The 170,010-nt window shown below is 38.2% G+C and carries 172 protein-coding genes and 1 riboswitch; of the genes, 48 read left to right on the top strand and 124 right to left on the bottom strand.

What is annotated here, in order from left to right; genetic code table 11:
* Positions 1 to 343: 343 nt before the first annotated feature.
* From RCJ95_RS14880 to RCJ95_RS14900, 5 genes are all read right to left on the bottom strand, one after another.
* Positions 344 to 1,180: a D-alanyl-D-alanine carboxypeptidase family protein gene (locus RCJ95_RS14880; protein WP_274769305.1), complete on the bottom strand. Its 837-nt coding sequence runs from the start codon at positions 1,178 to 1,180 to the stop codon at positions 344 to 346.
* Positions 1,181 to 1,258: 78 nt separating this feature from the next.
* Positions 1,259 to 1,876, bottom strand: coding sequence for a histidine phosphatase family protein (locus tag RCJ95_RS14885; protein ID WP_274769307.1), 618 nt, complete (start codon positions 1,874 to 1,876; stop codon positions 1,259 to 1,261).
* A gap of 45 nt (positions 1,877 to 1,921) precedes the next feature.
* Positions 1,922 to 2,341: a DUF3995 domain-containing protein gene (locus RCJ95_RS14890; protein WP_221680374.1), complete on the bottom strand. Its 420-nt coding sequence runs from the start codon at positions 2,339 to 2,341 to the stop codon at positions 1,922 to 1,924.
* Positions 2,342 to 2,433: 92 nt separating this feature from the next.
* Positions 2,434 to 2,943: a TetR/AcrR family transcriptional regulator gene (locus RCJ95_RS14895; RefSeq protein WP_054550387.1), complete on the bottom strand. Its 510-nt coding sequence runs from the start codon at positions 2,941 to 2,943 to the stop codon at positions 2,434 to 2,436.
* 310 nt (positions 2,944 to 3,253) lie between these two features.
* Positions 3,254 to 4,831: an AAA family ATPase gene (locus RCJ95_RS14900; RefSeq protein ID WP_446722438.1), complete on the bottom strand. Its 1,578-nt coding sequence runs from the start codon at positions 4,829 to 4,831 to the stop codon at positions 3,254 to 3,256.
* Between the two features lie 93 nt (positions 4,832 to 4,924).
* Between RCJ95_RS14900 and RCJ95_RS14905 the strand changes: the two genes are divergently transcribed.
* The gene (locus RCJ95_RS14905; RefSeq protein ID WP_221680372.1) at positions 4,925 to 5,356 is read left to right on the top strand and encodes a hypothetical protein; all 432 of its coding nucleotides are present in this window, start codon (positions 4,925 to 4,927) and stop codon (positions 5,354 to 5,356) included.
* A 31-nt stretch (positions 5,357 to 5,387) separates the two neighbouring features.
* Here the strand turns inward: RCJ95_RS14905 and RCJ95_RS14910 are convergent, their stop codons facing one another.
* The 4 genes from RCJ95_RS14910 to RCJ95_RS14925 all read right to left on the bottom strand — a co-directional run bounded on the left by RCJ95_RS14910 (position 5,388) and on the right by RCJ95_RS14925 (position 7,969).
* Positions 5,388 to 6,350, bottom strand: coding sequence for a helix-turn-helix transcriptional regulator (locus tag RCJ95_RS14910; protein WP_221680371.1), 963 nt, complete (start codon positions 6,348 to 6,350; stop codon positions 5,388 to 5,390).
* 366 nt (positions 6,351 to 6,716) lie between these two features.
* Positions 6,717 to 7,031, bottom strand: a complete 315-nt coding sequence (locus RCJ95_RS14915; protein ID WP_221680370.1) for a YbjQ family protein — start codon at positions 7,029 to 7,031, stop codon at positions 6,717 to 6,719.
* Positions 7,031 to 7,522 (bottom strand): nucleoside 2-deoxyribosyltransferase, encoded by a 492-nt coding sequence (locus RCJ95_RS14920; protein WP_221680369.1) that lies wholly within the window; start codon positions 7,520 to 7,522, stop codon positions 7,031 to 7,033. The genes RCJ95_RS14915 and RCJ95_RS14920 overlap by 1 nt, the downstream gene beginning before the upstream one ends.
* Before the next feature lie 12 nt (positions 7,523 to 7,534).
* Positions 7,535 to 7,969, bottom strand: a complete 435-nt coding sequence (locus RCJ95_RS14925; RefSeq protein ID WP_221680368.1) for a GNAT family N-acetyltransferase — start codon at positions 7,967 to 7,969, stop codon at positions 7,535 to 7,537.
* Between the two features lie 183 nt (positions 7,970 to 8,152).
* Between RCJ95_RS14925 and RCJ95_RS14930 the strand changes: the two genes are divergently transcribed.
* Both RCJ95_RS14930 and RCJ95_RS14935 read left to right on the top strand, forming a co-directional pair.
* Entirely contained in the window at positions 8,153 to 9,331 is a 1,179-nt protein-coding gene (locus RCJ95_RS14930) for an immunity 26/phosphotriesterase HocA family protein (protein ID WP_446722439.1), read from the top strand.
* Between the two features lie 102 nt (positions 9,332 to 9,433).
* Positions 9,434 to 10,468: a YdcF family protein gene (locus RCJ95_RS14935; protein ID WP_221680366.1), complete on the top strand. Its 1,035-nt coding sequence runs from the start codon at positions 9,434 to 9,436 to the stop codon at positions 10,466 to 10,468.
* 61 nt (positions 10,469 to 10,529) lie between these two features.
* Here the strand turns inward: RCJ95_RS14935 and RCJ95_RS14940 are convergent, their stop codons facing one another.
* From RCJ95_RS14940 to RCJ95_RS14975, 8 genes are all read right to left on the bottom strand, one after another.
* The gene (locus RCJ95_RS14940; RefSeq protein ID WP_446722440.1) at positions 10,530 to 10,997 is read right to left on the bottom strand and encodes a hypothetical protein; all 468 of its coding nucleotides are present in this window, start codon (positions 10,995 to 10,997) and stop codon (positions 10,530 to 10,532) included.
* A gap of 21 nt (positions 10,998 to 11,018) precedes the next feature.
* The gene (locus RCJ95_RS14945) at positions 11,019 to 11,486 is read right to left on the bottom strand and encodes a DUF4259 domain-containing protein (protein WP_221680364.1); all 468 of its coding nucleotides are present in this window, start codon (positions 11,484 to 11,486) and stop codon (positions 11,019 to 11,021) included.
* 160 nt (positions 11,487 to 11,646) lie between these two features.
* Complete coding sequence (locus RCJ95_RS14950; protein WP_257522388.1) at positions 11,647 to 12,447, bottom strand: hypothetical protein; 801 nt, start codon at positions 12,445 to 12,447, stop codon at positions 11,647 to 11,649.
* A gap of 17 nt (positions 12,448 to 12,464) precedes the next feature.
* Positions 12,465 to 13,160, bottom strand: a complete 696-nt coding sequence (locus RCJ95_RS14955; RefSeq protein WP_257522389.1) for a DUF4274 domain-containing protein — start codon at positions 13,158 to 13,160, stop codon at positions 12,465 to 12,467.
* A 14-nt stretch (positions 13,161 to 13,174) separates the two neighbouring features.
* Positions 13,175 to 14,836 (bottom strand): DUF6138 family protein, encoded by a 1,662-nt coding sequence (locus RCJ95_RS14960; RefSeq protein WP_446722441.1) that lies wholly within the window; start codon positions 14,834 to 14,836, stop codon positions 13,175 to 13,177.
* Between the two features lie 65 nt (positions 14,837 to 14,901).
* Positions 14,902 to 15,963 carry a suppressor of fused domain protein gene (locus tag RCJ95_RS14965; protein WP_221680360.1) on the bottom strand — a complete coding sequence of 354 codons (1,062 nt, stop codon included), beginning with the start codon at positions 15,961 to 15,963 and terminating at the stop codon, positions 14,902 to 14,904.
* A gap of 380 nt (positions 15,964 to 16,343) precedes the next feature.
* Positions 16,344 to 16,892: a hypothetical protein gene (locus RCJ95_RS14970; RefSeq protein ID WP_221680359.1), complete on the bottom strand. Its 549-nt coding sequence runs from the start codon at positions 16,890 to 16,892 to the stop codon at positions 16,344 to 16,346.
* A 335-nt stretch (positions 16,893 to 17,227) separates the two neighbouring features.
* Positions 17,228 to 17,950 carry an SDR family NAD(P)-dependent oxidoreductase gene (locus tag RCJ95_RS14975; protein WP_221680358.1) on the bottom strand — a complete coding sequence of 241 codons (723 nt, stop codon included), beginning with the start codon at positions 17,948 to 17,950 and terminating at the stop codon, positions 17,228 to 17,230.
* Between the two features lie 373 nt (positions 17,951 to 18,323).
* Here RCJ95_RS14975 and RCJ95_RS14980 point away from each other — a divergent pair, with 373 nt between their 5' ends.
* Positions 18,324 to 19,880, top strand: a complete 1,557-nt coding sequence (locus RCJ95_RS14980; RefSeq protein WP_221680357.1) for an S-layer homology domain-containing protein — start codon at positions 18,324 to 18,326, stop codon at positions 19,878 to 19,880.
* A gap of 675 nt (positions 19,881 to 20,555) precedes the next feature.
* On the opposite strand, the gene RCJ95_RS14985 is transcribed toward RCJ95_RS14980, so the two are convergent.
* The gene (locus tag RCJ95_RS14985) at positions 20,556 to 21,536 is read right to left on the bottom strand and encodes a DUF2268 domain-containing putative Zn-dependent protease (protein WP_274769325.1); all 981 of its coding nucleotides are present in this window, start codon (positions 21,534 to 21,536) and stop codon (positions 20,556 to 20,558) included.
* 199 nt (positions 21,537 to 21,735) lie between these two features.
* Between RCJ95_RS14985 and RCJ95_RS14990 the strand changes: the two genes are divergently transcribed.
* The 5 genes from RCJ95_RS14990 to RCJ95_RS15010 all read left to right on the top strand — a co-directional run bounded on the left by RCJ95_RS14990 (position 21,736) and on the right by RCJ95_RS15010 (position 24,484).
* Positions 21,736 to 21,960, top strand: a complete 225-nt coding sequence (locus RCJ95_RS14990; RefSeq protein WP_004224247.1) for a hypothetical protein — start codon at positions 21,736 to 21,738, stop codon at positions 21,958 to 21,960.
* Positions 21,961 to 22,206: 246 nt separating this feature from the next.
* On the top strand, positions 22,207 to 22,332 hold the full coding sequence (locus RCJ95_RS14995; RefSeq protein WP_081011033.1) for a YjcZ family sporulation protein: 126 nt from the start codon (positions 22,207 to 22,209) through the stop codon (positions 22,330 to 22,332).
* A 364-nt stretch (positions 22,333 to 22,696) separates the two neighbouring features.
* On the top strand, positions 22,697 to 22,981 hold the full coding sequence (locus RCJ95_RS15000; RefSeq protein WP_221680354.1) for a hypothetical protein: 285 nt from the start codon (positions 22,697 to 22,699) through the stop codon (positions 22,979 to 22,981).
* A gap of 87 nt (positions 22,982 to 23,068) precedes the next feature.
* Positions 23,069 to 23,545, top strand: a complete 477-nt coding sequence (locus tag RCJ95_RS15005) for a GNAT family N-acetyltransferase (RefSeq protein ID WP_274769327.1) — start codon at positions 23,069 to 23,071, stop codon at positions 23,543 to 23,545.
* 204 nt (positions 23,546 to 23,749) lie between these two features.
* Positions 23,750 to 24,484: a hypothetical protein gene (locus RCJ95_RS15010; protein WP_221680352.1), complete on the top strand. Its 735-nt coding sequence runs from the start codon at positions 23,750 to 23,752 to the stop codon at positions 24,482 to 24,484.
* A gap of 61 nt (positions 24,485 to 24,545) precedes the next feature.
* On the opposite strand, the gene RCJ95_RS15015 is transcribed toward RCJ95_RS15010, so the two are convergent.
* The 4 genes from RCJ95_RS15015 to RCJ95_RS15030 are packed head-to-tail and all read right to left on the bottom strand — an operon-like array spanning position 24,546 to position 26,707.
* On the bottom strand, positions 24,546 to 24,899 hold the full coding sequence (locus RCJ95_RS15015; RefSeq protein WP_221680351.1) for an aconitate hydratase: 354 nt from the start codon (positions 24,897 to 24,899) through the stop codon (positions 24,546 to 24,548).
* Entirely contained in the window at positions 24,883 to 25,218 is a 336-nt protein-coding gene (locus RCJ95_RS15020; RefSeq protein WP_009370357.1) for a YolD-like family protein, read from the bottom strand. The genes RCJ95_RS15015 and RCJ95_RS15020 overlap by 17 nt, the downstream gene beginning before the upstream one ends.
* An 11-nt stretch (positions 25,219 to 25,229) precedes the next feature.
* Positions 25,230 to 26,489 carry a Y-family DNA polymerase gene (locus tag RCJ95_RS15025; protein WP_257522396.1) on the bottom strand — a complete coding sequence of 420 codons (1,260 nt, stop codon included), beginning with the start codon at positions 26,487 to 26,489 and terminating at the stop codon, positions 25,230 to 25,232.
* Entirely contained in the window at positions 26,486 to 26,707 is a 222-nt protein-coding gene (locus tag RCJ95_RS15030) for a transcriptional regulator (RefSeq protein ID WP_274769349.1), read from the bottom strand. Before RCJ95_RS15030 ends, RCJ95_RS15025 begins: the two co-directional genes overlap by 4 nt.
* A 239-nt stretch (positions 26,708 to 26,946) precedes the next feature.
* Here RCJ95_RS15030 and RCJ95_RS15035 point away from each other — a divergent pair, with 239 nt between their 5' ends.
* On the top strand, positions 26,947 to 27,603 hold the full coding sequence (locus tag RCJ95_RS15035; RefSeq protein WP_376781418.1) for a cupin domain-containing protein: 657 nt from the start codon (positions 26,947 to 26,949) through the stop codon (positions 27,601 to 27,603).
* 97 nt (positions 27,604 to 27,700) lie between these two features.
* Positions 27,701 to 28,183 (top strand): DUF3231 family protein, encoded by a 483-nt coding sequence (locus RCJ95_RS15040; RefSeq protein WP_255600825.1) that lies wholly within the window; start codon positions 27,701 to 27,703, stop codon positions 28,181 to 28,183.
* A gap of 46 nt (positions 28,184 to 28,229) precedes the next feature.
* Here the strand turns inward: RCJ95_RS15040 and RCJ95_RS15045 are convergent, their stop codons facing one another.
* From RCJ95_RS15045 to RCJ95_RS15065, 5 genes are all read right to left on the bottom strand, one after another.
* A complete protein-coding gene (locus RCJ95_RS15045; protein ID WP_221680347.1) occupies positions 28,230 to 30,836 on the bottom strand; it encodes a cation-translocating P-type ATPase in 2,607 nt (868 codons plus the stop codon).
* Between the two features lie 253 nt (positions 30,837 to 31,089).
* A complete protein-coding gene (locus RCJ95_RS15050; protein ID WP_004230558.1) occupies positions 31,090 to 32,280 on the bottom strand; it encodes an MFS transporter in 1,191 nt (396 codons plus the stop codon).
* 74 nt (positions 32,281 to 32,354) lie between these two features.
* A riboswitch (purine riboswitch) is annotated at positions 32,355 to 32,454 on the bottom strand.
* A gap of 399 nt (positions 32,455 to 32,853) precedes the next feature.
* The gene (gene lepB, locus RCJ95_RS15055) at positions 32,854 to 33,414 is read right to left on the bottom strand and encodes a signal peptidase I (protein WP_221680346.1); all 561 of its coding nucleotides are present in this window, start codon (positions 33,412 to 33,414) and stop codon (positions 32,854 to 32,856) included.
* Positions 33,415 to 33,564: 150 nt separating this feature from the next.
* Complete coding sequence (locus tag RCJ95_RS15060; RefSeq protein WP_221680345.1) at positions 33,565 to 33,675, bottom strand: transcriptional regulator; 111 nt, start codon at positions 33,673 to 33,675, stop codon at positions 33,565 to 33,567.
* Positions 33,676 to 34,026: 351 nt separating this feature from the next.
* On the bottom strand, positions 34,027 to 34,962 hold the full coding sequence (locus RCJ95_RS15065; RefSeq protein WP_004230561.1) for an LCP family glycopolymer transferase: 936 nt from the start codon (positions 34,960 to 34,962) through the stop codon (positions 34,027 to 34,029).
* Between the two features lie 281 nt (positions 34,963 to 35,243).
* Here RCJ95_RS15065 and RCJ95_RS15070 point away from each other — a divergent pair, with 281 nt between their 5' ends.
* A complete protein-coding gene (locus RCJ95_RS15070) occupies positions 35,244 to 36,332 on the top strand; it encodes a M24 family metallopeptidase (RefSeq protein WP_446722442.1) in 1,089 nt (362 codons plus the stop codon).
* A 14-nt stretch (positions 36,333 to 36,346) separates the two neighbouring features.
* Positions 36,347 to 37,546, top strand: coding sequence for an aminotransferase class V-fold PLP-dependent enzyme (locus tag RCJ95_RS15075; protein WP_313149816.1), 1,200 nt, complete (start codon positions 36,347 to 36,349; stop codon positions 37,544 to 37,546).
* Between the two features lie 27 nt (positions 37,547 to 37,573).
* Here the strand turns inward: RCJ95_RS15075 and RCJ95_RS15080 are convergent, their stop codons facing one another.
* The 5 genes from RCJ95_RS15080 to RCJ95_RS15100 all read right to left on the bottom strand — a co-directional run bounded on the left by RCJ95_RS15080 (position 37,574) and on the right by RCJ95_RS15100 (position 41,660).
* Positions 37,574 to 38,347 (bottom strand): IclR family transcriptional regulator, encoded by a 774-nt coding sequence (locus RCJ95_RS15080; RefSeq protein WP_221680342.1) that lies wholly within the window; start codon positions 38,345 to 38,347, stop codon positions 37,574 to 37,576.
* Positions 38,348 to 38,793: 446 nt separating this feature from the next.
* Positions 38,794 to 39,222 (bottom strand): MarR family winged helix-turn-helix transcriptional regulator, encoded by a 429-nt coding sequence (locus RCJ95_RS15085; RefSeq protein WP_255600819.1) that lies wholly within the window; start codon positions 39,220 to 39,222, stop codon positions 38,794 to 38,796.
* 25 nt (positions 39,223 to 39,247) lie between these two features.
* Positions 39,248 to 40,003 carry an SDR family NAD(P)-dependent oxidoreductase gene (locus RCJ95_RS15090; RefSeq protein ID WP_004230568.1) on the bottom strand — a complete coding sequence of 252 codons (756 nt, stop codon included), beginning with the start codon at positions 40,001 to 40,003 and terminating at the stop codon, positions 39,248 to 39,250.
* 159 nt (positions 40,004 to 40,162) lie between these two features.
* Positions 40,163 to 41,167: an anti sigma factor C-terminal domain-containing protein gene (locus tag RCJ95_RS15095; RefSeq protein WP_255600816.1), complete on the bottom strand. Its 1,005-nt coding sequence runs from the start codon at positions 41,165 to 41,167 to the stop codon at positions 40,163 to 40,165.
* Positions 41,157 to 41,660 carry an RNA polymerase sigma factor gene (locus RCJ95_RS15100; protein ID WP_221680341.1) on the bottom strand — a complete coding sequence of 168 codons (504 nt, stop codon included), beginning with the start codon at positions 41,658 to 41,660 and terminating at the stop codon, positions 41,157 to 41,159. The genes RCJ95_RS15095 and RCJ95_RS15100 overlap by 11 nt, the downstream gene beginning before the upstream one ends.
* 196 nt (positions 41,661 to 41,856) lie before the next feature.
* On the opposite strand from RCJ95_RS15100, the gene RCJ95_RS15105 reads away from it, so the two are divergent.
* A complete protein-coding gene (locus RCJ95_RS15105) occupies positions 41,857 to 42,225 on the top strand; it encodes a hypothetical protein (protein WP_004230571.1) in 369 nt (122 codons plus the stop codon).
* Between the two features lie 49 nt (positions 42,226 to 42,274).
* Here the strand turns inward: RCJ95_RS15105 and RCJ95_RS15110 are convergent, their stop codons facing one another.
* Both RCJ95_RS15110 and RCJ95_RS15115 read right to left on the bottom strand, forming a co-directional pair.
* Positions 42,275 to 44,008 (bottom strand): ABC transporter ATP-binding protein, encoded by a 1,734-nt coding sequence (locus tag RCJ95_RS15110; RefSeq protein ID WP_221680340.1) that lies wholly within the window; start codon positions 44,006 to 44,008, stop codon positions 42,275 to 42,277.
* Positions 44,005 to 45,747, bottom strand: coding sequence for an ABC transporter ATP-binding protein (locus RCJ95_RS15115; protein ID WP_004230573.1), 1,743 nt, complete (start codon positions 45,745 to 45,747; stop codon positions 44,005 to 44,007). The genes RCJ95_RS15110 and RCJ95_RS15115 overlap by 4 nt, the downstream gene beginning before the upstream one ends.
* Before the next feature lie 919 nt (positions 45,748 to 46,666).
* Between RCJ95_RS15115 and crcB (RCJ95_RS15120) the strand changes: the two genes are divergently transcribed.
* From crcB (RCJ95_RS15120) to RCJ95_RS15130, 3 genes are read left to right on the top strand one after another with little or no spacing between them, the layout of a single operon-like run.
* Positions 46,667 to 47,032 carry a fluoride efflux transporter CrcB gene (gene crcB, locus RCJ95_RS15120; RefSeq protein WP_221680339.1) on the top strand — a complete coding sequence of 122 codons (366 nt, stop codon included), beginning with the start codon at positions 46,667 to 46,669 and terminating at the stop codon, positions 47,030 to 47,032.
* The gene (crcB, locus tag RCJ95_RS15125; RefSeq protein WP_257522403.1) at positions 47,029 to 47,358 is read left to right on the top strand and encodes a fluoride efflux transporter CrcB; all 330 of its coding nucleotides are present in this window, start codon (positions 47,029 to 47,031) and stop codon (positions 47,356 to 47,358) included. Before crcB (RCJ95_RS15120) ends, crcB (RCJ95_RS15125) begins: the two co-directional genes overlap by 4 nt.
* A gap of 14 nt (positions 47,359 to 47,372) precedes the next feature.
* Positions 47,373 to 47,720, top strand: a complete 348-nt coding sequence (locus RCJ95_RS15130) for a hypothetical protein (RefSeq protein WP_221680337.1) — start codon at positions 47,373 to 47,375, stop codon at positions 47,718 to 47,720.
* Positions 47,721 to 47,750: 30 nt separating this feature from the next.
* Here the strand turns inward: RCJ95_RS15130 and RCJ95_RS15135 are convergent, their stop codons facing one another.
* The 3 genes from RCJ95_RS15135 to RCJ95_RS15145 form a co-directional block, all read right to left on the bottom strand.
* Positions 47,751 to 48,452, bottom strand: a complete 702-nt coding sequence (locus tag RCJ95_RS15135; protein ID WP_221680336.1) for an SIR2 family NAD-dependent protein deacylase — start codon at positions 48,450 to 48,452, stop codon at positions 47,751 to 47,753.
* Positions 48,453 to 48,508: 56 nt separating this feature from the next.
* Positions 48,509 to 49,135: a trimeric intracellular cation channel family protein gene (locus RCJ95_RS15140; RefSeq protein WP_255600900.1), complete on the bottom strand. Its 627-nt coding sequence runs from the start codon at positions 49,133 to 49,135 to the stop codon at positions 48,509 to 48,511.
* A 228-nt stretch (positions 49,136 to 49,363) separates the two neighbouring features.
* A complete protein-coding gene (locus RCJ95_RS15145; RefSeq protein WP_257522405.1) occupies positions 49,364 to 50,290 on the bottom strand; it encodes a helix-turn-helix transcriptional regulator in 927 nt (308 codons plus the stop codon).
* A gap of 162 nt (positions 50,291 to 50,452) precedes the next feature.
* Between RCJ95_RS15145 and modA the strand changes: the two genes are divergently transcribed.
* Together modA and modB are read left to right on the top strand one after the other, a co-directional pair.
* Positions 50,453 to 51,238 (top strand): molybdate ABC transporter substrate-binding protein, encoded by a 786-nt coding sequence (gene modA, locus RCJ95_RS15150; RefSeq protein WP_446722443.1) that lies wholly within the window; start codon positions 50,453 to 50,455, stop codon positions 51,236 to 51,238.
* Positions 51,239 to 51,241: 3 nt separating this feature from the next.
* Entirely contained in the window at positions 51,242 to 51,898 is a 657-nt protein-coding gene (gene modB / locus RCJ95_RS15155) for a molybdate ABC transporter permease subunit (RefSeq protein WP_221680332.1), read from the top strand.
* Between the two features lie 37 nt (positions 51,899 to 51,935).
* On the opposite strand, the gene moaD is transcribed toward modB, so the two are convergent.
* From moaD to RCJ95_RS15180, 5 genes are read right to left on the bottom strand one after another with little or no spacing between them, the layout of a single operon-like run.
* The gene (moaD, locus tag RCJ95_RS15160; RefSeq protein WP_221680331.1) at positions 51,936 to 52,169 is read right to left on the bottom strand and encodes a molybdopterin converting factor subunit 1; all 234 of its coding nucleotides are present in this window, start codon (positions 52,167 to 52,169) and stop codon (positions 51,936 to 51,938) included.
* Positions 52,166 to 52,642, bottom strand: coding sequence for a molybdenum cofactor biosynthesis protein MoaE (locus tag RCJ95_RS15165; RefSeq protein ID WP_221680330.1), 477 nt, complete (start codon positions 52,640 to 52,642; stop codon positions 52,166 to 52,168). Before RCJ95_RS15165 ends, moaD begins: the two co-directional genes overlap by 4 nt.
* Positions 52,639 to 53,157 carry a molybdopterin-guanine dinucleotide biosynthesis protein B gene (mobB, locus tag RCJ95_RS15170; RefSeq protein ID WP_274769367.1) on the bottom strand — a complete coding sequence of 173 codons (519 nt, stop codon included), beginning with the start codon at positions 53,155 to 53,157 and terminating at the stop codon, positions 52,639 to 52,641. Before mobB ends, RCJ95_RS15165 begins: the two co-directional genes overlap by 4 nt.
* Positions 53,127 to 54,416: a molybdopterin molybdotransferase MoeA gene (locus tag RCJ95_RS15175; RefSeq protein WP_274769369.1), complete on the bottom strand. Its 1,290-nt coding sequence runs from the start codon at positions 54,414 to 54,416 to the stop codon at positions 53,127 to 53,129. The genes mobB and RCJ95_RS15175 overlap by 31 nt, the downstream gene beginning before the upstream one ends.
* Before the next feature lie 13 nt (positions 54,417 to 54,429).
* Entirely contained in the window at positions 54,430 to 55,446 is a 1,017-nt protein-coding gene (locus RCJ95_RS15180; protein WP_221680327.1) for a thiazole biosynthesis adenylyltransferase ThiF, read from the bottom strand.
* A gap of 107 nt (positions 55,447 to 55,553) precedes the next feature.
* Between RCJ95_RS15180 and RCJ95_RS15185 the strand changes: the two genes are divergently transcribed.
* Genes RCJ95_RS15185 through moaC form a run of 3 tightly spaced genes read left to right on the top strand, consistent with a single transcriptional unit; the run spans position 55,554 to position 57,110 of the window.
* Positions 55,554 to 56,048 carry a MogA/MoaB family molybdenum cofactor biosynthesis protein gene (locus RCJ95_RS15185; RefSeq protein WP_221680326.1) on the top strand — a complete coding sequence of 165 codons (495 nt, stop codon included), beginning with the start codon at positions 55,554 to 55,556 and terminating at the stop codon, positions 56,046 to 56,048.
* Positions 56,045 to 56,635, top strand: coding sequence for a molybdenum cofactor guanylyltransferase (gene mobA, locus RCJ95_RS15190; RefSeq protein ID WP_446722444.1), 591 nt, complete (start codon positions 56,045 to 56,047; stop codon positions 56,633 to 56,635). Before RCJ95_RS15185 ends, mobA begins: the two co-directional genes overlap by 4 nt.
* Complete coding sequence (gene moaC / locus RCJ95_RS15195; RefSeq protein WP_048392450.1) at positions 56,628 to 57,110, top strand: cyclic pyranopterin monophosphate synthase MoaC; 483 nt, start codon at positions 56,628 to 56,630, stop codon at positions 57,108 to 57,110. The genes mobA and moaC overlap by 8 nt, the downstream gene beginning before the upstream one ends.
* A gap of 51 nt (positions 57,111 to 57,161) precedes the next feature.
* Here moaC and moaA read toward each other — a convergent pair whose 3' ends face one another.
* Genes moaA through RCJ95_RS15210 form a run of 3 tightly spaced genes read right to left on the bottom strand, consistent with a single transcriptional unit; the run spans position 57,162 to position 59,354 of the window.
* Entirely contained in the window at positions 57,162 to 58,178 is a 1,017-nt protein-coding gene (moaA, locus tag RCJ95_RS15200; RefSeq protein WP_446722445.1) for a GTP 3',8-cyclase MoaA, read from the bottom strand.
* Positions 58,179 to 58,994, bottom strand: a complete 816-nt coding sequence (gene fdhD, locus RCJ95_RS15205) for a formate dehydrogenase accessory sulfurtransferase FdhD (protein WP_221680323.1) — start codon at positions 58,992 to 58,994, stop codon at positions 58,179 to 58,181.
* 12 nt (positions 58,995 to 59,006) lie between these two features.
* Positions 59,007 to 59,354 (bottom strand): DUF2294 domain-containing protein, encoded by a 348-nt coding sequence (locus RCJ95_RS15210; RefSeq protein ID WP_004230595.1) that lies wholly within the window; start codon positions 59,352 to 59,354, stop codon positions 59,007 to 59,009.
* 575 nt (positions 59,355 to 59,929) lie between these two features.
* Here RCJ95_RS15210 and fdhF point away from each other — a divergent pair.
* The 3 genes from fdhF to RCJ95_RS15225 are packed head-to-tail and all read left to right on the top strand — an operon-like array spanning position 59,930 to position 64,409.
* A complete protein-coding gene (gene fdhF / locus RCJ95_RS15215) occupies positions 59,930 to 62,866 on the top strand; it encodes a formate dehydrogenase subunit alpha (protein ID WP_274769378.1) in 2,937 nt (978 codons plus the stop codon).
* Between the two features lie 4 nt (positions 62,867 to 62,870).
* Entirely contained in the window at positions 62,871 to 63,350 is a 480-nt protein-coding gene (locus RCJ95_RS15220; protein ID WP_257522415.1) for a DUF1641 domain-containing protein, read from the top strand.
* A gap of 12 nt (positions 63,351 to 63,362) precedes the next feature.
* Complete coding sequence (locus tag RCJ95_RS15225; RefSeq protein WP_446722446.1) at positions 63,363 to 64,409, top strand: Mrp/NBP35 family ATP-binding protein; 1,047 nt, start codon at positions 63,363 to 63,365, stop codon at positions 64,407 to 64,409.
* A gap of 423 nt (positions 64,410 to 64,832) precedes the next feature.
* Here RCJ95_RS15225 and RCJ95_RS15230 read toward each other — a convergent pair whose 3' ends face one another.
* The 9 genes from RCJ95_RS15230 to RCJ95_RS15270 form a co-directional block, all read right to left on the bottom strand.
* Positions 64,833 to 66,485: a M20/M25/M40 family metallo-hydrolase gene (locus RCJ95_RS15230; protein ID WP_221680319.1), complete on the bottom strand. Its 1,653-nt coding sequence runs from the start codon at positions 66,483 to 66,485 to the stop codon at positions 64,833 to 64,835.
* A 30-nt stretch (positions 66,486 to 66,515) separates the two neighbouring features.
* A complete protein-coding gene (locus RCJ95_RS15235; protein WP_004230601.1) occupies positions 66,516 to 67,238 on the bottom strand; it encodes an amino acid ABC transporter ATP-binding protein in 723 nt (240 codons plus the stop codon).
* Positions 67,213 to 67,908 (bottom strand): amino acid ABC transporter permease, encoded by a 696-nt coding sequence (locus RCJ95_RS15240; RefSeq protein WP_004230603.1) that lies wholly within the window; start codon positions 67,906 to 67,908, stop codon positions 67,213 to 67,215. The genes RCJ95_RS15235 and RCJ95_RS15240 overlap by 26 nt, the downstream gene beginning before the upstream one ends.
* A gap of 200 nt (positions 67,909 to 68,108) precedes the next feature.
* A complete protein-coding gene (locus tag RCJ95_RS15245) occupies positions 68,109 to 68,936 on the bottom strand; it encodes an ABC transporter substrate-binding protein (protein WP_446722447.1) in 828 nt (275 codons plus the stop codon).
* A 21-nt stretch (positions 68,937 to 68,957) separates the two neighbouring features.
* Positions 68,958 to 69,704, bottom strand: coding sequence for an SDR family NAD(P)-dependent oxidoreductase (locus RCJ95_RS15250; protein WP_446722448.1), 747 nt, complete (start codon positions 69,702 to 69,704; stop codon positions 68,958 to 68,960).
* 13 nt (positions 69,705 to 69,717) lie between these two features.
* Positions 69,718 to 71,304, bottom strand: a complete 1,587-nt coding sequence (gene gcvPB, locus RCJ95_RS15255; RefSeq protein WP_221680316.1) for an aminomethyl-transferring glycine dehydrogenase subunit GcvPB — start codon at positions 71,302 to 71,304, stop codon at positions 69,718 to 69,720.
* A 22-nt stretch (positions 71,305 to 71,326) separates the two neighbouring features.
* Positions 71,327 to 72,715 (bottom strand): aminomethyl-transferring glycine dehydrogenase subunit GcvPA, encoded by a 1,389-nt coding sequence (gene gcvPA / locus RCJ95_RS15260; protein WP_369578996.1) that lies wholly within the window; start codon positions 72,713 to 72,715, stop codon positions 71,327 to 71,329.
* A 27-nt stretch (positions 72,716 to 72,742) separates the two neighbouring features.
* Positions 72,743 to 73,513: an SDR family NAD(P)-dependent oxidoreductase gene (locus RCJ95_RS15265; protein ID WP_048392439.1), complete on the bottom strand. Its 771-nt coding sequence runs from the start codon at positions 73,511 to 73,513 to the stop codon at positions 72,743 to 72,745.
* Between the two features lie 320 nt (positions 73,514 to 73,833).
* Positions 73,834 to 75,225: a sigma-54 interaction domain-containing protein gene (locus tag RCJ95_RS15270; protein ID WP_257522419.1), complete on the bottom strand. Its 1,392-nt coding sequence runs from the start codon at positions 75,223 to 75,225 to the stop codon at positions 73,834 to 73,836.
* Between the two features lie 509 nt (positions 75,226 to 75,734).
* Here RCJ95_RS15270 and rpoN point away from each other — a divergent pair.
* Entirely contained in the window at positions 75,735 to 77,054 is a 1,320-nt protein-coding gene (rpoN, locus tag RCJ95_RS15275; protein WP_274773486.1) for an RNA polymerase factor sigma-54, read from the top strand.
* 114 nt (positions 77,055 to 77,168) lie between these two features.
* On the opposite strand, the gene RCJ95_RS15280 is transcribed toward rpoN, so the two are convergent.
* The 4 genes from RCJ95_RS15280 to RCJ95_RS15295 all read right to left on the bottom strand — a co-directional run bounded on the left by RCJ95_RS15280 (position 77,169) and on the right by RCJ95_RS15295 (position 79,850).
* Positions 77,169 to 77,459, bottom strand: a complete 291-nt coding sequence (locus tag RCJ95_RS15280; protein ID WP_221680311.1) for a hypothetical protein — start codon at positions 77,457 to 77,459, stop codon at positions 77,169 to 77,171.
* A 93-nt stretch (positions 77,460 to 77,552) separates the two neighbouring features.
* Positions 77,553 to 78,662 carry a PA2928 family protein gene (locus tag RCJ95_RS15285; protein ID WP_337977036.1) on the bottom strand — a complete coding sequence of 370 codons (1,110 nt, stop codon included), beginning with the start codon at positions 78,660 to 78,662 and terminating at the stop codon, positions 77,553 to 77,555.
* 23 nt (positions 78,663 to 78,685) lie between these two features.
* On the bottom strand, positions 78,686 to 79,516 hold the full coding sequence (locus RCJ95_RS15290) for a CbrC family protein (protein ID WP_221680309.1): 831 nt from the start codon (positions 79,514 to 79,516) through the stop codon (positions 78,686 to 78,688).
* Between the two features lie 25 nt (positions 79,517 to 79,541).
* Positions 79,542 to 79,850: an antibiotic biosynthesis monooxygenase family protein gene (locus tag RCJ95_RS15295; protein WP_274769387.1), complete on the bottom strand. Its 309-nt coding sequence runs from the start codon at positions 79,848 to 79,850 to the stop codon at positions 79,542 to 79,544.
* 88 nt (positions 79,851 to 79,938) lie between these two features.
* On the opposite strand from RCJ95_RS15295, the gene RCJ95_RS15300 reads away from it, so the two are divergent.
* Positions 79,939 to 80,625: an ArsR/SmtB family transcription factor gene (locus RCJ95_RS15300; protein WP_202341089.1), complete on the top strand. Its 687-nt coding sequence runs from the start codon at positions 79,939 to 79,941 to the stop codon at positions 80,623 to 80,625.
* 26 nt (positions 80,626 to 80,651) lie between these two features.
* Here RCJ95_RS15300 and RCJ95_RS15305 read toward each other — a convergent pair whose 3' ends face one another.
* The 15 genes from RCJ95_RS15305 to RCJ95_RS15375 form a co-directional block, all read right to left on the bottom strand.
* Positions 80,652 to 81,518, bottom strand: a complete 867-nt coding sequence (locus RCJ95_RS15305) for a DMT family transporter (protein WP_446722449.1) — start codon at positions 81,516 to 81,518, stop codon at positions 80,652 to 80,654.
* Between the two features lie 190 nt (positions 81,519 to 81,708).
* The gene (locus RCJ95_RS15310; protein ID WP_446722450.1) at positions 81,709 to 82,671 is read right to left on the bottom strand and encodes an alpha/beta fold hydrolase; all 963 of its coding nucleotides are present in this window, start codon (positions 82,669 to 82,671) and stop codon (positions 81,709 to 81,711) included.
* A gap of 149 nt (positions 82,672 to 82,820) precedes the next feature.
* The gene (locus RCJ95_RS15315) at positions 82,821 to 84,182 is read right to left on the bottom strand and encodes a sensor histidine kinase (RefSeq protein WP_274769390.1); all 1,362 of its coding nucleotides are present in this window, start codon (positions 84,180 to 84,182) and stop codon (positions 82,821 to 82,823) included.
* Positions 84,179 to 84,853, bottom strand: a complete 675-nt coding sequence (locus RCJ95_RS15320) for a response regulator transcription factor (protein WP_221680306.1) — start codon at positions 84,851 to 84,853, stop codon at positions 84,179 to 84,181. The genes RCJ95_RS15315 and RCJ95_RS15320 overlap by 4 nt, the downstream gene beginning before the upstream one ends.
* A gap of 149 nt (positions 84,854 to 85,002) precedes the next feature.
* On the bottom strand, positions 85,003 to 85,791 hold the full coding sequence (locus tag RCJ95_RS15325) for a lipid II flippase Amj family protein (RefSeq protein WP_255600892.1): 789 nt from the start codon (positions 85,789 to 85,791) through the stop codon (positions 85,003 to 85,005).
* Positions 85,792 to 86,310: 519 nt separating this feature from the next.
* Entirely contained in the window at positions 86,311 to 86,565 is a 255-nt protein-coding gene (locus tag RCJ95_RS15330) for a hypothetical protein (RefSeq protein ID WP_274769392.1), read from the bottom strand.
* Between the two features lie 210 nt (positions 86,566 to 86,775).
* Positions 86,776 to 88,041, bottom strand: a complete 1,266-nt coding sequence (locus tag RCJ95_RS15335) for an MFS transporter (protein WP_221680303.1) — start codon at positions 88,039 to 88,041, stop codon at positions 86,776 to 86,778.
* Positions 88,042 to 88,086: 45 nt separating this feature from the next.
* Complete coding sequence (locus RCJ95_RS15340; RefSeq protein ID WP_221680302.1) at positions 88,087 to 88,740, bottom strand: ArsR/SmtB family transcription factor; 654 nt, start codon at positions 88,738 to 88,740, stop codon at positions 88,087 to 88,089.
* Positions 88,741 to 88,886: 146 nt separating this feature from the next.
* Positions 88,887 to 90,083 carry an MFS transporter gene (locus RCJ95_RS15345; RefSeq protein ID WP_274769393.1) on the bottom strand — a complete coding sequence of 399 codons (1,197 nt, stop codon included), beginning with the start codon at positions 90,081 to 90,083 and terminating at the stop codon, positions 88,887 to 88,889.
* Between the two features lie 222 nt (positions 90,084 to 90,305).
* Positions 90,306 to 91,175, bottom strand: a complete 870-nt coding sequence (locus RCJ95_RS15350; RefSeq protein ID WP_221680300.1) for a metal ABC transporter permease — start codon at positions 91,173 to 91,175, stop codon at positions 90,306 to 90,308.
* Positions 91,172 to 92,044 carry a metal ABC transporter permease gene (locus tag RCJ95_RS15355; protein WP_004230651.1) on the bottom strand — a complete coding sequence of 291 codons (873 nt, stop codon included), beginning with the start codon at positions 92,042 to 92,044 and terminating at the stop codon, positions 91,172 to 91,174. Before RCJ95_RS15355 ends, RCJ95_RS15350 begins: the two co-directional genes overlap by 4 nt.
* A gap of 11 nt (positions 92,045 to 92,055) precedes the next feature.
* Entirely contained in the window at positions 92,056 to 92,784 is a 729-nt protein-coding gene (locus RCJ95_RS15360) for a metal ABC transporter ATP-binding protein (protein ID WP_004230653.1), read from the bottom strand.
* Positions 92,785 to 92,793: 9 nt separating this feature from the next.
* Positions 92,794 to 93,708 carry a metal ABC transporter solute-binding protein, Zn/Mn family gene (locus tag RCJ95_RS15365; protein ID WP_221680299.1) on the bottom strand — a complete coding sequence of 305 codons (915 nt, stop codon included), beginning with the start codon at positions 93,706 to 93,708 and terminating at the stop codon, positions 92,794 to 92,796.
* Positions 93,709 to 93,861: 153 nt separating this feature from the next.
* Positions 93,862 to 94,023 (bottom strand): hypothetical protein, encoded by a 162-nt coding sequence (locus RCJ95_RS15370; protein ID WP_004230657.1) that lies wholly within the window; start codon positions 94,021 to 94,023, stop codon positions 93,862 to 93,864.
* 206 nt (positions 94,024 to 94,229) lie between these two features.
* Positions 94,230 to 94,838 (bottom strand): TetR/AcrR family transcriptional regulator, encoded by a 609-nt coding sequence (locus RCJ95_RS15375; protein ID WP_221680298.1) that lies wholly within the window; start codon positions 94,836 to 94,838, stop codon positions 94,230 to 94,232.
* 160 nt (positions 94,839 to 94,998) lie between these two features.
* Here RCJ95_RS15375 and RCJ95_RS15380 point away from each other — a divergent pair, with 160 nt between their 5' ends.
* Complete coding sequence (locus RCJ95_RS15380) at positions 94,999 to 95,736, top strand: SDR family NAD(P)-dependent oxidoreductase (RefSeq protein ID WP_221680297.1); 738 nt, start codon at positions 94,999 to 95,001, stop codon at positions 95,734 to 95,736.
* A gap of 125 nt (positions 95,737 to 95,861) precedes the next feature.
* The gene (locus RCJ95_RS15385) at positions 95,862 to 96,890 is read left to right on the top strand and encodes an S-layer homology domain-containing protein (protein WP_221680296.1); all 1,029 of its coding nucleotides are present in this window, start codon (positions 95,862 to 95,864) and stop codon (positions 96,888 to 96,890) included.
* A 22-nt stretch (positions 96,891 to 96,912) separates the two neighbouring features.
* On the opposite strand, the gene RCJ95_RS15390 is transcribed toward RCJ95_RS15385, so the two are convergent.
* The 4 genes from RCJ95_RS15390 to RCJ95_RS15405 all read right to left on the bottom strand — a co-directional run bounded on the left by RCJ95_RS15390 (position 96,913) and on the right by RCJ95_RS15405 (position 100,331).
* Entirely contained in the window at positions 96,913 to 97,812 is a 900-nt protein-coding gene (locus RCJ95_RS15390) for a LysR family transcriptional regulator (RefSeq protein WP_221680295.1), read from the bottom strand.
* 218 nt (positions 97,813 to 98,030) lie between these two features.
* A complete protein-coding gene (locus RCJ95_RS15395; RefSeq protein ID WP_221680294.1) occupies positions 98,031 to 98,579 on the bottom strand; it encodes a flavodoxin family protein in 549 nt (182 codons plus the stop codon).
* Positions 98,580 to 98,764: 185 nt separating this feature from the next.
* Positions 98,765 to 99,367 carry a hypothetical protein gene (locus tag RCJ95_RS15400; protein WP_446722451.1) on the bottom strand — a complete coding sequence of 201 codons (603 nt, stop codon included), beginning with the start codon at positions 99,365 to 99,367 and terminating at the stop codon, positions 98,765 to 98,767.
* A 253-nt stretch (positions 99,368 to 99,620) separates the two neighbouring features.
* Positions 99,621 to 100,331 carry a TspO/MBR family protein gene (locus RCJ95_RS15405; protein WP_221680293.1) on the bottom strand — a complete coding sequence of 237 codons (711 nt, stop codon included), beginning with the start codon at positions 100,329 to 100,331 and terminating at the stop codon, positions 99,621 to 99,623.
* Between the two features lie 351 nt (positions 100,332 to 100,682).
* Here RCJ95_RS15405 and RCJ95_RS15410 point away from each other — a divergent pair, with 351 nt between their 5' ends.
* The 3 genes from RCJ95_RS15410 to RCJ95_RS15420 all read left to right on the top strand — a co-directional run bounded on the left by RCJ95_RS15410 (position 100,683) and on the right by RCJ95_RS15420 (position 104,408).
* Positions 100,683 to 101,582: a MerR family transcriptional regulator gene (locus RCJ95_RS15410; RefSeq protein ID WP_274769399.1), complete on the top strand. Its 900-nt coding sequence runs from the start codon at positions 100,683 to 100,685 to the stop codon at positions 101,580 to 101,582.
* A gap of 393 nt (positions 101,583 to 101,975) precedes the next feature.
* A complete protein-coding gene (locus RCJ95_RS15415) occupies positions 101,976 to 103,547 on the top strand; it encodes a phytoene desaturase family protein (protein ID WP_221680291.1) in 1,572 nt (523 codons plus the stop codon).
* A 57-nt stretch (positions 103,548 to 103,604) separates the two neighbouring features.
* Positions 103,605 to 104,408 (top strand): methyl-accepting chemotaxis protein, encoded by an 804-nt coding sequence (locus tag RCJ95_RS15420; RefSeq protein WP_004230681.1) that lies wholly within the window; start codon positions 103,605 to 103,607, stop codon positions 104,406 to 104,408.
* 115 nt (positions 104,409 to 104,523) lie between these two features.
* Here RCJ95_RS15420 and RCJ95_RS15425 read toward each other — a convergent pair whose 3' ends face one another.
* The 3 genes from RCJ95_RS15425 to RCJ95_RS15435 form a co-directional block, all read right to left on the bottom strand.
* Positions 104,524 to 105,060: a DUF6143 family protein gene (locus RCJ95_RS15425; protein WP_221680290.1), complete on the bottom strand. Its 537-nt coding sequence runs from the start codon at positions 105,058 to 105,060 to the stop codon at positions 104,524 to 104,526.
* Between the two features lie 250 nt (positions 105,061 to 105,310).
* Positions 105,311 to 107,056, bottom strand: a complete 1,746-nt coding sequence (gene ade, locus RCJ95_RS15430; protein WP_446722452.1) for an adenine deaminase — start codon at positions 107,054 to 107,056, stop codon at positions 105,311 to 105,313.
* A gap of 94 nt (positions 107,057 to 107,150) precedes the next feature.
* Positions 107,151 to 107,573, bottom strand: a complete 423-nt coding sequence (locus RCJ95_RS15435; RefSeq protein ID WP_048392416.1) for a pyridoxamine 5'-phosphate oxidase family protein — start codon at positions 107,571 to 107,573, stop codon at positions 107,151 to 107,153.
* A 163-nt stretch (positions 107,574 to 107,736) separates the two neighbouring features.
* On the opposite strand from RCJ95_RS15435, the gene RCJ95_RS15440 reads away from it, so the two are divergent.
* From RCJ95_RS15440 to RCJ95_RS15450, 3 genes are all read left to right on the top strand, one after another.
* Positions 107,737 to 108,363, top strand: coding sequence for a YczE/YyaS/YitT family protein (locus RCJ95_RS15440; protein WP_205444071.1), 627 nt, complete (start codon positions 107,737 to 107,739; stop codon positions 108,361 to 108,363).
* A gap of 145 nt (positions 108,364 to 108,508) precedes the next feature.
* On the top strand, positions 108,509 to 108,796 hold the full coding sequence (locus RCJ95_RS15445; protein WP_036218718.1) for a PadR family transcriptional regulator: 288 nt from the start codon (positions 108,509 to 108,511) through the stop codon (positions 108,794 to 108,796).
* The gene (locus tag RCJ95_RS15450) at positions 108,783 to 109,388 is read left to right on the top strand and encodes a DUF2812 domain-containing protein (protein ID WP_446722453.1); all 606 of its coding nucleotides are present in this window, start codon (positions 108,783 to 108,785) and stop codon (positions 109,386 to 109,388) included. The genes RCJ95_RS15445 and RCJ95_RS15450 overlap by 14 nt, the downstream gene beginning before the upstream one ends.
* A 48-nt stretch (positions 109,389 to 109,436) precedes the next feature.
* On the opposite strand, the gene RCJ95_RS15455 is transcribed toward RCJ95_RS15450, so the two are convergent.
* From RCJ95_RS15455 to RCJ95_RS15490, 8 genes are all read right to left on the bottom strand, one after another.
* Positions 109,437 to 110,072 carry a 50S ribosomal protein L25/general stress protein Ctc gene (locus RCJ95_RS15455; protein WP_221680287.1) on the bottom strand — a complete coding sequence of 212 codons (636 nt, stop codon included), beginning with the start codon at positions 110,070 to 110,072 and terminating at the stop codon, positions 109,437 to 109,439.
* 82 nt (positions 110,073 to 110,154) lie between these two features.
* On the bottom strand, positions 110,155 to 111,351 hold the full coding sequence (gene cntE, locus RCJ95_RS15460; protein WP_337977024.1) for a staphylopine family metallophore export MFS transporter CntE: 1,197 nt from the start codon (positions 111,349 to 111,351) through the stop codon (positions 110,155 to 110,157).
* On the bottom strand, positions 111,348 to 112,160 hold the full coding sequence (locus tag RCJ95_RS15465) for an ABC transporter ATP-binding protein (protein ID WP_221680285.1): 813 nt from the start codon (positions 112,158 to 112,160) through the stop codon (positions 111,348 to 111,350). Before RCJ95_RS15465 ends, cntE begins: the two co-directional genes overlap by 4 nt.
* Positions 112,154 to 113,026 (bottom strand): ABC transporter ATP-binding protein, encoded by an 873-nt coding sequence (locus RCJ95_RS15470; protein WP_312128719.1) that lies wholly within the window; start codon positions 113,024 to 113,026, stop codon positions 112,154 to 112,156. Before RCJ95_RS15470 ends, RCJ95_RS15465 begins: the two co-directional genes overlap by 7 nt.
* Before the next feature lie 17 nt (positions 113,027 to 113,043).
* A complete protein-coding gene (locus RCJ95_RS15475; RefSeq protein ID WP_257522435.1) occupies positions 113,044 to 113,847 on the bottom strand; it encodes an ABC transporter permease in 804 nt (267 codons plus the stop codon).
* Entirely contained in the window at positions 113,847 to 114,788 is a 942-nt protein-coding gene (locus RCJ95_RS15480) for an ABC transporter permease (RefSeq protein WP_004230709.1), read from the bottom strand. The genes RCJ95_RS15475 and RCJ95_RS15480 overlap by 1 nt, the downstream gene beginning before the upstream one ends.
* 5 nt (positions 114,789 to 114,793) lie before the next feature.
* Positions 114,794 to 116,401: a nickel ABC transporter substrate-binding protein gene (nikA, locus tag RCJ95_RS15485; RefSeq protein WP_446722454.1), complete on the bottom strand. Its 1,608-nt coding sequence runs from the start codon at positions 116,399 to 116,401 to the stop codon at positions 114,794 to 114,796.
* Between the two features lie 171 nt (positions 116,402 to 116,572).
* Positions 116,573 to 117,277, bottom strand: coding sequence for a YjjG family noncanonical pyrimidine nucleotidase (locus tag RCJ95_RS15490; RefSeq protein ID WP_221680281.1), 705 nt, complete (start codon positions 117,275 to 117,277; stop codon positions 116,573 to 116,575).
* A gap of 273 nt (positions 117,278 to 117,550) precedes the next feature.
* Here RCJ95_RS15490 and yfkAB point away from each other — a divergent pair, with 273 nt between their 5' ends.
* Positions 117,551 to 118,663: a radical SAM/CxCxxxxC motif protein YfkAB gene (gene yfkAB, locus RCJ95_RS15495; RefSeq protein WP_221680280.1), complete on the top strand. Its 1,113-nt coding sequence runs from the start codon at positions 117,551 to 117,553 to the stop codon at positions 118,661 to 118,663.
* A 103-nt stretch (positions 118,664 to 118,766) separates the two neighbouring features.
* Here yfkAB and RCJ95_RS15500 read toward each other — a convergent pair whose 3' ends face one another.
* The 6 genes from RCJ95_RS15500 to RCJ95_RS15525 all read right to left on the bottom strand — a co-directional run bounded on the left by RCJ95_RS15500 (position 118,767) and on the right by RCJ95_RS15525 (position 124,103).
* Positions 118,767 to 119,981 (bottom strand): hypothetical protein, encoded by a 1,215-nt coding sequence (locus RCJ95_RS15500; RefSeq protein WP_221680279.1) that lies wholly within the window; start codon positions 119,979 to 119,981, stop codon positions 118,767 to 118,769.
* 13 nt (positions 119,982 to 119,994) lie between these two features.
* The gene (locus tag RCJ95_RS15505) at positions 119,995 to 120,822 is read right to left on the bottom strand and encodes a hypothetical protein (protein WP_221680278.1); all 828 of its coding nucleotides are present in this window, start codon (positions 120,820 to 120,822) and stop codon (positions 119,995 to 119,997) included.
* Complete coding sequence (locus tag RCJ95_RS15510) at positions 120,819 to 121,508, bottom strand: ABC transporter ATP-binding protein (RefSeq protein ID WP_221680277.1); 690 nt, start codon at positions 121,506 to 121,508, stop codon at positions 120,819 to 120,821. Before RCJ95_RS15510 ends, RCJ95_RS15505 begins: the two co-directional genes overlap by 4 nt.
* Positions 121,505 to 121,894 (bottom strand): GntR family transcriptional regulator, encoded by a 390-nt coding sequence (locus RCJ95_RS15515; RefSeq protein ID WP_004230719.1) that lies wholly within the window; start codon positions 121,892 to 121,894, stop codon positions 121,505 to 121,507. The genes RCJ95_RS15510 and RCJ95_RS15515 overlap by 4 nt, the downstream gene beginning before the upstream one ends.
* 713 nt (positions 121,895 to 122,607) lie before the next feature.
* Positions 122,608 to 123,603: an LLM class flavin-dependent oxidoreductase gene (locus tag RCJ95_RS15520; RefSeq protein WP_221680276.1), complete on the bottom strand. Its 996-nt coding sequence runs from the start codon at positions 123,601 to 123,603 to the stop codon at positions 122,608 to 122,610.
* A gap of 74 nt (positions 123,604 to 123,677) precedes the next feature.
* A complete protein-coding gene (locus tag RCJ95_RS15525; RefSeq protein WP_036077327.1) occupies positions 123,678 to 124,103 on the bottom strand; it encodes a hypothetical protein in 426 nt (141 codons plus the stop codon).
* 215 nt (positions 124,104 to 124,318) lie between these two features.
* On the opposite strand from RCJ95_RS15525, the gene RCJ95_RS15530 reads away from it, so the two are divergent.
* The 5 genes from RCJ95_RS15530 (at position 124,319) to RCJ95_RS15550 (ending at position 129,397) form a co-directional block, all read left to right on the top strand.
* Positions 124,319 to 125,086: a sulfite exporter TauE/SafE family protein gene (locus RCJ95_RS15530; protein ID WP_221680275.1), complete on the top strand. Its 768-nt coding sequence runs from the start codon at positions 124,319 to 124,321 to the stop codon at positions 125,084 to 125,086.
* Positions 125,087 to 125,240: 154 nt separating this feature from the next.
* Complete coding sequence (locus RCJ95_RS15535; protein ID WP_004230723.1) at positions 125,241 to 125,759, top strand: sigma-70 family RNA polymerase sigma factor; 519 nt, start codon at positions 125,241 to 125,243, stop codon at positions 125,757 to 125,759.
* A complete protein-coding gene (locus tag RCJ95_RS15540) occupies positions 125,752 to 126,642 on the top strand; it encodes an RsiV family protein (protein ID WP_313149838.1) in 891 nt (296 codons plus the stop codon). Before RCJ95_RS15535 ends, RCJ95_RS15540 begins: the two co-directional genes overlap by 8 nt.
* A gap of 149 nt (positions 126,643 to 126,791) precedes the next feature.
* Positions 126,792 to 127,916 (top strand): GerAB/ArcD/ProY family transporter, encoded by a 1,125-nt coding sequence (locus RCJ95_RS15545; RefSeq protein ID WP_221680273.1) that lies wholly within the window; start codon positions 126,792 to 126,794, stop codon positions 127,914 to 127,916.
* Positions 127,916 to 129,397 (top strand): spore germination protein, encoded by a 1,482-nt coding sequence (locus tag RCJ95_RS15550; RefSeq protein ID WP_257522439.1) that lies wholly within the window; start codon positions 127,916 to 127,918, stop codon positions 129,395 to 129,397. The genes RCJ95_RS15545 and RCJ95_RS15550 overlap by 1 nt, the downstream gene beginning before the upstream one ends.
* Before the next feature lie 39 nt (positions 129,398 to 129,436).
* Here the strand turns inward: RCJ95_RS15550 and RCJ95_RS15555 are convergent, their stop codons facing one another.
* Both RCJ95_RS15555 and RCJ95_RS15560 read right to left on the bottom strand, forming a co-directional pair.
* Positions 129,437 to 129,856: an SRPBCC family protein gene (locus RCJ95_RS15555; protein WP_446722455.1), complete on the bottom strand. Its 420-nt coding sequence runs from the start codon at positions 129,854 to 129,856 to the stop codon at positions 129,437 to 129,439.
* Between the two features lie 291 nt (positions 129,857 to 130,147).
* Positions 130,148 to 131,908, bottom strand: coding sequence for an ABC transporter ATP-binding protein (locus tag RCJ95_RS15560; protein WP_221680270.1), 1,761 nt, complete (start codon positions 131,906 to 131,908; stop codon positions 130,148 to 130,150).
* 415 nt (positions 131,909 to 132,323) lie between these two features.
* On the opposite strand from RCJ95_RS15560, the gene RCJ95_RS15565 reads away from it, so the two are divergent.
* Complete coding sequence (locus tag RCJ95_RS15565; RefSeq protein WP_004230735.1) at positions 132,324 to 133,085, top strand: TerC family protein; 762 nt, start codon at positions 132,324 to 132,326, stop codon at positions 133,083 to 133,085.
* A 201-nt stretch (positions 133,086 to 133,286) separates the two neighbouring features.
* Positions 133,287 to 133,796, top strand: a complete 510-nt coding sequence (locus tag RCJ95_RS15570) for a ferritin (RefSeq protein ID WP_446722456.1) — start codon at positions 133,287 to 133,289, stop codon at positions 133,794 to 133,796.
* 137 nt (positions 133,797 to 133,933) lie between these two features.
* Here the strand turns inward: RCJ95_RS15570 and RCJ95_RS15575 are convergent, their stop codons facing one another.
* From RCJ95_RS15575 to RCJ95_RS15655, 17 genes are all read right to left on the bottom strand, one after another.
* Entirely contained in the window at positions 133,934 to 135,106 is a 1,173-nt protein-coding gene (locus RCJ95_RS15575; RefSeq protein ID WP_257522441.1) for an iron-containing alcohol dehydrogenase, read from the bottom strand.
* 17 nt (positions 135,107 to 135,123) lie between these two features.
* On the bottom strand, positions 135,124 to 135,969 hold the full coding sequence (gene ahlS / locus RCJ95_RS15580; RefSeq protein WP_004231440.1) for an AhlS family quorum-quenching N-acyl homoserine lactonase: 846 nt from the start codon (positions 135,967 to 135,969) through the stop codon (positions 135,124 to 135,126).
* A gap of 20 nt (positions 135,970 to 135,989) precedes the next feature.
* A complete protein-coding gene (locus RCJ95_RS15585; protein WP_257522442.1) occupies positions 135,990 to 137,411 on the bottom strand; it encodes an aldehyde dehydrogenase family protein in 1,422 nt (473 codons plus the stop codon).
* Positions 137,412 to 137,511: 100 nt separating this feature from the next.
* Complete coding sequence (locus RCJ95_RS15590; protein ID WP_263081901.1) at positions 137,512 to 138,513, bottom strand: LacI family DNA-binding transcriptional regulator; 1,002 nt, start codon at positions 138,511 to 138,513, stop codon at positions 137,512 to 137,514.
* 72 nt (positions 138,514 to 138,585) lie between these two features.
* Positions 138,586 to 139,806, bottom strand: a complete 1,221-nt coding sequence (locus RCJ95_RS15595; RefSeq protein WP_337977017.1) for an RtcB family protein — start codon at positions 139,804 to 139,806, stop codon at positions 138,586 to 138,588.
* Between the two features lie 104 nt (positions 139,807 to 139,910).
* On the bottom strand, positions 139,911 to 141,761 hold the full coding sequence (locus RCJ95_RS15600) for a dynamin family protein (RefSeq protein WP_446722457.1): 1,851 nt from the start codon (positions 141,759 to 141,761) through the stop codon (positions 139,911 to 139,913).
* Positions 141,762 to 142,017: 256 nt separating this feature from the next.
* On the bottom strand, positions 142,018 to 142,902 hold the full coding sequence (rbsK, locus tag RCJ95_RS15605) for a ribokinase (protein ID WP_446722458.1): 885 nt from the start codon (positions 142,900 to 142,902) through the stop codon (positions 142,018 to 142,020).
* Between the two features lie 399 nt (positions 142,903 to 143,301).
* Positions 143,302 to 143,892 carry a 3-isopropylmalate dehydratase small subunit gene (gene leuD, locus RCJ95_RS15610; protein WP_257522447.1) on the bottom strand — a complete coding sequence of 197 codons (591 nt, stop codon included), beginning with the start codon at positions 143,890 to 143,892 and terminating at the stop codon, positions 143,302 to 143,304.
* Positions 143,893 to 143,924: 32 nt separating this feature from the next.
* Entirely contained in the window at positions 143,925 to 145,334 is a 1,410-nt protein-coding gene (gene leuC, locus RCJ95_RS15615; protein WP_274769428.1) for a 3-isopropylmalate dehydratase large subunit, read from the bottom strand.
* Between the two features lie 17 nt (positions 145,335 to 145,351).
* A complete protein-coding gene (gene leuB, locus RCJ95_RS15620; RefSeq protein ID WP_205444110.1) occupies positions 145,352 to 146,452 on the bottom strand; it encodes a 3-isopropylmalate dehydrogenase in 1,101 nt (366 codons plus the stop codon).
* Between the two features lie 184 nt (positions 146,453 to 146,636).
* Positions 146,637 to 148,172, bottom strand: coding sequence for a 2-isopropylmalate synthase (locus RCJ95_RS15625; RefSeq protein ID WP_221680262.1), 1,536 nt, complete (start codon positions 148,170 to 148,172; stop codon positions 146,637 to 146,639).
* Complete coding sequence (gene ilvC / locus RCJ95_RS15630) at positions 148,159 to 149,193, bottom strand: ketol-acid reductoisomerase (protein WP_016991908.1); 1,035 nt, start codon at positions 149,191 to 149,193, stop codon at positions 148,159 to 148,161. Before ilvC ends, RCJ95_RS15625 begins: the two co-directional genes overlap by 14 nt.
* 89 nt (positions 149,194 to 149,282) lie before the next feature.
* Positions 149,283 to 149,798: an acetolactate synthase small subunit gene (gene ilvN / locus RCJ95_RS15635; protein WP_004231416.1), complete on the bottom strand. Its 516-nt coding sequence runs from the start codon at positions 149,796 to 149,798 to the stop codon at positions 149,283 to 149,285.
* Entirely contained in the window at positions 149,795 to 151,561 is a 1,767-nt protein-coding gene (gene ilvB, locus RCJ95_RS15640; protein WP_202341117.1) for a biosynthetic-type acetolactate synthase large subunit, read from the bottom strand. The genes ilvN and ilvB overlap by 4 nt, the downstream gene beginning before the upstream one ends.
* Before the next feature lie 485 nt (positions 151,562 to 152,046).
* On the bottom strand, positions 152,047 to 153,717 hold the full coding sequence (ilvD, locus tag RCJ95_RS15645; protein ID WP_221680260.1) for a dihydroxy-acid dehydratase: 1,671 nt from the start codon (positions 153,715 to 153,717) through the stop codon (positions 152,047 to 152,049).
* Positions 153,718 to 154,077: 360 nt separating this feature from the next.
* Positions 154,078 to 155,400 (bottom strand): D-arabinono-1,4-lactone oxidase, encoded by a 1,323-nt coding sequence (locus RCJ95_RS15650; protein ID WP_446722459.1) that lies wholly within the window; start codon positions 155,398 to 155,400, stop codon positions 154,078 to 154,080.
* Positions 155,388 to 156,563, bottom strand: a complete 1,176-nt coding sequence (locus tag RCJ95_RS15655) for an amino acid deaminase/aldolase (protein WP_446722460.1) — start codon at positions 156,561 to 156,563, stop codon at positions 155,388 to 155,390. Before RCJ95_RS15655 ends, RCJ95_RS15650 begins: the two co-directional genes overlap by 13 nt.
* A 798-nt stretch (positions 156,564 to 157,361) precedes the next feature.
* Between RCJ95_RS15655 and RCJ95_RS15660 the strand changes: the two genes are divergently transcribed.
* Positions 157,362 to 157,619 (top strand): GlsB/YeaQ/YmgE family stress response membrane protein, encoded by a 258-nt coding sequence (locus RCJ95_RS15660; RefSeq protein WP_004231402.1) that lies wholly within the window; start codon positions 157,362 to 157,364, stop codon positions 157,617 to 157,619.
* A gap of 35 nt (positions 157,620 to 157,654) precedes the next feature.
* On the opposite strand, the gene RCJ95_RS15665 is transcribed toward RCJ95_RS15660, so the two are convergent.
* Positions 157,655 to 158,353, bottom strand: coding sequence for a lytic transglycosylase domain-containing protein (locus tag RCJ95_RS15665; RefSeq protein ID WP_446722461.1), 699 nt, complete (start codon positions 158,351 to 158,353; stop codon positions 157,655 to 157,657).
* 186 nt (positions 158,354 to 158,539) lie between these two features.
* Between RCJ95_RS15665 and mscL the strand changes: the two genes are divergently transcribed.
* The 3 genes from mscL (at position 158,540) to RCJ95_RS15680 (ending at position 161,649) form a co-directional block, all read left to right on the top strand.
* The gene (mscL, locus tag RCJ95_RS15670; RefSeq protein ID WP_313149846.1) at positions 158,540 to 158,929 is read left to right on the top strand and encodes a large conductance mechanosensitive channel protein MscL; all 390 of its coding nucleotides are present in this window, start codon (positions 158,540 to 158,542) and stop codon (positions 158,927 to 158,929) included.
* A 440-nt stretch (positions 158,930 to 159,369) separates the two neighbouring features.
* Positions 159,370 to 160,485 (top strand): methionine biosynthesis PLP-dependent protein, encoded by a 1,116-nt coding sequence (locus tag RCJ95_RS15675; protein ID WP_257522449.1) that lies wholly within the window; start codon positions 159,370 to 159,372, stop codon positions 160,483 to 160,485.
* 3 nt (positions 160,486 to 160,488) lie between these two features.
* The gene (locus RCJ95_RS15680; RefSeq protein ID WP_221680257.1) at positions 160,489 to 161,649 is read left to right on the top strand and encodes an aminotransferase class I/II-fold pyridoxal phosphate-dependent enzyme; all 1,161 of its coding nucleotides are present in this window, start codon (positions 160,489 to 160,491) and stop codon (positions 161,647 to 161,649) included.
* A gap of 53 nt (positions 161,650 to 161,702) precedes the next feature.
* Here the strand turns inward: RCJ95_RS15680 and RCJ95_RS15685 are convergent, their stop codons facing one another.
* Positions 161,703 to 162,131 carry an NUDIX hydrolase gene (locus tag RCJ95_RS15685; protein ID WP_221680256.1) on the bottom strand — a complete coding sequence of 143 codons (429 nt, stop codon included), beginning with the start codon at positions 162,129 to 162,131 and terminating at the stop codon, positions 161,703 to 161,705.
* A 69-nt stretch (positions 162,132 to 162,200) separates the two neighbouring features.
* On the opposite strand from RCJ95_RS15685, the gene RCJ95_RS15690 reads away from it, so the two are divergent.
* A complete protein-coding gene (locus RCJ95_RS15690) occupies positions 162,201 to 162,692 on the top strand; it encodes a GNAT family N-acetyltransferase (protein WP_004231387.1) in 492 nt (163 codons plus the stop codon).
* Between the two features lie 30 nt (positions 162,693 to 162,722).
* On the opposite strand, the gene RCJ95_RS15695 is transcribed toward RCJ95_RS15690, so the two are convergent.
* The 9 genes from RCJ95_RS15695 to RCJ95_RS15735 form a co-directional block, all read right to left on the bottom strand.
* Positions 162,723 to 163,061, bottom strand: a complete 339-nt coding sequence (locus RCJ95_RS15695; protein WP_004231385.1) for a cupin domain-containing protein — start codon at positions 163,059 to 163,061, stop codon at positions 162,723 to 162,725.
* 20 nt (positions 163,062 to 163,081) lie between these two features.
* On the bottom strand, positions 163,082 to 163,618 hold the full coding sequence (locus RCJ95_RS15700) for a hypothetical protein (RefSeq protein WP_257522450.1): 537 nt from the start codon (positions 163,616 to 163,618) through the stop codon (positions 163,082 to 163,084).
* A 119-nt stretch (positions 163,619 to 163,737) separates the two neighbouring features.
* A complete protein-coding gene (locus RCJ95_RS15705) occupies positions 163,738 to 163,890 on the bottom strand; it encodes a YpzG family protein (RefSeq protein ID WP_004231380.1) in 153 nt (50 codons plus the stop codon).
* Between the two features lie 105 nt (positions 163,891 to 163,995).
* Positions 163,996 to 165,171, bottom strand: a complete 1,176-nt coding sequence (locus tag RCJ95_RS15710; RefSeq protein WP_312128705.1) for a M20 metallopeptidase family protein — start codon at positions 165,169 to 165,171, stop codon at positions 163,996 to 163,998.
* A 17-nt stretch (positions 165,172 to 165,188) separates the two neighbouring features.
* Complete coding sequence (locus RCJ95_RS15715) at positions 165,189 to 166,376, bottom strand: hypothetical protein (RefSeq protein WP_320939736.1); 1,188 nt, start codon at positions 166,374 to 166,376, stop codon at positions 165,189 to 165,191.
* A gap of 233 nt (positions 166,377 to 166,609) precedes the next feature.
* On the bottom strand, positions 166,610 to 166,915 hold the full coding sequence (locus tag RCJ95_RS15720) for a DUF3784 domain-containing protein (RefSeq protein WP_274769449.1): 306 nt from the start codon (positions 166,913 to 166,915) through the stop codon (positions 166,610 to 166,612).
* A gap of 11 nt (positions 166,916 to 166,926) precedes the next feature.
* Positions 166,927 to 168,210, bottom strand: coding sequence for an alpha/beta hydrolase (locus tag RCJ95_RS15725; RefSeq protein WP_274769450.1), 1,284 nt, complete (start codon positions 168,208 to 168,210; stop codon positions 166,927 to 166,929).
* Between the two features lie 13 nt (positions 168,211 to 168,223).
* Entirely contained in the window at positions 168,224 to 169,303 is a 1,080-nt protein-coding gene (locus tag RCJ95_RS15730; protein WP_274769452.1) for a DUF1648 domain-containing protein, read from the bottom strand.
* Between the two features lie 7 nt (positions 169,304 to 169,310).
* Positions 169,311 to 169,688: a GntR family transcriptional regulator gene (locus RCJ95_RS15735; protein WP_009370283.1), complete on the bottom strand. Its 378-nt coding sequence runs from the start codon at positions 169,686 to 169,688 to the stop codon at positions 169,311 to 169,313.
* Between the last annotated feature and the right edge of the window lie 322 nt (positions 169,689 to 170,010).

Consider the following 170,010-nt stretch of genomic DNA (forward strand, 5'->3'; position numbering starts at 1 on the left):
TTCTCACAAGGTCTTTCATGGGGAATGGTTACGCTAGAAACCATTCTCCATGAAAGAGCAGAGCAACCGAAGGGCGGTAGCCAAAAACCTCTCTTATTTTAGTGTCCGTTTTATTGACAGAAGTACCGCTTCCCTCTCATTTAGAGCGGGTTCTACACCTTCAAGAGCGGATTCTCATCCCTGTGTAGCTGCTCCCTCACTATTAGGAATAGCTCTCCCCGTATTTGATGGTTACCTATAAAAAGCTGGTTATCCACCACTGAACCTCAGCTATATAATCCCCCCTTTCTATTAAGACGTTAGGAACCATAAAAAAGTTGAGGTTTTTTCATTTATTTTCCTCCTATAATGCTTCAAAAGCAGTTAGGGCATCTTCAATATGTGGGGGTGGGGTCCATATATAGCTAGGAGCATTGGTTGTAATGAATAAAAAAGATTTCCCCTCTTTCACGATTATGGTCGCCAGACACAGTCCTGCTTCTGGGGTATAGCCTGTTTTTCCACCTATTATCGGACTGTCTAGACCCGGTAATTTTGTAAATAATGAGTTTGTGATGATTAATTGATTGGGTACATAGGTTGTGTAGCTTTTTGAGGTAAATATTTGATAAAAGGTAGGATTTTCTAATGCATATCGCAGAAGCTTGCTGATATCCCGCACGCTGGATACATGTGCCTCATCATGTAGGCCACTGGAATTAACAAAATGTGTGTTATGCATGCCTAATTCTTGCGCCTTGTTATTCATCAACGTGACAAATTTGTCCTCACTGCCAGCGACAGCATCTGCAAGTGTTCCTGTTGCATCGGCACCTGAGGCAAGGAGTGTACCATACAATAAATCCTCCATCGTGACAAAATCTCCTGCCTGAAAGCCTGCCATCGAAGCATTTTGTGCCGTATAGTTTGCAATCGTTTGGGGCTCTACAATGGTTTGTGTTTGTAAATTATCTGTCATCTCTATGGCAACGATGGCTGTCATGATCTTTGTTAAGGATGCAGGATAAATAATAGCATCCGCATTTTTTTCGTATAATACATCGCCCTGTTCATTGAGTAACAAAGCATTTTGACTATGTAATGATGGCAGTTCTAGATGCGTAAATTCATATGTTTTGCTTGTATAATAAAATAAGAAAACCATAATACAAATACAGCCTAATAACATCCATTTTTTCATAAAAAACGCCTCCTACACATTATAAGAGGCGGCATTTCTGAATATTCCTTGAGAAAAATGGGATGAGCTCAAATATTTTCACAGGTAAAAATCATCATCGAAATTTGAACTAATTCTTGTAATCTCTTTATTTGTTAATTTGAACATTACATCTTGAGAAACCTCTAACTTGAGTGTCTCTTCTTTGCTTAGACCCGCATAGACGCCGCGTAAAATACGACCAGTCAAGCCATGCGAGACAACAATCACTTTTGAAAGTGGTTGAATCGTTTCAAGTAAAGCAGTTAATCTGCTTACAACAGCTTCATAGGTTTCCCCATCTGGTGCACGAAAATACCAATTGAAGGCATCCGTGTTCGTTAACAAGGCAGGCCATTGTTGCTGTATTTCCGCCATGGTTAATCCAGCCCATTGTCCCACAGCAACCTCTGTTAAACGTGAATCCTGCCTCACCTTGTTGCTGTCATAGCCAAGAGTTGCACAAAGTATGGCTGTGCTTTGCATGGCTCTTCCCATTGGACTTGATAGGATGGTCCATTCATCTGCATCGCCAATAAGTGATTTCAGCATGCGTGCATTTTGCTGAACCTGCTCCCGACCACGCTCAGTGAGTGGTGAATCAAGCTGTCCTTGATATCTTCCTTGCGTATTATAATTCGTCTCACCATGACGAAGTAAGTAAATCATTTGCTCCATTTTTATTTCCCCCGTTCTGCTCCCCTTGTTAAAGTAAAATTGCTGTTAAACTAGCACTAGCACATACACAAAGCTAAGAAACAAGCATAAAGGACTATACCATTTTGAATCATTTTGAGCAAATGTGGAATGCTTAATCGTTTTAAAAATACCAACATACTTAAAATCACCAATTGCTCGTAGCAAAAATACTAGCGCACAAACGATACTTCCTACTTTTGAAAAAATAGAGGCTTGAAAAAATGGCATGAAGCCTCCTTGAACAAGGATGATACCACTTGCTAGCATCAACAGCATGGCAACAAAGAGCGTGCCCCATTTTCTAGGCGTAAAAACAGCTTGTTGGCTGCCTTCTTTCATAGGAATAACAGCTTCTGTACCCCATCGACCACCAAAGGCCCAATAAATATGTAGGATACTAATGAGCCATAATAGTCCCACTGCGACAATTGATAAAATAAACATGTTCTACCTCCTCTTCACATTTACATACGCTACCGTATGTTCTAGCGTTAAATATAGTCCCTCAAAGCCCATGTTAGCTCTGAGAGACCTTCTTACTGTATTAACAGCTTAATCATTTTTTCAAGATCGAAATGAGGATTGGCTTCAAATCGTGTCATCCAGCCTATATAGGTTAAATAAGCTAATCTTGCACGATCAGTGGATTCGTCTATGCTGATACCACTTTTTTGATAGAGTGTCGCCACACAGGCTATTCGCTGCTCCTCTATTTGAACGATACGCTTTGCGACATCTGAATCATATTTGGCCCAAGCATAAATGCCTATCTCCATCTTTTTATTTTTGTGAAAACTTATCCGTAAAAGCTGCTCTAAAGTAGCATCAACTTGCTCCATATTTTGAATAATGGCCTTTGTTGCGTGGTTTTCCCAATAGTCTAGCATGGCATCTAAAAGTTGTTGACGATCACGAAAATAATGATAAAAGCTACCTTTACTAATGTTTAATGATCGAGCAAGTGCTTCAATACGTACTTTATGAATCCCTGCTTCTGCTAATTGCTCTAGACCCGCTCTAATCCAATCCTCTTTCGTTACTTGCATAATTGCCCTCCAAAAAAATACGTTAGCGTATGTTTTGTCTTATATTACCACTTTATACATCTTTCATCAACTTTTATCGTTTTTATGGCGTACATTAATATGATTATTCACTGTAACATGAACTGTTACTAGACGTGGTAAAATACATGCACACACTAAAATAAACACTAATAGCTTTTTCATGCGTCTACTCCTTGTCTTAAAAAGTATTGTCAAACAACTTTTCAGCAATGCCCTGTAAAATATCTTGCTCCTCAAATGTCATGAGTTCTTCTCTCGAGATTATTGCCTGTTGAATCAATCGGTTTGATTAGATCGTCACTAGTTTTTCAAACAAGTTTCGAATATAACGACCATTCGAGAAATTAGGGATGGTTTCAATCGGCATATGACGTAGTTGTGTTTTCATATGTTGGGCAAATGCTTCGCCAAATTGATAATCATTCGTTTGACAAAGCATCGCAAAAATATCATATAGTTCATCCGTGCTAAAATTATCAAATTGTACAAAATGATTAAAGCGAGATTTAAAGCCTGGATTAGATTGTAAAAATTCTTCTATTAGCTCTGTATAGCCCGCAACAATAATTACTAAGTCATCACGTAGATCCTCCATTGCCTTTAATAAACTATCAATAGCTTCCTTCCCAAATGCATCCTGTTTATCATTCATTAATGAATAGGCTTCATCAATAAAAAGTACCCCGCCCTTTGCCTTGTTAACGACTTCCTGAACCTTTAATGCTGTTTGTCCAACATAGCCAGCGACTAACCCTGCACGATCGGTTTCCACAAAATGCCCACTTGAAAGGACGCCAAGATGCTTGTAGATTTGGCCAATAATGCGTGCCACTGTTGTTTTACCTGTGCCTGGATTGCCCGAAAAGACAAGATGATACGTAATAGGAAAGCTTGTTAAACCATGATCCACACGCAGACTTTGAATTTTAATAAAGTTTATTAAATTATGTAATTCCTTCTTTGCATTCGGAAGACCTACAAGACTATCTAATTGTTTTTGTAGCTTGGCAATCTCTTGCTCGACTTCAGGTGTAATGCGCAACCGCTCATCGTTGATAAATTCACCACTATAGATAATTTTGCCTTCTTCATTAAAATAATCACCTCGTCCATGTTTTTTGCCTTGAACGAGGTCACCAATATAGGAAGCTTGCCCATTGGCATAATAGAGCGTTCCTTGCCCTGTCATCATATCCTCTTTAAATTGCCCTTCCGCTTCTAGAATTCCATCCCTAGAATATACTTTGCCTTTACCATGCTTTAAGTCCTCAAAGAAATGACCTTCATAGTGAAGTGTAGTTACACCACGTGCAAGCTCCTCAGCTGTTGGTGATTCCGTAGGATAATATAGCTTCCCAGCCCCTTGCATGTGATGCCAAATAAAATCACCCTCATATTGTAAAAATCCATTTGGATAGTATTGCTTGCCTTTGCCCTTTTTCATGCCATGGACAAAGTCACCCTCATACTGCGGTTGATTTAAATGTGGATACTGTGCTCGTAGTGTTTGATAAGGGCTAATTACTTCTTCTTCATAGTATAAAACACCATAGCCATCCATTAAATCATTGCGAAAATGACCTTCATAATGAATATGCCCATCCTTATATAAAATGCCATGACCCTGTTTTTTATTTTGTATGAATTCACCCTGATAAATGAGTTGTCCTTTCAAATACATAATGCCATTGCCTTGCTTCATATGATTGACGAATTCACCCTCGAATAATAATTCTCCCTCTTGATCAAATAGCGAGCCTTTGCCGTCATAAATATCGTGACCGAAATCATTCTTTTTGACGCCACCTCGATACATGATGATTCCACTGGGGTAAAATAGTTCTTTTTCTTCATGATTATGTGTCATTTAATTGCCTTCCTTCATCATTTCAGTATATGCTCAATTATAGCGTGGAAAAGAATACATATGTGCGAATTTTTAGAATTTAAGGAGACGAGCATGAAAAAAAGATACAAGCTACTTCTAGGCATTTTACTACCACTACTTATTCTGTATATCTCGACAATGCTGTTAACACGAGACACCGATTTTACAACAGAGGTAACAGAACGTCTCGAAATGGAGGAAATTCATGAGATTGAAATTATTCGTTCCTCAGATGAAAAAACAGTAACGATTACTGACGCAGCAGAAATCAATCAAATTATGCAGCCATTCAAGGACCTACCTTTAAAAAAAGTGTGGTTTTCGAATTCTGATTCTAATGAAGCATACTGGCTAACACTCTCAATTAATGACAACAGGGAAATTGGCTTGCGTTTAGATGATGACCAGCATTTATTTGTTTATTTATATGAGGAAAATTATATGAAAGATTATAAGCTCACTAAGGATATCGATATGACATTTATCAAACAATTGTTTCAGTAAGCGTAAAACCCGTGCATGTACGCACGGGTTTTTATATGTAACGATAATTTTGCTGCATAGCTTGTACGGTCTCAATGATTTCTTCTCTCAGTTCAATTGGCTCTAATACCTCCATATCGGCTCCTTGACTTAGCAACCACTCTTTCACGCCATATTCTAACACTTCTGCCTCAAAAACATATTCATGATTGTTTTGTGAAACTAGGTGGGCTGTTGGGAAACGACTGTAGACTATTTCAGGAGAACGACCTTTATAGAGAAGACGTATATGAGTAAGGTCATTAGCGTCCTCTACTTGTAATGGATGTACAGATGGAAATTCAAAATGGATAGCCATTTCACGAAAATGCTGAATACGATCCATTCTGTAAACAGTTGGGGTGTCTTGATTATTTCCTATTAAATAAAAATAATGTGTTGAAAAGATAACAGCGAGCGGCTTTAAAATTTTTGCAGTTGGAATCGCTTCACCCTCCTGTAAATAATCAATGGTAATAACCTTTCTCTTTTGAATGGCTGTGGAAATTCCCCATATCAAGGACAATAATGACTTGTTTTGATGAATATCTTCATATACAACTTTTTCATTTAATAACAGTGGATCGACTGCTACATGTGAGAGAAGTTGATTAACGATCTCACCAATATCCGATTTTACGAGAGCTTTTGAGGCAATCAGAATTTTAACGATGACTAGTACCTGTTCTTTAGATAAACGATTGTTTTTTGTATTTATTAATTTATACACTTTTTCCGAACGCACATATTGTAAATGGTAATCTAGCTTAGCCTTTTCTAGATACGTACGAATTTCATCGATATCCCGTTGTATGGTTTTTTCACCAACCTGATGTGTCAATGCTTCTTGCTTCTTGTTGATTCCTTGGCCATCCATCAATCGATCAAACATCGATAGAACGCGATAGCCTTTGCCTTGTTGTGAATCTACCATATATCCCACTCTTTCTTCTATCATGCCCAGCTTGCAATACATTGGCCATAAATGGCCCTCCCACAGATTGTGTCCTGATTTTTTGCGAGTTGCTCAAAAAGCTCCTCTTCAAAATCTGTGACATCCGCTAAGGCTTTTATCTTGATTCAGTTGGTATGTTAACACCCACTAAATCAAAGAGAACCATTTTGTGCATTCATCTCTTATCTATAAACTGAATCAAGATAAAACTTCTACTTTATTGGTATAATTTGTACTATACGCATCCTATAATAAATCACCATTCAAGCAGCACAATAGACTGTATTTTTGACATAATTAACTAAAATTTTACAGCATTTTAGATGAATGTGTCACTTTTTAACCATTGAAAAAGGACTTTCATTGAATGAAAGTCCTGCTACTCTTTTATCTGAATTTTACAGCTGTTCCATATACCAATACTTCGGATGTACCATCCATTACAGATGAAGTAGCATAACGAACGCCTACAACTGCATCTGCACCTAATTGTTTGGCTTCCTCTACCATTGCCTCTGTGGCAATTTCACGAGAGCGCACAAGCATCTCCGCATACTCCTTCATTTCTCCACCTACAATATTGCGAAGTCCTGCTATCATGTCACGACCAATATTCCTAGATTGAACTGAATTCCCTTTCACTAGCCCTAATGTTTCCATTATATCTTTTCCTGCCACAATGTCTGATGTAGCTAATAGCATCATGATGCCTCCCCGTTCTGTAGTTTTTGTATTGCTTTTACAGCCTCTTCAATAGAAGATGTAATCACGCCATTGCGTTTAATTAACCCCACAACAAATAAATTACGATAAACAAACTGATTCTCTAGCCCATCTCGGATCAATGCCTCTATTTTTTGCATATTGTCCCGCCCTTGCTGACGAACATCAGTTAGCACACCAATAATAGGACGATTCAGCATCGAAAACGCACCTATCTCTGCGGCAACGCCAGAATCAATTTCCACCCCATCTAATACAGCTATCAGAACATCGCTACTCTGTAGCATCTCTAAATCTGCTTGAGCAATCGCTAAGCTATCTGCATAGGCAGATTTATCATTGATGGCTTCATTCTCCTGGGGTACGTATAATGCGATGCCTGGCACTGCCTCGCGAATAGCTGCTGCTAATTGTTCATTTACAAAACGATCGCCCAACGAAAATAACCCATTTGCTAAATATGCTTTCATGTATAAAACTCCTTAATCAATTGTTTTTTCAAATATAATTTTATGTCTGCCTTTTTCATCAATAAATGTTGATAGTATATCGAAACCATGTTTGAGGTTGGTAATGAGCATGGCTTTGAATGTATTTCTTCCGTATGTACGAACTTTGTAAAAGCCTAATGTCTTAATATGTTCATGCTGTTGTTTCATTAATTGACTTGCAATTCCCTGACCTCGATGTGCCACATGAACGCCACCTAACCAACTATAAAAAATGTCATCTGGATGTGGGTAGCCTAGTTTAAAGCCGATCAATGTGTCACCTTCCACTGCCAATATGCAAAGAAGGCCTTCTTTCTTTTCTAGCTTTTCGAGTGGCAAACTTGCTCCATTAAAAACGTGAGCGTGGATTTCTTGTAATTGTTCAAGCCAAGCATAGGGTATGCCTTCAATCGTCACAATATGCATATTCATCACCTCTGTCTGTCATTATAGCAGTTCTATAGCCTGAAGAAAAAGGTAGGCATCTGCTCCAAAAGCAATTATTACTACTGCATAAAAGTAACTATTTTCCATCTAAACTATTTTCGACACCCACCAAATTCAGTATACTTGACCAAAATACAAAACAATAGCTAGGAGGAAATCCGCTTGGCACCATTTACTAGTTGGTTAACGAATTCATTGCGCCCCTATTTCGGCCTACATACTTTAGAAGCACATTGGGAAACGATTCCGATTCGAGAGGATTATTTTATTTGCCTTGAAGGTGATCTCATTAAAAAAAGAATTTTCGTGAATGAGCATAGCTACCAAGAAGCGGATGTCGACATTTTAACACGTAATCGTGAAGTCATTGTCCCTCAAACCGCGCGTGGAAAAGAAAAGAAATTGAATTATACCAATATCTCCGCTGTGAAAGCTGCAGGCGTTGTTTTTTCTGCTGGTCTAGGTAATGAAAACCATCCATCTAGCTATATTACAGCTCGTAACACTAAAACATATTACCAGCTACCATTAACAGGCTTTGAGCATTTAACGACTAAGTCGGCTCTCTTGAATTGGTTAGAGCAATTTCCCTCCCAGCTTCCTGCTGATTACTCAGACAAGCTAGAAAAGCTAACCAAGATGAAAAGTCTACGCTATAAGACTGTGCCAGGTGATATTTTTCGTGTAGAAATCGATTTATTTGTAGATGGCTATGTACTCGTCATTGGCGATTTACGTCAAATGCAAAAGGATCATCTATTTGGAGAAGATAGTATTTGGCATAATGTAATGACAATGCCATTGTTTGTACGGCCCTATTTGTTGACAACGACAGAGCCCAAGCCTTCTCTTGAGGAAATCCTATCTGCTCCATTGGCCCCTCAAACCCATATTGTGATGGATGACCATTTTATGCGAGGATGCTATGAAAAGATAGGCCATAAAATGTTAACAGAATCCGATATTGTATTTCCAATGGGCTATGGTGTGACACTAAACTATGGGAAAGAGCCTCGATATCGTCTATCCTGGGGGACAGGAACAATTAGTAAACCTGCACCTTCCACCTCCTATCAAACAGCTAGCCGTTTTACCAATCATGGTGTCTATGCAGGTGTTGCCAGTGATTGGTTGAAGCAAGAGGAAGGAATTGTAACAGAGTCGCTAGATCATCCTCACTTCCGCGAAGATCGTCAGCGGGCACTCGCTGAATTTAGTTTTCCAGAAGATATCTCCTACGATGACTTTAATCGCCAAACGGGTGGATTGACCCGCACCCAATATATTCATTACCTCAATAAAACCTATCATCGTACACAAAAAAATAGAGGGAGCTTCTAGATGCTCCCCCTCCACTTTTTCATCGATGGTTGATTTCATCCAATAATTACTTATAATATAGAGATATCATTAACCAACTCCATCACTAGAGGTGCATTTTGTATGTATTTTGGCATTATTCCACTGATTCTTTTCATCGTTTTTCTTATTTCTTACTTCAAAGACCCAAGAAAAATGATCAACGGGCTATTATTTAATCTATTTGTGTGTTCATTTCTGCTATTCTGCGTCATTCTATCTTTGGCATCTGACCATTACTTTTTAAGGCTTATTGTCATTATTCCACTAATTGCTCTTTTCATCTTAATTCCTTTTGGCATTGTTGCTTTAATGTTTGGTTTATTTTTAAATGCGAGAGTATTAATGAAGCGAGAAGGTAGACGTTTAGCCAATTCCTTAACATTACTTGTGGCCATTGGCATTTTACTTTTTATCCTATTACCGATTATCAATCCAGCAAGTTTGTTTTCAGTCCACCTCCAGCCCATTTTCGGTGGAATTTCACTCATTACGTTTTATTTTTTTATCCATTTATCCAATTTTTTATCTGCTTATTTTCTTTACCAATTCAATCGCCCTCGATTGAATCAAGATTTTATTATTGTACTAGGCAGTGGATTAATTAATGATAAGGTGCCTCCACTTTTAGCTAGTAGAATTCAAAAGGCAATTGACTTCTATCACAAGCAAGCAGCAGTAACTACTCCACCTACCATTATTTTCTCTGGTGGACAAGGTCCTGATGAAAATCTACCCGAAGCTGAAGCGATGCAACGATATGCGATTGAAAAAGGCATACCCATTGAGCATACACTTCAGGAGAACCGCTCTGTGAATACCTATCAAAATATGTTATTTTCTAAGCAGCTTATGGATGCCCAGAAACAGGGTGAAGCCTACAACAGTATTTTCACCACGAATAATTTTCATCTTTTTCGTGCGGGTATTTATGCAAGACTCGCAGGCTTAGATAGTCAGGGCATTGGCTCTAAGACAGCCTTTTATTATTGGCCAAATGCGATGATTCGTGAATATGTAGCGATTGTTGTAATGGCACGAAAACGACATATGAAAATGATTGGACCTATTGTGATCATTTCGATTGCGTTATCTCTATTCAGCTTTTTCTTTGTATAGGTTCTAGCATATGGATTCGTACACTTTTTATAGAAGGTGTTACGAATCCTTTTTGATGCTATCATACCCAAAATTTCTTCAGCTGTTGTTCATATAATGTCTCATAGTAAAGTTTTCGAGGATAGTGTTGTTCTTGTAATACCTGGTAGAGAATGGATTGCCCTTCCTCATAACGAATCCTCTCCTCACAATTATCAAATAGTTTTCTGGTCAGCTGTCTTACTAGGTGAACATCTTTTGTGTTCACTCTCCAGCCAAATTGAATTAAATCCAGTTGATCGAGCGGATCTCGATAAGTATCAAGTACCACACAGACATGTGGCTGCTTCTTATTCGCAAATATTAAAACATGTCCTGTATGAATGGATTGACCAAAATAACGTTCGTAAATCTCTGCTATCGGTACTTGTATTTCAAGCACATCCATGATCGTCTGTAAAGTTGGATGTGCTATATAGTCATCGCTTGTCTCATCTGGATATTCAACCAACTCCATGATGGAAGCCATCATCCAAAAATCATAGGTCATTTCCAATCACTCCAACTATTTTTATTGTGGCAAACGGTTAATCGCTTGTTCCACCGTCTGAATAAGATAGGCTAAGTTGGACTGCCATTCAGGCCAACTCTTGGACTCTTGCCATAATTCTACAATCTCTCTACTACCATGTTGATCAGGTACTTCATCTCTAATGTCCTGTAAATACCGCAATATAAATGTCAAAGAGCTTTCATCTACTATCCATTGTATTTGCCTATCCTTACTTTCTTGACCATAAATGGTTCCCGTATGCAGATATTGACTATAAAGTTCTGCCAAAGCCAGGGCACTTATATCATAGAAAAAATCAATATCCTCCAATGTTTTACCAAAAAAGCCTTGCTGTTTCATTGCCTCTACAATACCCGATAATGTTAGCTGATTGGATTCCTTATGCTGTTCCATAAACTCCTGTAAAAATGCCACTACATCTAACCCTTCATCACTTTCTAATGCTTTGTATCCCCAAGCCCCCATCTCACTGCACCTCTCTTTTTTAAGTAAACATAAAATTGGCACATTATTAGTGCATGACCATGGCAGCAGTCCATTATGATATGCGCTCTTAAAATTCCTTCGCTATATCAATAATTCTCAGCATCCTTTGGTCAGTTTTTTGATCGAATACTGCTCCTTTTTATAGGTAGGAGCCAAAGTAAAACTTCATCTTTTCCTGTGAATAGCCATCCTGTCCTCTCCAAGTAGCCATTGACATAAAATCAGTTCCACGTCCACGCTCCTTGCGATAATCATCCTTTGATACGAGTAGTCCCGCGTAACCCCAGATTTCCATGACCACATCTCGTTCATGTTGATTGGACTTGAAAACATCTTTCCAGCGCTTTTCAAGCTGTCTAGCTGCATCTGTGTCGTTACAGGATTCTATTGCTGCTACCATCTGTTTTAAGATGGCTACGTCATCCTCACTTACATTCAATGCTTCTTGTTCTTTCACTAGGCATTCTAAGTCTAGTAAACAATAAACAAGCCAATTGAGGCGAACCCCTCCCCACTTGATGCGTTCAAAATTAAGCACATTTAAATCTTCATTGACATACGTATCATTGGACATGATTTTCCGCTCATTACAGTAGCCACAGCCACTATAGGAGACCAATGCCACAGGTTGTTCGTCATACGTATGCATTGGTAAATCATGCGTAAGAGCCCAGCTCGAGAAGGCACTGCGTAAATGTACTTTGCGCGTCGATAAGCTATGCAAAAATGCCTTTACCACAAGCTCCTTTGTTAAAAATTTCTCATGAAGCTGCTGCAATCTTTGTACACATTCATCATGGGAAATCGTTAATCGATCAAACATCAAGCCCTTACTTTTAGCATATTGAAAATCTTCTTCTGTATAGGTATAACCACCTGAACGCCATCGACCAGATTGCCAATAGGTTTGCATTAATATTTTCCTTGCTTTTTGGTCCATTACTCTCTCCTCGCTAGCTAGCACTTTAATTTTTCTTGTAAGATTATTGCCATCTCTTTCCATGGTCGCTTCCAATCGGAACTCGCTATCTCTTCCTCTGTTAGTGCTAGCCAATATTCCCCTTCCATTAGCTCAAACATGTCTAGCATGGTAATAGGAGCACAAACTGGATTAGCTAATGCTGTGAGCATAGGCTCGGGGCCATCATCCCAGTTATAGCTATTGACAATGCCATGTAAAACAACAGCTGATGATACCTTGCTTATGCGCTGGCACATTGTATTGAGAGAATCCTCGTATAAAATGGCATCAACTTGCTGTTGTTCTTCTGCATTCAAAGTTAGACGGATTGCACCTGGTGTATCTAACAATAAATCAGCTATTCTTGCATGCTCCCTTGCCGCAAACCAAGCTGTCGCGGTAATCCCCTCTGGCTCAGATAAATTTACACACTTTGCAAGTAGTAAAGAAATCACTTCTTTCTGCTTAAACTTTACAGCTTTTTTAAGCGCTGTATCACCAAGCTTATCTCGTGCCTCCAAGTCTATATGCTGTGCCAAAAGAAGCTTGATTCCTTCATGTAGCATTCGATTTGTTATAAAAAGCATCAATGGTGTTCTCCCTCTTGCATCCCGCTCATTAACATCTAATTTACTAATGGCCTCCCGTACGACCTCTAAGTCCTTGGATTTACTCACTTCCGTCCATTCCATTCGTCTACCCCCCTTCAGGAATCCATCCATTGCAGTAATTTCTCAAGCTCTTCCCTTATGGGTGCTGATTCTTGCTTTAGTCGTTGTGCTAACTTCTTAGAACTACCGAATATTCGATACAAAACAAATGGACGCTGATAATCTGCTTTCTGTTCAAGCTCTTGTCCGAGTGCCACGAGTAAATCTAAATCCATGATGTCAATGTCCTTTATTGGCTTAGCTGATTCACTTGCACCAAGTAAAATAGCTACAAACACAGGCATCATCTCTACTGATAAGCCATGAGCTTCAAGAAAGGCTTCCGCATAAGCATCTTGCACGGATTGATGCTCTGTATCAACGAGTAACATGTATCGTTGAACAAGCGGAAAATAATCCTTACTATAAAGCCCTAATCCAAAAACCGCATAGGTGCTAGGCATAGCTGATTTTTCGCTCGGCTCAACATCCTGATACCAAGCAAATTCCTCCATAGCGAGCTGGGCATAGTCCGCTAATAAAGGGAAAAGATTTGGATACTGTAGGCAATTGGCGAAAAACTGATGAAGCTTTGATTTAGCTAACTTTTTAATAGGAAGATAATTTTTCGCTTTACTCTTTAAAGTCAGCTTATAGCCCTTTGGAAAACCTTCTTGTAGCAGTTGAATGATATAGTAAAGGGCTTCACGATAAGCGTTTTCCTCTTCTATCATCACTCGTATATCAATCGTTTGTAAAATATCATTTGCCTGTCCTTGGCATACATCCCGCTTTCTAATACTTTCAAAACGCCCGCTTCCTTTTTCCAAATAATTAGCTGCCTGCAGCGAGCCAAGCTGCTTCGCAAGTTCCAAGTATTCTAATCGTGTGGCTGGCTCTTTTTGACCAATCTTCAACGCGACATAAAGAAAGAAATCTAGTTTTTCCTGCTCTAGTTGTTGTACCGAGTCCTCTGTTTTCAATACCCACTCTTTCCTATAATCGCCTGCTTGTTCAAAATAGTGTGTTAAAAAATGCTCCTCTGCCCACTGCTTAAAGGCCATTGTATAATAATATATCCATTTGTCTAAACGTTCTTTATTCGCCCGATGCTTTTCTTGAAGCCGGTGAATAAGTGGTTCAACTTCCTCAGCTGTTTGATGGAAAAAATGTGGATTGACCAAATGCTTCGCAAGGAAAAATTCATCATTGTCACTTGGTCTGACTGGTAGCTCTGCCATCACCTTTGTTTCTATAAAGCTTGCCAGCACTTGTTTCGTTGACGCTAGTTTACGATTATTCAATAGCTCCTTTTGATAATGAAGCACCGTTTTATCATGTTCAAATTCCAGCACAACCTCAAAGCGGTAATCAAAAAATCGGTGACCGTATTGCTCAGATTGAAATACTTCCTCTGTTTTAGTACATAAAGCGCTAAAAAGCTCTTCAATATGCTGGACATCTGTAAATTCTTGTATGTATGGACCCGCTTCCACCTTATAGGAACTATCACTCCAACTAAATGGCTCATAAACATCTATAAAGATTGTGCCATTAGGACTTTTCCCCTTTTTCCAGGCAACTTTCAAATATTGAAGGATGCCTGCTTGTAACCTACTTTGCTCTTTCAGCTCTGCTATTCGTTTACTCTCTTGTTGATAAACAGCCGTGAGTTGCTCCCACACAGCCGCTAGAAAATGCTCTACACACTGCTTCACTGTACATCTTCCCTTTCTATTGTTAGAGAAAAATCTCCCGCTAAAGCCTTAGCGAGAGATTCATCTTATCCGATTGTTTTCACAACCGCTCCTTCTTGATTTTTAATATGTGTCTTCAAAATTTGAAAGCTCACGCCAGCTAAAGAAGAAATAGTGAATTGACTTTCTTGCGGTATCAGCCTCTGACTTAATTCTTCTACTGCTGTCTTGTTCAATGTAATCGTAATTTCTTGACCATTCTCAGAATAGCCTACCTGTGGGCCTGCTCTAAATATGATCGTTATTTGTTGACCGACTAAGGTAAGATCTTTATCTTTCAGAATGCGTCCACGTAATAATTTACTAATGACAGCTGCTTGCTTTGCCCCAAGTTGAACAACATTAGACTGTTTGTTAAACCAGCTCTTTTTTTCTACTTCCCAAGCGAGTTGATCTACGAAAAGAAACCCCGTATTAGAGCCATCTTCCTCCATTCCTCGCACAACTGCCTCGGCGACTTCAGGGTTTTGTAAGAGAGAAGTTCTTGTTAAATCCGTAGTATAGCTTGGTATTTGCTTCATGCCAGCCTGTAGTACACCAAGCGTATTCCACGTCTGCATCGCTTCTAACTCATCCTCTGAAATACCAACCATTTGGATAAACTCCATCTTGCCATTTGGTGTATCGATTTCAGCAAGCTCTGGATCATGTGTAAAGGCTAGTGCAGTTAATTGCGTGTCAGCATCAAGGCAAATCGGACCATTTGCATCCAAATAATCTCCCGCTCTAAAAACATTTCCACTATTAAACACATATCTGCCCATATTCTGTAGTAAATTCAATGCCCAAGCAGGTGGCTCTTCCTCATCTAGTTGACGTACTAGACGAAATGTTAATTCAAATCCATATCCACTATAGTCCTTGTTTTCAAATTCTTTTTCATATAGTTCCGAAAAGCCATATGTAACAAAATGCCAATGTGGGATGGATGTTTCGCTTTTATAAACACTAATTCCATCTAAAGGATCTTGTCCTCCTAGTGAATAGGGAATTAAAGTTCCATAATGCTTTGGCTCCTGCTCACCATATACCTGTGCTAATGCCTGATCAATCGCATCCCAGCCAACTGCTGCTATTTCATCACTCATTTCCATATCCTCCTTGCTGATATTCACTCGTAGAACGTACGTATCTATTATTTATGATAGCAATTTTATGGTGACTCTTTTAACAGGAATAGGACTCATTTTCCACTTTCCAGTAACTAGGTTTATTGACATTCTATATGGGGTAAATATGACTAATATTGATGGCGCCTTAGCGTAATTGCGTTCAGTTTTTTTCGAGCTGGCTCGACAAGTATTGAGAAACCCATTGAATAAAAAACTACAATTTGTATATTCATCTCATCACTGATAAAGAAGGGCGTTTTCTGTTGAAAGATAAAAAGACAATCCTCTTGCAAAATAGAAGATTGTCGCGTGAGTGTCTATTTTACTATTTAAACGTCAGGTAGTGCATCTATACATTAACCATATAGCATAGCTGGTTCACGAACCGTTTGTAAATAATCTGACAGTTTCCCTGCAAATACTTTCTCTAAATATGGTAATTGCGCCAGACAATGAGGCGTCATTAATGCTGGGTTTTGAACTATTTTTAGCCCTCCCACCTTTAGTAGCGTCGCTACAAACTGGGAACAAAAATAAGCACGCTCACGTCTCACTTCCTTTTGCATCACCACACCAAAAAGTCCGATAAAATTATATTTATAGCGATCTCGATTCCAATACATATAACGGACAATTTTCATCATATCTAAATATTGATAATGGGATATACGACAGCGATAAATAACACAATCCGCACACTCAAATAGCCCTCTTTCTGCATCCTCTCGTAAAAAGCCACCACTTAACGGATTGTTCAATTGCCTTCGACCAAAGCTATACATCTCAAAAAGCCCCTCATCAAAGGCTATGGATGCATGATTCATCTCCTTGCCCGTATACATGCCGATCGCTTTTGATAATAACGTCCCTGTTTTGGTTAATACTATGTAAATCGTATGTGCCATATCTTCACCTACTTAATATTCTCTCTCCTACTACCAATACGTTTTAAATCTTCAAATGGTTTCGTTAATTTCCTTTTTTTATAATTATACACAGCGAATCTTAAATATTTCCTAGTAGAACCTGAAGATTTTCTTAAGATTTAATAGGCTGAAAGTATTTTTAGAATTGGTTATGACGATGAAAGGATGTTGATTTTTTTACTACCTTTATTTATATGAGCTTAATTGTAGTGTTATGTGTGAAGGGATCGTAAAAATTTTTTCTAAGGCACGGAATCTATTTGTCCTTTTTATTAAAAGACGCTACTCAATTTTGAGTAGCGTTCACTGAGTAATCATGCATTTAAATCCGTTATGGCTGGGACATTAATTTCTTTTACACAGGAGACTGCTGATAGATTAATTACACATTGCACAAGAGATACAATATCTTGTACGGGGATTCGTGTACCTTCATATAAATGAATGGCTTTCTCTGCCCCTTCTTCATAGGGTACTTCTGCTGCCAGTTCACCAGGATTAATGCATGTGACAGCAATTTTATCTTTCCTTAAATGTTCTCGTAGTGCATTTGTAATACCCCTTACGCCGAATTTAGATGTGACAAATGAAACTTGTGTATTGTTTGTGTGGTCTAAGCCTGCTGTAGAGCCAATTAAAATAATCTTTCCATGCTCTGCTTGTCTTAAGTTGGGTATAAGTGCCTGTATATATGTAATAGTAGAGGTTAGATTGATATTGATTAAGTTCGAAATATCCTCTACTTCATCCTTATCAAATGTATAATTATCTTCAAAACCATGCTTTTCCCATACACCCACATTATAAATTAATACATCGAGAGGAATGCCTTGTAACACTTCTTTTAAAGTGGAAATTTGTTGTTGGCTAGACAGATCAATGGATAGCCAGTGACGATTTACTCCGTCATTTAGTTCTAAACTATTAGGTCTTGTTCGTGCTACCATCCATACTTTATCTCCTTTGACAGGTAAACCCTTAACAAATGCATCTCCCAATCCTTGGCTAGCTCCAAAGATAATAAAATTCCTACTCATATTACCACCCTTTCTCATGACAAAATGTAATGAAAACCTATATCTTTTACCCTATGCCGATCAATATATCCTTACGTGAAAGGAATTTCTGCCTTTCAAAATTATCGCTAATAATGAAAAGAATGAATAACTTTCACCTTATTTGATCTTAACGTATTTAATGCTATTAATCTCTTTTTATCACTTGAACTTGCCACTGCCTCTTTTATGATTGTCATATGATAATTATTGTGAAGAGAACCTAAAGTAGTTGCAGTAGCATCTATAAATCTAGTTAGCTCTAGGTCACTTTATATTTGTTATTCATTACCAATAGAATTTATCTGTTTAAACATGCTATCATTTTGTGGATATTGGTTAAAGCAGGTGAAAGATGAAAAGAAAGCTTATTTATACAATAATGTTCGTTTTATTCTGTTTCGTTTTTTTAATGAATCACATTTCTGTCTCTGCAAGTGGCTTTGATGATATAAAAAAACTGCCGAATCAAATGCAACAAGAAGTACAGGATTTAACAAAAAGAAATATTATTAAGGGGACAACACCGACAACTTTTTCCCCAAACTCTACAATTACTCGTGGTCAAGTTGTCATCATGATGGGACGCTATATCGAACAGACTGGCATAGCGAAGGTTGATAAAAATTGGGAGGAAATGGATCGTTTTATGGATATGCCCCTTCGTGTGAAGGATCGTGAATTGCTAAAGTATTCAACTTTACTTTACGATAATGGCATCTTTAAGGGAGAAAATGGACGTCTAAATCCATATCATCACATGACACGAGAACAAATGGCACTAACTTTAAACCGACTTATGGTATTAGCCCGTAAATATTCATTGATTGACTACGCCTATGATTTGCAAAGTCATGTAGTGGATATACAGAAAGCAAATAAAGAAGCTAGACCCTATATAGAGGCACTTAATGCTTTAGGCATTTCCAATGTAGATACTTTCAATCCCAAAAACAGTGTGACACGTGTGCAGTTTGCTTCTTTTTTATCAAGAACAATCAAATTAATTGAGCGCAATCACCATGTTATTCATTTTGAAAAAACAGCTGAAGAGCTAGGATTTCAAAAAATTTCAAATGTAACAACGGTCAATAAATCCCATTTACAAGTATCCTTTTCTAATTCTCTTCTTCATATTTATGCACGCTATGATGGTAACTTTGCCATCGACGAAGAAGTGCTAATTGAAGGGACTAGCCTTTTTGGTCGCCCTCACGAATCACGATTACAGCTAAGAAATCAATTTATGCAATCAAATGCTTTCTCCATTGTAAATAAATACATTCCAGGTCAACATGGATATATTAATATGAATCTTTTCTTAATGCATAGTTTTACAGATGCGCATTACAAATTATTAGATACAGGAAGAGAATATGGATCAGAAGCAGGATATATCGATCAACAAGGTGTATCTATGTATTTCATAAACAGTGATTCTGGCATAATAGAGCATACAATTAATGGAAATGTATTATCTATTGATAATGAAGAAATTATAAGAACACCAAGGACGGTGCATTACCGATATTATTTCGACTATCAAGGTGTCATGGTATTTGATACAGATGCCATGAATCATATCGGTGATAAGCGTTACACAGTAACAAATGATGGAGACGTTTTATTTGAAGGAAAAGTATTAAAAGATCGTACATTCTATTATTTACCTATCATTCGACCTGTACCTTTTCATACCTATAATGATGATTTCAGTGGATTTACGTATACCGATGATGTGACATTGCAACAAATTTTAGCATTCCATAAAACGGACGGACAAAAATCAAGTATTCCAAGACAATACATGCATCCAAAGGTGCTAGTGATTGATGGGAAGAAAAATATATATGGTACAATTAATCTACGGGATGCAACGTTCGGGACTTTCGAAGAGATTAAAAATTATTAATATTCTTATAAATAAAGAAGCCATCTGGTGTTGTTATTTTTTCAACACCAGATGGCTTCTTCGATTACAGTTTATTCATTGTCCCAAATCGGATAATATGACTCGTAGATTGGGTAGCTATAATAAGGTGGTCTTACGCCAACAATTTACATAATATGGTTTAATTGAAAGACTTAAATTATGTGCCAAAAATTTTCTATTAGAATGAAAACATAAATTCAACCATAGCACACAAGGAAAAACCACCTGTTATTTATCCATGATGCCTTAGATGATACCTATAATAAAAGCTTTACACCCTTATTTCAATTACTTTTCAATTTACTTACAGTGGTAATGTTCTTAAGTTCTTTCACATACATTAATGTCGGGATAGCACCTTTAACATCGCCCCCAAGATGTTTTTGTACAATGCTATCCCTTTTTACATACTCTGTTTAGTTGGAAATTTCCCCAAGATTTAATTCATTAATAAGCCGTTGCATTATTCTTGGGAAGGTTCTCCTCATTACATAAGCCACTGCGATTTAAAACCGTCGTGACTTATTGTTTGTCGTTTTTCGATTGAGAAAGTCCTATCATTATTACGTTGATGTTTTACGAGTTCATATTGTAATCAGTAAAAGTGCTCTGTCTTTAATTTTGAACCCTCACAAATAAGTGTCTTCAAAATAGTTATTGATAGTGTTCCAAGTATTTTCCTTGTTCGAAAATTTCTTGTGCACTTAAGGCTGTCCAATCCTCTGGTGTTTGATCAGGATGCAAGTCAAGATAGGATTTAACCATCTTATAGCCTTCACTGTAACCATAATTTTTCGGTAACCCTTTTCCCCCATATAAGATGTCTGAGGTACGATTACTGTCGTACTTATGTAAATCAGGTTCTACTTTAGACCATAATTCCTTGTTGTAAATTACATTCTTTGCTGTATAGCCGTAGTCAGGATAAACATTTTTTTCAAACATGACCGCTTTTCCTTCAAAGACGATACTATCCAATACCGAAGCTCCGACATCTTTATTAAAATATTTTTCCGCCCAAACGCTGTGATGGTATTCGTGGGCAACAGTTGACTTTATACCATCATCCAAAACATTTAGATAAAGCGGGAGGATTATTTTGCCCGTTCCAACTGCGAAGGGTATTCTATTATTGGTTGCGGAAGGGAATACACAAACGGCTACATCGCTTTGAGAGGGTAACAGGTCTGCGGATTTCAATAGCGATTCTTGAATAAGTTGATTGATTTCTGCTTTATGCGTCTCCATTTTTTCACTCACCATTTGTATTTCTGTTAGCCTGCTAGGAACCGTATTAAGCAGGTTTTCTGCCATATGATAATATTCCCCATTTTCAAAACAATCCTTGTAGATCGGTTGAATAACCTCCTTATTATACAGTTCCAGAGTTTCCGAGCTTGAAAGATTCGGATTCTCTTTGACCTTTTCCATATATGGATAAAACAGTTGATTGGCATGAATGATTTTGTAGTTTTGTTTGGTTTGAGGGTGCTCAAATGAGAACACCATCTCTTCATCATCTGTTATTTGCTTTTTCTCATGAAGTTGGCTCTCACTTTTTTCTGTTGGTGTACAGGCAGTAAGCATGAGTAGTAAGAAGCCTAGAATAAAGGTGATTCCCTTTTTAAATTTCATCCATTCTCCTCCCGATCGTTAATAACTAGCAATTCTTTATAACCCCATTTATAGATTATATTACCATATAAATAGTAATGAAAGAATGATCGATTTGTCAGTATTTAGTTAGCATCTCCACAAACAGAGTGTACGATTTTGTGAAGGTAAGAACCTCTAGCCACTCTTTTCATATATTATAGTGAAAGGAGTGGCTATTGTGCCTTGGCAACATAAAATTCCGTATTTAATCGGTCAGCCTGTTGGTGTTTCTTTTACAAATGGTCAAGGAACTTCTGGTGTCCTCTGTGGCGTATCGGGAGGAAAACTGCTTGTTCTTGAATATTTGTATCAAAGTCAATTTGCCTTAAAGCAATACGACCTTCATATGATTCATGATGTGAACGGCTTCCCCCCTTGTCATACGCAGCAGCCGTTATACTAAAAAAACATCCTAGAACGGATGTTTTTTTACATCGTGTTGAATACCAAAACAATTAGTAAAATTTGTTTCATTATTCTTGATGCTATACAGGCTAACAACTAACTCAAGCTACTATTCCATCATAATAATAAAGTAAAGCTTTCACCGCTTTATTCCCGAATGAAGGGACAACTCATTTTTTCTCTACTCGCTAACCCCCCCTTTTGTCCAATACATACTTTAAAAGAAAGAAAGGAGGTGTGTTTCATGAGTTACTGTAATTTCAATAGTTACTGTGGCGGGGACAATGGAAGCGGCAATAGCTCTACATTCGTGCTTATTGTTGTACTATTCATCCTTCTTATTATCGTTGGTGCTAGCTTCATGTGTTAATTGATCGTCTCAGGCTTTAGCCTCTGTTCCATTACAGAAGCTAAAGCCTTTTTACAATGAATCGCTACCACAGCTATTCTGTCTAATCTCCTTCCTTTTCGTTTTTTTCTAGCTCATTTATTTTTACTCACAATTAAAAGCTAGTAATTTAGATAGATAACTATCTTAAACCGCTAGCTTCACATAATAATAGTAGTGTAAGGTTCTTTCAACTTTACTTTACACTCCTTTTGATACTTGGGGTCACTTTCGTCCGAGTGACCCTGTTGTAGCAACTACACATTTAGTTTCTCCTTTTCCCTATCAAGCGGAATCATCGGAACATTCCTACAACAAATTCGTTTTTATAGGAAGGAGGAAAACAATGGGAATTAATTTAAATCTCTGGTCATTTATCTTATCTTTGGGCTGTATTCTATTATTTTTTCTATCAGGTTCAATGAAAGACTTCTTTGACACATATCTTCATTTCCATCCACTACTGTTGACACTACTCTTGTCTATTGTCTGTTTCTACCTAAGCCTGGTCGGTATGAAAAATGTTAAAAATTTAACGACCTTGCTTCGAGGAATTTTAACAATGGTCATTACACTTATTGTGATGATTAGTATTTCTTTTATTTTACTTTTTGGTACCCTTTTAAGTTAAAATGACCTACCCCCACATTATTTTAATACAAGCCTCCTTGACGAACGTTTGTTCTATGGTTAAACTATTAGAAAAGGAGGCTTTTTTATGCAAGAAACAACGAATATTGAGTTAGTACATTTCTCTGAAAGCTATGTAGAGCAGTTAAATCGTTTTGAATTACCTGAAGAACAACACCAATTTACAGCACTTCCTCAAGAGATTTCAATCGAGAAGGTCGGACAGTATCCAATTGTGATTTTAAGTGGTGGCGTACCTGTCGGCTTTTTTGTTCTTCATGCAACGGACAGAGTCCAACAATATTCTAGTAATCCTCAGGCAATGTTACTAACTGCCCTGTCCATTGACCATCTGCAGCAAGGTAGGGGCTATGCTAAAAAGGCTATGTTTGCACTTGCGGATTTTGTGAAGCAGGAATTTAAAGAATGTAATGAAGTAGTGTTAGTCGTCAATCATAAAAATATAGCTGCACAGAATTTATATATCAAAGTAGGCTTTGTGGATCATGGAGAAAGAAGATTGGGACCTATTGGTGAGCAGATCGTTATGAATTTGCCGCTGTAAAGAAATTGTCACTCATTTGCTTTTCAAAATGAGAGACGCCTTACAAACAACGGAATTCTATTTTCCCCTACCATCTCTAAGAATTTCATTGTTACACCTCCACTCCCTGGCATATAAGCTTTTCCTTCACGAATTCAACTGCTATGGGTCATTTTTGTACAGTATAATAAAGTCAATAAGCTATAGAAAAGGTGGCTCTAGACATTGAAAAAAGAGATGTGGCTATGGTTATTAGGAATTTCTCTACTAGCTGGATGTAGTGTTACTGCTCCAAACGAGACAGTAATCCCCCCTGCTGAACAGGTCTCATCACAGCTGGATATACAGGCTCCATTGATTGCCGTTTCCGATGATGAGAAGGTGAAATTATTTGCACAGAATGAAGCACAAAATGAAATTACAGAGGTAACTTTAGATATTGATGGTAAGCGAAAAAATTTTGACTGGACAATTCCTGAGACAGGAACTAAACCTCAGTTATTCTATACAGATCTGACGAATGATCATAAGGAAGAGGCTGTTATGATTATCCAAACTGGACGAGGGACAGGCCTCAATCACTATGAGATCCATGTTGTAAATGGAAAGGATTTATCGGAGATGAATGTCCAACATTATGAAGACATCGTTGCACATACTATTGAATCAACGATTACTAAAAAAGATGATGGCACATTAGCGATTACTATGAAAGCACAGGGAAAAGAATCTACATTTGATTATGACTTTGATCCAGCACCAGATATCAATCAAGCGCAACTTGCTTTCGGTGGTGTGGTCATTTATACAGTAGAAAATCAAAAAATAATGTTAAACATCCCTGGATCGATTGGCATCTCACCTATTTATGTAGCCGATGTTCGTATTACCTATCAATTTAATCGTACTAACAATGAATTTCTTGTTGAGCAAATTGATGTGAAACCTATCGAGAAATAAAGCCGCCAAAAGCTGACCACTCCTGTCATCAGCTTTTGGCTTTTTCGTCGTAGACGTAAGCCTAGGCATTGTGTAAATGTTTATTCATTAGCTCTTCGACTTGGGTTTTTAACGCTTGATTGGCATAGCGTAGTACCTCATCATTGCCTGCGGTAGCCACCTGCACATCACTAAAGTAATCATCAATTCGATGCCAGCCAACTAATCGTATTTTTTGTTGAGCGAGCTGACGTTTTAATTGAAAATAATCATTGTGTAGCTGCTTTAATAAAGCATCCATAGCAGGTAAAAATACACGCTTCATCTTAAAATGCTCCGCCACTGTTAGATCGTGCTGCAAGGATTTCACAGCTAAATCAAGCAGCAAAAATTGATGTAATAATCGTCGTTGCTCTCCATTAATCACATCCATCATCTTCTATACGAGCAGCATAAATGTATCTTAATGGGATGTGCTTCGTTGTGGTAATGGTTTCTAGTAGCAGCTGGTCCTCGTTCATCGCTTGAATGGTACCTCCCCATTGCACATAGTTACCATGTTCCCATATAGTCAACATAATATAGTTATGCTGTGTGAATGCTTGTGTGATTATTTGCTGTAATTCTTCAAGCTCCCATTCAGCATGTTCCCGAGGCAACTCTGTCAACACCTCTTGTTTCCATGCCTTCAAAAGCATTAAATGCTCTGGTAGCATCATTGCTGTCCATTTCATCGTTCCTCTATCTCTTATCATTTTTCCACTCCTTATGCTAAATGCCCCCCCACTAAGCGATTCCGTGAAATAGCCGTACCAGCGCTGGTATAGGAGGCTGCTCGTAATAAGGCCACCACTCCATATTTTCTACGAATCGCATCCATGACATGACCAATGACCTGCCGCTGGTCCTTACGCTCATCAAATAAATCAAGCTGAATGCTACGTTCTGGCTCTAAGTTTGTCAGTCTAACAGATAATTGACGCGCTGGCTCACCCGCAAAATGCTCATCTAGTAAGGCCAGACAAGCCTGATACATAACAAGGGTCTCATTGGTTGGACTTTCGATGGTTCTTGAGCGATGGAACCCTTTCGTCATCGCATTGCGACTGTAAGAGAGCCCCAAGCTAACAGTCCGCCCGACATAGCCTGCTTCCCGTGTACGTCGCATCACATCCTCACACATTTCGAGGAGTACAACCGCAATATCCCTTCGTGTGTGATAATCCTTCATGAGCATTTGGCCCTTCCCAAAGCTTAATGCCGCATTGTTCACTAATGGCTCACCTAATGTGGAGAGATCAATGCCCCATGCATGGTAATAGTATTGATTACCCATAATACCAAAGCGCTTTTCTAATTCGGCTAAATCGGCATGGGCTAATCCACCGACTGTTTGGATGCCCATCGCATTTAAATTGGCTGCCATCTGTTTCCCAATCCCCCACATATCAGACAGAGGACGCACGGGCCAAAGCTTTGTTGGCACATCGGCATAGGTCCATTTGGCAAAGCCTGTTTTTTTTGCCTCTAAATCTAATGCTAATTTAGCCATCAACATGTTTGGTCCCATGCCAATGGCGGACGGAATGCGAAACTTTTCATAGATGTCTTCCTGAATCAATTTGGCTACCTGCTCAGGCGAACCCCAAAGTTGCTCCGTGCCTGTTAGATCTATAAAGCTTTCATCCACACTATAAACATGGATCGCCTCTGGAGGGACATATTGTGCAATCAGACGCGTAATGGCCATGGACATCTCTAGAAAAAAGGACATTTTTGGTTCAAACAACTTAATATCTGGATGTTTGGGAATTTCATAACGTCGATTCCCTGTTTTAATGTTAAATTTTTCTTTCATCACTGGTGATGCAGCCAGCACAATACTGCCAGGTTGTTCAAAATTACCGATGACGGCAATTGGATCTGTCAGCACATCTAGCCCTTCTAGCATGGCAATACAACTTGCATAAAAGCACTTCATATCAATACAAAAAATATCTTTCTGTGGGAAATCGTTGTAATTCATATTACCTCAGACTCCCGTTGGAGAATGGGCAGAAGGGCTAGAACATTGTTAATACGAAACGTACGCTTCGCTAGCCTTGTAAAACAAAAGGCGGTAAAGGAATCACCTTTAATGTGGATGATTTTCACGCGCCTTTTCGTAATGGCACCTGATTCCGCTATATACATCATGTGGACGATTTGGTGACGATGCATGGCTTTTCTCAACTGCTCTTTCATGTTGAATGCTCCTTTACTGACTCTGTTTTCATTCATGTTGAACAGAGTTTTTAACAACCAAGAACAAACGTTTGTGTTTTTATTATACGCACGTATGTTCTAAAATAGAAGTGGTAATTTTAGCTAATTTTTATCCAGACAGAGGCTAGCTGTAGCTAGGCATTTGTGTAAGTCTAGGAGCACCTAAAACATAATCTATGATGATGAATAGCTCAATTTATATGAGAAAGGATGTAAGTATCAGCTCAAACATCGATTATAGCTCCCCTTCTGCAGCGTTCACTTTTGATGTCAATAAAAGTACGCTTTTTAAAAAAGACTCCCGAAATTACATTAATATTCTCGGTGTGGAACAATTAAATACATTAGAAAATACATCTTTACTTGATATTTTTTTAAGTAAAGACAATGTCATCGAGCCACATTACCATCAAAATGCAGCAGAGCTTGTCTATTGTATTGCAGGAGCAGCAACGGTTTCTCTATTGAATCCATTTACCAAGAAAATTCAACACTATCCTATCAAGCCTGGGCAGGTTGCCAATGTCCCACAGGGCTGGTGGCATTATGAAGTAGCCACAGAAGATGACACGCATCTACTTGCTATTTTTGATGCGCCAACGCCTGAGGTCATTTTAGGCTCTGATATCTTAAAATTCACACCAGCCCATATGATGGCCCATACGTATTGTTTAGATGAAGAACAATGGAAGAAAACGATTGCACCGATTGTTCCTACGACTTATATTGGACCAGCAAAAGGCTGTAATCGAATCGAGTCAGCAACGGATCAAGCCCCTTATAAACCAACCATGCCACAGCAATATATGAAACCATGTCCATACCCTTATCCCTACCGTTACCCTCCTTTGTACCCTTATGGTACCTACTATTAGCGACCTCTTATTCATTTTTTATTGTAAAAGATGAATAGAATGTCATTTACTGCTACATCCTAATCTTAAATCAAACTAAGAGTTAGGAAGTGTCAGGATGACAATGATAAATGAAAATCTAGCATCGCTACAATTTAAGGAGATTTTCAAGCTTTGGTCACAGCTTGGGATCAATCAAGGCTATATTGCTTCCAGTCATGCTTTTTTTAAGCATACGCGTGATAAAAACTTAAAAATCCTTACATTGGAATTTATTCAATGTTTAAAAGAGGAAAATAAACAGCTAACCCTGCTATTAAAGGAAAACGGTGTGCTGGCACCAACAGCATCGATAGAATACAGTAAAATGAAAATAACGGATATTCGTGGAAAATCTTTCATTAATGATGGCGAAATAAGTGCTATTTTATCGATGAATATTGCCTCCTCTTTGATTGCCGTAAGCCAAGCTTTAGAACTAGCAGTAAAGAAAACACATCTAACCAAATATGGTGAACTCCATATGCGTTATGCCCTACTTGGAGCGAAATTGATTGACCTAAGTAAGAGTAAAGGCTGGTTATTAGCCTCTACACACTAAAAAGAAGCCTCCGTTTGAATACCTAACGGAAGCTTTTTTTTAATCTTTATCGATTTCTTACGAACAGTAGCTTATACCATTGATTGACTAGGAATGGTAACACCGACAGGCTATAAATAAAGCCTAGCTGTGCTGGTGTTAATGGAGCTACCTCAAAGACCGTTGTAAGCATCGGCATAAATAAGACCATGTGTAAACTTAGCACACCAATGATAAAGGCGAACCACGTATATTTATTCGAAAATACACCAATCGCAAAGATAGATTGTTTGGATCGAGAATTAAAGCCATGCACTAACCTTGACAGGCATAGTGTTGTAAAGGCCATCGTGCTTGCTGTTAACGTATCGCCTGTCGATAAACCGATTTGAAACGCAATAATGGTGGAAATGGCGATTAATATCCCTTCAAGCACAACTTGTGTGGTAAAGGCTTTATTTAATAAAGGGGTATGAATGTTTCTAGGCTTGTCCTTCATTGTTTTCTTATTATTTGGCTCTAAACCGATGGCAATAGCAGGCAGACTATCTGTTAATAAGTTGATGAATAGAAGATGGACAGGTGCAAAAGGAACAGGTAAGCCCAGAACCGTTGCATATAACACGACAAAAATAGCGCCTGCATTTCCAGATAATAAGAACAGAATGGCATTTTTAATATTTGTATAGATGCTACGGCCATTGGCGATTGCTTTAACAATTGTTGAAAAATTATCATCCGTTAAAATCATGGATGAGGCATCTTTTGCAACCTCTGTGCCTGTTACACCCATAGCCACCCCAATATCAGCTTGCTTCAAAGCAGGTCCATCATTGACACCGTCTCCTGTCATGGCAACCACATGTCCTTTATCCTGCCATGCTTTAACAATTCGAATTTTTTGGGCGGGTGTAACACGGGCATAAACAGAATAATCCTGTACTTTATCTTGCAGCTCTTGATCCGTTAAGCCTTCGAGCGCATGTCCCTCTATAGCTTCAGCTGGATTTTGCAAAATACCAATTTGTTCGGCAATCGCGGTTGCTGTAATTTTATGGTCTCCTGTAATCATGACGGGTTTAATACCTGCCTTTATACAGCTTTCCACAGCCTCTTTCGACTCTTTTCTTGGAGGGTCCATCATCGCTACTAAGCCGACAAAGATTAAATCTCGTTCTGCTTGTGGATCGACTTTTTGTAGAGGCAATACCTCCTTATAAGCAATGGCTAGCACCCTTAAACCATTCATAGAAAAATCGCGATTCACCGCCTCGATTTTCTGGCGATGCTGCGGGGTTATCTCAAAAATACCTGTTGATGTTTTGATTCGCGTCACTTTTGGTAAGAGTACATCCAGAGCCCCTTTGGTAATCATGATGGGCTGCTTGTCCATCTGATTGACAGTGCTCATAAGCTTCCTCGTCGAATCAAATGGAATTTCAGCCAATCGTGGATATTGCTCACGTATCTTCAATTCATCTAAACCATACTGTTTCCCCAATTTCACGAGCGCAATTTCTGTAGGATCACCAATCTCCTTCTGGTCACGCTCGACAGCATCACTACATAAAAGCGCTTTTACCATTAGCTCTTTTTCCACTGGATTTATTGGATTGAGCCAATCATGAGGAATTTTCTTCTGGTCCACAAAAACTTCCTGTACCACCATTTTATTTTCTGTTAAAGTACCTGTTTTATCAGAACAGATGACCGATACACTCCCCAAGCTCTCCACAGCATAAAGCTTGCGGATGATCGCATTTTCCTTTGCCATCTTTTGGGTGCCAAAAGCTAATACAATGGTCACGATAGAACTTAAAGCCTCAGGGATAGCCGCCACAGCAAGAGATACAGCAAACATAAAGGACTCCACTAATGCTCGTCCTCGGATAAGATCAATCGTAAAGATTGCTAAACAAATTAGCGTAATTCCTAAGGCTAATTTTTCACCGAATTGATCGAGACTAATTTGTAATGGCGTTTTCTTTTCCTTGGCTGTATCGAGTAAATTCGCAATTTTTCCGATTTCCGTCTGCATCCCAATTGCCGTAACCATCACGATGCCACGTCCATTGGTCACAAAACTTCCTGAGTACACCATATTTTTCTTATCCGCAATGGTGATATTCTGTTTCCGAATGGGGTCTGTACTTTTTGCCACAGCAATTGATTCGCCTGTAAGAGAGCTTTCGTTGATGTGTAAATTATGGCTTTCTAGTAGTCTTCCATCCGCATTAATATAATCTCCCGCCTCCAACATCAGAAGGTCGCCTACTACAATTTCTTCAGAAGGAATTTCTACTAGTTGATTATTACGCATGACCTTGGCAATGGGAGAGGTCAATGCTTTCAGATTATCTAATGATTGTTCGGCCTTCACATGCTGCACTGTACCTAAAATGGCATTTAAAATAACCACGATCATGATCACAATGGTGCTTTCTACTTCTCCTAGTAGAAAGGAAACGACGGCAGCAACGAGTAAAATGATGACCAATAAATCTTTGAATTGGCCCATAAAAACAGCCAACGTACTTGTTTTTTGCCCTTCCTCTAATACATTATAGCCATAGACTTGTTGCCTCTTTTGGACGTCATCATCAGTCAAACCTTGCGTGGTGACGTTCAATATCTTCATGACTTCAGCAGATGATTGTTGATGATATTCAGTCATTGAGTTCTCCTTCCATTTACAAGATTTGAAAGTCTCCTACTATTTTTCTTAAAAATAATATTCGTTCTTAAAATCTCAAACTTCTCAAATCTGTAAATTCATTAACTACAACAATCTATTCCATAGGTAATTAGAGTATGCTAAGAAACCATAGAGAATTTAATTTTGGGAAGTGTACGAAAATAGATTCATGCCAACCAATTAAAAAGGTATTGGGATGGCTTTCCCAATACCTTTCAGGGCTATTGCTTGATTATGAATTATGATGTGCTGACTGATAATCTACGTGCTGCTCCTGTCCAAGAGGTGCCCTTTTAATAGAAAAGATGGCGCAGCCTAATGCACAAAGAACTAGAATCGTACCAAAGCTAGCTAGGTGCATAACGGATCCTGTCCAAGCAAACATTGCGCCACCCACTGCTGATCCGATAGAAATACCAATTTGCAGGGCTGCTGTATTTAAGCTTTGCTGAATATCCGATGATTGAGGATCTGCTTGAATTAAGTAATTTTGTAATGGCGGTGTCAGTGCCCAGCTCAACGCACCCCATAAAACCGTAAATACTAAAAACAGTGGAAGGGCAATAATTGTATAAGGAATACTAAATAAGACAATGGCAAAAGCTGAGACAATTAAAATAATGGCTTTACTTGTGCCAATTTTATCACTCACCCATCCACCTACAGCATTCCCACTAACAGAGGCAATACCAAAGATTAAGTAACAAATACTAATCCATGAAGCATTCATATCAAATGCCTCTACTAAAAATGGTGTTAAATAGGCGTAAAGCATGTAATGACCCGCTAGCATAAATAGGGTAGTTAACTGTGCTGTCAGGATTTTTAAATTCGCCAGCGATTTGATTTGCGCCTTGAGTGGCACTACTTCTCCAATTGGCATTTTTTCAAGTAATAAAGCAATTAATATCATTGAAATCGTTGATAGGATACTAATACCTAAAAATACGGCTCGCCAGCCAAACGCTTCTGTAATAAAAATACCCATTGGCACACCGATCACCAGCGCAGAACTTACACCCATAAAAACAAGCCCCAGTGCTTTAGCACGATGGCGAGGCTCTACGATTTTAGTTGTAATCGTTAATGATAAAACAATCACTAACGCTGTACTCATAGCTGTGAAAATACGTGCGATTAGCACAATGATAAACGTTGTACTGAAGAAGGTCATTAGATTTCCTAACGTAAAAATAAATAAAGAAATAAGGAATAAGCGCTTCCGCTCCACCTTGGCTGTCAAGGATAGTAGGACAGGCGCAGAAATCGCATAAACAAGTGCAAAAATAGTAATTAATTGTCCCGCCGTCGCTAAAGACACATCTAAATCCTCTGCAATATTTGGCAGGATTCCGCCAACAATTAATTCAACTAACCCTACTGCAAAGGTAGTCACAGCAAGAATATAAACTCTCCAATTCATCGTAATCTCCCCTTCGTTACACGTTCATTTTTGTAGGAGATTGTTTTAAAACAAACTAAAAAAATCCTGACTACAAAAATGAAGCAAAGTTTTGTAGTCAGGATTTTATGGTTCCTGGTAGAGACCCTCAATCCATATTATTGAGGTTATACAGATCAAATATTTACTTTAGCTATAGTAGCACATCAAAATTTCATTGACAATAACTTTTTTCATAGAACTCATTGCCTTTAAAAATCTTTTGGGCAAGAGAAAATTTCGATTTTCTGCTTATATTTCGACGAATTTGACCATATATAGTAACATACAATAACTATTTTACGAGGTGATTGTTTGCGTATAGTAGGATTTGTCTGCTATTTTTTAATACTATTTTATGGCGTAGAATTAGTAGAAGAAGCGTTCACAAATGAAGAACCAGCAATGCAATCTCCCATGAAAAGTAAGCCATCGCCCATCAAGGAAACCGTTGAAAATTCAAGGATTTGTGTCTATTATCCCACGTATAAAAGCTGTACCGATTTACCCTACCAATAAAAAAGAGGCTACTCAATGGAGTGACCTCTTTTTTCATCATTTTGAGCCAATATGAAAATGACTAAATGGATAGAGTATTAATTTTGATTCACCATATACAGCATCCTCTGAAATTAAACCATAATGGCGACTGTCACTACTTTTTAAGCGATTGTCACCAAGCACAAAATACATGCCCTCCGGCACTTCTTTTTCATTCACTAATTGTTCCAATGTAAAGTTTTCCGTAATGCGTAATTGATTAGGATCATCCGTTTGACGGTTCACATAATCTTCTTTGTATGCTTTGCCATTTACGTACAATACATCATCTTTCATTTCCACTTTATCCCCTGGAAGCCCAATGACACGTTTAATATATAACTCATCTTCGACAGGTGATTGGAAAACAATTTGATCGAAGCGCTCGATTTTACTTGTTTTGCTTACAATAATAATATCCTTATCGTGATAAGTTGGATACATGGATGCTCCCTGCACTTTAATCGGCGCAAATAAGAATTGCTTACAGCCAAAAACAACAACAGCTGTAATGACAATAATTTTGATGTAGGATACTATTTCTTTTTTTAGATTGGATGGTTTTTCCGCTTGCATGCTCATTCCCCGATACTGTTTTTTTTAATAGTATAACATTTTCTCACTATTATTGACGAATGAATCACACAAATTGTTTCCTATTCATAGAAAAATAGACAAGGCTACAAAGTAACATTGTCTAGAAATTGATATTTTGCTGTTTCATCGTTATGAATGGTTAGTTTGTGTGGTAGAGTGATGCTGCTCGTTTAATAAATCTACTGCTAATACGATACCCACTGGTAATGCAAATGCTAATAAAATTGTGCCTATAATCATCACAATCACTCCTTTAACCATTTCTAATGTCAGTATACACTTAATTTTCTGATATTTCAAGAAATATCGAAAAATGATGAATAACAGCAAAAAAATCATTCAACTAGGCATGCACCCTACCTGAATGATTTTTTATCCCTTACATAAATAATTTTAAACATAATACTTGTAGGCCTCTTATTGCTGATTGGACTGGATTTTTTCGCACTTTACGTTTAGGTACATAGCTTTGCATGCAATGATTCAGCGCTGTATACCTCAGCACCTGGGTCCTCCCATTCATTCATCTCCCTCCCTTCGTGGCCAAAAAGTTTACAACTAGTATGCGACATTTGTAAGCAACTTGCTTCCTTATTTTTGTAAATGGTTTTTTAAATCCGTTTGTATTTTTTGAAGCTCTGCCTCATTCGGAATATAATACCAAATGCGGTTAATCCTTTCACCGTCTCCCTCTTCAAACGATAACTGCTCAATATCCTTATCCATTTTTTTATAAATACTTTGTAGCTGAATAAGATCCTTCACCGAAAAATTCATGCGAACATTGTCGCCTAGTACATTCAACATATCGGTTGCTTTTAATAATGTTGATGGTGTGGAGGCTTTTTTCATCACCGCTTCAATGATTTGACGTTGTCGAATTTGGCGTCCAAAATCACCTCGAGGATCTTCATAACGAATACGAGAAAAAATAAGGGCCTCATTACCATCTAATGTGATTTCTCCCTTTGGATAATGGTATTCGTCAAAGGTTAAATCCATATCATTATCGATTGTTACGCCACCCAGCGTATCAATAATTTGTAAAAAACCCTCCATATTAATAAAAACATAATAATCAATGGGTATATTTAAAAAGTTTTCGACCGTATCCACAGCCATAGGGACGCCTCCAAAGGCATAGGCATGATTAATCTTATCTACCGTATCATGACCAACGATTTCTGTTCGAGTATCACGGGGTATACTAAGCATTTTCATCGTCTGCTTTTCAGGATTCACAGTGATTACAATCATGGTATCGGAACGTCCACTATCATCTTTTCGTTCATCGACCCCAAGCATTAGAACCGAAAAGGGATCTTTTTTAATCACTGTTTTTTCTTCTGGTTGTGCTGCATCTGTTGTTTGAATAAGTGGTGTATTTATTTTATTCATAGTTTTTTGGATGGTAAAGTAGGCAGTACCTATAAAAATTAAAAAAATTGCTAATAGGCTACCAACAATCCACAGCCATAATTTTTTCTTGCTCTTTTTCTCTTTTGAGCGTTTCATGTTTTTTTCCATACATAAGTCCTTTCTTGCTTAACAATTTTGCCCCTCTTTTTGACGTATTAAGTTGGAAAAAAGTTTATCTAGTCTACTTATATGCATAATGAACGAAAAAAAGACGTACACTAGTATTTACTAAATTTACAACATACTATTCCCTCATTTGTCAATTATCTTCTTTATCCTCTATCAAAATGATGCTATCTTAATTTATTGAAAATTCATTATTGTTGATATATACTAATTTCCAGATACAACGTCTCTATAATAGAAACGTTTTCAGGAGGGATCACTCAATGTTTCAGAAAAGAAGAGATCAGCTCGTTTCCCGTATGCAGCAACAGTCAATTGATGTAGCAGTGCTAGTGCCAGGGTCAAGCATGTATTATTTTACAGGTCTTCAGTTAAAGCAAAGTGAACGCCTAACGGTAGCCGCTATTACTGCTCACCATCAATTATACTTTCTCGTTCCACAAGTAGAATTAACAAAAGTTGACTTGCGGAATGGTGGGACAATCTTATCCTATTCGGATGAGGAAGGACCGTCACAGGCCATCCAGCAACTAAAAAAAGAACTAGGAACAGCGCAGACACTTGGCGTTGAGTTTGACACCATGCGCGTGAAGGAACAGAAAGCTATCGAAAACCTTACATATGACACTTTATGTGATATCGGTGAAACCATTCGTGATATACGTATGGAGAAAGATGAACACGAAATAGCCTTCATGCGTCAGGCTGTACAGATCGTCGAAGAAAGTCTTGCAGCCACATTACCGATTATTCAAGCTGGTATTTCAGAGATGGAAGTCGCAGCCCAATTAGAATATGAAATGAGACGACGTGGATCAGAGGGAACACCTTTTGGAACCATTGTTGCTTCTGGTTATCGAGGTGCACTGCCTCATGGTAGAGCGAGCATGAAAAAAATAGAGACAGGTGAATTAATCGTCATAGATTTTGGCGCGATTTATAAGGGCTATGTGGCGGATATGACTAGAACAGTTGCTTTAGGAGAAGTTTCACCAACGCTCAAAACCATTTATAGTATTGTGAAGCAAGCAAATGAAACAGCCATAGCAGCCATAAAACCAGGTATGACAGCTCATGCCATTGATGATCTGGCAAGAGACATTATTCGCGATGCTGGCTATGGCGATACTTTCACACACCGACTTGGCCATGGCATTGGTTTAAGTGCACATGAAGAGCCTTATATGATGCAGCGTAATCAGCTAGTGTTAAAGCCAGGCATGGCCTTTACCGTGGAGCCAGGTATCTATGTGCAGGATGTTGGTGGTGTTCGTATCGAGGATAATTTAATCGTCACAGAAAATGGTTACGAAAATTTCATGACCTATTCGAAAGAATTAATCATTTTATAAGGTTGGTGTGTACAATGATCGATATGAGGAAAATACAACAGGATATGCCACTACTTGAACACTATATTTACCTAAACACAGCTGCTGCATCTGCCATGCCACAGCCAGTAGTGGATGAGATGACTAGCTATCTCCAAAAACAAGCAAGTATTGGTCCCTACTTGCCCTCCTTTCGTCAAGAAACGTATGCGCAAGTAGAGCGTATTCGAGAAAAAGCCGCATTGTTCATCGGCGCAACAAAAGAGGAAATTGCCTTTGTACCAAACGGTTCAGTGGCGATTAATTATGTCGCAGGGGGCTTGCAATGGAAACAGGGAGATGAGGTCATAGTGCTCGACACAGAAATGTTGAGTAACTATGTGCCTTGGCTTGCCCTTCAGCAGCAAGGGGTACAGCTGAAAGTGTTAAAAACCAATGATGAATATATGGTAGATTTATATGCACTTGAGCAACTCATTACACCACAAACGAAATTGATTACCTTTGCCCATATGTCTAATGCTGCTGGGGCACTCCAGCCCGCCAAAGAAATATGTCAGCTCGCCCAGCAACACCATGTACTAACATTGATGAATGCCAATCAAACACTTGGTTTAACACCGATTAATGTTGCCGAACTTGGCTGTGACTTTCTAGTTGCATGTGGGCGGAAATGGCTACGCGGCCCTGAAGGATCAGGTATTTTATATGTACGAGAAGCACTCATTCCAACATTGACGCCTATTATGATTGGCTGGGGCAGCACCCAGTGGGATTATCAGAACAATGCCTATTCTTTTTTAGAAACCGCTAAACGTTTTGAGCCAGGTTGTCCAATCATTCCAAGTATTTTTGGATTAGGTGCAGCTATTGATTATGCGAACAATATTGGTATCCACCACATATATGATCGTGTAAAGCAGCTAACAAACTATTTAATTGAACAGCTTGCAACCATTCCAAACATTGTCTTATATGGTCCTCAAAATAGTGCTCATCGATTATCGATTACGCCGTTTAACATTGAAGGGCTGTCACCAGATGAGCTAACCAATGCTTTAGCAGAGCACGGGGTCATCATTGAAGCAGGCACATTTATGGCGAATACCATCATGGAACGCAATCAGATTTCTAAAATGGCCCGTTTTTCACCACACTACTTTAATACGTTTGAAGAAATTGACATGGCCGTATCCATCATGAAAAAAATCCAAGCAAAGGCTCAAGATAGTTAATGTCTATCTTGAGCCTCTTTTTCATGCTTATTCATGATATAATTTAAAGCTGTATTGATCGAAATACCGTTGAATATTCATCGCTCCGTATTGAAGAACATTCACCATTTCAGGTAATTTCTCCTCTGTTGGCTTACGATAAATAGGACCAGCAATTGTTAAAGAGGCAATGACTTCTTTTTTACTATTAAAAAGAGGTACACCTATCCCAAATACTGAATGAGAGTACTCTCCCGTTGAAAAGCACCAGCCTTGCTGTTGTATTTTTTCTAAATCGGCTAACATTTCATCAGGGTCAGTAATGGTTTCAGGAGTTAATCTTTTCATCCCATGTTCCATGATCTCCTTTTTTCTCTCTTCAGGTAGATAAGCCATGATGACTTTACAAGATGCCCCGATATGTAGTGGTGTCCGCGTGCCAATCGACACTGAAAACTTAATGGTTTGAGAGCTCTCAGCTATTTCTACTGTGACACCATCTGTGCCATCCAGCCAAGTTAAAAATACGGATTCTTTAATGGTATCTGCAAGGTTGATCATAATTGGTAAAACAAAGTCAGAAAGATTTAATTTATCTTTAACCATCTGGCCATATTCTAGAAAGCGAAGCCCTAATTCATATTTTTTTGTCTCCGGATTTTGAATAAGAAAGCCTTGTTTTTCGAAGGTTGCTAAAATCCGATAAATAATGGAGTGACTAATATCCATCTCTTTCGCTAGCTCACGAACACCCCATGTAGGATTTTCCTTATTAAAATATTTCAGTACCTCCAATGAGTTATCTAATGTTTTTAATGTCATTTCACACCTCAAATGTCTCTATAATAGAACCGTATTTTGATTATAAAATGAACACGGACAATTTTCAATAAATTCAACTATTTTACAATTAGATTTTAAATGCACGATTTCATTTCAAGCAGTTCCTATGCACATTCGGATTGTGCAGAGCATGGCTATCACACTAATAAAGAAGGCTATCCGCTAGAATCCTCTTTCTATCCGTCATATATTGAGTTTTATCCGCCAGTTTGAACATTTTATCCACTTAGAGCCATTCTATCACGCAAAAAAAGAAGGCTATCCGTCAGAATCCTCTTTCTATCCGTCACATATTGAGTTTTATCCGCGAGTTTGGACATTCTATCCACTTAGAGCCATTCTATTCCGCAAAAAAGGAGGGCTATCCGCCTGAACAATGAAAAATCAACCCATCTCTTAAAAGGTAGGTTGATTTTTTTACATGGCTATTTCTGCTGAATACCCTGTACTAATTTTTCTTGAATCCGCAAGTATTGGGTAATTTCCTCGTCATCTAATACTTCAAAAAGCTGTACAAAGACCTCTTTCCCGATAGATTGAGCCTTTGCTAAAGCACTTTGACCCTCGTCTGTAATTTGTAAGCGAATGGTGCGACGGTCGGATGGATCATATAGTCTTTCTGCTAATCCAAGCTTGACCAGCTTTTCAGCAATGCTCGTCATAGCACCTTTTGTATAGCCGATTGTCTCAGCTAACTCGGCTTGTTTTTGTGGGCCTTTGACATGTAGCTCATTTAAAACTAAAATTGGTGAAATTCCTAAAGGATATGGGAACGCTTTTGTAAAACGTATAATATTCGCATTGTTCACCTGTTCAATCATATGAATCAGTTTAAAAATATTTGTCTGTTTCAAAAAAATCCTCCTCAAACGCTGAGAATTAATGAAGCATTAGTGAGCCTCCATCCACCATAATCGTTTGACCTGTAATATATTGAGAATCGTCAGAAGCTAAGAAAACAGCTACTCGACCGATATCTTGCTCAATATCACCAAAACGGCCTAACGGGATTTTACTTCTCACCGCTTCATAATACTCTGGCTGTGCTTTTGCCCATGCTTGTACACCTGGTGAATCAGCAAGCGGACTAATGATATTGACATTAATACCAAAACGTCCCCATTCATTTGCGGCAACACGGGAAATACCACGAATGGCTTCCTTGGCAGCGGCATAAGCAGCCTGTGTTTCATGACCTTGAATGCCTGCTCCAGATGCAAAGTTAATAATATTACCCTTAGTTTCTTTTAAATGCGGTAGGGCTGCTTGCATTAAATAGAAGGTTGGATAAAAACCTGTTCCAAATGACAAATCAAGATCTGCTTGTGTAGTTTCTTCTATTGTAACTTGTTTAGCAGCATGAGCGTTATTAACTAGCACATCTAGTTTACCGTATTTTTCTACGACTGTATCAATAATTTTTGGTAATTGGTCGCGTTCCATTAGATTAGCCTGTAAAAACATAGACTTCGGAGACATTTCTTGTAATTCTTTTGCCATTGCCTCGCCTGCTTCTGTATTTAAGTCAACAATTGTCACAATCGCCCCTTCCTTTACCATAGCTTTTGCCATTCCACTACCAATCCCACCTGCGCCACCAGTAATGATGACCACTTTGTTTTGTAGCTTACCCATTGCAACAACATCTCCTTCTTGTTTATCTGTTAATAGTTTAACATTAAACTATTTATTTTTAAACTAAATTGCTTCAGATAAAAAAGCCTATTCTAGAGAAGAGTTAATCCAAAATAAGCTTTTCTAAAATTGATTGTCCGTTTACTCTTTTCCAGCGCTCTATTTCTGATTCGATATTACACCAAATATAGACCCTTTAATGTAGGTTTGTCCTTGTAAAGACTGCAATTGCTCTGGAGTACCAGTTACTACAGCCCCGGTTATTTTCACATCACTTTTCTCTAGGGTTCCATTTTCCCCTACTAAAGCTTGATAAACCTGATTTGTTTCCCACTCAAAGTTCTTGCTTTTACGAAGAAGCTCAATGTTTCGAATAAAGGTCTCAACCTCGTCGTTTGAAGAGCGTCGAGGTTTAGGTTTAGATTGCTCTGATTGGAAGCCGTAAATGTATGGATCATTGGCTGAAATAGTATTCTGTCCTTGCTTAAAAAAATCTAGTGTAGCATCTGGATAGGCATCCACCCACCACCAATCTACTTGTACTTCAGAAGGTAGCTTGCTTTTAATTTCACCAAAATTATAGGCATCATCAAAGGAAATAGCTATTTCTACTAAAGTATTTTTCTCCAATTGATGCAGTTCACTAATATTATCTTGGTAATGATCGTAGGAAATCCTTGGATGATAAAAAAACATTTCTCGGTCACCTGTGTAGTCATTAAACCGTTCGAATTGATATGTTTCTGCCAGTGATTCTGAACCTTCTATCTGGATGGAGCTAGAAATGGCCGTTCGTGTAAGCGTTCCAAATAAATTATAATCGCTTTTGATAGGCTCCCAAATATATGGACGATGCTGATCTCCAAGCACCTTATAGGTTGTTGTTGTTATTTTCCCTCCCAGCAAATGATCGTCATAAACCTGATTACTAATTTGGACATTGGGCGCACTTATTTCGTTAAATAAATGAATATCATCCATTACTTTTTGCGCGCTATTTAACGATAAAGCCCTCAGCCCATACCATAATGCTATTAGCACAATGGGGGTAACGACCAATGTAATCCCAATCATTTTGACTGTTGACCAAAACCTTGCCTTTCTCATTATTTTGTTCGTTTGTTTATCATCAAACAAAAATTCATTTTCTTCTTTATTCATCATGAATATCCTCCTTAAATCGTTCTGTAAATTCTTCCCTAGCACGTCTGACATGCGTTTTTAGTGTGTTTTCATTCTTATTCATCAAGGCTGAAATTTCCTTATACGATAATCCCAGCTCATATTTCAGGATTAATAATTCCTGATGCAAAATGGATAGCGTTTCGAGTGTGTTCTGTATGTCCTTTAATTTTTCTTTCTTTAGCATTTGGATCTCAGGAATATGAATGAATGAAGTCAATTGAACCTCATCTAATTCTGTTGTTGGATGACGTGTTTCTTTTCTCTTGAGATCATAAAATTGATTGGTTGCTACACGATATAACCAACTCATTACTTTGTCTGACTGAATTCCATTTTTATGTAATAAAAATTTATAACATGTATCTTGGACGATATCTTCTGCATCCTCATGGGCTAATCCACGTTTTCTCAAATAACGATATAGCAGCGTTCCTGCTTGCTGTAGAAACGCATTCATTGATTGCTTTACCATGTCCACCTCCCTTCTGCCTATACAACGCAGAACTCCATGAAAAGTTTACATATTACTAAAAAGTTCCCATTAATTATTTTAGTTTAATGAAAACCAACAACATTTATTTTCAAATACATACAAGCATCTTTTTAATTTGACAAGAATATACTGTAGCAGCTAGCTAAAATCACTTTCAAGAAAGGAGTTGTGGATAATGGGTGCTAAATGGATAAAGGTTTCAGTCTTTTATTTATTGATTGTTTTTGCTTTTGGCCTGTTTATGCATTATACGGTTCAACTTCAATGGAAAGCGACACATGCTCATATTGGTGTGGTAGGTTGGCTGACTACTGGATTCATTGGTTTAATTTATTCGACTTATAAAAATGCTGCGGAGACAGGTCTCGCCAAAGCACAGTTCTGGCTTTATAATCTCGGTTTACCCTTCCTTTTTGTTGGCATGATGATGGTGTATTGGGATGTACCACGCTGGTTATTTGAGCTTTTCGTGTCTGGTGGTGGTATTGCTGTAGCGTTGTCTGTCCTGTTATTCTTTGTCAATGTCTTTAAATATGTAAGATAAATAGAAAAGCCCCGCTTCAGTTGAAGTGGGGCTTTTCATAGCTATTAATTTATTGTAAGGAGTTCGCTTGCATTTGATACATTTTGTCATAAATTCCGCCAAGTGCTAGCAGTTCATCATGCGTGCCGTTTTCTACAATTTTCCCGCGATCAAGTACAAGAATACGATCTGCATTTTTAATCGTAGAAAGTCGATGGGCAATAATAAACGTTGTTCGTCCTTTTTTCAGGACATCCATCGCATGCTGAATAATTTCTTCCGTTTCCGTATCAATATTCGATGTCGCTTCATCTAATATTAAAATTGCTGGATCAAATGCTAGAGCGCGTGCAAATGAAATCAACTGACGTTGTCCTGAAGATAATGTACTGCCCTTCTCAATGACTGGCTCCTCATAGCCATTTGGTAAATTAGCTAAAACGCGTTCCCCACCAACAGCATTTAAGGAAGCTTCTATTTTCTCCTGAGAGATGCGCGGGTTGTTTAAGCTAACATTGGATGCAATCGTACCCGTAAATAAGTAAGGGTCCTGTAGCACAATACCCATATGTTCACGCATCGTTTGACGTGGAACAGAGGTAATATCAATGCCATCAATGGTTATTTTGCCTTTTGACGGATCGTAGAAGCGGAACAACAAGTTCATTATGGAACTTTTCCCTGAACCTGTATGACCAACTAAGGCAATTGTTTCACCTTGATGTGCTTCAAATGACAGGTTTTTCAACACATATTCATTATCTTTATAGGCAAAGGAAACATCTTCGAAAACCACATTTCCTTTATATCGTGGGATGCTCTTTTTAGAAACAGGCTCGCCATTCGTATCTAGCACCTCAAAGACACGTTTACCTGCAATGAGTGAACGCTCAAGCTGTGAAAACTGGTTCACAATATTCGTGATCGGATTAAATAGCTTTGTTAAGTAATCAACAAATGCATACAATGTCCCTGCCGTAATCACTTCAGTTGCAGTAAATGAGCGTGTACCAAAGTAGAAAATAAAGACCGTAAACATGATGAGTCTTAGCGTATTCACAAGGTTAAAGGATGTAGCTGAATCAAGCACCAGCAGCTTACGTTCATACGCATAATGCTCATTATTCATGTCATCAAATTCCTTCGTCATTTGCTGCTCACGACGGAACGCCTGAATAATTGTCATGCCCTGAATGGATTCATTAATCATGGCATTAATATCTGCAATTTTTGTACGAATGACATCGTTGTATTTAGAGGCAAATTTTCGATATAAAATCATCCACACATAAACAATTGGAATCATGGTTAAAGCAAGCATTGCCATTTTCCAATTTAAAATAAAGAGCGCTATATACACCCCAAAAATAGAAATAAAGCTCGTCGCAAAATTAGATAGTACCTGTACATATAAATTCCGAACTGCCTCTGTATCGTTTGTTACACGAGCAACAATTTTACCCGCTGGTAAATTGTCAAAGTATTGGATCGGTAAAGTTTGAATATGTTCAAAGACATCTTTACGTAATTTTTGGATGACACGATTTGCCCCAATTTGCAAATAAATATACATAAAATAACGTAATATGGCTGTTGCAATGGCTAAAAGTAAATAAACAATGAGCAACCATGTAATCGGTTTGATTTCTATATGACCGATTGTCATATAATTATCAATAATATGTTTCGCAATAAACGGTCCAACAAGCTCCGTGAATACGGCAATTGTTAGGAAGAATAAGCCTAATAGTATCGGCTTTTTAAAATACATCGCATAGCGTATTAAACGTTGACTCGTACTCATGAGGCACCTCCTTCTAGCTGCTGACGGTCAAATTGCTCTTTATACCATCCTTGTTGCGCAAGAAGTTCCTCATGTGTTCCCTGCTCTACAATTTGCCCATCATCCAGTACGATGATGACATCGGCATGCTGAATACCAGACAAGCGATGTGTCGTAATAATCGTCGTTTTACCTTGACGTTCACGCTGAATATTTTCAATAATTCTTGCCTCTGTCTTCGCGTCGACAGCGGAAAGCGAATCATCCAGCATTAAAATTTCAGGATCTTTAATTAAAGCACGAGCAATAGACACACGTTGTTTTTGACCGCCTGAAAGAGAGACACCCTTTTCTCCAACAAGTGTTTCAAGGCCCATTGGTAGATTGTCTAAATCCTTTTCAAAATAAGCGGCACGTATCGCCTGCTGCAACTCTGCTTGTGTTGCATCTTCTTTCCCAAATAATATATTTTCACGAATAGTTCGTGAGAATAGCACATGATCTTGTGGCACATAACCAATCCAATCGAGGATCTGCTCCTTCGTTTGAGCCGTAATATCGATACCGTCAATGGCAAGCTGTCCCTGACCAATTGGGTATTCTCGCAATAATTGGCGTAGGAAGGTTGTTTTACCTGCTCCCGTTTTACCTACAATGCCAAGGGTTTGACCTTTTTTCAAGGAAAGTGAAATCTGCTGTAGGTTTTTCACCTGACTCATCGGATATTGGAATGTTAAGGCATCAAAGCCAATCGCATTTGGTGTCGCAATCATTTGGGGATTCGGAATATTTCGAACATCTGCCTCGTAGTTCAATGTTTCCTGCACGCGATCTAGTGAGGCATTCCCCTGCTGCATAACATTGATGAGCTCACCAATCGCAAATATCGGCCAAACAGCCAAACCTAAATAAACATTAAACGTCACCAGTTGCCCAACCGTCATCGCTTCTGTTGCCACTAAATGAGCCCCGTAACCAAGTGCTACAACATAGCTAATGCCTGTTCCAACTTTTGTAATCGGGCCAAATAAAGCATTGATTTTCGCTGTATGAATATTTTTCGCATACACAACTTCACTCATATCTGCAAAATTAGCCTCATCCTTTTTTTCCTGCACATAGGCACGCACCACGCGCACTCCTGCTACAGATTCCAGCACACTATCGTTTAGTTCCCCAAAAGCATCTTGTGCCTTCATATATCGCTCATGAACAATTTTTCCCAAATATTGAATGAGGATCGCCATAATAGGGACTGGTAACATGGCAAAAAATGTGAGCTTCCAAGAAATCATATAGCCCATCGCAAAAATGATAAAGCCCATATAAATCGTTGAATCAATCAACGTCATAATGCCAAAACCTGCTGTCATGGATACGGCATTCAAGTCATTTGTTGCACGTGCCATCAGGTCACCAGTACGGTTTTTTTCATAAAATGTTGGGGTCATGCGTAAAAAATGCTGCATTAAATTACGACGTAAAATTTTCTCAAGGTTGATAGCTCCTTCAAATAGTCGGAATTGCCACACAAAATTTAATAAATAGCCCCCAATAATAATCCCAATAAAAATCAAGACATACTTTGTTAAAATAGCTGGTGTCATTTCTCCTGCAGTCAATAGATCTATAATAGAACCGAGTAGATAGGGAGGGACAACCTCTAATCCACTGGCAACCATTAGTAGAATAATGGCCACCGTATATTGCTTCCAGTATTTTTTAAAGAACCAGCCTAATTTACTTAACACATCAAACATACATCATAACCTTCTTTCCTCCGTGCTGTTGTGGATGACTACCCACTTTCTAGAAATTCCTTTTTGAAAATCATTCTTCTAACTGTTTTTGTCATATACATACACTCCTTTTTGTTTTCACTACAACCTTTTTTGCACAAAAAAAGACACATACCCTAAAAGAGTAAGTGTCTCTTATAAAAGGCAGGATAATTCCATACCTAGTTCTGCAATAGTAAATAAAGCGTTAGGCACGGACAATGTATGTAACTGTGATTGAATTTGATGCGGATAAAATTAACATTGTCATGCCCTCCTTTAGTTTATTTGTTATAGTGTTCTTGAAGATTATCACACTATAGAAATATTTGTCAACTATCACCCTGTTATTTTTTATCATTTTCAGGAAATAGTTAGCGCTTTAAAGCATTGAAATGCTTCAAGGAATCAAAGGGAGAACATGCTTAAAATTACAGTGTTGTCTATAACCTTACAATAATTCTACAGCACAAACATTAACCTAAAGACTGAAATACACGACTAGTGATTTTGATACCAAGTAGTAGACAATAGAATATTCTTTTTGCGTCTGTTGCACTCCTTCCATATGCTTATCTCATCATCTTTATTTAGTTAATTATTATTTAGTTAATTATTATTTAGTTATTTATTATTTAGTAGTGTCGTGATTTCCGTTTATGGTTTAGCCGTCATCGGGTTTTCCGTCAACGGATTCACATAAAATGGACAAAGAATTGTCCATGCAATTTCATTTTCCATATATAATATTTCGAAATATTATTTCATAAGCATTTATAACTTTCTATACACTATATACATTTTAATAATCGATTTGGGGACATAACTTGAATTGAAATATTTCTAAAATTTTTGTCTCATGATACACTTTCATTATAGTCATTTTCAGTAAGGGGTTTTTATGTTGAGGTCATTCCTAGCCGTGGGAATTGGTGGAATTCTTGGTGCCATCTGTCGATATAGCCTTAGTCTCGCCGTTCCCAATACAGAAATATTTCCATTCACAACACTGTTTATAAATTTACTGGGCTGCTTTTGCTTAGCATGGCTTTTTACTTCTTTTATAAAACGCACACCTATTATACTAGGAGTAGGTACAGGGTTTTGTGGCGCTTTTACTACCTTTTCGACATTTTCCTTAGAGACACTATTACTCCTAGAAAATAGCGAGTGGCTACAGGCTGTACTCTATGTTACAGTGAGTGTTTTAGGTGGATTAGCTTGCACATGGCTGGGAATACGACTTGCTAGGGGGCGTATTGCATGATTTTAGTTGGAATTGGTGGATTTTTTGGCGCTCTTTCTAGATTTTATTTAGGAAAATTACTTGTACATCCCTATCCATGGGCGACTTTGATTATTAATTGTACAGGCTCCTTTGCGCTTGGTTTCTTATTTGCCCTACATCTTAGTGATTGGTTATGGCAATTAATTGGCATAGGTTTTTTAGGAGCCTACACAACTTTTTCTACTTTTGGATTTGAATGTCTACAGCTTATAGAACAACAAAAATGGAGACAAGCCATTAGCTATATTGCCAGTACCTTGCTAATTGGCATACTTAGTGCAGCTATTGGTTATCTAGTCGTATAAAAGAGGGTGAACTATTGACACTGCCGTCAAAAGAGTTACTGGAGGAATTAGAAGTTGAAATAGAGCAAACGCTCTATTCATTGATTGACCTAGAATTAGAGGAAAATTACGCTACCATGAATACACAATTTGCGCAATTACTTGCCAAGGTTCAGACAGCCCAGTTGATTGATTACAAGCTGGATGTTCTCGTTGAACCTCAAGCTTTTGCACCTGAAACTTGTATTCTTTTACAGAGCCTCATAGAAGCAAAGGCGAGACCAAATAAAAGGCATAAACTGTTAACACATCGTATGATTTTGAAGATATGGTTACGAAAAAATCAACGATTCATGAGGGAATTTCTACCCCAAATGTTTTAGGCGCCACTTGGAATTGCAAGGGCGCCTTTTTTAGATTTGAAGTGTTTGCAACACTTCTTTTATTTTCCCTCTCACCGTCAGATCAAATGGGGTTGTCTGCTGTGAAATATCCATATTAATATAAACGGTTTTTCCTGTTGTCATCATAGGCAGTTGGTTGACGGGATACACCTCAAGACTCGTTCCAATGACAAGGACAAGTTCAGCTGTTTTGATTGCCTCCATGGAACGGTGCCAGCTTGCTTGTGGTAGGCTTTCTCCAAATAGCACGACATTTGGACGAAGTTTCCCACCACAATGGGAGCAATTAGCCTTGTTCAAGAAGCTTTCCATGCCTGCAGCCTGCTGGCAACGTTGACAACGAATAGATCGAATGGAGCCATGTAATTCCTCTACGTATTGACTTCCCGCTAATTGATGAAAACCATCCACATTTTGAGTAGCGATTAGAGACACTAGACCTCTTTCTTCCCAATCAGCTAATATATGATGCCCCTCATGGGGAGCCGCCTTTTCTAGGTTTTCAATACGTGTTTTATAAAATTCATGAAATAATGAGTAGTGATCTGTTAATGCTTCCGTTGTTGCGACAGTTCTTGGATCCATTTGTTTCCACCAACCAGATGCTGAACGGAAATCGGGAACTCCACTTTCCGTTGACATGCCCGCTCCTGTTAGAATCACTGTATTATTTGAAGATAGTAACCACTCACGTAAACGTTCTATTGCCATTTTACCCCTCCTTTTTTCGAATTAAAAAACTACCTTCACCTATTTCGACAATCAACCTATTTTTCCTTTGCATGGTTATAGGAATGTTGAAAAGGAAGCTTCCATTTTAATTTATTATTCACAGATAACATGCGAATCACTACTATAAAAATAACAATGACTGACAATTCAAACGGGCTGTCCCACCCCAACCATATACAAAGGGCACATACAAAGGTTAGGACAGCGTGGATTTCTTCTCTTAATGCAAGCGGCGCTCTACCAGCTAATAAATCTCGAACCATGCCTCCGCCAACACCCGTAAACATCGACGCTATAATAATGATACCTAGGTCGTGATGCAAGCTTTTTGCTAACAATCCGCCTTGTATGGCGAAAGAGGCTAGGCCAATTGAATCAAAGAAATAGCCCCAGCGGTTCCAATGATGAATCCAGTTCCTTTTGACAAATAAAATGGTCGTCAGCGTGACTAAAACGACTAATAAGGATTGCCGTTCCCATATATCTGACACAGGGATATCCAGTACAACATTGCGGATAATGGAACCACCATAAGACGTTGTAAGACCAAGCACAAATATGCCAATAAAAGAATAGTTGGCCTGTAACGCAACAAATGCTCCACTAATGGCGTAGGCAATCATGCCAATAATATGTAGTACTGACCATGTCACATCATCCATCTCCTTTTTACTATACAAAAAAGCCCACCATAAAATAGTTGCGCATTGAGTACGCAAGCTATTTTATGGTGGGCTAATATCCTAGCAGTAGCACCTACTAATTTATCCATCTCACCATGTATCATAAAACATATAGTAGCTGAGCCATACTAAATGACACAACGACCATAAAATTTCCTAGTTAGAATTGTAATTGATTTTTTCATTAAACTCAATATGAATTTTCGATTATAGCGTTTCATACATGACTTGGCCCATTAAAGAGACGTCATAATCTCCTAATGCAGCTACTTCAGATTGGAAATCAGAAGTATTTAAAATCTCCTTCACCATATCGATGAGCGGTTGATTTTCTGGTGTTTTTAATAACACAATATCGTAACGTTCAGTGACCATTGGTATAAAATCGACCTGAATAAGCTTGGCGATTTTTTCAATGCCAATCCCAACATCTGCACGTCCATTGGCGACTGCAGAGGCGACATCGAGGTGGCTCATTTCTTCATGGGCATAGCCTGCAATCGTGGATGATGCAATACCATGAATGCGCAATTGCTCATCTAACAGAGTACGAGCACCTGAGCCTTTTTCACGGTTGATAAATGTGAATGTCTTTGTTTGAAAATCTTCAAATGTGTGAATTTCCAACGGATTCCCCTTTTGAACATAGAAACCTGCTTTACGTGATACAACATTGATGAGCACAAAGGCATGGCTGACAAAGATTTTTTTTACATAAGGAGTATTATAATCTCCTGTATCCCCATCAAACATATGTAAACTCGCAATATCACAGTCTCCGTGATACAACGCCATTACACCATTAAAACTACCTTCATGTGAGCGTAATACTTTCATAGATCGTCGTTTCTCGATATATTTTGCTAAAATATCTAATACTAAATCTTGCCCACTCACTATAATTTTCGCATGATTTTTAGTCGGAGTGACAATGGAAGCCTGTGCCACAGCTGGCGTACTACCTGTTTTCCGTTTTTGTATATAGGTTTGCAAGTCAGCACGATCTACCCGCATTTGCCGTCCTACGCGGAAAACTGGCAAATCACCCTTTTTCACTAAATCATAAATTGTTAATTTTGAAACCTTTAATAATTGTGCAACCTCTTCAATCGTATAGGATTGTTCTTGTGACATGTAAAAGTTCTCCTCCTATAAGCCTCTATTTACATGGTAACGTATTTATAGCTTTATGAACATCTTGACATTTTCTACCCTTACTAACTTTCTTTTTTATTTATATCTGATTATAATTAGTTATGTTTTGTTATAACGAGTTATAAAAGGAGTATACTCATAGTGAAAAAATTTTATCGTTTATTTGCGACACTGTTCGTACTAGTTGGACTATTAGCAGCCTGTGGTAACCAAGAAAAAGAGGCGGCAACAAACGAACCTGTTGAACTCACGATTTCTGCGGCGGCTAGTCTACAGGATGCCTTAGAGGAATTGAAAACAACTTATGAAAAACAACACGATACAATCAAAATCCTCTATAACTTTGGTGGTTCAGGTGCTTTACAGCAACAAATTTTACAAGGGGCTCCTGCAGACCTTTTCTTTTCAGCAGCGGAGGATAAATTTGATGTGCTTGTAGAGAAAGAAATGATCGATCAAAAGCTAGGAACGGATCTTTTAGCCAATGACTTAGTATTAATCGTGCCTAAAAACAATGAAAAGCAAATTCAATCCTTTGAAGATTTACAACAAGCAGGAAAAATTGCACTCGGTACGCCCGAAACGGTTCCTGCTGGACAGTATGGTGTGGACACATTAAAAAATATGCAACTTTGGGATTCACTCGAATCAAAAGTAGTATATACAAAAGATGTACGTCAAGTACTTACTTATACAGAAACAGAAAATGTGGATGCTGGGATGGTCTATAAAACAGATGCCCTTGTCTCTGATAAGGTCAATGTCGTGGCAACTGCCGATGATGCTATGCACGCACCGATTATTTATCCTGTAGGTGTTCTAAAAGCTAGTAAGCATGGGCAAGAGGCGGAGGATTTTTATCACTTCTTACAAAGTGATGAAGCGATGGATGTCTTTGAAGAGTATGGATTTAAAGGGGCTCAATAAAAGATGAGTACCGATTTTTGGTCTCCACTTAGGCTTTCGATCGAAATTGCTTTTGTTGCAGGGATCATCGCTATTATAGCAGGTATTTTAATGGGTAAATGGATGGCAACCCATGATTTCAAAGGCAAACTAGTGCTAGAAACGGTATTGCTACTACCATTAGTTTTACCTCCTACCGTAGTCGGTTTCCTGCTTATCGTCATTTTCGGGAAAAATAGTATGCTAGGAAATTTCATTATCTGGCTATTCGATCAACCTATCATGTTCACATGGTGGGCGGCCGTCATCGCTTCTACAATCGTTGCCTTTCCATTAATGTATCAATCAGCTAAAACTGGCTTTGCCTCTGTCGATCGAGATATTGAAAATGCAGCACGTGTGGATGGGGCGAATGAATGGCAGGTCTTTCTTTATGTGTCCATTCCCCTTGCATTAAAGGCACTTGTTTCTGGTGGGATTCTAAGCTTCACACGAGCTTTGGGTGAGTTTGGAGCGACACTTATGTTTGCGGGAAATATTCCAGGGAAAACACAAACAACACCGCTAGCAATATATATGGCCATCGATTCTGGAAACATGCCCCTTGCCTGGACATGGGTTCTGTGTATGATCGCCATTTCCTTCCTTTTACTTCTTACTATCCATATCCTGAAAGTATAAAAGAGGTAGTTGGCTCAAGCCAACTACCTCTTTTTGCTCATCCCCCACTGATCGGTGGAATAAAGGCGATTGTGTCGCCAGATTTGACAATCGTCGTATCCGTTGCAAATTCCTCATTAACCGCTGTCATGATCTGTTGTAATGTTAGCTGAGGATAGCGCTTTTCCATCCACTCTTTTAACTGTGCAACTGTCACATCTGACAGCTCTACTGATAGCTTTGATTCACCTAGTGCTTCCTGTAGGTGGGCAAATAATAAAATGTTAATCACAGGTCTTCCTCCTCCTGAATGGCTGGTTTCCCTTGCGGATAGGGAACATTTTCCAATTGATCACCAATCCACTCTGTCCCGTCCTCCCAATGTTCTTTTTTCCATATGGGTACGATTTGTTTTATGCGATCAATTGCATATTCATTCGCCATGTAAGCTATTTTACGATGCGGTGATGACACAGCAATCACTACGGCAATATCGGAAATAGCTAAATGCCCGACACGATGGGTGATGGCCACTTTTGCTTCTGGCCACTCTTCTTGTATTTCCTTTGCAATCTGTTCAAACATTTTAATCGCCATTGCTGGATAGGCTTGATATTCCAAATGCATCGTTTTTTTACCATTCGTCATTTCACGCACTGTGCCGATGAATAATGTGATGGCTCCAGCATTTCGACTAAGGACTTTTTGCCTTACTTCCTCTACATCTATCGGTTGATCGATAATTTCAAATAACGCTGTCGTCATCGTTTTCCCCTCATTTCTGTCAACAAAAATTCCATATATTGTGTTTCTTCATGAATCGAAAAAGCTGGGATTGTTAGGGATAGATCAAGTGGACAGCTTGGCCAATAAATTACACAGAGGATATTGGTTACTTGCTGTAGCAGTACTTGGTCCTGAGCAGTGCGCAGCAGCACAACCTTCGGATAATGTTCATTTTTATACCCTTCAATTAGCATGATATCCAGGGGAAAAGAATCATAAATCGCTAGTATATCAGCCAATTGCCAGCTATTTTGGTGGATACTCATACGTAAAGTACCCGCCCCCTCCACTGCTGTGACAACCGCGCCTGCTTGCTCATGCCGACTACTATCCTTTGAAGTTTCCATCATCGGTACACCACCATGTCCATGATGCTTAATGGCTCCAACCCTTAGCCCTTCCATTGTAGCCCGCTTGATCAATTGCGCCATCAATGTTGTTTTCCCACTATTTTGATAGCCAACTATCTGTAAGATTTTTCGATATTGTCCCAAGGCCACTCACTTCCTTGCAAATCTTCTAGCAAAAGGACATCCACTTGCATACCCTTTTCATAGCCTCTGGAGCCTCCTGGTAAAACAATGAACGCATTGGCTGTCGCTAAAGATGAAACTGCACTCGATTTATCGAACCCAGATGGGACAGTTACGAGCTGCCCTTTTTCATAATCGATACGAGCTCGTACAAAGCGTGTAAAGGGATTGGGCTTTGTAAAATCAGCCCCTAAAATAGCTTGCTCTCTACGTAAATGTGGTTGAGTATGCCCATATGCAGAACGTATAATCGGACGTACAAATAGCTCAAAGCCAACATAGCAGGCTGAAGGATTACCAGAAAGGCCAAATAATAATTTGTCGTTGCGAGCAGCAACTGTTGTCACACTACCTGGACGCATCGCTATTTTATTAAACAATACCTTTGCATTAATCGCCTCGTAAATAGCTGGTAAATAATCATAATCACCTACGGAAACGCCACCCGTTGTAATTAAAATATCAACTTCCTGTAGGGCCTTTTCAACACGATCAATACATAACGCAAGATCATCACTAAACTTGCCAAAATATTTCACTTCTGCGCCAGCACGCTCAATTTGCGCCATAATCATATAGGCATTACTATTGCGAATCTTACCTGGCTGTAAAGATTCCCCTGGCTCTAATAATTCGCTACCAGTGGCAAGCACACCAATAACTGTTTTACGATAAACAGGTACTTGCTCATAGCCAAAAGTAGCAAGCAGTGCCATCACTCCTGGATTAATCGTTTGTCCCTGTTCAATGAGGACAGCGCCTTGCTGTACATCTTCCCCTTTATAGGAAATGTTAGTACCTGCTTCAAAAGGTCGTTTAATCGACATATACTTTTGATGATTTTCTTCAAATGTATGGGTTAATTCTAGCATGACCACTGCATCACATCCTTGTGGTATCGGGGCCCCCGTCATAATGCGGACAGCTTGATGATCGCCAACTTCGTCATCATAGACATAGCCAGCGCCAATTTCCCCAACGACTTGAAAGCGGACTGGATGCTGTGAAGATGCCTCTTGACTATCGATGGAACGAATGGCATAGCCATCATACGGTGAACGATCAAAAGCTGGTACATCATGATCGGCTCTAATAGCTTGTGCTATAAAACGTCCATGCGCTTGCGTTAATGGCACATGCTCCTTTTTTGCTTGAAAGGCATAGTCCATTACACGATGAACGGCTTCTGCCACAGGAATTGGTTGTCTTTTTTCTACCATTTGGTACACTCCCTTAACCTAATAAACGATAATAAATGCTTTTGGCTTTCTGTATATCTTGTATACCATGTATCACGACTCGCCCATCTTGGAAAATAACAATTCGGTAATCGTCCGCTTGGCAAGCTAGCAAATACGGATTAATCTGAACTTCTCCGTGGGAACGGAGCTGATTTGCCAGCTGGTCGAGCGAATAGTAGATAGGCTTTGGTGGTCGAATTTGTACCGCGTCTCGGCCACAAAGGATCTGTAATTTCGTTTGATTTTCATAGGATAGGTAAGGATAGGTTGGCTTGTCGCCACAAGATGGACAATCACCCTGCCTTATTTTCTCCACATTGATTTCATAGTGTTGATTTTGCCAAACATCAAACGTTAAGTAGCTTTTTCGTAAGGCTTTGTCATCCCCAACAAGCAGCTTGAAAACCTCTGCCACTTGATAAGCAGCTACGATTTGTACCGTTGGGCTAATAATTCCTACCGTATCACAAGTCATCCCAGTATGAGGCATCACGTTTAATAAGCAATGCAAACAAGGTGTTTTGCCTGGCACAATTGTATAAGTCGCCCCATAACTACCAACACAAGAGCCATATACCCAAGGAATACGATATTTTTGCGCAAGGTCATTCATGACAAAGCGAACATCAAAATTATCGGTCGCATCGACCATCACATCAATATCTTCTAGTAATGGTAGCAAGGTCTCTGTGCAAGCATCCATAATACCGACATGAATTTCTACCTCTGTGTTTATTTGTTGGAGACGCTTTTTAGCTGCGATAACTTTGGGCATTTTTTCTTGTGCATCTAGCTCTGTATATAATTGCTGTCTTTGTAAATTACTCCACTCTACATAATCACGATCAATGAGGGTCAGCCTGCCAATACCCGCTCGCACAAGCGCTTCTGCACTAGCACTCCCCAATGCCCCCGCACCTATGATAAGGACATGTTTTTGCTGGAGGGATTGTTGCCCTGTTTGTCCGATCGGATGAAATAATTGTTGTCTAGAATATCTATTTTGCATACGTATGAGGCCTTTCTTTCTATGAATTTTCGTTTGACCTTTTCATTTATAGCATTATAATAAAAGCAATGTTTTTTAGCAAAAACGCATTTGAAGGAGGTCTTACTGTGCATCCCACACATCAGCAGCAACCAATTCAAGTTGCCGTTTTAACGGTCAGTGATACACGCACAAAGGCAGATGATCATGCTGGTCAGCGTATTCAGTCCTTACTACAGGAAGCTGCATTTGAAGTTGTAGACTACCAACTAACAAAGGATGAACCGCTCGATATCGCTCGTTATGTTAAAAAATGGTGCAGCGATCCAACAATAAATACCATTATCGTTACTGGTGGAACAGGATTTACACCAAGAGACCAAACCTATGACACCATTCTGCCTCTGCTTGAAAAAGAAATGATGGGGTTTGGTGAATTATTTCGAATGCTCAGCTATGAAGAAATTGGCCCAAAGGCGATGTTTAGTCGTGCCACCGCTGGAAGTCTCCAGCAAACAGCCATTTATGTTTTACCAGGCTCCACAAATGCGGTGACTTTGGCTATGACGAAGCTCATAGTACCTACTGTCCAACATTTTGTAGGTGAGTTAAAGCGCTTATGAAAATTGCAGGTATAGTGTTAGCTGGCGGTCAATCCTCTCGCTATGGACAGCCAAAAATGTTTGAGATGTTTGCTGGACAGCCATTATATAAACATAGTCTCATAGCCCTGCAAAAAAATCAGCTAGATCCTCTTATTATCGCTACGAATGCGCACTTACAACATCAGTTTGGAAAGGAAAATGTTCAATGGGTCATTGAAAAGCAGCCACATCAAGGCCCTCTTTTTGCTTTGCATCATATCATGACAGCCTATCCTGATGTGGAATGGTTTTTTGTCGTAGCGAGCGATATGCCTTATATGAATGCAAAATTTATCCAAAAAATGTCAGGCCTGATTCATGACACGTACGATGCCATTGTTCCGACGCAAGCACTACGCGATCAGCCATTAGCTGCATTATATCGACGTACGGCTTTACCAAAGGCGACACAATTAACGGCACAAAATAAACGAAGTATGAAAGTGCTTTTAGAGCAACTTCGTGTTTGTTATGTCCCTTTTGATGACGATTGCTCAACATTCATCAATATCAACGCACAACAAGACTGGTCACAAACAAGTAAAAAGGAGTTTAATAATGAATAATTTTACACACTGGAACGAAGAAGGTCGTCCTAAAATGGTCGACATCTCCGCAAAAGAAATTACCACACGTACAGCCATTGCGCGCAGTACGATTCTTTTATCCGATGCGGTCTATGAAGCCATCCAACAAGGAGGCATTAAAAAAGGTGATCCGACGCAAGTTGCGCAAATTGCAGGGATTATGGGAGCTAAAAAAACAGCTGATATCATTCCTATGTGCCATCCCATTATGCTACAGGGCACGGATTTCCAGTTTGATTATGAAAAAGCAGAGAATGGCTATGAGCTCCATATTCAAGCCACTGTTAAATGTAGTGGAAAAACGGGTGTTGAAATGGAAGCTCTCACTGCTGTGTCTGTCGCTGCACTAACTTTTTATGATATGTGCAAAGCCGTTGATAAGACGATGGTCATCAAAGAAACTTACCTTGTTGAAAAAACGGGTGGAAAAAGTGGCACTTTTGTGCATAAATAAACAGAAAAAATTCGGCATTATTGTGCCGATTTTTTTCTGTTTTTTTACACGCTACCCCCCAATATGAGACATTTCAATTTTTGACGTTTTCCTTTTTGCCATCGTTTGTTCATTGCGTTCATCTGAATAACGATCATTTCTTGTTTCCCAAACGTTCGAAATGCACTTGATGATGGCAGCATCATCTTGCCCTGAACGTAACAATTCTCTTAAATCCGTGCCTTCTGTTGCAAATAAACAAGTGTATAATGACCCTTCTGCAGAGAGACGAGCACGTGAGCAATTGGAGCAGAATGAATCCGTTACAGATGAAATGACACCAAGCTCACCTTGATCATCTTGATACTGATAACGCGTTGCCACTTCTCCTTTATAATTGGGAGCTATTGGTTGTAAAGGCGTAAATTGATGGATTTGCTCAATGATCTCTTTTTTGGACACCACATCATCCAAGCGCCAGCCGTTCGAATTCCCTACATCCATATATTCAATAAAGCGTAGAATATGTTGTTTTTCTTTAAAAAACTGCGCCATAGTAACAATATCTTGTTCGTTTTTCCCTTTTTGAACAACCATATTAATCTTTACTTGTAAGCCCGCTTCTGCAGCCTTTTCAATTCCCTCTAACACTGGCAATACCTTGCCTCTATGACCATTCATCTCGAAAAAACGCTCATCATCAAGTGAATCTAAACTAACAGAAACTCGGGCTAAGCCTGCCTGTGCCAATGGCTGTGCGTATTTTTTTAATAACGAGCCATTGGTTGTTAAAGCAATATCTTCTACACCCTTTATGCGGTGAATACGGGCAATTAATTCGGGCAAATCACGACGTAGCAAGGGTTCCCCACCTGTAATCCGTATTTTTTTCACGCCCAATGAAACAAAGATTTTTACTAATCGTTCAATTTCATCAAAACTTAATATTTTATCAGACGGTAAAAATGCGTAATCTGGACCAAATACTTCTGCTGGCATACAATAGCGACAGCGAAAATTACAACGATCTGTCACGGATATTCTTAGATCTCTTAACGGTCTGTGTAATTGGTCTTGTAGATTCGTCATTTAATCTCCTTCTTTCAATTCATTAGCTGGTAATAGGATGCGTTGTGGATGTGTATAAATATTCAATGTCTGTTGACGAATAAAGCCAACCGTCGTAATACCAAGCTGCTCTGCTAATTGCAATGCTAATTCGGTTGGTGCTGATTTAGATAACACAATGGCACAGCCTATTTTGGAAACCTTTAGTAAAATCTCTGATGATATTCGTCCGCTAAAGACGATAATTTTATCTTCCATACGGATGTTGTTGCGTAGGCAATAGCCGTAAATTTTATCCAAAGCATTATGACGTCCAATATCCATGCGACTTAGGACGATGCCATTTACATCACAGAGTGCAGCATTATGCACGCCACCCGTTTTCTTAAAAATGTCGGCACTATCCTGCATCGCATGCATTAGACGGAAGCAATCCTCGGTCGTTATTTGCACATGGACTTGATCCATTTTTTTCGCTACTAATGCATCGTTCGTAAACACAAACCCTTGTCGACTCATCCCACAGCAAGACGTAATATAGCGCTTGTTTTGCGTCTGTTGGTAATAAGGATTAATATGCTTTGTTTTAATATGCACAAAGCCTTCTTTCTCTTGGTGCCAAATTTCCTCAATATCCTCAAAACTACGAATCACTCGTTCAGAAGCTAAGTAGCCAATAACCATATCTTCTACATACTCCGGTGTACATACCATCGTGACAAATTCTTGCTGATTAATTTTTACGGTCACAGCGTATTCTGAAACAATTAAATCATCCATTTCTGTCACTCGTTGTCCTTCAACACGCACAATTTTTCTTGTCATTGCTTGATCCATAAGGCATCCCCTTTATTCACTGATATGCTTTTCAAAAACAAAGACGGAAATCGCAAAATCCTCTTCAATTTTAATATCTGAAAATAAGTGAAGTAATTTGCTGCCCATCAGTTCTTCCATACCCTCTGGTGGCGATTGTCTATATAAATCTTGAATCATACTTGTCCTTGCAGCATGGACCATTTTCAGCCCTTCTGGTGTACTGGCAATAAATTTTTCTGTCGGAGTGATATTTCCGTATAGGGTAGATACAGCCATATTCTCTACAAAAACGGTATGAATACGCTCCGGACCTTTACCAAATACTTCCTTCCTTAACTTTCGAATCATGTCATTAAATTCGTGGATTTTTTTAGACATAGCAACGATTCTCCCATCATAATTAAACTTTTTTAGGCAAATGGTTATGTAGGCCACCCTTACAGTTTGTTAATGATATAGCAACTTTTAAAAAAATAAAAGAGAAAATACTTTTTGATAACAATTCTCATTTAATAAATTTTATGATAAATATTGTTCATTTTGAAGGAAAGGGCTATAATATGCATATCACAAATGGAATTAATTTATTTTGATCCCTATGTTACGATGTTGCATAGTGTTTTTAATAGTTGAATTCTATTGTTATTAAAAAATAAAAGTAGATTGAGTTTTTAGCAAGACCTGCTAAGAATTTTATCCACCATGAATTATTAGCATGTCTAGGACATGTGATTTCATGGTGGATTTTTTTTATTTTTTCAAACCGAGACATGGATAACATGTTATGATCTAGCAATTTACCTATTTTGAGGTAGCTTCAAGAACCATTGGGAATTACAATGATAACAAGACAATCTTTTTCAACAATCACCAACTCGATTTGTTATTCCCTTTTGTCTTAAGCTGTAACATGTTATCCGATTCGTCTCAAAGTGCAAAAGGAGGAAGTTACCTTGACTCAAATTAATATTAATGGCGTACCGTATGAAGTAAAAGAAGGAGCTACAATCCTTGATACCATTAATCAACATGACATTCCGCATCCACAGATTTGTCATGTGCCCGCTGTTGACCCAATTGAAACATGTGATACATGTATCGTGGAAGTGAATGGCCAATTAGTTCGTTCCTGCTCTACAAAGGCAGTAGACGGCATGAATGTACTCCTAACTTCTGACAAAGCAAAAGCGGCACAAACAGAAGCGATGGACCGTCTACTTGAAAATCATTTACTGTATTGCACAGTTTGTGATAACAACAATGGTAATTGTGCATTACACAACACCGCTGAAATGATGGAAATCGAGCATCAAAAATATCCCTACCAACCAAAAGTTGAACCTCATGAAGTGGATATGTCCCATCCGTTTTATCGATATGATCCTAACCAATGTATCGCTTGTGGTCAGTGCGTAGAGGTTTGTCAAAATCTACAAGTAAATGAAACATTATCCCTCGATTGGGAAGCAGAGAGACCACGTGTCATTTGGGATACAGGCGTAGCTATCAATGATTCTTCCTGTGTAAGTTGTGGTCAATGCGTAACCGTATGTCCATGTAATGCCTTAATGGAAAAATCCATGCTTGGAGAGGCAGGATTTATGACTGGCCTCAAACAGGATATGTTAGATCCGATGATCAGTTTGATTAAGGAAGTTGAACCAGGTTATAGCGGTATTTTTGCCGTTTCTGAAGTGGAAGCTGCTATGCGTAGTAAGCGCACCAAAAAAACAAAAACAGTTTGTACTTTCTGTGGTGTAGGCTGCTCGTTCGAAGTTTGGACAAAGGGTCGTAAAATTTTAAAAGTACAGCCTTCCGATGGTCCAGTAAATGCGATTTCTACATGTGTCAAAGGGAAATTCGGCTGGGATTTTATCAATTCTGAGGAACGTATTACAAAACCACTCATTCGTAAAAATAATGAGTTTGTGGAATCATCGTGGGATGAAGCCCTGGATTTAATTGCAACAAAACTAGGTGGCACTCAACAACAATATGGTCCAGGTTCTGTTGGCTTTATCTCCTCTTCTAAAATTACAAATGAAGAGAATTACTTAATTCAAAAAATGGCCCGCCAATTATTTGGAACAAACGATGTCGATAATTGTTCTCGTTATTGCCAATCTCCTGCAACTGATGGTTTATTACGTACAGTTGGCATGGGAGGAGATGCTGGTACGATCAAAGATATTGCTAAGGCTGGACTTGTCATTATTGTTGGGGCTAATCCAGCTGAGGGACATCCTGTTTTAGCAACACGTGTGAAACGTGCACATAAATTACATGGTCAGAAATTAATTGTTGCTGATATTCGTAAGCATGAAATGGCAGAGCGTTCCGACATCTTTATGCGTCCAAAGCAAGGTACTGACCAAGTTTGGTTAATGGCTGTTACCAAATATATCATTGATCAAGGTTGGCATGATGAAGCCTTTATTCAAGAAAACGTCCTTCATTATGAAGATTTTAAACAAGTACTTGCAACCTATACACTTGATTATGCGCAAGAAATGACTGGTATAAGTAAAGAAACATTGATCGAAGTGGCTGAAATGATTCGTGATGCAGATGGGACATGTGTTCTTTGGGGCATGGGTGTAACACAAAATACTGGTGGCTCCTATACATCCGCGGCGATTTCAAATTTACTTTTAGCAACTGGGAACTATCGTCGTCCAGGTGCTGGTGCCTACCCACTTCGCGGCCATAACAATGTGCAAGGTGCCTGCGATATGGGGACACTTCCAAATCTACTGCCAGGCTATCAAAGAGTCACTGATGACGAGGCACGTGCAAAATTCGAAAAAGCCTATGGTGTCCCTATTCAACCACAGCCTGGTCGAAATAATATGCAAATGTTAGATGCGATTATGGAAGGGAAAATGAAAGCAATGTATTTAGTGGGTGAAGATATGGCACTCGTTGACTGTAATGCTAACCATGTAGATGAGGTGCTTTCACAGCTTGACTTTTTCGTTGTCCAAGATTGTTTCCTATCACGCACAGCACAATATGCAGATGTGATTTTACCTGCTGCGCCTTCGCTTGAAAAGGAAGGTACATTCACGAATACAGAACGCCGCGTTCAACGCCTGTATCAAGTATTACCAACACTTGGTGAGTCGAAAGCAGATTGGGAAATCTTGCAAGCGGTTGCTCGTCGTTTAGGAGCAGATTGGCATTATGATCACCCAAGTGACATTTTTGATGAAATGGCGAGCCTGTCTCCCCTCTTCTCACAAGCCAACTATGATGTTCTTGAAGGCTGGGGAAGCTTCTGTTGGGGTAGCCATGATGGTAAGGATACGCCTTTATTATATGAAGATGGCTTTAACTTCCCTGACAAAAAAGCTCGTTTTGCTTTAAATGATTGGGTGCAACCTGTTGAGTTTGAAGCACAATACGATTGTCATATTAATAATGGCCGTATGCTTGAACACTTCCATGAAGGAAATCTAACAAATAAATCGAAAGGTATTCAATCGAAAGTACCTGAAATTTTCGTTGAAGTATCACCAGAATTGGCGAAAGAACGAGGCATTGCAGATGGAGCCCTACTTCGTTTAGTGTCTCCATATGGTGCCTTGAAGCTAAATGCTCTTGTTACAGATCGCGTACAAGGAAACGAATTATTCTTACCAATGAACTCTGTTAGCAAAGATTCAGCCATCAACTTCCTAACTGGCCCTGCAGCAGATGTGAATACGTCAACACCAGCTTATAAACAAACAAAAGTACGAGTAGAAGTGCTAAAAGCAAAAGGTAAATCACCACTTCCTCGCACAAACCCACGCTATAAAAAGCGTCATCCTCAAAATGGTGTTGAGGTACAACGAAAATGGAATCGTCCTGGCTACGTTCACTTAACAACCATAAACGAAAGAGAGTGAGAGCATGGCTGTACCCATTACAGGTATTAAAAAACAACAATTAACGGAAGAACAACTAAAGGAACAAAAATTAGACAATCTAAAAGAACTGCTTTCTGAAAATGAAGAAACCGTCAATCAAGTGTTTAGTATTATGGCTGAATTAAATGATATCGGTGCATTAGAAGCAGCAATGAAGCTACTTGAAGCCAAAGAGGAAGTGGCCCATATTGCACTTGGACAATTAACACGTAAGCCTGTAACCAATATCATTAACAATTTAATGGGTGTTGCGGGAGCATTGACGGAGCTCAATCCTGAAACAACGACTAAGCTGATTGAAGGCTTAAATACAGGAGTAGATGAAGCAAGTAAAGCACTTGAATCGAATGAAAAGGTCAGTGCCTTTAAGCTCATGAAAATGATAAACGATCCAGATGTCAATCGTGCGCTCAATTTTGGGGTTCATTTCTTAAAGGGACTCGGCAAAGGCTTAAAAGAATAAGGTGGTTCCTAAATGTTAACAAAAGAAAATGTTGTAAACGCATTGAAACAGGTAAATGATCCTGAGCTACATCAGAGTATTGTAGATTTGAATATGGTGCGAAACATTCAAATACATGACAACCATATAGCGCTGGATATTATTTTGACCATACCAGGATGTCCGTTAAAGGCGAAAATACAGCAAGATGTGGAGGAGGCCTTACAAGCGCTTGGTGCCTCCACTGTTACCATTAGCTTTGGCTCTATGACAGATCAGGAGCGACGCACTTTAACCGCCTCTCTACAGGCAAAAAATGTGACTGAACAAGGAATGCCAAACATGCTACTGCCTAATTCTGGTGTTCAATTCATTGCCATTACAAGTGGTAAAGGCGGTGTTGGAAAGTCTACTGTAACAATCAATTTAGCGGTTGCACTTGCTCGTCTTGGCAAACGTGTAGGTATTTTAGATGCTGATATCTATGGTTTCAGTATCCCTGCCATGATGAAGATTGATCAAAAGCCTACCATGCTTGATCAAACGGCGATTCCAGTAGAATCTCACGGCGTAAAAATAATGTCGATGGGCTTTTTTACAAATGACAACCAGCCTGTTATGTGGCGTGGTCCTATGCTCAATAAGTGGATTCGCAATTTCCTTGTCAACACGCTATGGGGAGATTTAGATTACCTCCTCATCGATTTACCACCTGGTACAGGTGATGTTGCGATTGATATGGCTGCGTTGATTCCACAAGCTCAAGAAATCATCGTGACAACACCGCATCTTGCCGCTTCTCATGTTGCTTCTCGTGCAGGCTTGATGGCGCAACATACGAAACACACGATTCTTGGTGTTGTTGAAAACATGGCCTATTTTGAAGGTGCTGACGGTCAAAAAAACTATCTATTTGGACAAGGCGGAGCCGAACAATTAGCAGATTTATTACAGACAGATGTAATCGCTCAAATTCCTTTTGCTCAACCTGAGGAAAATACAGGTTCCTCGGTCTATGATGAAGAGTCGATAATCGGTGAGGTGTTTACTCATTTAGCAGAAGATCTACTCTATAAATAACCCTTGATTTGTTTTTTTACCATGCACTAATCTAAAAACTGATACAAATGAAAACACCTTTCGTTGAAATAAGGGGATAAGCATCCCGAACAATCAACGTGAAGGTGTTTTTTATGTGACCAAGAGTATGTTATTATATAGAAGAAAAAAATAAGATAAGCAAAAGTCCCCGCCAAACATTGCGTCTACATTTTTTTATCTTAGGCACACTTCTTCAGTCACATCATCTGTCAGAAAAAGTTACCTTGCATATAAATTAAGACTCTATAATTTGTATTATCAACAAGAAGTAAAAAAGGAATGACCATGAGCATGTCCCCTAAAGGCACAGTCAATCATCCCCCAATCGAGATGTTTTTGACCTAACTCTCGCTTAGATCCGCAACGTTCTATCATTCACTAAAACGAATACCATGATACGCTTTAATTTTCAAGTAATTTATCTATTACTAGCTTTGTTAAATTAGGCATTATTTCCATAGTATATTTCAATTCTGTTCTTTCATATCTATTATGTGCATCATATCCATATGGTCCAATATTGATTGCAGGGATATTTAGTTCTCTAATGGCATCATAATTTACATAATGTTTAGTTCTCCAGCTAGGGTTATTGTTAACAACTGAATTCACACTATCTTCATCGACATTTATAGCCACGCAACTCATATCACAAATATGAGGGAAATAATTTTTCTGTACAATAGGCTTATCATAATGTGGTTGAACTTTTTCAACTGCATAATCTAAGGCGGTTAGTAAATTTTTTTCTTTTTCATTTTTACCAGTTACTTCTACACATGGTGAGTACAATGAAGAATAAAAAATAATGATTGCAGGACTCTTATCCTTGGTCCACTTCCAAACTTCTTCTACCACTCTTGCAGAAAACATGCGTACATCTAACTCTTTATTTTTTAATAATTCGTGTTTAAAATTTTTTATATGCTCTTTATAATTGTCCCCATATTCAACAATAATTGATTGTTCTAATTCTTCATAGAACAATACCCTCGTCTTCCATGGCAATTTTGTATATTCCTGCCCACTAATTTCGCAATATCTCTTATAATGATGATTTAAATTAGTTATTACATTATTAAATGCAATTTCAGCATGGACTTTTAACTTTTCTAACACATCTTTAGGTGACCATGATTGCACAAAGAAATTATAATATACATATGAAGCAAGAGCTGTCTGAACTGTATAAGTCTCTTTAAAATCAGTTTGCTTCAAACTTACAGGTGGCATTGGTGTTTCTCCTAACGATTTATCACATAGCTCTGGGTTATATGCAATTTGTCTAGTTAACTCCGCAGCAATATAGTTAGGGTCGATTCCTTCAAAACTAGAACCTACATGGCTTTCCACCCCAGTTATATAAAAAGAAGGGAGTAGCTTACCAACGCTTCCTTTATATATATATCTACTTTCATCCCCCTCATACTTAGGAGCAACAAAATCGGAGTTAATTAATGCCGCGTAATCAAACCCATGCTCTACTTTTAACATTTTTAAATCATTTAAACCAGACAATACGCCATGAGAACTATCCTCTTCATCGCATTCAGCAAAAAATACGATATTTCCATTCAGTTCCTCTGGGTGATCTGAATAATATTTTAATAGATAATAATGGCTTGCAACACCGCTCTTCATATCAAGTGTTCCTCTTCCAAATAACCATTCATTTGATTCTAAATGCTCTCGAACCAACGGCGGAACTTCTTCACCCTTTAACGCTTCATGCAGTTCATTAGGAAAACAAGCTTTCTCTTTCAAACTATTATAATCATCGATACCCACCGTATCTGTATGTCCCATTAGCACAACCGTTTTATTACTATCTCCTTTAGTCCCTTTTACAAATGCAAACACATTGTACCTTTCAACCTCATCATTAATTGTTCGTGAAGTAAACACATTATTAGGATTTTTCAGGAAATAAGGTAAATTAGAAATTGTTTTAGCCAGTGACTTTGAAATGTTAATTTCCCCTTCGGTATTAACAATGCTTTCAATATTTACAAGTTCGTTCGTAACCTTTAATACTTCTTCATACGTTTTTAACATCTCTCATCATCCCCTATTTAAAGATAATAATTATAAAACTTGTTGCAAAAACTTAATCGTTCTTTCTTGTTTTGGCGCTTTAAAAATTTCTACTGGCGAGCCCTCTTCAATAATTTTGCCATCTGCTAACATAATTACCCTATCCGCAACTTCCTTAGCAAAGCCCATTTCATGGGTTACGACGACCATCGTCATTCCGTCTTTAGCAAGGTTTTTCATAGTCTCTAAGACTTCTCCTACCAACTCAGGATCCAATGCTGATGTTGGTTCATCAAATAACATAACACTTGGATTCATTGCCAGTGCTCTAGCAATAGCAACTCGTTGTTTTTGACCACCAGATAGTTGTTCAGGATAGTAATTAGCTTTATCAGCAAGACCTACTCGTGTTAACAAATTCATAGCAAATTTAATCGCTTCCTCTTTACTTTGCCTTTTCACCTGAATTGGTGCTTCTATTACATTTTGTAAAACACTTAAATGGGGAAATAAATTGAAATGTTGAAATACCATCCCCATATTTTCTCTTACATGATTTAAATTAGTTCTTTTTACATCAATAATCTCATCATTAATGCTTATCGTACCTGAATCTAATATCTCCAAAAAATTCATACATCGTAATAAAGTGCTCTTCCCTGATCCACTAGCCCCTATTAGAACAACCACTTCTGATTTATTAATTTCAAGATTGATACCTTTTAAAACCTCCAAGTCACCAAATGATTTAGAAAGCGATTTCAACTTTATCACGTTTTTTCCTCCTTCCAACATCCAGTCGACTTTCAAGTTTATTAAATAACAACGTGAATAATAAGACTAAAATTAAATAGTATATTCCCACAACAAAGTATGTTTCAAGAGGCATATAGTTGTATGCTTGGGTTGAAAGTGCATGGTTAAATAATTCTGACACTGCGATATAAGCTACTAAAGACGAATCTTTTAACCCTATGATAAATTGATTAGCTAATGCTGGAATAGCTCTTTTAAAACTCTGAGGTAAAATAATTCTTCTCATTGTTTTAAAATATGTCATTCCTAATGATCGACCAGCCTCCATTTGGCCTTTATCAATAGATTGAATGGATCCACGGAAAATTTCTGCAATATATGCTCCTGAATGAATTCCCAGCGCAATGGATCCAGCTGCAAAGTCTGATAAAGTAAAAATACTAGAAATACCATAGTACAAGAACATAAGTTGTACGATTAATGGCATACCACGAACAACAAAAATGTAAGCATTAGCAATACTTTCCAAGATTTTTATATTGGATACTTTGAAGAAGGCAAACACTAACCCAATCACACAAGCAATAAATAAAGAAACAATTGTTAATTCAATAGTTAAAACTGTCGCTTTTAAAAACTCAATGCCATGCTTTTGGAATATAGATGTTACATTTGTTAGAAAATCCATATTAATCACCTAACCTCTTTTAAGTATGTGGACGTAAAAGACAAACACTCCTATAGATAGCTAAAATTAGATTTTGGTAGGGATAAAATAGATAGAATTTTCAATCTATTTAACCTACAATTTTAATAACTTTATATTTTAGAACAATTAATAGCTATGCCTAGTACGTCTTTAGCATACTAGGCACGCATTTTTAACAGTTATTCTAACAAGTCTTTCCCAAACCATTTCATACTTATTTCTTTATACGTTCCATCCTTAACCATCTCTTCAATCGCCTTATTAATCGCTTCTAATAAAACTTCATTATCTTTATTAATCGCCACTGCAATTTCTTCTCTTTTAATGACCTCTCCTAGGGCTTGAATCTTTAATCCGGATTCTTGCATGGCTGAAATACCTACAATTCTATCAGTAATTACTGCATCTAGCCGACCTGGTGGAAGATCTTGTAATGCATAGATTTCACTAGGGAATTCTTTGATTTTATCTGTATATTTCTTCGCATCTTCAACATACGTACTAGCTTGCATAACGCCAATCGTTTTTCCCTTTAAATCTTCTACCGTTTTAATCTCATTATTTTCACTCGAGATAAATACTGTAGCACCTGAAACATAATAAGGGATTGAAAAGTCGACCTGTTTAGACCTTTCCTCGGTAGCTGTCATACTGCCAATAATGGCATCATATTTATTTCCTCTTAACCCTTGAATAATTGTTTCCCATGGATTTGTTACAGGATTTGCTTCAAGCCCAATCCTTTTTGAAATTTCTTTCCCTATCTCAACATCAAAGCCTACTAATTCTTGATTTTCCTTATAATTTAATGGTTTGAGTAAACCACTCATTGCAAATGTTAACTTGCCATCCTTAACCAATTTCATTTCTGTTGTTACACTTTTATTCTTATCCTCACTTTTTGCATCCGCAGTAGCTGGAACTTGTGTATTTGTTTTATTTTCCGAACATGCCGCCATCAGCGAAATAACCAACACCAATAATAAATAGAATAAATTTTTCTTCATCAAATAACCCCTTCCATTTAATTAAGCTAGCTCTCCACCATCAATAGTAATTGTTTGTCCGGTAATATAAGATGACTCATCCGAAGCAAGGAAAGCATATAATGCTCCGACTTCCTTAGGATCTGCATGTCGTTTCAGAGGGATACCTTCATTTACAACTTCCAACATATCCGGTGTATACTCAGCCATTTGCATAGGGGTTAGTACGTATCCAGGACATATCGTATTAACTCGGATATTTGGAGCAAGCTCCAATGCCATTGTTCGTGCTAAAAGATTAACCCCTGCTTTTGAAGCATTGTAGTCAGCATAGAATGGATGTCCTGTCACTCCATTTGTAGACGCTGTCATAAGTATGACGCCCTTGCCCTGCTCCACCATCATTTTTGCGGCTGCTTGTGAAGTATAAAATACACCGTTAAGATTAATGTTTAATACTTTACTCCATTGTTCAGGACTAATATCAAGAAACTTATTGCGAATGCTAATACCTGCATTCGCAATAAAAACATCTACACCACCTAAATCTCTCTTTATATTCTCAAAAACAGCGTTTACATTTTCAGGATTACTTACATCTACTACATAGCCTTTAGCAATTCCGGGATTTTCTTTTATCGACTGTTCAATACCCTCTTTATTAATATCTAAAATAGCCACTATAGATTCTTCTTCTATAAAACGTTGTGCGGTGGCTAATCCTATACCACTAGCACCTCCTGTAATAACTACTCTCTTATTTTTTAAACTTCTATGATTGGTTCTCATTCAAACACCCCCCCTAATGGTTATTAATTAATACATCCTTTTTATTTTTCACCTTTTGTAGATATACCCTCCATGAAATACACCATTTAGAAGGCTCATCTAAATAGTCTGCTTCAATTAACTGATGAATTGTGCTATTTTGCGGTGCTGCTTTAACAATTTCTGGCGTTTCGTACGCTTCTTTAGAAATCTGCTCAAGCGCTTGAATGTATTCATCTAAATCTGCCTTAGAATAAGATTCTGTTGGTTCAAGTGTAAATGGTTGCGGAACAATATACGGATGATGACTAGTCCAGTAATGTAAACCAAAGTCAGTCATTCGGCGCTGTACATCCTCTGTTGTAACACCTGTTTCTTTCTCCAACTGCTCCCAGCTATAACGAACTTGCTCTAATCGTTGCCCTTGTATATATGGCACACTTACACCTCGAATTTTTGATACTTTACTATACAGATAATTGTTATTTAATACGGCTGTTTCTGCCACAGCTTTAAGTCCATCTGTGCCTAATGCCCTAATCCAAGCATAAGAACGCAAAATCGTTTGAGCTACCCCATGGAATGATCGTACTTTTCCAATCGAATGCTCTAATTGATCATTTAACACATATTGGTCTCCCTCTTTTTCAACAATTGGGCCTGGCAAATAAGGCTTTAATTCTTCTGTGACCCCAAGAGCCCCTGTTGCTGGTCCTCCACACATGTGAGGTGCTGCAAATGTTTTGTGTAGATTGAAAAAACACATGTCAAAACCTGCTTCTCTTGCACGTGTGATTCCTAACAGTCCATTGGCATTTGCCTGATCGTAATAACAAATTCCACCAACATCATGCACTATTTTCGTAAATTCTTTAATTTTAGAATTATAAATCCCTGTATCTTCAGGGTTAGCTACAACAAAACCAGCTGTTCTTTCGGATACAACTTCTTTCAATTTATTAATATCCGGAAAACCATTTTTATCTGGATGAATAGTTATTATTTTATAACCTTTGACTACTGCGGTTGCTGCTTGAGAAGGGTGTGAGAAGATGGTTGTAATAATTTCATTACGTTGATCTGCCTCACCTTTTACTTCAAAATATTTGCGCACAATCGATGCCATAGCAAACAGTGCTTGTGTACCCCCACTTGGTTGGAAAGAGAAACAATCCATCCCCGAAATCTCACGCATCGCTAAGTCCAAATTGTGAATGATTTCTAGCATTCCTTGGACAGTACTTCCCTCTTGTAAAGGATGTAATTCCATTATTTTAGGATTACGAATAAGCAATTCATTAATTTTTGGAATATACTTCATCGTACAAGTGCCTTGTCCAATTTCAACATTAAAATCAGAGCCTAATGTTTCTTGCGATAGCCTTACATAATGTCGTAACACACGTGCTTGACCTATTTCTGGTAAATTCGGTTTATTTGTTCTTTTCATTTTCTGAGGTAAGGATGAAATACCATCCCCGACTGCTTCTACAATCTCATTTGAAGGTTGTGGTACTTCTACTCCGACTTCTCCTGATTGATGTAACTCAAAAATGATAGGTTCATTCCATTTAGCTTGATGAAAATCTTTATTTACATTCTCTCTTAGAATCTTATCCACGTTAAAACTCCTTTCTCCCTATTTAATATCCAACAATTGTAGATAAAGCATTGACTAACTTATCAATATCCTCTTTAGTGTGAATTTCAGTTACACAATAAAGTGCTGTTTGACCGTATTCAGGAAATTCCAACGATAAGTCTTTACCACCGAAGATTTTTTGCTCAAGTAACCGTGAATTGATTTCTTCTACTGTTAATCCTGTATCGTTAAAATCTATAATGAACTCTTTGAAAAATGGAGAGGTAATTCTTGAACCCCGAATATTGTTAATAGAATTCAATTGCATTACTGCATACTGACTGTTTTGCATAATGGCTTGACCTAACTCGTACATGCCATTTGGCCCCATTAATGATAAATACACACCTGCTGTAATTCCCCAAAGAGCTGTTTGTGTGCCTACAGACTCCTTACCGTTTTCTCTATCTGCAAAGGACGTACGATCATAGGCAATGTCACCAAAACCATATTCACCTTTCTTTACAGTCGGAATAATACCGAACAATCGTGATGGATATTCATTAACAAATTTTGGATCATTATATGTTGCAATAAATCCAGCTTGCCCTCCACTATAATTCATGTGCATACCTAATGGTTGAAGATCTCCACATACGATATCGGCTCCATATTGACTTGGTGGTGCCAATACCCCTAGGGAACTTGGATCAACTCCTACTATCATAAGTACGTCATATTTTTTAGCAAGTTGTGAAATTTCCTGACCTTGCGACTCGATAAAACCTAAATAGGATGGATTTTCAAAGTAAATAGCTGCAACTTCATTTGACAACTTTTCTTCTAAATCGGCTAAGTCCATTAATCCTGTATTAAGATTGAATTTTATTCCTTCAAATGATAACTGTGGTGTACCATAGTTTGTAATAACTTTTCTGCGTTCGGGAGAAAGTGTATTAGCAAGTAATATTTTCGTACGCTTTGTAATCCGACTCGCCATACGAATCGATGTAGATGCAGCTTGGGCCCAATCGAATGTAGGGACATTCACTACTTCCATATCCACAAGCTCCGCCATTAAGCTTTGATATTCAAATAATGCTTGAAAGCGTCCATGATCCTCATAAGGCTCTCCTGCATAAGCTGTTAAAAACTCTGCACGTTGATTCACTTCATCACATACGGCTGGTATGAAGTGTTGCCAGCAACCAGCTCCTAGAAAATTAATATATTCATTGGTACTTATATTTTTATTTAAAAGACCCTCAATATGGCGTCGTAACTCTAATTCATTTAAAGCTTTTGGAATATTCATGGTACCTTTAAAATGTAAATCCTCTGGAATACACGAATAAAGTTCCTCAACGGATTGAACACCAATTTCATCTAACATTTCTTGCTTTACCTCAGATACCATATTGGGGATATATGGATGGACCTTTTTACTCATTTAATTTGCCTCCCTCTATAATTATTTTTAGGCTAAGCCGCCACCATCAACTGTTAATGTCGTTCCCGTAACCCAAGCAGATAAATTACTTGCCAAGAATAGTACCCCTTTAGCAATATCTTCAGGTGTTCCTAATCTTGCTAACGGTCTATCAACAGCTGAACTACGTAAGAAACTTGATTCATCTATATTTAATTGTTTTGCTTCTCCACGAAGTAATGGCGTATCTGTATCTCCAGGACAAATGCAATTTACGCGAATATTTTCTGGACCATGATCAATAGCCATAGCCTTTGTTAAATTTACAACCCCTGCTTTTGCAGCACAGTAAGATGCAGCTTTGTCTCCACCTTTGATTCCCCACCCAGAACCAGTATTAATGATACTGCCACCATTTCCTCTCATGAGTGGGATTAAGTATTTCGAAAGTAGATAGACCCCTTTTAGAGAAACATTAATAACCGCATCCCAATCCGCTTCCTCTAAATCCACTACCGTTTTTCTACGGATAATGCCTGCATTATTAAAAAGCACATCTACTTTTCCATATCTCTCCTGTATAGAATCAGCCACACTTTTGCAATCTTGTGTATTCGTTACATCACATTTTAAAAACTCAACATCTAAACCAGCTTCTTGAAAGCTTTTTTCTGTATCCTTACCTTTTTGTTGATCAATATCTAAAATCACAGTTTTAGTTCCCAACTCACTTAATAATTTAGCTGTTGCAAGGCCAATCCCTGAGGCACCTCCCGTAATCACAGCCACCTTACCTTCCAATTCAAAATAATCTACCAAATAAATCTTCCTCCTTTCCTTTGCTTACTATATATCTAGCAAAATACGTGCCAAGTGTAGAAACACAAATCCATTTACCATTTTAATCTACAAAATATCAGAAATTTCTGATGTTAAAGGGTTTTCAAAATATGTATCGTAAAAGATTCAGCAATATACTAAATTTCCTTTTGCCATATTTGTCAATTCCGTTGTCACTTTTGTCATTAAAATCAGCCATAAAAAAACACAAATACCTAGGAAGTTCATTTTAAATTCCCCATTAAGGAGTTGAGAAATTTAAAAATCTCTAAAAGCAAGGTATTTGTGTCAAACTTAAACTATAAATTTACACTTTTTAGTTTTCTATAAAGCGTTCTTGTACTTATGCCTAATTCTTCAGCAACACGTTCTTTTCCAGCAGTGTCATTTCCATATATAGAGAGCATTTGGTAAATGACCTCCATTTCTGTATCTTTCAATATATTAGAATTGCTATAAAGATTTTGTGCTTGATTATTCTCGATGATATATTTCGGTAAGCTTTCCCTTGTTAATTGTAAGGAATTCTCCATTACCATACTGTACTCTAATACATTTTCTAACTCTCTTATGTTCCCTGGCCAAGAGTATAATTTCAATTCCTCCAAAAATTCCTTCGAAAAATCTTTAATAAATTTCCCTGTTTTATGCTGAATCTTTTCAAGTAACTTTACAATCAAATATTCTATTTCATCTGTTCTTTCTTTTAAAGGAGGTAATGTTAAAGGGATCACATTTAGTCGATAATATAAATCCGAACGGAACTCACCTTTTCTCACCATATCTTCTAAAGGTTTATTTGTCGCAGCAATAATCCTGACATTTACTTTTCTAGGCTCAATTGCTCCGACTCTATAAATAAGCCCATCTTGCAAAACTGTTAATAGCTTCGCTTGTAAATGTAATGGTAATTCTGTAATTTCATCGAGGAATAAAGTACCTTTATCTGCTACTTCAAAATAGCCCATTTTCCCTTTTCTTCTAGCCCCTGTAAACGCCCCTTCATCATAGCCAAATAACTCGCTTTCAAACAAGTTTTCTGGAATGCTTGCACAATTCAACTCTATAAATTTCCCTTTGTGTGTAATGCTATTTGAATGAATATATTTCGCTAATAAACTTTTCCCTGTTCCCGTCTCTCCTGTTATGACAATTGAAGATGGGCTATTTGCAATACTACTTAACTTACTCTTTATAAGTTGTAAGTGAGGTGCGTTGCCTAATACATATTTCGTATCAAATCCTTTTTTATGTTCAAGCAATAAATAGGATCCTTCGTTGTTCAGGGCATTCATAATCATATCTCCCAACCGAGCTAACCAATACTGATATTCCTTCGGCTCAGATGAAAATTTTTTCTCCCCCTCATCTGTAAAACTGACAAATGTCAAATATCCGAAGTGACGATCTCCTTTTACTAAATTCATTAGCATTTCCACTTTAGATGGACAGTTATTTTGGAACCTACAACCAGAACACACTTTCATTTGACCAGGTTTTTGTAAATATTGAACAGATTTAGAATAATACTTCTGAAAGAACGGAAGGTGTACCTGTATCCCTTTTTGCTTTCTATATTCTTCCGTTGCTATAAAAACTTCACCATTCGAAGTGAAATAGGCCATTTCCAATTGTAATAGTTCACCAAAGGCATCCAGCATAGATTGCACTAATTTTTCGGCATTCAACATGATATTCCCCCCACAAAAATCGAAAAAGTAATATAGCCAATTTGTTTATAGTGAAAATAGCTCGTAATAGTCCGTAAAATAGTTAATGGATTAGGTTTTATGAGAATTACACCTTTTACGGAAGTTTAATCATCTTATCTTTTTTAATTCGCCAAAAGTTACATCTTACCTTTATAATTTTCTTCAAGGATTATAGAGCATGAAAAAAGCCATGCAAAATTGAATTGCCCCATAAAAGTTAAACAGAATATCTAACTTTAAATGGGGCATTCCATGACTGGGTAGCTAACATTTATAACTATGTCTATATTCTATATCATCCTCTAAATTAGAAGTTTATCTCATTCAACAACACCTCATTTATCTTTATCTGCTTTCCTACTCATTGTAAGAACTAGTTACCTTTAAGCATTATGTTTTTTTACTAAATATCTGATCCAATATAGACAAAATTTGTAGATTAGATAATAATAACATTACATAGAGAAAATGAGGTGATTCCCTTGAAAATGAATTTAAACGTCTCACAACAAATTACTCAAACGTTGACAACTGAACTCATTCATCAATTGGAACTACTACAATACTCCAGCTCCGAATTAGAACAACATATTTATGAGAAATCAAATGAAAATCCACTATTAACTGTTATTGAGAAAAACATGAATCACACAAAGGATATTGTAGACCTTGCCACAATGTCTATAAAAGGTATTCAACCTAAGCAAAAGCAACAGTATGATTTCATTCAAACTAGGCTAACACAGCAACATTCATATATTACCCAACTACTCGATCAAATACCTTTACATCTAAGTCTTACACAACATGACAGAGAAATTTTAAAATATTTCATACATAACCTCGATGAACATCTATTTTTAAATGTAGATTTATCCAAAGTTGCTAAATCATTTAACATCTCTTTAGACCATATAAATACACTGTTAGATCTATTACAAACATTCGAACCTCTTGGCGTTGGCGTTAGAAATATGAAAGAATATTTATTAATTCAAATTTACAATGATATAGAGGCCCCACCATTTGCAGCTCCATTCATTCAACATCATTTAGAACAAGTAGCTAATTTATCAATTAAATTGTTAAGTACAACTTACGACATTTCAATAGAAGAAACTCAAAGAACAATACAATATATACGAAACCTAAAACCCATTCCAGCTTCATTGGATAATAATGCTACTAGCGTGTATATTATACCTGATATAATCATTAGCAAATTGAATGGGGAATGGATAATAGAACTAAATAATCGGTTTTTACCTAAAATAGAAATTAATCAAGATTACGTAGATCTATTAAAAGAGTCCGTTGAAGATTATGCCTATTACCAACAATGCATGAACGATATTATAGCTTTAACACAAGGAATAGCTCAACGTGATAAAACTTTATACAGCCTGACACGATTACTGCTTGATTTACAAGCTTCATTCTTTGAACATGGAATAAAAGCCTTATCTCCTATGCGTTTAAAAGATGTTGCACAAGCATTAAATATGCATGAATCCACCATAAGTCGTGCGGTTAAAAATAAATTTATCCGTACAGCACATGGAATCTTTGCACTCCAGTCTTTATTTACAAAAGGAATTATCAACGATTCAGGAAAGCTTGATTCTGTGTCCTATATAAAAAGTCGCATTAAAAAATTGGTAGAAAATGAGAATAGAAAAACTCCTTTATCAGATCAACAACTAACTGAAAAATTAGAAACTGAGGGTATTCGAATTTCACGACGCACAGTTTCAAAATATCGTAAAGAATTGAACATAGCCAATTCATCTAAACGCATTTATTTATAAAAAACTTTATTATCAGTTACTTATTAAGAGGTTAAAGACAAAATAAATACCCTTCATTATGGGATTGACTGTCTCAAAAACGACTGTCAGTTCCCAAATGAAGGGTTTTTTCGATTACTTATAACCAGCCTTTTGTAACACCTGCATGAAATAAAAACGATACGTATTTTTTACAAATGTCTCTAGGGGTAGCCCTACATTCACTTGATATTTTGTAAATATAAAATAAAATCGTTTATCCCACTTTAGGCGTAATAACTCTCCTGCTTCTTCGCCATACTTCATCGTAAATTCTTCCATCAAAGGCTCGATCATCTCATAACAATAATCTTTTAAATGGGCCAGTGCTTCCATATCCTTGTCCCTTTGAAAGCGTATAATCCACTCTACTAATTGCTCATCCATATTCGCATGCCGTCCTTTTAATCAGAGTTTCTTCCTATTAAATTATACTCCTTTTTTGGCGAATCAAAAAAAGAACGATTTTTCCAGTAGATTTCACTCATCAATAGGACGATTCCAACGTAGATGATAGTGAACAGACCTCTTTTTCATTTGTTTGTCCAATACCAGTAATTTATCACCAGCTTGAATAACATAGCTATTCTCTAAAGTCCGTACAGCGGGCTGTTGCTGCTGGGAATTAATGATGCCAATATTGCTTTCCCACAATATTTGATGTTTGTTCATATCATAGAGCAATAACATGTGTTCAGCACTTTCTCGCTGTGTTTGCCTATATGAAACAAGAGCCGTTTTTTCTATGATATCTACATCCACCACTTTTGGTTGTAAATTTTCATAGGCTCGAATGGCTGGCTCAGTTAGGACAGCTTGACTAAAATCTCGAATACCCTGATAATTCTCTACAGGCTGTGGATGTGTGGCAAAATATCCTGGCAACTCTGTCTCGATGAAAAAACGGGCAGATAGGTAATCTTGAGCCTTCGCATCCTCACTTAATGTTTTACCATCAAAGCGATAGAATTTGCCATCGACCCCTTCCAAATATAAATTGTTCTCTAGGACAGCCATTTGATGTGCGTTATTGCTCAATATCGCTATTAATGACGGATGGTGCGTTCGAAAATCTTTTTCAGAAAGTATTTCTTTGCCTGTTTCCATATCTACCAGTGATAATTGACCAAATTCATCATCACGATGATGGACAAGAACACCACCCATAAATTCCCCGAGCAGTGTTTCTTTATAGGAAGCTGATTTTGTCCATTGCTTTTCACCTGTTTGTAAATTCACAGCTACTAGGAGATGGTGCGCGATTACATGTGTAATACCATTCGATGTCCCATTATTTTCTGAGCCTTGCACCATTTGAACAGCAATGCTTTGTGAATCATCCGTATAAATCGGAGAATCTGATTTGATGGGAAAGCCTCTCCCCGCTAAGCCAAAAACAATCATTAATAGGTTACTGACCAATAAAAAAGCAATGAGCAAAATGCTAGAAGTAACGAGTCGTTTTCGTTTCATGACGATAAACATTAACAGTAAAAATCCTATGCCTAGCACGATGCAGAAAAAAATATCGTGGGTGAGCCAACCATTTAAACGCCATGAATAGATATATCGTTGTAGAAATTGTTCCACTTCTCTACCCCCTCAAACAACGATTAACTAAAATCTGAATAAAGCACATAACGGTCACATTCCAAGCATTGAAATAAATATCCTTGATGATGCCCATTGTTCATTAAGGATGCGGAAAGTTCTTCTTTTGAAAAGCCGGTATAATTATCAAATTGATCCTCAATTCCTAGCTCTACTAAATCACGCCAACCAACATAGCCGATAAACGCACAATAGTCAGAGCAATGTGCCACCCAATTATTGCCCTGCCAGCTTACATAGCCAGGCGTCCGAAAGAGCACTTCCTCCGCAAACTTGGGATTCGTAACCTGTTCATCATCCATTAAGTCTTGCTGGAAAGAACCATCATATTTTTGAGCTGCTTCCCCGCTATGGATGCAGGAAGGACAAAGATAATCTACGTCCTCAATTGCATAAATACCACCAGTATAATAAACATCCACTTCTTGCTCGCAACAATCACATACAACGATTTCATCTGTTTCAAAAATTTCAGCCTCAAGAGGGTTTGGTAGATATTTAAACGTTGGAATTTTCGTTTTAAGTTGCTGATGGTCTCTAATTTTTCTTGGTAGCAGAGGATTCACCGTAATTGGTTTATCTATGTAGGTCTGGAGAACGCCATATTTTTTCAGATCCTTTTTATCGTCTTTATTCATAATGACAGTAAATAACTGATATGCCTCAGGATACATCCTAAGTAAACAGTAAACCTCTACTAATATCCTTAATGTTTCTTCTGTTTGTTGAACCTGCTTTAATTGATCTTTAAAAATATGCATTTGATTAATGGTTATCGGATTGGAAGGATTAAATTTTTGTCTTAGTTCGTGCCATTCTTCCACAATCGTCATAAAAAATAAGCCTCCTTCTCACTTGCTATTTGGCAAATGAATAATCTTTTATCAGTTGGCAGATTTCCACTTTATAGTTTGCGTACCATTTGTCTTTACCCAATTGTTGTGCTGTTAAATGCTTAGTATTGTCTTTCCATGCTTGGATAGCCTCTAGCGATTCCCAATAAGACACTGTTATGCCCTTTCCTTCCTCATTTCTAACACTTTCAACACGAATGAAGCCAGGCTGTTGCTGTGCTAAGGCATCGATTAGGTCAGCCATCTTGCCATAGCCATCCCCATCTTGCTCAGTTCTTTGCGATGTAAAAATCACTGCATAATATGTTTCCATTTATTTCTCCTCCTCCATTACTTTTATTGTAAACCATAATGACTTTGACTAAAATCTAAATATAGGACACTGAAAGGATTGTGACAGAATGGGAATTAATCCAAACATGGCAGAAATAGCGGCACTTCTTGGTGAAACATCAAGGGCAACCATACTTGCTAGTATGATGGACGGTCGTTTTCATACGGCTAGTGAACTAGCTTATATGGCTGCCATCAAACCACAAACTGCTAGCTTTCATCTTGCTAAATTAGTAGAAGGAAAGCTGATAAAAGTTGAAAAACAGGGCCGTCATCGTTATTTTCAATTGGCTGGTGAGGACATTGCTCATTTTTTAGAGTCATTCCTAGCCATCTCTCCACCACCTGAAGTACGTTCATTAAAGCAATCGAGCCAAATCAAGTTATTACAGGATGCTAGAACTTGCTATGATCACCTTGCTGGTAAATTGGGTGTCCAATTAACGGAATCAATGCTGAAGGCAGGCTATCTTACATTGGAGGGTAAACAATTTGTCCTGACAGATGAGGGCACATTATTTTTTACGACATTCGGAATCGATTTAACTGCTTTAAAGAGAAAACGACGATCCTTTTCTCATGCCTGTTTAGATTGGAGTGAACGGCGTTATCATTTAGCTGGTGCATTAGGCTGTGAGCTATTAAATCAATTTTTCAACCTTGGTTGGCTTTTACGCGTTCCCTCTATTCGCGCCATTAAAGTGACGGAGAAAGGGAAAATAGGCTTTAAAGAGATCTTTCATTTAGATTTGTAAAATAGGAAAGGGCACGGAGTTATCTCCTAGCCCTTTTCTCTACAAAAAGTACGGTTTACTAAATAAATGCCCATGATGATGAGTAAGCCGCCAACCATTAGTGATGGTTTTAACGGTTCATCCAATAACACCCAGCCTGTTAATACGCCAAAAAAAGGAGCTAAAAATAAATAGGCACTTGTTTTCCCTGGATCACTATTTTGCAGAAGATAATACCACCCTGCAAATTGAATGATGGAGGAAAAAATACTAAGCCACAATAGAATAAATAACGATTGTGGGTTCACAATAAAAAATGGCTGTTCTAACAATAAACTTCCTATTAATAATAGTAAGCCACCAAACAGCATCTGATAAGCAGATAAAACCCACGTATCAAATAACACGCCCCATTTCTTCACTAACAGGGTGGCAGTAGCCCAAAAAATAGCTGATAGCAAGCCAAAAAGGATTCCTACTTTCAAATCAACTTGTGCCCCCATCGTAATCATCACCCCGATTAAGCCAAATAAAACCCCTATCCATTGATAGAAACGGTAGCGCACTTTCATGAAAATGGTGGCAAAAATCACAACCAGTAATGGGTTTGTAAATGTTAAAATAGAAGACTCACTTGCCGTGATGGTGCGTAGACTTAAAAAAATACACCCCATCACACCTGCCGTTTGAAAGAGCCCGATCATGCATAACTTGAACCACTCCCTCCTTGTAATAGGATGGGGTCTCTTCAAGATGATAACAACGATCGCCATGATTATACCAGCCAATATAAAACGAAGTGCAGCCAATAATAAAGGCGAGGCATACGGTAAGCCTAATTTAACAATGGCAAATGATGAACCCATTAAAAAGGTCGTTACTACTAATAAAGCAATAAAATGATAATTTTTCATCCAATAGCTCCTTACCTGATAGAATAATTGTTCTACGTCCATTATAATCAGGAAGTATTTCAATACTCATCGAAGTATGGATTACAACTCGATTGAAAAATTTTATAAGCTTTCCTTAGGAAGAAATTAATGAAAGGAATAGTCTTTAAAAAATCTTACCTCCAAAAGCAAAGAGGTAAGATACTATGGATTATTTATTTTGCATAAACGATCTGACGTTGTCTGCGATGTCCTGCGATTTTGTATGGTGTAAGTAATGATCCCCATCCAATGTGATTACTTTGCCATAAACTGAATGTTTGACTTGTTCTTCATGAAGCGGTATCCAGTTCTTTTCAACTCCACCACTTTTTGCTTGGACAAATAAGAGAAGCGGTAAATCTTTAGGGAATATAAGATTTTTTGCTGCTGTAAAATTTTCGCTTATATATTCTAATTCATTTGAAGTACTTGTATTATAAAAGTTTTTGAGTGTAATCATCCTAATTTGCTCTTTTGTGTCGTCATCATACGGAAGACCTGCATAGGGATCATCTGAAAATTTTATAAGAATTCTTGCAATCCCTGATTTTTTTAGAAGTTGTAACGACTTGATTGGAAACTTCGTGTCCATACCATCCTGTGTAGGGACACTGCTATCAATTCCGACAAATCCAGTTACCTCATTCGGATATTTATTAACATAATCGAGTCCATAGATGCCTGCTATCGAATGGCCCATTAGCATATACCGATCAATCTTTAACTCCTGTAAAGCTTCATGAATTTCACTAACAATATTCTCTGTGCTTCGTTCTTTAGCTGTATCCTCACTTAAGCCATAGCCAAATGGCTCTATTGAGACGATCTTATAATAGGGAGCTAGTTCATCTATCAATGGCTTAAAATCAAGCGTCGGTGCTGCCGTCCCAAAGCCTGGTAGTAATACGATGGTTTCAGTACCCTTTCCTTGAATAGTGACATTCATCTTTTCCCCATTAACGGAGACGAGCTGACCATAGGGTTCTATTTTTCCTTGCTCTATTTTGTTGCAAATAATGTTTATTGTAAAAACAATGAGAAGTAACCCCACAATTGATACACCTAGGACTGCCATTGATTTCAGTAAAACACGCATAAATTTTTTCATGTTTAATGCACGAGGGGGATTCACCTTTACTCGTGCCTCCCTCCTTTACTACGATTATTCCAGCTACTTTTGAGCTGTTAGTGTTACTATAAAGGAGAGAGATGTCTTACGCATGACGACAAGATGAACACAAGATGAACAACAAAAAAAATGTTACGACAAACATTCTCTCTTTAATTTAAGGTGATAGGTAATCTGACAATCATTGTCGTCCCGTATCCAAGCTCACTCTCGACTTCAATTTCTCCTCGATGTAGCGAGACGATTTGCTTTACGATAGCAAGCCCCATCCCACTGCCTTCATACTTATGACTATGGGAACGATCAGCCTTGAAAAACCGTTCGAATATACGTTGCTGATTCTCTAAAGAAATCCCAATGCCTCTATCCGCTATTCGGACTGTCACATGATTTGCACTTTGCTTCATGCTGATCTCAATCGTATCATTAGCATTTGAAAATTTAATACTATTCGTAAGAATATTTGTCCATACCTGATGTAATTGATCGTAATCAGCCATGAGGCGAACAGCCTTCAACTGAAGCTCAAAATCAATATTACGAGAGGACCATTGAGGCTGGAGGGAGACTATGACACGTCTAATTTGTTCATCTAGACTGAACGTATCGAGAAGCATTGGCTGTGTCTTTGATTCTAGTAAGCTCAGCTTTAAAAGACTATCACTCATCTTAGACATTCGATTGGCCTCTGAAATGATGATATCAAGATAACGGCGTTTCTCGTCATCCGTTACATCGACTTGTTTCAGTGCTAATGCGTAACCAGAAATGGAGGTAAGTGGAGATTGCACCTCATGAGACACATTTGATACAAAATCCCTCCTCATTTGCTCTAGCTGCTGTAACTCCTCCGCCATGTCTTCAAAGCTTTTAGCCAACGTACCTAACTCCCCCGATTGCTTAATATTTAATTCGACATTGAAATCACCACCAGCAATATGTTTAGTTGCTTGTGTTAGTTTTTTGATTGGCTTGACTAAAAACATCGCTGCAACTAAAAACACAACGCTTCCAATAACAAGGGCATAAGTAGCAAAATTCAAAATCAACTTAATGGAAAAAGAGGTTGAAGGTAAAGAAATCGTTTGGATAAACATCGCTCTAGTTCCCATTTCTGTTGTTAGAGGTATGCCGACAAATATTGATGAAATACCACTTGGAATTACTTGAATGACCTCTCCATCCAGTACAGCTTGTACTTGTTCCATTGTTACAGGGGCTAACTGATTGCCATGAAGCTTTCCGTAAGACGTAAACTGCCCTGTTTCTTCATAAATGCGAATATGATAGGATTCAAGCTGATGCATATCACGTATAAAACGATCTGCTTCATGATATGGCAATGTGTCAAAAATTTGTACCATGTCTTGTCCAAAATTTAGTAAGGGAATTTGTAAGCTTTCATTTAATTTATCTTTAAATACCCATGTTGCCATGAAAAAAGAGATAACAGTTCCCCCAATGACAGCAACTAGAAAGATTAAAACGACGCGTGTATATAAAGATTTAATCATTCCTCAACCTCAAGCCTATAGCCCAGACCCCTTATTGTATCGATATGAAAATCAGTGATGGTGTTGAAGCGCTCACGCAGGCGCTTAATATGTACATCGATGGTTCGATTATCTCCCACATAATCAATCCCCCAAATTTGGTCGATCAGTTGTTCTCTTGTATAGACTTGTCCAGGTGTTTCTGCAAGCTTATATAATAATTCAAATTCCTTGAGTGGTAGTGAAATAACATCTTTTCCTCTCATTACTTTATAGGTCTGACGGTCCAACGTGACTTGACCAAGTTGAATGGTCTGCGAATGGCCAATTCTGTAGCGCTTTAAAAGTGCCTTTACACGTACAGTTAGCTCTAACGGATCAAATGGCTTTGTTAAATAATCATCCGTTCCAAGCTCAAAGCCCTTCACTTTTTCCCATGTCTCCCCTCTTGCAGTCAGCATCAGTAGAGGAAGATCCATATTCATTTTGCGGAGCTCCTTACATAGTGTCCAGCCATCCATCGTTGGCATCATAATATCCAGTACAACAAGATCAATAGGTGCTGAGCCGTAGATGGCTAATGCTTCTTTACCATCTCCTGCCTCCATTGTAGTGAACCCGTCTTTGCGCAGAAAAAGGCAAACAAGTTCACGAATGTTCGCATCGTCATCCGCAACAAGTATCGTTGGCATACATTCGTTCCCCTCTTTTCGAATCTATTATTCACCCACATTATACTATATAATTTCTTTACTTCTCCCCTACCACACCTCACGATTAATTGCTGTGTCCTAAAAGTAAAAAACCACTTCCTAAAAAAACATAAAGGAAGTGGTTCTAATCAAGCAATTAGCTTTGCAAACCATGCAACGTAATGAGCCCCTGGAATCAATAATAACTGTGCCACAATGGTTCCTAAAAATCTGGAAAACATCATCATAACAGACATTCTTTTTAGGTCTAGATAGCTTCCTCTCTTATTGATCACATCATCTGCTAGAATGGATATTTTCGGGTCAATAAATAGGATTAATAGTATCGTTGCAATGCCATTAATTAATCCAGATGCCATAACAGCAGTAGTCTTTAATTCTGGTACTAATAATGTGGCATACAATGCAGATAAAACGCCAATCGTATAGATAGCTGTAATGACAATATTGATGACAAATAATTTAATCGGTATATCCTGTAGACGAATGCCTTTTAAATAACTAAAATTTGGTGTATGAATATGCTTAATCCCCCGTCTTACATAGTCAAATGTAAAGCCCTTTTTCAATAAAGACGGGATTGAACCTCTTTCCTCAGCCAAATGAACGATAGCCCTTGAAAAAATGGCTACAAAGGTGGGGATAAGTAAGATTCCTACTATTGTTCCAAGCGAAGCCGCTCCAATAATTAGTCGAAATTGATGCTCTACAAATGTCATCGCATTAACCGTGGGTGCTGTATCAACAAGGCTCCCTGTAAATGGTTGTTGCATCATATTTGCTAACCTCGACACCATGACCATTACATTAAAAAGAGATAAAGCCGATGCTAGTAATTTGACACGTGCTCCTGATAAACGTACGGCATAGGCAAGCGTTTCAATCGCATGAATGATTAAAATAAATAAAGCAATCATGATTAATTTTTCTGTTATTAAATCCACATATGTACCTACTCTTCGCTTTCTAACGATTTAATATTGTAACGCTTATTCAATAAAATAGTTCCAATTGAAAAAATGTGATGTCAACGGTAGAAAATGCAATTTTAAAAGGCGAGGGTTTGATTTCGTTCCGCCAGTGTCCTTTCCAGGGCGTTCGCTTTAGGGGTCTCCTCTGTGTTGCTGACTCCTCTCCAATCAACCATTCTACAAAAGTGTCTTTTCCTCTTTCATACTGGCAGTAGTGAGAAGTGATGAGTGACTACCCTCGCCATAAAGAGTAGTGAACACCTTTGTTTTATTCGATAAATTTTTCTAAAAAAGAAACATTTTAATGGGTTGGAGTGGAAGGCTACTTGAATCTTCTGGGATAGCGATACAGGTAAACCTCTAAACGGAGCTGTGTTCGCCAAAGAAGTAACCTGCACGGAAATCCATTTTCACCTTTTACAACAATTCTATTGATGGTTTTGTTTTTCAACACTATGAAAAAACTTACCCTAAGAAAGGGTAAGTTTGTTGCTTTACCATCAATTTTAATCGATCATCCTGAGACATCTCTGCCGTCAGCAGCGTTGCTCCATCCACCCCAAGATAATCATGCGGATTCCACCAAGCACGTAAAGAATCTTCCCCGAAGTCATTCTTTTTAGCGCTAGAATGATGACGAATAACGGTTTCCTCAAAAGATAAATCAAAATAATAAGTATTGGCCTTCTGATCATAGAAGTGGATTAAATCTTTTAACATAGCTCCATAACGACTGGTATGTAATATTCCTTCTACAATGACAACTTCACAACGACCTTTACCATACTCTGCGATTTGACGAATTAATTCAATAGAAAGATTGCCTTCTCGATAAATGCACCTTTAACATATCACGTCGGACAACATCTTGCGCAATCAAAAGGTACCATGTCCAAGATGATGAGATTCCCTTTTTTCTCCTTCTCTTTTTTAGGCTCTTCTAGACCAAATGACAACAGGAATTAATACTAACGACAATAGCCCTCCTGCTAAGGACAACACTGCATAGCTTGAATTCGCTACTACCATACCTGATAGCGCACCACCTGATGCACCTGCCAATGCCACAAAGACATCCATTTTCCCCTGTGTTTTTGCACGGGTAGAAGGCTCCGTCGCATCAACAATTTGAGCAGTTCCACTAATTAAGCCGAAGTTCCAACCTAATCCCAGTAAAGAAAGTGCCACAATGAGTAACACCATGGAATCGCTTGGTGCAAATGCAGCCACTACGCCCGCGAGCAGCAGCGTAATACCTGAAGCAATACTCATTGCCGTACGTCCGATTTTATCAACAAGCATACCTGTGACGAGTGATGGCAGATACATAGCACCTACATGAAACCCTATCACAATACCAACCTCAGCTAATCCATGTCCATGATGTTTCATATGTACAGGTGTCATTGTCATGATGGCCACCATGACAATTTGTGTTAGGACCATAACTGTTGCTCCTACCGCTAGGCCTCTTTTATTGCTTGATATAGGCATGGATGGTGTTTGATTTTCTTTGTTCATTTTTTGCTTATGTGCCTCTATGGCTTTCGCTATTTCTAGAGGGTCAGGACGCAACATAGTAAACAATACAAGCCCCGCCATAATAAAGGCCAAAGCAGATAATAGAAATGGACCCGCTAGAGCTGGAATACCGATAGACAGGGCCACTTTTCCCATCCATTCTACTAAATTTGGACCTAAAACAGCTCCAAACGTGGTCATAAGCATGGTTGTACTGATTGCTGTAGCACGTTGCTTATTATTGGCTAAATCTGTCCCGGCATAGCGTGCCTGTAAATTAGTTGCCGTACCAGCTCCATAGATTAATAAAGAGGCAAACAATAACACAATACTATTTATTAAAGTAGCAAGAACTACACCTATTGCACCGAGTCCACCCACTATAAAACCCGTTGATAAGCCTATGCGGCGACCATAACGTTGTGATAGTTTTCCTACAATGAAAGCCGCAACCGCAGAGCCTAATGTAAATAATGCAGAGGGTACACCCGCATAGGCATCCGTTCCAAGCATTTGTTGTGCCAGTAGAGCGCCTACAGTAATACCCGCTGCAAGTCCAGCTCCACCAAAAATTTGGGATAAGCTAACAACTATCAATACACGCCTATATAGGTTTTTTAGTTTTTCTGGTGACTCAATATAGGACGCAATTGACTCTTGAGATTTTTCAACCATTTTTCAACCTTCTTTCCATTAATCTTTATCAGAGCTACAAACACTTCATTTATTTTCAGTTAAACTTTGCCATTCTAAAACGCCCTCTTCTAATCGAAAAGCATTCATGCCTTTTGCTTTCAACATTTTTACAGCTTGTGCTGACAATAAGCAGTAGGGGCCTCTACAATAAGCCACAATGTCAAAATGGGTTGGCAATGAAGATAGTTGTTCCTCTAACTCTTCAATTGGAATCGAAACAGCTCCAGGAATATGTGCTTTTTCAAACTCTTCTTTTGGACGAACATCTAGTAATAAAACCTCCCCCTTTTCCATTCGAGTAATAAGCTCGGTAAGTGTTACTCCCTCTATACCAAGGTGCTCATTAAAAAATGCTTCTTTTATTTGCTGAACCTGAATCAATTGCTTTTCAGATAATGCATGTAATGTCGTTAAAAAATCAGAAATCACATCATCTGCTAATTCATAAATAACAAAATTACCTTCTTTTGTGAATTTTACTAATCGGGCGTTCAAAAGTGTTTGTAAATGTTGAGATACATTCGCAACTGACATGTCGGTGTTCTTGGCTAATGCCTCAACAGACTTCGGACCTTGAGAAAGTATATCAAGAATCTCCAATCGCTTAGGACTAGATAAACTTTTTCCTATCCTAGCGAATTCTTGATATAACAAATCCTTTAAATTACGCTCATTCATTAATACTAACCCCCTTACAACTATTCAATTAATTTATTGAATAGTTGAATGATAATGTTTTATTTTACCATTGTCAATCGATTGATACACATCTACATTTTTATGCACAAATAAAACATGCTTCCAAAGAAACATGTTCTACCTTTTTAATTGATTGAATGTGCATGCATAACGACTTTCTTTTTCTTAGCGTAAAATAAGAAAGTAGTGGTTAAACTTAAGCTTATGATTCCGAAAACAAGTCCCATACCACTTAAACCAATTAAATCTAGCATCATGCCTGTCGATAAAAGCACGACTTGAAAGACGACTGAATCAATCATGTTGCGGAATGAGAAAAAGCGTCCATGGAACTGTTTGGGTACTTGCTTTTGGAAGATTACCATTGTTGTTGGGAAAAAACAGCCAACTGAAAAGCCAAAAACGCCAAATGCCACTAAAGCGAAAAATGGAATATCTGCCAGTAATAATAGTAGCTCCATTGAGCCGATAATAAAGGCTAATGAAAAAAGCAGAGTACCCATTTGTACACGGTCAGCAATCATTTTTAAACCAGCTGCACCAAGCATAAATCCGAGACCTTCCACCGTATACAATAATCCTGAAATTGTGGTAGATTGATGAATTTCAGCTATTTTCATAATTACTAAATTAAAAGAGCCTAAAAATAATGTAGGTATTAACATTAAGACAAGGGTCATCAAGACGACTGGATGCTCTTTGACCATCGGTAACACTTCTTTAAAATTCCCTTTTTCTTTGTTTGTCATCGTTTCAGTAGATGCTTCATCCAATTGCAATAGACTAGTAATGACAAACATACATAAATAGACAATAAATGAAATAATATATAACCATTTTAACTCAAAAAAACTGAGCATAAATCCGGCAGCGGCTGTACCGACGATCCTTGAAATGGTTCTCGCATTCATTTGCCAAGCATTTAATGTAATTAAATCCTGTTCCTTCGCAATCATGGGAATAATAGATTGCAAGGCAGGCATATAAAATGCTGCTGCTATTTGCAGTGTGATTAAAAATAGAATCATCCAAATGACAGAATTAGTATAAAGTGCGATAAACATAAATAAAACACTGATGATGCGTCCGATACTCGCCAACTGGACAACCGTTTTTTTCTTCGATTGGTCAATGATACGCCCTGCCATTGGACCAACGACTAAGCCTGCTAAAATACCACAAGAAATAATTAATGATTTGTGAAAGTCAGAAGGTACTACCTCTTGCATAAAGGCTAAATTGCCAATAATGCCAGCCCATAAGCCGAGACCTACGACAAATTCACCTAATAAAATAATCCATACGTTTCGATTTCTCCACATGCTGTTCTCCTTGTTGCTATCATAAAATTTATCGTAACAAAATTTTAAATATTCGTACATAAAAATATAGAAAAATTTGCTAGATGCTATGCTACACTTTCTCTTTCTAGTTTATCTTAACGAGTATACTATTTTTCCTAGAAGGAGTACTCATTCAAAAGTTTGAACTTGCCCCCAATAGAAAAAACATCGTTTGATGAGCGTATCAAACGATGTTTTTCGTTAAGAGGTTTCTAGTTTATGAACAAGTGCTTTCTTTCTACGCTCAACGATTTTTTGACAGATGAACGTCATGCAAAAAATGAAGCCGACTGTTGTCGCCATCATACCTGCTATAGAGGTATCCCAGAATTTCGCTAAATAATAGCCAATGACGGAAGCAGCAGCTCCAAAGAGCATACTATAGACAAACATTTGCTTAATCGTCTTGCTGATTAAATAGGAAGTTGCAGCTGGTCCAATTAACATGGCAACCACTAAAATGGCCCCTACACTATCAAAAGCTGCCACTGTTGTAAACGAAATCGATGTCATAAAGCCATAATGAAGAAAGACAACGGGAATTCCAATGGTTGCTGCATAAACAGGGTCAAACGTCGCAAGCTTCATTTCTTTAAAGAAAAGAAGTAGGAACCCAATATTAATGACGAGGACGAGCAAGAGCATCCATACTGCCTTAGGCATTGCTAGCCCAAGCAATGTCCATTTATCCCAAGGAACAAAAGCAATTTCTCCCATTAAAACATGCTCAACATCTAAGTGCACATTGCCTGCAAATAAGGTGATAAGGAGAACACCTGCTGCAAACAGAGATGTAAACACTACGCCTATCGCTGCGTCTTCTTGAATACCAGAAGAATGTAATAATTGCACAAGATAGGCTGTTAAAATTCCTGCAAACGCAGCACCTACCAACATCCAAAAACCATTCAACGTTTGGGTAATAAGGTAAGCCATCACAATGCCAAAGAGCACTGTATGACTGATCGCATCTGCAATCATGGACATTCTACGCAAGATGAGGAAGACACCTGCAATTCCACAAGTTATCCCAACTAACAGTCCCGTGAATACAACCCAAAATTCAATCATCTTACATCACCCTGCTTTCGAAATTGCATTTTCCTACGATATTTACTAATTTGACCAGTTGGACTTATAAAATACGAAATAAAGAATATACCTGCTGCCACTAAGACAATTATCGGACCCGTCGATAACCCTGTTCGAATTGCACTAATAAAGGTTCCTGTTATGCCAGCGATACCTCCAATCGCAGCACTTAAAATGAGCATTGTGCTCAATTTTTTTGTCCATAGCTTGGCACTGGCAGCAGGAATAATTAATAGAGCTGACATTAAAATAACGCCAACAGCTTGTATACCTGTAACAATTGTCATAACAATTAAAACCGTTAATGTTGCCTTTAAAGCCTCTATCGGTAAGCCAATCCCTTTTGCATAAACAGGATCAAAGATCAGTAGCTTCCATTCCTTATAAAGCAAGAGACTAACTACAATAATGATGGTTGCACTAATAAAGAGCCACATTAAATCTGCCTTGGTCATCGTCGCTGCTTTACCGAAGATAAAATTATTCAGACCGCTCTGATTCCCCAGTGGGCTACGGTTGACCACTGTTAAAAATACAACACCCACACCAAAAAATACAGTGAGGACTAATCCAATGGCAGCGTCAGCCTTCATTTTTGAAAATGACACAATCCATTGAATACAATACACAGATAATGCAGATGTAATGCCCGCTCCTAGCATTAAAATCGGCAATTCCTTTTGACCTGTTAGCAGGAACGCAAGGGCAATGCCTGGTAATGCTGCATGCGCAGCAGCATCCCCAACTAGACTTTGTTTTTGTAAGAAGGAGAACGTGCCTGTGATACCTGCTGCAATGCCAAGTAACATCGTTCCACTCAGTACCCACAATAAGTTACCGCTTAACATTATGTCCCTCCTTACACATGCTGCATCATGAAAAGTTTACCACCATATGTTTTTTGTAATTGCTCTGGTGTAAAAACATCTTCTGTTGCGCCTGATGCTAAAATCGTTTTGTTTAATAGAATCGTATAGTCAAAATATTCTTTAACGGTTTGAAGATCGTGATGCACAACAAAAATACTTTTTCCCTGTGCCTTTAAATCCTTTAAAATATCAATAATCGTTTTTTCTGTCGCAGCATCTACTCCTGCAAATGGTTCATCTAAAAAATAGATATCTGCATTTTGTGCAAGGGCTCTAGCCAGGAATACACGCTGTTGCTGACCTCCTGAAAGCTGCCCGATGGAACGCTCTGCAAAATCCTGCATCCCAACACTTGCTAAAGCTTGTCGAGCAACAATTTTATCCTGCCTAGACGGTCTTTTAAATAAACCTGTATGGCCATAACGCCCCATGAGCACCACATCCAACGCATTTGTTGGGAAATCCCAATCCACCGCATTACGCTGAGGAACATAGCCTACTACTAAACTCTTTGGCTCAAACACCTTCCCTAAAATTTCTACCTTTCCTACTTTATTGGGAAGCTGATTTAAAATGGCCTTTAAAAATGTGGATTTCCCTGCACCATTTGGGCCAATAATGGCAGCTAGATGACCTGTAGGCACTGTTACACAGGCATTTTCTAATACTGTTTTTTTATCATACGCCACCGATAGATTTTCCACTGTTAATGCATACATATTCTTCACCTACTTTAATGCATCGACGATCGTGTCGATGTTATGTTGATACATACCTACATACGTACCTTCTGTTGTTCCTTCAGCTCCCATAGCATCGGAGAATAATTCTCCACCGATGACAATGTCGTGGCCTTTCTCCTTAGCCCCTTCAATAACAGCTTTCATCGCCTTATCGGACACACTGGATTCTATAAAAAGAGCCTTAATCTTATTTTCTACTAAGAAATCAACCATCTCCTGAACATCTTTCACTCCATACTCTGAATCCGTACTCAGCCCTTGCAAGCCACGTACTTCAAATGCCTGACTTCTGCCAAAATAATTGAATGCATCATGAGCGGTTACTAATATTCTTTGTTGCTGTGGTATTTCATTCACCCGCTTTTCTGCGTAGCTTTGTAAATCATCCAGCTTTTTCAAGTAAGCTGCTTCATTTGTTTGAAAATCTGCTTTAAATTCAGGGTATTCTTCCTGAAGCTGCGTACTGATTGCCTTGACAACACCTTTCCAAAGCTCAATATCAAACCAAATATGTGGATCATGGAGCATGGCATCCGTATCACTGGCAAGCAGTTGTTTTTCATCTAATGTCTCGCCCACTGCCAAGACCGTTTTATCCTTCGCCATTTGTTCAAATATATCGAGCATTTGTCCTTCTAAATGTAAGCCATTATAAAAAATGACTTCTGCTTTATCCAATTTTGATAAATCACTTTGAGTCGCCTTGTAGAGATGGGGATCTACACCTGGACCCATTAATGCTGATACCTGTAAATGATCACCACTGATTTCTTTTATCGCATCTGCAATTTGTCCAGTGGTTGCAACCACAATACCTTCTTTTTCACCCTCTGTTTCTGCTGAACAGCCTAATAATAGAAATGAGAGTGATAATACCATCACACCTAACCATTGTTTCATTTTCCTACCTCGACTTTCTCTTTTTTAAGCAATTGTTTGAAAAAAGTGCCTAAACAACGAAGTAACCAATCGGCGGACAAGCCGTAAATTGTTTGTCATGCCCGCCCCTAGTAGTATTCAACTTCAATCTCCTAACTTTTTCCATACAATACCTTAATTTATATTCATTTTCCTGATAAGCTGGCGCCAGCTCATCCAGAAAAGTATTAACATCATACCTGCGCCTACTGAATCGGTCAGTTTCCATACGATTGCTAAAATAATTAAAATGGCCATTGGAAGAATCGTCAGCTTGAAATCACCTAAATCTTTCATTCACGCACTCTTCTTTCTTTGGAGATATTTTGTTTCCCTTAGGAAAAATATATGCTTAATACAAAGAAAATTCAACTACTTTATGAAAATTTCTTTTAAAAAATTTTTTTCTTACACAAAAATTAGTTTAGCCCAAACAAAAAAATCCCTAATGCAGACATTAGAGATTCTTTTATAAAAATACATATATTTATTTTAATATACTTTCATTCTTCTTTTTCCAGCGGCTTTCCTATAAATTCAAATGCATAAATATGTGTTTTCGTTAATTCAATAATGTCCTTGATTAAAGCTTCTTCTGATTTTTCATAACCGCTTGCAATCCATTGCATCATCAATCCATAAAAGCCGTAGGAAGTATAATGCTTGAACATGTTCATGTTGACAGGCTGCTGATTGATCGTCTCAAATTTAAATTGCTCTTGATAAATTTTTGTAATCGTTAAGGGCATACGGGTGTGCAACCCAGGAATCGTATCTTCCACATTCAGCAGCTCGAAAAACTGACGGTGCTTATAAATGTAATGAATAATATTAAAGGATGGTGCTTTCAATTTTGTCGTATATACCTTTTCACCATATAGATAGGGTTCACCTACTGCCACTTCCAGACCACTCAGCATTTGTTCTAGTAAATTCTCTGCTAGTTCAAATTTATCTTGAAAATGCACATAAAAGGTACTACGGTTATAGCCCGCTCGTTCTACAATATCCTTCACTGTAATGGCTTGAAAACCATGCTGTTTCATTAACTCGACAAACGCTTCATAAAAATGACGGCGGGTTCTTTCTTGTCTTTGTGTCCATTTTGGCAATTTTACTTCCCCCTTTTAGACATTTCAGGCACATATGTCTACTAGTTAGATATTTACTACGACATTAATGATTGTTTCCGTTTTCAGGCGTTTTACAATAAAAGTACACCGTGATTTACACAGTGTGCAAGAAAAAAGATTGTTTAAGGGAGTGTCATGTATGGGGAAATTACAAGATAAAGTCGCAATTATTACAGGTGGTGCTTCTGGTATCGGTGCTGCAACAGCCCAATTATTTGTAGCAGAGGGAGCAAAAGTGGTGCTTGTGGACCTAAACGAGGAAAAAGGCCAAGCATTTGCAGCTGAACTACAGGCAACAGGAGCAGAAGCCATGTTTATCAAAGCAAACGTAACGGATGAACAGGAAGTAGCAGCTATTTATCAAACAACTATTGAGGCATTTGGCAAAGTCGATGTCCTTTTTAATAATGCAGGAATTGGACGTGTTACGCCAACTGAGGAGCTTCCTTATGCGGAATGGCGTCAAACTGTAAATGTAGACTTAGATGGTGTATTTTTAATGGCACAGGCTGCCATCAAAGAAATGCTAAAAGCGAATGGTGGAACAATCGTTAATACAGCTTCAATGTATGGTTGGGTTGGCTCGCCAGGATCAGCTGCTTATAATGCAGCAAAAGGTGGCGTGATTAATTTAACACGTTCATTAGCATTGGAATTTGCTACGCGGGGGATTCGTGTCAATGCCCTATGTCCAGGCTTTATTGATACACCAATTATCCCGGAAGAAAGTAAGGAGCCATTACGTCAGATCACACCTATGCAACGACTAGGACAACCAGAGGAAATGGCGAAAGCTGTTTTATTTATGGCATGTGAAGATTCAACGTTTATGACAGGGAACACATTAACAGTAGATGGTGGCTACACAGCCCAATAACGACGTTTAAAATAATCGCTACCCAACAAAGGGCAGCGATTATTTTTTCACTAGAAAAATTTGCAGTTTTTATCCATTTCCTGCAAACTATTACTAAAGCGAGCAAGAAAGGATGAAGACAACAAATGAAAAAAGTAATAGGTACATTATTATTTTCTATTCTGATAATAGCTAGTGCAGGCAATGTACAAGCTGCTGGCTTTCGGGACGTATCAAAGGATCATTATGCCTATGAAGCTATTTTATGGGCAGAAGAATATGATATTGTTAACGGCTTTACAGACGGTACATTTAAACCGAATGCTTCCATTACGGAACAGCAATTAGCAAAACTATTAGCCAATTTTTATGAGCTCGAAACGCCCATCGACGAATTAAAAAAGCAAACTCCTTCGGCAAACTGGTCGGATGAATTCTATAACCAGCTCGCAAGCTATGGGGTGCCTTTAAATGGCTATTTCGACAACCGAATCCGAGCGGCTACTGTGAAGCGCGGTGTAGTGGCACAGGCTATTGCTCATTTAGCTAGCGGTAAGAAGGGCTTAAATCAATCTATTCAATTTTTACTTGATACCTATATTTCTTCCGGGCTAAATCCACAGTACGAAGAGCGAAATTTACAAAAGTTTTATGGCGTGACAAACAACATGACCCGTGCGCAAGTTGTCACGATGCTCTATCGTATGGACGAACGAAATTATTATGAAATTTCAGCGGATGCACAAGCAATTCATGAGAATGCCAACAACGTATCTTTAAATAGTAGGGCAAAAAATGCTCAAAATCAGCTCGACAAATCATTACAACAGGCTACTCCTAGTAAAAGCGCATGGGAAGGTGTGTATACCTATTACTATAAATGGGGTAAGGGTACAAATGAGTTTAACCGCCGTGATGCTATAATCTCCAATGCCACAAACAAGAGCTTTTCTATTGCTTTAACGGCGAATGATGGCTCCGCTTCAGGTAGTGTAAATGGCACAGCCACAATTACAAGCAACATGAAAGCCCTCATGAATACATCCTCGAATGGCAATCGTTGTGTCGTCGAGTTTGAACGTTTATCCAATAATGCCCTAAAGGTGTCCGAGATTGATTGTCGTGCTGAACGTAATGAAGGCACCAATTTTTCGGGTACCCTCAAGCAGCAATAATTTGTAACAGAGTCTGATTCATTCAGGCTCTTTTTTCATCCTTAAAAGCTTCATAGCTATGTTTGGCGATGGCAATAAAATCTTCGAGACAGGGATGCATATGCTTATCTTTATGCCATGCAATATCTGTATAAATCGGCGCTAAATCAACTGTGGACGGTACTTCCATTAATTGCCCACTTTCCAGCTCCTTCTCTACAACCATTTTAGGTAAAAATGTAATACCTAACCCTGCCATCACACATTGCTTGATCGCTTCAATACTGGCGAATTCAATCATTTGTAAGGGCTTGACACCCTCTTGCTGTAGCTGTGCCTCTAAATGATTACGATAGGAGCACCCTGTTTCTGTTAACAGCATCGTTTCAGTTGAAATTTGTTGAGCCGATAGAGGCTGACTAATTTCTTTGGGGGCACTCACAAAAACAAGCTGTTCCTGAATCAATCGCTCTCGCTTGAGCATGGCAGTTTCCTGATAAGTGTCCGTTATCAATGCAATATCAAGTTTACCAGCTTGTAATAAATCCTTTGCAATAGCTGTTGTATGCACAGGCTTGAAAATGATTTTCACTTGCGGGTGTGCTTGTTGAAATTGCTGTAAAATACTTGGTAGTCGATAGACACACTGACTTTCTTGAGCCCCAATTTTTAAGACGATTTGTTCGGGCTCAGTGGACATAGCTTTTTTCAAATCACGATCTAGCTCTAGCATTTTTTTGGCATACTGTTGTAGACGGTTACCTTCTTCTGTTAGGACAATACGTTTTCCTAGGCGCTCAAAAAGAATAACACCCAATTCCTGCTCTAATGTTTTAATTTGGGCAGTGATACTTGATTGAGCGTAGTCAAGAAGCTGTGCTGTCTGAGTAAAGCTTAAGGTCTCAGCTGCTGTTAAAAACGTCTGAAGTTGCTTCATATCCATTCACTCAAACCCCTTTTATTCAATTTTACCGAAACATTCATCTTTATCGATAGTGAATTTCAGTTTACACTAGTTAGTAGCTAAGTGACAGGGACACAGGCTTGCGAACAAAGCAATCGTGAAACGATGGAGCCAAGCCTGTTGCCATTAAAATTTAAATAAAAAAACTTATTTGGATCATAATAGATTCCAAATAAGTCTTTTTATCCGGCTATCAATTACTCGTTCCCTGCTAATTCATTTTTTAGAAGATTAGCTGCAGATAACACTTTTAAATCTTGTAGAATGTCGCCTGGTTTGTTTCCTTCTCCTACAATATAAGCTTCAAATTTTGTCCCAATAAAGTCAAATATATATTGAAATTGCTGAATCATGGGTAACCCTTTTATATAGGGCTCATCTCCACCAACTGCAATGACATATGCTTTTTTAGAAGACATCAGGGCCTTAAAATCAGGATAATCTGGATCCCTTAAAGTTTGCGACCATCGATCAATAAAATTCTTCATTATTCCTGTCATGCTATACCAATAAATAGGCGTAGAAAAAATAAGAATGTCATGCGGAAGTATGCGGTCAATGATGGCGTTATAATCATCGTTGATATTAGAAAAGCCCTCCTCAGTATGACGCTTATCAATGATCGGCTGAATTAAATAATCCTTTAAATAAATTTCTTCTACCATTAGGCCTTGAATAACTAATTTTGTTAATGTCTCTACATTCCCATCAGGACGATTTCCACCGTAAATAACTGCTATTGACATTTAGTATCCCTACTTCCTTAAAGTTTTAACTAGTGTCCCCGTATATCAATAGCTTATTATGATTTCACAAATCGATAAAGATGATTATTTCGATAAAATAAATCGAAAAATCCGATTACAATTGCATGCATACTTTTAAAATTATGTTCAATTAAACTAGGTTACAAAATGAAATCAATAGTTAGTTATAGCCCCTCTAAATTATCCAACAAACTATACCCATATTTAGCAAATTGTTGTTTGACTTGGTTAATGCAATATTCAATTCGTTTCTTTTTTTCTTCTTCAGAATATCCTATTGGGTTTTTTACACACGCACCCAAATCAATCCATTTCAAAGTGCTATTTTCCGTATCCCAGTATATATGTTCAAATTTAAAATCAAAATCGTATCTGTCTACATTCATCATATCTTTTTTTGCTTCAATCATTTTCAAAACAATTTCTTTTAATTCGTTGTTAGTTATGCCTTCTTTTAAAACCTGTGATAAAGTTTTACCATTCACTTTTTCTACAAATAAAAACTCTCTTTTTTTATATGCATAAATTTTAGGAAAATAAGGACTACTGTTTAACTCCAACAATGCGTAAATACCGTTATCCCCTTTTCCTTCAGATAAAAATTTTTTCAATATAATTCCTTTGTTTTTCATTTCATAAACAATTGACCGTTTTCGATGTAATTGAATGATTTCAACTTCTTTACTCAATATAAGATTATATTCATATAAATAAATAGACTCTTTAGTCTCTTCTGGTAGATCATAAAAATAATTTGTGACAAGCAAAACTTGATTACTCCTTTCATCATAAGAAGATTCGACAAAAAGAGCTTATTCCCTTTATATTTCCATTATTTCTACATTCAAAAAAGTGAATACATTTTAATCATTGGATAAGAAGAATTGGATGAAAGGTCACCTATCTTTACAAAAAACCCAAACTACACAGAAGCTCATAACACTTCATTAGTTTGGGTTTCTTTATAAATAAATTTTCTTTTCAAAGCACGCTTTCTATCAAATATTATAGATACTTTAACTATATTCTTTTAGGCCTTCCAATGAAAATCCAAATTACCAGGAACAAACTATATATAAATGGCATATAGAAAATACTCCCTGCATCTTCTCCATTCTTGATAGCGATTCCTATAAAAGCCCAGATAATTACTAATGGAAAAAATACATCTTGCTTATAAACACGTATAAAAGCAGCTAGCACAGTCGCAAGAATAAGTAATAACTGTGCCCATATTTCCTCTGAGAGCCCAAACCCATCCCACTCATAATATTTAAGCACAAAGCTAATATTAGCCATCAACGCCACACTAATCCACCCTAAATATACAGAAAACGGAAGTCTCCCTGAAAAACGATTATCCTCTTTCGGGTAACTTACATACAGAAAAATTATATGAACCAATAAGCCGACCATAATAACAATGGACGTTATAAACAATTCATAATGCCAGCTCAACAACCATGCGATATTTAAAAATGCAGTAATTACAAAGAGACCCAGATTGCTATTTATACGATTAGTAGTTGAAGACCGAAATTGTTGTACAAGCCAAATGAATAATAAAAAATAAATCAAGCCCCAAATACTAAAAACATAGCCTGCTGGAATAAACAATACATCTACCTGATTAGAAATTTCACCTGTCTTTTTCCCATTAATCCCCACCGTGCTAGCTAGTCCATTAATAATAACCATGGCAAAATAACTTATGAGTGCAATCCATTTCATGTTCTTTCCCCCTCATATACATCATCTAATTCAATATATTCATTACCCTTTCCAACTTATAATTACTCCGCTTACATAACATTAATAAATTATTTAAAGCCATTAGCTTATCTATAAAATCGTATAGCCTATTCATTATGGTATGGAAGAAAAAACCAACAAATTGTCTCATTAAATTCCCCACCCTTATTTCCCTGTTATTCAATATTCAACCACTATAGTTATACAATTGTTGTACAACTTTTAAATATCTATATTATAATATGAAAAGTTGTAAGGTTTCGGAGAGCACTACGGTACACAAATACTCACAATCATGAATGTTACTAGCTATAGAAAGGCAGGGAAATAATGACACCAACAGATTGGCAATATAATATTACACAGGTATCTGAAATCACAGGGCTATCCAAACAAGTGATACGTAAATGGGAAGAGCGCTACCAACTTGTTCATCCCAAAAGATTAGAAAATGGACACCGTGTTTATAGTGAAGAGGATGTGCAGCTATATTTAAAAGTACTTAGCCTTTCGAACCAAGGCTATTCTATAAAACAAGCAGTGACAATTGTACTTAGCAATCAAAATGTTTTAGAGGCAGTTACCCCCACAGTGTTGACCATAAGCGACAATGTAGATCATTTCTGTCATCTTTTATTGGAAGAAGGAAGACTTTGCAATGAAGTAGAACTTAATCGACTCCTGCAACAAGCAAATCATTCATTAGGATTAGCAAAATTTCTATCTCATGTGATTATTCCTTTCTTACAAGAGGTAGGAAGATTGTGGGAAAAACAGGAATGGACTGAGTATCAAGAATCTGTGACTACGATGATTGTTAGAGATTATTTAGTACAATTAAGACGAAATTATCACTCTAAAGAGGATGCACCACTTATAATGGGCGCATGCTTACCAGGGGAGCATCATGAAGTTCAACTTCATATTTTATTGTTGCAAGCAATGATGACTGGTTGGCGATCATTCCTTGTTGGCAGTTCTCCAGCTGTTGGGGCAATTGAATCTTTAATCATACATTTTAAACCAAAGGTGGTTCTATTATCTGCTATGACTACAAGGCCATTTGAGTTATACCCTACTAGCATTCAGCAATTAGATGACTTCGCTGCACAACATCCTTCTATTCGATTTTATATGGGGGGTGCTGGCTCTGAAGAGTATTTAAAAACACATTCCTTACATTCAATTGCTATTGCCAGTACTATTGATGAAGTTATAAATAACTTATAAACTCTCACTCTAAATAACTTTATTTTTAGTAGGAGTTTAACGTTTTTGGTTAGAACTAGTACTATAAACAAACGTTAAAAAGTTTATTAATACTGCTATCCCTGTTTAAATAAGGCATTGTTATTACAATCTATTTTATTGAGAAGTTCAACGAGAATATCATGGATGAAAGCATTGGTTACGCATGCTTTTGTCTATGATTTTTTTTGTACGCAATAGCCATAAAATAATTTTTTAAATTTCAAGAATATATAGTTTGCACATTTTTGTACACTAATTGTATAATCACTGTATAACTTTTGTACAACCATAAATATTTTTATCTATTTATAAATCATGACTCAATACAGGTAGTGTTAAAAGACTAAATAGCAGATACGGAGGTTTTTTACAATGAAAAAGGAGATTATTGTTATAGGAGCTGGTCCAGGTGGTTTAGCGTCGGCAATGCTGCTTAGCGCTAAAGGATTTAATGTCAAAGTTTACGAGAAACAACCCTATATTGGTGGTAGAACAAGTGAAATAAAGCTAGGAGAATATAAATTTGATATGGGCCCCACATTTTTAAATATGTTTTATATTATTGAAGAAATATTCGAGCTTGCCGGTAAAAATATACATAATTATATAGATCTAGTAAACCTCGATCCAATGTATGAATTAATTTTTCACGATAAACGCATTAAAATGACTCGTGATCGTGAGGAAATGATTCGTCAAATAAATGAACTATTTCCAGGCAATGAGGGATCTTTTGAAAAATATATGAAGGAAACTAATCACAAATTAGAAGCGTTAGTACCTGTATTGCAAGCAAGCATGAACCGTTATACAGATTTACTACAACCAAAAGTTTTAAAGGCATTGGGTGAGCTTGAAATCGGTAGATCTTTAATCGATACGCTTTCACGATTTTACAAGCAAGAGGAATTACAACTTGCCTTTACTTTCCAAGCAAAATACCTAGGCATGTCTCCGTGGGAAAGTCCTGGTGCATTTTCCATTCTATCTTTTATTGAGCATGCTTATGGTGTTTATCACATTACAGGTGGCATTAATAAGTTAACACAGGCAATGGCAAAGGTTGTACGAGAAAATGGTGGAGAGATCTACACGAACTGTGGCGTTTCAAAGCTCTGGTTGGATGGTCGAAAGGTAAAGGGTGTCATTTTAGATAATGGCGAAAAAATAGCATCTAATGAAGTAATAATAAATAGTGATTTTGGTCATGCGATGACTCATTTAGTCGAGCCTGGTGTTCTTAAAAAATACACTAAAGAAAAGTTAGAGAAGAAAAAATACTCTTGCTCTACTTTTATGCTTTATCTAGGTGTCAATAAAAAATTTGATTTGCCCCATCATACGATCTGGTTTGCAAAAAATTACCGAAAAAATGTTGAAGAAATTACTAACCATAAATTGTTGTCGGATGATCCATCTATCTACATTCAAAATGCAGTTGTAACAGATCCGACAGTTGCCCCACAAGGGAAATCAACGCTATATGTATTAGCACCAGTACCTAATAATTTCAGTCATATTGAGTGGGATACCTGTGAACAAGATTATCGTAACATGCTAATTGGGTTAATTGAGGACAAACTTGGCATTGAAAATCTAGAGCAATACATTGAAGAAGAACACATAATTTCACCGAAAAATTGGGAAGAGAATTTAGGTGTATATAAAGGAGCAACTTTTAACCTAGGTCATCAGCTTACACAGATGCTGACATTCCGCCCTCACAATAAATTTGAAGAATTAAAAAATAGCTGGTTAGTTGGCGGTGGTACACATCCAGGAAGTGGTTTACCGATTATCTTGGAGTCTGCCCGTATTACTTCTAATGGAATTCTACAAAAGCATGGTCTAGCACAATTAGCAGTGAAACCTTTACCTAAAATAGATCTCTTTAATACGGAACTCAATAACAAACCTAGTGAAAAAGTAATGTTGCATATCTAATAATCATTAAGTATGAATTAAATTTAGCTTAGCTACCTAATATAAGGATTTGAAAATATGAATATTCAGACAAAACATATGAATGAAAATGCAATTGTAGATTCAATGAAAAAAAATTTAGCCCTCGTAGAGTTTAACTTGAATAGAAAAGTGATTTGGGCTAATAAAAAATTTGCAGAGGTTCTAGGATATCAGGTGGATGAAGTTATTGGGATGGGTCATGAAAAGTTTTGTAAACCGGATTTTATACAAAGCCCAGACTATCATCTCCTATGGCAAGGTTTATTAAATGGAGAAAAATATGAAGGAAAAATTGAAAGAATAAGTAAAATGAACGATTCTATATGGCTTGAAGCAACTTACCTCCCCATTTTCAATGACAATAATAAGGTAAGTTCCATATTAAAAATTTCAACAGATATTACAAATCGAGAATTCAATACTTTAGAGATTATTGCTAAACTAAAAAGTATGCCTCAGGAGTTAGTAGAAATTGTTGTATCCAATTCAGAAGAAAACATAAAAGCTGTAGCATCACTTGCCAAAGAAGTTGACGCAATTAGAGATACTGTAAAAGTGATTCATACTATCGCTAAACAAACAAATGTCCTAGCACTGAATGCCGCAATAGAGGCTGCACGTGTTGGTGAAAAAGGTCGCGGATTTAAAGTCGTAGCAGAAGAGGTACGAAAATTAGCACTGAATGTTGATAATGCACTTCGAAATATCGAATATAATGTAATGACTATAGAAAGTGATACGGAAAAGGTCGATAATATTACACATGATTTGAAGAAAGTTGTAACAGAAACTCACAATGAATTTAATAAAGCCATTGATAGATTCGAAAAAATGCTTTAACTAGTCAATAATACAGCAGCTAAAGTTCTCAATAGATATTTGAGAGCTTTAGCTTCTTTTTTCTAACTAATTAATATCACTATAAATTATATTCTACTAACAATCTCCTTATTATTTAATGGTATTTTTTCATTTTTTCAAACCACCCAAATGCTATCTCAGCCTCTATACATTCATTGTCCTGTGTAACTAAAAAAATTACAAATGATTCACCAGATGGAAAAATAAATTTTCCATCTTCATCGCTTACTAAAGTACTTTGTGGTGGAACAATTCGTTTAAACGCATTTACTCCTTTATATGGGTGCCCTTCAACAAGTTCAGCAAATTCAATTTTAACGTCTGGATTTGGTGGTGGATAAATGGCTGTATTAGTAGGCGTTACATTTTTAGAAATCATTGAATCCCCAGGAGGTATTGCATTAAACCAAATTTCAGCTAGAATAGGTTGCTTAGAATAATTAGTAATGGTAAACGCATTTACAAACAAATCCACATTAGAATATTTAGGATTACTTAAGCTTCCCCACGCATTTCTTCCTTTTTGTAAGGTAATTAATTCGGTTTGCCCAACAAAATATTGACCTAATAATGATTCATATAAAGGCGTAGGAATACTAACTACTTTCATAAATCGATCATTATTTTTCATTGTCAATCTCACCCCCTTTTATATATTAATGTATGTATTTTTAGTAGGGATGTTTAGACGAAAATATCTTACAAATAAGAGGTTGAAATAATCAACACACAATCCTTAATTTTACGACTAATTCCATATTACAATGACTTTTAAGCATGTTTATAGTTCGTAAATGATGGTGAATGAGAGCTAGCACTAAATAAGTAATATAAGAAAACGACCTAAAAGCTTAATGAAAGCTAGTAGGTCGTTTTTTTATCTATGCTTCTACTGAGATATGCTGGAAGGTTGTCACATCAAATAATCCTGTATCTGTTAGCTTTAAAGCAGGAATAACTGGTAATGCCACAAAAGAAAACGTCAGTAGAAAATGGAAATCTAATGTTGGATTAAGCGTCTTTAATGCACTGTGCAAGCCTGCTAGCTGCTCCTTTGCTTGCTGAGCTGGTACATCTGTCATCAAGCCTCCAATGGTTAATGGCATCTCCGCTAGAATATGGCCATCCGCTACAATGACAAAGCCTCCTTGAATTTCCTGAATGCGTGTAAGCGCCAGGACCATATCCCCATCATTTGTTCCTACAACAAGGGCATTATGTGAATCATGAGCTACTGTTGTGGCAACTGCCCCTTTTTGTAAGCCAAAGCCTTTGACGATTCCTAAACCTGTCGTGTGTAACTGATGATGACGTTCGATGACGGCTAATTTCAGTAGATCTTGTTCTACAGAAGGGACGAAAACACCATCCTTTATAGGTACATCCATTATTACATGATTGGTAATTAGCTGATTTGGCACAATCTCCATTACATTCGCCTTTGTACCCTTTGTGAATGCTAGTTGTAGCCTATCCTTTGTAATGGTTGGTAAATGGACAGATTGATGGATATGAGCAGGCACAACTGGCACTTGACGATTAGTCAGCATTCTACCATCTTCAGCCACTTTCCGCCCATTTTTCCATACGGCCTTTGCCTGCATTGTTGACAAATTCTCTACTAACACAAAATCTGCCTTATAGCCTGGTGCGAGTACACCTCGATCCAATAAACGATAGCATTCTGCGGTGTTAACGGTAGCTAACTGGATTGCTTGCAATGGTGGCATCCCTTCAGCTATTGCCATGGCGATATCATAATTGATGCTGCCTTCGTCGATTAATTCATCCACATATTTATCATCTGTACAGAAACCAAAGCGCCGAGCATTATGTGACTGGACAGCTGGCAATAAGTCACGTAAGTTTTTAGCGGCTGAGCCTTCTCGGATCAGTACATACATCCCCTGCTCTACACGGTCAATGGCTTCCTCAGCCGTTACACATTCATGATCTGTGTGAATACCCGCAGCTCGATAGCCTGTAATTTGCTCGCTTTGTAAGCCTGCACAATGCCCATCAATGACTAAATTTGCTTCCTTTGATAATAAAATTTTCTGAAGCATGTCCTCTTGCCCATTTAATACCGCTGGGAAATCCATGACCTCAGCTAATCCCCGAACCTGTTCATGTTGTAGAAATGGCGCCAAATCCTTAGCCGTTAGTGTAGCGCCTGCATTTTCAAACTGTGTACCTGGTACACTTGATGGCAGCATGACAAAAATATCCATATCTGCATTTTGTGCATCATCGAGCATAAATTGAATGCCTTCCGCTCCTGCGACATTGGCAATCTCATGAGGATCTGTCATCACTGTTGTAATACCATGAGGAAGTAAAACGCGACTAAATTCCCCTGGTGTCAACATAGAAGACTCAATATGTATATGCCCATCAATTAAACCAGGAATGACATAGCCTCCTGCCGCATCCTCTTCCTGTTTAGCGTGAAACTTATTCGTGCGATCTAGAGCAACAATCATACCATTTTTCACGACGATATCTGCTTTTTGCCATGTTAACGAAAAAACATCCGCAATTTGCGCATTTCTCAGTATAAAATCTGCCTCTAATTTTCCTTGAGAGGATAATACATTTTGTGTTAGCTGCTGTAATTTTATCGCCATAACCTATACTCCTTTTTCTTTTAAGAACTATCATGCCAAAAAGATGCTAACCATTGCAACTATTTATCGCTACATCAGTAAAAAACGACCATTGTCAATGGTCGTTTGAAAATTCTAGCTCTTTAGGTGGCTGCCCTTTTTTATTCATTAAGCGCATACGAATAGGCTCAATCTTTAATGTCACCATTTCATCCTGATTGCCAATAAAGATACTCGTAAAAAATTCAGCTAGTTTATTTTTTATCCCTTCTTCATGTACTTCTGTAAGTTTTCCTTCTATTTCCACATACGTATCACCAAAACCACCATTTTCGTAGCCATATAAAATATGGGTATATGGGTTTTTGCGTAGCTCTTCCATTTTTTCTGAATGTTTATTCGTCACTGTATACAATACAAAATCTTCATGCTGGAACGTCATGTATCGTGAGTAAGGCTTGCCATTTTCTACAGTTGCCATTGTTCCAATCTTTTCTCGATTTAATACTTCTAAAATTTCATCACGTACAGAAGTCATAGTATCCCATCCTTTCATCTATATACCTATTTTGCCCTTTCCCAAGAAAGCTAAACCGTATTTTTTTGAAAAATGCGAAATGACAATCTTCGGACATAATGAAAATCTATTGTTATAATAACTGGATGGACAACAGGAATTTTCGAATGAATGAGGGTTAAAAATGAAACAAGCTTTTCTTACGCGCTGTTTGTTTTTCATAACAGGCATTATCGTGCTTTCTTTTGGTATCACCTTAACAATTAAAGGCCAACTTTTTGGAGTGGGCTCATGGGATGTACTACATATTGGCTTAACAAAAACAGTAGGCTTATCAATCGGTTCATGGTCCATTATTTTGGGACTTGCTATTTTAGCATTTGATATGCTGATTACAAAAAAATTCCCTTTACCTGGAACGTTTATCGATATGTTTTTGGCAGGCATTTTTATTGATATTTTTAACTATTGGTTACCTGATATTGATGGTTTTTGGATGCAACTTATATCTTACCTAACAGGGTTAGTTTTACTTGGCTGGGGCTGTGGGATGTATATGGTGGCGAACTTAGGTATTGGACCGCGTGATACACTCATGCTGATGATGGTCCATAAGCTTGGCTGGAGTGTGACTCGCTCTCGTACAACAATGGAAGTAACGGTTGCAATTATTGGCTTCCTACTTGGTGGTCCTATTGGTATCGGTACGGTATTTATGGCATTTGGACTTGGACCAATCGTACAATTTGCCTTATCCTATAACGAAAAATTATTTATGCGATGGACAGGCGTGAAAAGCGCTGTTGTCTAAACTTTAATGACAATGCAGTTTTTGCATTGTCTTTTTTTACAGTTGAAATATACAGTTCAACTATATATAATCAAACTATATAGTCTGACTGTATATTTGAGGTGAAGATGTGAAAAAACATAAATTATTACCTTTATCTGAAACCATGCATTACATTTTACTTGCCTTACGTGAACCACTGCATGGTTATGCGATGATGCAAAAAATTGAGGAAATGAGTGCTGGTACAGTAAGGATTGCTGCTGGTACTATGTATGGAGCCATTGAAAATTTATTGAAATATCATTGGATTACACCTGTTGAAACCCAGGATTCAAGACGCAAGGTTTATCAAACGACCGAAGAGGGTCTAGAAATATTAGCGGCAGAGCAGCAAAGATTGCAGCACATTTTAGCTTTATATGAGGGAGCTGGCAAACATGATAAAATTTAAAGTCTTTTTTGATATCGAAAAGGAAGAGCGCTGGTTAAATGAAATGTTAGCTAAGGGTTGGCTATGCTCCAATATAAACTCAGCAGGTATTTATACATTTCAGCCTACTGAAGATCTTGAACAAGTTATTCGGATTGATTGTCAGCAGGAGCTTCGCAAAGAAAATAAAGCTACCTATAAGCAATTACATGAGGATTTTGGCTGGCGTATAGTAAAAGAAAAATCATATGATGGCACCTATTATTGGACAAAAACTAAAGATGGTAATGATGAATTATTTTCAGATCATGATTCCCACATTGCGAAATATAAACGTTTAATGAAACATGCAAGCAATTGGGCAATACTCTCATTTATCTTCTTAATGATTTTCTATGGCAACGATGGCGTCGCTCCCTTTTTCAGTATAAAAAGCGCATATTATACCCCTGGTTTATGGGATAAAGAAGGTTCTGTTTTCCTTTTTGCTTTCTTATTTGAAACACCCTTCGCCATCATGCGCTTTATTCCACCATGGCTATTTTTAGCAACTTGTAGTATATATATCACGCTGTATTATCGTTATCGTAAATCCATACAGCAATTTTTATAGCAAATAGCAAGAAGCCTCTTACGTAGTGTAAGGAGGCTCCTCTTTCCTTTATGCTTCTGGTTCAGCAGTATTTTGTCCTGTTGCTTCCATCACTTCTGGCGTATCGTCCACTGTATCATCTTCTTGTACGTTTTCAGCAGCTGGTGGTGTAATCGTCACAAGTGTGTAGTCATCCTCTTGTAAAATTTCAAACGAGAACTGTTGACGAATATCTCCGACGTATAGAGAAGTCCCAATTGCAACATTTGTAACATCTATTTCAATGGTTTCTGGAATGTCAGTTGGCTTCACTTTAATACGCACTTCACGATTAGGCTGGAGCAGGAATCCGCCATCAGCAACTCCCACTGCATCCCCAACTACAGTCACTGGAATATCCACTTCTAGCTCCTCTGACATATTGATGGATTTAAAATCCACATGCTTAACATTCCCTTTTAATGCACAACGTTGTACCTCTGTTAAAACTGCATTAATGCGTTTTCCTTCAACATCTAATTGGAAAACACTTTTCGTACCTTGTGTAGCTAACATTTTTGCAAAGGCTCTCGCATCTAACATAATCGCCGTTGATTCCATTTGAAAGCCGTAAACCACACCTGGAATGCGCCCATTTTGTCGAAGCTGTGTTAAAGAAGATTGTCGTCCCTTTTGACGTTTACTGGCAGTTAAAACCATATTCATCGAATATTTCCCCTTTCATGGAAACTAGTCTCATAAAAGGTTTTGCCTTTTCTATTATATTTTATACATAGCAAGCACGCGATTATTTTGTCAGTATGGTAGTGATAATTTGCCTCTCGGGATTACCGTTACGCAATACAACACAGAGTGCGATAGTCGCTAAAACCGTACAAACCATAAACATGACCATATAGGACGTAAATTGCACAATAAAGCCCATCAAAAATCCACCCAACCCAAAGCCTAAATCATAGGTAGCTAAAAATAAACCTAGCAAAACATTTCTCGATTCTTTTGGTACAACAAACGACATATATGTAGTAATTGTCGGATATAGCATCGCTGAGGCAAGGCCATTGAAAACAGCGGAAATATAGACAAAAGTACCTATTTCAGGTAAAACAGCAAGCAGCGTTGTGCCCAATATGGAGCTGAAAAGCACACAGGCAATAAATTTCGGATGCCATTGACCATCTGAAGGAATAGAGCGTCGCAATACAAAGCGACTACCCACCACGACCAATGCCTGTAACGTTAAATAAATAGCTGGATTCCCCACTCCCTCAGTCAGCATAAACAATGGTAAAAACGTGGTGATGGCGCCAAAAATAGCAGCACCAAGAACCATAACGATTGCTGATAGGATTAGCCCCTTGTGTTGTTTTGCCCCCTTCATGGCGGCTATCAGCTCTCTTGTTGTCACAACTTCTGTGTCTTCCTTTGCTTTTGGTAAAGGGGAGCCAATAAAAAACAGTAGTGGCAGAAGAGCCAACAAAACCACAAAGATCAATAAATGCTGTCTATCAAATTGCGTCCACAAGAGTAGCGCTACTGCAGGTCCATATAAACCAGGTACAACACTGGATAAGGAATACATCGACATGCCTTGCCCTCGATCATGATCGTGTAAAACATCTGTAATACCTAACTGCATCGCCATAGAAAAGAAAGCGGTGATGATACCCTGTAGGGCTCGTACTAAAAAGACACTATCAATACCAAATATTACATAGATAAGCAGTGCAAGTGCATGGCCAATTAACAGCCATTGCATAATGGTATAAGGGCTATGCTTGGCGACCATTTGGCCAGCAAAAGGTCTTAATAGCATACAAACAAGCATATACATGGCCATCATGGCACCAATTTCGCCCTCCAAGTACCCTCCATCCGCTGCTTCTAATGGAAAAATAACTGTCAACACGGCATTGGCGGTAAAAAAAATAACCGCAAGCCCATATAATTGCATCATGCGAAGGGATAAAGGCTGAAGTTTCATGATACTTGCTCCCCTTGCAACGAAGAAATTTCTTGACGGCTTATAGGTAATCTAGAGGCTAATAAGCGCTGGCTGATCGGATGGGTCATATATGGAATTTGAGACACATCATGAAGAAATTCCACCACTTCCCCCTGGTCTACAACAGCTACTTCATCTGCAAACAAACTAACTGCGTGTAAATCGTGGGTAATAAATAAGTAACTGAGGCCCCTTTCCTGTTGCAATTGTTTCAATAGTTTTAGAATACTGATTTGTACCAATATATCTAAACTATTAATGGATTCATCCAAGATAATGAGCTTAGGGTCTGTTGCTATCGCCCTTGCTATGGTCACCCGCTGTAACTGACCACCACTTAATTGATGAGGGTATTTTTGAGCATCTCGCTCCGATAGTCCCACCTGTACTAAAAGTTCCTCTATTTTTTCTAGCCGCTGTTGTTTCGTCAACTGTAAATGACATTTCATTGGCTCTGCAATGATGTCTCGAATCTTCATTTTCGGATTAACAGCACTATGGCAATCTTGAAACACGATTTGAATATTTTTTTGTAATTGCTTCTTCTCTTCTTTGCATGTCGTTGCTAGGTTTATATGATCGAATTGTATGGTGCCGCTATCCGGCTTTTCCATACCTATTATCAGCTTTCCTAGTGTGGTTTTGCCACTACCGCTCTCCCCGACAATGGCTAAGCAAACGCCTTGCTCCAAGTTGAATGATATATTTTTCACAGCTTCTATCGTTACATATTCCCCAAACCATCTCTTTTTTCGATAGGTTTTAGATACTTGTTGGATTTCTAACATCGGCTTTCCTCCTGTCTTACCCAATAGTTCGTGTCTAGTTCATATAGGATTCCGTTTGTATCACCTGACCAGCTATCCACAAGTTTTTCGAGCTGATCATCCTTCCTTTTGGCTGCGACCAATGCTCTTGTATAGGAATGAACAGGGTTTTGTAATAGCCGTTCGGCTGGGCCGTACTCCATGATTTTCCCTCTTCGCATAACTACAATTTGATCTGCCATTCGAGCGATGACGCCAAGATCATGTGACACAATCAGCATCGTTGTCTGATATTGTTGCTGACAATGAGACAATTCCTCTAAAATCTTGAGCTGTGTCATCGTATCAAGGGCTGTCGTTGGCTCATCTGCAAGTAAAAGTTTCGGACGAAGACTCATAGCCAGGGCAATCATGACACGTTGAAGCATGCCCCCGCTTAACTCGTGAGGATATTTTTTTAAAAGTCTTGAATCGCTCAATTGAAAAAAAGCAAGTTGCTCAGTTGCTATGTGCAATGCTTGTTTTTTACTGAGCGATCGGTGTGCTTGTAATGTTTCAATCATATGCTCTCCTATTGTTATAATAGGATTAAACATAGCCATAGGATTCTGCAATATACATGCCACGTCATTGCCCCGAAGACCTCGCAACTGCTGTTCATCCATTCCCAGTAAGGAACGCCCTTCTAATAAAATGTCTCCCTCATAGTTTCGGGACTCCCGAAACAGTTGCAAGATAGCATAGCACAGCATCGTTTTACCGCTACCGCTTTCCCCGACAATGCCAAGCGTTGTACCAGTTGGAATCTGGAAATCAACATGCTGCACAACTTTTTTAGGTCCCTGCGCTGTTTGAAGCGTAATTGACAAATCCCTTATCTCTAACATATTGTCACCTCTTCTTCTTATACTTTGGCATCCATAACCGTACGAAGGGCATCCCCAAACCAATTAAAAATAAGAACGGTTAATGAGATCATGATACCTGGTATAAACATAAGCGTTGGTTCACTCATTAAATAGGTTTTACTATCTTTAATCATCATGCCCCATTCTGCCATCGGTGCCGTAACACCTAACCCTAAAAACGACAGCTCCGAAATTAAAAGAATCGTTGAGCCAAGCCCGATTAGTTTTAACAAAAATATTTGTGGAAAGACAAACGGCAATATATGCCTCCTAATAATTTTTCGTTTCGGTACACCTGTCAGCCGTGCATATTGTACATAAGTGCTTTCTTTTAAAGAACGCACCATATTGCGAATAATACGCGCAAAACCTACCCACGACACAAAAATAATTGCCACAAACATATTTTTAATGCCGCCACCTAACGCACCTACAATGACAAGGGCAAAAATAAAATCAGGAATGGATAGAAGAACATCACAAATACGCATTAATACTAGATCAACCAGCCCACCGATATACCCCGCCAGACACCCTACGATGATGCTAATGATTAAGGTAATGAATAGTACGCCAGAGGCTAGCAGCAGAGAGGTGCGTGTACCATACAATAAACGAGATAGCACACAGCGCCCTAGGTGATCTGTACCTAAAGGGTAATGCATAGAAAATCCTTGTAATTTATTGGCTATATCTGTTGTATAAGGATCATGAGGCGCTAACCAAGGAGCAAATAGAGCCATCACCACCAGCACGAGTACGAGCAAGCTACTGATGATGAGTGGCAGATTTTTTTTCATTATAGAGCGCCTCCTTTCAGCCTGACACGTGGATCAACAACCGCACAAAGTATATCTGCTATAAAATTGATGGTGATATATAATCCCCCAATGATGACAATAAAAGCTTGTAGTACAGCGTAGTCCCTTGCTAACATGGCCTCCACAATAAAGTGTCCCACGCCAGAAATGGCAAAAACATTCTCAATAATCGCTGCACCCCCTAATAGACCACCACAGGTCATGGCAAGGGATGTGATAAGTTGTGGTAAAATGCCTTTGAAAATATGTGTACGCAAAATAACCGTTTCTTTTACCCCTCTTGCACGGGCAAAGAGAACATGCGGTTTCTTCATTTCTTCTCTCATGCTTGATCGGATGAGCCTAATATAATAAGGTATAAATCCTAAAGCCAGTGTTATCGATGGTAAAATGACATGAGCAAAACTTCCCCACCCCATAAGTGGTAAGACGCCCCATTTCAAAGCCACTGTGTAAATGAAGAGAAAGGCAAGCCAAAAACTTGGCATAGAGGCGATTGTGAAGATAGCTGTACGTGTAAACCAATCGAGCCACCCACTGTTTTTACTTGCAGACCAAATGCCAATAGCAAAGCTAATGACAATAATTATGACCAATGCTGTTATTGCTAAAAGCAATGTTGTCTCAAATCGTTGAAACAGTTCTGTTGCCACGGCCTTTTTCGACACAAAGGATGTTCCGAAATCTAATTGCAATGCATGGCTGAGCCAATCAATATATTGTATCCATAATGGTTGATCGAGACCCATTTCTTCACGCATACTTGTCATGGCCTCTTCAGTAGCTGGAATTTGATTGATTGTAAAATATGCTTCAACAGGATCAACAGGAATGAAACGGATTAATCCAAAGGCGATGATGGTTATACCAAGCAATGCCAGTAACATACTGGCTAGCCGTTTAACAAAGAATGCAAACATTTTGATTATTTCACCTCATATTGATTGAGTGGCACTTCAAATTGCTGCATAGAAAACGATAAATTGGTTAGACGTTGATTGGCCACCAAATAATTTGTCCGATAAGATAATGGCATGAAAATCGCCTCTTCATGAATGGTTTGTAAAATAGCTTCATACAAACTACGTCTCTCTGATTCATCAGTTGAGCGAATCACTTTCGCAATATTCGTTGCTAATTTTTCTGATTGTGCCATGCCTTTTAACGCATAATAGCCAATTTGCTTTTCCCCCGTCATCATCCGTAAATACATATGGGGATCATAAGGTGCCCCCCACGTATCATTCATAATGACATTGAAATCACCTGTTTTACTTCGCGTTCGGAAAAGTTGATCTTCTTCTCCAATCAATTTGACATCTACGCCTAATTCACGCCATGCGCCCTGTAGATATTCAAAAATAGATTTATGCACTTGGTCATTACTGTTATACGGAATCGTTATGGTCAGTGCTTGACCGTCTTTGGATCGAAACGGAGCCCCTTCCTCGAAGATCCAGCCTGCTTTATCCAATAGTTGCTGGGCTTTTTCTAAATCATAGCTGTAAGACTCAAATGGAATATCACTATACGGAAATCCTGGAGCAAATAAAGACTTGGCCTCTTGCTCAATGCCATTTAATACATGTTCAATAATTGTTTGTCGATCAAAAGCATACTGCAAAGCAAGTCTGACATCTTTATCTTGCGTCACACCATAGTCTGAATTGAAAGATAGTATTCTAGTAGAGGAAGGTTCAGAAATTATCGTTTGATAGTGCGGATTTTTCTCCAAAGCTCGGAGTTCCTCAGGAGCTAATTGACCACTTCCGAAAATTAAATCAATATCTCCTTTTTCAAGTGCCATCATACGTGCTTGTGAATCAGGAATAATTTTGACGATGACCTTTTCTAGCTTAGGTCTCTCTCCCCAATAATGCTCATTACGTGAAAACTCAGCAAAATTGTCTTGCTTGTAATCAGTTAAAATCCAAGGACCTGTTCCAACTGCTTTTTCAATGCCATCTTTGGTTGACCCACTTGCTGGGAAGCCACTATCCCCTAACATACGTAATGGACGAATCAACGTTAACTCCTGTAAAAATGGATAATAAGGCTCTTTTAAATGAATCTTTAATTTCAGCTTATCTAAAACTTCTACCCGATCAATGATTGCCACCACTTCTAGCCAACTATGCGGTGCAATATTCTCCACTACGGTTTCGATATTACGTTTAACATTGTCTGCCGTAAGCTGAGAGCCGTCTGAATACAAGACATTGTCTCGTAATGTAAATATGTAGCTCTTACCGTCTTCGGACATTTCCCATGCTGTTGCTAATCCTGGCTCTATTTGCCCATCATTTCCATAGCGTACAAGCGGATCGTATAACATTGCCTGAGCAAACATTTCATTTGGCGCATACAAGTGTGGATTTACTTCTCCAATATCCTTGGGCCAAGAAATGGTTAAAACATGCTCATTTTCACCTTTTGCCTTTTCTTTTTTTGCCTTGTTATCCGAGTGTCCGCATGCCACAAGCATACATGCACTCACAATCAATAGAACTAGTAAACTCATTATTTTTTTCAATATACTTTCCCCTTTACCTAAACAGTAATGATTACTATTATCATTCAAAATCGAATTTTAAATGATTCATGACTTTTTGTAAAGTAGATATTCAAAAATAAATTTTATTAGCCACAAAAAACATAAAAAAACACCTCCTCTGTCCATGGAACAAAGGAAGTGCCTTCTGTCTTAATATAGTGCTATTTTTGTATGCAATAGCTCATGTAACTCATGCAATTTTTTAATTTCATAATGCGGTTCAATACCACTCGTATTTTCAATATTGCGGATGTTAAACCAGCATGTATCAATGCCTGACAGCAAGCCGCCTTTAATGTCTGATGTCAAAGAATCGCCGATTATAAGCGTTTTAGCTTTATCAAAATGCTCAATCCGCTCAAATACGTAATCAAAAAAGGCAGGCATTGGTTTTTGATAGCCCGTTTGCTCGGAGATAAAGATGCCTTTAAAATATTGTGCTAAATCGGCATCCACTAGTCGTTTATTCTGTGTCAATGTTACGCCATTTGATACGACATACAAATGATAGTGATCGGCTAGTTGAGCGATAACTTCATAAGCCCCTTCTACATAATGGTGTGCTTCCTGTAAGTATTTCTGGAATAGTGATTCAAAGTAGACGCCATCGACCTCCATCCCAAATTCCTTTAAAGCAACCGCAAATCTTGTATTATGTAGTGTATTTTTTGTCACTTCCCCACGCTCAAAAGCTCGCCACATCGATTCATTAATTTCTTTGTAGCGCGCAATCATCTCGGGCGTAGTGGCTATCTTTTCCTCTCTAAACATGCGGTCTAGTGCTGCATTTTCAGCTAAATCAAAATCTAGTAATGTATCATCTACGTCAAACAATAAGATCTCATATTTCGTCATGTTCATTCCCACTTTCTTTGATGCATTGTGACTATTTACTCTATATCATGATAACGTTTTTTATGAAAAATAACAGTAAAATGTCCTATGACAGAATATTAGAACATGTATGCGCTTTATACACATGCTTATCCGTAAATTGAAACGAGGGAACTTTTTCTATATTGGAAAAAAAGTTCGTCTAGCCATAAAATAGTCCGTTCTGCAATTTCATATTTGAAATTATCGTTGAATATGAGACAATAGATTGCTAGAAAGGAAGATGTACGAAAGATGACGACCTTACAAAAAATAACACCTGTCTATGATCCTTGGGAAGCCTATTTAGATGTAGAACAACATGGACAAATGACACTCTCAAATATTGAATTTACAACAACAACACTTTGTAATATGCGCTGCGCACACTGTGCAGTAGGCTATACATTACAAAATAAAGACCCTGAGGCATTACCAATTGAATTAATTCTAAAACGATTAGATGAAATACCCCATTTAAAAACGCTCAGCATTACTGGTGGAGAACCTATGATGAGTAAAAAGTCCGTCCAGAATTATGTGTTGCCACTTTTAAAATATGCGCATGAACGTGGTGTACGGACACAAATTAACTCCAACCTAACATTGGAACCAGCACGTTATTTACTGATTGCACCTTATCTTGATGTCCTTCATATTTCACATAACTGGGGAACAATCGATGAATTCGTCGAAACGGGCTTTGCAATGATGGAACGCAAACCAACATACGACCAACGTGCAGCCTTATTCCAACGCATGATTGATAACTCAAAAATGCTAGCTGAACATGGTGTAATGGTATCAGCAGAAACAATGTTAAACAAAAAAACTTTACCATACTTAGAACATATTCATCACCAAATCATCCATGAGATGAAATGTGCACGTCATGAGGTGCATCCAATGTATCCATCCGACTTTGCAAGTGCACTTACTTCTTTATCACTAGAGGAAACACGTGAAGCCATTCATCACCTGCTAGATATCCGTGATGACAATACATGGATGTTATTTGGTACACTACCATTCTACCCATGTAGCATGAACGAAGAGGATCAAAAGCTGTTACAACGTCTCCGTACTGAGAAGAATGTCACAATGCGTAATGACCCAGACGGTCGTTCACGATTGAATATCAATATCTTTACAGGCGATGTGATCGTTACCGACTTTGGTGACACACCAGCCCTCGGCAATATTGTACATGACGAACTACCATTGATCTTTGATAAATGGATGGCAACCGACTTGGCAAAATCGCTTAACTGCCATTGTCCAGCAGTCAAATGCTTAGGGCCAAATGTACTTGTAAAAAATATGTATTATCAAGATGCCGCGTTTGTGAGTGGCTCTGCTCGTGTATAAGTTCATCGATAAAGAGAGCAACTCCATGTTGAACAAAGACTGATCAACATGGAGTTGCTTTTACATATGGCGTTATAAATTGTAAGTTGGCCTTATCTGTTCTTTAATGCATCGTATATAATTGTTCGATCGTAAGTGAAGAATCCACCTCTTGATTTTTCTTGTCTTCGGAAATGATTTTCCCTTCATAAATCAATCCACCTGTACGTAAATCAACGATAGACAACCACTGTCCATCAGAAACACGATATACTAAATAAAATTTCCCCTCTGCTATACGTAAATATGGAGCATCTTTCTCATTCGCAATGCTTGAATATTGAAGGGTTAAGGGCTCTTCCCACTTTTTCTTTTCAATATGATAACGATTCAGCGTTAAACCATTGGCTGAATAAACAGGAATGTATATCGTTTCTTTATGAATCAGCATTGACTTCCGATAGGGTTTTAATTCTTCTGGCATAGTCCATTCCTCTGCTTCATTCTTGGCATTATTATAGAGATATATTTGACTAGAGATAACTTCTAGCTCAGTATCTTCTTTTCGATCACTGTATTTTTCTACCATATATAAATAATAATTTTCGTTTTGAGTAGTAGTATTGTATTCATTAAAAATACGGATACTGGAAGTGCCTCTTTCTTCTGACACTAACTCTGCAAGGATGGCGTCCTTTACTAATTCCTTCTTGTTCTCATCAATCGAATAGACATGCAACTCTTCCCTAGCTTTTATAAGATAGTTGGCTGATAAATAGTTTGTTGTTAAAATATTTATCTTTCCATCTCCTACGTAGACGTCATTCACATTAATCCAATCATAGCTAGCTTTGACTGGTATATCGATTTTAAAGGAAGAACTGTCATTTGTATTTTTATCAAGTGTATCAATTTGAAGCGTTACGACATTGCTAGCTTCTTTTCCGCCATCATCTAAAAACGTTGTGTAAATCAAACGTGATTTGTCTTCAAAATATTTTCTTGGATCAAATTCTTTCCCACGCATAAAATTACGGTGTTCCTCAATATATTTTCGAAGATTCATAGGTTCATTTGGGGCAATTAAATCGCCAAAAAAAGACTGATTATTGGGATTCGTGGAACCATCCTTTGATATGTACAACATATGATAAAGATCATTACTCTGATAACTTGTTTGAAGAATAAGATTTTCGATTTCTTCCTTATTTCCGCTGATCGTTTCAATTTTATAGGATCTGTCATTTTTCGAAGCCATTGCTGTTTTTTGGATATAGTAAGAACTGATAAACACCACGATGAAGAAACTAATACTGATTGTTTTCCAATATTTTTTCATTGTTATACCTCCTCTAGACCCTGATTTTATATTTTAATAAATGATTCGCAATCCAAATGGCACTGCCTAAAACGATCATGCTAGTTACCAGTACCATTAAGAAAATTTCAAGTGGGTAAAAGTAATTTGTATAAACATTAACTAATAGGATTGGAGCAAAAAATACCCCAAGTGACAGTAAGCCATAAAAAATAGCGTAAAAAATCCCTTTTAAACCATAACTTCGCTCAATTAAAATCGCGGTAAATATTACTGCCACGAAAAGTAACCCAAGTGCATAAACCAGGATAAACTCTGTAAAGCTAGTCGGATACAGCCACCTCCACATATTTAAAGTAGAACTAGTATAAATTGAGAAATTTGATTGGAGATCGATTGGTATAATCTTATTCACTATTTGTTTTTCCATCAAAATTAGCAAGATTTGCAAAGCAATCAAGCCAAGAACTAAAAGCATAATCGTCGTTAATTTCGCAAAATAAATGGCGATTCTTTCAGTTGGTAACATGAATAATCTGTAAATAAATGTATTTTTACCAAACCAATCTCGATACCAAATAAAGAAAACATAAATCATCAACATGGCGATACAAAAAAAGATTGGCAGCAGAAACCATTCTGAATCAGTGAATCGATCGAAAGAAAAAGTCCCGTATTGCTCCACATACTGGTTCCTGGATAACTGGTTTTCTGCCATCAACTGTTTAGCATTTTTCATATAGGTTTGTGAGATAATTCCCGCTCCTATAAGCTGGCTGAGCATGGTCAAGCCTATTAAAATCAAATACAATTTAAAAAATCGATTTACTTCAAAATTAACAAGTTTTAAATAGTTTTTCATGCTCGATATACCTCCCTCATCACATCAACCACTGATTTCCCTTCATTTTCACGTACTTCCTCCACGCTAAATTCTCTCAATACTGCACCGTCATCAATAAGGACTGCTTTATCAATCAAATGCTCAATATCACTAATTTCATGCGTTGTTATAATGACACCACGTTCTTCAATTAAATGGCTTGTAAACACCTCTGCAATCTGCTCACGAGAGAAAATATCAATGCCAGAGAATGGTTCATCCATCAGTAAATAATCGACATCCAGTGACAAACCCAGTAGCATATTCACTTTTGCTGTATTTCCTTTCGATAAGTTAGCAATTCGTTCATTCGGATCAAGTTTAAAAAATTGTCGTAATTCTTCTGCTCTCTGAGGATTCCAGCTTTTATAAAAATCAGCCATGAACGCACAAGCTTCACTGATTTTCATTTGTGGCAACATCGTTATTGTGTCTGGGATGAAGGTTATTTTTTCAAAGCTTTCTTTTGTGATTTTTTCTCCATCAATTAAAATTTCACCACTATTAATTGGTGTGAGCGCCATAATAGCTTTCATGATTGTCGTCTTACCTACACCATTTATTCCTATTAAACAAGTAATCTCCCCTTTTTCTGCAGTAAAAGAAAAGTCTTTTAAAACCTGTTTCCTGCCGTATTTCTTGTTAACATTATTTACTTCAATCATTTCGATTCCTCCGCTTCTCCGCTTTCGGCATCATGTTTTTTCTTTACGAGTTCCAACACTTCTGCTAACGGCACATCGATAGATTTAATAGAGCCTAAAAATAAGTCAACCGCTTCGATAATCAATTCCTCACGGACATTTTTAAGGACCGCTTCATCTTTTGTAATGCAGCTAGGCATATTCCCCTCTGTAAAAATCAATCCTTGTTCCTCCATTTCCTTATAAGCTCGTTGCGCAGTATTTGGGTTAATCTTTAACTGATTGGCTAATTCCCTTCTGGATGGGATCTCCTGACCGGGCTCATAAAACCCCTTGGCAATTTGTTCTTTCAAATGCCGAATAACTTGGACATACACCGGGTCCCGATTATTAAAATTTATAGTCAAATAACTCAACTCCTCAAAAAATTAATTTCGCGTATTAACCACTTAATACACAGTATGCATAATGATGGGTTGCCCCTATCAATAAACATGGACATATTTTTTTCTCGCTAACACCTCTGCGTATTAAGTACTTAATACACTGTCATTAAAAAAATGTATTAAACAGTTAATACACTTCTTGCAATGTATTATATGCTTAATACACATTTTAAGTCAACCATATTTATGGAAATAACTATCAATAATTAAAATCACAACCAGTTGGACAAGTAGCATGTACAATCTGGGATGCAAATATGCTTTTCTTCAAACAGACGAGTGTTTTTTTCTTCTCAATAATCATGCTAATTGTTAACTGGTTAGGAATGTATGTTTTCTTTAGCACAAAAAAATAAATTTTATGCTCACAAGAGGTATAAGAAATTATAGTTGAGCTATACTATTAAAGATTTCACTTCAAATCCAATGACTAGGAGGGTTAACCCGATGAGTGCGATTGATCGATAACTCAGAAGGACCATCAAAACTGAATAAGCTAAAGTACAGATTTCTTAGGAATATCTTAAGATCCTATGCGGAAGCGAGGCAGTGTGTCATGGAGCAGAAAATGTAAGTGGTAATCAGACCCGGAAATAAATTTCCGGGTTTTTCTAATTGTAAAGCCGTTATTCTAAATACATAAAAGCCATATTCAGATGAATATGGCTTTCCCCTTATCTAATTAATTCCTTTGCTAGGAATCTATAGGTATTTAAACGACTTTCTAATTCATATTGATTGCAATTTAGCATTACTTCATCAAAGCCATAGCGTTCTTGCTCAGCACTTAAAAAAGAAGCAATGTCTTGGGGTGTCCCGACAAGATTCGCCTTGCGATTATTGTCAATCGTCAATTTATCCATTTCAGTTAATGGATAATCCTTCGCTTCTTCGGGTGACATTGTTTGAATGATTTGCCCTTTCATTAATTGAAGACGAGAAATATCAATCGGTTTAGCTAAATATTCCGCTTCTTCTAAGGTGGGGGCAACTGTTGCTGCATATGTCACAATGATTTGTGGTTTATCCATATAATAAGAAGGCGTAAAATAGGCTTTATAGGCATCAAAGATATCCTTTGATATATTGCCCGTGAAAAATTGTGCATACGAATAGCCTACTCCCAGCTGGCCAGCCTGCATGGCACTCTGACCACTAGAACCTAGTAACCAAGCCTCTGGTAATGAAATATGAGCAGGAGCTGCAACGACTTGATCATAGACATGTTCACCTGTTTTTTGATTATTCATTAGTTTTAATATGATTTCTAGCTTATCGTACTGTTCCGTGAAGCGTTGTCGTCTTCCCTCTGCCAATGCATAGATAGCGGCATGATCACCACCAGGAGCTCTCCCCACACCAAAATCAATACGATTGGGTGCCAGCCCCGATAATGTTTTAAAGACCTCTGCTAGCTTATAGGGTGAATAATGCATCATCATGACGCCACCCGTACCAATGCGAAGCCGCTGTGTTTTAGCAGCTAAAAAAGCAGCAGTTACTTCAGGAGCTGAACTCGCCAATGACTGACTATTATGATGTTCAGCAAGCCACATACGGTGATAGCCAAGCTCTTCACCTAGCAATGCCAGCTGTTCTGTACGTTGGAAGGCCTCTTCTGCAGAATGACCTTTTGGAATCGGCATTTGATCTAAAATACTTAATCTCATGTAAAACATCCTCTCTGTCTCTAGCTCCCCCTTTTACTGTAATACAGTTTGGATGATTTACAAAATAAAAAACCTTACTCATAAGCTAGTTGTTTCTTTTCCCAAGTGTGATAGACCATGCCAACAAGCTTTTGCTGTTGTTGCTGGTTTAATACGACATCTTTAAATTTCATTGCCTCTAGGGAAAATTGCTGCGTTTGTTCGTTCACGACAAATTGGAGAATAGCATGTCCTTTTTCGTCTTGAAACGTAATATCACCTGACAATTCTACAACTTGCTCCCCAGTTTTCGCTTCATAATAGCGCCAGTAAGGTTCAAAAAAAGCGTAATTAAACGCATTTCGAACTGTGACATCTGAAAAATTCTCCAAATAGCCTTCCTTTACAGTATCAATATACTCATGATCTGTTATATCTTTTTTTGCATTAAAGACATACCCTACAAGTACTCCCATAAACACAACACAGAGAAATACACGTATATGATTTCCTAAACTCATGTCATCACGTCCCCTTTACGTAAAAACACCATCAACTACATAATACATCAAAATAATGACTCCAAGTAGAATTTTTTTGTGTTATGTAGAAATTATCGTCATTTCCTATCGGATCACTTCATTTATTTCTATTAAAAAATAGCAGCTAGAGTATTTACAGCCTATCCTCAGTTCGCTACTATCAGATTATTATGATAGAAAAGAGATGACCTTTTGTGCCTTTTGATTTAGATGTAAATATTTTATTAATTTTAATCCTCTTCGGTTTTTTAGCAGCCTTTATTGATTCAGTGGTTGGAGGAGGTGGGCTTATCTCATTACCAGCTCTTATGTTCGTTGGTCTTCCCCCCTCTGCTGCAGTAGCAACCAATAAATTGGCAGGTACTATGGGTTCCCTTACTAGCACAGTGACATTTTATCGCTCTGGTAAATTAGATATAAAAGCCGTCTATAAGCTATTCCCCTTCGTTTTTTTTGGCTCTATGCTGGGTGCTTGGATTGTCCACTTAATGGACCCAAGTGTACTGAAGCCATTAATGCTGATTATGCTTGCAGCCGTTGCTATCTATACCATCTTTAAAAAAGACTGGGGCAGTATGACCACCTATAAACAATTAACCCCAAAGCGTTCTATTATTTTTGTTTTCGTAATTACACTTATTGGCTTTTATGATGGCTTTTTAGGTCCTGGGACAGGCTCGTTTCTACTCTTTGCTTTTCTCCTAGTTGGCTTTGATTTTTTACAATCAGCAGGAAACGCCAAATTTTTAAATTTCGGCAGTAATGTAGCTGCCCTCCTTATGTTTATATACTTAGGACAAATAAATTATGCCTATGGACTACCTATGGGTCTTGCGCAAATTGCAGGAGCTATTGTTGGTTCAAAATTTGCCATTAAACGTGGCAGTGGCTATGTACGTAAATTATTTATCGTTGTGACCATTCTATTACTCTTGAAAAATACATATGACTATTTTTCATGATCAGTCGTTATACTAACGTATGCCAATACTATAGAAGGATCAAACTTATCTCAAATGGGGTAAGTTTTTTTCATGGCATCAACTTTTTCCCTTTCCTCGTACGTCTAGTAAATGTATACAATTTGACAATGTTAAAAAAGGAGCTTCTTTGGACATGAGAACAAGAAATGCATTTCAACATGAAGAGGTGTTTGTCCAATTCATTCGAGAACAAAAAGAGCGTTTTTATTTGCTCGCGTATAGCTATACAAAAAATGAACAGGACGCACTAGATGTTGTACAAGACAGTATCCAAAAAGCCATGCTTTCATTAGATCGACTTGAAAATGTGACCTATATGAAAAGCTGGTTTTATAAAATAGTTGTCCGTACAGCCATAGATTTTTTACGTAAGCATAAACGCTTACAAGTGACAGATGATGATACATTACAATATTTAACACCTGCTCAAGAGGATGTTTATGAGAATGTTGACTTGGAGCATGCGTTGGATGAACTCCCGCAAATGTATCGAGAGGTTGTCATTCTCCATTATTTCGAGGATTTAAAACTCGCCGACGTGGCGAACATCCTCGACATTAAGTTGAGTACAGCCAAATCGCGTCTTTATAAAGCATTAAAACTATTGAAAATCCAATTGGAAGATGTGAAGGGAGAAACTGCACATGGATAAAAAATTACAGGAGTTAGAAAAACAATATATGAAAGTCCCGATTCCAAAAGAGCTAGACTTCGTGGTTGAAAAAGCACTTAAGCAAGGTCAAAAAAAGAAAAAAAATCGTACACCTCAATGGGTCCTTGGATCTGCCGCTGCAGCCATGCTATTTACAGCTGGTTTAAATGTAAGTCCTGCAATGGCACGCACACTTTCAGAAATTCCCGTGGTTGGTAGTGTGATAAAAGTATTGACTTGGACAGAATATGAAGTGGCAGAAGATACTTATGATGCCAACATTAAAGTTCCTTCTATTGAAAATTTAGAAAATCAAGATCTCGCTAATACATTAAATGAAAAGTATCGTGCAGAAGGTAAAACACTTTACGATGAATTTATCGCAGATGTCGGTGATTTAAAAGCTCAGGGCGGAGGTCATTTAGGTATTGATAGTGGTTTCGAAATCAAAACCGATAATGAACAAATTTTATCGATCGGCCGTTATGTTGTAAATACTGTTGGTTCGTCTTCAACGGTGATGGAATACGATACGATCGATAAAGAAAACGAAATTTTAATTACTTTACCAATGCTCTTTAAAGATCAGCACTATATTGAAACAATTAGTGAAAATATTAAAGAACAAATGCGTACACAAATAGCTGAATCGAATCAAGATAAAGTTTACTGGGTAAAGGGTGCTGGCCTTGCCGATGAAGAGTTAATGGAGGAATTTACAGCCATTAAACCTGATCAGCAATTCTACATTTCTGATAAAGGCAAGCTTGTGATTTCCTTTGATAAATATGAAGTGGCACCTGGCTATATGGGCGTTGTAGAGTTTGAAATCCCAACAGATGTCTTAAAAGAAGATCTTGTAAGCACAAAATATATTCATTAATTTAGCTTACTTTTCCTATGACGAGGTATTGGATGATGGTGTCATCCAATACCTCATTTTTTTCATGAAACCATACCATTTTCTGCTTATAAAGCCGACTTTTTTTGTCAAAGCTAATATGTATCAATCTATGTTAGAGGGTTTTCAACATGAAAAGTGTAGGATCAATCAGTATTTTACATGTCATCTTCCTATCAATGACTGTTATTGGCTTAAAAAATCATGTAACCATTATTCCTCCGCTACTAGATGTGGCCAAAAGAGATGGCTGGCTGTCAGTATTGTTTGCTGGGGGAATTGTTTTCTTTTGGCTATTTTTATTAGTATATATTCAATCAAAATCTAATCAGGAGCCCATCCGAGATTGGCTTGATTCAAAAATCGGGAAAATTGGCTCTACTATTGTAATTTATACAGTTGCTATTTTTTTAATGATTATCGCAGCTTTTACAATGATTGAAACACTGCAATGGGTTAATACTACATTTTTACCTCAAACACCTGTTATCATCTTATTATTTATCTATACCATTCTGTGTATTCTTCTTGTGGCGACTAGCTTACAGACAATTGTCATTTTAAACGTTTTTGTATTATTCGGTGTAGTTATCTTCGGCTTTTTCGTTGCCTTTACGAACATGCAGGTGAAAGATTATGAATTATTGCGTCCATTTTTTGAACATGGATTCCAGCCTGTATTGCGAGGCATGATTTTCCCTGCATCCGGGTTTATTGAGCTTTTAATGTTGCTATTTTTACAGCATCAATTTAAGGAACGTATTCGCTGGTACCATTTTGCTATTATGCTGGCCATTTTAGTAGGACTGACATTAGGACCATTAATTGGGGCCATTACAGAATTTGGACCGAATGAAGCAGCTAAGCAACGCTACCCTGCCTACGAGGAATGGGGATTAGTGACAATCGGTCGCTATATCGAGCATCTTGACTTTTTCTCCATTTATCAATGGCTGACAGGAACCTTTATTCGAGTTAGTTTCCTTTTGTACATTGTGGCAGATTTATTGAAGATGACAGGAGATCCGAAGCGTATATGGCAAATGCTTGCTCCTCCCTTCTTTATTCTTTGTTTACCATTAATTATGCTAAATGAAAGCCTATTTTTAAAAGTAAAAGGACATTATATTCTTACAGCCACTTTTATTTTTTTCTTTTTACTCTCAATATTTTTCGTAGTCGTAGCTTTCTTGTCGGATAAATCTTCTAAAAAGGGGAAAACTGAAAAACAAGATATGAAAAGTGGTGAATCATAATGCCTCAGCAAGAACAGGCGCTAGATCTTAGTACGCTCAGAAAATTATTTCAAAAATCGGCAGATATTCAATTTCAGGAATATATGTTTAATCAGCAGAAAGTACACTTTATTACGTGTGATGCTATGATTGATCAACAAATGCTTAATGAAGTGATTATTCAACGTATTCAGTATTTATATGATCATTTGGATGAGGTCCCCTTTGAAGAGAATATCGCAAGGCATCTTCATGTTCCAAGTATTCAAAAAGTACAAGACAAGGAACAGCTGATAACTTTTGTCTATAGTGGCTTCTTGTTGTTGTATTTTGATGAAGGCAATCTTTTATATGCAAGCAATATTGCCCACAAGCCGAATCGCCAGCCTGAAGAAACACGCATGGAGGTTCTTGTTAAAGGGCCCAGAGATAATTTCATTGAAGATATACGCGTCAATATCGCACTAGTAAGAAAACGCTTGCCGACCAACTCATTTTGTGTGGAAAAAGTGGAGCTTGGGAAGCGATCAAAAACTACGGTAGCCATTCTTTATTTTGATGATATTGTGGATATGGATATTTTACATGGAATCAAAAAGCAGCTTGCTGCCGTTGATACAGATATTGTATTTAGTGGCGATTTATTGATGGAACGGGTCAATAAAAATTCCAAGCTTTTTCCGAAGTTTGATTATACAGGACGACCTGATTATGCGGTACAGGCCTTAGCAAGAGGACGTTTTATTATTTTTGTAGATGGTGTCGCCTATGCCATCATTACCCCTGTCAATTTGTTTCTCTTACTAAAATCAGCTGAGGACAATGAATATCCTATTATTTTCAGTTCACTCGAACGATTATTGAGAATATTTGGTATTTTAATCGGATTACTACTTCCTGCATTCTGGCTAGCCTTGACAACCTATCACCAAAACCAATTGCCGCTCCAACTACTCGCAACCGTTGTGCAAGCGAAGGCGGGCTTACCGCTCCCCTCTTCGCTTGAAATGTTGCTGATGTTGCTGATGTTTGAATTGTTTCGTGAAGCAGGCTTGCGTCTCCCTTCCGTTATCGGTGGGACCATCAGTGTTGTAGGTGGATTAATTATCGGGGATGCAGCCATTCGAGCAGGTGTAACCAGTCCTGAAATGATCGTTGTCATCGCTATTTCTACCATTGCCTCCTTTACATTAGTGAATCAGTCGCTTGTAACTTCTGTTAGCATATTACGCGTTGCCTTTATCTTTGCTAGTGCCTTTTTCGGATTATTTGGCTTCTTTGTTTCTTTATACCTAACACTGCTTTACTTAAGTAATATTCGAATTTACGGCTACTCTTACATGAACCTGGCAACAGATCTAAATTGGGCAACCATTAAAAAATCCATCTTTCGATTATCACCTAAGGGCTATACAGAACGTAACAAAGCACTTGCTCCACAGGATTATACACGAACTTCAAAAGGACATGAAAACAAGGATTCTCCAAATAAAAACAAATAGCATCCCTATCGATTGTGAAGGGATGCTATCTTTATTTGCTCAACGATTTTGGACTCTTTTTGTTATAACGTCCAGTACACTTTCCCAATGACCTTTCATTTCTTCTCGTACTGTCTGATCAGAAAGATGTTCCTGATGAAAGCTAATGGTTGTTTTATTACGATCTTTTGGTAAAATACGGATTTGTACGGTAGATGGTTTTGACCACACTTCCTTTTGCCAAGTTAATCGAAGCTGCTCTAACGGTTTAACAATCCTGATTTCGCCTGACCCTGTCTTTGAATGGTATTTATGCCCAGGCTCAAATATAACTGAAGTGCCTTCACCTAGCCATGTACGTACCCCTTCTGTTGTCGTGAGCAATGCCCATGCTTGCTCCTGCGAAATTGGAAACGTCCTTCTAACCCCGATTTGAAAACCCACACTTTTCGTTTGACCGATGATTCTATCGTTACCCATTGCTTCACCTCTATTTTATGACCTTTATAGTGAACTGTAGTTCTATTCGATAAACTTGCTAAACATTCCTTCTATGTATTCAGAAATAAATGTTCCATTATCCATATCAATAATTTGACCTGATACCCTTTGATTATTCGATGGTATTACCTTTCAATGGATTCCCTCTTTCTACATAAACCTTTATTATGCATATTAGTGTGCTTTAGATACAACATGAGCAGTACAAGTAATAAGAGAAGCAACTAAAAAAGGGAAATTGTTTAAAAAAACAATCTCCCTTTCCTTCATTTACGTCAATTCCACAAAATCTTTCTGAACGCTTTGTTCTGTTTGTCCCTTGCGAAATTGAATATGATGAAGCTTTGCAAAAATCCCATTTTGTGCCACTAGCTCATCATAGGTGCCATCCTCTTCAATGCCCTTCGGTGTCACAACTAATACACGATCAGCATTGCGAATAGTTGCCAGTCGATGGGCAATAACTAGTGTTGTACGATTTTCAGCAAGCTCTGTTAACGATTGCTGAATAATCATTTCTGTTTCTGTATCTAAGGCAGAGGTTGCCTCGTCTAAAATCAAGATAGGCGGGTTCTTTAGGAACATACGAGCAATCGCGAGTCGTTGCTTTTGTCCACCTGATAATTTTAAGCCACGTTCACCTATTTGTGTATCATAGCCATCGGGCAGCTCTGCAATAAATGCCTCTAGATGGGCTTTTTTCGCTGCCTCTCGAATTTCCGCTTCACTTGCATCTAATTTTCCATAGGCAATGTTTTCACGAATCGTACCTGTAAATAAAAAGACGTCCTGCTGTACGATACCGATTTGAGCACGTAATGAAGCTTGTGTCATATTACGTATATCGATACCATCAATCGTAATAGCGCCCTTTGTCACCTCATAAAATCGAGGAATCAATGAGCAGATTGTAGTTTTGCCAGCACCCGAAGGACCTACAAAGGCAATAGTTTGGCCAGCTTTTACATCAAATGATATATCATGTAAAACCTGTTTGGATGCATCATAATTAAAATGAACATGATTGAAGGCAATATTTCCATCTAAATGTTTAATAACCTTTGCATCCTCACGATCTTGAATTTCTGGCTCCTGTTCAATTAATTCACGGAAACGCTTAAAGCCAGCCATTCCTTTCGGATAAAGCTCTAATAAAGCACTAATTTTATCAATTGGTTTAATCAGAACATTCGTATATAAAACAAAGCTCACTAGCTCCCCATAAGATAATTTCCCATTAAAGCTTAGCCAAGCGCCGACCACTAACACCATTAATGTAAGGAGGCGCGTCATCATGTAAATACTGGAGTGTGTCCCTGCCATAATTTTATAGGCATATAATTTAGCCGTACGGAAAAATCCATTTTGCTCCTTAAAGCGTTTAATTTCAAATTCTTCATTTGTAAAGGATTTCACAACACGGACACCGGACACACTATCCTCTACACGTCCGTTCACATCAGCAATTTTGCCATACATCGTTTTCCAAGCATTGTTCATTTTTATATTACTAAATGTCACAAGCCATGTTAAAAATGGCACCATAATGGCTGCAATCAAAGCGAGTGTTGGATTCACATTAAACATAATGGCAAAGGCCCCAACAAAGGTCATGATCGCAATAAAGAGATCCTCTGGTCCATGATGGGCAAACTCACCTATATCAAACAAATCATTGGTAATGCGACTCATAATATGACCTGTTTTCGTATTATCAAAGAATCGGAATGATTGTCTTTGTACATGCGTAAATAATTCCTGACGCATATCCGTTTCGATATTTATGCCTAGTTTATGTCCTAAATAGTTAACGATAAAGTTCAATAATGTACTAATGGCATAAACAAGCAGTAATAGGACACTTATTTTCACGATCATGCCCCAATCTCCTGTTGGCAATAACTCATCGATAAACCATTGAACAGCCAATGGAAACGCAAGCTCTAAGATTGCTACAATAATGGCACTCGAAAAATCGATGACAAACAATCGTTTATGTGGCTTGTAGTAGGAAAAAAATTTTCTATACATGTTTGTCTCCTCTCTAAGTTGTAAAAATTTTGCCTATCTTTTTATAGTACCATTTGTGCAAACGTAACGGAAAAGTATTTTTTCTCCATAGCAGTATATTTTTATTTACTTTTATATTGTTGCATGTTATTATGTTAGTAAGAATTGAATAGCTTTTGACTTTATTGTCAAAGGGGAGTAGCTAGCAGATGCGATCGAAGCATCTGATTCACATTCGTCATTACATGGTATATTACCATCGGGTGTGATGGCATTTCTTGTCACACAGAAAACTTTCTGTGCAACGAACAGTTAATTGCTTAGCAAGACCTTTGCCTATTTTTTAGGCAGGGGTCTTTTTCTTTTGCTTAAAATAGGGAAAGAATAAGTTAGCAAGCCATTCATTTCTGTTCAACAATTAAAGGAGGCAATAAATTTGGAGGCAATATTTTTAGAATACGCATGGGTACTTGTCGTATTAATTGTACTAGAAGGTTTGTTAGCAGCAGACAACGCCGTCGTAATGGCTGTTATGGTTAAGCATTTACCAAAGGCACAACAACAAAAAGCTTTATTGTATGGATTAGTGGGGGCATTTGTTTTCCGTTTTGCCGCATTATTCCTTATTACAACGCTCGTTAATTTCTGGCAAATTCAAGCAATAGGTGCAGCTTATCTACTGTTTATGTCTATTAAGCATATTTATGATTCGCGGAAAGCATCCCAAAACTCCGAAGAAATTCAAGAGCCGAAAAAACAATCTGGCTTCTGGATGACGGTTGTAAAAGTAGAACTTGCTGATATCGCATTTGCTGTGGATTCTATTCTTGCAGCGGTTGCCATTGCTGTCACACTTCCACATATCGGTGATTTTGATATTGGCGGGATTAACGCAGGTCAGTTCGCAGTGATGTTCTTAGGTGGTATTATTGGTGTCATCATGATGCGTTTCGCAGCTCGTTGGTTTGTAAAGGTTCTCGACAAATTCCCATCACTTGAAACAGCTGCTTTCCTAATTGTCGGCTGGGTTGGTGTAAAATTAGCTGTATTAACATTAGCACATGAAAAATTGGGTGTGATTCCACACGAATTCCCCCACTCCACTATTTGGAAAGCTATTTTCTGGATTGTCTTAATTGCTATCGCATTAGGTGGCTACCTAATCGGTGTGAAAAATCAAAAGAAACAAGAACAATAATAATGAAAAAATCGCTTCGATTACGATCGAGGCGATTTTTTTTATTTTCTTAAAAGTATAAAAGAAGAGATTTTCTAATTGAGAACGAATATCAATTAACTTTTGCATGAATTGCTTTAAAAATTAAATTTTTTGTATGTTACTGCCTCAACACTGTATACTAGTAAAGAAGTCATTTACTGCAAAAGGAGGAAAACTTTTATGTTATCTGAAAAACTACACACAGCTCTTAATGAACAAATGAATTTTGAATTCTACTCTGCGCATGCCTATATGGCAATGGCAGCCTATTGCACTGATCAAGATTATGATGGCTTCGCTAACTTCTTTTTAGTACAAGCAGAAGAAGAACGCTTCCATGCCATGAAATTTTATAATTTCTTAAGTGATATGGGCTACCGCGCAACAATTCAAGGTTTTGAAAGCCCAGGCAATCATTTCGAATCCATTTTAGATGCCTTTAAAACAGCTCTCTCACACGAAAAAGAAGTAACACGCCGTATTTACAATTTATCAGACATTGCTTTAGATGAACGTGAGCATGCGACAATGGCCTTCTTAAAATGGTTCATCGACGAGCAAGTAGAAGAAGAATCTACATTTGATACATTAATTCGTAAAATTGAGCGTATCGAAACTGACTCAAACGCAATCTTTATGCTAGATGCAGAATTGGCTACACGTACATTTACACCAAATACAGAAGCATAATATTTCTTATAAAAAAATCTGCCATTAGAGCAGATTTTTTTAGGTATCTATCTTTTGGAAACCACATTACGATGTGTGGGATTTTCAAAAGATGTAATAAAAGAGAAACGTTGAATAATCAACGTTTCTCAGGTTCTTTATGGTTCTCTTACCACACCATCAAAGGCAGCTTGATAGATTTGATAGATATCTTCACGCTCTAATGGCATTGGACTTCGCGCTAAAATACGCGTTTGTTTTGTAGCATCCTCTGTTAGCTGTTCAAGTGCTGAGGCAGGGATATTGAATCCTTGTAATGTTGAGGGAATTTTCACATCTTGAACGAGTTTTTGTAAGGCGTCAACACATTTATAGGAAGCCTCTTCTTGCGATAAATAGGAAGATGATATCCCCATGGCATCTAAAATATCTTTCATTCGTTTTTCACAGCTTTGACGAATATAACCCATGACATATGGTAATAGTACTGCATTGGAATCACCATGAGCTATATGGAACTGACCTCCCAGGGGATAGGCTAAAGCATGGACGCCTGCTACACCAGCATTGAAAAAGGCTAACCCTGCTAAATAGCTGCCATAACTCATATCTGTGCGCGCTTGCTTATCTTGCCCATTATGGACAGCTGTTCGGATTGACTGGCTAATTAATCGGATAGCTTGTAATGCAAGTGCATCCGTTACTGCATTCGCATTTACTGATACGTAGGCTTCTATCGCATGAGTTAACGCGTCTACCCCAGTCGCCGCTGTCACCTTCGATGGTAAGGAAATCGTTAAGGCAGGATCTACAATCGCTACATCCGCTAATAAATAATCATGTGTCACGACATCCTTGGTTGTATCCAGTGATAGCACAGAAATATTTGTTACCTCCGAGCCTGTCCCAGAAGTGGTAGGAATTAAGATTTTAGGTAACCCTTTATTATCTAATGTCTTCGTTCCTGTCAGGTTTAAATAATCTGCAACTTTTCCATCATGTTTTGCTAATACGGCGGCAAGCTTCGCTAAATCTAGTGCACTACCCCCCCCTACACCAATCACCAAATCAAATGGATGCTTTCTAGTAAAATCAACTAGTTTTTCGCCAATTGCAAGCGGAGGCTCTGGTGCAATATCAGTATAAATGGTTGTTGTATAGCCTTTCTCAATCAAAGGCTTTTCGACATTGTCCGTTAGACCTATTTCTTTTAATAATGGATCTGTCACGATCAAAATATTGTGAGCGTTAAACTTCTTTACCTCTAGCAGAAGCTGACTCAAACAGCCCCAGCCAGTATAGCTAGCAGGCGTAAAGGTTAATTTATGCATGGCTTCTCTACTCCTATCTATTCATAATAGCCTTCCGTCGATTTTCTAAATGATTTAAATTGAATAGGATCATGGCCAAACCATACTTGTGAATTTGTTTCATGTGCTAGTCTTCGAATCCGTTCCACAGTCGTATTATAACCTACAGAATCATAGATAATGCCTGGTGGCTTGACAGGAGGGCCAAAGCTTTCTGCCGTATAAATAGCATCTGAAGCCAAGATAATACCACCTGTGTCAGGCATTTGAATATGCAAACCTAGCATTCCCCAAGCATGACCACTACCAAAATTTAATACTTGTATCCCTTCAGCTAGTTTTACATGATCCTCGCCACGTTTGATTAAGCGCCATTGTAGATTGTTTTTTATCCACATATCAATGTCACCCCAAACATAGGCACCGTCTTTCACGTTTCTAGCATATGTTTGTAATGTGCCATTAAACTCATCTTCCTGTACAATAATTGTCGCATTTGTAAAGAGTTCTAAGCACCCTGCATGGTCGAGATGCAAATGGGAAGCAACAACATATTTGATATCCTCTGGACGAACATTTAATTCTTCTAGACGATGATGTAAATAGCATTCTTCTGGCATATTAATAGGAAATGCTTTTTGCGTAAATTCACCCCATCGCCCTTCTGGACCCATCGAGTTTGGATTGCATGCTGTATCAAATAGAATTTTGCCTTCTGGATGATCAATCAGTACTGTATAAACAGGGAATTCAACAAATTCATTTGGCTGGTTTGGATGATCGATGGTTGCGGGATTATGCATCGCAATCATATAATTTTTATCCATTCGCATCGTACCATTGTCCATCACATACAATTTTGGATGTTGTTTAATCATTTTCATTTTCCCATCTCCATTCGTGATTATTGGTTATTCCAAATTACTAGCTTCATTTCCGTCATTTCTTCTAACGCATATTTAATGCCTTCTCGGCCTGTGCCGCTTTCCTTTACACCACCATATGGCATGTGATCTACTCGATAAGTAGGTACATCATTAATGATGACCCCACCAACGTGCAATGCTTTTGTAGCCTGAAAAGCTGTCTGAATAGAAGGAGTGAAGATGCCTGCCTGTAGGCCATAGTGAGAATCATTGATAGCCGCTATCCCTTCATCAATGGTGGATACCGTATTGACGATAACAACAGGTGCAAAAATTTCTTCACAGGATACACGACTCTGTGGTTGAACATTATATAAAACAGTGGGCAATAAAATATGATTGTCAATGTGACCACCTGTAATTACTTGTGCCCCTTCAGCTACTGCCTCTTCAATCCATTGATAAGCACGCTGTTGTTCAGCTTGTGAAATCATCATAGCAAGATCTGTTTGATTATCCATTGGATCACCAATTGTAAGCTGCTCTATTTTTTCCTTCAGCCGTATTAAAAATTCCTCCACCATACTTTCCATGACATAGATACGTTGTAAAGAAATGCAGACTTGACCTTGGTTGGAAAAGGCCCCCATCACAATGCGATCCATAATACGCTCAAGCTGTACCCCTTCGTCTATAATTACTCCTGCATTGGAACCTAATTCTAAGGTTACTTTCTTCAAGCCTGCACGATTGCGTAGAGAAATCCCTACAGCTGGACTTCCTGTAAACGTTATCATCTTAACATTGGGATGTGCTAAAAATGCATCGCCTACTAATTTACCTTGTCCAGTTACAAGATTAAAGGCACCTGCTGGTAAATTTGTTTGCGTCAATAATTTTGCCAAAAAATGGGCTGATAGTGCTGTTTGTGTGGCAGGTTTCAATACAATGGTATTGCCTGCAGCTAATGCTGGCCCAACTTTGTGTGCTACTAGATTTTGCGGAAAGTTAAATGGTGTAATCGCTGCCACAACACCGATTGGCTCTCTTAATGTATAAGCAAAGCGCCCCTCTCCATTTTTTGATGCATCCATTGGAACCATTTCACCAGTAAGTCGCTTTGCTTCTTCTGCCGCAAATTTATAGGTTTCAACTGTGCGATCAATTTCAGCGTAAGCATACTTTAACGGTTTGGCTGATTCCATTGCAATGATACTTGCTGCTTCATCTCTATTTTCTGCAAAAAGGGTGGATAACTGCTCTAATATCTCTGCTCGTTGAAAAGCAGTTAATGCCGCCATTTGAGGAGCTGCAGCATGCGCACTTTCAATGGCCTCCTGTACATCTTTTTCAGTGGCCATCGCAAAGTGTGCCAATACCTCTTGCGAATAGGGAGCTTGGATCTCCATCCATTCAGCAGTCATCTTCCATTCTCCATTGATCCATAAGCCCTTTTTCAATCGTAATTCACTCCTTTCTTTTTATGGTTACGTATTCATTTCAGAAAATAAAGAAATGAATACGTAACCATTTTGGTGTAAAAAATAAACTGATGGTCTATCAGTTTATTTTACACGTTGTATTTCTTGGGAAAATCTTAACAGACTCTGTTTGTCTAATGCAAGTATTTTTTTTCTCCATTACCTCAAATAATTTTTCGATAGCAATAAAACCTAAGTTCTCTTCTGATGTTAAACCTACTGTTGTTAAGGCAATAGAGTGATGTTTACTAAGTTCTACATTATCAATACCAATGATATTAAAATCTCTCGGGACCTGAAAACCTCTCTCTAAACAAAGATTCAATATTTCAATGGCAATGGCATCGGTAGCAGCACAAATAGCTGTTGGTCTTTTTTCGAGTTGTAAAAGTTCTGTAAACGCTCGTTCAATATCTATTTTATTGGTGTTCGTTAAAAAAGTAGGCACTAATTTTGCATCTAGCCCATAATCCTGTAAAGCTTGTTCAAATCCCAGATAGCGTCCATGGAAGGTGCTCATTTGATGTGGCCCCCCTATCCAACATAAAGAGTCATGCCCTAATGATAGGACATGATTGGTCGCAAGGTAACCTGCTTGAACATTATCAATTTCCACAAAATGTCTATTCTCTTTATGCTTACGGTTAAACATAATAAATGGAATAGCTAGTTTCTCTAGTTTATAAAATAAATCATCCTGATACAGCATAGAAGACAAAATAATTGCGTCTGCTTTCGTTTCTAAAACTGCATTGTAGATTGAATTTAGATTATCCTCTGTGCCAAAATAGACATTCACTTTATAGCCACGTGCATTAACATAATTCACGATAGCTGTAGTTGTATCAACAAAAAAAGGGTTGTGTAAGGGCCCCGAAATCAATGTAATAATGCCTGTTTTTTTCTGAACAAGCGATCTTGCTATATCATTTGGCACATAGTTAAGCTCCTCTATCGCCTGCATTACTTTTTTAATTGTTTTTGGCTTAACAAGCTCTGGTGTATTCAATACTCTAGATACAGTTGTTTGTGAGACACCAGCATGCTTCGCCACATCTTTTGAAGAAACCAAAAAAACCACCCATTTCATCATTGTGAAGCTATATTATACCATTTATAGAATAATGATTATAGTGATGATTCCTTCTCTCCCTTAACCCTTTCGCTCAAATGGCTTTGCAGCTTCACTTGCTTTAAAGTTATAGACAGGTTTAATCACTTTGACAATATCTACAGTTTCCCCAATCGCAGAAGTAATTTCGGTCATCGGCTTATAGGCCATTGGCGCCTCATCCAAGGTTTCTTCATTGACTGATGTTGTCCAAATCCCCTGCATCGTATCTTTAAAATCGGCCATATTCAAAGCTTTTTTCGCTGCGCGTCGTGAAAACATACGTCCTGCTCCATGAGGGGCTGAATAATTCCATTCTGCATTGCCTTTCCCTATACAAATCAGAGATCCATCCCGCATATTCATTGGAATAACTAGCTTTTCACCTTTATTTGCACGAACAGCCCCTTTGCGAAGCGTCATCGTTTCTGTATCGATATAGTTATGAATCGTATCAAACGTATCCGTAAAATGCCAATCCATCTGTTTAGCAATGGTTTCTGCAATGGTCCAACGATTCATCCGTGCAAATTGCTGTGCAATCTTCATATCATGGATATAATCATGGAAAGCTTCCCCCTCTAAATATGACAAGTCTTTTGGAACGAACGGTGTTTGTTCTTTATAGGCTTGTATCATGGATTGGATCTCTTGATGTCGTCCTTGCTGTTTCAATGCTTCTATTTTCTCTGTCAAATCTTCTCGACGTAAATTATCATAAGCTCTTTTTTGATGCCAATTAGCAACCTTTGCCCCTACATATCGTGACCCCGTATGGATGAGCAAATAGTGCTGATCATCTTCATCTTTGGCAAGTTCAATAAAATGGTTGCCTCCTCCAAGTGTACCTAATGACAAGTTCGTATAGTCTTCTTTCAAGCCACTTGCTCGAAATTGTTTCCCTTCAAACTCCACAAAATGTCGGCTTGGCGATACTTCTTTATGAATATCCTGCCCACTTGGTACATATGTGCGAATGATGGCATCGAGTTGAGCAAAATCAACGGTCGTTACGTCTAATTGTGCTACAAATACACCACACCCCACATCAATGCCTACAAGATTTGGTACAACACGGTCTTGCAATTGGATGGTCGTGCCAATGACACATCCCTTACCTGCATGATAATCTGGCATAATACGTACTTTAGTGCCTGCCATGAAAGCCTGATCTGTTAATTCTTGAATCTGATCAACAGCTGTTTGTAATGCTGTTTGCGCAAAAATTTTAGCATTCGTAAAGCGTCCATTTATTTCAATCAAGTGTATCCCTCCTTACTACTTATACGTAAAACTGGAATGATTTGTTTCATGTCATAAAGAAAACGTTCTAAAAGCATGCTACCTTTAGAACGTTTGGTGAAAACCTAATCTTCATATTGGACAACTAATTTTTTGGGTATTTCGGGTATATCATTTGATTTTACATCTTCTTCCCTTAAGGCAAGCATTTGCAGGGGATATTTTTCTTGCACCACAAAAGGTATTGCAATACTTTCCATTTTATTATTCATTTGACTTCGTGCCAGTAAGCCATTGTTTGATAAATCAATGGCTAAAATAGCCTGAACAGTTTCCTCAAGCATGGCAATATCCTTCGATTTCAACGGCATTTGCTCATTCATTAAAAATGGTTGAAGATGCTCTTTTATATAACCCTGTGCTTCGATTAAGCAAGAAAATTCATTTAGTTTTTCAGCATAGCGCTTTAACTGACGCTTATCTTTTGCACGCTGTTGATTTAGTTTCTGTACCTTTTGTTCAATACGGCTCATGCGTTCTTTCACTAAGTCAATCAAAAAAGGCTGTGTGTCTCGAATTGCCTGTAGCATTGAAACCTCTGCCTGTTGTACCATGGCATATTGGGCGATACAAACCTCTTGCTGCTCATTTAGTTTTTGAACACGCTCTTTGAAAAATTCATTTTGTGTATGTTGGCTAAAGAAAGCTTTCATTAGACCTTTACCATGAATTTTTTTATGTTGTGCATCTAAACGCTCATATTCGCGTAAATACTCACTGTGCATGTTGCGGTATTCACGCAACATTTGTTGATAGTGCACAGCAATTTCGGTAAATTCTTCCACCTTGGAATCTTGTAAATAATCATGTTGCGCTATCGTTTGTAATAGCTGATACAGTGTTTGAACCTGTTTAAACGTGTTCGCTACCTGTTCATATTCTTGCTCATATTCTTTGACAATTGCTAAGTCACGTTGATAGCGAGAATATTCATATTGGGTATCGCCTGCGTATTTTTCAATATTCTCTACAGCAGATTGAAATGGATCTCGTTGTGGAATTACAGTCAATTCGAAGCGGAATCGTTCAAGCCATTGTAAGAAGCGAATTAGGATGGCATATGTTTTTTTATCACTATTTTCGGCCACACGATGAATGTGAGCAATTAATTGATCATACTGACTTTTTTGCCAAAGCTCATGACTGTCTGTTTGTTTGGCTACTAGTGCATTAATTGCTGAAATCCCTATAAAATCACTCATCAAATGACCAATACGTTGTTGTTCAGAGTCCATAAATGCTGTGGCATGTTCCTCATCATCGATGCCATTGATGACACATAAAGGTTCAACACCTTTATTTTTTAACGTTTCAATCAATAGAAGTTCAGCATCCATTGCCATTGAACCAGCGCGTAACACCCAGAAAATTTCATCAACACGGTTCATAAGCGCCTCTGAAAAATAAGCCATTTCTCCCCCGCCTGCTTCTAATGACACAGAATCAATGATTGTCACGGATTTTAACAAATCATTTTTCAAATAGACTTCTAGGTAATCTAAATGTTCACGTAAAATCTGGGAAGCAAACGTATCGCCAGTTGTTAGTAGTTCTAATTTACTGAGATCAAATACAGCGACAACACCATCTAAAAAATAAGCTTTAATCTCTTCTTGCTCGCCGTATCGTATAAACGTATTTACACTTGTTGGATGCTGATCATCTACCGATAATATTTCGCGTCCTAGAAGGCCATTCACAAGTGTTGTTTTGCCCACCCGCTCTTTTCCAACTATTAAAATCATGGTCTGGTTATTGGCATCTTGAATGATTCGATTTAAATGTTTTGCTGTATCTTTCACATATGTATTTTGGACGATGATGCCGTACAAGTGTCGTAGTTGGTCAACAAATTGCGGCAAAATATTATTCGCTGAGGTGGCATTTTCGATTGGCGTATTGTCAATGTTCGTCATCCTCAAAACCTCTTTTCGTATGTATCTATAAGACCATTATAAATGAAACTATGGCTTTTCTAATACATGGATTGATGAAAAGAGGACAATATACTTATACGTTTATACCACAAATAGGAATTCATCCTTACACCCATTTCCTGTCTGCCTCATATATGATTGCTACACAGACTAAAGGGTATAGTCCAGACTATGAGTTTAGAAGTATAAGGCTTGGAGATTTCTATCCAAGGTTGCTGAGTAGCTGACATTTGACCTATTCCTCCAAACCTACCATACGAGCATAAACAGCTCCAAGTGTTGGCATTCCACCTTGAGCACCTAATTTCTCTACAGATAAGGAAGCAGCGATATTAGCAAAATATACAGCCTCATCCAACGATTGCCCTTCTACTAAAGCATGGGCTAAAGCCCCATTAAAGGTATCACCAGCCCCCGTTGTATCCACGACTGTTGTCATATAACCTGGAACATGAATTGGATAGGAGCCATCGAAATAACGTGCACCGTCACTTCCTAATGTCACGATTAATTTATTAGGATATTTTTCTAAAACTTGTTCCACTGGCTCGTTAAAAATTTCAGCACATTCTGTCTCGTTGGGTGTTAAATAGGTAATATCCTCCATCCACTGCACATCAAAATTGGCTGCTGGAGCAGGGTTCAACAGTATTGGAACACCCGCTTCTTTACATAAATGAATGGCATGGGCTGTCGTCTCTTTAGGGATTTCAAGCTGTATAATTACCAAGTGACTTTTTTGTATCACCTCTTTTGAAGCTTCAAGATGGGATATGCTTAAGTCATAATTAGCTCCCGGTACGACAACAATTCGATTATCGTTCTTGTAAATAAGTATATTAGCAATGCCTGTAGGAGCAGTGGTGCTTTTTACAATGGCGTTTGTCTGAATCTGCTCTTGCTGTAAAACGGCATGTAATGTCTCACCAAAATGATCATTCCCTAAACAGCCAACCATCGCCACCTCACTGCCAAGACGAGCTGCGGCAACTGCTTGATTAGCCCCTTTTCCTCCTGGAACTGTTTGAAACGAGTTACCTAGAATGGTTTCCCCCTGCTTTGGAAAAGCATTCATTTGTACAACTAAATCCATATTTAAACTTCCTATAACTGTAATCATTGAATTCCTACCTTTCATCTTTTGATCAAACAAAAAACAACTGAAATGAGCAGTATCATTTCAGTAGCTTAACAGTATAAATTTCGTATAAACTCACAAATCTACTAGATACCTATCAAGTTCAAACACGACCTTATAAACAGTAATATTTCGAAAGCTAATCCGATCTTGTTTCGTGAACCACTCGGATTATCTTCCTATACTTCATACTGAGCAATGCTTGAGATAAGCCACAAACGTTTCCAAAAGCAGGCTGGACTAGCTCTTGTAACATTCAAAATCTTTTTTACTATGATAATATTGTCGATGCTTTCTTTATTATAAAGAATTTCTTATGGGAAATGAACTACACACAAAAAAAACTGAAGACAACATCCAATTTGTCTTCAGTCATATCAATTAATAGGCTACTCGCTTCGCCTCATATGCGGCGATGTGTTCCTCATATTTAAAGGTTAAGGCGATTTCATCCCAACCATTCAGTAACGTTTCTTTATAGTACGGGTCAATTGTAAAATGATAGACTGTACCATCTTCCCCTGTTACGGTTTGCTCTACAAGATTTACTTCCATACTATAGGGCTTTGCTAACCCTTTTGCTAAAATAGCATCACATTCCGATTCTGTTAGCTTAATCGGTAAGATACCGTTTTTGAAGCAGTTATTATGAAAAATATCTGCAAAAGAAGGTGCAATGACAACGTTAAAACCGTAATCTAAAATAGCCCATGGTGCATGTTCACGAGAGGAGCCACAGCCGAAATTATCTTGCGCCACTAGAATTTTAGATTCTTTAAATTCAGGTTTATTTAATACAAAGTCAGCTATTTCATTCCCTTGTGCATCGAAACGCCAATGGTAAAATAAAAACTGTCCAAAACCTGTGCGCTCAATACGTTTTAGAAATTCTTTTGAAATAATTTGATCGGTATCAACATTTTTTCTATCAAGTGGTGTGATGACACTATTTACGATATTAATTGGTTCCATTTTTCAATCATCCCTTTCGAGTAAAGCAAGACTTACACCGTTTCCTTCACAAATTCACGTACATCGACAAAGTGACCTGCAATCGCAGCGGCTGCTGCCATTGGTGGGGACACTAAATGTGTACGAGCTCCTGCGCCCTGACGTCCTTCAAAGTTGCGGTTTGAGGTAGAGGCACAGCGTTCTCCAGCTGGTACGACATCATCATTCATCGCAAGACACATCGAGCAACCAGACTCTCGCCATTCAAAGCCTGCATCTATAAATATTTTATCTAAACCTTCTGCCTCTGCTTGTTTTTTCGTTGTATGTGAGCCTGGGACAACGATGGCTGTGACTTTGTCATGCACCTTACGCCCTTTGATAACATCAGCAGCTGCACGCAAATCACTAATGCGTGAGTTTGTGCAGGAGCCAATGAAGACATGCTGGATGTCAATGGATGTTAATGGCTGTCCTTCCTCTAAGCCCATATAGGCAAGTGCTTTTTGAAGTGCCGCCTTGTCAGATTCATCCTCATAATCTGCTTGTGTTGGAACATGCCCAGAAACACCAGTACCCATTGATGGGTTTGTTCCCCACGTAATGATTGGTTCAATTTCTTCAGCTTTTATAATACGAACCGTATCGTACGTTGCATCTTCGTCTGAAGCAAGACTTAACCAGTAAGCGGTTGCTTCTTCCAATTTTTCTCCCTGCGGTGCATATTTGCGTCCACGAATATAATCGACTGTTGTTTGGTCAGGTGAGATAAGCCCAGCTTTTGCCCCTGCCTCAATTGACATATTACAAATAGTCATGCGTTCTTCCATAGATAGTTTGTGGATAGCCTCTCCAGTGAATTCCACAATATGTCCTGTACCAACACCAATACCGAACTTGGCAATGATGGCTAAGATAATATCCTTTGCCGCTACCCCAACTGGTAGCTCCCCTTCGACACGAATCTCCATCGTTTTCGGCTTATTTTGCCATAGCGTTTGCGTCGATAATACATGCTCCACCTCTGATGTCCCAATACCAAATGCAATGGCCCCAAAGGCACCGTGAGTCGATGTATGAGAATCACCACAAACAATCGTTTTACCAGGCTGTGTTAATCCAAGCTCTGGCCCAATAACATGGACAATCCCTTGGTCAGGGTGACCCATGCCTGCTAACTCAACACCAAATTCCTCAGCATTTTTAGCTAATGTTTCGATTTGATTGCGTGCAATGGGATCCTGGATAGTTGGTAAATTTTTTGTTGGTACGTTATGATCCATTGTGGCAAAGCTTAAATCAGGACGACGCACTTTACGTCCGTTCATACGTAACCCTTCAAAAGCTTGCGGAGATGTTACTTCATGAATTAAATGAAGATCAATATATAACAGGTCCGGTTTGCCCTCTTCCTGATAAACAACATGTTTATCCCAAATCTTTTCAATTATATTTTTACCCATTGTCTTCACCTATTTCTTTAAATATATGTTGTCATAATACTTTGTGATACAAAGCTAGTATCAATTTCGTTAATTACCTTATCTGTCCATTCATTAGTCGATAAAACGCGACTGCCGTCGCGAGCAAGATCTGCTGTAAAGTAGCCATCATCAAATACTGCACTTACAGCGCGTTCAATTTCTGCTGCTTCTTCTTTTAAGCCGAATGAATATTGCAGCATCATCGCTACGGATAAAATGGTTGCAGCGGGATTTGCTACACCTTGCCCTGCAATTTCTGGTGCGGAGCCATGTACTGGTTCATATAAGCCAAAATTATCACCACGAATGGATGCGGATGGTAAAACACCTAGAGAACCAGTAATAACAGATGCTTCATCACTTAAAATATCACCAAACATATTTTCAGTAACGACTACATCATAGTGTCCAGGATTTGTAATAAGTTTCATTGCAACAGAGTCTACTAGGTTATGTTCTACGATTACATCTGGATACTCTTTTTTCTTTGCTTCTACAACTTCACGCCATAAGCGACTTGTTTCAAGCACATTCGCCTTGTCAACAGAGCATAATTTGCCACCACGTAAACGTGCTAGTTCAAAGGCATTTTCAACGATACGCTCTACCTCTGCTTTAGAGTAAACGGTTGTATCAATTGCGCCATTTTCAGTACGCATACGTGGTTCCCCGAAGTATACGCCGCCTGTTAGTTCACGTACAATCATTAAATCAACGTTCTCAGCCACTTCACGCTTTAATGGTGAAGCATCTAGTAAACTCGGGAACGCCTTTACTGGACGTAGATTGGCAAATAAATCGAAGTGTTTCCGAATTCGCAGTAACCCTTTCTCTGGGCGTAATTCAGGAGGGTTTTGATCCCACTTTGGACCACCTACAGCTCCTAATAAAATCGCATCACTATTTTCACACATCTCGATCGTTTCATCCGGTAATGGATTGTTGTGCTGGTCGATTGCAGCACCACCAATTGTTGCATATCCTAAATGAAATGTATGATTAAATCGTTTACCAATCACCTGTAATACACGTACAGCAGAAGCAACAACCTCTGGCCCAATTCCATCACCGGGAAGTACTGTAATTTTTCTCTCCATCGTCAAAACACCTTTCTTTGTATAGCGTATTCGCTAATTTAGTAAAGACGCTCACCTACCTTTTATCGAGGTGAGCGTAGTCATTACGTCTAAGCGTAATTTTTGGTTAATTGATACAATACGCCATGACTTCATTGCATCCGACTTGTGAATGGTACTTCATACAATTCACTACCTTAGAAACCTATACAGGATGTGCGCGAAGGCATGCTTGAATTAAATGACGGTTAATAGCATTTAAATAAGCTTTTGCCGATGCTTCTAAAACATCTTGAGAGGAATTACGGCCTGTAGTCGAAACCTCATCATAGCGAATATTTATAACCGCTTCACCCAGTGCATCTCGTCCTTTGCCAACCGATGTCACACGGTAATCAATGACATGCACAGCTCCAGGTACAAGTTGCTCCAGTGTATTAAAAATGGCTTCTACTGAACCAGAGCCAGTAGCTACAACGGTTTTCTCTAGTCCCTCAGGTGTAAGCACAATAGCTGTCGCTGTAGGAATATTTTCAGTACCATATTGCACCTGCACCATTTTCAAATCAAAGAGTGGTACATCTTCTACTTGAACTTGTTGCTCAGTAAGAAGAGTGAGTAAATCTTCCTCTGTAATTTCTTTTTTACGATCAGCCAATTTTTTAAATTCCACAAATGCTTTGTTCAACTTTTCATCAGAAAGATGGAAGCCCATTGTTTCAGCACGATCACGGAAGGCTGCACGACCAGAATGTTTCCCGAGAACTAATGGTATTTCACCTTCGCCGATTAAAGCAGGTGAAATAATTTCATAGGTTTCTGGATTTTTTAAGACACCGTCTTGATGGATGCCCGATTCGTGTGCGAATGCATTTCTTCCTACAATCGCTTTATTTGGCTGAATCACAACATTTGTCAATTTACTGACTAATTGAGACGTACGTTTAATTTCTTGCAACTGAATGCCTGTTTGCACCTGATAAATGTCCTTGCGAATATGAAGTGCTACAGCAATTTCCTCGAGTGCCACATTACCTGCGCGTTCGCCGATACCATTGATCGTTCCTTCGACTTGTGCAGCACCATTTTCTATTGCGGCAATCGTATTAGCTGTTGCCATCCCTAAATCATCATGACAATGGGCAGAGAATTTCACTTTGTCAGCACCTTTGACATTTTCCAGTAGGAACTTAAATAATGCACCATATTCTTGTGGGGATGCATACCCTACAGTGTCTGGAACATTAATCGTTGTTGCACCAGCAGCAACCACTTCGTTCATAATTCGCACTAAAAATTCTCGATCAGAGCGGAATGCATCCTCAGCAGACCATTGTACAAGTGGGAAGAACTTTTTAGCGTATTTAACAGCCTCTACCGCTTGCTCCACCACTTGATCAGGAGATTTTTTTAATTTGTATTCCATATGAATAGGTGATGTGGCTAGAAAAATATGAATATGTGGCTGTTGTGCTACTTTTATCGCTTCCCATGTAGCATCAATATCCTTTTGGATACAGCGAGCTAGCCCCGTCACAATGGAATTTTTTACTGTACCTGCAATGCGATGGACCGCATCAAAGTCACCGGGTGACGAAGCAGGAAATCCTGCTTCTATAATTGTCACACCAAGGCGCTCTAATTGTTTGGCAATTTCAATCTTCTCGGCTGTGTTTAAGTTGATCCCAGCAGATTGTTCACCATCGCGAAGCGTAGTATCGAAAATATCAATTTTTCGCACTTGTCGCCACTTCTCTCACAACTTTTTCTTTACCTTCGTTGATGAATGGCATCATAGCACGTAGTTTCGCGCCCACTTCTTCGATTTGATGGTTCGCACCAGCTTCTTTGAATTTTGTATATTCTGGACGACCATTTTCATTTTCTTGAATCCAACGACGAGCAAATGTACCATCTTGGATATCTGTTAATACATCCTTCATACGAGCTTTTACAGACTCATCGATGATGCGTGGTCCTGCAACATAATCTCCCCACTCTGCTGTATCTGAAACTGAGTAGCGCATTGTTGCCATACCGCCCTCAAACATTAGGTCAACAATTAATTTAAGCTCATGTAGTGTTTCAAAGTAAGCTAATTCTGGTTGATAACCAGCCTCTACTAATGTTTCGAATCCTGCTCTTACTAGCTGTGTTGCCCCACCACAAAGTACCGCTTGTTCACCAAACAAGTCTGTCTCTGTTTCTTCTTTGAATGTTGTTTCAAGAAGTCCACCACGTGCAGCACCGATTCCTTTACCATACGCAAGCGCTAAATCTTTTGCTTGACCTGTAGCATCTTGGTGAATAGCGAATAGTCCTGGTACACCAGCACCTTCTTGGAATTGACGACGAACTAGATGTCCTGGTCCTTTTGGTGCTACTAAAAATACGTCAACATCTGCTGGTGGTGTAATTTGACCGAAATGAATATTGAAGCCATGTGCAAACATCAATGCTTTACCAGCTTGTAAATGTGGCGCAATTTCCGCTTCATAAACTGCTTTTTGACGCTCATCTGGTAATAGAATTTGGATAACATCTGCTTCTTGTGCTGCTTCAGCCACTGTTTTCACGTCAATACCATCTGCTTTTGCCGCATCGAAAGATCCACCTGGACGAACCCCTACTACCACATCAAAACCTGATTCTTTAAGGTTTAAAGCATGTGCATGACCTTGTGAACCGTAACCGATAATTGCGATTTTCTTTCCTTTTAATACGTCCTCGTTGATATTTTGCTCATAGTACATTGTAGCCATAGTTAATTTCCTCCTAGAATATGTTTTGTTTTTTTTATAGCTTTAGATAACTTACGCTGTCTATCAAGCTATTCATTTTTATATGCAAACTATTTTAAAATAGAGAGCTGCGGGTTTGAGACTTTTTGTGTTTCACGAACGGAGGCAGTTGCTCCTGTACGTGTAAGTTCTTTAATGCCATATGGTCGAATGAGTTCGATAAAGGCATCAATCTTCTCTGGATGCCCTACTACTTGATACGTCACAACATTTTTAGCTGTATCTATAATTTGGGCGCGGAACGGTTCAACAATTGAATTCATTTCCAAACGTAAATTTGGTGGGGAAATCACCTTTACTAGTGCTAGCTCTCGTAGAACAATCGATTTATCGGTAATGTCATTGACCTTTAACACATCAATTTGCTTGGATAACTGTTTCACTAGCTGTTCAATTTTGCGTTCGTCCTCTACGTTGACAACGAAGGTCATCTTTGAAAAATTTGGTTGCTCCGTATGACCTACTGTAATCGATTCAATATTGAACTGACGCTTCATCAATAAACCTGTCAAACGGTTTAATACACCACTTTGGTTAATCACAGTTACGGTAATTACTCGCTTCAATTCTTTTTCACCCCAATCATTTCATGTAAGCCTTTGCCAGGTGCTACCATTGGGTAAACACATTCAAGCTGTTTCACTCGACAGTCAATTAATACTGGCTCATCAGACAGCAGTGCCTCACGGAAAATAGACTCTGCTTCATCGATTGTGTTAATTCGATAGCCTTTAATGTTATAAGCATCAGCTAACTTAACAAAATCTGGTTGGATCGGCATAAGTGATGATGAATAGCGCTCTTCATAGAATGTTTGTTGCCATTGACGCACCATGCCTAGACAGCTATTATTCAAAATCACTATTTTTACTGGTAAGTTAAATTCCTGTAGGATGGATAGCTCCTGTGCCGTCATTTGGAATCCTGCATCTCCTACAATCGAAATAACTTTTTTGTCTGGCTTCGCAAATTGGGCGCCAATTGCGGCCGGGAAGCCGAAGCCCATCGTACCAAGTCCACCAGACGTTACCCATGCATGATCATTATTTAAATGATAATATTGCGCTGCCCACATTTGATGCTGCCCAACATCTGTCGTCACAATGGCATTCCCTTCAGTAATCTTGTGCACTAATTGCAATGCCTCTTGTGGTAGGATTTCTTGCGTATTTGTATCCTTGCAATACCATAATGGATATTCCATCGCATGATTCCTTAAATAAGCTAACCAATCATCTGTATCAGGACCTTGGAAATCCTTTTTCAACAGTGCTTTTAAAGCCTCTTTGGCATCAGCAACAATTGGAATATCTGTCGGTACATTCTTGCCAATTTCAGCAGGATCAATATCGATATGGATAATCGTTGCATTTGGTGCAAATGTAGCTAGATTACCTGTTAGACGATCATCAAATCGTGCCCCAATATTGAGTAATAAATCCGATTTTGTGATCGCTGTATTTGCTGTAGCTGTTCCATGCATCCCAGCCATTCCAAGGAATAAGTCATGTTCACCATGGATGGAGCCCAAGCCTAGCAATGTGTTCGTTACTGGAATACGATATTTTTCTGCGAAAGTCGTTAATTCCTCACGTGCATCCGCAAAAAGAACACCTGCACCTGCTAAGATGATTGGGTTTTTTGCCAATGAAATGGCTTGAATCGCCTTTTGGATTTGTAAATAATTTGGTTTATATGTTGGCTGATAACCTGGTAAATAAATTTCATCAGGTGCTTGCGGTGGATTCTCTACATCAAACAACATTTGGGAAACGTTTTTTGGGAAATCCACGACAACTGGCCCCTTACGACCTGTGCTAGCGATATGGAAAGCTTCCTTCACAATGCGGGGGATATCATTGACATCCTGCACCTGATAGTTGTGCTTTGTAATCGGTGTTGTAATCCCCATAATATCCGCTTCTTGGAAAGCATCTGTTCCAATCACAGATGTCGCAACCTGTCCTGTAAAAACAACCAATGGAATAGAATCGATCATGGCATCCGCAATACCTGTTACAAGGTTTGTTGCACCAGGTCCACTTGTGGCAATAACAACGCCTGTTTTACCTGAAACACGAGCATAGCCTTCCGCCGCATGAATAGCACCCTGTTCATGTCTTGTTAAAATATGGCGAATAGGGTTTTTATACATCGCATCGTAAATTTGTAATACGGCTCCTCCAGGATAGCCAAAGACAATTTCAACCCCTTGATCGTGCAATGCCTGCACTAATACATCTGCACCGTCCTTCGCTTGATAGGTTTGTTCAGCTGTTGCTGTTGTCGCTAATTGTTCTTGTTCATTGATTGAAACATTCGCACTCATCAAATTATGCCTCCTTCATTTCTTTCAAACTCACACATCAGTGTTGTAGATTAGTGAAGTGTCAATAGCTGGATTGACTATTCCTCTCATCCTTTTCGTTGAGAGGTTGTTCAATTGCATCGTGAAAATAATAAAAAGCCTTTTTCTCCACACGCAAAGAACTACCTTACGTAGGGATGAAAAAGACTTTCCATGGTACCACCCTTTTTTATAGCAAATAATTGCTACCTCGCGAATAAATGACTGCATTTATGCACCAATGCGACAGACATCGCATCCAATATAGTGTCATAAAACATTTATTCATTAATAACGAGCACTTTCGACTATGCCCGGAGCTATCTAATGGTGTAAACACGTTTAATAGCCCACTCCGAGGGGATGTCGGATCTAGTTGTATCGCCGGCTTCCAGCACGACCGGCTCTCTGGTAGATACAAGGCTCTAGAACCTTTAACCTCATCAACGTTTTTATTTATCTAGTTGTTAAATTTTCATTACGCCTCCAGTAGAAGCGCTCGTCACTAATTTTGAATATCTTGCTAACCAACCGCGTTTGATTTTTGGCTCAAAGGCTGGTAATTTTGCACGACGTTCAGCTAAAACTTCATCTGAAACTTGTAAATTAATCGTACGATTTGGTAGATCAATTTCGATAATATCTCCGTTTTCTACTAAAGCGATTGGACCGCCTTCAGCAGCTTCTGGTGAAATATGGCCAATTGAAATACCACGAGATGCCCCGGAGAAACGACCATCTGTAATTAAGGCAACCTTTGTACCCAGGCCTCGACCTTGAATGGCAGATGTTGGTGCGAGCATTTCTGGCATCCCTGGGCCACCCTTAGGTCCTTCATAGCGAATGACAACTACATGGCCCTCTTTCACCGTTCCATTATCAATGTTTTCTTGTGCTGCTTCTTGTGAATCAAAGACGATAGCCTCGCCCTTGAATACTTTGATAGAAGGATCAACTGCCCCTACTTTAATAACAGAGCCATCTGGTGCGATGTTACCGAATAAAACTGATAATCCACCTACAGCACTATATGGATTGTCTTTTGTTCGAATGACTTGATCATTCGTGATGTGATAATCTTTGACAAGCTCACCCATTGTAACGCCTGCTACGGTTGGACGGTCTGGATGAATAGCACCTGGAATAGATGTTAATTCATTAATAATGGCACTTACGCCACCTGCTTTATTAATATCATCCATTGAAATATCTGAAGCAGGCATGATTTTTGCTAAATAAGGCACTCTTTCTGCTACTTTATTAATATCTTCAATGTTGTAATCTATCTCGGCTTCATTGGCAATTGCTAATGTATGAAGAACTGTATTTGTGGAGCCTCCCATTGCCATATCAAGAGCAAACGCATCATCAATTGCCTCTTTTGTAATAATATCGCGAGGTTTAACGTCTTCCTTGATCATGCGAATTAATTGTTTAGCTGCTTCTTTAATCAGCTTGTGACGCTCTTCAGAAGTGGCAACGATTGTACCATTTCCAGGTAAAGCAACACCAAGCATTTCCATTAAGCAGTTCATCGAATTTGCTGTAAACATGCCTGAGCATGAGCCACATGTTGGACAAGCATTATTCTCAATATCCAACAGCTCTTCCGCAGACATTTTTCCTGATTTGTGGGCTCCTACACCTTCAAACACAGATGTTAAGGAAAGCTGTTTTCCTGCTGCAGAAGTTCCCGCCTCCATTGGACCACCTGAAACAAAGATAGATGGTACATTCGTACGAACTGCTGCCATAAGCATTCCTGGTGTAATTTTGTCACAGTTTGGAATATAAAATACGCCATCAAACCAATGTGCATTAATAACAGTTTCAGCAGAGTCTGCTATAATCTCACGACTCGGTAAGGAATAACGCATACCTATATGCCCCATTGCAATACCATCATCGACGCCAATTGTATTAAATTCGAATGGAATACCACCCGCTTCTATAATAGCTTCTTTCACTACATCAGCGAACGTACGTAAATGAACGTGACCTGGTATTATGTCGATATAAGAGTTACAAACCCCAATAAATGGTTTGCCTAGATCTTTTGCTTTTACTTTGCCTGTTGCATATAAAAGACTTCGATGTGGCGCTCGATCTACGCCTACTTTAATCATGTCACTTCTCATTTTAAACGCCCCTCATTGCTATCCATACTATGTTCGTTGCTATAGACAAAATGTTCTGTCTTTTTATTTTTTGTTTATAGAGTAATGGTCTCTTAGACGATTACTGCTGTAAAGATTGTTGTTATCATAGTACGAAAAAAAGGTCTCGTCAACAGTATTTTTTGAATTGTTTAAACAATTCAAAAAATCTGTCAAAATTGAAATCGTTTACATGCTGATTAAGCATCAGTTTTATCTCGCTTTGATAAAAATTTTGACATTTCGTTCAAATTTTAATTTTTTAATAATAAACAAAAATGAGTAAATAAATAATTCCCATATATTTGAATAAGCTAAATCATCCAATCCTCGAGATAACGCTTACAATAGAAACAACTTTTTTAAGTATCCTGTAAAAAATACTTGTTCAGGATCATATTGGTGTCGAATACTTAAAAACTTTTCAATCTCTGGATACAACGCATAGACCGTTTGCGCTGTTAAATGATGTTGTTTTCCCCAGTGAGGACGACCTTCATATTTTTGCATCAATGTATGCACCCATTTAAAATAAGGCTCTTCTGCCATTCCCTTATACATATGAAAGGCTATAAAAGCTGACTCACGCCCTTGTGTTGGACTTAAAAAACCTGCTTCGCCTGCAGTTGTTCGACACTCTAAAGGAAAATGCACATTAAAAGTCCCTTTTTTAAACGTTGCATGGATTTCCTCCAAACAAGCTTCAAACTGTGATAAAGGGATGGCATATTCACTCTCTTGGAACTTCACGCTACGAGGTGAAGGATAAATTTCATAGCTTATCCCTACTTTTTCACTTTCTACCACATTGGCAGCCGCTATCTTGCTCATGGTACCACTTAAACCTGGTTTCCACTTACAAAGCGCTGACATCGCAAAAAAAGCCCCATTTTCTACTATTTGTAGCTTTAACCTTTCTATTTTTTTATTCCATTCGCTTTGAAAGACAGGCGCGACCGCATTCATCCGTTTTACTTGAATTGTTTCACTACCAGGAAAATAAAACCACTCCACATGACGATGTTGACGAATATCCTCAGCAAATAACGAGAGACCATTTGTCAATGTTTCTCTTGCCCCCACATAATGCAAACCATATAGTGGTATGACCTTAATCGTTACTTTGACCAGAACACCTAGCATCCCAAGAGATACATGCAGCGCTTCAGATAAATTATCCATCCCTCTCCTATGTTCCTGATAAGTACCAGTACCATCTACAAATCCCCATGCCTGGACAGCTGACGATAGAGAACCAAGTGTAACCCCTGTGCCATGTGTGCCAGTTGACACTGCCCCTGCAATGGTTTGCTCCTGTATATCGCCCATATTGATTAACGCAAAACCATGTTTCGCTAGCATTGGACCAATTTCATATAGGTAGGTCCCTGCCCATAATGTTGCCTCCTGCCTTTCCTCATTCACAGCGATTAATCCACGCAGATTATGTAAGGAAATGGCTATATGCTCAGGCATAGCCACAGCGCTAAAAGAATGAGCAGCACCTGTGACACGGATTGTCTTTCCTGATTGACACGCATGCTTCACAATTGCTGAAACTTCATCAATGGAGTGTGGTAAATACATTTCATTCGGATAGGAAATAACATTACCAGCCCAGTTTGTCCACTTTTCACCATTCCGCCATTTTTCTATAGAAAACATTGTCCATCCCCCCTGTATGTTGTGTAATGTCCTGCATACTTGTCCCCACGAATAGCATGCAGGATCTGAAAACGCTCACAAAGCTCTCCAGCCTTCGCATGTCGAAAATAAATAGTATCGCCAATATTGATACTTTTCTCCTTGACCTTTATGGGTGTTTGCACTTCCCCTGCGCCTTCTAGGCTAAGATATGCAAAAGTGGTAGGGTCATAGAATACAGGCAAACGATCCATCCCAATTGCTCCTGAAGCCGTATAGCCTCCCCCATGACAAACAACGATATTTTTTTCAGGCTTTCTTGTTACACGTAAGGCAAATCCAGCAGCCTTTTCTAGCTGTAAATGTGTAAATTGATCGAACAATGCAGGTGCATAAAAAGCCGAGCCAACTGTAATTTCCGTTACTTCCTTCTGTTGATTGGTGTACGTCATACTTCCTGATCCCCCACCATTAACAAAGCGCAGATTTGGAAAATAGGCCTTGATATGGGCGACCGCTAATCGACGAAACTGCGTTACTTGCTTTTTGGCTTGTATTTGCATGGCTTCTATGACTCTACCTTTTACAGCATTTGCTGGACGATTGCCAACCCCTGCTATTTGAGCCTCATAGCCCATCGCTCCTACCACTTCAATTACAGGGGTGTTTTGAATGGTTTGTAAAAAAGGTGTCAACGTTTCAAGAGAAGACAATGACGAACGTTTTGTTCCAAAATACAATACTTTAAAATCATTTGAAACATTAAGATCAATGCAAACCTGTACACGTACGCCAATCTCTTGTGCTAGTTTCGCCAATAGTTGGATATGTTCTGGTCTGTCTACCATAAAAGTGACGATTTTTCCTTCCTTTACAAAATGTAACAATCGACGAATCGTTGCTTCCTCCATTACTGGATAGCCAAGCAATAAGTCATCAAACTGGTGCTCTAATAAATAAAGGGTCTCTGTTGCAGTAAATGTCATTAATCCCACAACATTCACAAGTTTTTTCTGTATATAACGAAGGACCTCAATAGAACGAATCGATTTTGTTGCAATACGAATTTGTTTTCCACCACAAGCATCTTGAACCATTTGTATATTTTTATCTAGTGCATCTAAGTCTAACCATGCAAATGGCCTTTCCAAATCACAAAATGCTTGATCGAATCTGAACGTCATTTCATCACTCCCTTGTCTGTACTATGTATTTGACACTTAACAGAATAATTCCTTTTTTCAGTTAATTAAACAAAATAAAACAACCGTGCGCCTGTTTTACAATAAGACTACACGGTTGTTTTAATATAGGATAAACATTTCATTCACCTTTCTATTAAATTGGTTACGATGCGTATAAGAAATCAGCTGCAAGATTTAGCATTACTAATAAATGCAAACCAGCAATTAAAAAGCCTTGACGATTTAAACGTTTCATAACAGCCATATTCATACGACCACGCTCCTTTTCTACATTATAATCCCTTTATACAGAATTTTCAAACTATTAAAAAGTGGAAATTTACCCATTTTTCTTTTTCTACATAAAAAATTCTCCCAGGAAATAAGGAATTGTACAGGGAATTGACATTCTGTTTCAATAAATAATGTATTTTTTCACGAATGAAAAGGCTATTGTAGTAAATAATTTAGTTAAATGGCTGTTTTTTATTGTTTCTGGCGATTGGGCGTTGTATGCCTTTCTGGTACGAATTGATTGCATGAACATACTATAGAAGTAAGCGATAATCGGTGTATGTACAATATAGAAGTAATTGTCGTTAATGTGGACATTTTCACAGTAATTTATGCAGTTGGATTAGCAATAAAGTGAGCACAGCAAAGGAGCTGCATTCACTTGTCTACAGCCTTATTTACAACATGTAATAATGACTAAACAAATCACAGTGTTTAATCTACTCCATTCAGGGTATAACTAAGTAATCGCCATTATATCTTAAATTTAAGGAGATGAAAGTAATGATTAGTTTCATTTGGTATTTAATTATTGGAGGAATTCTTGGTTGGTTAGCTGGCGTCATTTTAGGTAAAGATGTACCAGGCGGCATCATCGGGAATATTATTGCAGGTATTGTCGGTTCTTGGATTGGTAGTATGGTTTTAGGGAACTGGGGCTGGAGAGTAAGTGATTTCTACGTGTTCCCAGCACTGATCGGTGCCATCGTGTTGATCTTTATCGTCAGCCTTATTTTAAAAGGTATGCGTAAAGCAACTTAAATATGTAATGAAGAGCCATCCAGTGTGATGGCTCTTTATTTTTCTTCATGTAAAAGAACAGCTGCTTGGAGTTCATCGTGAAAATCATCATACAACTGGTAGTAATATAACACATCCTCGACATATTTCTCGCTATGGTTGTATTGATAAACAGCTTTCTTAATATTCCCTGTCGCAGCACCGTATTTAGATAAGTAATTCGCAGCACTAAATACTGCATCCTCAATATCATAAGGATCTGCTATTCCATCCCCATTTGCGTCTACGCCATATCCTCCGTATTTAGCAATTGTCTCAGGATTCATCAATTCATTTTTCGTGATGTTTCCTTTTCCTAAACCTGCGCATGTGGGATGTTGCCAGCCGACGAATGTACAGGGCATGAATTGCATATGCCCCTCTGCCCCAGCAGATGATACCATTGATTTTACCGTAGAAAAACGCGTTTCAATACGATGATGCGCAGCAAGTAATGTCCATGGTACTCCATATTTTTCTTCTGCATCTACATAAACGGGAATGTATTGCTCAGGAATTTTCATATCGAAATGCTGTTGAATCTCCTCAATTGCCTTTTGCTGGACAAGCTTTTCGAATATCGGTAATGTTTGAAGCTCCTTCCAAGCAAAAAATGTGAGGACATACACAGTAATTGCAATTGGAATCAATAATGCTATCATACCCAATTTTGTCGCGGGTGATAACATGGGTTTGTTATTCTTTTTCTTTGCCATACGTCACACCTAATCTAGTATTCTTTTTCTATATTACCAAATTTTCCGTAATGTGCAGTATATCTTTTAATTTTGAAAGATCGAAGTCTTCCAATTTCCACTATGAAAGCAGTTGAAAGGTTTAGTAAAAATATAGTAAAATACAGATTGATTCGTTTATTGGATATTAATAGGGAGGAATTTATTTTGTGGAAAGACTTTAAAGAATTTGCGATGAAAGGCAATATTATCGATCTAGCAGTAGCAGTAGTCATTGGTGGTGCTTTCGGTAAAATTGTTACCTCCTTAGTTGAAAATATCATCATGCCATTGGTCGGTGTTTTAACGGGTGGTATTGATTTAACAAAGAGTTTTGTTTTTGGCTCAGGTGAAGCTCAAATCAATTTTGGTGTATTTCTACAATCCATCATTGATTTTTTAATCATAGCATTTGCCATTTTTATGGCCTTACGAATTATGACTAAGCTTACACGTAAAAAAGAAGAAGCAGTCGTGGAAGAACCAGCACCTGAACTCGACGCCAAAGAAGAGCTTCTCAAAGAAATTCGCGACTTACTGAAAAAAGAACAAGCCTAACATGTTGTTAAAGCATCTGTCTCTCATTTAAAGGAGGCAGATGTTTTTATTTTGTATCCTTTACTTTTTGTGCTCTATCCGCTATTTCAGAACCTATCCCTCACTTTGTCCGCTCTATCCATCACTTTTCACGTTCTATCCGCTACTTCAGAACCTATCCCTCACTTTGTCCGCTCTATTCATCACTTTTCACGTTCTATCCGCTACTTTCTATCTTGTATCCGCTAACTTGAAATTATCCTCCACTTCTTCAGCTCTATCTTTATTCCGGAATCTCCTACTATTCCTACGTGTTTAACTATAAATAATCTAGCTAATTTTCAGAAATCACCTTGTTCTTCTTTAGTATCCATGTTAAATTGGTAACAATTATTGAGAATACTATTAAATTGAAAGCGAAAGTTGTTGCTTTTAATAATATTGAAGAAAAGAGTGACGTCATGACATTAAAAAGAAGTATTGAAACAAAGCTTGTACAACTTGGTAATTTAAGTGACCCAGCAACAGGAGCTGTGAGTCCGCCCATTCATTTATCGACTGCTTATAAACATACTGGGATTGGTGAATCTACTGGTTTTGACTATACACGTACAAAAAATCCAACACGTGCTCTTTTAGAAGCAGGAATTGCTGATTTAGAGGGTGGCGATATGGGCTTTGCCTGTAGTTCCGGGATGGCTGCCATTCAATTGGTATTATCCCTATTTAAACCAGGCGATGAATTAGTCGTGCCAGATGATTTATATGGCGGTACATATAGACTATTTAACTTCTTCCAAGATACTTATAATATCAAGCCTGTTTATTCAAAATTTGAATCAGTTGAACAGGTGGAAGCATTAATGAATGAAAATACACGTGCAATATTTATTGAAACACCAACAAATCCACTTATGCAGGAATTTGATTTACAAGTGTATGCGGAGTTAGCACATAAGCATGGGGCATGGTTAATTGTGGATAATACATTTTATACGCCATACTTCCAACGCCCTATTGAATTAGGCGCAGATATTGTGCTTCATTCTGCAACGAAGTATATTGGTGGTCATAATGATGTTTTAGCTGGGCTAGTGGTTGCTAAAGGCACAGAATTAGCTGAACGTATTGGCTTTATTCATAATGGTAGTGGCATGGTGCTAGGAGCTATGGATTCATGGTTACTTATTCGTGGTCTAAAAACAATGCATCTACGCTTAAAGCAACATGATGCCAATGCGAAGGCGATTGCTGCTTACTTAGAGGAAGAAGAGTTAGTGACAGATGTCCTTTATACTGGAAAAGGTGGCATGCTGTCATTCCGCTTGCAAAAGCCTGAGTGGATTGACCCATTCCTTCGTAACTTAAAGTTAATTACTTTTGCTGAAAGTCTTGGCGGTGTTGAAAGCTTTATTACGTATCCTGCTACACAAACACATGCAGATATGCCTTATGAAGAACGTGTGGAGCGTGGCGTTTGTGATCGTTTATTACGCTTCTCTGTTGGCATTGAGGAAGCAGAAGATTTAATTGCAGACTTACGACAAGTATTTGATATCCTTAGAAAAGAGGCGTAATGGATGAAGCAACGTATTGAAACAAGCCTCATTCACGCAGGTGTTCGTGATGGCTATGGTGATAAAAAAGGGGCTGTTAATGTCCCGATGTATCTGTCCTCTACTTTCCATCAAGAAAGTATAGATGAATTCGGAGAATATGATTATGCTCGTTCAGGCAACCCTACAAGAGATGCATTAGAAAAAGCTGTAGCAGAGCTTGAGGGTGGTGTTCGTGCCCATGCATTTTCATCTGGAATCGCTGCCGTATCAGCAGCATTAATGCTGTTATCGCAGGGAGATCATATCGTCATGACTGAGGATGTTTATGGTGGAACCTATCGTTTTGTAACAAAGGTGTTGCCACGCTTTGGGATTTCCCATACATTTGTAGATTTTACGGATCTAGCAGCTGTAGAAGCAGCAATCACGCCAGCTACAAAACTACTTTATATGGAAACACCATCAAATCCAACGTTAGGCATTACAGATATACGTGGTATAGTGGCGCTTGCCAAGCAACACCACTGCCTTACATTCTTGGATAATACTTTTATGACACCTTTACACCAACGCCCACTAGAACTTGGTGTAGATGTCGTTATTCATAGTGCAACAAAGTTTTTATCTGGACATTCTGATATTATTGCTGGCTTAACGGTTACTGCCGATGAAAAGCTAGGTCAGGATCTCTACTTTATCCAAAATTCATTCGGTAATATTTTAGGTGTACAGGATTCATTCACACTTCTACAAAACATCAAAACAACAGATGTACGTTTTAGTCGTTCTGCTGAATCTGCACAAAAAATTGCTGTTTATTTGGCTAGTAATCCACTAGTTGAGCAGGTCTACTATCCAGGGCTTGCTTCACATCCTGGCTACGCTATTCATCAACGTCAAAGCACAAGTCCTGGGGCCGTTTTATCCTTCCGACTACCAAGCTATGCAGCTGCAAAGGCATTGGTTGAGGCGATGACAATTCCAGTATTTGCGGTCTCTCTTGGAGGAGTAGAATCTATTCTTTCTTACCCTGCAAAAATGAGTCATGCTGCTATGGAGCCTGAAGAGCGTGCTAAACGAGGCATCACAGATGGCCTTCTACGTTTTTCTGTAGGACTTGAGCATGTTGATGACTTAATTGCTGATTTTGCACAAGCCCTAGAGATTGCTGCCAGGGCTTAATCGAATCAACATAAAAACCGCGTCCAGTTGACGCGGTTTTATTTATGATAGGTTCAATTTTTCACCTTTGCTAACAATCGGTATAAATAATCCCCATGCCCCTTTGCTAGCAGGGCATCTTGCTCAGCTGAAATCCAATAGAATGAAAAGAGTAAATCCCCTTCGTTCAAGCCTGTTGGATGATGCTGCCATGCATCCCGTGTTTCATCGGATGTTAAATGATAAAAATACCGTTTTTGTAAAACACCTGATGGATGATTAAAATAGTCCTGTGCTATTAACGCTTGAACGACAAGTGTGGTTAGACCTGTTTCTTCTAGCATTTCACGTTTCACAGCGTCTAAAGGTGTTTCCCCTTCCTCTACCGTACCTTTGGGCACCTGGATACCTGCCCCAACTGAATTCTGTTCAAATACGAGTACCTGTAATTGATCCTCATGCGTTCGCGTGATATAGCCAAATGCTTTTTCAATTACTTGCATGAAAGTGACCCCCTTTGAATGATTGAATGTTACAATAAAGAGAAAAATTGGAATAGCAGGTGAAAAGTGTTGACACTTATTATACGACAGATGCAAGAAAATGACATTACTTTTGTACAAGAAATTGCTAGAATAAGCTGGCATCATACATACGAAGGAATCATTCCACGTGACATTCAAGATCGTTTTTTACAACTAGCTTATAGTCGAGAACGATTAATTGAACGTCTTATCAACAGTCCGTTTCTTGTTGCAATTTTTGACGAATGGCTAGTAGGCTTTGCTAATTTTTCAAATGTAACACAAGGTGAGGCAGAGCTACATGCGATTTATTTACATCCTGATATGCATGGTAAGGGCGTGGGTACCGCACTTTTACAGGAAGGACTACGCATGCTACCAAATCTATCGTCTTTATTTGTTTGTGTAGAGAAAGAAAATAAACTTGGAATGCATTTTTATCAAGCAAAGGGATTTGTAGCAATAGAAGAATTTGATGAACAATTTGATGGTCATCTACTTAAGACAGTTAAATTGGTTAAACAATATGAAAAAGTGTAACGGTTCTTGCAACTACCGTTACACTTTTATTTATGTAAGATTTATCTGCTCCGCTTGGATAACAAGTGCTGTTAAGCCAGTTATACTACCAGATTCATGTGCCTGTCCTTGATGCCATAGCACTCCCTGTCCTGTTTTTATGGTGATTTTTTCACCATCTTCACCTCTTATCCATCCTTCCCCATTAATAACGATAAATAGCTGTGGAACAGGGGCTTCATGCATACCAACCACTCCACCTGACTCAATATAGATGAAACCGATCGTCGTAGGCACTTCTGTTTTCGTAATTTTTCTATAGAATGTATCGATGGATTGGTATTGATGAATGGGGTTTGCTAAATCTTGTGTAAATTGTATCAGTTGCATTTCGCGAAAATCCTTTCTTATTAGGCTAGTTCTTCTTCAGCAAATGCTAAAAGAGTTCCATCTTCTTTTTTGATATAAAAAGTAAATGCATCATAGCCATTTCTTTTAATCGTTTCCCAGTTAGTGGTTTCTCCATTGATAAGTCGAACATTTTCTTGTTCATCTACCTCATAGTCGTCTATTTCTTCGTCATAGTCGATGTTATAGAAAAATGATAATACGACTTCTGTTTCGGGTAAATTATATTTTTCTAGTGGACGTTTGTCACGGTGATCCTCTGTATACGCCTCACAAAATAGCGCATTATAACCATGTAGAGTCGCATCAAAGAGCAAAATTTCCTCTGCGGATAAAGGATCTTTAGCAACGATTCTAGCGGTGGAGCCTGTAATAAAAGGCATTTCCTCCCCTTCAATGATTAGCAAATCACCGTAATACCAAATTTCAAATTGTTCATTGCCTGCACTAGAATGAAGCTGAAACTGTGATTCAACTTCATCTATAAATTGGACGTTTCCTGCAAATTGCTGTAGATAAATGGGAATAGGATTAATCATAGCTTTCCTCTCCTTTTCTGTTAGAAATTACTTCCTTACAATATAATACACCTTTCTTAGTCATAAAGAAAAACCCAGAATTTTTTCTGGGCTTGATGACACTTACTTTTCTAGCACGATTAAAACTGACGGGCCTTTGCTTCACTTCGCAAGAGACGGTTATGGAGAGTAATCTCCGTTTCACCATTTACTTGCGATTTTGATCGCTTAATCCTTGACCAGTTGCGGTGGATTTTTTGAGATTTGGGGTCTAGTTGTTCGAACCTACTCATTTTTCATCCTCCTCATCATTATAGATTTCATAAGTGAAATCTTCTTTATTATGACCAGCTAAGGTGAATTTATACTAATTTCATAAGAAGCATGTCCACTTCTCTTTATTTGTTTTCGCTTAACCAAGTTAACGCATATTGTACATATAATTCGGCTCCAACGCGCAAACCATCTTCATCGATATTAAAATGGCCATTATGATGTGCCCAGCGTGTATCCTTTACTGTATTGCCTGAGCCTACTAGAGCAAAGCAGCCAGGTACTTCATCTAAGTAAAAGCTAAAGTCTTCTCCACCCATTGTCGGATCATCAACATGATAAGCTTCCGCCCCAAAATGTTCAGCTGCAAGGCGCTCGACTAAGCTGGCACTCGCCACATCATTGTTGACGGCTTGTGTACCATATTCATAAACAACCTCTGCTGTGCCCCCATAAAGTGAGGCAATCTGCTCAGCATAATGACGAATTTGCGCTTCGATATGTGAACGGACCTCTTTATCAAAACAGCGCACAGTCCCTTCTAAAATGGCATCTTCAGCAATTACATTAAAGCGTGTGCCAACCTCCATTTTTCCAATTGTAAGAACGGCAGGTTGAAGTGGATTGACTGTACGTGCCACAACTGTTTGGACATTCAAAGCAAACGTTGAAGCAATCATCACGGCATCAATGGCATCATGTGGTACTGCGGCATGCCCGCCCTGCCCTTTAAAGCGCACTTTGAAAATATCAGCAGAGGCAAAGGCAGGACCTTTATTGCACTGAATTTTTCCTGTGTCAATTTGCGACCAAATATGAATACCAAAGACGTTATCTACACCTTTCATTGCTCCTTGCTCTACCATCGCTTTTGCACCCGTAGCAACTTCTTCCGCTGGCTGGAAAATAAAACGAACTGTTCCCTCAATTTCTTCTTGTACCGTATGTAATGTCTTAGCTGCAATCAGCAACATGGCTGTATGCGCATCATGACCACAGGCATGCATCTTACCATCTGTTTTAGAGCGATACGGAATATCTTCTCGTATTTCATAAACTGACAATGCATCCATATCCGCACGTAAGGCAATGGTTTTTCCTTCCCTGCCCCCTTTTAACTCCGCAATAATGCCTGTTGGCTCTGTTCGTCTATACGGAATACCAAGGTTCTCTAAATACGCTGCTACATAATTCGTTGTTTCATATTCTTCCCAAGAAAGCTCTGGCTCACTGTGCAATTTTTGACGAATCGTCACAAGCTCACTATTTAATTCCGCGATAATGCGTTTGATATTGTTCATGATTACTCTCTCCTTGTTTATAACCAACTTACGAAAATACCTGCTAAAATAACAGATGTTATCGTTACACTAATGAAGCCTCCTACAAGCATCGGTGGCAACATATGGCTTAACAGTATTTCACGTTCTTTTTCGTCGGTTGTGGACGATTTCACTACTTCATTCGTTAAAATATAATCTGCTGGGAACCCATAGAGCGCTGTTAAGGATACAGCAAACGCTAAATTCGGGCTGACCTTTAACACTTTTCCTGCGATGAAAGAGAAAATATACATACCAATGACTGCTAAGACAATAGACACTACTAATGGCACTATAATACGCATCAGCATTTCAGGGGAAGCCTGTTTTAAGCCATCAAATATAAAGAGCATTAACCCCATAATGGCAAAACCGAAGCCATTTGCTTTTTGCAATGGTTGTCTTTCTAAAAAACCAAATGTCGATGCAAGGACACCAAACACTAGGCATAGCACTAATGCATTGACTGTCACAACAGGTGCTAATGCTGTAGATGTACCATACGCTAATAATCCAACAAGCGCTAAACGGAAAAATTTAAAGTATTCTGTATTGTACTTGGTAGGAATTTTCCTAAATAATTTTGGTTGCTCAGATGACTGTTCAACATCTTCCTCTACCAGTGTTACCGATTGTATATTCCCTTGATGGTGTTCTTTTAATAAACGTTTTACTTCACGCTTCAATACAATGGACGTGATGGGATATCCTGCAAAACCTTGAATGACGTAAATCACAATGGCAAAGACGGCTAAATCCTCTAAGCCAGCTGCAGAAGCGCCTTCTGACATCACTAGCGCTGCCACAACACCACCGACTAATGGTGGAACTGCAACAATCATCGTTTTTAAATCAAATAGCAAGGCACCAATTGTAAATAATATGGCGATGATGCCTACAATACCAGCTAAAGAAATAACGATGGCTTTCCACTGGTTTTTCAATTCCTTAAGGGACAGAAGTGTACCCATATTCGTAATTAATAAATACATTAACATCGTGGCAACGACTGGACCAATCCCGGCAATACTAACAATATCTTTCGGGAAGAATGTCCAATAGCCAATTAAAAATAATACCGCACAGACGAACACAGATGGAATCCACGCCTTCGTTCTTGTTGCTACGATATCTCCGATGTAAAGAATAGCAAGTACTATCGTCAGTGCTAACATTTGCGACATATCAAAGAATTCTCCTAACTTAGTAATTTTTTAATGTCATCTATAATAATACTAATTATTCTCAAAATTCTATTTTTACAGAAAAGAAGAAAAACAACGTATGAACGAGCATATTCGTGACACTAAAATTACGGTTTTCCAAATATTTAGATTTTAAAGAATTTTTGTAAAGCGCTTACAAAAAAAGAGAACCATTCTAAAATGGTTCTACTTTGTCTTACATGCTATTTTTTTTAACGATTACCTGTGTTTACATAGATCAATAAAAATATCGTAAGGGCGACAAAAAGTACAAGACCTACATGAAATAACCATTGTGTATGGAATAATTCGTTTAGTATCCATAAAAGGACACAAAAACAGTAGCCATACATCATTTTTCCCATAAATCTTGCCAGTGCCTTTTCATCATAATATTCTTTTTCCTCCTGTGCCATCGTATGAAAGCCAGCAAGTAGAAAAGCTCCTTTACCTTGCGATAGAACAATGGCGAAGATGAGAAACGGCAGCATGATAATTAAATAGACAATTACTCCCAAGGTTTATCATCCTACTTTTCATTTTTAATAAATTGCTCAATTACTGGTAGTAATTCTTCATGCAGTGGCAGTGAAGGGTCTGCATAGGTTGCTAAGTTTTTGGCACGATCGGCTGGTGCCTTTTTCAATACGTGATTCATACCCGCTAGATAAAGTAATTTTGCCTCTTGTTTGCCTTTCTTCAATGCCTCAGCATCGGCTTCCTTCACTTGTAAATCTGTTGTTCCTTGTACTAGCAATACACGGCTTTTTACTTTTGCAAGCTCATTAGCAGGTTGATATTTTAGCAAGGAAATCAGAAAAGGCTGTACAGATGGACGGAAAAGGGCTTGTAGCTCTGGTGAAATATTTTTCACTTGCTTCCCTTGCTTTAAAGCTGTCAAAATATTCGTGGATTCATTGAAAAGCTTTGGTGCTAATTGACCTTTTAATTGCTCTAAAAGCACTTCATCTAACGATCTACCTGCACCGGCAATGGACACAAAGGATGCTACGCCTGTCTTTTGAGCTGCGAGCAAACCAATGAGTGAGCCTTCGCTATGGCCAATTACATGAACACTTGTATAGGCTTTATCAGCCATCAATGTTTGGATAATTTGTACAGCATCATCAACGTATTGGTCAAACGTTCCATCCTCTTCCTTTGTTAAGAGCGCTTGATTGTCACCTAGTCCTCGCTTATCATAACGCACCGTCGCAATGCCCTGTTGTGCTAAACCTTCCGCCAACATTTTCAAGCTATTATTTTTTCCAGCCAAAGCAGAATTACCATCTTTATCAGTTGGCCCCGATCCTGCTATTATCAGTGCCACTGGTGATGGAGATGTAGAAGCCTTTTCTACAGCTACCGTTAAGTTGCCGTTTTGAACGGGAATTTTTAATGTGTCATAGGTAACAGGTTGCTTTTTATAAGCCTTTAGTATTAAAGGAAATTTCGCACCATTTTGTTGAAATGTAGCCTCTATTTGTTCATTTTTGATTGTGCCATTAATGGCAATCGCCGAGCCGTTTAAATTTATGGACACTTTTACTTTATCACCTGTATACGTCACACTTTGAAATGGAAAATTAGATAAGCCCTGTGCTGGCACGGATAATGTTCCACTTTCCTTCTTTAAATCGATAATAATCGGTAATGGTCCATTTGGTGTTTCAATAGTTCCTTCCCATTTTCCAATAAACTGTTCATTCATTGCATTTGTCCCCTTTGATCCTTGATGTTGTGCAGTGACCTCTTTTTGCCCACAGGCAGCTAAAAGTAAAATTATACAGCAAATCAATAACCATTTTTTCATCTAATCTTCCTTTCTATATGAAAATCACCAATAAAATTGGCAGTAAAGTAATAGCTATTAAGATGTAACACCATTTGTTCGCGAAATTAACAGTCCAACCGATTCCAAACTTTTTAGGCACTAATAAGGATGGATCATTTTTATTGCAATAAAAAATACCCCATTTCCAGTATTGATCATCTGTGGCAGCTGTTTCATTTGTATGTACCTCATCAAAACGTTCATTACTTTTACTGAGCTTCCAAATGAACACTAGTAAACCACCCAACGTAACGACATTAAAGACAAGAAAAAGTGGGAAGAAGTAGGGAGCCGTTTGGTCTTGTAAAATAACAGTTGTATAGTGTAAAACAACAAATAGAATTGTCATACTAAAATTAATGGCTGCCAGGTACCAGCTTCCGTATTTACGCTGAGTTAACTCCCGATGAATGGATGCTTCTTTGGCCTGTGCACTTAATTGGATTTTGGCACTTTTCATGCCTTGACTCATCATGAAAAAACTAGTTTGTATTGCCAATAATATAAGCGGCATACTGATGACTGAGAGCCGCGATTTTTGAGTCCAACCATCGACCTCTCCTGCTCCATTCCAATGTGTCGCAAAAACCTCTGGGATTGTCTCATAGTTCATGTACGTAAAAGCAATTAAAGCAAGTGTGATGATGATGGGTACACTAAAAAATATAGGTGATAATGCTTCCTCTTTCTGACGGATAGACAAATCAGTCACATATACTGTTTTTATTTGTGTCTCCCACTGCTCCTGCACCTTTAATTTTTTCGTTTTAACATGATAACTCATGTAAAGACCTGATGACAAAAGGAGCATGACATACAAAAGGATAAAGGAAATTAAAGATACCTTCTCCTCTTGTATAGGTGAAAGATAGAGAGCGATTTGACCTACTAAAAATAAGCCGGTAATTCCTGCGATGATTTGGCTATAATGCTTCTTCCACAGCTTTAATTGTGGATGTTTGACATATGGTTCGGGTATGGAAACACCAAAAACAAGTGTTTTTCTTGTTAAATGTGGGGTCATCGTTTCCATAATTCCGACAATGATAAAGATGCCTACAATTATAAGCATACTACCCCTACTTCCATTGTTTTAAAATTCGCTGGAACAAACTTGTCATTTGCTCTTTCTCGAGGCCACGCGCAAAAGCCTCCGCCATGATAGGCTTCAAGGCATTTTCGACTTTTTCAACCTCTGTTTCTTCCAGCTCTCTCTTTTGACCACCAATAATGACCGCTTTTGCTTTTGGCTTCAATTCAATTAAGCCCTTCTCTTCAAGTTCATGATAACTTTTACTGACCGTGCTAACGTTAATGCCTAGATCTGTAGCCATCGAACGTACAGACGGTAAAGTATCACCATTTTTCAGCTCGCCTTGCGCAATGCATTCTATTATTTGATTGGCCAATTGTTTATATAGCTGCAATTCACTGTTTGGATCTAATTGTATTTGCATAAAACTCCCCCAATCTGTATTGCTTGTAACCAAACAGAAATCTGTTATGTATAGAGTAATACAGATTTTCTCTAATGTCAAATGAAGGAATTTTTATGGTGTTGAGTAGAGGTTTTTTCACAATAAGAGCGAGAGCCTTCCCTTGGTAGTGCTTTGAACTTCATTTAGAGTGGGTTCTCCTCCCCTATGAGCACTTTGGTACTTCTGTCAATAAAACGGACACTAAAATAAGAGAGGTTTTTGGCTACCGCCCTTCGGTTGCTCTGCTCTTTCATGGAGAATGGTTTCTAGCGTAACCATTCCCCATGAAAGACCTTGTGAG

It is taken from the genome of Lysinibacillus sp. BSL11 (assembly GCF_052928325.1).

Excerpts from the sequence above, each read along its gene's own strand:
- RCJ95_RS15500 (WP_221680279.1), bottom strand. The coding sequence starts at position 119,981 with ATGAAAAAATATTGGAAAACAATCAGTATTAGTTTCTTCATCGTGGTG.
- RCJ95_RS15000 (WP_221680354.1), top strand. The coding sequence starts at position 22,697 with ATGGGAATTAATTTAAATCTCTGGTCATTTATCTTATCTTTGGGCTGT.
- RCJ95_RS15320 (WP_221680306.1), bottom strand. The coding sequence starts at position 84,853 with ATGCCAACGATACTTGTTGCGGATGACGATGCGAACATTCGTGAACTT.
- RCJ95_RS15020 (WP_009370357.1), bottom strand. The coding sequence starts at position 25,218 with ATGATAAGAGATAGAGGAACGATGAAATGGACAGCAATGATGCTACCA.
- RCJ95_RS15390 (WP_221680295.1), bottom strand. The coding sequence starts at position 97,812 with ATGGATATGAAGCAACTTCAGACGTTTTTAACAGCAGCTGAGACCTTA.
- RCJ95_RS15440 (WP_205444071.1), top strand. The coding sequence starts at position 107,737 with ATGAAACAAGCTTTTCTTACGCGCTGTTTGTTTTTCATAACAGGCATT.
- RCJ95_RS15490 (WP_221680281.1), bottom strand. The coding sequence starts at position 117,277 with ATGACGAAATATGAGATCTTATTGTTTGACGTAGATGATACATTACTA.
- RCJ95_RS14900 (WP_446722438.1), bottom strand. The coding sequence starts at position 4,831 with ATGACACATAATCATGAAGAAAAAGAACTATTTTACCCCAGTGGAATC.
- RCJ95_RS15410 (WP_274769399.1), top strand. The coding sequence starts at position 100,683 with ATGACACCAACAGATTGGCAATATAATATTACACAGGTATCTGAAATC.
- RCJ95_RS14950 (WP_257522388.1), bottom strand. The coding sequence starts at position 12,447 with ATGGACCAAAAAGCAAGGAAAATATTAATGCAAACCTATTGGCAATCT.
- RCJ95_RS15650 (WP_446722459.1), bottom strand. The coding sequence starts at position 155,400 with ATGTTTTCTATAGAAAAATGGCGGAATGGTGAAAAGTGGACAAACTGG.
- RCJ95_RS14955 (WP_257522389.1), bottom strand. The coding sequence starts at position 13,160 with ATGGAATGGACGGAAGTGAGTAAATCCAAGGACTTAGAGGTCGTACGG.
- RCJ95_RS15090 (WP_004230568.1), bottom strand. The coding sequence starts at position 40,003 with ATGGGTAAGCTACAAAACAAAGTGGTCATCATTACTGGTGGCGCAGGT.
- RCJ95_RS15700 (WP_257522450.1), bottom strand. The coding sequence starts at position 163,618 with ATGATTAATCCTATTCCCATTTATCTACAGCAATTTGCAGGAAACGTC.
- RCJ95_RS15315 (WP_274769390.1), bottom strand. The coding sequence starts at position 84,182 with ATGATTAAATCTTTATATACACGCGTCGTTTTAATCTTTCTAGTTGCT.
- RCJ95_RS15115 (WP_004230573.1), bottom strand. The coding sequence starts at position 45,747 with ATGTTTGATGTGTTAAGTAAATTAGGCTGGTTCTTTAAAAAATACTGG.
- RCJ95_RS15730 (WP_274769452.1), bottom strand. The coding sequence starts at position 169,303 with ATGCTTATAATTGTAGGCATCTTTATCATTGTCGGAATTATGGAAACG.
- RCJ95_RS15355 (WP_004230651.1), bottom strand. The coding sequence starts at position 92,044 with ATGTTAAGCGGTAACTTATTGTGGGTACTGAGTGGAACGATGTTACTT.
- RCJ95_RS15680 (WP_221680257.1), top strand. The coding sequence starts at position 160,489 with ATGAAGCAACGTATTGAAACAAGCCTCATTCACGCAGGTGTTCGTGAT.
- RCJ95_RS15025 (WP_257522396.1), bottom strand. The coding sequence starts at position 26,489 with ATGAATTACAACGATTTCCCACAGAAAGATATTTTTTGTATTGATATG.
- RCJ95_RS15015 (WP_221680351.1), bottom strand. The coding sequence starts at position 24,899 with ATGATGGATGTGATTAATGGAGAGCAACGACGATTATTACATCAATTT.
- RCJ95_RS15655 (WP_446722460.1), bottom strand. The coding sequence starts at position 156,563 with ATGACGTTCAGATTCGATCAAGCATTTTGTGATTTGGAAAGGCCATTT.
- RCJ95_RS15135 (WP_221680336.1), bottom strand. The coding sequence starts at position 48,452 with ATGGCAATAGAACGTTTACGTGAGTGGTTACTATCTTCAAATAATACA.
- rbsK (WP_446722458.1), bottom strand. The coding sequence starts at position 142,902 with ATGATTACAGTTATAGGAAGTTTAAATATGGATTTAGTTGTACAAATG.
- RCJ95_RS15110 (WP_221680340.1), bottom strand. The coding sequence starts at position 44,008 with ATGAGTACGAGTCAACGTTTAATACGCTATGCGATGTATTTTAAAAAG.
- ade (WP_446722452.1), bottom strand. The coding sequence starts at position 107,056 with ATGGCGATAAAATTACAGCAGCTAACACAAAATGTATTATCCTCTCAA.
- RCJ95_RS15270 (WP_257522419.1), bottom strand. The coding sequence starts at position 75,225 with ATGTTGAATGCCGAAAAATTAGTGCAATCTATGCTGGATGCCTTTGGT.
- RCJ95_RS14890 (WP_221680374.1), bottom strand. The coding sequence starts at position 2,341 with ATGTTTATTTTATCAATTGTCGCAGTGGGACTATTATGGCTCATTAGT.
- RCJ95_RS15330 (WP_274769392.1), bottom strand. The coding sequence starts at position 86,565 with ATGTTAAAAGATTTAATCCACTTCTATGATCAGAAGGCCAATACTTAT.
- RCJ95_RS15340 (WP_221680302.1), bottom strand. The coding sequence starts at position 88,740 with ATGAATGAGCGTAATTTAAAGGATTTGTTATATCAAGAATTCGCTAGG.
- RCJ95_RS15660 (WP_004231402.1), top strand. The coding sequence starts at position 157,362 with ATGATTAGTTTCATTTGGTATTTAATTATTGGAGGAATTCTTGGTTGG.
- RCJ95_RS15005 (WP_274769327.1), top strand. The coding sequence starts at position 23,069 with ATGCAAGAAACAACGAATATTGAGTTAGTACATTTCTCTGAAAGCTAT.
- ilvD (WP_221680260.1), bottom strand. The coding sequence starts at position 153,717 with ATGAGAAGTGACATGATTAAAGTAGGCGTAGATCGAGCGCCACATCGA.
- RCJ95_RS15450 (WP_446722453.1), top strand. The coding sequence starts at position 108,783 with ATGATAAAATTTAAAGTCTTTTTTGATATCGAAAAGGAAGAGCGCTGG.
- RCJ95_RS15350 (WP_221680300.1), bottom strand. The coding sequence starts at position 91,175 with ATGATTGAATTTTGGGTTGTATTCACGGGACTGTTAGTTGGGATAACT.
- RCJ95_RS14915 (WP_221680370.1), bottom strand. The coding sequence starts at position 7,031 with ATGCTATTAGCTACATCAGACATTGTGGCAGGAAAAGATATAATGGAA.
- RCJ95_RS15210 (WP_004230595.1), bottom strand. The coding sequence starts at position 59,354 with ATGTCTAAAAAAATCCACGAATTTAATGACATGATTCGAAAGTTAAGG.
- ilvB (WP_202341117.1), bottom strand. The coding sequence starts at position 151,561 with ATGAGTGCGAATGTTTCAATCAATGAACAAGAACAATTAGCGACAACA.
- RCJ95_RS15435 (WP_048392416.1), bottom strand. The coding sequence starts at position 107,573 with ATGACTTCTGTACGTGATGAAATTTTAGAAGTATTAAATCGAGAAAAG.
- RCJ95_RS15465 (WP_221680285.1), bottom strand. The coding sequence starts at position 112,160 with ATGTTAGAAATCCAACAAGTATCTAAAACCTATCGAAAAAAGAGATGG.
- RCJ95_RS15105 (WP_004230571.1), top strand. The coding sequence starts at position 41,857 with ATGGGTGCTAAATGGATAAAGGTTTCAGTCTTTTATTTATTGATTGTT.
- RCJ95_RS15665 (WP_446722461.1), bottom strand. The coding sequence starts at position 158,353 with ATGGCAAAGAAAAAGAATAACAAACCCATGTTATCACCCGCGACAAAA.
- RCJ95_RS15075 (WP_313149816.1), top strand. The coding sequence starts at position 36,347 with ATGATCGATATGAGGAAAATACAACAGGATATGCCACTACTTGAACAC.
- mobA (WP_446722444.1), top strand. The coding sequence starts at position 56,045 with ATGAAAATTGCAGGTATAGTGTTAGCTGGCGGTCAATCCTCTCGCTAT.
- RCJ95_RS14980 (WP_221680357.1), top strand. The coding sequence starts at position 18,324 with ATGAAAAGAAAGCTTATTTATACAATAATGTTCGTTTTATTCTGTTTC.
- RCJ95_RS15505 (WP_221680278.1), bottom strand. The coding sequence starts at position 120,822 with ATGAAAAACTATTTAAAACTTGTTAATTTTGAAGTAAATCGATTTTTT.
- RCJ95_RS15345 (WP_274769393.1), bottom strand. The coding sequence starts at position 90,083 with ATGTGGAGAAATCGAAACGTATGGATTATTTTATTAGGTGAATTTGTC.
- RCJ95_RS14895 (WP_054550387.1), bottom strand. The coding sequence starts at position 2,943 with ATGCAAGTAACGAAAGAGGATTGGATTAGAGCGGGTCTAGAGCAATTA.
- leuC (WP_274769428.1), bottom strand. The coding sequence starts at position 145,334 with ATGGGTAAAAATATAATTGAAAAGATTTGGGATAAACATGTTGTTTAT.
- RCJ95_RS14905 (WP_221680372.1), top strand. The coding sequence starts at position 4,925 with ATGAAAAAAAGATACAAGCTACTTCTAGGCATTTTACTACCACTACTT.
- RCJ95_RS15300 (WP_202341089.1), top strand. The coding sequence starts at position 79,939 with ATGGGAATTAATCCAAACATGGCAGAAATAGCGGCACTTCTTGGTGAA.
- RCJ95_RS15095 (WP_255600816.1), bottom strand. The coding sequence starts at position 41,167 with ATGATGAATAAAGAAGAAAATGAATTTTTGTTTGATGATAAACAAACG.
- RCJ95_RS15230 (WP_221680319.1), bottom strand. The coding sequence starts at position 66,485 with ATGTTAAAAACGTATGAAGAAGTATTAAAGGTTACGAACGAACTTGTA.
- rpoN (WP_274773486.1), top strand. The coding sequence starts at position 75,735 with ATGAATTTAAACGTCTCACAACAAATTACTCAAACGTTGACAACTGAA.
- RCJ95_RS15100 (WP_221680341.1), bottom strand. The coding sequence starts at position 41,660 with ATGGTAAAGCAATCAATGAATGCGTTTCTACAGCAAGCAGGAACGCTG.
- RCJ95_RS15040 (WP_255600825.1), top strand. The coding sequence starts at position 27,701 with ATGACAATGATAAATGAAAATCTAGCATCGCTACAATTTAAGGAGATT.
- RCJ95_RS15145 (WP_257522405.1), bottom strand. The coding sequence starts at position 50,290 with ATGTCACAAGAACAATCCTATACGATTGAAGAGGTTGCACAATTATTA.
- RCJ95_RS15445 (WP_036218718.1), top strand. The coding sequence starts at position 108,509 with ATGCATTACATTTTACTTGCCTTACGTGAACCACTGCATGGTTATGCG.
- RCJ95_RS14975 (WP_221680358.1), bottom strand. The coding sequence starts at position 17,950 with ATGAGTAGGAATTTTATTATCTTTGGAGCTAGCCAAGGATTGGGAGAT.
- RCJ95_RS15220 (WP_257522415.1), top strand. The coding sequence starts at position 62,871 with ATGGCTGTACCCATTACAGGTATTAAAAAACAACAATTAACGGAAGAA.
- RCJ95_RS15525 (WP_036077327.1), bottom strand. The coding sequence starts at position 124,103 with ATGAGTTTAGGAAATCATATACGTGTATTTCTCTGTGTTGTGTTTATG.
- crcB (WP_221680339.1), top strand. The coding sequence starts at position 46,667 with ATGTTGAGGTCATTCCTAGCCGTGGGAATTGGTGGAATTCTTGGTGCC.
- ahlS (WP_004231440.1), bottom strand. The coding sequence starts at position 135,969 with ATGAAAATGATTAAACAACATCCAAAATTGTATGTGATGGACAATGGT.
- RCJ95_RS15370 (WP_004230657.1), bottom strand. The coding sequence starts at position 94,023 with ATGAAAGATTTAGGTGATTTCAAGCTGACGATTCTTCCAATGGCCATT.
- moaC (WP_048392450.1), top strand. The coding sequence starts at position 56,628 with ATGAATAATTTTACACACTGGAACGAAGAAGGTCGTCCTAAAATGGTC.
- RCJ95_RS15140 (WP_255600900.1), bottom strand. The coding sequence starts at position 49,135 with ATGGATGATGTGACATGGTCAGTACTACATATTATTGGCATGATTGCC.
- RCJ95_RS15380 (WP_221680297.1), top strand. The coding sequence starts at position 94,999 with ATGGGGAAATTACAAGATAAAGTCGCAATTATTACAGGTGGTGCTTCT.
- RCJ95_RS15165 (WP_221680330.1), bottom strand. The coding sequence starts at position 52,642 with ATGACGACAGCGTTATTTGAAATTATCGATCAACCGATAGATGTAGAG.
- RCJ95_RS15735 (WP_009370283.1), bottom strand. The coding sequence starts at position 169,688 with ATGCAAATACAATTAGATCCAAACAGTGAATTGCAGCTATATAAACAA.
- RCJ95_RS15405 (WP_221680293.1), bottom strand. The coding sequence starts at position 100,331 with ATGAAATGGATTGCACTCATAAGTTATTTTGCCATGGTTATTATTAAT.
- leuB (WP_205444110.1), bottom strand. The coding sequence starts at position 146,452 with ATGGAGAGAAAAATTACAGTACTTCCCGGTGATGGAATTGGGCCAGAG.
- RCJ95_RS15695 (WP_004231385.1), bottom strand. The coding sequence starts at position 163,061 with ATGCAACTGATACAATTTACACAAGATTTAGCAAACCCCATTCATCAA.
- RCJ95_RS15710 (WP_312128705.1), bottom strand. The coding sequence starts at position 165,171 with ATGAACAATATCAAACGCATTATCGCGGAATTAAATAGTGAGCTTGTG.
- ilvC (WP_016991908.1), bottom strand. The coding sequence starts at position 149,193 with ATGGCTACAATGTACTATGAGCAAAATATCAACGAGGACGTATTAAAA.
- RCJ95_RS14935 (WP_221680366.1), top strand. The coding sequence starts at position 9,434 with ATGTATTTTGGCATTATTCCACTGATTCTTTTCATCGTTTTTCTTATT.
- RCJ95_RS15425 (WP_221680290.1), bottom strand. The coding sequence starts at position 105,060 with ATGAAAAATAATGATCGATTTATGAAAGTAGTTAGTATTCCTACGCCT.
- RCJ95_RS14970 (WP_221680359.1), bottom strand. The coding sequence starts at position 16,892 with ATGGCACATACGATTTACATAGTATTAACCAAAACAGGGACGTTATTA.
- RCJ95_RS15545 (WP_221680273.1), top strand. The coding sequence starts at position 126,792 with ATGAAAAGTGTAGGATCAATCAGTATTTTACATGTCATCTTCCTATCA.
- RCJ95_RS15070 (WP_446722442.1), top strand. The coding sequence starts at position 35,244 with ATGTTTCAGAAAAGAAGAGATCAGCTCGTTTCCCGTATGCAGCAACAG.
- RCJ95_RS14985 (WP_274769325.1), bottom strand. The coding sequence starts at position 21,536 with ATGAAATTTAAAAAGGGAATCACCTTTATTCTAGGCTTCTTACTACTC.
- RCJ95_RS15560 (WP_221680270.1), bottom strand. The coding sequence starts at position 131,908 with ATGTATAGAAAATTTTTTTCCTACTACAAGCCACATAAACGATTGTTT.
- RCJ95_RS14910 (WP_221680371.1), bottom strand. The coding sequence starts at position 6,350 with ATGTATTGCAAGCTGGGCATGATAGAAGAAAGAGTGGGATATATGGTA.
- RCJ95_RS15705 (WP_004231380.1), bottom strand. The coding sequence starts at position 163,890 with ATGAGTAGGTTCGAACAACTAGACCCCAAATCTCAAAAAATCCACCGC.
- RCJ95_RS15600 (WP_446722457.1), bottom strand. The coding sequence starts at position 141,761 with ATGACGAACATTGACAATACGCCAATCGAAAATGCCACCTCAGCGAAT.
- RCJ95_RS15225 (WP_446722446.1), top strand. The coding sequence starts at position 63,363 with ATGTTAACAAAAGAAAATGTTGTAAACGCATTGAAACAGGTAAATGAT.
- RCJ95_RS15335 (WP_221680303.1), bottom strand. The coding sequence starts at position 88,041 with ATGGTTGAAAAATCTCAAGAGTCAATTGCGTCCTATATTGAGTCACCA.
- RCJ95_RS14940 (WP_446722440.1), bottom strand. The coding sequence starts at position 10,997 with ATGACCTATGATTTTTGGATGATGGCTTCCATCATGGAGTTGGTTGAA.
- moaA (WP_446722445.1), bottom strand. The coding sequence starts at position 58,178 with ATGACGAATCTACAAGACCAATTACACAGACCGTTAAGAGATCTAAGA.
- RCJ95_RS15535 (WP_004230723.1), top strand. The coding sequence starts at position 125,241 with ATGAGAACAAGAAATGCATTTCAACATGAAGAGGTGTTTGTCCAATTC.
- RCJ95_RS15415 (WP_221680291.1), top strand. The coding sequence starts at position 101,976 with ATGAAAAAGGAGATTATTGTTATAGGAGCTGGTCCAGGTGGTTTAGCG.
- RCJ95_RS15575 (WP_257522441.1), bottom strand. The coding sequence starts at position 135,106 with ATGCATAAATTAACCTTTACGCCTGCTAGCTATACTGGCTGGGGCTGT.
- RCJ95_RS15480 (WP_004230709.1), bottom strand. The coding sequence starts at position 114,788 with ATGTTTGCATTCTTTGTTAAACGGCTAGCCAGTATGTTACTGGCATTG.
- RCJ95_RS14880 (WP_274769305.1), bottom strand. The coding sequence starts at position 1,180 with ATGAAAAAATGGATGTTATTAGGCTGTATTTGTATTATGGTTTTCTTA.
- modB (WP_221680332.1), top strand. The coding sequence starts at position 51,242 with ATGAGTACCGATTTTTGGTCTCCACTTAGGCTTTCGATCGAAATTGCT.
- RCJ95_RS15420 (WP_004230681.1), top strand. The coding sequence starts at position 103,605 with ATGAATATTCAGACAAAACATATGAATGAAAATGCAATTGTAGATTCA.
- RCJ95_RS15365 (WP_221680299.1), bottom strand. The coding sequence starts at position 93,708 with ATGAAACAATGGTTAGGTGTGATGGTATTATCACTCTCATTTCTATTA.
- RCJ95_RS15045 (WP_221680347.1), bottom strand. The coding sequence starts at position 30,836 with ATGACTGAATATCATCAACAATCATCTGCTGAAGTCATGAAGATATTG.
- RCJ95_RS15555 (WP_446722455.1), bottom strand. The coding sequence starts at position 129,856 with ATGGGTAACGATAGAATCATCGGTCAAACGAAAAGTGTGGGTTTTCAA.
- RCJ95_RS15290 (WP_221680309.1), bottom strand. The coding sequence starts at position 79,516 with ATGACGATTGTGGAAGAATGGCACGAACTAAGACAAAAATTTAATCCT.
- RCJ95_RS15295 (WP_274769387.1), bottom strand. The coding sequence starts at position 79,850 with ATGGAAACATATTATGCAGTGATTTTTACATCGCAAAGAACTGAGCAA.
- cntE (WP_337977024.1), bottom strand. The coding sequence starts at position 111,351 with ATGAAACTTCAGCCTTTATCCCTTCGCATGATGCAATTATATGGGCTT.
- RCJ95_RS14995 (WP_081011033.1), top strand. The coding sequence starts at position 22,207 with ATGAGTTACTGTAATTTCAATAGTTACTGTGGCGGGGACAATGGAAGC.
- RCJ95_RS15175 (WP_274769369.1), bottom strand. The coding sequence starts at position 54,416 with ATGGTAGAAAAAAGACAACCAATTCCTGTGGCAGAAGCCGTTCATCGT.
- RCJ95_RS15540 (WP_313149838.1), top strand. The coding sequence starts at position 125,752 with ATGGATAAAAAATTACAGGAGTTAGAAAAACAATATATGAAAGTCCCG.
- RCJ95_RS15475 (WP_257522435.1), bottom strand. The coding sequence starts at position 113,847 with ATGAAAAAAAATCTGCCACTCATCATCAGTAGCTTGCTCGTACTCGTG.
- leuD (WP_257522447.1), bottom strand. The coding sequence starts at position 143,892 with ATGGAACCAATTAATATCGTAAATAGTGTCATCACACCACTTGATAGA.
- RCJ95_RS14885 (WP_274769307.1), bottom strand. The coding sequence starts at position 1,876 with ATGGAGCAAATGATTTACTTACTTCGTCATGGTGAGACGAATTATAAT.
- lepB (WP_221680346.1), bottom strand. The coding sequence starts at position 33,414 with ATGCAAGCGGAAAAACCATCCAATCTAAAAAAAGAAATAGTATCCTAC.
- RCJ95_RS15240 (WP_004230603.1), bottom strand. The coding sequence starts at position 67,908 with ATGGATTTTCTAACAAATGTAACATCTATATTCCAAAAGCATGGCATT.
- RCJ95_RS15280 (WP_221680311.1), bottom strand. The coding sequence starts at position 77,459 with ATGGATGAGCAATTAGTAGAGTGGATTATACGCTTTCAAAGGGACAAG.
- RCJ95_RS15550 (WP_257522439.1), top strand. The coding sequence starts at position 127,916 with ATGCCTCAGCAAGAACAGGCGCTAGATCTTAGTACGCTCAGAAAATTA.
- RCJ95_RS15030 (WP_274769349.1), bottom strand. The coding sequence starts at position 26,707 with ATGAAAGAGCAGTTGAGAAAAGCCATGCATCGTCACCAAATCGTCCAC.
- RCJ95_RS15725 (WP_274769450.1), bottom strand. The coding sequence starts at position 168,210 with ATGAAAAAATGGTTATTGATTTGCTGTATAATTTTACTTTTAGCTGCC.
- RCJ95_RS15455 (WP_221680287.1), bottom strand. The coding sequence starts at position 110,072 with ATGAATATGGTTTTAACTGCCAGTAAACGTCAAAAGGGACGACAATCT.
- RCJ95_RS15510 (WP_221680277.1), bottom strand. The coding sequence starts at position 121,508 with ATGATTGAAGTAAATAATGTTAACAAGAAATACGGCAGGAAACAGGTT.
- RCJ95_RS15360 (WP_004230653.1), bottom strand. The coding sequence starts at position 92,784 with ATGTATGCATTAACAGTGGAAAATCTATCGGTGGCGTATGATAAAAAA.
- RCJ95_RS15470 (WP_312128719.1), bottom strand. The coding sequence starts at position 113,026 with ATGTTAGAGATAAGGGATTTGTCAATTACGCTTCAAACAGCGCAGGGA.
- RCJ95_RS15180 (WP_221680327.1), bottom strand. The coding sequence starts at position 55,446 with ATGCAAAATAGATATTCTAGACAACAATTATTTCATCCGATCGGACAA.
- RCJ95_RS14925 (WP_221680368.1), bottom strand. The coding sequence starts at position 7,969 with ATGCATATTGTGACGATTGAAGGCATACCCTATGCTTGGCTTGAACAA.
- gcvPA (WP_369578996.1), bottom strand. The coding sequence starts at position 72,715 with ATGAGTAAAAAGGTCCATCCATATATCCCCAATATGGTATCTGAGGTA.
- RCJ95_RS15570 (WP_446722456.1), top strand. The coding sequence starts at position 133,287 with ATGTTATCTGAAAAACTACACACAGCTCTTAATGAACAAATGAATTTT.
- RCJ95_RS15685 (WP_221680256.1), bottom strand. The coding sequence starts at position 162,131 with ATGCAAGTAATTGAAAAAGCATTTGGCTATATCACGCGAACGCATGAG.
- RCJ95_RS15395 (WP_221680294.1), bottom strand. The coding sequence starts at position 98,579 with ATGTCAATAGCAGTTATTTACGGTGGAAATCGTCCTGATGGGAATGTA.
- RCJ95_RS15305 (WP_446722449.1), bottom strand. The coding sequence starts at position 81,518 with ATGAAAAATTATCATTTTATTGCTTTATTAGTAGTAACGACCTTTTTA.
- crcB (WP_257522403.1), top strand. The coding sequence starts at position 47,029 with ATGATTTTAGTTGGAATTGGTGGATTTTTTGGCGCTCTTTCTAGATTT.
- fdhD (WP_221680323.1), bottom strand. The coding sequence starts at position 58,994 with ATGGATCAAGCAATGACAAGAAAAATTGTGCGTGTTGAAGGACAACGA.
- RCJ95_RS15520 (WP_221680276.1), bottom strand. The coding sequence starts at position 123,603 with ATGAGATTAAGTATTTTAGATCAAATGCCGATTCCAAAAGGTCATTCT.
- RCJ95_RS14965 (WP_221680360.1), bottom strand. The coding sequence starts at position 15,963 with ATGAGTGATGAAATAGCAGCAGTTGGCTGGGATGCGATTGATCAGGCA.
- RCJ95_RS15245 (WP_446722447.1), bottom strand. The coding sequence starts at position 68,936 with ATGAAGAAAAATTTATTCTATTTATTATTGGTGTTGGTTATTTCGCTG.
- RCJ95_RS15065 (WP_004230561.1), bottom strand. The coding sequence starts at position 34,962 with ATGGAAAAAAACATGAAACGCTCAAAAGAGAAAAAGAGCAAGAAAAAA.
- RCJ95_RS15385 (WP_221680296.1), top strand. The coding sequence starts at position 95,862 with ATGAAAAAAGTAATAGGTACATTATTATTTTCTATTCTGATAATAGCT.
- RCJ95_RS14920 (WP_221680369.1), bottom strand. The coding sequence starts at position 7,522 with ATGAAAGCATATTTAGCAAATGGGTTATTTTCGTTGGGCGATCGTTTT.
- RCJ95_RS15080 (WP_221680342.1), bottom strand. The coding sequence starts at position 38,347 with ATGACATTAAAAACATTAGATAACTCATTGGAGGTACTGAAATATTTT.
- RCJ95_RS15060 (WP_221680345.1), bottom strand. The coding sequence starts at position 33,675 with ATGATTATAGGCACAATTTTATTAGCATTTGCATTACCAGTGGGTATC.
- RCJ95_RS14945 (WP_221680364.1), bottom strand. The coding sequence starts at position 11,486 with ATGGGGGCTTGGGGATACAAAGCATTAGAAAGTGATGAAGGGTTAGAT.
- RCJ95_RS15675 (WP_257522449.1), top strand. The coding sequence starts at position 159,370 with ATGACATTAAAAAGAAGTATTGAAACAAAGCTTGTACAACTTGGTAAT.
- RCJ95_RS15050 (WP_004230558.1), bottom strand. The coding sequence starts at position 32,280 with ATGAATTGGAGAGTTTATATTCTTGCTGTGACTACCTTTGCAGTAGGG.
- RCJ95_RS15250 (WP_446722448.1), bottom strand. The coding sequence starts at position 69,704 with ATGAGAACCAATCATAGAAGTTTAAAAAATAAGAGAGTAGTTATTACA.
- RCJ95_RS15325 (WP_255600892.1), bottom strand. The coding sequence starts at position 85,791 with ATGATTGCTTTATTTATTTTAATCATTCATGCGATTGAAACGCTTGCC.
- yfkAB (WP_221680280.1), top strand. The coding sequence starts at position 117,551 with ATGACGACCTTACAAAAAATAACACCTGTCTATGATCCTTGGGAAGCC.
- RCJ95_RS15715 (WP_320939736.1), bottom strand. The coding sequence starts at position 166,376 with ATGTCGCAAATGTTAGCACTGACGATAGTACTTGCTATTCTTTACATC.